At 65.6% G+C, this 228,389-nt stretch carries 208 protein-coding genes and 3 tRNA genes (1 of these 211 running past the window's edge); 59 read left to right on the top strand and 152 right to left on the bottom strand.

What is annotated here, in order from left to right:
* A protein-coding gene (locus QW881_RS15940; RefSeq protein WP_315756647.1) for a TauD/TfdA family dioxygenase crosses the window boundary here: on the top strand, nt 1-498 show its 3' portion. 195 nt of this gene lie to the left of the window's left edge; only the last 498 of its 693 coding nucleotides appear in the window; its start codon lies beyond the left edge, outside the window; its stop codon occupies nt 496-498.
* Between the two features lie 13 nt (nt 499-511).
* Here the strand turns inward: QW881_RS15940 and QW881_RS15935 are convergent, their stop codons facing one another.
* The 5 genes from QW881_RS15935 to yajC all read right to left on the bottom strand — a co-directional run bounded on the left by QW881_RS15935 (nt 512) and on the right by yajC (nt 4,874).
* Nucleotides 512-1,375, bottom strand: coding sequence for a phytoene/squalene synthase family protein (locus tag QW881_RS15935; RefSeq protein ID WP_315756648.1), 864 nt, complete (start codon nt 1,373-1,375; stop codon nt 512-514).
* Nucleotides 1,372-1,749, bottom strand: coding sequence for an Mth938-like domain-containing protein (locus QW881_RS15930; RefSeq protein WP_315738136.1), 378 nt, complete (start codon nt 1,747-1,749; stop codon nt 1,372-1,374). The genes QW881_RS15935 and QW881_RS15930 overlap by 4 nt, the downstream gene beginning before the upstream one ends.
* Nucleotides 1,750-1,799: 50 nt before the next feature.
* Nucleotides 1,800-2,807 (bottom strand): protein translocase subunit SecF, encoded by a 1,008-nt coding sequence (gene secF / locus QW881_RS15925; protein WP_315756649.1) that lies wholly within the window; start codon nt 2,805-2,807, stop codon nt 1,800-1,802.
* Nucleotides 2,808-2,815: 8 nt separating this feature from the next.
* Nucleotides 2,816-4,417: a protein translocase subunit SecD gene (gene secD, locus QW881_RS15920; protein ID WP_315756650.1), complete on the bottom strand. Its 1,602-nt coding sequence runs from the start codon at nt 4,415-4,417 to the stop codon at nt 2,816-2,818.
* A gap of 88 nt (nt 4,418-4,505) precedes the next feature.
* Nucleotides 4,506-4,874 carry a preprotein translocase subunit YajC gene (gene yajC / locus QW881_RS15915; protein WP_172108587.1) on the bottom strand — a complete coding sequence of 123 codons (369 nt, stop codon included), beginning with the start codon at nt 4,872-4,874 and terminating at the stop codon, nt 4,506-4,508.
* Nucleotides 4,875-5,077: 203 nt separating this feature from the next.
* On the opposite strand from yajC, the gene QW881_RS15910 reads away from it, so the two are divergent.
* Complete coding sequence (locus QW881_RS15910; RefSeq protein ID WP_315756651.1) at nt 5,078-6,094, top strand: ATP-binding protein; 1,017 nt, start codon at nt 5,078-5,080, stop codon at nt 6,092-6,094.
* A gap of 51 nt (nt 6,095-6,145) precedes the next feature.
* Here QW881_RS15910 and QW881_RS15905 read toward each other — a convergent pair whose 3' ends face one another.
* Entirely contained in the window at nt 6,146-7,588 is a 1,443-nt protein-coding gene (locus QW881_RS15905) for a LysM peptidoglycan-binding domain-containing M23 family metallopeptidase (RefSeq protein WP_315756652.1), read from the bottom strand.
* Nucleotides 7,589-7,695: 107 nt separating this feature from the next.
* The gene (locus tag QW881_RS15900; protein ID WP_315756765.1) at nt 7,696-8,343 is read right to left on the bottom strand and encodes a protein-L-isoaspartate(D-aspartate) O-methyltransferase; all 648 of its coding nucleotides are present in this window, start codon (nt 8,341-8,343) and stop codon (nt 7,696-7,698) included.
* Nucleotides 8,344-8,607: 264 nt separating this feature from the next.
* On the opposite strand from QW881_RS15900, the gene QW881_RS15895 reads away from it, so the two are divergent.
* On the top strand, nt 8,608-8,991 hold the full coding sequence (locus QW881_RS15895; protein ID WP_315756653.1) for a response regulator: 384 nt from the start codon (nt 8,608-8,610) through the stop codon (nt 8,989-8,991).
* 8 nt (nt 8,992-8,999) lie between these two features.
* Here QW881_RS15895 and surE read toward each other — a convergent pair whose 3' ends face one another.
* From surE to QW881_RS15835, 12 genes are all read right to left on the bottom strand, one after another.
* Entirely contained in the window at nt 9,000-9,767 is a 768-nt protein-coding gene (gene surE / locus QW881_RS15890; RefSeq protein ID WP_315756654.1) for a 5'/3'-nucleotidase SurE, read from the bottom strand.
* A gap of 99 nt (nt 9,768-9,866) precedes the next feature.
* Nucleotides 9,867-10,223 carry a hypothetical protein gene (locus QW881_RS15885; protein WP_315756655.1) on the bottom strand — a complete coding sequence of 119 codons (357 nt, stop codon included), beginning with the start codon at nt 10,221-10,223 and terminating at the stop codon, nt 9,867-9,869.
* 102 nt (nt 10,224-10,325) lie between these two features.
* Nucleotides 10,326-11,657 carry a serine--tRNA ligase gene (serS, locus tag QW881_RS15880; RefSeq protein WP_315756656.1) on the bottom strand — a complete coding sequence of 444 codons (1,332 nt, stop codon included), beginning with the start codon at nt 11,655-11,657 and terminating at the stop codon, nt 10,326-10,328.
* Between the two features lie 118 nt (nt 11,658-11,775).
* Nucleotides 11,776-12,594, bottom strand: a complete 819-nt coding sequence (gene tatC, locus QW881_RS15875; protein ID WP_315738146.1) for a twin-arginine translocase subunit TatC — start codon at nt 12,592-12,594, stop codon at nt 11,776-11,778.
* Nucleotides 12,591-13,118, bottom strand: a complete 528-nt coding sequence (tatB, locus tag QW881_RS15870) for a Sec-independent protein translocase protein TatB (protein WP_315756657.1) — start codon at nt 13,116-13,118, stop codon at nt 12,591-12,593. Before tatB ends, tatC begins: the two co-directional genes overlap by 4 nt.
* A gap of 112 nt (nt 13,119-13,230) precedes the next feature.
* Nucleotides 13,231-13,464: a twin-arginine translocase TatA/TatE family subunit gene (locus QW881_RS15865; RefSeq protein ID WP_006614346.1), complete on the bottom strand. Its 234-nt coding sequence runs from the start codon at nt 13,462-13,464 to the stop codon at nt 13,231-13,233.
* 285 nt (nt 13,465-13,749) lie between these two features.
* Entirely contained in the window at nt 13,750-14,838 is a 1,089-nt protein-coding gene (gene scpB, locus QW881_RS15860; protein ID WP_315756658.1) for an SMC-Scp complex subunit ScpB, read from the bottom strand.
* A 19-nt stretch (nt 14,839-14,857) separates the two neighbouring features.
* Nucleotides 14,858-15,697, bottom strand: coding sequence for a ScpA family protein (locus QW881_RS15855; protein ID WP_315738149.1), 840 nt, complete (start codon nt 15,695-15,697; stop codon nt 14,858-14,860).
* A complete protein-coding gene (gene nagZ / locus QW881_RS15850) occupies nt 15,694-16,722 on the bottom strand; it encodes a beta-N-acetylhexosaminidase (RefSeq protein WP_315756659.1) in 1,029 nt (342 codons plus the stop codon). Before nagZ ends, QW881_RS15855 begins: the two co-directional genes overlap by 4 nt.
* A gap of 42 nt (nt 16,723-16,764) precedes the next feature.
* Nucleotides 16,765-18,315: an SPOR domain-containing protein gene (locus QW881_RS15845; protein ID WP_315756660.1), complete on the bottom strand. Its 1,551-nt coding sequence runs from the start codon at nt 18,313-18,315 to the stop codon at nt 16,765-16,767.
* 95 nt (nt 18,316-18,410) lie between these two features.
* A complete protein-coding gene (gene argS / locus QW881_RS15840) occupies nt 18,411-20,207 on the bottom strand; it encodes an arginine--tRNA ligase (RefSeq protein WP_315756661.1) in 1,797 nt (598 codons plus the stop codon).
* A gap of 8 nt (nt 20,208-20,215) precedes the next feature.
* A complete protein-coding gene (locus QW881_RS15835; RefSeq protein ID WP_315756662.1) occupies nt 20,216-21,382 on the bottom strand; it encodes a deoxyguanosinetriphosphate triphosphohydrolase in 1,167 nt (388 codons plus the stop codon).
* 110 nt (nt 21,383-21,492) lie between these two features.
* Here QW881_RS15835 and erpA point away from each other — a divergent pair, with 110 nt between their 5' ends.
* On the top strand, nt 21,493-21,834 hold the full coding sequence (gene erpA, locus QW881_RS15830; protein WP_315711699.1) for an iron-sulfur cluster insertion protein ErpA: 342 nt from the start codon (nt 21,493-21,495) through the stop codon (nt 21,832-21,834).
* A gap of 15 nt (nt 21,835-21,849) precedes the next feature.
* Here erpA and QW881_RS15825 read toward each other — a convergent pair whose 3' ends face one another.
* The 3 genes from QW881_RS15825 to QW881_RS15815 form a co-directional block, all read right to left on the bottom strand.
* The gene (locus QW881_RS15825) at nt 21,850-24,165 is read right to left on the bottom strand and encodes an ATP-binding protein (RefSeq protein ID WP_315756663.1); all 2,316 of its coding nucleotides are present in this window, start codon (nt 24,163-24,165) and stop codon (nt 21,850-21,852) included.
* Nucleotides 24,166-24,927: 762 nt separating this feature from the next.
* The gene (locus QW881_RS15820; RefSeq protein ID WP_315756664.1) at nt 24,928-25,668 is read right to left on the bottom strand and encodes a metallophosphoesterase family protein; all 741 of its coding nucleotides are present in this window, start codon (nt 25,666-25,668) and stop codon (nt 24,928-24,930) included.
* Nucleotides 25,669-25,935: 267 nt separating this feature from the next.
* Nucleotides 25,936-26,841, bottom strand: a complete 906-nt coding sequence (locus QW881_RS15815) for a LysR family transcriptional regulator (RefSeq protein ID WP_315756665.1) — start codon at nt 26,839-26,841, stop codon at nt 25,936-25,938.
* A 95-nt stretch (nt 26,842-26,936) separates the two neighbouring features.
* Between QW881_RS15815 and styA the strand changes: the two genes are divergently transcribed.
* The 3 genes from styA (at nt 26,937) to xth (ending at nt 29,950) form a co-directional block, all read left to right on the top strand.
* Entirely contained in the window at nt 26,937-28,184 is a 1,248-nt protein-coding gene (gene styA, locus QW881_RS15810; RefSeq protein WP_315756666.1) for a styrene monooxygenase subunit StyA, read from the top strand.
* 16 nt (nt 28,185-28,200) lie between these two features.
* A complete protein-coding gene (locus QW881_RS15805; protein ID WP_315756667.1) occupies nt 28,201-28,728 on the top strand; it encodes a flavin reductase family protein in 528 nt (175 codons plus the stop codon).
* Between the two features lie 430 nt (nt 28,729-29,158).
* Nucleotides 29,159-29,950: an exodeoxyribonuclease III gene (xth, locus tag QW881_RS15800; protein WP_315756668.1), complete on the top strand. Its 792-nt coding sequence runs from the start codon at nt 29,159-29,161 to the stop codon at nt 29,948-29,950.
* 3 nt (nt 29,951-29,953) lie between these two features.
* Here the strand turns inward: xth and QW881_RS15795 are convergent, their stop codons facing one another.
* From QW881_RS15795 to eno, 31 genes are all read right to left on the bottom strand, one after another.
* The gene (locus QW881_RS15795; RefSeq protein ID WP_315756669.1) at nt 29,954-30,814 is read right to left on the bottom strand and encodes an urease accessory protein UreD; all 861 of its coding nucleotides are present in this window, start codon (nt 30,812-30,814) and stop codon (nt 29,954-29,956) included.
* Nucleotides 30,811-31,455, bottom strand: a complete 645-nt coding sequence (gene ureG, locus QW881_RS15790) for an urease accessory protein UreG (RefSeq protein WP_315756670.1) — start codon at nt 31,453-31,455, stop codon at nt 30,811-30,813. The genes QW881_RS15795 and ureG overlap by 4 nt, the downstream gene beginning before the upstream one ends.
* Nucleotides 31,452-33,158 carry an urease subunit alpha gene (gene ureC / locus QW881_RS15785; protein ID WP_316158527.1) on the bottom strand — a complete coding sequence of 569 codons (1,707 nt, stop codon included), beginning with the start codon at nt 33,156-33,158 and terminating at the stop codon, nt 31,452-31,454. The genes ureG and ureC overlap by 4 nt, the downstream gene beginning before the upstream one ends.
* 4 nt (nt 33,159-33,162) lie before the next feature.
* Nucleotides 33,163-33,861: an urease subunit beta gene (ureB, locus tag QW881_RS15780; RefSeq protein WP_315756672.1), complete on the bottom strand. Its 699-nt coding sequence runs from the start codon at nt 33,859-33,861 to the stop codon at nt 33,163-33,165.
* A gap of 11 nt (nt 33,862-33,872) precedes the next feature.
* Nucleotides 33,873-34,550 (bottom strand): urease accessory protein UreF, encoded by a 678-nt coding sequence (locus tag QW881_RS15775; protein WP_316158526.1) that lies wholly within the window; start codon nt 34,548-34,550, stop codon nt 33,873-33,875.
* Entirely contained in the window at nt 34,543-34,992 is a 450-nt protein-coding gene (ureE, locus tag QW881_RS15770) for an urease accessory protein UreE (protein ID WP_316158525.1), read from the bottom strand. Before ureE ends, QW881_RS15775 begins: the two co-directional genes overlap by 8 nt.
* Before the next feature lie 257 nt (nt 34,993-35,249).
* Nucleotides 35,250-35,552: a putative quinol monooxygenase gene (locus tag QW881_RS15765; RefSeq protein WP_316158524.1), complete on the bottom strand. Its 303-nt coding sequence runs from the start codon at nt 35,550-35,552 to the stop codon at nt 35,250-35,252.
* The gene (locus tag QW881_RS15760; protein WP_315780131.1) at nt 35,552-37,066 is read right to left on the bottom strand and encodes an amidase; all 1,515 of its coding nucleotides are present in this window, start codon (nt 37,064-37,066) and stop codon (nt 35,552-35,554) included. Before QW881_RS15760 ends, QW881_RS15765 begins: the two co-directional genes overlap by 1 nt.
* Before the next feature lie 86 nt (nt 37,067-37,152).
* A complete protein-coding gene (locus QW881_RS15755) occupies nt 37,153-37,854 on the bottom strand; it encodes an ABC transporter ATP-binding protein (protein WP_315756677.1) in 702 nt (233 codons plus the stop codon).
* On the bottom strand, nt 37,851-38,579 hold the full coding sequence (locus QW881_RS15750; protein WP_315711676.1) for an ATP-binding cassette domain-containing protein: 729 nt from the start codon (nt 38,577-38,579) through the stop codon (nt 37,851-37,853). The genes QW881_RS15755 and QW881_RS15750 overlap by 4 nt, the downstream gene beginning before the upstream one ends.
* A 1-nt stretch (nt 38,580) precedes the next feature.
* Nucleotides 38,581-39,633 (bottom strand): branched-chain amino acid ABC transporter permease, encoded by a 1,053-nt coding sequence (locus QW881_RS15745; RefSeq protein ID WP_315756678.1) that lies wholly within the window; start codon nt 39,631-39,633, stop codon nt 38,581-38,583.
* Nucleotides 39,633-40,499, bottom strand: coding sequence for an ABC transporter permease subunit (locus tag QW881_RS15740; protein ID WP_315738172.1), 867 nt, complete (start codon nt 40,497-40,499; stop codon nt 39,633-39,635). Before QW881_RS15740 ends, QW881_RS15745 begins: the two co-directional genes overlap by 1 nt.
* A 65-nt stretch (nt 40,500-40,564) precedes the next feature.
* A complete protein-coding gene (locus QW881_RS15735; RefSeq protein ID WP_315738173.1) occupies nt 40,565-41,803 on the bottom strand; it encodes an ABC transporter substrate-binding protein in 1,239 nt (412 codons plus the stop codon).
* Between the two features lie 99 nt (nt 41,804-41,902).
* On the bottom strand, nt 41,903-42,952 hold the full coding sequence (locus QW881_RS15730) for a substrate-binding domain-containing protein (protein WP_316158523.1): 1,050 nt from the start codon (nt 42,950-42,952) through the stop codon (nt 41,903-41,905).
* 334 nt (nt 42,953-43,286) lie between these two features.
* Complete coding sequence (locus QW881_RS15725) at nt 43,287-44,003, bottom strand: tetratricopeptide repeat protein (protein ID WP_409997702.1); 717 nt, start codon at nt 44,001-44,003, stop codon at nt 43,287-43,289.
* A gap of 103 nt (nt 44,004-44,106) precedes the next feature.
* Nucleotides 44,107-45,831 carry a dihydroxy-acid dehydratase gene (gene ilvD, locus QW881_RS15720; RefSeq protein ID WP_315774988.1) on the bottom strand — a complete coding sequence of 575 codons (1,725 nt, stop codon included), beginning with the start codon at nt 45,829-45,831 and terminating at the stop codon, nt 44,107-44,109.
* 234 nt (nt 45,832-46,065) lie between these two features.
* Nucleotides 46,066-47,037 (bottom strand): tripartite tricarboxylate transporter substrate binding protein BugD, encoded by a 972-nt coding sequence (locus QW881_RS15715; protein ID WP_316158522.1) that lies wholly within the window; start codon nt 47,035-47,037, stop codon nt 46,066-46,068.
* Between the two features lie 91 nt (nt 47,038-47,128).
* Entirely contained in the window at nt 47,129-48,370 is a 1,242-nt protein-coding gene (locus QW881_RS15710) for a threonine synthase (protein ID WP_315756681.1), read from the bottom strand.
* A 126-nt stretch (nt 48,371-48,496) separates the two neighbouring features.
* On the bottom strand, nt 48,497-49,918 hold the full coding sequence (lpdA, locus tag QW881_RS15705; RefSeq protein WP_315756682.1) for a dihydrolipoyl dehydrogenase: 1,422 nt from the start codon (nt 49,916-49,918) through the stop codon (nt 48,497-48,499).
* Nucleotides 49,919-49,950: 32 nt separating this feature from the next.
* Nucleotides 49,951-50,190, bottom strand: coding sequence for a hypothetical protein (locus tag QW881_RS15700; protein WP_315756683.1), 240 nt, complete (start codon nt 50,188-50,190; stop codon nt 49,951-49,953).
* Between the two features lie 39 nt (nt 50,191-50,229).
* A complete protein-coding gene (locus QW881_RS15695; RefSeq protein WP_315756684.1) occupies nt 50,230-51,585 on the bottom strand; it encodes a pyruvate dehydrogenase complex dihydrolipoamide acetyltransferase in 1,356 nt (451 codons plus the stop codon).
* A 2-nt stretch (nt 51,586-51,587) separates the two neighbouring features.
* On the bottom strand, nt 51,588-51,893 hold the full coding sequence (locus QW881_RS15690) for a DUF5076 domain-containing protein (RefSeq protein ID WP_015666657.1): 306 nt from the start codon (nt 51,891-51,893) through the stop codon (nt 51,588-51,590).
* Between the two features lie 12 nt (nt 51,894-51,905).
* The gene (locus tag QW881_RS15685) at nt 51,906-53,303 is read right to left on the bottom strand and encodes a pyruvate dehydrogenase complex E1 component subunit beta (RefSeq protein WP_315756685.1); all 1,398 of its coding nucleotides are present in this window, start codon (nt 53,301-53,303) and stop codon (nt 51,906-51,908) included.
* Nucleotides 53,304-53,332: 29 nt separating this feature from the next.
* On the bottom strand, nt 53,333-54,355 hold the full coding sequence (gene pdhA / locus QW881_RS15680; protein WP_315756686.1) for a pyruvate dehydrogenase (acetyl-transferring) E1 component subunit alpha: 1,023 nt from the start codon (nt 54,353-54,355) through the stop codon (nt 53,333-53,335).
* Nucleotides 54,356-54,553: 198 nt separating this feature from the next.
* A complete protein-coding gene (locus tag QW881_RS15675) occupies nt 54,554-54,871 on the bottom strand; it encodes a septum formation initiator family protein (protein WP_315738186.1) in 318 nt (105 codons plus the stop codon).
* 65 nt (nt 54,872-54,936) lie between these two features.
* Nucleotides 54,937-55,728 (bottom strand): aldolase, encoded by a 792-nt coding sequence (locus QW881_RS15670; RefSeq protein ID WP_315756687.1) that lies wholly within the window; start codon nt 55,726-55,728, stop codon nt 54,937-54,939.
* 145 nt (nt 55,729-55,873) lie between these two features.
* Complete coding sequence (locus QW881_RS15665; RefSeq protein WP_315756688.1) at nt 55,874-56,431, bottom strand: NADPH-dependent FMN reductase; 558 nt, start codon at nt 56,429-56,431, stop codon at nt 55,874-55,876.
* 149 nt (nt 56,432-56,580) lie between these two features.
* Complete coding sequence (locus tag QW881_RS15660) at nt 56,581-57,750, bottom strand: serine hydrolase (RefSeq protein ID WP_315756689.1); 1,170 nt, start codon at nt 57,748-57,750, stop codon at nt 56,581-56,583.
* A 245-nt stretch (nt 57,751-57,995) separates the two neighbouring features.
* Nucleotides 57,996-59,003, bottom strand: coding sequence for an MBL fold metallo-hydrolase (locus tag QW881_RS15655; RefSeq protein WP_315756690.1), 1,008 nt, complete (start codon nt 59,001-59,003; stop codon nt 57,996-57,998).
* A 119-nt stretch (nt 59,004-59,122) separates the two neighbouring features.
* Nucleotides 59,123-60,265: a zinc-binding dehydrogenase gene (locus QW881_RS15650; protein WP_315756691.1), complete on the bottom strand. Its 1,143-nt coding sequence runs from the start codon at nt 60,263-60,265 to the stop codon at nt 59,123-59,125.
* A gap of 36 nt (nt 60,266-60,301) precedes the next feature.
* Nucleotides 60,302-61,585, bottom strand: coding sequence for a phosphopyruvate hydratase (eno, locus tag QW881_RS15645; RefSeq protein ID WP_315756692.1), 1,284 nt, complete (start codon nt 61,583-61,585; stop codon nt 60,302-60,304).
* 174 nt (nt 61,586-61,759) lie between these two features.
* Here eno and queF point away from each other — a divergent pair, with 174 nt between their 5' ends.
* Entirely contained in the window at nt 61,760-62,236 is a 477-nt protein-coding gene (gene queF, locus QW881_RS15640; protein ID WP_315750940.1) for a preQ(1) synthase, read from the top strand.
* 163 nt (nt 62,237-62,399) lie between these two features.
* On the opposite strand, the gene QW881_RS15635 is transcribed toward queF, so the two are convergent.
* The 4 genes from QW881_RS15635 to QW881_RS15620 form a co-directional block, all read right to left on the bottom strand.
* Complete coding sequence (locus tag QW881_RS15635; protein ID WP_315756693.1) at nt 62,400-62,906, bottom strand: hypothetical protein; 507 nt, start codon at nt 62,904-62,906, stop codon at nt 62,400-62,402.
* Between the two features lie 1,070 nt (nt 62,907-63,976).
* Nucleotides 63,977-65,188, bottom strand: coding sequence for an MFS transporter (locus QW881_RS15630; protein ID WP_315756694.1), 1,212 nt, complete (start codon nt 65,186-65,188; stop codon nt 63,977-63,979).
* Entirely contained in the window at nt 65,188-66,051 is an 864-nt protein-coding gene (gene kdsA, locus QW881_RS15625; RefSeq protein WP_315756695.1) for a 3-deoxy-8-phosphooctulonate synthase, read from the bottom strand. Before kdsA ends, QW881_RS15630 begins: the two co-directional genes overlap by 1 nt.
* Before the next feature lie 118 nt (nt 66,052-66,169).
* Nucleotides 66,170-66,496 (bottom strand): NIPSNAP family protein, encoded by a 327-nt coding sequence (locus tag QW881_RS15620; protein ID WP_315756696.1) that lies wholly within the window; start codon nt 66,494-66,496, stop codon nt 66,170-66,172.
* A gap of 258 nt (nt 66,497-66,754) precedes the next feature.
* On the opposite strand from QW881_RS15620, the gene QW881_RS15615 reads away from it, so the two are divergent.
* The 3 genes from QW881_RS15615 (at nt 66,755) to QW881_RS15605 (ending at nt 69,574) form a co-directional block, all read left to right on the top strand.
* On the top strand, nt 66,755-67,429 hold the full coding sequence (locus QW881_RS15615; protein WP_315756697.1) for a response regulator transcription factor: 675 nt from the start codon (nt 66,755-66,757) through the stop codon (nt 67,427-67,429).
* A complete protein-coding gene (locus QW881_RS15610; RefSeq protein WP_315756698.1) occupies nt 67,426-68,805 on the top strand; it encodes a HAMP domain-containing sensor histidine kinase in 1,380 nt (459 codons plus the stop codon). The genes QW881_RS15615 and QW881_RS15610 overlap by 4 nt, the downstream gene beginning before the upstream one ends.
* 100 nt (nt 68,806-68,905) lie before the next feature.
* Nucleotides 68,906-69,574, top strand: coding sequence for an SAM-dependent methyltransferase (locus QW881_RS15605; RefSeq protein WP_315756699.1), 669 nt, complete (start codon nt 68,906-68,908; stop codon nt 69,572-69,574).
* Between the two features lie 37 nt (nt 69,575-69,611).
* On the opposite strand, the gene QW881_RS15600 is transcribed toward QW881_RS15605, so the two are convergent.
* Both QW881_RS15600 and secG read right to left on the bottom strand, forming a co-directional pair.
* On the bottom strand, nt 69,612-71,243 hold the full coding sequence (locus QW881_RS15600) for a CTP synthase (RefSeq protein WP_315756700.1): 1,632 nt from the start codon (nt 71,241-71,243) through the stop codon (nt 69,612-69,614).
* A 167-nt stretch (nt 71,244-71,410) separates the two neighbouring features.
* Entirely contained in the window at nt 71,411-71,794 is a 384-nt protein-coding gene (gene secG / locus QW881_RS15595) for a preprotein translocase subunit SecG (protein WP_315756701.1), read from the bottom strand.
* A gap of 210 nt (nt 71,795-72,004) precedes the next feature.
* On the opposite strand from secG, the gene QW881_RS15590 reads away from it, so the two are divergent.
* Both QW881_RS15590 and QW881_RS15585 read left to right on the top strand, forming a co-directional pair.
* Nucleotides 72,005-72,571 carry an XRE family transcriptional regulator gene (locus tag QW881_RS15590; RefSeq protein ID WP_315756702.1) on the top strand — a complete coding sequence of 189 codons (567 nt, stop codon included), beginning with the start codon at nt 72,005-72,007 and terminating at the stop codon, nt 72,569-72,571.
* A gap of 2 nt (nt 72,572-72,573) precedes the next feature.
* On the top strand, nt 72,574-73,101 hold the full coding sequence (locus tag QW881_RS15585) for a GNAT family N-acetyltransferase (RefSeq protein ID WP_315738202.1): 528 nt from the start codon (nt 72,574-72,576) through the stop codon (nt 73,099-73,101).
* Between the two features lie 27 nt (nt 73,102-73,128).
* On the opposite strand, the gene tpiA is transcribed toward QW881_RS15585, so the two are convergent.
* Complete coding sequence (gene tpiA / locus QW881_RS15580) at nt 73,129-73,884, bottom strand: triose-phosphate isomerase (protein ID WP_315756703.1); 756 nt, start codon at nt 73,882-73,884, stop codon at nt 73,129-73,131.
* Between the two features lie 222 nt (nt 73,885-74,106).
* Here tpiA and QW881_RS15575 point away from each other — a divergent pair, with 222 nt between their 5' ends.
* From QW881_RS15575 to QW881_RS15555, 5 genes are all read left to right on the top strand, one after another.
* A complete protein-coding gene (locus tag QW881_RS15575; protein WP_315756704.1) occupies nt 74,107-76,020 on the top strand; it encodes a peptidylprolyl isomerase in 1,914 nt (637 codons plus the stop codon).
* A gap of 20 nt (nt 76,021-76,040) precedes the next feature.
* Entirely contained in the window at nt 76,041-77,054 is a 1,014-nt protein-coding gene (gene trpD, locus QW881_RS15570) for an anthranilate phosphoribosyltransferase (protein WP_315738205.1), read from the top strand.
* Nucleotides 77,055-77,069: 15 nt separating this feature from the next.
* Nucleotides 77,070-77,888 carry an indole-3-glycerol phosphate synthase TrpC gene (gene trpC / locus QW881_RS15565; RefSeq protein WP_315756705.1) on the top strand — a complete coding sequence of 273 codons (819 nt, stop codon included), beginning with the start codon at nt 77,070-77,072 and terminating at the stop codon, nt 77,886-77,888.
* Nucleotides 77,889-77,890: 2 nt separating this feature from the next.
* Nucleotides 77,891-78,385 carry a cyclic pyranopterin monophosphate synthase MoaC gene (gene moaC / locus QW881_RS15560; RefSeq protein WP_315738207.1) on the top strand — a complete coding sequence of 165 codons (495 nt, stop codon included), beginning with the start codon at nt 77,891-77,893 and terminating at the stop codon, nt 78,383-78,385.
* A gap of 152 nt (nt 78,386-78,537) precedes the next feature.
* Entirely contained in the window at nt 78,538-81,249 is a 2,712-nt protein-coding gene (locus QW881_RS15555; protein ID WP_315756707.1) for an EAL domain-containing protein, read from the top strand.
* A 241-nt stretch (nt 81,250-81,490) separates the two neighbouring features.
* Here the strand turns inward: QW881_RS15555 and QW881_RS15550 are convergent, their stop codons facing one another.
* Nucleotides 81,491-82,825, bottom strand: coding sequence for a S41 family peptidase (locus QW881_RS15550; protein WP_315738209.1), 1,335 nt, complete (start codon nt 82,823-82,825; stop codon nt 81,491-81,493).
* A 420-nt stretch (nt 82,826-83,245) separates the two neighbouring features.
* On the opposite strand from QW881_RS15550, the gene QW881_RS15545 reads away from it, so the two are divergent.
* On the top strand, nt 83,246-84,382 hold the full coding sequence (locus tag QW881_RS15545; RefSeq protein WP_316158521.1) for an alpha-hydroxy acid oxidase: 1,137 nt from the start codon (nt 83,246-83,248) through the stop codon (nt 84,380-84,382).
* Nucleotides 84,383-84,425: 43 nt separating this feature from the next.
* Nucleotides 84,426-85,055 (top strand): HAD family phosphatase, encoded by a 630-nt coding sequence (locus QW881_RS15540; RefSeq protein WP_315756709.1) that lies wholly within the window; start codon nt 84,426-84,428, stop codon nt 85,053-85,055.
* A gap of 215 nt (nt 85,056-85,270) precedes the next feature.
* Here QW881_RS15540 and QW881_RS15535 read toward each other — a convergent pair whose 3' ends face one another.
* A complete protein-coding gene (locus QW881_RS15535; RefSeq protein WP_315756710.1) occupies nt 85,271-85,618 on the bottom strand; it encodes a hypothetical protein in 348 nt (115 codons plus the stop codon).
* 180 nt (nt 85,619-85,798) lie between these two features.
* On the opposite strand from QW881_RS15535, the gene QW881_RS15530 reads away from it, so the two are divergent.
* Nucleotides 85,799-86,458, top strand: coding sequence for a hypothetical protein (locus QW881_RS15530; protein ID WP_315756766.1), 660 nt, complete (start codon nt 85,799-85,801; stop codon nt 86,456-86,458).
* 26 nt (nt 86,459-86,484) lie between these two features.
* Here QW881_RS15530 and QW881_RS15525 read toward each other — a convergent pair whose 3' ends face one another.
* Together QW881_RS15525 and QW881_RS15520 are read right to left on the bottom strand one after the other, a co-directional pair.
* Nucleotides 86,485-87,474, bottom strand: coding sequence for an alpha/beta hydrolase (locus QW881_RS15525; protein WP_315756711.1), 990 nt, complete (start codon nt 87,472-87,474; stop codon nt 86,485-86,487).
* Between the two features lie 12 nt (nt 87,475-87,486).
* The gene (locus QW881_RS15520; RefSeq protein WP_315756712.1) at nt 87,487-88,419 is read right to left on the bottom strand and encodes an MBL fold metallo-hydrolase; all 933 of its coding nucleotides are present in this window, start codon (nt 88,417-88,419) and stop codon (nt 87,487-87,489) included.
* 84 nt (nt 88,420-88,503) lie between these two features.
* Here QW881_RS15520 and QW881_RS15515 point away from each other — a divergent pair, with 84 nt between their 5' ends.
* The 5 genes from QW881_RS15515 (at nt 88,504) to QW881_RS15495 (ending at nt 92,850) form a co-directional block, all read left to right on the top strand.
* Nucleotides 88,504-89,454, top strand: coding sequence for a LysR family transcriptional regulator (locus tag QW881_RS15515; RefSeq protein WP_315756713.1), 951 nt, complete (start codon nt 88,504-88,506; stop codon nt 89,452-89,454).
* A gap of 232 nt (nt 89,455-89,686) precedes the next feature.
* Nucleotides 89,687-90,898 (top strand): gephyrin-like molybdotransferase Glp, encoded by a 1,212-nt coding sequence (gene glp / locus QW881_RS15510; RefSeq protein ID WP_315756714.1) that lies wholly within the window; start codon nt 89,687-89,689, stop codon nt 90,896-90,898.
* A gap of 206 nt (nt 90,899-91,104) precedes the next feature.
* On the top strand, nt 91,105-91,803 hold the full coding sequence (lexA, locus tag QW881_RS15505) for a transcriptional repressor LexA (RefSeq protein WP_315756715.1): 699 nt from the start codon (nt 91,105-91,107) through the stop codon (nt 91,801-91,803).
* A gap of 259 nt (nt 91,804-92,062) precedes the next feature.
* Nucleotides 92,063-92,503: a hypothetical protein gene (locus QW881_RS15500; RefSeq protein WP_315738216.1), complete on the top strand. Its 441-nt coding sequence runs from the start codon at nt 92,063-92,065 to the stop codon at nt 92,501-92,503.
* Nucleotides 92,504-92,592: 89 nt separating this feature from the next.
* Nucleotides 92,593-92,850 carry a hypothetical protein gene (locus QW881_RS15495; protein WP_315756716.1) on the top strand — a complete coding sequence of 86 codons (258 nt, stop codon included), beginning with the start codon at nt 92,593-92,595 and terminating at the stop codon, nt 92,848-92,850.
* Here the strand turns inward: QW881_RS15495 and QW881_RS15490 are convergent.
* Nucleotides 92,805-95,096 carry a ComEC/Rec2 family competence protein gene (locus QW881_RS15490; protein ID WP_315756717.1) on the bottom strand — a complete coding sequence of 764 codons (2,292 nt, stop codon included), beginning with the start codon at nt 95,094-95,096 and terminating at the stop codon, nt 92,805-92,807. The genes QW881_RS15495 and QW881_RS15490 overlap by 46 nt on opposite strands.
* A gap of 139 nt (nt 95,097-95,235) precedes the next feature.
* Here QW881_RS15490 and QW881_RS15485 point away from each other — a divergent pair, with 139 nt between their 5' ends.
* On the top strand, nt 95,236-95,448 hold the full coding sequence (locus tag QW881_RS15485) for a hypothetical protein (RefSeq protein WP_315738219.1): 213 nt from the start codon (nt 95,236-95,238) through the stop codon (nt 95,446-95,448).
* Between the two features lie 21 nt (nt 95,449-95,469).
* On the opposite strand, the gene QW881_RS15480 is transcribed toward QW881_RS15485, so the two are convergent.
* Nucleotides 95,470-97,158, bottom strand: coding sequence for a glutamine--tRNA ligase/YqeY domain fusion protein (locus QW881_RS15480; protein WP_315756718.1), 1,689 nt, complete (start codon nt 97,156-97,158; stop codon nt 95,470-95,472).
* Between the two features lie 136 nt (nt 97,159-97,294).
* Between QW881_RS15480 and gltX the strand changes: the two genes are divergently transcribed.
* Together gltX and gltA are read left to right on the top strand one after the other, a co-directional pair.
* Complete coding sequence (gltX, locus tag QW881_RS15475; RefSeq protein ID WP_315756719.1) at nt 97,295-98,719, top strand: glutamate--tRNA ligase; 1,425 nt, start codon at nt 97,295-97,297, stop codon at nt 98,717-98,719.
* Between the two features lie 303 nt (nt 98,720-99,022).
* The gene (gene gltA, locus QW881_RS15470; protein ID WP_315738222.1) at nt 99,023-100,327 is read left to right on the top strand and encodes a citrate synthase; all 1,305 of its coding nucleotides are present in this window, start codon (nt 99,023-99,025) and stop codon (nt 100,325-100,327) included.
* 114 nt (nt 100,328-100,441) lie between these two features.
* On the opposite strand, the gene QW881_RS15465 is transcribed toward gltA, so the two are convergent.
* A complete protein-coding gene (locus tag QW881_RS15465; RefSeq protein WP_315756720.1) occupies nt 100,442-100,807 on the bottom strand; it encodes a response regulator in 366 nt (121 codons plus the stop codon).
* Between the two features lie 136 nt (nt 100,808-100,943).
* Between QW881_RS15465 and QW881_RS15460 the strand changes: the two genes are divergently transcribed.
* Nucleotides 100,944-102,182: a GAF domain-containing sensor histidine kinase gene (locus QW881_RS15460; RefSeq protein WP_315756721.1), complete on the top strand. Its 1,239-nt coding sequence runs from the start codon at nt 100,944-100,946 to the stop codon at nt 102,180-102,182.
* Here QW881_RS15460 and lpxB read toward each other — a convergent pair whose 3' ends face one another.
* The 20 genes from lpxB to QW881_RS15360 all read right to left on the bottom strand — a co-directional run bounded on the left by lpxB (nt 102,183) and on the right by QW881_RS15360 (nt 127,465).
* Nucleotides 102,183-103,340 (bottom strand): lipid-A-disaccharide synthase, encoded by a 1,158-nt coding sequence (gene lpxB / locus QW881_RS15455; protein ID WP_315756722.1) that lies wholly within the window; start codon nt 103,338-103,340, stop codon nt 102,183-102,185.
* A gap of 26 nt (nt 103,341-103,366) precedes the next feature.
* Nucleotides 103,367-104,224, bottom strand: a complete 858-nt coding sequence (locus QW881_RS15450) for an LpxI family protein (protein WP_315756767.1) — start codon at nt 104,222-104,224, stop codon at nt 103,367-103,369.
* A 5-nt stretch (nt 104,225-104,229) separates the two neighbouring features.
* A complete protein-coding gene (gene lpxA, locus QW881_RS15445; protein WP_315756723.1) occupies nt 104,230-105,039 on the bottom strand; it encodes an acyl-ACP--UDP-N-acetylglucosamine O-acyltransferase in 810 nt (269 codons plus the stop codon).
* A gap of 29 nt (nt 105,040-105,068) precedes the next feature.
* A complete protein-coding gene (gene fabZ, locus QW881_RS15440) occupies nt 105,069-105,527 on the bottom strand; it encodes a 3-hydroxyacyl-ACP dehydratase FabZ (RefSeq protein ID WP_284418776.1) in 459 nt (152 codons plus the stop codon).
* On the bottom strand, nt 105,527-106,594 hold the full coding sequence (gene lpxD, locus QW881_RS15435) for a UDP-3-O-(3-hydroxymyristoyl)glucosamine N-acyltransferase (RefSeq protein WP_315756724.1): 1,068 nt from the start codon (nt 106,592-106,594) through the stop codon (nt 105,527-105,529). The genes fabZ and lpxD overlap by 1 nt, the downstream gene beginning before the upstream one ends.
* Nucleotides 106,595-106,711: 117 nt before the next feature.
* Entirely contained in the window at nt 106,712-109,258 is a 2,547-nt protein-coding gene (bamA, locus tag QW881_RS15430; protein ID WP_315756725.1) for an outer membrane protein assembly factor BamA, read from the bottom strand.
* 174 nt (nt 109,259-109,432) lie between these two features.
* Nucleotides 109,433-110,584, bottom strand: a complete 1,152-nt coding sequence (rseP, locus tag QW881_RS15425; RefSeq protein ID WP_315756726.1) for an RIP metalloprotease RseP — start codon at nt 110,582-110,584, stop codon at nt 109,433-109,435.
* Nucleotides 110,585-110,623: 39 nt separating this feature from the next.
* The gene (gene dxr / locus QW881_RS15420; protein ID WP_315756727.1) at nt 110,624-111,847 is read right to left on the bottom strand and encodes a 1-deoxy-D-xylulose-5-phosphate reductoisomerase; all 1,224 of its coding nucleotides are present in this window, start codon (nt 111,845-111,847) and stop codon (nt 110,624-110,626) included.
* A 42-nt stretch (nt 111,848-111,889) separates the two neighbouring features.
* On the bottom strand, nt 111,890-112,756 hold the full coding sequence (locus QW881_RS15415) for a phosphatidate cytidylyltransferase (protein WP_315756728.1): 867 nt from the start codon (nt 112,754-112,756) through the stop codon (nt 111,890-111,892).
* Nucleotides 112,753-113,511: an isoprenyl transferase gene (locus QW881_RS15410; protein WP_315756729.1), complete on the bottom strand. Its 759-nt coding sequence runs from the start codon at nt 113,509-113,511 to the stop codon at nt 112,753-112,755. The genes QW881_RS15415 and QW881_RS15410 overlap by 4 nt, the downstream gene beginning before the upstream one ends.
* A gap of 12 nt (nt 113,512-113,523) precedes the next feature.
* Nucleotides 113,524-114,087, bottom strand: a complete 564-nt coding sequence (gene frr / locus QW881_RS15405; RefSeq protein WP_315756730.1) for a ribosome recycling factor — start codon at nt 114,085-114,087, stop codon at nt 113,524-113,526.
* A 159-nt stretch (nt 114,088-114,246) separates the two neighbouring features.
* A complete protein-coding gene (pyrH, locus tag QW881_RS15400; RefSeq protein WP_315738234.1) occupies nt 114,247-114,963 on the bottom strand; it encodes a UMP kinase in 717 nt (238 codons plus the stop codon).
* 72 nt (nt 114,964-115,035) lie between these two features.
* Complete coding sequence (gene tsf, locus QW881_RS15395; protein WP_315756731.1) at nt 115,036-115,959, bottom strand: translation elongation factor Ts; 924 nt, start codon at nt 115,957-115,959, stop codon at nt 115,036-115,038.
* Nucleotides 115,960-116,087: 128 nt separating this feature from the next.
* The gene (locus QW881_RS15390) at nt 116,088-117,080 is read right to left on the bottom strand and encodes a 30S ribosomal protein S2 (RefSeq protein WP_315738235.1); all 993 of its coding nucleotides are present in this window, start codon (nt 117,078-117,080) and stop codon (nt 116,088-116,090) included.
* A 154-nt stretch (nt 117,081-117,234) separates the two neighbouring features.
* Nucleotides 117,235-117,669: a DUF2846 domain-containing protein gene (locus tag QW881_RS15385; protein ID WP_315756732.1), complete on the bottom strand. Its 435-nt coding sequence runs from the start codon at nt 117,667-117,669 to the stop codon at nt 117,235-117,237.
* Between the two features lie 175 nt (nt 117,670-117,844).
* Nucleotides 117,845-118,807: an FHA domain-containing protein gene (locus QW881_RS15380; RefSeq protein ID WP_315756733.1), complete on the bottom strand. Its 963-nt coding sequence runs from the start codon at nt 118,805-118,807 to the stop codon at nt 117,845-117,847.
* Entirely contained in the window at nt 118,804-120,096 is a 1,293-nt protein-coding gene (locus tag QW881_RS15375) for a S1C family serine protease (protein WP_409998056.1), read from the bottom strand. Before QW881_RS15375 ends, QW881_RS15380 begins: the two co-directional genes overlap by 4 nt.
* A gap of 180 nt (nt 120,097-120,276) precedes the next feature.
* The gene (locus QW881_RS15370) at nt 120,277-122,586 is read right to left on the bottom strand and encodes a caspase domain-containing protein (RefSeq protein WP_315756735.1); all 2,310 of its coding nucleotides are present in this window, start codon (nt 122,584-122,586) and stop codon (nt 120,277-120,279) included.
* A gap of 169 nt (nt 122,587-122,755) precedes the next feature.
* Nucleotides 122,756-126,286: a DNA polymerase III subunit alpha gene (dnaE, locus tag QW881_RS15365; protein WP_315756736.1), complete on the bottom strand. Its 3,531-nt coding sequence runs from the start codon at nt 126,284-126,286 to the stop codon at nt 122,756-122,758.
* Nucleotides 126,287-126,751: 465 nt separating this feature from the next.
* Nucleotides 126,752-127,465 carry an outer membrane protein gene (locus QW881_RS15360; RefSeq protein ID WP_315756737.1) on the bottom strand — a complete coding sequence of 238 codons (714 nt, stop codon included), beginning with the start codon at nt 127,463-127,465 and terminating at the stop codon, nt 126,752-126,754.
* A 269-nt stretch (nt 127,466-127,734) separates the two neighbouring features.
* Here QW881_RS15360 and QW881_RS15355 point away from each other — a divergent pair, with 269 nt between their 5' ends.
* Nucleotides 127,735-128,070 carry a DUF3551 domain-containing protein gene (locus QW881_RS15355; protein ID WP_315738242.1) on the top strand — a complete coding sequence of 112 codons (336 nt, stop codon included), beginning with the start codon at nt 127,735-127,737 and terminating at the stop codon, nt 128,068-128,070.
* A 106-nt stretch (nt 128,071-128,176) separates the two neighbouring features.
* Here QW881_RS15355 and QW881_RS15350 read toward each other — a convergent pair whose 3' ends face one another.
* Nucleotides 128,177-128,950 carry an outer membrane protein gene (locus tag QW881_RS15350; protein WP_315711586.1) on the bottom strand — a complete coding sequence of 258 codons (774 nt, stop codon included), beginning with the start codon at nt 128,948-128,950 and terminating at the stop codon, nt 128,177-128,179.
* Nucleotides 128,951-129,396: 446 nt separating this feature from the next.
* Nucleotides 129,397-130,167 carry a helix-turn-helix transcriptional regulator gene (locus QW881_RS15345; protein ID WP_315756738.1) on the bottom strand — a complete coding sequence of 257 codons (771 nt, stop codon included), beginning with the start codon at nt 130,165-130,167 and terminating at the stop codon, nt 129,397-129,399.
* Between the two features lie 141 nt (nt 130,168-130,308).
* Between QW881_RS15345 and QW881_RS15340 the strand changes: the two genes are divergently transcribed.
* Complete coding sequence (locus QW881_RS15340) at nt 130,309-131,388, top strand: alcohol dehydrogenase catalytic domain-containing protein (RefSeq protein WP_315756739.1); 1,080 nt, start codon at nt 130,309-130,311, stop codon at nt 131,386-131,388.
* A 12-nt stretch (nt 131,389-131,400) separates the two neighbouring features.
* On the opposite strand, the gene QW881_RS15335 is transcribed toward QW881_RS15340, so the two are convergent.
* From QW881_RS15335 to QW881_RS15290, 10 genes are all read right to left on the bottom strand, one after another.
* The gene (locus QW881_RS15335; RefSeq protein ID WP_315738246.1) at nt 131,401-132,102 is read right to left on the bottom strand and encodes an ABC transporter ATP-binding protein; all 702 of its coding nucleotides are present in this window, start codon (nt 132,100-132,102) and stop codon (nt 131,401-131,403) included.
* 7 nt (nt 132,103-132,109) lie between these two features.
* The gene (locus QW881_RS15330; RefSeq protein WP_315711581.1) at nt 132,110-133,393 is read right to left on the bottom strand and encodes a lipoprotein-releasing ABC transporter permease subunit; all 1,284 of its coding nucleotides are present in this window, start codon (nt 133,391-133,393) and stop codon (nt 132,110-132,112) included.
* 94 nt (nt 133,394-133,487) lie between these two features.
* Nucleotides 133,488-134,822 carry a proline--tRNA ligase gene (gene proS / locus QW881_RS15325; protein ID WP_315738247.1) on the bottom strand — a complete coding sequence of 445 codons (1,335 nt, stop codon included), beginning with the start codon at nt 134,820-134,822 and terminating at the stop codon, nt 133,488-133,490.
* Nucleotides 134,823-135,031: 209 nt separating this feature from the next.
* Nucleotides 135,032-135,529 carry a TlpA disulfide reductase family protein gene (locus QW881_RS15320; RefSeq protein ID WP_315738248.1) on the bottom strand — a complete coding sequence of 166 codons (498 nt, stop codon included), beginning with the start codon at nt 135,527-135,529 and terminating at the stop codon, nt 135,032-135,034.
* Nucleotides 135,526-136,752 carry a sialidase family protein gene (locus tag QW881_RS15315; RefSeq protein WP_315756740.1) on the bottom strand — a complete coding sequence of 409 codons (1,227 nt, stop codon included), beginning with the start codon at nt 136,750-136,752 and terminating at the stop codon, nt 135,526-135,528. The genes QW881_RS15320 and QW881_RS15315 overlap by 4 nt, the downstream gene beginning before the upstream one ends.
* Nucleotides 136,753-136,760: 8 nt before the next feature.
* Nucleotides 136,761-139,151, bottom strand: coding sequence for a TonB-dependent receptor family protein (locus QW881_RS15310; protein ID WP_315756741.1), 2,391 nt, complete (start codon nt 139,149-139,151; stop codon nt 136,761-136,763).
* 91 nt (nt 139,152-139,242) lie between these two features.
* Nucleotides 139,243-139,710 (bottom strand): DUF2946 family protein, encoded by a 468-nt coding sequence (locus tag QW881_RS15305; protein ID WP_315756742.1) that lies wholly within the window; start codon nt 139,708-139,710, stop codon nt 139,243-139,245.
* Between the two features lie 39 nt (nt 139,711-139,749).
* Nucleotides 139,750-140,268, bottom strand: a complete 519-nt coding sequence (locus QW881_RS15300; RefSeq protein ID WP_315738252.1) for a copper chaperone PCu(A)C — start codon at nt 140,266-140,268, stop codon at nt 139,750-139,752.
* Between the two features lie 138 nt (nt 140,269-140,406).
* Entirely contained in the window at nt 140,407-140,772 is a 366-nt protein-coding gene (locus QW881_RS15295; RefSeq protein ID WP_315756743.1) for a DUF2946 family protein, read from the bottom strand.
* Nucleotides 140,773-141,305: 533 nt separating this feature from the next.
* On the bottom strand, nt 141,306-142,151 hold the full coding sequence (locus QW881_RS15290) for a metallophosphoesterase family protein (RefSeq protein WP_315756744.1): 846 nt from the start codon (nt 142,149-142,151) through the stop codon (nt 141,306-141,308).
* 197 nt (nt 142,152-142,348) lie between these two features.
* On the opposite strand from QW881_RS15290, the gene QW881_RS15285 reads away from it, so the two are divergent.
* The 3 genes from QW881_RS15285 to QW881_RS15275 are packed head-to-tail and all read left to right on the top strand — an operon-like array spanning nt 142,349 to nt 145,936.
* Nucleotides 142,349-143,371: a sugar ABC transporter substrate-binding protein gene (locus tag QW881_RS15285; RefSeq protein ID WP_315738255.1), complete on the top strand. Its 1,023-nt coding sequence runs from the start codon at nt 142,349-142,351 to the stop codon at nt 143,369-143,371.
* 11 nt (nt 143,372-143,382) lie between these two features.
* Nucleotides 143,383-144,888 (top strand): sugar ABC transporter ATP-binding protein, encoded by a 1,506-nt coding sequence (locus tag QW881_RS15280; RefSeq protein WP_315756745.1) that lies wholly within the window; start codon nt 143,383-143,385, stop codon nt 144,886-144,888.
* A gap of 10 nt (nt 144,889-144,898) precedes the next feature.
* A complete protein-coding gene (locus tag QW881_RS15275; protein WP_315738257.1) occupies nt 144,899-145,936 on the top strand; it encodes an ABC transporter permease in 1,038 nt (345 codons plus the stop codon).
* Between the two features lie 254 nt (nt 145,937-146,190).
* Here the strand turns inward: QW881_RS15275 and mtnK are convergent, their stop codons facing one another.
* The 21 genes from mtnK to QW881_RS15170 form a co-directional block, all read right to left on the bottom strand.
* Nucleotides 146,191-147,492 carry an S-methyl-5-thioribose kinase gene (gene mtnK, locus QW881_RS15270; RefSeq protein ID WP_315756746.1) on the bottom strand — a complete coding sequence of 434 codons (1,302 nt, stop codon included), beginning with the start codon at nt 147,490-147,492 and terminating at the stop codon, nt 146,191-146,193.
* 102 nt (nt 147,493-147,594) lie between these two features.
* Entirely contained in the window at nt 147,595-147,870 is a 276-nt protein-coding gene (locus QW881_RS15265) for a DUF1467 family protein (RefSeq protein WP_315756747.1), read from the bottom strand.
* Between the two features lie 15 nt (nt 147,871-147,885).
* Entirely contained in the window at nt 147,886-148,290 is a 405-nt protein-coding gene (gene mce / locus QW881_RS15260; protein WP_315711564.1) for a methylmalonyl-CoA epimerase, read from the bottom strand.
* Between the two features lie 45 nt (nt 148,291-148,335).
* Nucleotides 148,336-150,006 (bottom strand): ribonuclease J, encoded by a 1,671-nt coding sequence (locus tag QW881_RS15255; RefSeq protein ID WP_315738261.1) that lies wholly within the window; start codon nt 150,004-150,006, stop codon nt 148,336-148,338.
* Entirely contained in the window at nt 150,007-150,810 is an 804-nt protein-coding gene (locus QW881_RS15250; protein ID WP_315756748.1) for a biotin--[acetyl-CoA-carboxylase] ligase, read from the bottom strand. It lies immediately after the preceding gene.
* Nucleotides 150,811-152,238, bottom strand: coding sequence for an NADH-quinone oxidoreductase subunit NuoN (nuoN, locus tag QW881_RS15245; protein ID WP_315756749.1), 1,428 nt, complete (start codon nt 152,236-152,238; stop codon nt 150,811-150,813).
* Nucleotides 152,239-152,267: 29 nt separating this feature from the next.
* Complete coding sequence (locus tag QW881_RS15240; protein ID WP_315756750.1) at nt 152,268-153,776, bottom strand: NADH-quinone oxidoreductase subunit M; 1,509 nt, start codon at nt 153,774-153,776, stop codon at nt 152,268-152,270.
* Nucleotides 153,773-155,845, bottom strand: a complete 2,073-nt coding sequence (gene nuoL, locus QW881_RS15235) for an NADH-quinone oxidoreductase subunit L (protein ID WP_315756751.1) — start codon at nt 155,843-155,845, stop codon at nt 153,773-153,775. The genes QW881_RS15240 and nuoL overlap by 4 nt, the downstream gene beginning before the upstream one ends.
* A 65-nt stretch (nt 155,846-155,910) precedes the next feature.
* The gene (nuoK, locus tag QW881_RS15230) at nt 155,911-156,219 is read right to left on the bottom strand and encodes an NADH-quinone oxidoreductase subunit NuoK (protein WP_315711558.1); all 309 of its coding nucleotides are present in this window, start codon (nt 156,217-156,219) and stop codon (nt 155,911-155,913) included.
* Nucleotides 156,216-156,854, bottom strand: a complete 639-nt coding sequence (locus QW881_RS15225; RefSeq protein WP_315756752.1) for an NADH-quinone oxidoreductase subunit J — start codon at nt 156,852-156,854, stop codon at nt 156,216-156,218. Before QW881_RS15225 ends, nuoK begins: the two co-directional genes overlap by 4 nt.
* Before the next feature lie 204 nt (nt 156,855-157,058).
* Nucleotides 157,059-157,547: an NADH-quinone oxidoreductase subunit NuoI gene (nuoI, locus tag QW881_RS15220; RefSeq protein ID WP_006611003.1), complete on the bottom strand. Its 489-nt coding sequence runs from the start codon at nt 157,545-157,547 to the stop codon at nt 157,059-157,061.
* Between the two features lie 7 nt (nt 157,548-157,554).
* On the bottom strand, nt 157,555-158,625 hold the full coding sequence (nuoH, locus tag QW881_RS15215) for an NADH-quinone oxidoreductase subunit NuoH (RefSeq protein WP_315756753.1): 1,071 nt from the start codon (nt 158,623-158,625) through the stop codon (nt 157,555-157,557).
* 10 nt (nt 158,626-158,635) lie between these two features.
* Entirely contained in the window at nt 158,636-160,705 is a 2,070-nt protein-coding gene (nuoG, locus tag QW881_RS15210) for an NADH-quinone oxidoreductase subunit NuoG (protein ID WP_315756754.1), read from the bottom strand.
* A 103-nt stretch (nt 160,706-160,808) separates the two neighbouring features.
* Entirely contained in the window at nt 160,809-162,134 is a 1,326-nt protein-coding gene (gene nuoF / locus QW881_RS15205) for an NADH-quinone oxidoreductase subunit NuoF (RefSeq protein WP_315756755.1), read from the bottom strand.
* 22 nt (nt 162,135-162,156) lie between these two features.
* The gene (locus tag QW881_RS15200) at nt 162,157-162,372 is read right to left on the bottom strand and encodes a hypothetical protein (protein ID WP_315756756.1); all 216 of its coding nucleotides are present in this window, start codon (nt 162,370-162,372) and stop codon (nt 162,157-162,159) included.
* A complete protein-coding gene (gene nuoE / locus QW881_RS15195; protein WP_172109602.1) occupies nt 162,369-162,980 on the bottom strand; it encodes an NADH-quinone oxidoreductase subunit NuoE in 612 nt (203 codons plus the stop codon). Before nuoE ends, QW881_RS15200 begins: the two co-directional genes overlap by 4 nt.
* 14 nt (nt 162,981-162,994) lie before the next feature.
* A complete protein-coding gene (locus tag QW881_RS15190) occupies nt 162,995-163,954 on the bottom strand; it encodes an FkbM family methyltransferase (protein ID WP_315756757.1) in 960 nt (319 codons plus the stop codon).
* Nucleotides 163,954-165,150, bottom strand: a complete 1,197-nt coding sequence (locus QW881_RS15185) for an NADH-quinone oxidoreductase subunit D (protein ID WP_315756758.1) — start codon at nt 165,148-165,150, stop codon at nt 163,954-163,956. The genes QW881_RS15190 and QW881_RS15185 overlap by 1 nt, the downstream gene beginning before the upstream one ends.
* A 14-nt stretch (nt 165,151-165,164) precedes the next feature.
* Nucleotides 165,165-165,770: an NADH-quinone oxidoreductase subunit C gene (locus QW881_RS15180; RefSeq protein WP_315756759.1), complete on the bottom strand. Its 606-nt coding sequence runs from the start codon at nt 165,768-165,770 to the stop codon at nt 165,165-165,167.
* A gap of 13 nt (nt 165,771-165,783) precedes the next feature.
* On the bottom strand, nt 165,784-166,368 hold the full coding sequence (locus tag QW881_RS15175) for a NuoB/complex I 20 kDa subunit family protein (RefSeq protein ID WP_284418856.1): 585 nt from the start codon (nt 166,366-166,368) through the stop codon (nt 165,784-165,786).
* On the bottom strand, nt 166,365-166,730 hold the full coding sequence (locus QW881_RS15170) for an NADH-quinone oxidoreductase subunit A (RefSeq protein WP_008964559.1): 366 nt from the start codon (nt 166,728-166,730) through the stop codon (nt 166,365-166,367). The genes QW881_RS15175 and QW881_RS15170 overlap by 4 nt, the downstream gene beginning before the upstream one ends.
* Before the next feature lie 609 nt (nt 166,731-167,339).
* On the opposite strand from QW881_RS15170, the gene QW881_RS15165 reads away from it, so the two are divergent.
* The gene (locus tag QW881_RS15165) at nt 167,340-167,537 is read left to right on the top strand and encodes a hypothetical protein (protein ID WP_315738273.1); all 198 of its coding nucleotides are present in this window, start codon (nt 167,340-167,342) and stop codon (nt 167,535-167,537) included.
* Between the two features lie 189 nt (nt 167,538-167,726).
* Here the strand turns inward: QW881_RS15165 and QW881_RS15160 are convergent.
* Nucleotides 167,727-167,803: transfer RNA gene (locus tag QW881_RS15160), tRNA-Asp, on the bottom strand.
* 490 nt (nt 167,804-168,293) lie between these two features.
* On the opposite strand from QW881_RS15160, the gene pepT reads away from it, so the two are divergent.
* Entirely contained in the window at nt 168,294-169,550 is a 1,257-nt protein-coding gene (gene pepT, locus QW881_RS15155; protein ID WP_315759183.1) for a peptidase T, read from the top strand.
* 6 nt (nt 169,551-169,556) lie between these two features.
* Here pepT and QW881_RS15150 read toward each other — a convergent pair whose 3' ends face one another.
* Entirely contained in the window at nt 169,557-170,414 is an 858-nt protein-coding gene (locus QW881_RS15150) for a class I SAM-dependent methyltransferase (RefSeq protein ID WP_315738275.1), read from the bottom strand.
* A 64-nt stretch (nt 170,415-170,478) separates the two neighbouring features.
* Nucleotides 170,479-171,105 (bottom strand): hypothetical protein, encoded by a 627-nt coding sequence (locus tag QW881_RS15145; protein ID WP_316158520.1) that lies wholly within the window; start codon nt 171,103-171,105, stop codon nt 170,479-170,481.
* A gap of 182 nt (nt 171,106-171,287) precedes the next feature.
* Here QW881_RS15145 and QW881_RS15140 point away from each other — a divergent pair, with 182 nt between their 5' ends.
* Nucleotides 171,288-172,115: a metallophosphoesterase gene (locus QW881_RS15140; protein WP_315759185.1), complete on the top strand. Its 828-nt coding sequence runs from the start codon at nt 171,288-171,290 to the stop codon at nt 172,113-172,115.
* Here the strand turns inward: QW881_RS15140 and QW881_RS15135 are convergent.
* The 7 genes from QW881_RS15135 to QW881_RS15105 all read right to left on the bottom strand — a co-directional run bounded on the left by QW881_RS15135 (nt 172,054) and on the right by QW881_RS15105 (nt 180,154).
* Nucleotides 172,054-172,539, bottom strand: coding sequence for a cyclic nucleotide-binding domain-containing protein (locus tag QW881_RS15135; protein ID WP_315759186.1), 486 nt, complete (start codon nt 172,537-172,539; stop codon nt 172,054-172,056). The genes QW881_RS15140 and QW881_RS15135 overlap by 62 nt on opposite strands.
* A gap of 337 nt (nt 172,540-172,876) precedes the next feature.
* Nucleotides 172,877-172,953, bottom strand: a tRNA-Val gene (locus QW881_RS15130).
* Nucleotides 172,954-173,138: 185 nt separating this feature from the next.
* Nucleotides 173,139-175,562 carry an endopeptidase La gene (gene lon, locus QW881_RS15125; RefSeq protein ID WP_315738279.1) on the bottom strand — a complete coding sequence of 808 codons (2,424 nt, stop codon included), beginning with the start codon at nt 175,560-175,562 and terminating at the stop codon, nt 173,139-173,141.
* 327 nt (nt 175,563-175,889) lie between these two features.
* The gene (clpX, locus tag QW881_RS15120; protein ID WP_012044595.1) at nt 175,890-177,164 is read right to left on the bottom strand and encodes an ATP-dependent Clp protease ATP-binding subunit ClpX; all 1,275 of its coding nucleotides are present in this window, start codon (nt 177,162-177,164) and stop codon (nt 175,890-175,892) included.
* A gap of 443 nt (nt 177,165-177,607) precedes the next feature.
* Nucleotides 177,608-178,240 (bottom strand): ATP-dependent Clp protease proteolytic subunit, encoded by a 633-nt coding sequence (locus QW881_RS15115; protein ID WP_315759188.1) that lies wholly within the window; start codon nt 178,238-178,240, stop codon nt 177,608-177,610.
* Between the two features lie 298 nt (nt 178,241-178,538).
* Nucleotides 178,539-179,897, bottom strand: a complete 1,359-nt coding sequence (gene tig, locus QW881_RS15110; protein ID WP_315759189.1) for a trigger factor — start codon at nt 179,895-179,897, stop codon at nt 178,539-178,541.
* A gap of 172 nt (nt 179,898-180,069) precedes the next feature.
* Nucleotides 180,070-180,154: transfer RNA gene (locus QW881_RS15105), tRNA-Leu, on the bottom strand.
* A gap of 174 nt (nt 180,155-180,328) precedes the next feature.
* Here QW881_RS15105 and QW881_RS15100 point away from each other — a divergent pair.
* Together QW881_RS15100 and QW881_RS15095 are read left to right on the top strand one after the other, a co-directional pair.
* Nucleotides 180,329-181,633: a multicopper oxidase domain-containing protein gene (locus QW881_RS15100; protein WP_315759224.1), complete on the top strand. Its 1,305-nt coding sequence runs from the start codon at nt 180,329-180,331 to the stop codon at nt 181,631-181,633.
* Between the two features lie 27 nt (nt 181,634-181,660).
* Nucleotides 181,661-182,743 carry an enolase C-terminal domain-like protein gene (locus QW881_RS15095; RefSeq protein ID WP_315759190.1) on the top strand — a complete coding sequence of 361 codons (1,083 nt, stop codon included), beginning with the start codon at nt 181,661-181,663 and terminating at the stop codon, nt 182,741-182,743.
* Between the two features lie 14 nt (nt 182,744-182,757).
* Here QW881_RS15095 and QW881_RS15090 read toward each other — a convergent pair whose 3' ends face one another.
* Nucleotides 182,758-183,618, bottom strand: coding sequence for a LysR family transcriptional regulator (locus QW881_RS15090; RefSeq protein WP_315759191.1), 861 nt, complete (start codon nt 183,616-183,618; stop codon nt 182,758-182,760).
* 104 nt (nt 183,619-183,722) lie between these two features.
* On the opposite strand from QW881_RS15090, the gene QW881_RS15085 reads away from it, so the two are divergent.
* On the top strand, nt 183,723-184,715 hold the full coding sequence (locus tag QW881_RS15085; RefSeq protein WP_315759192.1) for a zinc-dependent alcohol dehydrogenase family protein: 993 nt from the start codon (nt 183,723-183,725) through the stop codon (nt 184,713-184,715).
* A gap of 10 nt (nt 184,716-184,725) precedes the next feature.
* Here QW881_RS15085 and QW881_RS15080 read toward each other — a convergent pair whose 3' ends face one another.
* Nucleotides 184,726-186,225, bottom strand: coding sequence for an NAD(P)H-hydrate dehydratase (locus QW881_RS15080; protein ID WP_315759193.1), 1,500 nt, complete (start codon nt 186,223-186,225; stop codon nt 184,726-184,728).
* Between the two features lie 539 nt (nt 186,226-186,764).
* Between QW881_RS15080 and QW881_RS15075 the strand changes: the two genes are divergently transcribed.
* From QW881_RS15075 to QW881_RS15065, 3 genes are all read left to right on the top strand, one after another.
* The gene (locus QW881_RS15075) at nt 186,765-187,103 is read left to right on the top strand and encodes a P-II family nitrogen regulator (protein WP_009027873.1); all 339 of its coding nucleotides are present in this window, start codon (nt 186,765-186,767) and stop codon (nt 187,101-187,103) included.
* Between the two features lie 222 nt (nt 187,104-187,325).
* Nucleotides 187,326-188,735: a type I glutamate--ammonia ligase gene (glnA, locus tag QW881_RS15070; RefSeq protein ID WP_015666498.1), complete on the top strand. Its 1,410-nt coding sequence runs from the start codon at nt 187,326-187,328 to the stop codon at nt 188,733-188,735.
* Nucleotides 188,736-188,954: 219 nt separating this feature from the next.
* On the top strand, nt 188,955-189,347 hold the full coding sequence (locus QW881_RS15065) for a hypothetical protein (RefSeq protein WP_315759194.1): 393 nt from the start codon (nt 188,955-188,957) through the stop codon (nt 189,345-189,347).
* A 428-nt stretch (nt 189,348-189,775) separates the two neighbouring features.
* Here the strand turns inward: QW881_RS15065 and QW881_RS15060 are convergent, their stop codons facing one another.
* The 3 genes from QW881_RS15060 to QW881_RS15050 all read right to left on the bottom strand — a co-directional run bounded on the left by QW881_RS15060 (nt 189,776) and on the right by QW881_RS15050 (nt 191,610).
* On the bottom strand, nt 189,776-190,069 hold the full coding sequence (locus QW881_RS15060) for a hypothetical protein (protein ID WP_315759195.1): 294 nt from the start codon (nt 190,067-190,069) through the stop codon (nt 189,776-189,778).
* 78 nt (nt 190,070-190,147) lie between these two features.
* Nucleotides 190,148-190,756: a hypothetical protein gene (locus QW881_RS15055; protein WP_315759196.1), complete on the bottom strand. Its 609-nt coding sequence runs from the start codon at nt 190,754-190,756 to the stop codon at nt 190,148-190,150.
* 83 nt (nt 190,757-190,839) lie between these two features.
* Complete coding sequence (locus QW881_RS15050) at nt 190,840-191,610, bottom strand: gamma-glutamyl-gamma-aminobutyrate hydrolase family protein (protein ID WP_316158519.1); 771 nt, start codon at nt 191,608-191,610, stop codon at nt 190,840-190,842.
* A 234-nt stretch (nt 191,611-191,844) separates the two neighbouring features.
* Here QW881_RS15050 and QW881_RS15045 point away from each other — a divergent pair, with 234 nt between their 5' ends.
* Nucleotides 191,845-192,993, top strand: a complete 1,149-nt coding sequence (locus QW881_RS15045) for an AI-2E family transporter (RefSeq protein ID WP_315759198.1) — start codon at nt 191,845-191,847, stop codon at nt 192,991-192,993.
* A gap of 18 nt (nt 192,994-193,011) precedes the next feature.
* Here QW881_RS15045 and QW881_RS15040 read toward each other — a convergent pair whose 3' ends face one another.
* The 4 genes from QW881_RS15040 to QW881_RS15025 form a co-directional block, all read right to left on the bottom strand.
* Nucleotides 193,012-194,181 (bottom strand): M20 aminoacylase family protein, encoded by a 1,170-nt coding sequence (locus QW881_RS15040; RefSeq protein ID WP_315759199.1) that lies wholly within the window; start codon nt 194,179-194,181, stop codon nt 193,012-193,014.
* Between the two features lie 161 nt (nt 194,182-194,342).
* A complete protein-coding gene (locus tag QW881_RS15035; protein WP_315759200.1) occupies nt 194,343-194,891 on the bottom strand; it encodes a phosphohydrolase in 549 nt (182 codons plus the stop codon).
* A 35-nt stretch (nt 194,892-194,926) separates the two neighbouring features.
* Nucleotides 194,927-195,229: an antibiotic biosynthesis monooxygenase family protein gene (locus QW881_RS15030; RefSeq protein ID WP_006611040.1), complete on the bottom strand. Its 303-nt coding sequence runs from the start codon at nt 195,227-195,229 to the stop codon at nt 194,927-194,929.
* Between the two features lie 68 nt (nt 195,230-195,297).
* Nucleotides 195,298-196,515: a GGDEF domain-containing protein gene (locus QW881_RS15025; RefSeq protein ID WP_316158518.1), complete on the bottom strand. Its 1,218-nt coding sequence runs from the start codon at nt 196,513-196,515 to the stop codon at nt 195,298-195,300.
* Nucleotides 196,516-196,905: 390 nt separating this feature from the next.
* On the opposite strand from QW881_RS15025, the gene QW881_RS15020 reads away from it, so the two are divergent.
* Nucleotides 196,906-199,005 carry a LamG-like jellyroll fold domain-containing protein gene (locus tag QW881_RS15020; protein WP_315759202.1) on the top strand — a complete coding sequence of 700 codons (2,100 nt, stop codon included), beginning with the start codon at nt 196,906-196,908 and terminating at the stop codon, nt 199,003-199,005.
* Between the two features lie 95 nt (nt 199,006-199,100).
* Here QW881_RS15020 and rpsI read toward each other — a convergent pair whose 3' ends face one another.
* The 3 genes from rpsI to QW881_RS15005 form a co-directional block, all read right to left on the bottom strand.
* Nucleotides 199,101-199,583, bottom strand: a complete 483-nt coding sequence (gene rpsI, locus QW881_RS15015; protein WP_172109671.1) for a 30S ribosomal protein S9 — start codon at nt 199,581-199,583, stop codon at nt 199,101-199,103.
* 1 nt (nt 199,584) lies between these two features.
* Nucleotides 199,585-200,049, bottom strand: coding sequence for a 50S ribosomal protein L13 (gene rplM / locus QW881_RS15010; protein WP_315711511.1), 465 nt, complete (start codon nt 200,047-200,049; stop codon nt 199,585-199,587).
* A gap of 158 nt (nt 200,050-200,207) precedes the next feature.
* Nucleotides 200,208-200,636 (bottom strand): PaaI family thioesterase, encoded by a 429-nt coding sequence (locus QW881_RS15005; RefSeq protein WP_315827182.1) that lies wholly within the window; start codon nt 200,634-200,636, stop codon nt 200,208-200,210.
* A gap of 70 nt (nt 200,637-200,706) precedes the next feature.
* On the opposite strand from QW881_RS15005, the gene QW881_RS15000 reads away from it, so the two are divergent.
* The 3 genes from QW881_RS15000 to QW881_RS14990 all read left to right on the top strand — a co-directional run bounded on the left by QW881_RS15000 (nt 200,707) and on the right by QW881_RS14990 (nt 203,861).
* On the top strand, nt 200,707-201,528 hold the full coding sequence (locus tag QW881_RS15000) for an enoyl-CoA hydratase (protein WP_316158517.1): 822 nt from the start codon (nt 200,707-200,709) through the stop codon (nt 201,526-201,528).
* Nucleotides 201,529-201,767: 239 nt separating this feature from the next.
* On the top strand, nt 201,768-202,352 hold the full coding sequence (locus QW881_RS14995; protein WP_315711509.1) for a CoA-binding protein: 585 nt from the start codon (nt 201,768-201,770) through the stop codon (nt 202,350-202,352).
* Between the two features lie 225 nt (nt 202,353-202,577).
* On the top strand, nt 202,578-203,861 hold the full coding sequence (locus QW881_RS14990) for an O-acetylhomoserine aminocarboxypropyltransferase (RefSeq protein WP_316158516.1): 1,284 nt from the start codon (nt 202,578-202,580) through the stop codon (nt 203,859-203,861).
* A gap of 329 nt (nt 203,862-204,190) precedes the next feature.
* Here QW881_RS14990 and QW881_RS14985 read toward each other — a convergent pair whose 3' ends face one another.
* A complete protein-coding gene (locus QW881_RS14985) occupies nt 204,191-204,463 on the bottom strand; it encodes a hypothetical protein (protein WP_316158515.1) in 273 nt (90 codons plus the stop codon).
* A gap of 240 nt (nt 204,464-204,703) precedes the next feature.
* Here QW881_RS14985 and QW881_RS14980 point away from each other — a divergent pair, with 240 nt between their 5' ends.
* The gene (locus QW881_RS14980) at nt 204,704-205,042 is read left to right on the top strand and encodes a hypothetical protein (protein WP_315750861.1); all 339 of its coding nucleotides are present in this window, start codon (nt 204,704-204,706) and stop codon (nt 205,040-205,042) included.
* A 111-nt stretch (nt 205,043-205,153) separates the two neighbouring features.
* Here the strand turns inward: QW881_RS14980 and QW881_RS14975 are convergent, their stop codons facing one another.
* Nucleotides 205,154-205,786 (bottom strand): RraA family protein, encoded by a 633-nt coding sequence (locus QW881_RS14975; protein ID WP_315759208.1) that lies wholly within the window; start codon nt 205,784-205,786, stop codon nt 205,154-205,156.
* A 129-nt stretch (nt 205,787-205,915) separates the two neighbouring features.
* On the opposite strand from QW881_RS14975, the gene QW881_RS14970 reads away from it, so the two are divergent.
* Both QW881_RS14970 and QW881_RS14965 read left to right on the top strand, forming a co-directional pair.
* Nucleotides 205,916-206,815 (top strand): LysR family transcriptional regulator, encoded by a 900-nt coding sequence (locus tag QW881_RS14970; RefSeq protein ID WP_315759209.1) that lies wholly within the window; start codon nt 205,916-205,918, stop codon nt 206,813-206,815.
* Nucleotides 206,816-206,987: 172 nt separating this feature from the next.
* Nucleotides 206,988-207,896, top strand: coding sequence for an amino acid ABC transporter substrate-binding protein (locus QW881_RS14965; RefSeq protein ID WP_315759210.1), 909 nt, complete (start codon nt 206,988-206,990; stop codon nt 207,894-207,896).
* Between the two features lie 459 nt (nt 207,897-208,355).
* Here QW881_RS14965 and QW881_RS14960 read toward each other — a convergent pair whose 3' ends face one another.
* Entirely contained in the window at nt 208,356-209,732 is a 1,377-nt protein-coding gene (locus QW881_RS14960; protein ID WP_315715219.1) for an IS30 family transposase, read from the bottom strand.
* Between the two features lie 342 nt (nt 209,733-210,074).
* Nucleotides 210,075-211,163, bottom strand: a complete 1,089-nt coding sequence (locus QW881_RS14955) for a COX15/CtaA family protein (protein WP_315759211.1) — start codon at nt 211,161-211,163, stop codon at nt 210,075-210,077.
* A 102-nt stretch (nt 211,164-211,265) separates the two neighbouring features.
* On the opposite strand from QW881_RS14955, the gene QW881_RS14950 reads away from it, so the two are divergent.
* On the top strand, nt 211,266-211,487 hold the full coding sequence (locus tag QW881_RS14950; protein ID WP_315711497.1) for a DUF2842 domain-containing protein: 222 nt from the start codon (nt 211,266-211,268) through the stop codon (nt 211,485-211,487).
* Here QW881_RS14950 and QW881_RS14945 read toward each other — a convergent pair whose 3' ends face one another.
* Nucleotides 211,488-212,549 (bottom strand): polysaccharide deacetylase family protein, encoded by a 1,062-nt coding sequence (locus QW881_RS14945; protein WP_315759212.1) that lies wholly within the window; start codon nt 212,547-212,549, stop codon nt 211,488-211,490.
* A gap of 275 nt (nt 212,550-212,824) precedes the next feature.
* Between QW881_RS14945 and QW881_RS14940 the strand changes: the two genes are divergently transcribed.
* A complete protein-coding gene (locus tag QW881_RS14940) occupies nt 212,825-214,069 on the top strand; it encodes a GNAT family N-acetyltransferase (protein ID WP_315759213.1) in 1,245 nt (414 codons plus the stop codon).
* Here the strand turns inward: QW881_RS14940 and QW881_RS14935 are convergent.
* Nucleotides 214,066-216,369 carry a lipopolysaccharide biosynthesis protein gene (locus QW881_RS14935; RefSeq protein ID WP_315759214.1) on the bottom strand — a complete coding sequence of 768 codons (2,304 nt, stop codon included), beginning with the start codon at nt 216,367-216,369 and terminating at the stop codon, nt 214,066-214,068. The two genes, QW881_RS14940 and QW881_RS14935, sit on opposite strands and share 4 nt — an antisense overlap.
* A 365-nt stretch (nt 216,370-216,734) precedes the next feature.
* Between QW881_RS14935 and QW881_RS14930 the strand changes: the two genes are divergently transcribed.
* The 3 genes from QW881_RS14930 (at nt 216,735) to QW881_RS14920 (ending at nt 220,913) form a co-directional block, all read left to right on the top strand.
* Nucleotides 216,735-217,868, top strand: a complete 1,134-nt coding sequence (locus QW881_RS14930; protein ID WP_315759215.1) for a glycosyltransferase family 4 protein — start codon at nt 216,735-216,737, stop codon at nt 217,866-217,868.
* A 153-nt stretch (nt 217,869-218,021) separates the two neighbouring features.
* The gene (locus QW881_RS14925; protein WP_315759216.1) at nt 218,022-219,551 is read left to right on the top strand and encodes an undecaprenyl-phosphate glucose phosphotransferase; all 1,530 of its coding nucleotides are present in this window, start codon (nt 218,022-218,024) and stop codon (nt 219,549-219,551) included.
* 87 nt (nt 219,552-219,638) lie between these two features.
* Nucleotides 219,639-220,913 carry an O-antigen ligase family protein gene (locus QW881_RS14920; protein ID WP_315759217.1) on the top strand — a complete coding sequence of 425 codons (1,275 nt, stop codon included), beginning with the start codon at nt 219,639-219,641 and terminating at the stop codon, nt 220,911-220,913.
* On the opposite strand, the gene QW881_RS14915 is transcribed toward QW881_RS14920, so the two are convergent.
* The 3 genes from QW881_RS14915 to QW881_RS14905 form a co-directional block, all read right to left on the bottom strand.
* Entirely contained in the window at nt 220,910-222,088 is a 1,179-nt protein-coding gene (locus QW881_RS14915) for a saccharopine dehydrogenase family protein (protein WP_315759218.1), read from the bottom strand. The genes QW881_RS14920 and QW881_RS14915 overlap by 4 nt on opposite strands.
* A 39-nt stretch (nt 222,089-222,127) precedes the next feature.
* Nucleotides 222,128-223,306 (bottom strand): saccharopine dehydrogenase family protein, encoded by a 1,179-nt coding sequence (locus QW881_RS14910; RefSeq protein ID WP_315759219.1) that lies wholly within the window; start codon nt 223,304-223,306, stop codon nt 222,128-222,130.
* 127 nt (nt 223,307-223,433) lie between these two features.
* The gene (locus QW881_RS14905; RefSeq protein ID WP_315759220.1) at nt 223,434-224,219 is read right to left on the bottom strand and encodes a DUF169 domain-containing protein; all 786 of its coding nucleotides are present in this window, start codon (nt 224,217-224,219) and stop codon (nt 223,434-223,436) included.
* A 186-nt stretch (nt 224,220-224,405) separates the two neighbouring features.
* On the opposite strand from QW881_RS14905, the gene QW881_RS14900 reads away from it, so the two are divergent.
* On the top strand, nt 224,406-226,253 hold the full coding sequence (locus tag QW881_RS14900) for a tetratricopeptide repeat protein (protein ID WP_315759221.1): 1,848 nt from the start codon (nt 224,406-224,408) through the stop codon (nt 226,251-226,253).
* Here QW881_RS14900 and QW881_RS14895 read toward each other — a convergent pair.
* Nucleotides 226,250-227,038 (bottom strand): YdcF family protein, encoded by a 789-nt coding sequence (locus tag QW881_RS14895; protein WP_315759222.1) that lies wholly within the window; start codon nt 227,036-227,038, stop codon nt 226,250-226,252. The genes QW881_RS14900 and QW881_RS14895 overlap by 4 nt on opposite strands.
* A gap of 130 nt (nt 227,039-227,168) precedes the next feature.
* Here QW881_RS14895 and QW881_RS14890 point away from each other — a divergent pair, with 130 nt between their 5' ends.
* Nucleotides 227,169-228,110 carry an acetamidase/formamidase family protein gene (locus QW881_RS14890; protein WP_315759223.1) on the top strand — a complete coding sequence of 314 codons (942 nt, stop codon included), beginning with the start codon at nt 227,169-227,171 and terminating at the stop codon, nt 228,108-228,110.
* Nucleotides 228,111-228,389: the final 279 nt, after the last annotated feature.

The following is a 228,389-nucleotide window of genomic DNA, read 5'->3' as shown; positions in this document are numbered from 1 at the left end:
GACATCGCGGCCTTCAGTCGTCGCTTCGGTCACGCGGATCTATTTTACAACTCCCCCGGCAGCTTGCTGGGCGGCAGACTGTCGTTCTGCAGCCTCTACGCCGCTTATGACGCGCTCTCGCCGGCGCTGCGCAGCCGCGTCGCTCATCTGAAGGTCCGTCATGTCGCGAGCGACACCGCCGATGATGGCCGTCGCACCATCGTCGCAGGCCCCGTGCATCCGCTGGTCGGCAATCACTCCGATACGGGCCGAGCGATGCTCGCGCTTGGGCAGCGCCGCCATTCCTGTGTCGTCGGTCTCGAGCAGGACGAATCGGATGCGCTGCTCGACGATCTCTGGCAGCTTGCCGAGCGGCCCGAGCTCAGTTGGGCCCACACCTGCCGGCCCGGCGATCTCGTCGTCTGGGACACCCGCTGCACGATCCACCGGCACGAGCCGCCGGACATGCCGAGACTCCTTCACAGCCCGCCACTCTGGAATACGATGCCCTCGGCTTGAGCCCGCGAGAGCGTCAGCGCGCGCCAAAACTCGCCGTCCTCGCAGCGCGCCACAGCGTCCACAACGTCGCAAGGCGCGAGCGGGGTTGCAGCTGAAACGGATCGTCGGTGCGGCGATCGGCCCGCGCGAGGTCGCGCCGGACTAGCGCCAGCGGCAACAGAACAGGCCGCACCGCCGGCTGCGCCTGACGCGCCAGCTCGAGGGTGTGATCGAGATGCTGCCGGGCCTGCCCGCGCAGGTCCATGATCACATCCTGGATCGCCGATGACGCCTTGCCTGCGAACATCTCCTCCTGGCTGACACCATGGCGCGCGAGGAGATCGAGCGGGACATAGAGCTGCCGGTGGGCGGCATCGCGCGGCAGCGATGCGATCACCTGGAGCAACCCTTGCGCGATGCCGGCATGGTGCGCGAGGTGATCCGCCTCCGCAAACGGCGGCGCAGTGATCTGTGCCGCCAGCGCGAACAGCGCGCCGCGCGTGTCGCCGAGATAGCCGTCCAGCGCCGCCATCGTCGGCATCGGATCGTTGTAGAGATCGAACTGATGCTCATCGATCAGGCGCGTCAGCCGCTCGACCGGAAGCGCGAAGCGCTGCACGGTGAGCAGCAATTCGGCTGCAACGGGATTTCCCTCCGCGCCGCCATGTTCATGACCCGTCAGCGTGTCGTGCCACCACTGCAGGCGGACCTCGCCCGGCAGCGGCTGCGACACGAGATCTCGAATGCGGCTGACCTCGACGTTGAATGCGTATAGCGACAACAGCGCACGCCGGTGCTCGGGCGCCATGAACAGCGTCGAGGCGTAGCGGTCGAAATCATGCTCCCGAACGAGGCTCGCACAGAACGCGGCGTCGCTGTTGGCGCTGGCCTCGCTCATGGGACGGCGATGAGCGCTGCCGCCACCCGCCGCCGCTCGCCGATCATGACGTTGTAGGTGCGAATCGCGGGACCGGTCTGCATCGCATCGAGCACGACGTTCACGCCCCGCAAGGCCGCGCGCAGCGGTGCCGGCGGGATCCAGACATCGTTTCCGGTCCCCACGATCAGTGTGTCGATCTTGTTGGCTGCGTCGAAAACGCGCTGCAACGCGTAGCGGTCGATCTGGCTCGGCTGGGTGACGTCCCAGGCCCAGATCGAATCCGGCAGGCACAGCAGCGAGCCGCGATGCGACATGCCGGCAAAGGCGAAGCCGCCTTTGCCATAACCGTCGATCGGCGCGGACCGCGGGAAATGCGGAGCGTCAGTTGCCATGCGAGACCAACCTCTCAGCCCCGATTCGGGTCCAACGGCTCAAGTCCCGATCAAGGCCTCTTCTTCGGCTCGTCGGCCTGATCACCCCGAACGGCTCCGACGCCGAGATAGATCAGGATCGGCGCGGCGATGAAGATCGAGGTGTAGGTGCCGACCAGCACCACGCCGAACATCATCACCGCGGTGAAGCTGTGGATCGCAGGGCCGCCGAACAAAAGCAGCGCCAGCAGCGCCAGGGTCACCGTGACGTGCGTGATGATCGAGCGCGACAAGGTCGAGTTGATCGATTCGTTGAGCAGCTGCGGCATCGGCATCTTCTTATAGCGCCGCAACATCTCGCGGATACGGTCGTAGATGACGACGGTGTCGTTGAGCGAATAGCCGAGAATGGTCAGCAGCGCCGCAATGCTGGTGAGGTCGAAATCGACCTGGCTGATCGACATGAAGCCGATCGTCAGCACGATGTCGTGGACGTTGGCGATCATGGCACCGAGCGCGAACTGCCACTCGAACCGGAACCAGAGATAGATCAGAATCGAGACGATCGCGAGCATCAGGCCGAGCATGCCGACGGCTAGGAACTCGCCAGAAACGCGCGGACCCACCACCTCGACCCGGCGATACTCGACGGAATCGCCGATCGCCGACTTGACCTTGTTGGCCGCCTCCTGCTGGGCGGCGTCGCCGCCCGGCTGCTCGGCAACACGGATCAGAACCCCCGCCGGCCCGCCGAACTGCTGCAGCTGCACCTCGCCCAGACCGAGGGTCGCCAGCGTCGCGCGCATCGCCGCGATGTCGGCGGTGCCGGACTTGGCGCGCACCTCGAGCAAGGTGCCGCCGCGGAAATCGATGCCAAGGTTCAAGCCATGGGTGAAAAACAGCACGATCGCGAGGATCGACAGCGCCGCCGAGATCGGGAAGCTGATGCGGCGGAACTGCGTGAAATCGAAATGCGTGTCGTCGGGAACGATGCGCAGCGACGGCAGCAGGCCGAGCGCGCTGACCACCGTCAGCACCGCGATCAGGATGCCAAGCCCGATGAGAACCCAGTATGTCACAGTAGCTCCTAGATTGGCACGCTTTGCGGCCGCTTCCACCGCACCCAGGCCGCCACAATCAGGCGGGTGAGCGTGAAGGCGGTGAAGACCGTGGTGAGAATGCCGATGCCCAACGTCACGGCAAAGCCGCGCACCGGGCCGGTGCCGATGTAGAACAGCACGGCTGCGGCGATGAATGTGGTGATATTGGAGTCGAGGATGGTCGCCAATGCGCGCTTGAAGCCGGCGTCGATCGCCGAAATGGCATTGCGGCCGCCGCGCAGCTCCTCGCGGATGCGCTCATAGATCAGCACGTTGGAGTCCACCGCGATGCCGACCGTCAGCACGATGCCGGCGATGCCCGGGAGCGTCAGCGTCGCATTCAACAGCGACAGCACGCCGAAGATCATCGCAACGTTGACCACCACGGCGATGTTGGCGAACACGCCGAACAGCCGGTAGGTCACGAGCATGAACACGATGACGAGGATCGAGCCGACATAGGATGCGAGCTCGCCCTTGGCGATCGAATCGGCGCCGAGGCCCGGACCGACGGTACGCTCCTCGATGACCGTGAGCGGCGCCGGCAGCGCGCCGGCGCGCAGCAGAATCGCGAGCTCGTTGGCGGACTGCACGGTGAAATTGCCGGAGATCTGGCCGGAGCCGCCGGTGATCGGCTCGCGGATGACCGGCGCCGAGATCACCTTGTTGTCGAGGACGATGGCGAACGGCTGTTGGACATTCTCGGTCGTGGCCTGCGCGAACTTGCGCGAGCCGGCCGAGTTGAAGCGGAAGGTGACGATCGGCTCGTTGGTGCGCTGGTCGAAGCCGGTCTGCGCATCGGAGAGATCACCGCCGGAGACAAGCACCTGCTTCTTCACGACATAGGGCTGGTTGGGTGGCGATGCGCTCTGGAGCACCTCGGAATCCGGCGGCACCCTTCCCTGCACCGCCTGATCCGCCGGCACGGACGTATCGACCATCCGGAATTCCATCTTGGCCGTGCGCCCGAGCAGGTTCTTGAGCTGCGTTGGATCCTGCAAGCCCGGCACCTGCACCAGGATGCGGTCGTTGCCCTGGCGCTGGATCACCGGCTCCACGGTGCCGAGCTCGTTGACGCGGCGCTCGACGATCTGCATCGACTGCTCGATGGTCTGGCGGATGCGTTCGGTGATGGCCGCCGGCGGGATCGTCAGCCGGACCAGTCCGCCGCCGGCATCGCTGACTTCGAGGCTGCGCTGGCCGCTGGAGCCGAGTAGCCCGCCGAGCGGCTGTGAGAGATCGCGCAGCTTGGAGATCGCAGTTCCCGTGTCGCTTTCCTTGGTGATCCGGACCTCGACCCCATCACCCCGGCTCACCAATCCGGTATAGCCGATCTTGGCATCGCGCAGCGTGCGGCGAACGTCGTCGCGCACGGCATCGAGCCGCTCCTTCTTGATGTAGTTGGAATCGACCTCGAGCAGCAGATAGGAGCCGCCCTGCAGGTCGAGGCCGAGCACCAGCCGGCGCTGCGCCCAGGCCGGCCAGGTCTTGACCGTCGCTTCGGAGAAGAAGTTAGGCACCGCGCACAGGCACACGACGAGCGCCGTGAGAATGATGCCCAGCGCCTTCCACCGCGTGAAATACAACATGGAGGTTGTCCGTAAGGGCCGCAGCCGGCCCGAAAAATCAGAACATCACAAAGAGCGACGGCCGGCGTTCGACTGGCCAGGCCGGCGATCAGCTCGCGGCCTTCTCGTCCTTCTTGTCGTCCTTTGCATCTGCCTTCGCGGGCTCGCCCTTGGTGCGGACGCCCGTGATCATCTGGCGCATCTGGCGCACGCGAATGCCGTCGGCGATCTCGAACTCGACCTGGTCGTCATCGACGACCTTGGTGACCTTGCCGACCAGACCGCCCTGGGTCACGATCGTGTCGCCGCGGCGGACGTTCTTGACGAGGTCGGCGTGCTCTTTGACCTTCTTCTGCTGCGGCCGCAGGATCAGGAAATACATGATCACGAAGATCAGCGCGAACGGCAGCAGCGACATCAGCATGCTGTTGGTGTCGCCAGCGCCGGCGGCCTGGGCATAGGCAGGGGTGATCAGCATGTGGTCGATCCTCGTGGGCAGCGCCCGGTGAGACGGGAATAGCCGGCGAACCACGCTTGTCTCGGCGCGGGCCGGCCTCTTGCGAATTTCGCGCGGAATATAGCGGCAGCAGTCCCAATAGCAAGGCGCCCCGCCCCTTCATTTCGCCCCGCTTGCGGCGGCGGGCGAGGCCCGATATGGCTGCCCCATCAGGAACTTGCAGCATGTCGAAAAAACCAGCCAAAGCCCCGTCCCGCAGTCCCGCCCAAACCGTCGTCAGACGTCTCCAAAAAAGCTCCAAGCCCGCAGCGCAAAAGCCGGCGAAGGTCGCGGCAAAACGTCCCGCCGGCCCTGCTCCCGACCACATCGCCGAGCGCATCGCCCGTGCGCTGGAAGCCATTGCGACGCATCTGGCAACAACCCATGCGGGTGCCGGGCCGGCATTGGACCTCAACGCGGCCGACGCCTTCGTCTGGCATCCGGACGGCCGGCTCTCGACGGTGCCGCGCGTCAGCCGTGTCGAGATCGACCTGCTCAAGGGCATCGACCGGATGCGCGACATCCTGATCGAGAACACCGAGCGCTTCGCCAACGGCCTGCCGGCCAACAACGCGTTGTTGTGGGGCGCGCGCGGCATGGGCAAGTCATCGCTGGTCAAGGCCGCCCATGCCAGCATCAATGTCGCCCGCAAGCCGGCGGACCGGCTCAAGCTGATCGAGATTCATCGCGAGGACATCGAGAGCCTGCCCGCGCTGATGGACATCCTGCGTGCCGCGCCGTTCCACTTCATCGTGTTCTGCGACGACCTGTCGTTCGACGGCAATGACGCGTCCTACAAGTCGCTGAAGGCCGTGCTCGAAGGCGGCATCGAGGGCCGCCCCGAGAACGTCATTCTCTACGCCACCTCGAACCGGCGCCACCTGCTCGCGCGCGACATGATCGAGAACGAGCGCTCGACCGCGATCAATCCGGGCGAAGCGGTCGAGGAGAAGGTGTCGCTGTCCGACCGCTTCGGACTGTGGCTCGGCTTCCACCGCTGCAGCCAGGACGAGTACCTCGCGATGGTCAAAGGCTATTGCAGCCATTTCGGCATCGCGGTCGCCGAGGATCAGTTGGAGCGCGAGGCGCTGGAATGGGCCACCACGCGCGGCTCGCGCTCGGGCCGCGTCGCGTGGCAGTTCACGCAAGATCTGGCGGGCCGCCTCGGCGTGCGGCTGACAACGCAAAAAGCCGCGCAGTAATCTGCGCGGCCCCGTGTCGTCCACGATTGCGTGAGGTCAAACGACCGGACCTCACGCCCCGTTGAGGAATTGCAGCGGGTCAACCGGAGACGATCCCTTGCGGATCTCGAAGTGGAGCTGCGGCGATCCGACTTCTCCCGATTGACCCGACTTGGCAATGACCTGGCCGCGCTTGATCGGATCACCGCGCTTCACCATCAGCTCACTCGCATGGGCATATGCGGTGACGTAGCCGTTGGAATGCCGCACCAGGACCAGATTGCCATAGCCCTTCAGTTCATTGCCGGCGTAGGCGACGACGCCATCTTCGGCCGCCTTTACCGGGGTGCCCTCGGGCACGGCGATGTTGATGCCATCATTGGACTTGCCGTTGGTCTTGGCGCCATAGCTCGTGATCACCTTGCCGCGCGCCGGCCAGCGGAATGTCGGCAGCGAGCTGGTGGTCTCGGCCGGCCGCGCCGGCTCCTCCTCCTTCTCGGGTGCCGGATTGGCCTGGGCCAGACGGGCGGTCTGGACCGGACCGGCGGCCGTCGCGACCCGCGTTGTGGGCGCTGGCGCCGGCACGGTCGCAACCGCCTGGGGAACGGTTGCGACCGGAGCCACCGGCGCAGCTGCCGCCACGGCCCTGCCAGGGACGGTCAGCCTGGTCCCGAGCTTGAGCGGCGAAGCCTGATCGAGATTGTTGGCGCGGGCGAGCTCAGCCGCCGTCAGATGATTCTGGCGGGCAATGCTGGCGAGTGTCTCGCCACGGTTGACGAAATGGACGGTGGACGGTGCTGCGGCCGCCACCGGCTTCGGCGCAACCATTGGCGCCGCAGCAACGGGCTGGGCCGAGGGCGCAGCCGCGACCGTGCCGGGATGCGGAATGATCAGCTGCTGGCCCGGCGACAACGCGCGCGGGCCCTTGTAGCCGTTCGCAGCCAGGATCTCAGCCGGTGTCACGCGATAGCGCTTGGCGAGGATGTCGAGCGTATCGCTGGTGCCGACGATGATCTTGGTGCCGCTGGCGGGACGCGCGGCGGCGACCGAGCGCGGCGGCACGGTGCCGGTGGTCTCGAGGCGCGGCTGGGTCGGCGGAGCATAGGAATGCGCCGGCTGTGCATAGGATTGGGGTGCAGCGACCGGGGGCGCAGCCACGGGGACCGCAGCAGGTGGCGCATAGGATGCGACGCCGCGCCCGCCCGAGGATACGCCTCCCGCACCGCCGCCGGCCGGATAGGATTGCGGAGCCCCGACCGCCGGGGGCGGCAGCGCCGAGGACGAGTAGGCCGGCGCCGGCGCCGGAGCGGGCGTGTAGGGCTGGTGCTGCCGGGGCGGCTGCGCCTGCACCGACCCCGTGGAATCGGATGCAAAGGGGTTTGAAAACGGGTTTTGCGTCTGCGACAGCCGCGTCGACATGTCGGCGCTGCAGCCGGCGACGCCGAACGACATCAGCGCCAATGCCGCAACCTGCGGCAGGCGGCGCGAGCGAAGCAACTCGACGGTAGTGGGCATGGTTACTCACTCGTACGCAACAAACAACGAATTCGAGTAAACACAGCCGCGGTAAATAAGCGCTTAAGCCGCGAATAAAGCGTTGCGCGGCCTGCTGATCCGCACGTTTAAAGTTCGCGCGCAATCCCCGGAATTGCCGGCACAAATCGTACGTCGACGAGCTCTTTTCGGTCGAAACGATCGCCCGTTCGCGTGATCCTGACGAGCGTCTGCACCCCGTGTTGCGGCCCGACCGGGGCGATCAGGATACCGTCCGGCTCCAGCCGGTCGAGCAGGCTCTGGGGAATCTCGTCCATCGCCGCCGTCACGATGATGCGACCGAATTGGCCGCCCCCCGGCGGCAGCGCGTAGCCATCGCCGAGCAGGACCTCGACATTGAAGCAGGCGAGCTTCTCCAGCCGCTCCCTGGCCTTGTCGGCCAATGTCCGGAAGCGCTCCACCGTCAGGACATGAGCCGCAAGCCGGGACAGGATCGCGGCCTGATATCCGGACCCGGTGCCGATTTCGAGCACGCGGTGGGTCTTTTGCAGCTTGAGCTGTTCGGTCATGTAGGCCACGACGAACGGCTGGCTGATGGTCTGCCCGCAAGCGATCGCCATCGCGCTGTCGCGATAGGCGTCCGGGCGGTCGGCCGGCAGAACGAACTCCTCCCGCGGCACCTCCTCCATCGCACGCAACACCGCCTGATCGCTGATCCCCCGCCGACGCAGGGTCAGCTGAAACATCATTTTCTCGGGAGGAGCGGCTGGGGGCATCGGGATGTCGGTTGGTGGGCTCGTGGGCAATTTACCTGCCGGGCGAGGGTTGCGCACCGAATTTCCGCGCACACGTCGCAACTACGCACCGACATGGTCCCAACGACGACCGCGTTCCGCACGAGGAACCAAGTCGGGTCCGGTTCGTTCACCTTATGGGCGAGCCTGCCCACGCCGCACGGCGGTGAAAGATGACATTGTTGACGTTGCGCCATAAGCCGTTATTTGCGAGCGTCAAATCGGGTATGGGCAAGGACTGACATCATGACTGCACCGCGGCCGCCGCGCGGCTCTGTGTTTCTGGTTGAAGACGAAGTCATGATCCGGATGATGGTGGCCGACATGCTCGAGGAGCTCGGCTATACCGTCGCGGCCGAGGCCGGCGAAATCGGCGAAGCGATGCGGCTGGCCGAGAGCACCTTTTTCGACGTCGCCATTCTCGACGTCAACGTCAACGGCAAGGTCATCTCGCCGGTGGCCGATCTCATCAAGGCGCGCAACCGGCCCTTCATCTTCGCAACCGGCTACGGCTCGTCGGGATTGCCGGAGGAATATCGCGACCGGCCGGCCCTGCAGAAGCCGTTCCAGCTCGAGACGCTCGGAAAGGCGATCGACCATGCGCTGCGTGGCGCTGCGCCACAGGGGTAGACGGCGCTTCAGCTCAGAATGTCGCTGAGCTTGCCGGAGAACGCCTCGTCCGTGCGATCCAGGCGAAGCGGAGTCACTGACACGTAGTGCGCCGCGAGGGCCGCGAGGTCCGTCCCCTCGTCGGGCACGTCGAGCGAGGCAGCGCGGTCGAAGCCGATCCAGAAATAGGGATTGCCGCGGCCGTCGCGACGCTCGTCGACCTTCAAGAAGCCGAGATTGCGCTTGCCCTGGCGGGTGACCACGACGCCCCTGACCTCTTCCGGCGCACAGGCTGGGAAGTTGACGTTGATCACCGTGTTCCTCGGTACGCCGGCTTCGAGCACCTTGCGCACGATCTGCGGGCCGAATTTGAGCGCGGTGTCCCAGGACGGCTTGTCACGCGTTGCGACGCTGAATTCCTGCGACAGGGCGAACGACGGCAAGCCGAGAATGGTGCCTTCGAGCGCGCCGGCGATGGTGCCCGAATAGACGACGTCCTCGGCAACGTTACGGCCCTTGTTGACGCCCGACAGCACCACGTCGGGCAGCTTCGCCCCCAGGATATGACGGGCCCCCATGATGATACAGTCGGTCGGCGTGCCGCGCACCGCGAAATGCCGCGGACCGACCTCGCGCAGCCGCAAGGGGTCATTGAGCGAGAGCGAATGGGACACGCCGCTCTGGTCCAGTTCGGGAGCCACGATCCAGACGTCGTCGGACAGGGCGCGCGCGACCTCCTCGATCACCTTCAGACCCGGCGCATGGATTCCGTCGTCATTGGTGCAGAGAATCCGCATGGCCACCTTTCCATCCCGTTCAAGACGATTGCCGCGGTGTCTTATCTGCTGCACGACATCGAGGCAAACCCGCCGCCTCGAGCCGGGTTCGGCAGTGGTTCAGGGCCGAATCCGCCACTGCGGCAGGAACCTGGCGAGCTTCCCTCGCGTACCCAGCCGGAGCGACGCGGCGGGGGTGACGGACACATGGGACGCTGGCGGAGGGACCGGCGCCGGCACAGCGGACTCGGCCAGCGGCGGCGCCGAAAACCGGGCTCGCGCAACACCCAGCGCCTTGTCGAAATCAGCAGCGTTGAACCAGGCCTGATGGCGCAGGGCCTCCGGCGGGCCATCATTCCACACCGCTGCACGATCGATGTCGAATGCTCCCTTCAGGCGCTGGTCGACCGCCTGGATGCCGGAGCCGGTGACGGCCCATTGCCGTCCGATCCAGAAAATATCCCGATGCAGAGCCATGATGCCGGTATCTGAAAAGCAATTGCTGAACAGAACCGAGGATACGACCCGTCGGCGCCCACGCAATGGCGGCGACCTGGGCGGATGCAATTTGCCGCGGCGCTATGGCTCCGCGGCCACCACCTTGAGGCCGCCCATATAGGGCTGCAGCACATCGGGGACGGCGATCGAGCCGTCGGCCTGCTGATAGGTCTCCATCACTGCGATCAGCGCGCGGCCGACTGCCGTGCCCGAGCCGTTCAATGTGTGCACGAAGCGCGGCTTGCCGTCGCTTCCGCGATAGCGTGCATCCATGCGGCGTGCCTGGAAGTCGCCGCACACCGAACAGCTGGAGATCTCGCGGAAGGCGCCGCCATCGCCCTGCCCGGGCATCCATACCTCGATGTCGTAGGTCTTCTGCGAGGAGAAGCCCATGTCGCCGGTGCACAGCGTGATGACGCGATAGTGCAGATCGAGCCGGCGCAGCACTTCCTCGGCGCAGGCCAGCATGCGCTCATGCTCGTCCTTGCTGGTCTCCGGCGTCGTGATCGACACCAGCTCGACCTTGGTGAACTGATGCTGACGGATCATGCCGCGGGTGTCGCGACCGGCCGCGCCCGCCTCGGCGCGAAAGCATGGCGTCAGCGCCGTGAGCCGCATCGGCAACTCCTTCTCGTCGACGATGGACTCGCGCACCAGGTTGGTCAGGGCCACCTCGGCAGTTGGAATGAGACCGAGCCGCTCGGTCTTGAGGCGCTCATCCGGCTCTGCAATCAGCTCGCCCTTCACGGCCCAGAACTGGTCGTCCTCGAATTTCGGCAATTGGCCCGTACCGAACATGACGTCGTTGCGTACCAGCAGCGGCGGATTGATCTCGGTGTAGCCGTGCTCATTGGTATGAAGATCGAGCATGAACTGCCCGAGCGCGCGCTCGAGCCGCGCCAGGCCCCTCTTCAGCACGACGAAGCGCGCGCCCGACAGCTTCGCAGCCGACTCGAAGTCCATGGTGCCAAGAGCCGCACCGAGATCATCATGCGGCTTCGGCGCGAAGGCGTAGTTGCGCCGGGCGCCGAACATGTGGCGCTCGACATTGTCGTGCTCGTCCTTGCCGTCCGGCACCTCGTCGAGCGGCAAATTGGGAATCGCCGAGAGCTCGCGCGCCAGCTCCTCATCCGCCTGCTTCGCGGCCGCCTCGAGCTCTGGCATGGTGGTCTTGAGCTTGGCGACCTCCTCCATCAGCGCCGATGCGCGCGCGTCGTCCTTGGCCTTCTTGGCCTCGCCGATTTCCTTGGAGGCGGCGTTGCGCCGCGCCTGCGCCTGCTCGGACGCCAGGATCGCAGCGCGACGCCGCTCGTCGATGGCGAGCAGCTGCGACGACTGGGGCGACAGACCCCGGCGCGTCAGCGCCGCATCGAAACCTTGCGGATTGTCGCGGATCGATTTGATGTCGTGCATGGTCGTTCGGTCCTGGAGACGAAAAGATCTCGGCGAGTCGCCCGGGGTCACGGGCCGGCTTGCACTACCGCGAATGGCAGCGGATGGGAACAGGCCAGGCCGGGCGGGAAGCCCGGCCCTACTCGGCCGGATTGCTGGGCAGATTGCCGGAGCCGGACGACGTGCCGGAGCCCGACTTCGCAGCCGCTTGCTTCTCGACGATCCCCACCGCGATGATGGCGCCTTCGTAGAGGGCCAGCAGCGGGATCGCCAAGGACGCTTGGCTCAGCACGTCCGGCGGCGTCAGCACGGCGGCGATGATGAAGGCGATGACGATGAAATAGCGCCGCTTCTCTTTCAGCATCTGCGAGGTCACGATGCCGATGCGACCAAGCAGGGTCAGGATCACCGGCAGCTGGAACGCGATGCCGAAGGCGAAGATCAGCGACATCATCAGCGACAGATATTCGCCGACCTTGGGCATCAGCGCGATTTGCGCCGTCTCGGGGCCGCCGAGCTGCTGCATGCCCAGTGAGAAGCGCACGATCATCGGCCACACCGCAAAATAGACCAGCATGGCGCCGAGGACGAAGAAGACGGGGGTCGCTATCAAGTAGGGTAGGAAAGCATTGCGTTCGTGGCGATACAGCCCCGGCGCCACGAACTTGTAGATCTGCGTCGCGATGATCGGGAACGAGATGAAACCGGCGCCGAACATCGCGAGCTTGAGCTGCGTGATGAAATATTCGAGCAGCTGGGTGTAGATGAACTTGCTGTTCTCGGCCCCTGCCACCCAGACGAACGGCAGCACCAGGATGTTGTAGATCTGCTTGGCGAAAAAGAAGCAGAAGATGAAGGCCACGCCGAAGCCGAGCAGTGCCTTGATCAGCCGCGACCGCAGCTCGATCAGGTGATCCATCAACGGGGCCTTGCTGGCCTCGATATCTTCGACGGTCATGACGCTTTGGCGTCCTTCAGACGTTCAGCTTCTGCTGACGCAGACATTTCTGGCTGCGGCTCGGGCTTGATTTCACGCACGATCGCCAGCGGCTCGCCCACGGATTGATGGACTTCAGCCTCCACGAAGGTCTCGGCCACTGGAGGTTCGGGGGTGGTCGGGGTCATCATAGCAGGCTCGGGCGAAGCAGCAGCGACATCCGATGCGGGTGCCGGCTCGGCGGACTTGTCGATCCCCTCGATATCGAGAGCCTTGTCGACGTCGCGCTGCAACGAGGAAATCACGCCGGTCGGGGTGAAACCGCTGGCCGCCTCGCGGACCTCATCGAAACTCTTCTTGAGGTCGGCCATCTCCGCTTCGCGCATCGCCTCCTGGAACTGGCCCTGGAACTCCGAGGCCATCCGGCGCGCCTTGCCGATCCATTGCCCGACCATGCGCAGGACGCCCGGAAGCTCCTTGGGACCGATCGCGATCAACGCGACGACCCCAATGACGAGCAGCTCACTCCAGCCGATATCGAACATGAAACAATCCGCCTACGCGACGACGCCTCTGATCCCGCCTGCCCGGACCTGTCCGAACAGGTCCCGGTGCCGTCCCTGCGGGAGCGCGCCGCCCGCGCCTTTCACGCGCAGATCAAACGGCTTTGCTGCCGACATCCGTGCGGGTGGCCGAAGGCGTGGCGCCGTGATCGATCGACTTGACGGGCTCGGTCTTCTCCGGCGCCTTGTCGTCGTCCTGCATGCCCTTCTTGAACGCCTTGATGCCCTGCGCGACGTCGCCCATCAGATCGGAAATCTTGCCGCGCCCGAACAACAGCAGGACGACCGCGATCACGACGATCCAGTGCCAAATGCTAAGCGAACCCATCCTGCAACCCTCCAAACACCGGCGCAGCCTTCACCCGACTGCCCGTCGACGCTACCGCCGAAACCGCGCCATATCCATGGACTTGACCGCGACACTTCGCTTCTAGCATTCGATTGCGAAACAGCAACACGAACGCGGCCTGTCACTGGCCGAAAATAGCGCGCGGACAGCCCGATCTGGGCGGAAGGTAGGCGCCAACGCCTCCAAAAACAAGCACTTAAGGTCCGACAAATCGAGGCCGGACCTACGCAATAACGCGAGTGTTAACAGCCCCGGCCGCTAGTTTTAATGCGGCGAGCCGTCGTCGTCGGTATCGCGGTCGTGCGCGTCATCGGCCGCGTCGATCTCCTCATCCGCCGCGTCGACCTCGGCCTCGGCCTCGTCGTCTAACTGAGCGTCAGCGTCGGCAGACAGCTCGACGAGTTCGATAACGGCCCCGTCGTCCGGCCCGACCTCGATCTCCTCGACGGCCAAGTCCACCTCGGTGATCTCGGTTTCCGCATCGGCGCCCGGCAGTTCCAGATCGCCAATGGCGACCTGCGACGAGGTGTCGTCCCGAACAGCGGCCTCGGCGGTCGCCATCTGGCCTTCGGCGACCTCGGCCGCAGCCGTGTCGGCTGCGACCGTTTCCATCTCGGCCGTTTCGTCTTCCGCGGCTTCGGCCTCGCCAGATTCGGCCTCGACCGCCGGCGCAAGCGCCAGATCGAGATCGCCCGGATCCAGCGGCTCCTCGTCCTCCCGGAGCGTCGGATCGTCCGATGGCGTCGGGACGGTGAAGCCGGTCGGCAGGCGAGAATCCAGCAGGCCCGTGCCCTTCAGCTCTTCCAGGCCAGGCAGATCGCCCAGGGTCTCCAGGCTGAACTGGGCCAGGAACGCATCGGTGGTGCCGAAGGTCAGCGGACGGCCCGGGGTCTTGCGGCGCCCGCGTGGCTTGATCCAGCCGGTCTCCAACAGAACGTCCAACGTTCCCTTGGAGGTGACGACGCCGCGGATCTCTTCGATCTCGGCACGCGTCACCGGCTGGTGATAGGCAACGATGGCCAGAACTTCGATCGCCGCGCGTGACAGCTTGCGCGTTTCGGTGCTCTCGCGCGTCATCAGCCAGGCGAGATCACCGGCGGTACGGAAGGTCCACTTGTTGGCGACGCGCACGAGGTTGACGCCGCGATTGGCGTATTCCGCCTGCAGTTGCGCCAACGCGGCCTTGATATCGACACCTTCAGGCATTCGCTTGGCAAGCGTGGCCTGCTCGAGCGGCTCGGCCGAGGCAAACAAGAGTGCCTCGAGGATGCGCAACTCTTCGGGGCGCACCTCGGGCTCGCTCGTCGCGATCTCGTCGGGCTCTTCCATGCGCAGTTCCGCCAAGCTTGCCATGGCAGGGTCTCCTTCTTCGTTACTCAACCGTCAAGTCCGGCGCAGCCATGGCGCCGGGCTGGATCGGTGGACGCTTACGAAAATACAGCGGCGCGAACGCCTGCTTCTGGTTCAGCTCGAGCTGCCCTTCGCGGACCAGCTCCAGCACGGCCGCAAAGCTCGATGCGAAGACGGTAGCCTTTTGGGCCGGCTCGGCGACGTAGCTCAGCAGATAGTCGTCGAGACATCCCCAGTCGTCCGACACCTCGGTCATGCCGACGAGCCGTTCGAGCGACGCGCGCGCCTCGGCGAGCGACCAGACGGTGCGCTTGGCCATATGAACGGATGTCACGACACGTGCCTGCCGCTGAATGGCGTAGGCCGACAGCAGGTCGAACAGGGTGGCTGTGAACTTGGGGCGGCGGACTTCCGCGATTTCTTCCGGATTGCCGCGGGGAAACACGTCGCGCTGGAACTGCGGACGATTCATCAGACGATTGGCGGCCTCGCGGATCGCCTCCAGGCGGCGCAGCCGGTTGGCGAGCGCGGTCGCCATCTCCTCGGCGCTCGGCCCTTCCTGCGCTGGCGGCTCGGGCAACAGGAGGCGCGACTTCAGGAAGGCGAGCCAAGCCGCCATCACGAGGTAGTCGGCTGCAAGCTCGAGCCGGATCTTGCGCGCGGCCTCGATGAACTGGAGATACTGGTCGGCCAACGCCAGGATCGAGATCTTGGCGAGGTCGACCTTCTGCTGCCGCGCCAGCGCGAGCAGCAGGTCGAGCGGGCCCTCGTAGCCCTCGACGTCGACGACCAACGCCGGTTCGGCCTCGGCCAGCTCCGTGGTGGGCCGGCCGGTTTCAAACGACAGAATTTCAGCGGTCATGCGCTAGCGGGTCCCAGCCGGTTGATCAAGGCGTCGAGCTCGCCGCGCGCGGCGTCACGATCGAAGCCTGTGGGTGCCTTGCGCGCCGCAAGCGCACGATCGGCGCGAACCAGAGCCTGGCCGGCCAGCTCCGGCGTCTCGGCCGCGACCGCCTGCATCTCGTCCAGTCTGCCGTTGCAGTGAAGAACCATGTCGCAGCCGGCCGCCACGATCGCACGCGTGCGCTCGGCGATCGATCCGGCCAATGCGTTCATGGAAACGTCATCACTCATCAACAAACCCTGGAACCCGATCCGTTTGCGAATCACCCGTTCGATCATTGTCGCAGAAGTCGTGGCCGGATGGGCGGCGTCGATCGCGCTAAACACAACATGTGCAGTCATCGCCATCGGGAGGTCGGCCAGCGGCCTGAAGGCGGCGAAATCGGTTGCGTCGAGTTCGGCTTCCGGCGTGTCCACGGTCGGCAGCCGGAAATGGGTGTCGGCGGTGGCACGGCCATGCCCCGGAATGTGCTTCAGCACCGGCAGCACGCCGCCCTGCTCCAGCCCCTCCGTCACCGCCCGGGCGATCGCCGCCACCTTTTCTGGCGTCGTGCCATAGGCCCGATCCCCGATCACGGCATCGGCGCCGGCAACAGGGACGTCTGCGAGCGGCAGGCAATCCACGGTGATGCCGAGCTTGAGCAGGTCGTCGGCGATCAGGCGGGCGCTGAGCCAAGCGGCACGGAGGCCCGCGGCCGAATCAAGGTCGTAGAGACGGTCGAACACCACGCCGGCGGGATAGGCCGGCCAATGCGGCGGCCCCAGCCGCTGCACCCGGCCACCCTCTTGGTCGATCAGCACTGGAGCGTCGGCGCGGCCGACGCAGGTCCTTAATTCCTCAACCAGTGCAGTCACTTGGGCGGGTGACTGGACGTTGCGTTTGAACAGGATGAAGCCCCAGGGCCTGAACTCGCGGATGAACGCGCGCTCGGCGTCGGTAAGATCAGGCCCGGAGATGCCGGTAATGAAAGCCCGCATGGTCATGCGGGCCGCATAGACCCCGCCTCGGGGGCGGTCAAGCAAGCCTTACTGGTTGCTAAACGGGAAACACTGTCCGCCAGCAGTTTTCAACGATCCGCACATCTTATTGGCCTCTTCCTTCGTCGCGAAGGGCCCGACGGCTGCGCGGTACCTGACACCGCCCTTCTCACCCAGATCCATCCGCCTGATGATCGGCTCATATTTGCCAAGCACGGCGCCGTACTTGTCCTGCACCGCCTTGTAGGACGACATCGCCTCCGCCTCGCTGGCCTGCGACGAGATCGAGACCAGATAGCCGCCGGTACGATCATTCTGGGTCTGCTCGGTGACCGGCACGGCCGCGGCGATGCGCGCCGGTGCGGCGGCCTGCGGTGTCAGCGGCATCGGACTGTCGTTGGCGGCCGACGCGTTGGCGTTGGCCGCCGATTTGCGGCCCTTCTGCGTCGCCGCCGGCTTGGTTGCAGGCGTCGCCGGCATCGGCGGATCGACCGCGGCGGCCTGATTGCCCCCCGTCACGGACAGCGTCTTGATCGGACGCGGATCACTGTTGGGCAAAATGCCATTGGCGTTGGCCATTTGCGACATCGGGGCCGCCCCGGCGCTGACCGGCGGCGGAGCCGCATTCTGGTTCATTTGCGGGAACACCACGCGCGGATTGCCGCCGCGGACGTTCAGATCCATCGGCGTCTCCTCGCGGGACACCAGCTTCTCGCCGCCGTCATTGCCGAGCAGGCGATCGGGCACCTTCGGCGTCGGATCCTGCTGGGCCATGATCTTGGTCGGACTGTTGTCGGCGCGAATGATCGGCGGCTCGCCGGTACGGCCGGACGAGATGTAGGTCTTGTAGCCATAGGCGCCGCCGGTGCCGACCACCGCAAGGGTCAACACCGCGAGCACGGTGCTCATGCCGCTGCGCCGCCGCGGCCGCTCCTCTTCCTCGCTCTCGTCGTAGCCGTCCTGATAGCCGTATTGGCCGTCCTGGAAATCGTTGTCGCCCTGAAACCCCTGCTGTCCCGAGCCCATCTGCCCGAACAGCGCATCATCATAGCGCGAGGAGTCCGGCTCGTTGTCATCGAAGCCGTTGTCGCGGTTGTAGTCGCGGTCGTTTTCGGCGAACCCGTGGCGCGACTCCCCGACGCTGTAGTCGAGCTTGGACAGCTGGTCGGCGAACTCCGCGTTCGGATAACCCTGCTGCTGCCGGGGAGCGGGCGCGGGCGCGAAATCCTGGTCCGGGAAGCCCGGCTGGCCGCGCGGATCCTGATAGCCCGCCGGAAAGGCCGGCGGTGCCGGCGCCGGCTGCGGCGGCTCGCGGCCGATGTCGGCGAAGGGGTTGGCGGCGGCAGGCTGGGCACGTTGCATCCAGGCCGGAGCGCCAGCAGGCGGCATGCCGGGAACCGGCTGTTCTGGCGCGGGCGCGGCGGGGCGCACCATCGGACGCGGCTGAGATTGCGGAGTTGCCCGGCCCGACGCGGCAAAAGGATCGTTCTGCCCGATCAGGCGAGCGAGTTCGGCGAGCGGATCGGCATCGGCCTGCTGGTTTCCACCACGGCCAAAACCATCAGCGGGAAAGGGTCTGTCCTGGTAACGATCAGCCATCGTGATGAAGCGTCCCTGCGGGTGAGCCGCATATGCGTCCTAAGGCGGACCCTGCCAGATTGAGGCCCCCAACTGAAGTCGTGTGTTTCCCCCAATCAGCGCATTGCATCAGGAGCATTAACGCCCAAGATCGCAAGTCCCGACGCCAGAACCGAGACGACGCCCTGAACCATGGCCAAACGTGCCTTGGTCAATTCTGCATCATCATCGATAATGAAGCGTAAATAGGGCAAATCCCGCCCCCGCGTCCAGAGGGCGTGAAATTCGCTTGCAAGTTCATATAGGTAGAAGGCGATCCGGTGCGGCTCATGCGCTACGGCCGCGCTCTCAACCGTACGTGGGTACAGCGCCAGCCGTTTCAAGAGGTCGTGTTCAGCCGGGTCGGATAGTTTTTCGAGATTCGCCTGCGCCAGGAACGCGAGTCGCGCGCCCTCCGCCTCCGGCAATTCGGGCAGGCTTTCCCGGGCATTGCGGAAGATCGAATGCCCTCGCGCGTGGCCGTACTGGACGTAGAACACGGGATTGTCGCGCGACTGCTCGATCACCTTGGCAAGGTCGAAATCGAGCACGGCGTCGTTCTTGCGGTAGAGCATCATGAAACGGACCGCATCACGCCCCACTTCATCAACAACTTCCCGCAAGGTGACGAAGTCGCCAGAGCGCTTCGACATCTTCACCGGCTCGCCATTGCGCAACAGCTTGACGAGCTGCACGACCTTGACGTCGAGTACTGCCTGCGCAGCGGTGACGGCCTTCACCGCTGCCTGCATGCGCTTGATGTAGCCGCCGTGATCAGCGCCGAATACGTCGATCAGGTCGGCGAAGCCGCGCTCGAACTTGTGCCGGTGGTTGGCAATGTCGGAGGCGAAATAGGTGTAGCTGCCGTCCGACTTGATCAGTGGACGATCGACGTCGTCGCCATAGGCGGTGGCGCGGAACAGGAGCTGCTCGCGATCCTCCCAATCCTCCACCGGCGCGCCCTTTGGCGGCGGCAGACGGCCTTCATACACGTCGCCCCGCTCGCGCAGGAACTCGATCGTGTCGGCAACCTTGTTGGTGCTACCTGCAATCAGCGAGCGCTCCGAAAAGAACACGTCATGACGGATGTTCAACGCGGCGAGATCGTCCTTGATCTCGGCCATCATCATCGCGATCGCCTTGTCGCGTACGATCGGCAGCCACTCGGTCTCAGCGAGCGCCTTGAGCTTGTCGCCGTGCTCGCTCGCGAGCGCCTGCCCGACCGGCTTGAGATAGTCGCCGGGATAGAGCCCATCCGGAATCGCGCCGATATCCTCGCCGAGCGCCTCGCGATATCGGAGGAAGGCGGAGCGCGCGAGCACGTCGACCTGCGCGCCGGCGTCGTTGATGTAGTACTCGCGCGTGACGTCGCGCCCGGCGAACTGCAGCAGGCTGCATAGCGCATCGCCGAACACGGCGCCGCGGCAGTGTCCGACATGCATCGGCCCGGTCGGATTGGCCGACACGTACTCGACGTTCACCTTCGGCGCGCCGGGCACCGGTGCGACGCAGCCGTAGGCAGCGCCTTCGCGCAGGATCGTGCCGAGCGCTTGCGCCCAGACCACCGGCTGAAGCGTCAGATTGATAAAGCCGGGACCGGCGACGTCGACCTTGGCGACGAGTTCGTCGGCCCGCAGACGTTCGGCGATCTGCTCGGCGAGATCGCGCGGCTTGGCCTTCGCCTCCTTGGCGAGCACCATCGCCGCATTGGTGGCCATGTCGCCGTGACTCGGATCGCGCGGCGGCTCGACCACCACGCGCGAAAAATCGATGCCCTCGGGCCAGCCGCCCTGCTTGGCGAGCGCGGCGCAGATGGCGTGGACACGCGCGAGCATGTCGGCAAAAAGGTAAGGGGTGGAAGCTTGTTCGACCATGCCGCCGCCTAACGCAAATCCGGAGTCGAGTCAAAAAGCCGGTGGTGCTCCGTTAAGGCGAAACGGTCCGTCATTCCGGCGATAAAGTGGCCGATGCGGCGAGCCCGATCACCCTCGCCCTCGCAACCGTCCAGCCAGCCCACGGGCAGCGTCGAACCGTCCACATGGTAGCGGCCGTACAGGTCGGCGACGATGCGCTCGGCATCGCGCATCACCCGCATCACCCGCTCATGGCGGTACATCCGCTGCCAGAGAAACCCTTTGATGGTCGCCTCGTGCTCGGCCACATCGGCCGGAAATGCCACCAGCGGCCCGCTGTGCCGCCTGATGTCGTGAGGCGACATCGGCTGCGCGCGCGCGATCCGGCGCTCGGTCTCGGCCGCCACGGCTGCGATCAGGTAAGAGATCAGCTCGCGCACCAGCTCGGCGCCGCGCCGGATCGGATCGAGCGCCGGATATTGGCGGTCGATCTCGGCGATCATCGCCGCGAGCAACGGAATCTCCTTGAGGTCGTCGACCGTGAACAGGCCGGCGCGCAGCCCGTCGTCGATGTCGTGGGCATCATAGGCGATGTCGTCCGCCAGCGCCGCGACCTGGGCCTCGAGCGAGGCGTAGCTCCACAGTTCCAGGTCGAACCGGGCGTTGAACTCGGTAATTCCCGGCGGGATCGGCGCCTGCAACGGCCCGTTGTGCTTGACGATGCCCTCGAGCGATTCCCAAGTCAGGTTGAGACCGTCGAAATCCGGGTAGCGCTGCTCGAACGACGTGACGATGCGCAATGTCTGGGCATTGTGGTCGAAGCCGCCATGGTCCGCCATGCAGCGGTTCAGCGCGCGCTCGCCGGCATGGCCGAACGGCGGATGGCCGAGATCATGCGCCAGGGCCAGAGTCTCCGTCAGGTCCTCGTCGAGGCCGAACTGGCGGGCGAGCGCGCGGGCGATCTGGGCGACTTCCAAAGAATGGGTCAGACGGGTGCGGTAGTGGTCACCTTCGTGGAAGACGAACACCTGGGTCTTGTGCTTCAGCCTTCGGAAGGCGGTCGAATGGATCACCCGGTCGCAATCCCTGCGGAAAGGACTGCGGGTGCGGGACGGCGGCTCGGCGAACAGCCGGCCCCGGCTGCGATCGGGATCGCAGGAATAGGGAGCGCGGGGGGCAGCCATTCCGACCGACACGGGCGATTGTTCCTTTTGCGGTTTGATTCCTCGGCGGAGCCCACTTAACTATGGGGAGTGCCCGGCACCAAATGAATAGGGCATGACGCGCCTCCCGGAGACCCATTGCCATGACTGATGCCTCGACCGGCCCTGTCACCATCAGCGAACGCGCCGCCCGCCGCATCGGAGAGATCCTCGGCAAGGAGAGCGCCGGCGCGATGCTGCGCATCTCGGTCGAAGGCGGTGGCTGCTCCGGCTTCCAGTACAAGTTCGACATCGACCGCGCCAAGGCGGACGACGATCTCGTCATCGAGCGCGATCGCGCGGTGGTGCTGGTCGATCCGGCCTCGGTGCCGTTCCTCGCCGGCTCTGAGGTCGATTTCGTCGACGACCTGATGGGCGCCTCGTTCCGGGTCAATAATCCCAACGCCACCGCATCCTGCGGCTGCGGCACCAGCTTCTCGGTCTAGCCTCCGTCGTATCGGTCAGACCTTCGCGGTAACGGCAGGGCTGTCGGACGGCGCAAGCGTTGGCGCTTCAACGCTCAGTGCGGGCGTTCCGATTGCCTTCAGCATCGCCGCCACCATCGCCGGCTTGCGCAACGGCTTGGCCAGAAAGTCGGTCATGCCGGCCTCGCGGCACTGCTTGATGTCGTCCGGGAAGGCATTCGCGGTCAGCGCGATGATCGGCAGCCCGGCGAGCCGCCCGCCCCTCGCCCGGATGGTCCGGGTCGCGGTGATGCCGTCCATCTCCGGCATGCGGACATCCATCAGCACCAGATCGAACTCCTGTTCGTCGGCCGCCTTCACCGCCTGCAAGCCATCCGGAACGATGCATTTCTCGACCGGGAACTCCTGCAGCATCTTCGACACCACCATACGGTTGGTGGCGTCGTCCTCGGCGATCAGCACGCGCAAGGGACGGCCGAGCGCCCCGATCCGCGCCTTGAGGTCGCCGGCGCCGACACGGTCGGCGCGCTGATCGGACACCTGCTTGTCGCTCCACGGCAAGGTCAGGCTGAAGCGGAAGGTCGAGCCTTCGCCCTGTACCGACGACACCGCAATCGATCCGCCCATCTGCTCGATGATGCGCCGGGAGATCGCGAGCCCCAGCCCGGTGCCGCCGAAGCGGCGATTGATCGACGCATCGGCCTGGGCGAAATCCGTGAACAGCTTGCCGACGCGATCGGCGGGAATGCCCATGCCGGTGTCGGAGACGCGCCACTCGATCGTCGCCTTGTGATCGTCCCGCGTGCGGCAGGCTACGGCAATGGTGACGCCGCCGCGCTCGGTGAACTTCACCGCGTTCGATGCAAGATTGATCAGGACCTGGCGAATGCGCGCCACGTCGCCCTTCAGAGCCGGCGGCAGCTTCGGATCGATGTCCGCGTTGACCAGCAGGCTCTTCGATTTCGCATTGACCCCCATGATGGCGGTGACCGCCTCGACCAGGGCTGCCGGCGAAAAATCCACCGTCTCGAATTCGAGCTTGCCGGCATTGAGCTTGGACAGATCGAGGATGTCGTTGAGGATGCGCTGCAGATTGTCGCCGGACTCGCGGATCGTCATGACCGCGTGGCGCTGCTCATCGTCGAGCTTTGTCTCCAGCAGGGTCGAGGCGAGCCCGAGCACGCCGTTCATGGGCGTGCGGATCTCGTGGCTCATCATCGCCAGGAAGTCGGACTTGGCGCGGCTCTCGGCCTCCGCCTGCTCGGCCCGCCAGCGCTCGGTGACGTCGCGGCCGAAGCCGCGATAGCCCGCGAACTTGCCCTCATGGTCGCGCGCCGGCCGCGCCGTCAGCGCCCAGCGGCGGCGCTCGCCGCCCGCGACCACGACATGGATCAGGATCTCCGGGATCGACAGCCGCTTTGCCATGCGGTCGGCGAGAGTCGAAAGCGTCGCCGTATCCGTTGGGCAGAGATATTTCAGCGTATCGATCAGCCGCTCGCCCTTGAGCTGATCGAGCGGAAGCTGCGCCACGTCGGCGAAGCGCTGCGGCGCGTCGATCAGACGGCCCTCGGCATCGGTCTGCCACAGCCAGCTCGCGGCGTTCTCCTGGAATTCCTTCAGCAGCAGCGAGATCGTCTCGTTCTGGCGCTCATGCCGGATCTGCGCCTTCAGGTTCTCCAGGAACACGTTGCCGTGCGACACCAGGTGACGCACCATGAACGAGGTGTAGAGCAGCAGGAACACGACAAGCACGAGATAGGTCGCGCCGCCGCACAGAAACAGCGAGCCCACCGAGGCGAGCATCAGGGTCCAGGTGTAGGCGAGGCCGGCCCGCGGCACGCTCGACATCGCGAACGCGCCTCCGGAGATCATCCCGGTCATCAGCGAGCCCACGATGATCTGCAGATGCGGATCGACCTGCGGCATCACGATCAGCGGCAGCGATCCCCAGATGGTCGCCAAGAAAAACGCCTGCAGCGTCATCCGGGAGATGGCGCGTTCGGACGCCTCCTGCGGCCGCGACTTGCGCGCGCGCCACCAGCCGCGCAGCGCCATGCCGCCGGCCACGGCGATCGCGGCGCCCCACGCGATGAGGAAGAGATTGGAGACGGTGTTCCAGAACACGCCGAGAATGATCGCCGCGTTGGCGAAATTGATGCCGATGGTCACGGGGACGAGGCGCGCGACGGCATCGACCTGCCGCGCCCGGATGCGCCGGCGATCGCGCTCGGTCAGCGCTTCGTCGTCGAGACCCTCGATGGCGCCGAAGCCGCCGATCCAAAGGAAGAAGACACCCAGCGGGCTGCCACCGGCCGTTCGCTTCGAGCGCGTGGGATCCCCAGGCCAATTCATGAGCGCGCAGAACCTTCCTTGTGATCCCTTGCCATGCCTGACCGGCTGCTTCAGCCGCGTTAATTGTCCCGCCCGTAGAATTACGGAAGCTCCGAACGCGCGCGCTGACAGGGCTGGATGCAACTCGTCGTTCTCGCGGCACGATATGCCCGAGTCATGATCGTCGATTTCACCCTCGTTGAGGTCGAGGGCGCAGGGAATGCCGGGTGCTGGCCGCAACCCATGGCCCGCCTGCAGAAAAAAAGCAGGCGGCAGTCACCACAGGTCCAGCCGGTCAACCGGCATTCCCTGCGCAACGGCTCTACGCCTTATACGCACTCTCCCCGGGGACCGGCTTGATTGCCCCCGTGACCGGCGGATCATCGTCCCCACCGGCTTGGCCTCAGCATCGGGAGACCAGGACCATGCGATTTCGGCGTGCGCCAGGACTGTTCGTCCGCACGGCATCAGCCATGCTGCAGTCCACAGCGCCCGTCGCATCCCGCCCCGCGTGTCGTGACGATCGCGATACGCCCCTCGTACCGGGGCGGGACGACCTGAACGAAGCATGATTTCTGATAAAAAGAAACAACGAAATTTTTCGACGCGGGACTGGACAGGGCAAATCAGCTTGAAGCGACTGACGAAAATCCTTTCTGCGCGCAGACGGATTCGACGCCGGCCGCACCGGCTGACGCTCGGAAAATACACAAGGCCGCGCCACTGATTTGCCCGACGGGCACCCGCGACGGCGCAATGTCGCGCCGCGCTCTGACCAATCGCTCAGATCACCGCGCCGGATGCGTAGGCGCTGGCCCAACGCGGAAACCCGTTCTCCATGGCGCGCGCCGCGGCGCGATCCCAGTCGTAGGTGAGCGCGAACAACTCCGCCTGCCAATGTCCGCGCCGCTCCGTCAGAACGGCATAGCGCGCGTGCGGCGAGCGATATTCGAGCTGGGCAGCGACGGGGATGTCGCCGAATACGGGGCAGCCGACGCTGCCGGGATTGACGACCAGGGGCCCGCGCGGCACCTGCACCACCGCCTGCCGATGGCTGTGGCCGCACAGCACGAGCGTGGCGCCGCTGAGATTGACGAGACGCGCGGCCAGCACGTCGCGACGCGCTGGCACGTAACGGCCGTCGTCGAGCATCTCTTCGAGGAGGCAGGTGCTGTCGTCATCCGGCGTGCCGTGCACGGCAAGAATGCCCTGCTCCAACGCGATCCGCACCGGCAAGGCATGCAACTGGCGTCGCTGCTCAGGCGTGAGCGCCGCACGCGCGAAGCGGCCGGCCGGCGACAGCTTCTCCTCCGGCCATTCCTCGATCCAGCGGTCATGATTGCCGCGCACCGTCGGCAGCGCCAGCGACTGCAGCAGCTCGAAGGTTTCCTGCGGCCATAGCGGGCTCGTGACGCAGTCGCCGAGATTGACGGTGGCATCGACGCTGCGGGTCGCGATGTCGGTGAGCACGGCCTCCAGTGCCGGAAGATTGCCATGCACATCGGAAATCACGGCCAGTCGCATTGTCGTTTCCTCGCGTCGCAATTCGTAGTGATCACTTGAGACAGAGCCATAGCATGATCGTCATTGCGAGCGAAGCGAAGCAACCCAGGGCGACCCAGGAACTCTGGATTACTTCGCTTCGCTCGCAATGACGGCGCAAACGTAGGGTGGGCAAAGCGGCGCCGAAGGCGGCGCGTGCCCACCATCGCGATCATGTTGTGGAACGGTGGGCACGGTGCTCGCGACGCTGGCGCGTCGCTGTGCGCCTTTGCCCACCCTACGATTCTCTCATTGCGGCGCATTGATCGCGAACACATCGGCGCGCTCGATGATCAGGTCGCGAAACAGACGCGCCCTATGCGACATCCATTGCGGATCGGGATAGACGACGTGCAGCGGCAGCGACGGGACGTCGTAGTCGGGCAGCAGATGGATCAGCTTGCCCGACGCGATATGCTCCACCGCGCACCAGTCCGGCAGCACGGCAGCACCGAGACCTTCGAGCGCGGCCAGGGTCATGATGTCGGCGTCGTCGCACGTGAGCGATGGCGTGATGCCGACGACGTGGCGGCCGGTCTCGGATTCGAAGCTCCATTCGTTCTTTGGCGACAACCGCGAATAGGTCACGCAGGGGAGCTCGCGCAGATCGTTCGGCAGCCGCGGCTGACGGTGCCGGGCGAGCAGCGTGGGCGCCGCGACCAGTAGCCGCTTCACGGTGCCGACGCGCCGCGCGACCAGCGAGCTCGAGCTGAGCACGCCAATGCGGACGGCGAGCTCGGTGCCGGTCTCGACGAGGTCGACGAACTGCTCGGTGAAGCGGATGTCGAGCCGCACCTCGGGATAGCGTCGGCCGTACTCGGCGAAGATGTCGGCGAAGAAGAAGCGGCCGAACGAGGTCGGCACCGTCATCCGCAAGGTCCCGGAGGGAGCGCCGACGCGGCGCGGCGACGGCACGCCGGCGCTCTCGAACAAGGTGACGATGTCCTTGGCGAGCTTGAGGACGCGATCGGCCTCCGCGGTCGGACGCAGCTTGCGCGTGGTGCGGACGAACAGGCGGCAGCCGAACTGCTCCTCCAAGAGCGCGATGCGCTTGGTGATCGCCGGTTGTCCCAAGCCGAGATCGGCCGCGGCCTGGGTGAAGCTGCCGGCCTCCATGACGCGGATGAAGGTCTGCAGCGCGTCGATCCGGTCCATCCATTCCTCCCCGGAATGAGTTTTATTCTCCTCATTCCGTATACGTCAGGAGGCGGCCTGGTCTAGCCTCTAAAAAAATCAAACGGAGGGAGACCATGGAGAAGTCGATTGGCATTGTCGGAGCCGGCATCGGCGGGCTGCATCTCGCGCTCAATCTGCAAAAGCATGGCGTCCGGGCGACGGTCCTGACCGACCGCGAGCCCGAGCAGTATGCTGCAACGCGGCTGATGAACACGGTGGCGCACCACGGCGTCACGGTGGCACGCGAGAACGAGCTCGGCGTGAACCATTGGGACGATCCTGATGTCGTCTATCACCACCATGATCACTTCTTCAATTTTCCGGGCAGCCCCCTGCTCTTCCGCGGCGCGTTCAAGCAGCCGAGCCGGGCCGTCGACTATCGGATCTATTTGCCGGCGCTGATGAAGGATTTCGAGGATCGCGGCGGCGCGATCGAATATGCCAGCATTCAGGACGACGACATTCCGGCGCTGGTGGCGCGCTTCGACCTGCTCGTGGTGTCGACCGGCAAGGGCGCGCTGGGGCGGATGTTCAGCCACCGGCCGGAGCTGTCGCCCTACAATCAGCCGCAGCGCCTGCTCTGCGTCGGCCTCTATGACGGCGTCGACCACGGCAGCCCCGACGGCGACGATCCGCGCGGCGTGACGCTGTCGGTCTCGCCGGGGCATGGCGAGATGATCGTGATCCCGACGCTCACCTTCGGCGGCATGAAGACGGCGCTGCTGATGGAGAACATTCCCGGCGGCGACATGGCCGAGCTGGTGTCGCTCAACTACGACGCCGATCCCTCAGCCTTCCGGCAGACGCTGCTCGACAAGCTGGAGAAGCACCATCCGCACACCTACAACCGGATCGACACGCACCGCTTCGATCTGCAGCCGCTGGACCTCTTGCAGGGCGCCGTGGTGCCGACCGTGCGGCGCTCCTCGGTCAGCTTCGACGACGGCAAGATCGCGATCGCGCTTGGCGACGTGCACTCCGTGGTCGATCCGATGATGGGCCAGGGTGCCAACATGGCCTCCTATGCCGCGTTCGAGCTTGGCAAGGCGATCACCGAGGCGGTGGCGTTCGACGACCGCTTCGTCGAGACGGTGGATCGCGCGCGCGAGAACCGCGTGCTTGCCGCAGCGCGCTGGACCAATCTGATGCTGCAGCCGCCGTCGGAGGCGATGGGCCGGCTGATCTTCACCATGGCGCAGGATCGCGGGCTCTGCGACGAGTTCACCGACAATTTCAACTATCCTGAGCGGCAGTGGGACCGGCTGGCGAGCGAGCGGCGGATTCATGCCTGGATCGATGACCGAGCAAAGCTTGCAGCGTGATGGCGGAGAGAAGCCGATGAGCCATCAGCCGGACCCGGCCAGTTTTCGCGCGGCCGCGTCGCGGTTCTCGACCGGTGTGACCGTGGTGACCAGCAGCGGTGACGACGGCGCGCCGGTCGGCATGACGGCCAACAGTTTCACCACGGTCTCGACGCAGCCTCCGACGGTGCTGGTGTCGCTGAAGCGCGGCCGGACGTGGCAGGCGGTGAGCGAGACGCGCCGCTATGCGGTCAATGTGCTCGCCGCCGACGCTGTCGCGATATGCCGGCATTTCGCCGGCACCCCGCTAGCCCAAGGAGCACCAGCGCTTGACGCGCGCGACGGGTTCTTCCTGCTGCCGCAGGCTATCGCGCAGTTCGGCTGCGAGGTCGTCAGCACTGTCGAGATCGCCGACCACACGCTGTTCATCGGCGAGGTCCGGTGGTGCAGGCACCGGGATGGCCTGCCGCTCGCGTTCTACGCCAGCCGCTTTCGCAATGGGCTGGGCGCGGAGATCTTGCCGGGCGATGCGATGGCGTATCCGGCCGAGGGATGGTCGATTTGACCGCGTGGCCCGGTGGGCACGGCGCTGCGCGCCTTTGCCCACCCCACCAGTCGACGGAAGTCTGATGCGGTTCGCCGGGACGACTTAGTGAGCCAAACATCGTCACATTGAAGACTGCGGGTCCGGCACAGTCGTGAGGCTCAACCGCCGATCAGTCCGGGGGCGACGCCCCCCGTTGTGGCGGCTCCAGAATGACCGGAGCGCAGCCACGTGACGATCGAACCTGAATTTTACCGCCCACCCCGCCTCGCCGTCAAATGGATCGGCACCGCAAGCACCAGCCCTGCGGCCGGTGGTCCACAGGAGTTGCGCTCGTCGTCAGCTAGCGGCGCTCGTTCAGCCTGTGATTCCCACGCCATTCGCCTTGACCGGGGTGGTCGCGGCTTGATCTAACCGGGGCCGTTTCTCCTTCCCCCGGGAACCTCAGGCCATGCGCATCGCCACCTGGAACGTCAATTCGGTCCGGCAGCGGATCGATCACCTCCTCACCTGGCTGAAGGAGTGCGCGCCGGACATCGTCTGCCTGCAGGAAATCAAGTGCACCGATGACGCGTTCCCCAGGCTGGAGATCGAGGCGCTCGGCTACAACGTGGTGACGCACGGCCAGAAGACCTTCAACGGCGTGGCGCTGTTGTCGAAGCTGCCGTTCGACGAGACCAAGTCCGGGCTCGATGGAGATGCAGAGGATGTGCATGCGCGCTTCCTGGAAGGCGTGGTCAGCCTGAAGCACGGCGTGGTGCGTATCGCCTGCCTCTATCTGCCCAATGGCAATCCGCCGAACACGGAAAAATATCCCTACAAGCTCAAATGGATGTCGCGGCTTCGTGACTATGCGCATGAACGGCTGAAGACCGAGGAGCCGCTGATCCTCGCAGGCGACTTCAACGTCATCCCCACGGCGGCCGACGTCTCCAATCCGGAAGCCTGGGTCGAGGACGCGCTGTTCCGGCCCGAGACGCGCGAGAGCTTCCAGGCGCTGCTCGGCCTGGGGCTGACGGACGCGCTGCGCGCGGTGACCGATGCGCCCGGGCAATACACGTTCTGGGACTATCAGGCGGGCGCCTGGCAGAAGAACATGGGGATCCGAATCGATCATCTGCTGCTGTCGCCGCAGGCCAGCGACCGGCTGGTCGAGGTCGGCATCGACAGTTATGTCCGCGCCTGGGAGAAGCCGTCCGACCACGTGCCGGTGTGGGCCGATTTCGATATGGAGACGGCATGAGCGTCAAGCCGCGCCCGCCATCGGAGCGGCAGCAGACGCCGTCCCGAGCGTTGCAGGCGCGGTGATCGCCATCTCGCGATAGACCGTCGCGATCTCGTCAAACCCCGAACGCAGCTGCCGCATCTCGCCGGCCGCGAGCCGCACGCCGATGCCGGCATCGTCGGGGAGAAGGCTCGCTGCGGCGTAAAGCCCATCGATGCGCGCGATCGCCGATGTCAGCCGCAGGCTCACTGCGGCGAGATCGTGCCCCGCCAGCACCAGCACGGCGGTGCCGAAGGCCCGGCGGCCCTTGAACAGGACAGCCTCAGGACGACGCAGCCACATGCGGTCGATCAGAATGGGAGCGCCACCCGGCCTTCGCACGATGACGGTCGACTCGAGCTCCCTGAACAGGCGGCCCTGCCCCGCCGGATCGTGCATCGTGAAGGCGTCGGTCACGAGCGCTGAGGCATCGGTGGCGCAGGCGAGATCGACGATCTGACACAGCGCGGCATCAGGAAACAGGATGCGCGGCTCAGGCCGATAGTCGAGGCTCGCCCCTGCGGCCACGCTGAGCGCCACATGCTCGACGGCCCGCGTCCGCGGCTCGGCGCGATGCACCGATGTCGCGCCCTGCGTGGTGACACAGACTGAGGAGCCTTCCCCGAGCGTGAAACGCTGGGTCAGCCGGTCCTCGCCATGCACCGCGCCACTGCCGGTCTGCAGGATCACGCTGAGGAGATCAGGCCGCTCGGCATCGGTATGGAAGCTGCGCGTCAACACGAACGGCCAAGCGAACAACCGGCGATCGATCACGGTGCGGCCGCCGCGCCGGACGAAGCTCAGGTCAAGCCGCGGCTGCTCTATGGGGACGCCATCGGTCACGTGCGGAACAGCACCTCGCGCTCGAGCAGGTCGACGATCGCTTCAACGCCCTCGCCGCGCCGGCAGTTGGTCAAGAGCACGGGCCGGCCGCCGCGCACCTCCGTCGCCTCGCGCTGCATGCGGGCGAGATCGACGCCGACATGAGGGGCGAGATCGACCTTGTTGATGACGAGCAGATCGGCGCGGACCACGCCGGGACCGCGCTTGCGCGGGATGTCGTCGCCGCCGGCGACGTCGATCACGAACATCCAGAAATCCGTGAGGTCGCGCGAGAAGGTCGAGGCGAGATTGTCGCCGCCGCTCTCCAAGAGGATCAGCTCGACGCCGGGAAAGCGCCGCTCCAATTCGTCGGCGGCCTCGATGTTGAGCGTCGGGTCCTCGCGGATCACGGTGTGCGGACAGGCGCCGGCCTCGACCGCCGAGACTCGTTCGGGATCGATCAGGCCGGAGCGGCGGACGCGCTCGGCATCCTCGGCGGTGACGAGATCGTTGGTGATGACCGCGATGTCGATGCCGCGCGCCTGCAAAGCCGGGATCAGGCGTTCGACCAGGGCGGTCTTGCCGGAGCCGACGGGGCCGCCGATGCCGACGCGCGCGGCGGCCATGGGCTGATCGACGCGCGTGAGAGCGAGCCGGCTCATCGCAGCATGAACCTCCTGGCGAGCGGCACCGTGGTGGCCGGCGAGCACATCAGCAGCTTGCCGTCGGCGCGCACCTCGAAAGTCTGCGGATCGACCTCGACATGCGGCATCGCCGCGTTTCTGATCATGTCGGTCTTGCGCAAACGGCGGACGTTCTTGATCTGCACGGTCTCCCGTCCCAGCCCGAGCTTGCGGCGAATGTCGGCCTCGACTGCGAGCTTCGACATGAAGTTGACGCCGAGCCGCTGCGGCGCCGCGCCGAGCGCGCCCCACATCCGCTTCTGGATCATCGGCTCCGACAGCCCGAGGCTGCCATTGCCGTCGCCCATCGCCGCCCACACCGGAAAGCCGTTCTTGATCACCATATAGGGCTTGAGGCCGAACGAGGCGCGCGGCCACAGCACGAGATCGGCCATCTTGCCGACCTCGATCGAGCCGACGACGTGATCGATGCCGACGGCGATCGCCGGGTTGATCGTGAGCTTGGCGACGTAGCGCTTGATGCGCTCATTGTCGGCGCGTGCGGTCGTCTCCTCCGGCAGGCGGCCGATGCGGTCCTTCATGACGCTGGCGAGCTGCCAGCATTTGGCGACGTTCTCGGCGAGCCGGCCCATCCCCTGCGTGTCCGTGCCGAAGATCGAGATCGCGCCCATGTCGTGCAGGAAGTCCTCGGCCGCCATCGACTGCGCCCGCACCCGCGCCTCGCCGAACATGACGTCCTCGGGGGCGTTGTAGTTGAGCTGATGACAGATCATCGTCATCGGCACGCCCTCCTCCATCCCATACGAGGTGTAGGGATTGGTCGGATTGGTCGAGGACGGGATGACGTTGGGCCACGACACGACCTTGAGCAGGTCGGGCGCATGGCCGCCGCCGGCGCCCTCGACGTGGTACATGTGGATGGTGCGGCCATCGACCGCCGCCATGGTGTCCTCGCAGAAGCCGTATTCGTTGATCGAGTCGGTATGCAGATGGACGGCGAAATCGTTGCGGTCGGCGGCGATCAGGCTCTTGTCGATCACGTCAGGCGCGGCGCCGAAATCCTCGTGGATCTTGACCGACATGCCGCCGGCGGCGACCGCCTCCTCGACGGCTTCGGGATTGGAGCCGCCACGGCCGAACAGCGCGTAGTTCAGCGGCGAGAACTCGATCGATTTGAGGAAATGGCCGAAGTTCGGCCCCGAGCCGCTGCCGACGTCGAAGACAGGCCCCGAGCCGTTGCCAACCAGGGTCGTGGTGCCGCCGGCCAGCGCATGATCCGACTGCTCCGGCGAGATCAGATGCGCGTGGCTCTCGATCGCGCCCGCAGTGACGATGAACGGGCCGCCGGCGATCGGCGCGGTGGTGTGTCCCACCACCATGTCCGGATGCACGTCCGGCATCACGTCGGGGTTGCCGGCCTTGCCGATGCCGACGATGCGACCGTCGCGAATGCCGATGTCGGCCTTCACGATCCCGGCGACAGCATCGATGATGGTGGCGTTCTTGATGACGACGTCGAGCACCTTGTGCTGACAGGTGCGATGGCCGGCGACGGCCTCGCCGTCGCGCAAATTCTTGCCGGCGCCGACCAAAAGCTCATGACCGTAGGTGGTGTAGTCGTGCTCGATCTCGGCGAGCAAGCTGGTGTCGGCGAGCCTGACGAGATCGCCCTTGGTCGGGCCGTAGAGCTCGGCATAGGCGCGGCGGGTCAGTGTGGCCATGATCTCAGGCTCCCAGGTAGCCGCGCGACTGCGCGAGCTTCAACGCGGCTTCGCGCGCGCCGGCCGCATCGAGCGGGCCGTTGACGAGCCCGGCCTGGCCCCGCACGATCCGGTCGCCGGTGATCGGCACCAGCCGCACCGACTTGGTGACGCCCGGCTCGAAGCGGACGCCGAGTCCCGCAGGACGATCGATCTTCATGCCCCAGGCCGCGGCGCGGTCGAACAACAGCGCGCGATTGACCTCGAAGAAATGGGTGTGGCTGCGCACCTGGATGTCGCGATCCCCGGTGTTGACGACGTCGAGCGTGACCGCCGGCAGCGCGGTGAACATGTCGATGTCGCCGGAGCCTTCGATGATCTCGCCGGGCACGATCTCATCCGGCAGAGCACCTTCGGCCGGCTGGATCGGCTCGAACAGCGCCATCACCTTGGTGCCCTCGGCGAACATCAGCTCGACATAGAGCATCGGGATCATCTGGGCCACGCCGGGCTCGACGTCGTCGGTGGTGAGCAGCCGTCCCGCCATGTCGCGGATCTCCGCGTAGGGCAGATTGCGGCGCGCCGCGGTCATCACCTCGTCGGTGATGTACGCCACAGCCTCGGGATGGCTGAGCCTGATGCCGAGCAAGCGGTTGCGCCGCGCCATCTGCGCGGCGTTGAAGATCACGAGACGATCCATCTCGGTCGGCGACAGGTTCATCATGGCGCAACCTCTCAGGTCGTGAACATGCGCACGTGCCGCAGCGGACCGCGCGACACGGCGATGTCGATGAAGGGCGTGAAGCTCGACGGCATGGCGTCGTCGTCGGGTGTGTCGTTGAGCAGATCGCCGAGCCGTGCGCGGGCAAGCACGAGGCTGCGCTGCGACTCGATGTGGCCGATCAGGCCGAGCCGCACGGCAGCGCTGACGAGGCCGGTAACGAGGGTCCAACCGGAGACCAGTTCGGCCGCGTCGAGGCCAAGGCCGGCATCGCGGCCGGTGATGGCTTGTACCACCGGCAGATGTCCGAGCCGCGCATCGGTTGAAACGCGGGCACGGTACGCCTGAGACAACGGACCGGCGAGCTTGACCCAGACGCCGAGCAGCGCCCTGCCCGCGCGCCGCGATCCCTCGCGCATCTCGGCCGACGGTGTGGTTGCCTCGGCAAGGCGATCCACGGCGGCGATCGCGGCAATGTCGTCGGCGTGCCAGGCGCGGCGCAGCAAGATGCGATCCATGCTGGCCCAGCGCTGCGCGAGGTGATCGGCAATAACGCCGTCGAGGTCGGCGCGACCGGACAGCAGGCCGTCGGCCGCGAGGCCTTCGATGCCCCAGGAGAACGCAAAGCCGCCGGCGGGAAAGGCACTGTCGCCGAGCTGCAGCAGCGCGAGCGCCTCGCCGCGGTCAAACATGATCGCGCTCCACAACCTCGCCGGCATCGAGCAGCGGCTGTATGCGGGCGCGATAGGTGTCGAGCGGGGCATCGAGCAGCACGATCAGATGATCGTCTTCGAAGCGGACGCGCCAGTGCAGGTTGCCGGCGTGCCAGCCGAGCTTCAGCGCACAGGCCGGATCGCGCGCGCGCAGGCGCCAGACCTGCTCCTCACCGAAGCGGGCGATGATCGCGCGATCGGAATCGAGATGCAGCAGCGCGCCGTCGACAAGCTGTTCGTCGCGATCGAGGCTGACGGCGCAGTCGGTGCCGCGATCGGTGGTCAGCCGGAAGCGCTTGCGGCCGGCATCCTCCGGCGGCACGAACAACAGCTCGATGCAGCCGTGGTGCTCCAGCGTGTGGAGCTGCCGGGCATAGGCCTTGTCGTCGGCGCGTCCAATGATGCCGTGCAGACGGAGCATCGGCCTTGTTCCTCTCGTTGATGTCTTCGCCGTCATTCCGGGGCAGCCCGTCAGGGCTGAACCCGGAATCTCGAGATTCTCAGGTGGGCAATTGCGCACCCTAGTTCGATGCTGTCGCATCGCGCCGGAATGACGGGTGGAGACGGCGATGCCTCGATCTCGCGGCAAGCCCATCCCGCCACTGCGCCCTCGTCCTGAGGAGCCAGCCGCAGGCGGGCGCCTCGAAGGACGATTGTTCACTCGCCTCTCGCGGCCAACTACCGCAGCGTCGCCGAGACCTCCTGCGAGGTCACCAGGATGACCTCGCCGTCGAGGATCGGCTTGGCGATGCCGAAGAAGGTCGCCACCGCAGCGGAGCCGTTGTGGCGGTCCATCGCGGCCTTGTCGGCGAAGCGCTCGTAGGTCGTGAACAGACCGGGCTCGGTCTCGCTCTGCGAGATGAAGAACCCGATCGTCTCCGGCTCGGAGGCCGTGACATGGGCCGCGACCGCAACGAGGGCATCGCGCATCGTGGCCTCGTGTCCCTCCTTGGCCCTGATGACCGCGGTGATGGTGATCATCAGAACGTCTTCCAGTCGCCGTCGGCCTCGAACGCGCTCGCCGCCTGGTAGATCGTGGACTCGCCATAGTCCTTGCCGATCAGCATCAGGCCGACCGGCAGGCCGTCCGACAAGCCGCACGGCAAGGTCATCGCCGGATGGCCTGTCACGTCGAACGGGCTGGTCGTCGCGGTCATCTCGAAGGCGCGCTGCACGACCTCGGCGAGCGGCGCGTCCTTGGCCGGGATCGGCGTCGCAACGCAGGGCAAGGTCGGCATCAGCAGGAGATCATAGGAGCCGAACATCGCATCATAGGCCGCCTTGGCTTGAATCGCGATGTTGCGCGACTTGGCGTAGTAGCGGCCGCGGTAGTGCTCGAGGCCCCACTGCCCGACCAGCATGGTCAGCTTCAACGTCACCGACAGATCGTCGGCGCGCGTGCGCCAACCGGAATGCGCATCGAGCAGGCCAACGTCATACAGGCCCTTCCAGTTGAAGCCCATGCCGTTGCCGAGCATCATCTGCACCAGGAAGCCTTCGAGCGTGATCGGATTCCACGCCGCCAGCGCATGCATGTGCTCGGGGATCGAGACCTCGGACACCGAGGCGCCCAGCTTGGCGAAGCGCTCGGCGCCGGCCTTGACCTTGCTGACGACGCCCTCTTCCATGTTCGGCGCGCTGAAGCCCTCCTTGAGCACGCCGATCTTGAGGCCCTTGACGCCCTTGCCGAGCGCCTCGGTGTAGGCGGAGACCTTCGGCGCATATTGCCTGGGATCGAGCCCGTCGGCGCCGGCCAGCACTTCGAGCAGCAGCGCATTGTCGGCAACCGACTTGGTCATCGGTCCCGTGTGGTCGATCGTCGACTCGATCGGCATCACGCCGGTGTAGGGCACGAGACCGTGGGTCGCCTTCATGCCGTAGATGCCGCAATAGGACGCGGGGATGCGGATCGAGCCGCCCTGGTCGCCGCCGATGGACATGTCGACCTCGCCGGCCGCCACCAGCGCGGCGCTACCCGAGGACGAGCCGCCGGCCGAATAGCCCATCTTCCAGGGATTGTGCACCGGCGCGGGATTGGAAGTGTGGCTGCCGCCGGACAGGCAGAAGTGCTCGCACACGGCCTTGCCGACGATGGTGCCGCCGGCATCGAGGATGCGGGCGACGATGGTGGCATCGGCGGCGGGAATGAAGCCTTCGAGCGTGGTCGAGCCGTTCATCATCGGCACGCCGGCGAGCGCGACGTTGTCCTTCAGCACCACGGTGCGGCCTGCGAGCTTGCCGCCCGATGCGCCCTTGACCTCGGTCTTGATCGCCCAGGCGTTGTACTTGTTCTCCTTCGCCGGCGGCTTGGCGCCGGGCGTGCGCGGATATTTCACCGGCGGCAGCGGGTTCGGCAGCTCATCGATGATGTCGTACTGATCGAACATGCCGCCCATCAGCGACAGATATTCGGCGGCCTCCTCGACCGTCATGTTCATGTGCAGGCTGGCGGCGAGATCGGCGACTTCCTCGGCATTCGGGCGTTTGATGGACATGAGTCATCCTTTCTTGTGAGGACAAGCTGGGCAGAGACAGCAAATTGTCAGTTCAATGGGCCGGCGCTCGCGCGCCGGTACGGGCTCTAGCTCGGGACCATCTGACCTTCCCGGGCCAGGAGAGTCTCACGGTCGAGTTCCTCGGTGATACGCCCCTTCTGGATGTGCAGGATGCGGTCCGACAACGACGTGATGAATTCGAGGTTCTGCTCGACCACGATCAAAGACATCTTCCAGCGCGACTTCAACGCCAGCAGCGTCTCGATGATCTCCTCGATGATCGAGGGCTGGATACCCTCGGTCGGTTCGTCCAGCAGGATCAGCCTCGGCTTGGTGCAGAGGCAGCGCGCCAGCGCCAGCAGTTGCTGCTCGCCGCCGGACAGCGCGCCGCCGCGACGATCGAGCAGACGGACCAGCCGCGGGAAATCCTGCAGCACGGCATCGATGACGCCGCGATCTTCCTTGGGCGCGGATGCGAGGCCCATGCGCAGATTTTCCATGACCGACAGGTCCGGGAAGATCTCGCGGCCCTGGGGCACAAGGCCGATGCCGAGCCGGGAACGCTCATGCGGCTTCAGATGCGTGATGGTCTTGCCCGCGAACACGACCGAGCCGTCGGTGGTCGGCAGATGCCCCATCAGCGTGCGCAGCGCGGTGGTCTTGCCCATGCCGTTGTGACCGAGAATTCCGAGATACTCGCCATCGGCCACGGTCATGTCGATGCCGAACAGGATCGGGATCCGGCCATACCCGGATTTGAGACCCTTGACCTCGAGGAGCACGCTCATGCGGCCACCTTCTTGCCGAGATAGACGTCGCGCACGCGCTGGTCGGCGAGCACCTTGTCGACGGTGTCCTCGACCAGCACGCGGCCCTGGTGGAACACGGTCACGCGCTTGGCGATCTGCTTGATGAACTCCATGTCGTGCTCGACCACGACAATGGCGCGGGTCTGGTTGATCTCGCGGATGATCGCAGCGGTGTGGAAGGTCTCCTCGTCGGTCATCCCCGCGGCGGGCTCGTCGAGCAGGATCAGCTCCGGCTCGGCGGCGAGCACCATGCCGATCTCGACCCATTGCCGCTGGCCGTGCGACAGGGTGGCGACGATGCTGTCGGCGTAGTCGGTCAGCCGGATCATCTCGAGCACGGCATTGACCGCCGGACCCTGCTGGCGCGGCGTCGCCTTGCGGCGCACCGCCATCCAGATGTTCTCGCGCACCGACAGGCCGTTGAACACATTCGGGACCTGGGTCTTGATGCCGATGCCCATCCGCGCGATCTCGTGCGACAGCTTGCCCGCGATCGGCATGCCGCGGAATGCGATGCTGCCCGAAGTCGGCACCAGTTGTCCGGTCAGCGTCTTGAAGAACGTGCTCTTGCCGGCGCCGTTCGGGCCGATCAGGCAGCGCAGCTCCATCTCCTGAAGCGTGAAGGTGATGTCGTCATTGGCGACCACGCCGCCGAAGCGCATCGTCAGGTGCTCGGCCTTGAGCAGAGGAACCAGGTCCGCCATGTCATTCGGCTCCTGCGGGATGCGGCGCCGCCGCTGGCTGCATCGGGGGACCGTTGGTCTTCTTCCTGTCCGGCATCAGACGCATCACGAGATCGCGGGCGGTCGGCACCATGCCCTTCGGCAACAGCAGCACGAAGATCACCAGCACGCCGCCGAGCACGAGGTTGGAGTTCAATAGCTGCTGCGAGCCGATATAGGCGACGATGTATTCGATCACGACGCAGCCGATGATCGGACCGAGCAAGGTGCCGAGACCGCCGACCGTGATCCAGATGATGATCTCGGCCGACAGCGACAGGCTGAAGATGGTGGGGCTGACAAAGGCGCCCCAGTTGACGTAGAGCGCGCCGGCAAGACCCGCGATCGCGCCGCCGAGGATGAAGGTCAGGCACTTCACGAGCCGCGGGTCATAGCCGAGCAGCGAGGCCCGCACCTCGTTCTCACGCACCGCGACGATGACGCGCCCGGCCGGCAGCGCCAGCAGCAGCCGCAGCAGCAGGAACACGCCAAGCAGCACATAGGCTGTCGTCCACCACGACTGCTCCGGCGACAGCACGGTCGACGGATCGAACGGCATGTTGAAGGTCGGCACCGCCGGCATGCCGTTGAAGCCGCCGAGCAGCGCCTTGCCGATCTTGTAGGCATCGCCCGAGGTCGAGTTGACCGAGTTGAACAGGATCAGGGTGACCGTGAGCGTGATGACGCCGAGATAGACGTCGGAGATGCGGCCGAAGAAGATGAAGTAGCCGAGGATCGCCGCGAAAAGCGCCGGAATCACGATGGCCAGCAGGATCGCAGGCGTCGAATCCTGGAAATTGATGGCCGCGATGGCATAGGCATAGCCGCCGAGGCCGAAGAAGGCGGTCTGCCCGAACGACAGGATGCCGCCATAGCCCCAGATGAAGGCGAGGCTCAGCGCCAGCACCGACATCGCGGCAAACAGCGTCAGCTGCATCAGGGCGAACAGCTCGATCACGCTCGGCACGATCGCAATCGCCACGATGGCAAGGACGATCGCACCCATCTGGCCCGCAAGACGGGAGTGCTTGGGCATCACAGGTTCCCCTTGAAGAAGCGCCCGGAGATGCCCTGCGGCAGCAAGCGGATCAGCACGATCGCGGTGGTGAAGACGATGACCTCGCCATAGACAGGCGTGGTGAAGTAGGCGCCGATCTGGTTGACCGAGCCGAACAGGCTTGCCGCGGACAGCGTGCCGGAGAGGATCGCCGCGCCGCCCCCGACCACGGTCATGAAGGCTTTTGCGACATAGGCACCGCCCATCACCGGGGTGATGCCTGACACCGGCGCCAGCAGGCCGCCGGCGAGGCCCGTCACGGCCGCGCCGAGCGCGAAGGTGCTCATGTAGACGCGGGCCGGATTGACCCCGAGCGTGGCCGCCATCGCCGGGTTCTGCATCGTCGCGCGGGCGACCAGGCCGAAGCGGGTGTAGCGCATCACGCCGTAGATGATCGCCATCATGACGGCCGCCATCAACGCAAGGAACAGCGTGTAGTAGCTCGACTGGTAGGATCCGATCGAGAAGCCGCCGAGCGGCGTCGGCACGCCCTGCTGGGTGTTGCCGTAGATCGTCGTGACGATCCCGATGATCAGGAGGCTGAGGCCCCAGGTCGCGAGCATCGAATCGACGAGGCGGCCGTAGAGAAAGCGGATCAGGCAGCGCTCGATGACGAGGCCGACGATGCCGACGAACAACGGCGCGATGATCAGCATCGCGATCCAGATGTTCACCCCGGCATTCGCCGAAATCACCGTCGCATAGGCCCCTAACATGATGAACTCGCCATGGGCGAGATTGATGATCTTCATCATGCCGAAGATGATCGCCAGTCCCAGGCACAGCAGGAACAGCGAGGAGATTCCATTGAGGACGTCGAGCGCGAGGATGACGTAGATCGCCATGCGTCAGGTCTTTCAGGGCAGTCCAATGAAACCGGGTCCCGTCGGATGGCGGGACCCGGCAGGCGTCAGAGATTGATGATGTACTGCTTAACGTCGTTCGGGTTCTTGACGAGGTCGCAGACACCAGCGGTGTCGGCCGGCTTGGCGTCGGTGTAGGTTTCCAGCACTGACCATTTGCGTTCCTTCACCTCGGCAAGGAACGCATTGCGGACCGTGTGATGCGTCGGCTTGTCCAGCGAGACCTTGCCGCTCGGACCATCGAAGACGAGGCCGCTTTCGAGCGCCTCGATCACCTTCATCCGGTCGATGCTGCCAGCCTTCTTGACGCCCTCGGCCCAGAGCATCACGCCTTCATAGGTGCACGAGGCGAGTTCGCTGATATAAGGCGAATCCGGATGCGCCTTCTTGATCTTCTCGACGAAGCTCTTGGAGGCCGGCGTGGTGAGTTCCTCGAAATAGCCGTAGGCGCCGATGATGGCGTCGCTCTCGGCGGCATCGAGCGTCGAGGGCTCGTTGACGAGGCCGAAGGTGGTCGAGGCGATCGGGATCTTCCCCTTCATGCCGGCCGCGGTCCACTGCCGGTAGAACGCCGTATGGTTGCCGCCGACCAGCGCCGACAGGATGAGGTCGGGCTTGGCCGCCTGGATCTTCGAGATGGTGGAGCCGAAATTGGTGACGTCGAGCGGGAAGAAGTCGGTCGAGAGGATCTCGCCGCCATTGTCCTTGCAGTATTTGGTCATCCACTTCGCGGTGATCTGACCGTAATTGTAGTCGGCCGCGATGATGTAGGCCTTCTTGCCGGATTTCTTCATAGCACTCGGCACAAGCTTCTCCACCGTCTGCGCCGGCGTCGTGCCGGTGCAGAAGGTGTTGCGGTCGCAAACACCGCCTTCGTACAGCGTGTTGTAGAAGTACAGCACCTTGAAGCGGTCGAAGGTCGGCCGGATCGCCTCGCGCGAGGCCGAGGTGATGCCGCCATGCACGACGTCGACCTTGTCCTTCACCGCCAACTGCTGGGCGTATTGCGAGTACATCTGGATGTTGGACTGAGTGTCGTAGTGGATCACCTTCAAGGGTCGTCCGAGCAGGCCGCCCGCGGCGTTGATCTCCTCAACAGCAAGCTGCAGCGCATAGACCATCGGCGTGCCGGAGGTGCCGATGGGACCGGACTGGTCGTGCAGGCTGCCGACCGTGATCGGGTTCTCGGCCGCGAGCGCACCCGAGCGCAGCACGGCGGGTGCCGCGATCAATGTCGAGGTCGCGATGGCCGAGCGTTGCAGGAAACGACGTCGGGAGAGAGTCATAAAGGTCCCCATGGGTTGATGATGCCGGTTCATGATCCGCGATAAGTTTAAAATGACAATATTTGAAAAGGCAAGTGTTTTTAGGAAGCGCCCTGCGCGCTAGCGCGACGCGACGACCGCGAAGTCGTAGCCGTCCAGCTCGGCGAGATGGATCGGGTGGCGTCCGCCAACCACCGGCTGCGCCTCGTTGCCGCGCGCCGTGCGCCGCTGCAGCGTGCGTCCGTAGAAGCGCCTGAGGTTGCGGGCGTCGAAGCTCTCGGCGCGCTCGATCAGAGCGGCGAGCGCGTGAATCCCTTCGTAGCAGGATTCGCCGTAGCCGTTGGGCGGGGGCGGATTGTCGCCGAATGCCGTGTAGTAGCGCTCGAGGAACGCACCGTTGTTGCGCGACCGCAGCGAGGCGAAATAGCTCGACGCCACGTAGACGTTCTCGGTCTCGCCGCTGTCGAGTCCGTAAACGATGGTCTCGTCGAAGGCGGACGAGAATCGCAGAACGTGGCGGCTGAGGCCGGCGGCGCAGAAGGCGCGGCTGAAGGCGATGCAGTCGAAGCCGAGAAAGACCGGCAGCACCACGTCGCTGCGCGTCGTCTTGATGCGGTCGAGCATCTCGTCGTAATCGTGGATGCCGACCGGCACGTAGCATTCGCCGGTCACCGTGCCGCCGAAGCGCGCGATCAGCCGCTTGGCGATCTGCAGCGACGAGCGCGGCCAGATGTAGTCGTTGCCGCAGAGGAAGAAGCGCCGGGCGCGCTTGACCTCGGAGAGCCACTGCACCGCCGGCCCCAGCAACTCGCCAGCGGTCTCGCCCGTGGTCATCACGTCGCTGTTCGCCGACAGGCCTTCGAACTGGGGCGTGTAGACGAACGGCACGCGGCCGCGCGCGGCTTGCGCGACAGGATCGCGCGCGTAGCTCGGCATCATGCCGACGAGGCCGTCGACGGCGAGTTCGTCGACCGCCTCGACCGCAGCCCGGCCCGCGCTGGCGGCGGTCGCGCCGGCGTCGATGACGATCAGCTCGACCTGTCGGCGGCGGATGCCGGCGGCCTGGTTGAGCTCGGTCACGGCCAGCCGCCCGCAGGCTTGGGCGGAGGGCGCCCACAACCCTGCCGAGCCGCGCTGAGGAATGATCAGGCCGATCCGAACGCTGCGCAAACGTGCCGCCTCTGCTGTTGCAGAGGACTTGCACTCACGAATCGTGCCAAGCGCGTTTTGGCGTCATCGGGGTCGTTCGTGTACCAAAGATCGCCGATTTTGGTTCTGGAACCTGACGCTGGTCAAAACATCGGCGCGTCATCGCCCACTCCTTGGGCAGCCGCTGCCGTGGCCTTGATGTCTCACCGTGGCCCGCGACTCACGGCGCGGTGGCGAGCGTCTTGCTCATTGGATAGGAGGCCGCGGTGCCGAACTTGCCGGCGGGCACGCCGACATCGGCGTAGCCGCGGGCAAGATAGAATCGCTGGAGGGAACGCGACGCATTCCGCTCCTGCTACTCGCGCTTGCCCTGCACCCAGCTCTCGAGCATCTGCAGCGCCGAGGCGCGGTCATCGTCGGAGGCCTTGGCGAAGGCGCGGTTGTAGCTCTCCTTGATCCAGGCTTCGTCCGCACCGGCGCTGTCGCGCGCCAAGGTGAGCCACATCAGGCCGCGCGCCGGCTGGCGCGGCAGCCGGTCGCCGTTGAACAGCATCTGGCCGAGCAGCGCCTGGGCCTGATGCTGGCCCTTCTGCGCGGCGAGGCCGAGCCAGCGCGCGCCATAGCGGAAGTCGTCGCGCGAGGCATCCGCCGTCTTCAGGTACATCCGCGCCAGGTCGTATTGGGCGTCGGCATTGCCGAAGTAGGACGCCGCATAGGAGAACATCTCCCGCGCGCGATCCGGATCGGCCTTCACCTTCGTGTTGGGGATGCCGCTCAGGTAATAGCGGCCAAGCGCGACGAAGGCATTGGCGACGATCTGCGCCTGCGGCGCCGACGGACTGTCCTCCGCATGCGCATTGGCGATGCGGCTGAAATAGTCGAAGGCGCGCATGTCATCCCGCGCAACGCCATCGCCAGCCGCATACATGCGGCCGAGCTTGAACTGCGCAACCGGGTGACCTTCCTCCGCCGCGTATTGCAGCGCCGTCAGCGACTGCGTGGGCGACGTGGAGGACGTGGTCGCAGGCAACGCCTTGCGCAGCGCGCCGGCGCCGGCCTGAGCTCCAGCCACAGGGATCGCCGGCTCCTGGTTGACCGGAGCGCCATCGAACGCGAACGATGGCGTCGGCAACGCGAGCGGGGCAACCCCCAGCATCAATGCGAAAATGATCCGATCAGATGTCCGCATAGCAATACTTCTCTTGCGCACCACCTGGGTGAGTCACGGCGCCCGCCACGGCCGGCCCCACCTGCTGGGCATATTTCCAAAGTGCACCTGACGTGTGATGCGTCTCACGCGGCGTCCACTTGGTCTTGCGTGTCGCCAGCTCGGCATCGCTCAACTTCACGTTAAGGATACCCGCCTCGGCGTCGATCTCGATGATGTCGCCATCCTCGACCAGAGCGATCGTTCCGCCGACCGCCGCCTCTGGTCCGATGTGGCCGATGCAGAAGCCGCGGGTCGCGCCCGAGAACCGGCCATCGGTGATGAGCGCGATCTTGCCGCCCATGCCCTGCCCGGTCAGCGCCGCCGTCGTCTGCAGCATTTCCCGCATGCCCGGACCGCCACGCGGCCCCTCGTAGCGAATGACGATCACCTCGCCTTCGCGATAGGTGCGCTTCTGGACGGCGTCAAAGGCGTCCTCTTCCCGATCAAAGCAGCGGGCCGGCCCAGAGAATTTCAAGTTCGACATGCCCGCGACTTTCACGATCGCGCCCTCCGGCGCGAGATTGCCTTTCAGACCGACGACACCCCCGGTTGCAGTGATCGGCTGGTCGGCCGGCCTCACCACGTCCTGGTGCGGATTCCACTTCACGCCTTTGAGGTTTTCGGCGATCGTCCGGCCGGTGACTGTGAGGCAGTCGCCGTTCAAATAGCCATGGTCGAGCAACGTCTTCATCAAGAGCGGAATGCCACCAGCCTCGAACATGTCTTTGGCGACATAGCGGCCACCCGGCTTCAAATCCGCGATATAAGGTGTCTTTTTGAAGATTTCGGCGACGTCGAATAAGTCGAACTTGATGCCGGCCTCGTGCGCAATCGCAGGTAGATGCAGCGCAGCATTGGTCGACCCGCCGGACGCCGCCACAACCGCAGCGGCATTCTCCAGGGATTTTCGCGTGACGATGTCGCGCGGGCGGATATTGGCGGCGATCAGCTCCATGACCTGTTCGCCAGCCGTCATGCAGAACGAATCGCGGATTTCGTAAGGCGCCGGGGCGCCGGCCGAATAAGGCAGCGCCAGCCCGATCGCCTCGGAGACCGTCGCCATCGTATTGGCCGTGAACTGGGCGCCGCAGGCGCCGGCGGATGGACAGGCGACGCGCTCGAGCTCGTCGAGGTCCTCGTCCGACATCGCACCTACCGAATGCTTGCCGACGGCCTCGAACATGTCCTGCACCGTGACCTGCTGGCCGCGAAAATTGCCCGGCAGAATCGAGCCGCCATAGATGAAGATCGAAGGCACGTTGAGCCGGACCATCGCCATCATCATGCCCGGCAGCGATTTGTCGCAGCCGGCGAGCCCGACCAGCGCATCGTAGGAATGGCCGCGAATCGTCAGCTCGACGGAATCGGCGATCGCCTCGCGCGACGGCAGCGACGAGCGCATGCCGTCATGGCCCATCGCGATGCCGTCGGTCACGGTGATGGTGCAGAATTCGCGCGGCGTGCCGCCCGCATGCGCCACGCCCTTCTTGACCGCCTGGGCCTGCCGCATCAGCGCGATGTTGCAGGGCGCGGCCTCGTTCCAGCACGAGGCGACGCCGACGAAGGGCTGGTGGATCTGGGCCGTGGTCAGGCCCATCGCGTAGAGATAAGACCGATGCGGCGCACGCTCGGGCCCTTCCGTCACATGACGGCTGGGCAGCCTGCGCTTGATGTCGGTCTTCGCGTCCATCGCTGTTCTGGCCTCCCGGTGCTGAGGAGAACGCTAAAATCCTAGAAATGGATTTTCGGCAGCCTCACACGCACTGGTTATGTTCTGATCAAAGTATTTCACGACCAGGTGTGGCTAAAAAGCGGCGCGTTTGCGGAGCGCCGGAGATTGTTACCAAAACTTCGTAAACTGTGGCGACGTCGCAACATTCGTGGCCGACGCGCAACCATCCTCGGTTAGCATGGAGAGCGAAAGCTACTCGGGCACCACCCCGGAGGCTCGGATCATCGGCCACCATTTATGGATCTCGGCGCGCTGCAGGGTTCCAAGGGCGGCCGGGCTGCGCTGGTCCGCCGCCGGCACCTGCAACCCCAGGTTTTTCAACTGATTTTTCACATCCGGCTCATCCAGCGCAGCCACCGCGGCCGCATTGAGCGTGTCGACGATCTCCTTGCTGACGCCCTTCGGGAGCCAGAGTCCCGACCACAGGGTCATGTGGAAGCCCGGCAGGCCGGCTTCATCGGTGGTCGGGATCTCGGGCGCGGAATCGAGGCGCTTGGCGTCCGTGACGGCGAAGGCGCGGATCGTGCTGGCGCGGACCTGGTTGATGGCGTTGGAGGTCTGGTCGACGATCAGATCGATCTGGCCGGCGACGAGATCGTTCATCGCCGGCCCCGTGCCGCGATAGGGCACGTATTGCAGCTTGAGGCCGGTGACCTGCTCGAAATAGAGGCCTGCGATGTGGCTGCCGGAGCCGTTGCCCGCCGTGCCGGCCGATACGGGGTTCGGCTGCGACTTCACCCAGGCGAGAAACTCCGGCAGCGTTTTGGCCGGGATGTTGTTCCTGCTGACGATGATCATCGGATTGCTTGGCAGCAGCACGACCGGCTCGAGATCGGCCTCGAGGTCATAGCCGAGCCGGTAGACGGCGCCGTTCGCGACGTGGGTGCCGAGATGGCCGAAGCTCACGGTGTAGCCGTCGGGCTTCGAGCGCACCGCGCGTCCCACGCCGATCGAGCCGCCCGCGCCCGTCACGTTCTCGACCAGCACGGGCTGGCCGAGCGTCCGTTTCATGTGCTCGGCGAGGATGCGCATCATCGCATCCGATGGGCCGCCGGCGGCGAACGGCACGATCACGGTGATCGCGCGCGAGGGGTAGGTGTCGGCGCGCGCTGGCACCGCCAGAGCCAGGCACGCAAACAGCACGGCGCAAAGAGCTCGTCGCATCACGTCCTCCCTTGTGTCGCACGCGCCGGTCACAGACGCGAATGCGTCTGCGCCGGAGCATATGCTCGAGGCCGCGGTGCTGTTTTGTTAGTTAGAACTGCCCGAAGTCGATCGGCTGGTGACGATCGAGCGTCCGGGTGACCGGCGGCAGCGGATATTTAAGTCCTGTCGCGCAATTGAACAGCATGACGCGATCGTTTTTCGTCACGCGTCCGTCGGCCAGGCTCTGCTTGTAGGCAGCATAGGTCGCCGCGCCTTCCGGGCACAACAGCAGCCCCTCCTCGCGCGCGACTTCGCTGAGCGCAGATGAAATCTTCTCGTCATCGACCGCGATGGCGAAACCTTTGCTCTCGCGGACGGCGCGCAGGATAAGGAAATCACCGACCGCCTGGGGCACACGGATGCCGGACGCGATGGTGTGGGCATCCTCCCAGCGCGTCGCATGCTCGACGCCCTGCTCGAAGGCGCGCACCATCGGCGCGCAGCCGGAGGCCTGCACCGCCACCATGCGCGGGCGCTTCGCGCCGATGAATCCAATTCTCTCCAATTCGTCGAACGCCTTCCACATGCCGATCAGGCCGGTGCCGCCGCCGGTCGGATAGAAGATCACGTCGGGCACGTCCCAGCCGAGCTGCTCGGCGAGCTCCAGGCCCATCGTCTTCTTGCCCTCGATGCGATAGGGCTCCTTCAGGGTCGAGGTATCGAACCAGCCGACCTTGGCCTTGCCCTCGCCGACGATCTTGCCGCAATCGTCGATCAGTCCGTTGACGCGGTAGACGGTCGCGCCCTGCAGCTCGATCTCGCTGACGTTCACCTCCGGTGTATCGGCCGGACAGAAGATCGTGGTCTTGATGCCGCAGGAGGTCGCGTAGGCCGCGAGCGCAGCACCGGCATTGCCGTTGGTCGGCATCGCCATGTGCCTGATGCCGAGCGCCTTGCCCATCGACACCGCCATCACCAGGCCACGCGCCTTGAACGAGCCGGTCGGCAGCCGTCCCTCGTCCTTGACGATGATCTCGCCGCCGCCGAGCTTCTTCGAGAGTTTCGGCAGATTGATCAGCGGCGTCATCACCTCGCCGAGGCTGACGATGTCCTGGCATTTGCGCACCGGCAGCAGCTCGCGATAGCGCCACATGTCGGCCGGACGCTGCGCGAGCGCGTCCTTGGTCAGCGCCTGCTTCACGCCGGCGAGATCGTAGCGCACTAGGAGCGGCTTGCCGGCCTTGGACAGGTTGTGGACCTGGTCCGCCGGATAGTGATCGCCCTCCATCGCGCATTCGAGATGGGTGACGAAGGTCGGACGCTCGGTGGTGAGATTGTCGCTGGATTTCACGGCGAGACCTTCTGGCTAGTGTCGTCATTGCCGGGCTTGACCCGGCAATCCATCTTCTTCCTCGAGAGTCATGCCAGGGGTGATGGATGCGCGGGTCAAGCCCGCGCATGACGACGGGAAACGAGACTACATGTTCAGCACGCGGCCGTAGGCGTCGAGCACGGCTTCCTTCATCATCTCCGACAGCGTCGGATGCGGGAACACCGTGTGCATCAGCTCTTCCTCTGTCGTTTCGAGGTTCATCGCCACGACATAGCCCTGGATCAGCTCGGTGACCTCGGCGCCGACCATGTGGGCGCCGATCAGCTGTCCTGTCTTCTTGTCAAAGATCACCTTGACGAGGCCCTGGTCCTCGCCGAGCGCGATCGCCTTGCCATTGCCGACGAAGGGGAAGCGGCCGACGCGGATGTCGCGGCCCTGCTCCTTGGCCTTGGCCTCGGTGAGCCCGACGGAGGCGACCTGCGGATGGCAATAGGTGCAGCCGGGAATGAGGTTCTTGTCCATCGGGTGCGGATGCAGGCCTTTGATCGCCTCGATGCAGACCACGCCCTCGTGCTCGGCCTTGTGCGCCAGCATCGGCGGACCGGCGACGTCGCCGATCGCGTAGAGGCCGGGCACATTGGTCTTGCCGTAGCCATCGATGACGATGCAGCCGCGATCGGTCTTCACGCCCAGCTTCTCGAGCCCGAGATTCTCGATGTTGCCGACAACGCCGACCGCCGAGATCACGCGATCGAACTCGACCGACTCCGTCTTGCCCTTGCCGTCGTCGATCGTCGCCACCACGCTGTCGCTCTTCTTGTCGAGCTTGGTGACCTTGGCCCCGGTCATGATCTTGAGGCCCTGCTTCTCCAACTGCTTGCGGGCAAGGCCTGCGATCTCGGCGTCCTCCACGGGGAGGATCTGCGGCAGCACCTCGACCACGGTGACCTCGGAGCCCATGGTGCGGAAGAACGAGGCGAACTCGATGCCGATCGCGCCCGAGCCGACGACCAGCAGCGACTTCGGCATCTTGTCCGGCACCATCGCCTCGAAATAGGTCCAGACCAGCTTCTTGTCCGGCTCGAGGCCCGGCAGCACGCGCGGCCGCGCGCCGGTCGCGACGATGATATGCTTGGCCTGAAAGACGCCCTCGCCCAGCGCGCCCTTGGGCGCCTCGACATCCGACTTGGTCACCGTGATCTTGCCGGGTGCATCGATCGCGGCGCGCCCCCAGATCACCTGGACCTTGTTCTTCTTCATCAGGAAGCCGACGCCGTCGTTCAGCCGCTTGGAGACGCCGCGCGAGCGCTGCACCACCGCTTTCGGATCGTAGGAGATCTTCTCGGCAGAGAGGCCGTAATCCTTGGCGTGCTGCATGTAGTGATAGATCTCGGCCGAGCGTAAGAGCGCCTTGGTCGGGATGCAGCCCCAGTTCAGGCAGATACCACCGAGGTAGGATTTCTCGATGATCGCGGTCTTGAACCCGAGCTGCGCGGCGCGAATCGCGGCGACATAGCCGCCCGGGCCGGAGCCGATGATGATGACGTCGAAGGATGTGTCGGCCATTACGGCTCCCATTCAACTGAAGCAGTTGGAAATCAGATGGTCGTGGTGCTGCCGACGGAACGTCGCCAGATCAAGGCTCGAACAATTGCCTCCAGCAGCATCAGCACAGCGCAGATCGCGAATCCGGCGAGCACGATTGGCGCCCAGATGCCGCGCGACAGCGCCTCGCCGGAGAAGAAAGCAGAATGGATGACGTCGATCCCGAGCGGGTTGGCGAGCAGCGCGACGCTTACCAGTGCCGTGATCCAGGGCCACCGCGTTCTGATCCGCATGCGCTGGCCCCGTTTGCCATCCCGCTCCGCAAAGCAACATCACACCATCATCATCACGGGATTCTCGATCAGCTGCTTGAACGCGCCGATCAGCTCGGCGCCGAGCGCGCCGTCGATGGCGCGGTGATCGCACGACAGGGTCACGCTCATCATGCTCGCGATCTCGATCTTGCCGTTGCGCACCACGGGCCGCTCCTCGGAGGTGCCGACCGCGAGGATCGTCGCATGCGGCGGGTTGATCACCGCCGTGAAGTGATTGATGCCGTACATGCCGAGGTTGGACACGGCGGTGGTGCCGCCCTGATACTCCTCCGGCTTCAGCTTGCGCGAGCGGGCACGCGCGGCGAAGTCCTTCATCTCGCCCGAGATCGCCGACAGGGTCTTGGTCTCGGCCTTGCGGATGATCGGCGTGATCAGGCCGCCCGGCATCGCCACGGCGACGCCGACGTCGGAATGCTTGTGCTTGACCATGCCGCCTTCGGTCCAGCTGACATTGCAGTTCGGGATCTTCTGCAGCGCCACCGCCATCGCCTTGATGACGAAGTCGTTGACCGAGAGCTTGTAGAGCGGCTTCTTCTCCTTGTCCTTCGGCGCCGCCGCATTGATCTCCTCGCGCGCGGCCAAGAGCTTGCCGATGTCGCAGTCGATCGTCAGGTAGAAGTGCGGGACGTTCTGCACCGATGCGGTCAGGCGCTGCGCAATGGTGCGGCGCATGCCGTCATGCGGGATGACCTCGTAGGAGCCCGGCTCGAACAGCGCCAGGATCTGCTTGTCGGACATCGAGGGCGCGAGCGCGGGCGCCCCTGCAGCGGCGGGCGCTGCTGACGGCGCGGCCTTGAGGCCCTTGCCCGACTTCGCCTCCTCGACGTCGCGCGCGACGACGCGGCCATGCGGGCCGGTGCCGGTGATGCGGACGAGATCGATGCCGGCATCCTTGGCGAGACGGCGCGCCAGCGGCGAGGAGAAGATGCGGGCGTGGCCGTTGACCTGGGGCGCAGCCGCAGACGCGGCTGGCGCAGGAGCCGCGGCCGGCTTGGGCGCGGGCGCAGCGGCAGGCGCAGGCGTGGCGGCAGGCGCCGCAGATGCCGTCGGCTTGGCTTCGGCCTTCGGAGCCGCTGCAGCCGGCGCGCTGCCGGCCGCCTTGACGTCCTCGCCCTCGCCGGCGAGCACCGCGATCACGTCGTTGACGGGTACATCCTGCGTGCCTTCCGGCACCAGGATCTTGGCGAGGGTGCCTTCGTCGACCGCCTCGACTTCCATCGTGGCCTTGTCGGTCTCGATCTCGGCGATGACCTCGCCGGACTTGACCTGGTCGCCTTCCTTCTTGAGCCAACGAGCAAGGTTGCCCTTCTCCATCGTCGGCGACAGCGCGGGCATGAGAATGTTGATCGGCATGATCAGTGACCTTGTTTCGACCTGGGGCTGGTGGTGCCGGTGTCGGTCGGCCGAGCCAGCTCGGCTTCGAACATCTCGACGATGCGCTGCAGCGCCTCGTCTTCGGAATAATCGCTCTCGCGCGCATAGGCGCGCGCAGCATGGCGGGCGACGTCGACCAGGAGCAGCCCCCACACGTCGGGCTCCTCGAAGGCGCGCTGGAAGGCGATCGAGAGCCCGCCATCGAGCACGAAGGCGCGCAACACTTCGGTGGCGTCCTCGCGGCCGATGACGTCCGGCGGCAATGGCTGCTCCTTGGGTCCGGCCATCTGGGCTTTCCCTTAGCGGTAGCAGACGGATTTGGCGGCCTGCACGACCTCCGCCGCCGACGGCAGCGCGAGCTTCTCGAGGTTGGCCGCATACGGCATCGGCACGTCCTTTCCGGACACGCGGACGACCGGCGCATCGAGATAGTCGAAGGCGTGCTCCATGATCCGCGCGGCAATCTCGGCACCGACGCCGCTCTGCGCCCAACCCTCTTCCACCGTGACGGCGCGGCCGGTCTTCTTGACCGAGGCGACGATGGTCTCCGTGTCCATCGGGCGCAGGGTGCGCAGGTCGATCACCTCGGCCTCGATGCCCTCCTTGGCGAGCTCGTCGGCGGCCTTGAGCGCATAGGTCATGCCGTTCGACCACGCGATGATCGTCACGTCCTTTCCGGCGCGCGCGATGCGCGCCTTGCCGATCGGAATCACGTAGTCGTCGAGCTTCGGCACCTCGCCGGAATGACCGTACAGCACCTCGTTCTCGAGGAAGATCACCGGGTTCGGATCACGGATCGCGGCCTTCAGCAGGCCCTTGGCGTCCGCCGCCGAATACGGCGCGACCACCTTCAGACCCGGCACGTGCGAGTACCAGGACGAGTAGTCCTGGCTGTGCTGGGCGGCAACGCGCGCCGCCGCGCCGTTCGGGCCGCGGAACACGATCGAGCAGCCCATCTGGCCGCCGGACATGTAGAGCGTCTTGGCTGCGGAGTTGATGATCTGGTCGATCGCCTGCATGGCGAAGTTGAAGGTCATGAACTCGACGATCGGCTTGAGGCCAGCCATCGCCGCACCGACACCGATGCCGGCGAAGCCGTGCTCGGTGATCGGCGTGTCCATCACGCGGCGGGCGCCGAACTCCTGCAGCAGGCCCTGGGTGACCTTGTAGGCGCCCTGATATTCGGCGACCTCCTCGCCCATGATGAAGACGTCGCCGTCGCGGCGCATCTCCTCGGCCATCGCGTCGCGCAGCGCCTCGCGGATGGTCTGCGTGACCATCTCGGTGCCCGCGGGCACCTCGGGATCGGGCTGAGCGATGCTCTGCGGCGCAGCCACGCCGGTCGGCGCGGGCGCGGCCGGCGTGGCTGCGGCAGGCTCGGACGGCGGCGCCGATTGCGCAGCCTTCGTCTCGGCCGCAGGTGCTGCGGCCTTGCCGAGATCGGCCGCGGTCTCGCCGTCCGCGAGGATGGTCGCAATCGGCGTATTGACCGCGACGTCGGCGGTGCCTTCGGGGATCAGGATCTTGCCGAGCGTGCCCTCGTCGGTCGCCTCGACCTCCATCGTGGCCTTGTCGGTCTCGATCTCGGCGATCACGTCACCCGACTTGATCGCCTCGCCTTCCTTTTTCAGCCATTTGGAGAGATTGCCCTTCTCCATCGTGGGCGACAGCGCAGGCATCAAAACTTGAATTGGCATATCAGCTCCGGACAAAACAGCGTCTGCGCTTAACGGTAAACGTCGGTGTAGAGCTCGGCGACATCCGGCTCGGGATCGGCCTGGGCGAAATCGGCGGCCTCGTTGACGATCTTGCGCACGTCGGCATCGATCGCCTTGAGATCCTGCTCCGTGACCTTGGCCGCCAGCAGGCGGTTGCGCACCTGCTCGATCGGATCCTGGTCGTGACGCACCTTCTCGACTTCCTCGCGGGTACGATACTTGGCCGGGTCGGACATCGAGTGGCCGCGATAGCGATAGGTCTGCATTTCCAGAATGTACGGACCCTTGCCCTCGCGGCACCACGCGACGGCCTTCTCACCGGCAGCCTTCACGGCGCGGACGTCCATGCCGTCGACCTGCTCACCCGGGATGTTGAAGGAGATGCCGCGCTTGGAGAAGTCGGTCTGCGCCGAGGCGCGCGACACGGCCGTGCCCATCGCATAGCGGTTGTTCTCGATAACGTAGATCACCGGCAGCTTCCAGAGCTCCGCCATGTTGAAGCTCTCATAGACCTGCCCCTGATTTGCCGCGCCGTCGCCGAAATAGGCAATGCTGACCGAGTCGTTGCCGCGGTAGCGATTGGCGAGCGCGAGGCCGGTGCCGAGCGAGACCTGGGCACCGACGATGCCGTGGCCGCCGAAGAAATTCTTCTCCATGCTGAACATGTGCATGGAGCCGCCCTTGCCCTTGGAGTACCCACCGCGGCGCCCGGTGAGCTCGGCCATGACGCCCTTGGCATCCATCCCGGTCGCCAGCATGTGGCCATGATCGCGATAGCCGGTGATGACCTGATCGCCCGGCTTCAGCGCCATCTGCATGCCGACGACCACAGCCTCCTGCCCGATGTAGAGGTGACAGAAACCGCCGATCGCACCCATGCCATAAAGCTGACCCGCCTTCTCCTCAAAGCGACGGATCAGCAGCATGTCGCGCAGTGCAGCCAATTCCTGTTCTCTGGTGAATTCCGGCGGCGGGCCGTTGTCTCTGTCCTGCCCTTGTTCCTTTGCGGCGGTTTTCTTGGGTGCGGCCATGGCAATTCCGGATGAGAGAAAAAGTAGCTCTCTCTAGCTCAACTCCAAGGCACGTAAAAGGACTGCGTGAATTGCGGTTCATTTTGCTTTGCCGCACTGCAAACGAGCGCGAAATAAACGAATGCTGATGAGCGCGTTTTTGAAATTCCTGACGCCACGGCCTGCTAAAGTTTAGGCACCGCGGCGAAGGGACACGCGTCACTGCGGCCGATTGATCCGGATCAGATCACGCGGGTTGGCATAGCCGAGCTGAAAACGGGCGCGTTCATCGAGCATGTCGGGATCGACCCGGTCGGAGCGCAGCAGCAATACGCGCTTCTCACCCTCCGCCCGCTCCTGCTTCAACCGGGCGAGCTCGGAGGTGAGCGCAATGATCTCCTGGTCGAGCTCCTGACGCGCGGTCAGGCCGTACCGGCCGGTATAGGCGTTGATGCCGAAATAGCCGATGATGGCGGCCGCCATCGTGTAGAGGGCTAGCCCGGTCAGGAAGGATTTGAGGCGCGCGCGGGAGACCATGGCCCGAGAATGCGGCGCCCCCGGTTAAGGAAACGCTAACCCTGAGCCCCCGCCCCGCTGCCCGCTCAAGTCCGATAGGCGGGCTCCTCGGCGTCGAGCGTCCGCTTGATCGCTTCGAGATGCAGCCGTGCCGATTCCGCATCTCCCTCCCGCATCTGGCGATAGGCGGCCTCGGCGATGTCGGGCGCCACCGGCACCACCTTGCGGCCGGTCGACAGCGCCAGGCACTGAACCTGGCAGGCGCGCTCGAGATAATAGAGATCATCCCAGGCTTCGGCGATGGTCGGCGCCAGGACCATGACGCCGTGATGCTTCATGAAGACGATATCGGCATTACCGACAGCCCCGGCGATGCGGTCCCCCTCGCGCGCGTCGAGCGCCAGCCCGTTGTAGTTCGCGTCGACGGCGGTTCGTCCATAGAATTTCAGCGCCGTCTGCCCGGCGAAGATCAGCGGATCGCCTTCGGTCATCGAGAGCGCGGTGGCATACGGCATATGCGTATGGAACGCGACCTTGGCGCGCGGCAGCGCCTTGTGGATGCGGGCGTGGATATAGAACGCGGTCGCCTCCGGGCGGCCGTCGCCGGCAATGACGTTGCCGTCGAAATCGCAAACCAACAGCTTCGAGGCCGTCAGCTCACGAAAGGCATAGCCGTAGGGATTGACGATGAAGAGGTCGTCATAGCCGGGCACCAGCGCCGAGAAGTGGTTGCAGATGCCCTCCTCGAGCCCGTGCCGCGCCGCCATCCGGAAACAGGCCGCAAGGTCGATCCGCGCCTGCCAGACGGCCTCCGAGTCGAGATCCGGCTGGTTCGGGCCGGGCTTCGCCGACGACGCGGGTGTGAACGAATGGGCCATCGTGCTTCCTTGGCAATGCGCATCCTTGCGCAGGTCCGGCGTTGCCTTGAAACGGATCGGGCAAGGCGCGTCAACGCCCTGCCCGCATCATACCCGTCATGCAGTTGCCGACCGCCGCAGGTGGACGCGGCGGCGGCGAACGCGATCAGCCGTTCTGCTTGGCCACGAAGGCGGCGAAGGCATCCAGATATTGCTGCAACACCGTCTTGAGCGAATCCTTGACCAGCTCGCCCTGGGCGTCGAAGGCGTCGCCGACCCCATTCAGGTAGATCTCCGGCTGCCCCATGACCGGGCCCGAGATGCCCGGCATGATGTTCTGCAGGTGCTTGGCCGCCGCGACGCCGCCGAGCGGACCCGGCGAGTTGGCGATGAGGCCGACCGGCTTGCCCAGGAACGAACTCTGCCCATAGGGACGCGAGGCGATGTCGATCGCATTCTTCAGCACGCCGGGAATCGAGCGGTTGTATTCAGGCGTCAAGATGAGCACGCCGTTCGATGCCTTGAGCTTCTCCCGCAGCGCGAGCCAATCGGCCGGCGGATTGGCTTCGAGATCCTGGTTGAAGAACGACAGGCCGTTGAGCGTGGTGACGTCGATCTTCAGGCTGACCGGCGCCAGCTTGGCCAGGGCTTTGGCGATCTTGAGCGTGAAGCTCTCCTTGCGGAGACTGCCGACGAGGGCGACGATCGAATAGGGTGCAGGCATGGGGAGGTCCTTTGAGGAGCGGCGTGTGAGGGGCACTTAAAGCGCTCCGGCAGGAACATGCAAGTGCATGAAACAGGCATCCCGCGAAACACTGCGTTTCGTCGCAAGAGGCGCTCGATGACCCCGCCCGCCTGCCGCTTCCCTCGGGCTCAACCGGTCTCTTTGAGGTGACGGGTGAATTCCGCCACCGCCTGATGCGTCAGCCAGATGGCCTGTCCGTCGACCGGCTGCGCCCATGACGAGACCTTGGCGATCACGATGTCGTTGGACGTATCCACGAACAGGTTCTGGCCGTGAATGCCCATCGCGAACATGAGCTGCGGCTGGTCGTTGATGACGTACCAGCCGCTGCGATAATGCATGTTGCGGCTGATGGCGGCAAAGCTGTCGCGCCACTGCCCGTCGCGCCACGCCTGGGCGTCGCCATTGTGCCTGATGTCGTCGAGCCAGGACGGCGGGATGATGGTGTGCGAGCCGCGCCGGCCGCCTGACAGCACGAGCTGGCCGAGCCGCGCAACGTCGCGCAGCGTGGCGCAGAGCCCGCCGGTGCAGCGCGGCGCGCCCTTGCGGTCGAGAGTGATGAAGGCCTCGCCGCTCGCCCCCATCGGCTTCCACAACAGTGTGCTGACGAGGCTCGCGAAGCTGCGGCCGGTGGCCCGCTCGATCGCCCAGCCGAGCAGATCGGTGTTGGCGGAGACGTAGCTGAACGGGCCGCCATGCGGCTTCGCCTGCGCGCGCATCGTCGCGAAGAACTCGTGCAGGTTCGGCGACGTGCGAGGTGCGACCGGCTCCCAGCCGGCGGCGTCGGCATAGGCCTGCAGGCCGGCGCCGTCGAACACGACGCCCGCACGCATGTCGAGCAACTGGCGGATCGTGGCGCCGCGATAGGCCGTGACCGCCACTTCCGGCACGTAGCGCGTGACCTCGGCGTCGACGTCGAGCTCGCCGCGGCCGGCCAGGATGCCGGCCATCAGCCCGGTGATCGACTTGGTCGCCGACATCAGGATGTGCGGCGTGTCGCGGTCGGTGCCGCCGTCATAGTGCTCGAACACGATGCGGCCGTCGTGGAGGATCAGGAGCCCGTCCGTCGCCGTCGCTTTCAGGAATCCGTCGAGATCGAGCGTGCCGCCCTTCGGCAGGCGCAGGCTGAACTGATCGAAGGAGATCGGACTTGCCGGCAGCGGCCACGCGCTGCCGGGCGCGCTCTCGATGTCGGCGACCGGGAGGATCGACCGGATGTTGTGGAAGGCCCAGCGGCTGAACGGCGCGGAGCGCCAGTTGGAAAGATCGGCGCTGGAAGCTGAGAGATCGGTCGACATGCAAGGCCCTGCGGACATCCCGGGAGGTTCGACATAGGCGCTCGCGCGAGCCGCGGAAAGCCCGACATTTCGCATATGCAAAAACGAGCAGGCCGCCCGAAGGCGGCCCCCTCTCTCCTCCGTCATTGCGAGCGAAGCAATCCAGGGCTCGGTTGTGACTCTGGATTGCTTCGTCGCGGAGCCTGTCTTCGGGCTCGCCGGAGGCGAGACCCGGGGGGGCTCCGCGCAATGACGCTAACCGAAAATCAGATCACCGGATTCCACGGCGCCGGAATCAGCCGGTACTTGGCGCCGTCCTTCTCGACATAGCCCACGGAGGGGAACGAGAAGTGGAAGCCGATCACCTTGGCCTTCTCGGCGGCGGCCATGTCGTAGAACTTGTGCCGGGTCTCCTGCGCCTGCGCCGCATCGGTGTCAAACATGACGTGCCAGTCCGGGTTGCGCAGGAACAGCTCGGGGACGTTGGTGACGTCGGCCTGGATCAGGACCCTGGCATTGCCGGACGCGACCGCGAACGAGGTGTGTCCCGGCGTGTGACCGGGCGTGCCGAGCGCGGTGATGCCGGGCGCAACCTCCTTGTCCCACTCGTACTGGGTGACCTTGCTCTCGAGCCCGCCGAACACCTTCTTGAAGTTGGCGAAGTTGCCCTTCATCAAGTCGGTCTGCGCCTTGGCGGCGTTCTCGTCGCTATTCCAGAACGCCCACTCCTTGGCCGGCACCTTCAGCTCGGCGTTCGGAAATGCCAGCGAGCCGTCGGCGAGCTTGAGGCCGTTGATGTGGTCGCCGTGCATGTGGGAGAGCACGACGACGTCGATGGACTTCGGATCGACGCCGGCCGCGGCGAGGTTCTGCAGCGTGCGTCCGACCGCGCCCTTGCTGGCCTCGAAGGCGCCAGCGCCGTTGCCGGTGTCGATCAGGACCAGCTTGGAGCCGGTGTTGATCAGCTGCGGATTGAAGGGGATCGTGATCATGCCCTTCGGCATGTAGGCGCTTTCGGCAGCCGCGAGTGCGTCGTCCTTCGCCGTGTTGACGACGAACTTGTCGGGCATCGGGAAGGTGCGCGCGCCGTCATTGACGGAGGTGCATTCGTAGTCGCCGACCTTGTAGCGGTAGAAGCCGGGCGCCTGGGCGCCGGCGGGCGCAACCGCCGCGTGTGCCTGCCCGGCCAGCGGCGGCAGAGCGGTCGCAGCTCCGGCGAGGGCCGCACCGGCCAGAAATCGACGGCGATCCAGACGGCGATCCAATAGGGTCATGACAAATCTCTCCTCAGTGCTCCATGCGGCTGACACCGCCCCCAGACAAACGGGGCGGATTTTCTCCGCATGCAGGCCAAACGCAAGCCCGTCAGCAACGTCCGGGGAGCGACGTTAGGTCACTTCTCTTTGTTGGGGTCGATGAGGAATTTTTCGCCGGTGGCCCGTTTGGCGTACACGGCGAGATTGGCCGGATCGAGGGCTTCGGGGAGTGATACGACCTTGGTGTAGTGGCTCGCGAAGGTCGTCTTCAGCTCGTCGACGACGCGCTGCCGCAACCGCTCGGTATCCGCCTTGCCGATCTTCATCAGGAATGGGAACAGCAGCCAGCCGCCGACGCTCCAGGTCATGCCGAAGCCGCGCGTGATCTCGGTCGGGCGCGTATCCAGGCTGCCGTAGATGTAGACCTGCTTGTGCACGTTCGAGCCGTAGCGGCTGTAGGGATGCTTGCCGGACTTGTTGATCGCAGCTTCCATCGCGTTGAGGATCTGGCCGGCGAGCTTGCCGCCGCCGATCGCATCGAAGGCGATGGTCGCGCCGGTCTCGACCAGCGCCGCGATCAGGTCGTCCATGAAGGTCGGCGCCGTCGAATCCACGATGTATTTCGCGCCGATGCCACGCAACAGCTCGGCCTGATCAGCGCTGCGCACGATGTTGACGAGCGGGATGCCGTCCTTGAGGCAGATCTTGTTGAGCATCTGCCCGAGGTTGGACGCGGCCGCGGTATGCACCAGCGCGGTATGGCCCTCGCGCCGCATCGTCTCGGTCATGCCGAGCGAGGTCAGCGGATTGACGAAGCAGGAGGCGCCCTCGGCCGGGGTGGTGCCGTCCGGCAGCGGCAGGCATTCGGAGACCTTCAGGCAGCGATACTGGCTGTACATCGCCCCGCCGATGGCCGCGACGGTGCGGCCCATCAGCGCCTTGGCGGCGTCCGACGAGCCGGTCTTGACCACGACGCCAGCGCCCTCATTGCCGATCGGCAGCGACTCATCGAGCCGGCCGGCCATCGCCCGCATCCCCGCCTCCGGCACCTTGGCCGTGATCACGGGGCGGTCCTTGGTGCCGGACGCCTGCAGGGTCGACAGATCGGCCGCGCCGACGAGGAGGCCGAGATCGGACGGGTTGATCGGCGCCGCCTCGATCCGCACCACGACCTCGTCCGGCCCCGGCTCCGGGGTCGGCACATCGACCAGCGACAGCTCGAGCTCGCCGCTGCGCTTGATCAGCGTCCGCAGTTGCAGGCCCTGTGTCTCGACACTCATGCGCGCCTCCCCTGTTTGGCTTTCTTCAGCCCTGGCTCACGCCAGCGCCTTCAGCGCCGCCCTGCCCGCATATTTGGCCTGCGCATCCAGCTCCTGCTCGATGCGCAGCAGCTGGTTGTACTTGGCGGTGCGGTCGGCGCGGGCCAGCGAGCCGGTCTTGATCTGCCCGCAATTGGTGGCGACCGCGAGATCGGCAATCGTCGAATCCTCGGTCTCGCCCGAGCGGTGCGACATCACGGCGGTGTAGCCAGCCTTGTAGGCCATCTCGACCGCGGCCAGCGTCTCCGTCAGCGTGCCGATCTGGTTGACCTTGATCAGGATCGAGTTGGCGCGGCCGTTGCGGATGCCGTCGGCGAGACGGTTGACGTTGGTGACGAACAGGTCGTCGCCCACCAGCTGGCACTTGTCGCCGATCAGGTCGGTCAGCTCCTTCCAGCCGTCCATGTCGTCCTCCGACATGCCGTCCTCGATCGAGGCGATCGGATAGCGCGCGACCAGGTCGGCGAGATATTTGGCCTGCTCGGAGCGCGAGCGCGACTTGTTCTCGCCCTCGTAGACGTACTTGCCGTCCTTGAAGAACTCGGTGGCCGCGCAGTCCAGCGCCAGCATCACGTCCTCGCCGGCGGTGTAGCCGGCCTTGCCGATCGCGCTCATGACGAAGTCGAGCGCGGCGTCCGCCGACGGCAGGTTCGGCGCGAAGCCGCCCTCGTCGCCGACATTGGTGTTGTGGCCCGCCTTCTTCAACTCGGCCTTCAGCGTGTGGAAGATCTCCGAGCCGCAGCGCAGCGCCTCCGCGAAGCTCGGCGCGCCCACCGGCATGATCATGAATTCCTGGAAGTCGATCGGGTTGTCGGCGTGGACGCCGCCATTGACGATGTTCATCATCGGCACCGGCAGGGTGCGGGCCGAGGTGCCGCCGACATAGCGATACAGCGGCATGTCGTAGGAGATCGCCGCCGCCTTGGCGCAGGCGAGCGAGACGCCGAGAATGGCGTTGGCGCCGATCCGGCTCTTGTTCTCGGTGCCGTCGAGCTCGATCAGGATCTGGTCGATCTGGACCTGGTCCTGCACAGACATGTCGCTGAGCGCCTCATAGACCTCGTCGTTGATGGCTTCGACGGCCTTCAGCACGCCCTTGCCGAGATAGCGGTGCTTGTCGCCGTCGCGCAGCTCGACCGCCTCGTGGGCACCGGTGGAGGCGCCGGACGGCACGGCAGCGCGGCCGACCGAGCCGTCCTCCAGCACGACGTCGACCTCGACCGTGGGATTGCCGCGGCTGTCCAGGATTTCGCGGCCGATGATGTCGACGATGGCGGTCATGAGGTCCTCTCGCGGGCGTTTCTGGGTGGGCGTTGTTGCGCTGCTTCTACCGCAAGCCCGCGAGCGCGAAAAGGCCAAGTGGCGTTGAAATCAAGTCACGACCAAATCACGAAGCGGGTGACGGGGGCGCCCCGATTGGCTAAACGGGCGCCACTGCGGCAGGTGACACGACACATGGCGAAAAGACCCAACACATCCCCGACATCGGCCGGCCTTCAGCTGGGCCGCGAGGTGGCGGCGCCGGACAGCCCGGATGCAGCGACGCTCGACCGCGTTCCCAACCCGCAGAAGGACACCGATTATCTGGCCCGCTTCACGGTGCCGGAATTCACGTCGCTATGCCCGGTGACGGGCCAACCCGACTTCGCCCATCTCGTCATCGATTACGCCCCCGGCCCCTGGCTGGTCGAATCCAAGTCGCTCAAGCTCTACCTCGCGAGCTTTCGCAACCATGGCGCCTTCCACGAGGACTGCACGGTCGCGATCGGCAAGCGCCTCGCCACCGAGCTCAAGCCGAAATGGCTGCGCATCGGCGGCTACTGGTACCCCCGCGGCGGCATCCCGATCGACGTGTTCTGGCAGACCGGCAAGCTCCCGAAGGGCCTGTGGGTCCCGGACCAGGGCGTGGCGCCGTATCGGGGACGGGGGTGAGGCGCCGATCGCACCTGACGATTCGACCTAGTCTCCAGCAACGGCATGGCCGGGACGGGGCCCGGGGAGACGACGTGGAATTAGCTTGGCGAAAACTCGGATCACCAGAGGCGACGGTCTGGCGCGATAGTTGTGACAGTTTTGGATCCCAACCAAACTGCAATCATTGAAGCAGATAATCACAGACGTCTCGATCGTGCCGCTCGGGCGGAACGATACAAACCTGCATCTTGTGAAGAGCACCAATGATCGCGTCCGTAGCGTTATACGACGCACCTCGATAGACCAAACTGGGATTTGACTTAGCCTCTCTAAGCGCTTTCAGCAGCGGCCCGACGGCTCTTAGTGCCGCCGGCACCCCGACATTCGCAAGCACCTCCGCTGCATAAGTCCTAATGATGTCGTCATGATCACGGAGCAAGGTCGCGATATTGTCTATCAATTCCGGGGCAAAATTCTCCCGTTCGCGACGATCAAGGCCCTCAACAAGCTTCTGAAGCTTGTCTCCTATTTCATAGCGCCTCGCCTTGTCCGCTTCTGACGTTAGCTCCACAATGAGCCCCCGAATATTTGCTGCGGAGTCGCGCGTTTCAGCCCTGCCTTGACCGCCCAGGCCAAGCACAACAATCAGTCCAAGAAGCGAAGCAGCGGCCGTTTTTGTCGCTTTCATTTTATCAAGCCATCTATATCGCAGCGATCTATTGGGAATCGGTGGAAGATCGGTCTCGATTTTTTGCGGATTAAAAGATTACGCAAATGTGTGGGTCAGCCTACGGCGACATGTCACTCGCGGTTATGGAAGTTATCTGTGTCTCACTCGAGGGATGCAATCCAATGGTTAGTCCATCGCCCCTGAGTCGCCCGACGGGCACGCTCCATCGCCGATCTCAATCCATGCGACTGTCAAAGCCGCTGCTTCCGAAAGCGGATTATTGCTGCGTTTTCAAGCTGATCACCTCCATCGAATCGCCCACGAAATGTTTTACTTTCGCTTTATCGGAATTTGTGATTGACTGTCGCCGTCCCGTCTCGATCAGAGGGGCGCTTCGCGGTCGTCACGGACGTTGAGGCGGGATGCGGTGGGCGTGTCGGGTCGCAGCGTGATCACTCATGCGGACGAACGAGCCTGATGCGCCGGCGAAATCGTATGGTCCTGGCCTCCCGACGCTGAGGTCACGCTGGTGGTGATGATCCGCCGGTCACGGGGGCAAGACAGCCCGGTCCCCGGGGAGAGTACGTATAAGCCGCCCAACCATCGCGCGGGGAATGCCGGGATGTCTCGGCTGAACCTGTGGTTCCTGCCGCCTGCATTTTTTTCTGCAGGCGGGCCATGGGGGCGGCCAGCTCCCGGCATTCCCCGCGCCCTCTTTTCAGAAAGAGGGCATGTCCCAAGGCAAAGCTCGGACGCCGACGCGCCGCGAGATGGCGGCGGTGCGTCCCGCGGCCAACGAAAGCGCCGATATGTCTCAGCCGCGCATCTTCAGCATCGAGAGCGAGAAACGCCCTCGGCGCACTTTCCCAGGACCATCGCAGCTAACGATGGGCATTTTGCCCTCGCCCGTCTCCACGTCGTCATGCCCGGGCTTGTCCCGGGCATCCACGTCCTTCTCAGCGCGCCGAACGACGTGGATGGCCGGGACAAGCCCGGCCATGACGGAGCAACAAATTAGCAGGCGTTGCTGCCGCGACGGGACCATGTCTTCAGATGCAATGGGCCCGCGCCCGTGTCCGACATGGCCGTCAGCTGACCGCCGCATCCGCCGGCGGCCGCTGCCGCAGCAGCGCGGCGCAGGCGAAGCCGAGCACGACCATCATGATGGCGGCGATCAGCAGCGTCGGCTGCTTGCCGCCATGGACCAGGCCGAAGCCGTAGGCGATCGGGCCGACCGTCTGGCCCATGAAGAAGAAGAACGAGTGCAGCGACATCGCGGTCGCGCGCGCCCCGATCGACAGCTCGCTGGCGAACACCTGCAGGCAGCCATGGATCATGTAGAAGCCCCAGCCCATCAGCAGCATGCAGCCGAACTGCAGCTTCCAGCCCGGGCCGAAGGCGAGCGCGGCGAGCTGCAGCCCGACCAGGGCAGCGCCCGTGATCATCATGCCCTTGACGCCGAGCCGCGGCAGGAAGTTCGACACCGTGAACGTGTAGAACAGCCCGCCGACCGCGAAGCCTGCGATGACGATGCCCGCGATCGACAGCGAGGTCTCGCCGAGATCGAACAGGAACGCGGCGATGAACGGAAACAGGCCGAACACGCAGCAGCCTTCGACGAACACCGCCGAGAAGCAGAAGCGCGAATTGGGGTTGGTGAAGATGGTGCGGTAGCCCTTCCTCAGCGCGGCGAGATCTGTCGTCGGCGCATGCGTGACCTTGGCGCCGCGAAAGCCTGCCGCCACCGCGAAGGAGGCGATCAGCCCGAGCGCGCCGAGGATCGCGAGCACGCCACGCCAGCCGATGAAATCGCCGATGATGCCGGATGCCGTCGCGCCGAGCAGGTTGCCCGCCATCGAGCCCGCGAGCGTGCGGCCGATCGCGACCTGGCGCTTGTCCGGCGCAACGAGATCGCTGGTCAGCCCGAGCGCCACCGGAAACACGCCGCCCGAGGCGATGCCGGCAAGAATGCGCGAGGCGAACAGCAGCGGAAACGAGGTGGCGAGCGCACCGAGGATGCTGGCGACACCGAGCAGTGCGAGGCACAGCGTCATCAGCCGCGCCTTGCCGAACAGATCGGCGGCCGCACCGATCGCGGGCTGGATCAGCGCGTAGATCAGCGCATAGCCGGCGGCGATGCCGGCCGCGGTCGTGATGCTGATCGCAAAATCCTCGGCGACGTGCGGCAGCACCGGATCGAGCGCCCGCGTCGACAGCGCCGCCGAGAAGCCCGCCAGCGCGATGATGTTCACGGCTGGTGGAAACTTCTGCCCCGCGGGCTTGGCGACGGTCTGGTGCATCAGCGCGCGGCGTCCGATGCCCGCCCCTTGGCGAGCGCATCGAACGCCATCAGCGTTCGCAGCAGCCCCTCGAACTGCGCGAGCGGGACCATGTTCGGCCCGTCGGAGGGCGCGTGATCGGGATCCGGATGCGTCTCGATGAAGACGCCGGCGACGCCGACCGCCACCGCGGCCCGCGCCAGCACCGGCACGAATTCGCGCTCGCCGCCCGACGAGGTGCCCTTGCCGCCCGGCTGCTGCACCGAATGCGTAGCATCGAAGATGACAGGCGCGCCGGTCGTGCGCGCCATGATCGGCAGCGCGCGCATGTCCGAGACCAGCGTGTTGTAGCCGAACGAGACGCCGCGCTCGGTGACCAGCACGTTGCGATTGCCGGAGCCGGTGATCTTGGCCACGACATTGGCCATGTCCCAGGGCGCCAGGAACTGGCCCTTCTTGACGTTGACGACCTTGCCGGTCGCCGCCGCCGCGAGCAGCAGATCGGTCTGCCGGCACAGGAACGCCGGAATCTGCAGCACGTCGACGGCCTGCGCCACCTCGGCACACTGGCCGGCGTCGTGCACGTCGGTCAGCACCGGCAGGCCGAGCGAAGAGCGTATCTCGGCGAAGATCGGCAGCGACTGCGCCAGGCCAAGCCCACGCGCCGCGGAGGCGCTGGTGCGGTTGGCCTTGTCGAACGAGGTCTTGTAGACGAGACCGATGCCGAGCCGCGTCGCGATCGCCTTCAGCGCCGAGGCGACCTCGAGCGCGTGAGACCGGCTCTCGAGCTGGCACGGACCGGCGATCACCGCGAGCGGCAGCTGATTGCCAAAGCTGACGGAGCCGAGGCTGACGACCGGAGCGGCAGAGATCGAAGCGTTCACGACATCATCCTCTTGTGGGCGCGGGACCATGGCCCAGCGCTGGCATCCGGATCAACCCGGCGTGTGCCCGCGAATAGCAGGGTTGCGGGGATCGGTCATCCCCGCCCCTCCCCGGCCTCTATTTCAGCGCCGAGAACGCCGTCGGCACCAGGAACTGGCTGGTGATGTTGGCAACGATCTGGCCATCCTCCTCGCTCTTGGCACGGGCAGCGATCCAGTCCGGATTGGTCATGAAGGCGGTCCATTTGGTCTCGCGCTCGGCGAGCGATTCCCAGGCCAGGAAATAGGTGAGGTCCTGGTTGGATTCGCCAATCAGCGTCGTGAAGAAGCCCACGGGGCGGATGCCATGCTTCTCCCACAGCTTCAGAGTCGTGGTCTCGAAGCGCTTCAGCAGCGCCGGAAGCCGGCCCGGAATGCAGCGATAGATGCGGCTCTCGTAGATCATTGGCGGTCCTCCCGGATGGTTTGTGCGGGGCGTTATAGCGAGCAGGTTCCGGGATGTCTTGAGGGGGTGACGACATGGCACCCCTGTTCGCCGCGGCCGAACCATTCCCGCAATGTTGCTGCAATGTTGATGGCCCTAGAACACGTGTTCCGAAGCTCGTTCCACTTCGATCTGACGACGATGTTGCCGCGCGTGAGGCAGGGAGTTCAAGATCGACGGTGCTAGAACCGACCGTTCCAAGACCTGGATATCGAGGACATGCGGATCTTGCTGGTGGAAGACGAGGCCGAAATGGCGGCGGCGCTGTCACAGGCGCTGAGGGGCTATGACATGGTGGTCGACCATGTGCCGAGCCTCGCCGAGGCCGAGGAGGCGATCTGCGCCGACGTCCACGGCGCGGTCCTGCTCGACCGCCAGCTTCCCGACGGCGACGGTCTGGCGCTGATCCCGAAACTGCGCGCCAAAGCCGATGGCGTCCCGATCATCGTGCTGACCGCGCGCGGCGATCTTGCCGACCGCATCGCGGGCCTCGACGGCGGCGCCGATGACTATCTGGCAAAGCCGTTCGCGATTGCGGAGCTGATGGCACGGCTGCGCGCCGTGCTGCGCCGCCCCGCCGGCCTGCAATTCGACATCATCATGGCCGGCCGCGTCGCCTTCGATTGCGGCCATCGCGAGGCCAGCGTCGATGGCCGCCCGCTCGACCTGCCGCGGCGCGAGCTGCTGGTGCTGGAGACGCTGCTGCGGCGCATGGGCCGCACCGTGCTGCGCGCGACGCTGGAGGAAGCGGTCTACAATTTCGATGACGAGATCCAGTCGAACGCGCTGGATGCGCATGTCTCGCGGCTGCGGCGCAAACTCGCCGACGCCGATGGCGGCGTCGATATCCACAGCATCCGCGGCGTCGGCTACCTCTTGAAGCAGACGCCATGAGCGAGACAGCCGATCACTACTGCCTGCGCTCGAAATTGACCTGGCGGCTGGTGATGCTGCAGGCTGCGCTCCTGATCGCCACCACAGCGCTTGTGCTGGGTGGACTGTGGGCCAGCGGTCTGCCCGTGGTCGAACGCGACGAAGACCGCGTGATGGACGTCGTGCAGGGAGCGCTCGGGCGTGACGGCAACGGCAGATTGACGCTGCGCCCAACTGCGGAGCTGAAGCAACTGCGCGAGGAAACCCCTGACCTCTGGTTCTTCGTGCGGGACCGACAAGGCGACACGCTCTCCGACGGCAAGGTGCCGGGCGAGTTCACGAAGATCGGCGGCGCGCTCGACCATATCAGCCAGGCGCGACTCGGCTGGCAGATGTTCGAGGACGATCCACGCAAGCCGCCAGCGCGTATGAAGCGCGTTAACACCGATGTCGGCAACGTCCAGATCATCACCGCCACGCAGGGGCGCCTGTCCGGCGCCAAGGCGCTGTTCGCGGCCTCCCTGACCTTCCTCGTCGTCACACTGCCAGGCCTGTTGCTGATGGCTGGCGCGACCTTCGTGGCAACGCCGATGGTGATCAAGCGCGCCTTCGCCGGCATCGACACCACGGCAGACGAAGCGCGCCGGATCGATTTCCGCCGGCACGGCAGCCGGCTGTCCGCGGACCACTTGCCGCTCGAAGTCGCGCCGCTGGTTGCCGCCGTCAACGATGCGCTCAAGCGACTCGATGACGGCTACTCCCGTCACCAGCGCTTCGTTGCCGATGCTGCGCACGAGTTGCGCACGCCGATCGCGATTCTCAACACGCGGCTGGAATCGCTGCCCGCAGGCCCCGACAAGATCCGGCTGCTCGAAGATTCGGCGCGGCTTGCGACGCTGGCCGAGCAACTGCTGGATATTCAGCGCTTCGACCAGTGCCGCAATCCGTTCGTCCGGGTCGATCTCGTCGCCGTGGCGCGAAGTGTCGCGGCGGACCTTGCACCGCTTGCGATCGCTGCCGGCTACGAACTGTCGCTCGATACCGCGTCCCACCGCGCCGAAACGCTCGGCGACCGCGCCGCGCTCGAGCGCGCGCTGACCAACCTGGTGCAGAACGCCATCCAGCACGGCGGCCGGCGCGGCACCATCACCATTCACGTCGGTTCTGCGGCAACGATCGACGTCATCGACGAAGGCGACGGCGTTCCGCCGAACGAACGCGCGCGCATCTTTGATCCGTTCTACCGCCTAACGTCGCTTGATCGTGGCGCCGGCCTCGGCCTCAACATGGTGCGCGAGATCGCTAGGCTGCATGGTGGTCATGTCTCCGTGCTCGACGGGCCGAAGGGCGGCGCCTGCTTCCGCCTGACGCTGCCGCCAGCCCCCTTCGTGCCATGACGCGCGCATCGCGCAATGTTGGCGCAATGCCACCCCAGCAAAGAAGAGAGCACGCTTCGCAATCGGGCCGAGGCGCGATGACACCTTGCTGGGAATGCCAATGTCACACGACTTCCTCTCGTTCTTCACGGCGTGGATGGCAGCGCCGCGCCGCGTCGGCGCCATCGCGCCCTCGGGCACTGCGCTTGCCGAGCTGATCACGCGGGACATATCCGCCGACACCGGCCCGATCCTGGAGCTGGGTCCGGGTACAGGCGCGTTCACCTACCAGCTGCTGAAGCGCGGCGTCCGCCAGCAGGATCTCACCCTGATCGAGTACGGCTCCGATTTCATGCGACTGCTGCAGCTTCGCTTTCCTGGCGCGCGCGTGCTGTGGATGGACGCGGCGCGTCTGGGCTCCGAGCAGCTCTATCAGGGCTCCCCCGTCGGCGCCGTGATCAGCGGACTGCCGCTGCTCAACATGTCACCGCGCAAGATCATCTCGATCCTCGGCGGCGCGTTCAGCTATCTGCGCGCGGGCGGCACGTTCTATCAATTCACCTACGGGATGCGCTGCCCGGTGCCGCGGCCGATCCTCGACCGGCTCGGCCTGCGTGCCACGCTGGTCGATCGCGCGCTCCTCAACGTGCCGCCGGCCGCGGTCTACCGGCTGACGCGACGGCCGCAATACAGGCTGTTGATGCGCGACGCGGCGCCGACGGCCGATGCGGGCGTGTCCCCCGTCACGAAGGAGCATCGCGCCGGCGAGGACTGCGCCACGCCCGCCTAGGCTGGCGCGGCCACAGCAATCGGTGCCGTGAGCCGGCTCAGACCAGCCGGCTCTGCACGACCGCTGCCTGAATGAAGGACGCGAACAAGGGATGTGGCTCGAACGGGCGCGACTTCAGCTCGGGATGGAATTGCACGCCAATGAACCAGGGATGGTCCTCGTATTCCACGATCTCCGGCAGCACGCCGTCCGGCGACAGGCCGGAGAACTTCAGACCGTGCTGCTCGAGCCGGTCCTTGTAGGCGGTGTTGACCTCGTAGCGGTGGCGATGGCGCTCGGAGATCTCGGTGGCGCCGCCATAGACCTCGGAGACGCGGCTGCCGCGCTTGAGCGCCGCAGGATAGGCGCCGAGCCGCATCGTGCCGCCGAGATCGCCGCTCTTGGAGCGCTTCTCCAGCTCGTTGCCGCGCAGCCATTCCGTCATCAGGCCGACCAGCGGCTCCGGCGTCGGACCGAACTCGGTCGAGTTGGCCTCGGTGATGCCGACGAGATTGCGCGCCGCCTCGATCACCGCCATCTGCATGCCGAAGCAGATGCCGAAATACGGCACGTCACGCTCCCGCGCGAACCGCGCCGCGCGGATCTTGCCCTCGGCGCCGCGCTGGCCGAAGCCACCGGGCACCAGGATGCCGTTGACGTGCTCGAGGAATGGCGCCGGGTCCTCGTTCTCGAACACCTCGCTCTCGATCCAGTCGAGCTTGACGCGGACCTTGTTGGCGATGCCGCCATGCGACAGCGCCTCGATCAGCGACTTGTAGGCGTCCTTCATGCCGGTGTACTTGCCGACGATCGCGATCGTGACGTCGCCTTCCGGATTGCGGACGCGCTCGTTGATCGTGTGCCAGCTCGCCAGCGCCGGCGGCACCCGCGGCTCGATGCCGAACGCGGCCAGCACCTCGTCGTCGAGGCCGGCGGCATGATAGGCCTCCGGCACGGCATAGATGTTGTCGACGTCACGCGCCTCGATGACGGCGCTTTCACGCACGTTGCAGAACAGGCCGAGCTTGCGCCGTTCCTCCTTCGGGATCGGGCGGTCGGTGCGGCACAGCAGGATGTCCGGCTGGATGCCGATCGAGCGCAGCTCCTTGACCGAATGTTGCGTCGGCTTGGTCTTCAACTCGCCGGCGCTCGGAATGTAAGGCAGCAGCGTGAGATGGATGTAGATCGCGTGATGGCGCGGCAGCTCGTTGCCGAGCTGCCGGATCGCCTCGAAGAACGGCAGGCCCTCGATGTCGCCGACGGTGCCGCCGATCTCGACCAGCACGAAATCGTACTCGTCATTCCCGGACAGGACGAAATCCTTGATCGCATTCGTCACGTGCGGGACGACCTGGATGGTCGCGCCGAGATAGTCGCCGCGCCGCTCCTTGGTCAGGATGTCCTGATAGATCCGGCCCGTGGTGATGTTGTCGGCCTTGGTCGCCGGCCGGCCGGTGAAGCGTTCGTAATGGCCGAGATCGAGATCGGTCTCGGCACCGTCGTCGGTCACGAACACTTCGCCGTGCTGATACGGCGACATCGTGCCGGGATCGAGGTTGAGATAGGGGTCGAGCTTGCGAAGCCGGACCTTGTAGCCGCGGGCCTGCAGCAGCGCGCCTAACGCGGCTGAAGCCAGACCCTTGCCGAGCGAGGAAACCACGCCGCCGGTGATGAAGATGTACCGCGCCATGGGACCCTACCTTTAATGCCGCGCGCTCGATTCGCCAAAACGAATCGCTTGCAGCCCGCAACCATGTCGCGGGCCTGTGGGTTACTTCAAAATATTAATGGTCTCAGTAACTTGAGACCGCCTCCTGACGCAGGACGCCAATTGCGTTCCTGCATGGCTTGCCCGCGTTATTGCGACTGCGGGGCCTGCGGCGCAGCCGGAGCCGCGGGTGCCTGCTGCTCGTCGGCCTTCTTGAGCTGGTCGAGCACGCCGCCCCCGGTCGGCGCCACTGGGGTCGCTCCGCCTGACTGGGTCTGCCCCGGCAGGTTGTTGAGAATCGAGGTCGGCTTGCGATCCAGACCCGCGAGCCAAGTCAGCGCCAGGCTGGTGAGGAAGAAGAGGAGTGCCAGGATCGCGGTCGTGCGCGTTAGCAGGTTGGCCGTGCCGCGGCTCGACATGAAACCGGCGCCGCCGCCCATGCCAAGGCCACCGCCCTCGGATTTCTGCAACAGCACCGTACCGATCAGGACGGCGACAATCATGAGGTGGATGACGATCAAGACAGTCTGCATGGTGACCTTCCGTCACAAGCCCTCGCAGGCCCCGACCGGGGGCCGGGATCGCGAGAGCTTCGCGGGCTATTCGGAAATTTGCGCGGTGTTACACGATCATGTCGAGCAACGCCACCCCGCAGATAATCGCAACCGCGCTTCGCACAAGCACCGACGTCGCCCTCCGGGTCGACACTTGCCGGCCGCTCCAATATCCACTATTAGAGACGAATGGATCAAATAGTAGACGACTTCAGCCAGAGGCTCGCCCGTCGCCTGCTGCTGGAACGGGACGGCCGTGGGTGGTCGCTGGCCGACCTCGCCGAACGCTCTGGCGTGTCGAAGGCGACCATCAGCAAGATCGAGCGTGCCGAAGTCAGCCCGACCGCGGTGATCCTGGTTAAGCTCGCAAGCGCTTTCGATCTCACGCTGGCCGGCTTGATGCTCCGCGCCGAAGCCCAGTCGGAGCGCCTGTCCAAGGCCGCCGAGCAGCCGGTCTGGCGCGACCCGGACACGGGCTACGTCAGGCGCCAGGTCTTTCTCAGGCCGGATCATCCGATCGAATTGGTGACCGTCGAGATGCCGGCGCACCGCAGCGTGACCTTGCCGGCCTCCTCCTACATCCACATCCGCCAGCTCCTCTGGGTTCAGAGCGGGCAATTGACCATCACGGAAGGCGCGGAACGCCACGTGCTCGGGCCGGGCGACTGCCTCGGCTTCGGCCCACCGATCGACACCACCTTTGCCAATGAGACCGACGCGCCCTGCGTCTACGTCGTCGCCCTTGCCAGGAGTTGAGAATGTCCCCGCCCCGAATCGCGGCCCTGTCAGATACGCCGGCAATCCGGGCTGCGCTTCGCGCAATGCTGATCGAAACGGTCGCCCATGGTGGCTCGGTCAGCTTCATGCACCCGCTTCGCGAGGAGGATGCCGACGCGTTCTGGCGGGAATCGCTGTCGGCCGCGGCACGCGGCGAACGAGCCGTTCTTGGCGCCTTAGATGGAGAGGATGTGATCGCGACCGTGACGCTGCAGCTGAAGCTGCCGCCAAACCAGCCGCACCGCGCCGAGATCGCAAAGATGATGACGCGCATCAGCCACCGCAAACGCGGAATCGCGACCGCGCTGCTCTGCGCGGCCGAAAACCTCGCCCGCGCGCATGGGCGGACGATGCTGGTCCTCGATACCGCCGAGGATGGGGGCGCCTCACAGCTCTATGAAAGCGTCGGCTTCCAGCTGAGCGGAACCATTCCGGACTATGCCTTGAAGCCGCATGGCGGCCTCACCGGCACGAAGATCTATTGGAAGCGAATCGAACAGGCGGACTGAGGCGCGCGCTTTCGCTCACGTCGCTTCTCAACAGCCCTTCGCAATGGCGAGAAAGTCTGAGGCTTTCAGGCTGGCGCCGCCGACCAACGCGCCGTTGACATTCGCGACCGCCATCAGCTCGGCCGCATTGGAGGGCTTCACCGAGCCGCCATAGAGGATGCGCGTCCGCGCTCCCTCCTGCTTGAAGCGATCGATCAGCAGCTCTCTGATAAAGGCATGAATCTGCTCGACATCCTTGGCGGTCGGGGTCAGGCCGGTGCCGATCGCCCAGACCGGCTCATAGGCCACGACCAGGTTGTCGGCCCGTGAGCCCTGCGGCAGGCTGAGGTTGAGCTGGCCGCGCAGGATGTCGAGCGTCTGTCCGGCATCGCGCTGCTGCTGGGTCTCGCCGACGCAAACGATCGCGATCAGCCCAGCGCGCCACACCGCCTCGGTCTTCTGGTGCACCACAACATCGGTTTCGCCATGATCGGCGCGCCGCTCGGAATGGCCGACGATGATGGCGCTGGCGCCGGCATCGGCCAGCATCTCCGCCGAGATGTCCCCGGTATGGGCTCCCGACGCCTTGGGGTGGCAATCCTGGGCCCCGACCGCGATCGCGTGGGTGCCGCGTGCCCTCTCGGCAAAGCCTGCCACCAGAGTGGCAGGCGGACAGACCAGCAGATCGGCCTTGCCGGTGACCTCGGCGGCTCCGGCCAGCATGGCGTCGAACTCGGCGATCGAGGCCTTCAGGCCGTTCATTTTCCAGTTGCCGGCGATCAGCGGCCGGATGCGGTCGGTCATGGCGGGATTCCAGCAAATGTTGTGACGAACATCGGCTAGCAGAGCCCTTCGACGAGCACCAGAGCGGGACCCGTCTTCCCACCGCTTCAATCGGCCTCAGGGCCGAGGTTGCGACCGGGCGGCGGCCTCTTTATAAGCCGTTTCAACTCGGTGACGGCCTTTTGCGGAATCTGCTTTAAGGCGCGGCCTCTTCATCCTTTTTCCTGCAGACAGACTGGACCCATGCTTCGAGGATTACGCAAGGCCTCATCAAACTGGCTCGGCAAGACCATCATGGCGGTGGTCATGGGCGTTTTGATCGTCAGTTTCGGCATCTGGGGCATCGCCGACATCTTCCGCGGCTTCGGGCAGTCGACGGCTGCAACCGTGGGACGCACGGAGATCTCGGTCAACGAGTTCCGGCAGATCTATACCGACCGGCTGCAGCAGATCGGCCGCCAGCTCGGCCGTCCGCTGACCACCGAGCAGGCCCGCATGTTCGGGCTCGACCGCTCCGTTCTGCAGCAGACGATTGCGGAAGCCGCCCTCGACGAGCAGGCCCGCCGTCTCGGTCTCGCCCAGTCCGATGCGGAGACCATGCGGGTGATCCTCAGCGATCCCAACTTCAAGGGCCCGAACGGGGCGTTCGACCCGCAGCGTTTCCAGGCCATCATCCGCAATTTCGGCTTCACCGAGCAGCGCTATCTGGCTGACCAGCGCCGACAGTCACTGCGGCGGCAGATCACTGGCACGATCGCGGCCGGGCTGGAGCCGTCCAACACGATGCTCGAGGCGCTCGGCCGCTTCCAGAACGAGCAGCGCTCGTTCGATTACATCAAGCTCGACGCGGCGCAGGCCGGCACCATCGATGCGCCCTCGCCCGAGGTTCTCGCGTCCTATTTCGACGAGCACAAAGCCCAGTTCAAGGCGCCGGAATATCGCAAGATCTCCTTCGTCGTGGTGACGCCCGAAGAGATCGGCAAGTGGACCGACGTATCTGACGAGGACGCCAGGAAGCTGTTCGACCAGCGCAAGGCGCTGATGGGCACGCCGGAGAAGCGCCAAGTCCAGCAGATGACCTTCTCCACCATGGAGGAGGCACAAGCAGCGCGCGCCAGGATCGCCGCGGGTGAAGTCACGTTCGACGAGCTCGCCAAGGAGCGCAACCTCAACCCAGCCGATCTCGATCTCGGTCTGGTGACGAAATCGGCGATTCTCGACCCTGTCGTTGCCGATACCGCCTTCTCGCTGCCGACCGGCGAGGTCAGCCAGCCGGTCAAGGGCGCGTTCAACGTGGCGCTGGTCAAGGTCAGCGCGATTCAGCCGGGCCAACAGCCGGAATATGAGAGCGTCGCTGCCGACATCAAGAAAGAGATCGCAGCCGACCGGGCCAAGTCGCAAGTCGCCAATCTTCGCGACAAGATGGAAGACGAGCGCGGCGGTGGCGCCAGCGTGTCAGAGGCCGCCAAGAAGCTCGGTCTCGATGCCGTCACGCTCGAAGCGGTCGACAGGTCCGGCAAGCAACCCAACGGCCAGCCCGTTTCGAACATCCCGCTTGGCCTGGATGTCGTTGCGCAGGCCTTCAACAGCGACGTCGGTGTCGACAACGAGCCGATCTCGTTCCGCGGCGGCTATGTCTGGTTCGAGGTTCTCGGCATCACCCCGCCGCGCGATCGCCCCCTCGACGAGGTCAAGGATCAGGTCGACGCGCGCTGGCGCGACGACGAAGTCGCAGCCAAGCTGCGCGCGAAGGCCACCGAGCTGGTCAAGAAGCTCAGCGAGGGCGGCAAGCTCGCCGACGAGGCGGCATCGCTCGGCGTGAAGGTCGAGACGGCCAGCGCGTTCAAGCGCGACGCCTCGGTTCCCGGCGTCCCCACCGGAGCGATCACCGCCGCATTCCGCACGGCGAAGGACGGCGTCGGCCAGACCGCGGCTGATGGCGGCCGGCAGTGGATTGTGTTCCGTGTCACCGACATCATCGAGCCGAAGGTCGACCTCGCGTCCGAAGACACCAAGAAGCTGAAGGACCAGTTGCAGCGCGCGCTCGCCGACGAGCAAGGCACGGCCTATGTCATGAAGCTCGAGAAGGACATCGGGACGACGATCAACGAGGCTGCCGTGGCCCAGGTGGTCGGCGGCGGCAGCAGCAACCAATGACGGATCGCTAGGGGCACGCGATGGACGATCTCAAGTCGATCATTGGCAAGGTGGCGACCGGCGCGCCGCTGTCCCGCGAGGAGGCGGCGTCCGCCTTCGACAGCATGATGTCGGGCGAGGCGACGCCGTCGCAGATGGGCGCGCTGCTGATGGCGCTGCGTGTGCGCGGCGAGACGGTCGAGGAGATCACCGGCGCCGTCAGCGTGATGCGGGCGAAGATGCTGCGCGTCGACGCGCCGGCGAGCGCGGTCGACATCGTCGGCACCGGCGGTGACGGCTCCGGCTCGGTCAACGTCTCGACCTGCGCCTCCTTCATCGTGGCCGGCGCCGGCGTGCCGGTCGCCAAGCACGGCAACCGCGCGCTGTCGTCGCGCTCGGGCGCGGCCGACGTGCTCGCCGCGCTCGGCGTCAAGATCGATCTGAAGCCCGACCAGGTCGGACGCTGCGTGCGTGAGGCCGGCATCGGCTTCATGTTCGCGCCCGCGCATCATCCGGCGATGAAGAACGTCGGTCCGACCCGGGTCGAGCTCGCCACTCGCACGATCTTCAATCTGCTCGGTCCCCTGTCCAATCCGGCCGGCGTCAGGCGCCAGATGGTCGGCGTGTTTTCGCGGCAATGGGTGGAGCCGTTGGCACAGGTGTTGAAGAATCTTGGCTCGGAAGCCGCCTGGGTCGTGCACGGCTCCGACGGGCTCGACGAGATCACCTTGACCGGCCCGACCTTCGTCGCCGCCCTGGAGAACGGCCATATCCGTACCTTCGAGGTCTCGCCCGAGGAGGCCGGGCTTGGCCTGTGCGGCAGCGATGGTCTGAAGGGCGGTGACGCGGCGGCCAACGCCGTGGCGCTGCAGAGTGTGCTCGATGGCTTGCCGAGTCCCTATCGCGATGTGGCCCTGCTGAACGCCGCGGCGGCGCTGGTCGTTTCCGGCCGCGCCAAGACGCTGAAGGAAGGCGTCGCAATCGGCCGGGATTCGCTCGACAGCGGCGCCGCAGCGGCGCGGCTGAAGCAGCTGATCGACGTCTCGAACGACTGATCTGCGGAGCGCGCCATGTCGGATATCCTGGCCAAGATCGAAGCCTATAAGCGCGAGGAGATCGCGGCCGCCAAGCGGGCGTGCCCGCTGTCGGATCTCGAGGCGCGAGCGCGTGATGCCTCAGCGCCGCGCGGCTTCGTCGCGGCGATCCGAGCCAAGCATGCGAACGGCGACTACGCGCTGATCGCGGAGGTGAAGAAGGCTTCGCCGTCGAAGGGGTTGATCCGCGCCGATTTCGATCCGCCTGTTCTCGCCAGGGCCTATGAGTCCGGCGGCGCGGCCTGCCTCTCGGTGCTGACCGACACGCCGTCGTTCCAGGGCCATCTGGACTTCATGGTCGCCGCACGCGCCGCGACCGCCCTGCCCGTGCTGCGCAAGGACTTCATGTTCGACACCTATCAGGTGGTCGAGGCTCGCGCTCATGGCGCCGACTGCATCCTGATCATCATGGCCGCGCTCGACGACGCCGCGGCTGCGGAGATCGAGGCCGCCGCGCTCGCCCACGGCATGGATGTGCTGATCGAGATCCATGATCGCGCCGAGCTCGATCGCGCGCTGAAGCTGCGCTCGCCGATGATCGGCATCAACAACCGCAACCTGCGCACCTTCGAAACCACGCTGGCGACCTCCGAGACGCTGGCACCTCTGGTCCCGAAGGAGCGTCTGCTGGTCGGCGAGAGCGGCATCTTCGCGCCGGCCGATCTCGCGCGCCTGGCGCGCGTCGGCATCCAGACCTTCTTGGTCGGCGAGAGCCTGATGCGGCAGGCGGACGTCACAGCGGCGACCCGCGCGTTGCTCGCGCGCGATGCCGCCTCCGCCAGCGCGGCTGAGTGACCATGTCCGACAAGTCACCCGGCGCTCCCGCCCTCACCCACATCGATGCTCGTGGCGAAGCCCGCATGGTCGACGTGTCGGACAAGGCTGCAACGGAGCGCACGGCAACAGCCGAAGGCCGCGTGGTGATGAGTCCCGCGACGCTCGAGCTCATCATCTCCGGCAACGCCAAGAAGGGCGACGTACTCGGCACGGCCCGCATTGCCGGCATCATGGCCGCCAAGCGCACATCCGAGCTCATCCCACTGTGCCACCCGCTGGCGCTCTCCAAGGTCACCGTCGACATCACCCCCGACGCTGCGCTGCCCGGCTGCATCGTCAGTGCAACCGTCAAGGTCACCGGGCCGACCGGCGTCGAGATGGAAGCCCTGACGGCCGTGTCCGTCACCTGCCTGACGATCTACGACATGATCAAGGCCGCCGAGCGCGGCGTGCGCATCGAAGGTATCCGTTTGACCGAGAAGATCGGCGGCAAGTCCGGGCACTATCGCGCCTGAAGGTATTGGAAAACCAAATACAACTTCGAATTAATTGTTCGCTAACTCAACTTCCTAACCTCACTTCCATAGCGGGCCTATAGCAATGGTTGTGGGAGGGACATCGTAGCGGTTCCATCCCGAAGCGCCTATCGCAAGCGTATTCAGGACCGATGACGACCAACGCTAGTCCACGGAATGCCCTCAGAGCTTCGACCGACCGCGGTGGACCCATTCGCTGGCTGGTCGGCGGAGGCCTCGTGCTGATTGCAGCCATCGCGATCGGCACGACCATCATGGCCGACAGTTTCCGGGAACGCGCGCTGAACAGCGCGACGCGCGAGCTGGAGAACACCGTCCTTCTACTGGCGCGTCATTTCGATCAGCAGATGGAGGATCTCGGCGCGATCCAGCGCGATCTCGCCAACTACGTCCGACAGAACCATATCGACACTGGCGCCCGCTTCAAGGAGCAGATGGGAAGCGCCGCCGTCAATGCCATGCTGAAGGACAAGCTGAGCGCGGTGACCTATGTCGGCGGTCTGAACATCTTCGACTCCGACGGCAACCTGATCAACTCCGGAGCGGCCTGGCCGGTGCCGCCCGTCAATATTGCCGATCGCACCTTTTTCAAGCGGCTGAAAGCTGATCCGACCGCGCCGCAATTGCTGATCGAACCGGTCGTGGGCCGGATCACCGGCACATATGTCGCGGTCATCGCCCTGAAGCTGACCAGTCCCAACGGCGAGTTCCTGGGCATCATCGGCCGCAGCCTCGAACCCATCAATGTCGAGCGGTTCTTCGCCTCCGTCGCGCTCGGGCCCGACGCGGCGATCTCGATGATGCATCGCGACGGAACCCTTCTGGCCCGACATCCACGCCACGAGGGCATGCAGAACCAGAACTACAAGAGCGCGCCGATCTTCCGCCAGATCCTGGCCGGCGATGGCAACACCACGGGCATTTTCAGCAGCCCCGTCGACGGCGAGCACCGCATCGGCGCATCGCACCGGCTGACGAGCTATCCCTTGATCGTGACCGCGACGACGACGGTCTCGGCGGCGCTCGCCGACTGGCGCGAGCAGATGCGCTTCCTGATCGCCGTCGGCGTGACCTCGGTGCTGCTGATCGCCGGCATGCTCTACGTCGTGGTGCGCCGGTTGATCAGCGACCACGACGCCTCCAGCCGCCGCTTGACGCTGGAGAAGGAACGGCTCGACAAGGCCGTCAACAACATGACCCAGGGCCTCCTGCTGTTCGACGCATCGGAGCGCCTGGTCATCAGCAACCAGCGCTACGTCGACATGTACGGCCTGTCTGCCGACGTCGTGAAACCAGGCTGCACGTTCCGCGAGTTGATCGCGCACCGCAAGGCGACCGGCTCGCTCGCGGGCGACGACGGCGAATATGCCGATGCGGTGCTGCGCGACATTGGCCGCAAGACCTCGCAGATCATCGAGACCACGGACGGTCGCTGGATCCAGATCGTCAACGAGCCGATCGCGGGCGGCGGCTGGCTCGCCACTCACGAGGACATTACCGAGCGCAAACGGTCCGAGGAGCAGATCACGCATCTGGCGCACTATGATGCCCTGACGGATCTGCCGAACCGCACCCTGTTTCACGAGCGCCTCAAGGAGGAGCTGACCGGCGTCCCCCAAGGCCGGCGCCTCGCGCTGCACTACATCGACATCGACGAGTTCAAGGGCGTCAACGATTCGCTCGGCCACCTCGTCGGCGACGAGCTGTTGAAATCCGTCGCGGCGAGCCTGAACGCCTGTGTCGGCACCACTGGATTCGTCGCCCGCCTCGGCGGCGACGAGTTCGCCGTGGTTCAGACGGCCATCCGCAACCGCGAGGACATCGAACAGCTGATCGAGGATATTCTCAGCGCGATCCGCGCCCCGCGCTACTGCCTCGGCCATCAGCTCACCGCCGACGCCTCGATCGGCGTGGCGCTGATCCCCGAGCACGGCACCGATCTCGACCAGATCATGAAGAACGCCGATCTGGCGATGTACGCCGCCAAGGCCGCGGGACGGCGCACCTGGCGCTTCTTCGAGCCCGAGATGGACGCCCAGGTCAAGGCGCGCCACCAGCTCGAGGTCGACCTGCGCCAGGCCATCGCCGACGATCGGCTCGAGGTCTACTACCAGCCTTGTCTGAGCCTGCAGGACGACCGCATCGTCGGCTGCGAGGCGCTGGTGCGCTGGAAGCATCCGACCCGCGGCACCGTCTCGCCGGCCGAGTTCATTCCGATCGCCGAGGACACGGGCCTCATCAACCTGCTCGGCGAACGCGTCCTTCAGGTCGCCTGTACCGAGGCTGTGAGCTGGCCGGACGACATCCGGCTCGCCGTCAACGTCTCGCCGGTGCAGTTCAAGAGCGGCACCCTGGCGCTCAAGGTCGCGAATGCGCTTGCGACCTCCGGCCTGCCGCCGCATCGGCTGGAGCTCGAGATCACGGAAGCGGTGCTGATCCGCGACGACGACGCGCTCGACACCCTGCACCAGTTGCGCGCGCTCGGCGTCCGTATCGCGCTCGACGATTTCGGCACCGGCTATTCAAGCCTCAGCTACCTCCAGCGCATTCCGTTCGACAAGATCAAGATCGACCGCTGCTTCGTCCAGGACATCACCGAGAGTGAGGGCTCCGCGGCGATCGTCCAGGCCGTGGTCAACATCGCCGCCATCCGCAAGATGTCGACGACCGCCGAGGGCGTCGAGACCGAGGCGCAGCGCCAGGTGCTGAAGCGGCTCGGCTGCTCGGAGATGCAGGGCTATCTGTTCAGCCCTCCGAAGCCCGCAGCCGACGTGGGGCAATTGTTCGCCGCGCAGCGCGCCAATCCCTCAACCGGCCGCCATTCGCGCCCCAACGCCGCGTGAGCCAGTTCCGAACCGATAAATACCGTTGCAATTTGAGGCTTTTCCACAAGCCAGATTCAAACCCTGCCGACCGGTCGTCCCTTGAAGTCCACGGCTCCGCCATGATCTACGGGACACAGACGGACATACTCCATGTCCGCTTGTACACGCTGGTCGAAAACCACGGCGGGACGGCCTCAGGGCCGCCCCGTCGGGTGTGAGCATCGAGCGTCGCAAGCCGCGCACCCGCCCACTTCGCAGATCAGTTCGGCACTGCCGCCTTGGCGCGGACGTCGGCGTTCACCGTGACGCCCCGCAGCACGTTGAATGCGGCGTGCAGCGCCTTGTCGTCCTTCTCGTCGGGCGGAACGTAGGACTGCGAGCCGGTCTGCTCGGTGCCGTCGGGCGCCGAGAGATGGCCGCGCATGCCGGCCTCACCCTTGAGATCGCCGCGATCCTTCAGCTCGTCCGGCACGTCCTGCTTGACCTCGATGTCCGGCGCGATGCCCTGCGCCTGGATCGAGCGTCCCGACGGCGTGTAGTAGCGCGCCGTGGTCAGCGCCAGCGCGCCATTGCCGGCGCCGAGCGGAATGATGGTCTGCACGGAACCCTTGCCGAACGAGCGCGTGCCGACCAGGGTTGCACGCTTGTGATCGTGCAGCGCGCCCGCCACGATCTCCGACGCCGAGGCCGAGCCGCCATTGATCAGCACCACGAGCGGCTTGCCCTTGGTGAGATCGCCGCCGCGTGCGGTGAAGCGCTGCGTCTCCTCAGGATTGCGGCCGCGGGTCGAAACCACCTCGCCTCGCGAGAGGAACGTGCTGGAGACCGACACCGCCTGATCGAGCAGGCCGCCCGGATTGTTGCGCAGGTCGACCACATAGCCGGCGAGCTTCTCCTGCGGAATGTCCTTGGAGATGCTGGCGACGGCCTTGCGCAGGCTCTCGGTGGTCTGCTCGTTGAAGGATGTGATGCGGATATAGCCGATGTCGCCGCCTTCGGTGTGATAGCGGACCGGGCGCACCTTGATGATCTCGCGCGTCAGCGTAACGTCGAGCGGTGCGTCCTTGCCCTTGCGCATGATGGTAAGCTTGGTCTTGGTGTTGACGCCGCCCTTCATCTTGGCGACGGCCTGCTCGAGCGTCAGTCCCTGCACCGCCTCGCCGTCGATCTTGGCGATGAGATCGCCCGAGAGAACGCCGGCCTTGGACGCGGGCGTGTCATCGATCGGCGCGACGACCTTGACCAGGCCCTCCTCCATGGTGACCTCGAGACCGAGTCCGCCGAACTCGCCGGACGTGGTCTCCTGCATGTCGCGCCAGGACTTGTCGTTCATGTAGCGCGAATGCGGATCGAGCGAGGACACCATGCCGTTGATGGCGCCTTCGATCAGCGCGGGATCGCTCGGCTTCTCGACATAGTCGGCGCGAACACGCTCGAACACCGCGCCGAACAGATTGAGCTGCGAATAGGTGTCGGCCATGCCGGCCGCGGCCTTGGCCTTCGCAACGAGTTGCGCGCCGTCGGGACCCGTGACCATCAGGGTTAGCCCGACGCCGGTCATCGTGCCCGCCAAGAACAGCCAGTTTTTCCGCATTGTTTGCTTCCCGAGCGTTTGTTGGATGGCCGGCCGATCTAAAGGGTCCGCACGTATCGCCGGCGCGATTTGTGTTGCGAACACACACCACATTTCCGGTTTCTTCAAGGCCGATATTGCGCCGCCGTACCGGGGCCCGACCGCCGGCGCTCGCATCCGAAATGGACGTTCACAGGCTGAAATCAAGATCAAGGCTGCGCCGGCGCCGGGCCCGGCTGAACATACCCCGTCTTTCACGGACACCCATGATCACAATTCGACGAGCCGTGTACCACGCCGCGATTCGATGGCCTGGGCCTGCGGGGCGCCGCTCCCTGCGCGCGCCCGGAAGCTCGAGTTCGGAATGGCTTGCTCCCGGCCCGCTCGATGGGCAATGCTCCGCGGCAAAACCGCAAGCATGACAGTCGCTGGGAGGCAAACATGAACCAACGGACCCCGATCGAGGCCGGGTGGCGGAACGTCGAACTCGGCTCGAGCGACGAGAAGTTCCAGAACCTGCACGAACTCATCCGCAAGGCGCGCGCCCAGCTCAACCAGAACGCCTGGGACTACATCATCGGCGGGGCCGAAACCGAGACCACGCTGCGTCGGAACCGGATGGCGCTCGACGAGATCGCGTTCCGTCCGCGCGTGCTGCGCGACGTGTCCAGGGTCGATGCCTCGGTCGAAACTTTCGGACGCAAGCTGCGCCTGCCGGTGGTCATGGCCCCGGTCGGTGCGCTCGAAATCTTCGATCCGGCAGGGGCGGCCAGCGTGGCCCGTGGGGCGGGCCGATTCGGAGCGGCGCACATGCTGAGCTCGGTGTCGGAACCCGGGCTGGAGAAGACCGCCGAGGCCGCGCCCGACGCGCTGCGAATCTTCCAGCTCTATGTCCGCGGCGACGACGCCTTCGTCGAGGACTATGTGAGCCGGGCGGTCGCCAACAGCTACACCGCGTTCTGCCTGACCGTCGACACCGGCCATTACAGCCGGCGCGAGCGCGACATCGCCAAGCGCTACGTCCGCGAAAGCCGGCTGCGCGCGACCGGCGGCGACCACCAGAAGGCGCTGAGCTGGCACACCGTCAAGCTGATCAAGGACAAGTTCAAGCTGCCGCTGATCATCAAGGGCATCGCGACCGCCGAGGACGCGCAGATTGCGGTCGATCACGGCGTCGACTGGATCTACGTCTCCAACCATGGCGGCCGCCAGCTCGACCATGGCCGCGGGGCCATGCATGTGCTGCCGGAGATCGTCGCCGCCGTGAAGAGCCGGGCAAGGATCATGGTCGACGGCGGCTTCTGCCGCGGCACCGACATCGTCAAGGCGATCGCCTCCGGCGCCGACCTCGTCGGCATCGGCCGGCTGCAATGCTGGGCGCTCGCCGCGGCCGGCGAGGACGGCATCCTGCGCATGCTCGAGCTGCTGGAGGACGAGGTCATCCGCGCGCTCGGCCTGCTCGGCATCACCTCGTTCGCCGAACTCAACGGCTCCTACCTGCATCCGGCAACCGCCACCAACCAGCCGAGCGTCGTCAGCGCGTTTCCGCTGGTCGACATCGAGCCCTACCGTTATTGAGGCGGAGGCCCTTCCGTTCAACGCCAGCCATCGACGCCCCTCCATGCCCTCCTCCGCTCTCCGCCCCGGCGACGCCGACGCGCTGCTGTTCGATCTCGGCCGCGTCGTCATCGACATCGATTTCGTCCAGGTCGTCTCGCGCTGGGCCGCGCATGCCGGCTGTCCGGCGGAGCACATTGCCGCCCGCTTCGTGCGCGACGAGATCTACCACGGCCATGAGCGCGGCACCGTCTCCGACGCCGACTTCTTCGCCAACCTGCGCCGGCAGCTCGGCATCGACATCACCGACGCGCAGTTTCTCGAGGGCTGGAACGCGATCTTCGTCGGCCCGATGCCGGGCATCGTCCCGCTGCTCGCCCGCGCGGCGGAGAAACTGCCGCTCTATGCCTTCTCCAACACCAACCAGCCGCACATCGATCACTTCTCGCCGCGCTACGCCGACCTGCTTGGTCACTTTCGCGAGATCTTCCTGTCGTCGTCGATCGGCCTGCGAAAGCCGGATGCCGAGGCGTATGATCACGTCGTGCAGGCGATCGGCGTGCCCGCCGGGCGCATCCTGTTCTTCGACGACCTCGCTGAAAACATCTACGGCGCGCGGGCCAGCGGGCTGCAGGCGGTGCTGGTGCGCTCGACGGCCGACATCGCCGCGGCGCTGGAGGCGCTCGGGATCTGATCGCGTCGCGCAAGGGTGCGTCATGGCCAGCGGCGTGACGTTCTGAAAGGCTGCGCTCGCAATGACGGTGCCCACTCATGCAAGATTGTTCTCGCGACACGATGTGCCCGAGCTTTGCTGCTCTCATCTCACCCTCCTCCAATCGGAGGGCGCAGGGAATGCCGGGCTGCTGGCCGCAACCCATGGCCCGCCTGCAGAAAAAAAGCAGGCGGCAGTCACCACAGGTCCAGCCGACATCCGGCATTCCCTGCGCGATGGTCTTCACGTTTATACGCGATCTCCCCGGTGCCCGGCTTGTTGGCCACCGTCGCCGTCGGGATCATCATCACCCGCCGGCTTGGCATCAGCTTCGGGATGCCAGGACCACGCGACTTCACGTCCGCGCCATGCCGTTCGTCCGCGTGCCATCCGAGCACGCTGCGGCACGTCGCGGCCACCGCATCCCGCGCTCCACGTCCGTGACGATCGCGAAGCGCCCCTCCTGTCGAGCACGGGACCAAATCAGCATAGCAGATTTTTCCGAAAAAGCGAATCCTAAATTCGACCGCCGGCAACGGCGCCATCCGGCCCGTCTCCCGCCACATCCGCTGGTCGCAGACGGCCCGACCGCCTAAGCTGCCCGCTCTACACGCCCCGCGGCCCGGAAGAACCGAATGCCCCTCGACATCATCTGTTTGCGTGATCGGCCCGACCTGATCCCGCGCGTGTTCTCGCCCGAGCTGGATGCCATCTGGCCGGAGTTCATGCGGCAGGACCGGACGGCGACGTTGTACTATGATCCGCCAGTGTTCGACCAATATGCGGACTGCGCCTACGTGGCGCTCGCCGGTGACGAGGTGGTCGGGCGCGCGTTCGCCGTCCCCTTCACCTTCGGCATCGAGGGCCGCCGCACGCTGCCGGATGCGGGCTGGGACGAGGTGATCCGCTGGGGTCACGAGGACCGCCTGCTGGGACGGCGGCCGACGACGATGAGCGCGCTGGAGATTGCGCTGCTGCCGAAGGCGCGCGTGGCCGGCAGCTCGCTCGCCATGCTCGCGGCTCTGAAAGGCTGCGCACGCGCCAAAGGTTTTGCCGAGCTGTACGCGCCGGTGCGGCCGAACCAGAAACATCTGGCGCCGCGGACGCCGATGCGCGCCTATCTCGATCAGCGGCGCGAAGACGGCCGATTGGTCGATTCCTGGCTGCGCACGCACCTCGGCATCGGTGGCGAGATCGTCAAGATCGCGCCGTGCTCGATGACCATCGTCGGCACGCTCGCCGAGTGGTCGCAATGGACCGGCGTGACCTTCGATCGCTCGGGTGAGATCGAGGTCCCCGCTGCTCTCGTGCCCGTGCTCGCGTCGGTCGAGCACGACCATGCCGCCTATGTCGAGCCGAATGTCTGGATTCGGCATCCGCTCTAACGCGGTGCAGGCCGTCCGCGCGACGATCAACGCGCCGGCACGACGCGCTCGTCCAGAAATCCGATCACCGCATCGAACGCCTGCCGTCGATTCCGCTCCATCAGGATCATGTGCGTGCCCTGCCCGATCTCGACCAGCCGCTTGTACGGCGCGCTCACGAGACGAACGAACAGGTCGTGCGCCACGTCGAAGCGGACATCCACATCCCATTCCGCCGAGAGCACGAGAACAGGGCAGTCGATCGTGCTGGGATCGTAGATCGGCTGGTCCACGGTCCAATGCTCGCGCACGTCCTGAACCGCGCCCGAAGGCGCGCGGATCGCGCCGGGGTACGGCGAGTCCGGATCGGTCGCGAGCGTCGCCTCCGCCCAGGACTCGAACCAGCCGTCCGGAATCAGCTTGTCCCGCGCCTGCTCCGGAGCGGCGCCGCGCCACGCAGCCTCGAACGCGCGCGGGCTGACGATCCGATAGGCGCCGAGCGGTCCGCCGGCGTCGATGCGCAGCGGCTCGCTGGACAGCCAGAGCGGCGTCACCAGGATCACCTTCTCGAGCTTCGCGCTCGCCGCGCTCGCGAACATGCCCGCGACGGTGGCGCCCCAGGACATGCCGAGCACGTTGGCGCGCGGGACGTCGCGATGCCGGCAGATGAAGTCCACCGCCGCGCCGAAATCGTCCACGGCGGTCCGCGCATTGACCAATGGAGATCCCTCCTCGGCCGCCCGCGACATCTCCGGCGGCCGGCTGGAACCGCCATAGCCGCGCGCATCGACGGCCCAGACATCGTAGCCGGCCTGCGCCAGGACATCCATGAAGGAGGCGCCACCAACCGCGACGTCGAACAGGCTAGCGGATGAAAAGGTGGCGCCGTGCATCATCACCAGCGTGCGCTCGGCCGAGAACCGTTGCACGTCATGCCGGCGCTTGTTGATGAGCTGAAGCTGGACATCGGACACCGGGCCTTCGATCAGGCGGCGCTCGGAAACGATGCGCGAGGAGGACGTTGCGTTCTCGGTCATGGTCACCTCGGATCAGGCGAAGTGCCACGCGAACCGGTCGCCGTCGCGGCTGATCCGCCCGGCCGAGGACTCGGCGAAGTGGGTCGTGAACACGAGGGAGCCGGTCTCGGCGGCATGGTTCATCGCCCATCGGCGTGAGGTCCGCGCCGCATCCGGGAATTCGCAATAGACCGAGTTCCAGTCCGGACGCGCGACCTGCAGCGGATGATGCATCACGTCGCCCCAGAACAGCGCGCGCTCGCCACGTGAGCTGAAGCTGATGCAGGCGTGATCGATGCTGTGACCGGGGCTCGGCAGAAAACGGAAGCCGTCGACGACCTCGCTGCCATCGACCGTGATCTCGCGCGCGAGGCTGGCCTCGACGATCGGTAGCACGCTGTCTTCGTAGACCCCTGGCATCGGTGGATGCAGCATGGGGCCAAGTCCAGCTGCGTCCCTGATCCCGGCGTCCGAGCCGTTGCCGGCCGAGAGTGCGGCGACATAGGCGCGCTCGCGGCCTGAGAAGATGTGCTGGGCGTTGGGAAACACCGGCATCCAACGGCCATCGGCAAGCTGCGTATTCCAGCCCACGTGATCGGCGTGCAAATGCGTCATCAGGACGAGGTCGACATCGTCAGGGGCGACGCCGGCTGCCCGCAGCCGGTCCAGAAACGGCTCGTTCAGGCGATGCAAGGCGGCCGCGACTGGTCGCTCCTTGTCATTGCCGGTGGCCGTGTCGATCAGAACCACCCGCTCCGGCGTCCGTACCAGCCAGCTATGGATGCTCAGGCGCAACGATCCCGTGCGCGGATCGACTGATCCCGGCTCGAACCGGCCGCGTTCCCGGGCAATGCTGGCGGCGTCCACACCCGGAAACAGAAACTCCCCCTCGACCGCATCGAGGCCGATCTCGAAGATCCTGGTGATGATGGCGTCCCCGACGCGATAGGTCGTGATGTCCTGCATGTTTGGCGGCCTCGATCCGAACGGTAGTCTTGTCTGGGCCGAGATCTACGACTAGGTCATACATTCCTCAAATCGATCCAACTCATGCAGTCCATCGACCACTTCGATCTTCGCTCCTTCGACCTCAATCTGCTGGTCGCATTCGACGCGCTGATGCAGGAGCGCAGCGTGACGCGCGCGGCGCGCCTCAAGGTGGGGCAGCCGGCAATGAGCCATACGCTGTCGACGCTTCGCGTGCTGCTGCAGGATGAGCTGTTCGTCCGCGTCGGCACGATCATGCAACCGACGCCGCGGGCGGCGGCTCTCGCCGGGCCGGTTCGGGCGGCGCTGGGGCAGATGCAGGCTGCGCTGCACGCCGCACCGGGGTTCGACCCGGCGACCGAGCAGCGCACCATCCGCTTGGGATTTTCAAGCGAGGTCGAGCTGCTGCTGATCCCCGAACTTGCGGCGGCGCTCCGTCGCTCGGCGCCCGGAGTGCGGTTTCTCAGCCGGCCGACTGAACGCAACGAGGTGCATCGTTTGCTCGACGATGGCGCCTTGGATGTTGCGGTCGGCTGCTTCGAGGCCGTCGCACAGCGGCACAGATCCCAGTTCCTGTTCGAGCAGGCTCTGAGCTGCGTCTACAATCCAAAGCGCATCGCGATGAAAACGCCGATCAGCCTCGCCGACTATCTGTCGCTTCCCCACGCGCTGGTGACGCTGACCAACAGCCTGCAGGGCTGCCTGGAGGCGGCGCTTGACGAGATCGGGACCGAGCTCAACGTGGTCTCGGCCTCCTCGGATTTCCTCAGCGTGCTGGCGACGGTGGCCGCGTCAGCGGTGATCACGACGATACCGACCAGGATGGCAAAGCTCTACGGGCCGCGGTTTGGGCTGACGCTCTGTCCCGCGCCGTTGAAGCTGCGGCTGCCGGCCGTCTCGATGGTCTGGCCGCTGCAGCTCGATCGTGATGCAGCATCGGTCTGGCTGCGGAACATGGTTGCGGATATCCTGCACACGACCGAGCGCGCCGCCTGTCGCGCGGCTGCTGGATAGAACGCGGGGCGGGAGCTAATCGGAACGGCGCATCGGCCAACGCCTTGGCACTGCGGTCGACCTTCTGCGCACTGATTGCAGGGTTACTCGCGCGATCGTGAGGCAGCGGCCCGGACGCGGCCAACATCAGACGATCAGAAGGCAGGAAGCGGCCTGAGCCCTTGGCCGAGCCGTGCGCGTTCGGTTAGAAGGCGACTCATTTGATCTGCCGTCTCCGTCCGAAGGAACTCTCATGGCCCTGATGCCGGTGTCTGATGCGTTGTCCGCCGTGCTCGCCGGCGCCGAGCCGCTGGCCGAGGAGCTGGTGACGCTGGACGAGGCCCATCACCGCATCCTGGCCCGCGACCTCGCGGCGCTGCGGACGCAGCCGCCCGAGGCGATGTCGGCGATGGACGGCTACGCCGTGCGCGCGGCGGACGCAGCCCAGGCCAAGGTGCGGCTGAGGGTGATCGGCGAGGTCGCGGCGGGGCGGCCGTTCGATCGCGTGGTCGGACCCGGCGAGGCGGCGCGCATCTTCACTGGTGGCGTTGTCCCTGAGGGCGCCGACGCGGTGGTGATCCAGGAAGACACGATCGCCGAAGATGGCCACGTCGTGATCACCGAGGCCGCGATCAAGGGCCGGCACATTCGGCCCGCGGGCGTCGACTTCCACCAGGGCATGGTGCTGCTGAAGGCGGGCCGCCGGCTTAGCGACCGCGACCTGTCGCTGGCGGCCAGCATGAATCATCCGGCACTGCCGGTGCGGCGCCGGCCGAAGGTGGCGCTGCTCGCCACCGGCGACGAGCTGGTGATGCCGGGCTCGACGCCCGGCCCGGGCCAGATCGTCTATTCCAACGGCTACGCCCTGCGGGCGCTGGTGCGCAGCGAGGGCGCGACACCGATCGATCTCGGCATCGCCGCGGATACGATGGAGGCCACGATCGCCGGGATCCGGCGGGCGCGCGAGGCCAAGGCCGACATCCTGATCACGACCGGCGGCGCCTCGGTCGGCGATCACGACCTCGTCAAGCAGGCGCTCGAAGCCGAGGGCGTCGAGATGGCGTTCTGGAAGATCGCGATGCGGCCGGGCAAGCCGATGATGCACGGACGGCTCGGCGACATGAGGGTGATCGGACTGCCCGGCAATCCGGTGTCGTCCTATGTCTGCGCCATCCTATTCCTGGTGCCGCTGATTCGGCGGCTGCTCGGCCGCGACGAAGCTCGCATGCCACGCGAGACCGCCCTGCTCGGCCGCGAACTCGGGGCCAACGATTCGCGCGAGGACTATCTGCGGGCGCAGCTCGAGGAGCGCGCCGACGGCACGCTGATCGCAACGCCGGTGACCCAGCAGGATTCGTCGCTGCTCGGCAATCTCGCGCTCTCGCAGGCGCTGGTGATCCGGCGGGCGTTTGCGCCGAAGGCCGCCGCCGGCAGCCCGTGCGAGATCCTGCGCCTGCCGAGCTAGGCCGTTTCCCCCGGCAAAGCCCGGTCCGTTCACTACAATTTAAGGATTGCGGAACACACATCGAACATATAGTGTCCGTTCATGATTTGTTTTTAGTATGTTGCGGGCGACGCGATGATGGTCCGACTCCAAGGCGCTCTCAGCCGGTTTGTGCTCAAGGCGCAGCTCCTGGACTCGGACGACAACAAACTGGGGACCAGGTCGAGATGCTGACGCGCAAACAGTACGAACTTCTGCGGTTCATCAACGAGCGGCTCAAGGAAGCCGGCGTGCCGCCGTCCTTCGACGAGATGAAGGATGCGCTCGATCTGCGCTCGAAGTCCGGCATTCATCGCCTGATCACGGCGCTTGAGGAGCGCGGCTTCATCCGCCGGCTGCCCAACCGCGCCCGCGCGATCGAGGTGATCAAGCTGCCCGAACTGTCACAGGCCGCCAACAACCGCCGCGGCTTCACCCCATCGGTGATCGAGGGCAATCTCGGCAAGGTGCGCACCAGCAGTCCCGCGCTGGACGATGGCGAGCGCCCCGTCGCGGTGCCGGTGATGGGCCGCATCGCCGCCGGTACCCCGATCGAGGCGCTACAGACGCGCAGCCACACCATCAGCGTGCCCGCCGACATGCTCGGCAACGGCGATCACTATGCGCTCGAGGTGCGCGGCGACTCCATGGTCGATGCCGGCATCCTCGACGGCGACATGGCGCTGATCCAGCGCAACGAGACCGCCGACACCGGCGACATTGTGGTAGCGCTGATCGACGATGAGGAAGCGACGTTGAAGCGCTTCCGCCGCCGCGGCGCATCGATCGCGCTGGAGCCGGCCAACACCGCCTACGAGGTGCGCATCCTGCCGCCGAACCGGGTGAAGATCCAAGGCAAGCTGGTCGGGCTGTATCGCAAGTACTGATCGCGGACGCGATCGGTCGACCGGCGACGGGCGCACGCGCTTCGCCGCCGATCGAAATTGGTCACGCGCGAATGCACCTCAGGATGTGCAGCGCGGCATGCTCAAACGCTTGTGATCGCCCGCGGGCGCACGCGGTGCAGATCAGCGCAGAATTGCCGTGAAGCGCGCGCTAACATCACCATCGATGTCCACTCTGATAGAGGCCTGCGCCTGTCCGGGGGGAGCGTGGGTCGGCTATCTCTCAACGAGGAGCGATCCGATGTGTGACTACAGCCTCCATGCGGTTGCGTCCCGTCCCGCCAAGGTCGGCGAGACGTTGATCTCGACGACGTTTCGCGGCACCGCCACCCGCGGCTTCGCCCTCGAGAGCGAGCCGACCGTCGCAGTCTGCATGCTGCCCGGCACCGAGTTGGCATTTGTCGAGGACGTCCGCTACGACAGCCGCTGGCTCTGGACCCGGACGATCCGCGAGCGCGTCGCGAAGTTCAACAGCATCGAGACGCACATCCCCGATCGCCATCACGACGCGATCGAATTCGCCGACGGCCGCCACGTGCTGGTGACCCAGCTCTGCGAGGGCCAGCGCGTCACCGTGCTGCAATTGCCGGTCAGCAAGCAGCCGGCCGAGCGCCGCCCGGGCGTGGCGGAGGACGTTCCGGCTTCGCAGGCCACACCGATTCGCCGCATCAGCATTACCTGAGCGCCTGCGCGTCCGCATTTCTCTCGACATCGCATCGAATAGGAACGACATCCCTCGGCCGGCATTGTGTGCCGGGGGAGCTTGCCGCCGTGGTCAACAAGATCGATTGGAACAAGGCCGACCGGATCACCGAGCCCGGCCGCTACATGCTTGCGTTCGGATGGCTGACGGTCACGGCTGATGACATCGCCATCTGGCAACGATATCCGGGCGCTGCGTTTACGCTGGTCGAAGGTCCCTCGCTGTTCGATGCACCCGACGACACCGAGTATCATCTCGGCACGTTCGAGCTGTCCGGCGCTCAATCCTGCTCGCCCTGCTCCGTCTCCGGCGGCGTCGCGTCCTGAAGCCGCGACACCGGCGCACGCGGCGTCAGCGTCGTGTCGAACTCGCCGGCCTCGGCGGGCGCCGGCCACCACGGGCGGTCGGTGCCGCCGGCGCGCACCGGCGTGACGGAGAAGCCGGTGCCCCGCTGCACCAGCATCAAGGCGCCCTGCTGCTGCAGGCGCTGGCGATCGATGACGGCCGCCGCGCAAGATGACGGCGCGGCGCGCGCGGTGACAATCAGCGCGGCACGGGCGCAATCATCTTCGAGCGCCTCGGCGCGCAGGGTCAAGGCGGCGAATCGGCCGTCGGCCATCGCGACCACGCAGCCCGCCTCGTCGCAGGAGACGCCATCGGCGAGCGATGAATCCGCCGGCAGCCGGGCATCGGCGTCGGCCGCGAGCCACTCCTTGGTGGCGAACACGTCCTTGCCGGTGCGCATCACCTGCAGGCGTCCGTCACGGCCGCGCACCGCCACCGCGCGCCCATCGCCGGCGATCAGGACGTCGGGCAGCGGCGTCGTGGCGGCCCACGCGGTGGCCACCACGAGCCCGACGGCGCCCGACCAGCGCAGCGGTGTGCGCAGCAGGCCGATCAGGATGACGCCGAGGCTGGCCAGGATCAGCGGACCGATGCCGAAGCCCGGGATGCGCCCGACCGCGCCGGGCAGCGCCGCCACCCAGCGCGTCACCGCGATCATCCAGTCGATGCCGAGGCCCATCAGCGTCCACCAGGGACCGTCGAGCCCGAACGGCGCCGCCAGCAGGCCGAGCAGTCCGGCGGGCATCACCAGCACCGAAACCACCGGCATCGCCGCGAGATTGGCGAGCACGCCATAGGGCGTGACGCGATGGAAGTGGAACGCGGCATAGGGCGTGGTCGCAAGCCCCGCGATCAGCGAGGCCAGCAGCAGCATCGCGAGCTCGCGGCCGCCCCACAGCGCGATGCGCTGCGTCGTGGAGCTGTCCGGCGTCGCAAACAGTTTGGGCAGGCCGAACTGCACCAGCGCGACCAGGCCGAGCGTCGCCGCGAACGACATCTGGAAGCTCGGATGCACCAGCGCTTCGGGTGCCGCGATCAGCACGATCATCGCCGCGACCGCGAGCGTGCGGAAGGTGACGGCGCGGCGATCGACCATGACCGCGATCAGCACCACGGCCGTCATGAAGAACGATCTCTGCGTCGCGACCTCCGCGCCCGACAGCAGCAGGTAGAACGCCGCCGCGACCAGCGCTGCCGCGGCCGCCCATTTCTTGATCGGATGGCTGATGGTGAGGCCGGGGATCAGCGCAAGCAGCGCGCGCACGGCGAAGAACACGACGCCGGCGACGACGGCCATGTGATAGCCTGAGATCGACAGCACGTGGCCGAGGCCGGAGACGAACATCGCATCGTTGACATCGGGCGTGATGGCGTCGCGCCGACCGGTCAGCAGCGCGGTGGCGATGGCGCGCTCATCGCCCGTCAGGCGGGCGCGGATGCGTGCGTCGATCGCATCGCGCAGGCCCTGCATGGCCGCCGCATAGCCCAGGCCGAAGCCGGCGGCCTGCGGCGGCGGCGCCGTCGTGATCGCGCCCATCACGAAGCCGGAGGCGCCGATGCCCTGGAAGAACATGTCGCGCGCGAAGTCGTAGGATCCCGGCCGCACCGGGGCCATCGGCGGCAGCAGCCGCGCCTTGAGCTGCACGAAGCTGCCGACCTCGGGCGCCGTGCCCTTGCGCACCGCGAGCCGCACGCGCGCGATCGTGGCGGCGTTGCGCGGGCTCTCCATCGCGGCGACGCGCAGCACGATCCGATCGCTGCGCTCGCGGATGTCGCGCGCCTCGACGAAGCCGGACAGCGCCACGGAGTACAGCGGCCGCGCCAGCACCGGATGTGCGACACGCGCGGTCTTGATGGTCGCCGCGGCAAAGCCGCACGCTGCAGCTGCGATCATCACGGCAGCCGGAAACATCCGATGCCGCCGCATCATGACGGCGACGATGCAGAGCAGCGCGGCGGTGGTGGCGGCGATCCAGAGCACCGGCTCGTGATCGGCGGAGAAGTACAGCGCGATGCCGGCCCCGAACGCCACCGGCACCCAGGGCAGCAGCCGGCCCGCCCCGGCCTCCTCGACCGCCCAGCTCTTCAGGCGGGCGGCGAATGCCGACGACGCGCCGGACCCGATCGCGGGCCAGCCGCCGGCCAGCGCGCCGCGCGGCGGCCAGACATCGGCCATCGTGCCCGCGAGCCCGCGACGCCCTCCCGGCGGCCTGACCGGCTCCGCCATTGCCCACACCACCCGTTACTTCACGGGCATGGAGGCTAGCGAAACCACGGGGAATCCGACTAGCGGAACGAAACGAGAATCCAATCCCGGTGCCGGGAACGTCATTGGAACTTTCGGCACCGCACGGGCTTATGCGGGTATGGACCACCATGACAATGACGATCCCTTTGCCGACCTCGCGCTCGACACGGCGATCCACTTGCGCTGGACGTTGCGGGACATCAAGGCCCACCGGCTCACGCTCTCCCCCGTCGCCGACGATGATCTCTCGCTCCTCGCGGAGCGCGGCCTGGTCGAGGTCAGCGATGGCGTGCCAACGCTGACCGAGGCCGGCCTCGCAGCGATCAATTGAGCTGCGGCTGCGGTCCCCATCTCATCCCTTCGCGACCTCCTTCGCAAAGGTGTCGCGCAGGCCGATGGTGCGGTTGAACACGAGCTTGTCGGGCGTCGAATCCGGATCGCGGACGAAGTAGCCCTGGCGCTCGAACTGCATCGGCGCGTCCGAATTGCTCTCGGCGATCGCCGGCTCGATGCGGGCGTCGGTCAGGACCTCGAGTGAGTTGGGATTGAGATCGGCGGTGAAGTCGGCCGCATTGGGGCTCGGATTGGCGAACAGCTGATTGTAGATGCGAATCTCGGCTGTCAGCGACTGCGCAGCCGGCAGCCAGTGCATCGTCGCCTTGACCTTGCGTCCATCCGGCGCGTTGCCGCCCTTGGTCGCGGGATCATAGGTGCAACGCAGCTCGACGATCTCGCCGGCGTCGTTCTTGATGACGTCGCGGCACTTGATGAAATAGGCGTAGCGCAGCCGCACCTCGTTACCCGGCGACAGCCGGAAGAACTTCTTCGGCGGGTTCTCCATGAAGTCGTCCTGCTCGATATAGAGCTCGCGGCCGAAGGCGATCCTGCGCGTGCCGGCCGAGGGATCGTCGGGGTGGTTGATCGCCTCGAGCTCCTCGACCTGGCCTTCCGGATAATTCTCGATCACCACCTTCAGCGGCCGCAGCACGGCCATCCGACGCAGCGCCGTGCGGTTCAGCTCCTCACGAATGCAGAATTCGAGCATGCCGACATCGACGACGCTGTTGGCCTTGGCGATGCCGATGCGCTTGATGAACTCGCGCACCGCCGCCGGCGGCACGCCGCGCCGCTTCAGGCCGGCGATGGTCGGCATGCGCGGATCGTTCCAGCCGGAGACATGGCCGTCCTGCACCAGCCGCGTCAGCACGCGCTTCGACAGCAGCGTGTAGGTCAGGTTGAGCCGCGCGAACTCGTACTGGTGCGGATGCGACGGCACCGGCAGCTTGTCCAGGAACCAATCGTAGAGCGGCCGGTGGTCCTCGAACTCGAGCGTGCAGATCGAGTGCGTCACGCCCTCGATCGCGTCCGACTGCCCGTGGGCGTAGTCGTAGCTCGGATAGATCTTCCAGGCGTCGCCGGTGCGCGGGTGATGGGCGTGCATGATCCGGTACAGCACGGGGTCGCGCAGGTTGATGTTGCCGGCGGCCATGTCGATCTTGGCGCGCAGCACGCGCGCGCCGTTCGGGAATTCGCCGGCCTTCATGCGCCGAAACAGGTCGAGATTCTCCTCGACCGTGCGGTCGCGGAACGGGCTGTTCTTGCCGGGCTCGGTGAGCGTGCCGCGCGACAGGCGGATCTCCTCCTGCGACTGGTCGTCGACATAGGCGAGCCCGGCCTTGATCAGCCCTTCCGCCCAATCGTAGAGCCGCTCGAAATAATCCGAGGCGAAGAACAGGTTGTCGCCCCAGTCATAGCCGAGCCAGCGCACGTCGGCCTGGATGGAATCGATATATTCCTGCTCTTCCTTGGTCGGATTGGTGTCATCGAAGCGCAGATTGCAGCGGCCGCCGAACTCCTGGGCAATGCCGAAGTTGAGACCGATCGACTTGGCATGGCCGATATGCAGGTAGCCGTTCGGCTCCGGCGGGAACCGGGTGACGACCGTCTTGTGCCTGCCGCTGTCGAGATCGGCCTGGACGATGTCGCGGATGAAGTCGCGCCCTGCCTCTGCCGTCGCCGCCGTGTCTGTCGTCGTGGTCATCAAGAATATCCTGCTCCGGAATTTGGCAGCCTATCTGCCAAATCCGCTTCCCCCAAGGAAGGCTTTAGTTATGCGATAGGCCTGCTATACACCCCCCGCCCTTCATAGCCCCTGCCTGGATTTCGTGCTGCCGCCCATGACCTCCCCGATCGTCACGCGCTTTGCCCCCTCCCCGACCGGCTTTCTCCACATCGGAGGCGCCCGGACGGCCCTGTTCAACTGGCTGTATGCGCGGGGCCGCGGCGGCAAGATGCTGCTGCGGATCGAGGACACCGACCGCGAGCGCTCGACCACGGCGGCCATCGACGCCATCCTGGACGGCCTGAAATGGCTCGAGCTCGATTGGGACGGCGAGGTCATCTACCAATATAGCCGCGCCGCGCGCCATCGCGAGGTCGCCGAGCAACTGCTCGCCAGCGGCATGGCGTATCGCTGCTATGCCACCGCCGAGGAGCTGGCCGCGATGCGCGAAAAGGCGCGCGCGGAAGGCCGCACCCGGCTCTACGACGGCATGTGGCGCGACCGCGATCCGAAGGAGGCGCACGAAGGCGTCAAGCCGACGATCCGGCTGCGCGCGCCGCTGACCGGCGAGACCGTGATCGAGGATCAGGTGCAGGGCCGCGTGGTCTGGCAGAATGAGAACCTCGACGACCTCGTGCTGCTGCGAGGCGATGGCAATCCGACCTACATGCTGGCGGTGGTCGTGGACGACCACGACATGGGCGTCACCCACGTCATCCGCGGCGACGACCATCTGATCAACGCCGCGCGCCAGAAGCAGATCTACGATGCGCTCGGCTGGACGGTGCCGTCGATGTCGCACATCCCGCTGATTCACGGGCCGGACGGCTCGAAGCTGTCGAAGCGCCACGGTGCGCTCGGCGTCGACGCCTACCGTGCGATGGGATATTTGCCGTCGGCACTGCGCAATTACCTGGTGCGGCTCGGCTGGAGCCATGGCGACCAGGAGATCTTCTCGACCGAGGAGATGATCAAGGCGTTCGACCTGCCGGCGATCGGCCGCTCGGCGGCGCGGTTCGACTTCGCCAAGCTGGAAAATCTCAACGGCCACTACATCCGCCACAGCGACGACGCGGCGCTGGCGCGCCAGTTCGAGGACGTGCTGAATTACGTGCCGAACGGCGCGGCTCTCAAGGCCAAGCTCAACGACGCCACGCGCGCGCAGCTCATCCAGGCGATGCCGAGCCTCAAGGAGCGCGCCAAGACGCTCTTGGAGCTGATCGACGGCGCCGCCTTCATCTTTGCCGACCGGCCGCTTCCGATCGACGCCAAGGCCGCCGCCCTGCTGACGCCGGACAGCCGTGCCTTGATCGGCCGGCTGCATGAGGCGCTGGCCGCTGTCGAGTCCTGGAGCGGACCGGCCACGGAAGCCGCGCTGCGTGCGTTTGCTGAAGCCAACAATCTCAAGCTGGGCGCGGTGGCGCAGCCGCTGCGCGCGGCGCTCACCGGCCGAACCACCTCACCCGGTATTTTCGACGTTCTGGCGATCCTGGGGCGTGATGAATCCTTGGGCCGTCTGGAGGACCAGACCACCTCATAAGGTCGCATTGCTCCCCATCTTGCAGCGCACAGGGCAATACGATACGCATTTGCGCGGCACCCACTGGTTTTCCCGGCTCGGACATTCTTCATACGTTGCGGCGGGCTCGTTGACGGATGTTAGGGCCGAAGGACACTAGTAAGTATAAGATTCCAGTACGGTTTCGGATTTGACCTTCGCTTAAGCTGTTGGCAGCGACAGTGACGCGAATGTCAAAGCCACCGCACTAGATAAAGTCCACCTGCCCTGCCATCTCTCAAAAAGAACAAGGGCCAAGCCTAACGATCTCATCGGGGACAAACGATGGACGCAAAATCCGCAAGCAAGACCGCGACCCTCACCGTCGGCAACAAGAATTTCGATCTTCCGATCCTGAGCGGCACCGTGGGTCCCGACGTCATCGACATCGGCAAGCTCTACGCCCAGACCGGGATGTTCACCTATGACCCCGGCTTCACCTCGACCGGCAGCTGCCAGTCCAAGATCACCTATATCGACGGCGACGCCGGCGTCCTGGAATACCGCGGCTACCCGATCGAGCAGCTCGCCGAGAAGGGCGACTTCCTGGAAACCTGCTATCTGCTGCTGTACGGGGAGCTTCCGACCAAGGCCCAGAAGCAGGATTTCGACTATCGCGTGACCCATCACACGATGGTGCACGAGCAGATGTCGCGCTTCTTCCACGGCTTCCGCCGTGACGCGCATCCGATGGCGGTCATGGTCGCTTCGGTCGGCGCGCTCGCCGCGTTCTACCACGACTCTACCGACATCAATGATCCGAAGCAGCGCATGATCGCGTCGATGCGGATGATCGCCAAGATCCCGACCCTGGCGGCGATGGCCTACAAATACACCATCGGCCAGCCCTTCGTTTATCCGAAGAACTCGCTCTCCTTCGCCGAGAACTTCCTGAACATGTGCTTCGCGGTGCCGTGCGAGGAGTACAAGCCGAACCCGGTTCTCGCCGACGCGCTCGACAAGATCTTCATCCTGCACGCCGATCACGAGCAGAACGCCTCGACCTCGACGGTGCGCATCGCCGGCTCCTCGGGCGCCAACCCGTTTGCCTGCATCGCCGCCGGCATCGCCTGCCTGTGGGGTCCGGCACACGGCGGCGCCAACGAGGCCGCGCTGAACATGCTGGCCGAGATCGGCACCGTCGACAAGATTCCGGACTTCATCGCCAAGGTGAAGGACAAGAACAGCGACGTGCGCCTGATGGGCTTCGGCCATCGCGTCTACAAGAACTACGACCCGCGCGCCAAGATCATGCAGAAGATGTGTCACGCGGTGCTCAAGGAGACGGGCCACGCCGACGATCAGATGCTCAAGGTCGCGATGGAGCTCGAGAAGATCGCGCTCAGCGATCAGTACTTCATCGAGCGCAAGCTCTATCCGAACGTCGACTTCTACTCGGGCATCACCCTGAAGGCGATGGGCTTCCCGGTGTCGATGTTCACGGTGCTGTTCGCCGTCGCCCGCACCGTCGGCTGGATCAGCCAGTGGAGCGAGATGATCGAGGATCCGCAACAGAAGATCGGCCGTCCGCGCCAGCTCTACACCGGCGTCACGACGCGCAACTATGTCGACATGGACAAGCGCGGCTGAGCGCAGCGCAATTCCGCTCTCGAACGGCGCCGTCGATCCCGACGGCGCCGTTTCGTTTGTGAGGTCGCACCTTTCTGAGCATCTTTCTAACTCGCGGCACCAGTCGGGAGTGCATCAGGCCAGCGCCGCGAGATGAGACCTGAGCTGCTCGGCCCCATATGGCTTGGCAAGGAAGCGCGCGCCCGACGGCAATTCCGAAGGGGTCACCTGACCTGACGTCACCAGGAGCGCAACCGGGGGCCAGCGGTCCCTGATGACGGCGACCAACCGAAGGCCGTCCATCGAACCGGGCATTTGGATATCCGTGAAAACGACCGATACGCGGTCACATCGCTCGAGAAGCGAAATGGCCTGATCGGCGTCAACGGCCTCGATGACTTCGAAACCGAGGTCTCTGATCATGTCGACAGCGTTGGCGCGGATCAGACCCTCGTCCTCAACGACCAGAACTGTTTTTCTTGTGAGCCGACCGCGGGACACTCTGTCTCCTGTCCAATCTCATTCAATCGCACCACGATCCTTTTGTTCCGGCGAACGTTCCGGAGCTCAATGCGTTGAATGGTGCAAATTGAAGACACGACTTGCATCCTGGACCGGGGATCAGCTCGAGCATACGATGACGACCAATCCCAACCCGGACGTCGATGCTGTCCAGCAGCTCGACGCCGTTCCCAAAATTCTGGACTCGGTGAGCAGGATCACCGGGATGGGATTCGTTGCGGTCGCGCGCGTGACCTCGGATCGATGGGTCTGTTGTGCGGTCCGCGACGACATCAATTTCGGCCTGAAAGAGGGCGGCGAGCTGCGCGTCAAGACGACGATCTGCAGCGAGGTCCGGGAGCGCGGCGAAGCTGTCGTCATCGGTGACGTCGAGACGGATCGCATGTTTCGCGATCACCCGACGCCAAGGCTCTACGGCTTTCGCAGCTACATCTCCGCTCCGATCACCCTGTCCGACGGGACCATCTGGGGCACCCTGTGCGCGATCGATCCAGCGCCGCGCGAGCTGGACCGGCCCGAAATCCTCAGCACGTTTCAGCTGTTCGGGGAGTTGATCGCGGCCCAGCTGGAGCTTCATCAGCGCTTCGCGCTCAGTCAGGCCAGCCTCGGCCTCAGCGAGAAGAGCAGGTTTTCGACCGAGCAACGGCTCAAGATCACCGAGGCCGATCTGCTCGACGAGCGCCGGACCGCCGAGCTGAGAGAGCAATTCATCGGCGTTCTCGGCCATGACCTTCGCAATCCGCTGGCCTCGATCGACGCCGGAATGCGCGTGCTGCTCCGCAGTCAGGACAGCGCCAGAGCGCCCGAGATCATTTGCATGATTCAGAAATCAGTCATGCGCATGGCTGGACTGGTCGACAACATCATGGATTTCGCCCGGGGGCGCCTCGGCGGCGGCCTGACGATCAAGCCTGACGCGCGGCAACCGCTGGCGCCGGTGATCGAGCAGGTCGTCTCCGAGATCCGGCTGGCCTGGCCCGACCATGAGATCGAGACCCGGATCGACATCGCGGAGCCGGTCAAATGCGACCGCAGCAAGATCGGACAATTGTTCTCGAACCTGCTCGGCAATGCCATCTCCTACGGCGACAAGGACAAGCCGATCCTGGTCTCCGCGACCACGAGCGAAGGCTCTTTCTTGCTCGCCGTCACCAATCACGGACCGCCGATCTCGGACAAGGCGATGCAGAATCTGTTCAAGCCCTATATGCGCGGCGAGCGTCCAAGCCAGCATGGTCTCGGGCTTGGACTCTACATCGCTTCCGAGATTGCGCGAGCGCATGACGGCACGCTGCAGGCTACCTCGACCGAGGACAGAACGACCTTCGAATTCAAGATGCCGCTTCAGGCCTGATCAGCGCCGTCCGCTGCGCATCGTCGCCAGCACGATGTCGGCCGCGCGCACGCTTGGCGAGGCCGCGCCCGTGGACATGATCGCGTCGAGCCGATCGAATGCTTCGACCTGGCGCGCACGTATCGGACCGTCGCCCAGGAGATCGGCGAGAACGGGCGCGAGATTGTCGGCCGTGCAGGCCTCCTGAAGGAACTCCGGAATGACGTTCTCGCCGATCACGAGATTGGCGAGAATGACCGATTGCACGTTGACGACTCGCCGGAGAATAAATGCCTCGATCTCGCCGACGCGATACGCGGTCACCATCGGCACGCCGGACAGCGCGAGCTCCAGGGTTACCGTGCCGGACTTGGCGAGCGCGGCGCGCGCGCGCCTGAAGGCTGCCCGCTTCTCGGCCTCGCCCGTGATGATCTCCGGAGTGAGCGGCCAGTTTGCGACTCCAGCCCGCACCGCGGCTTCGAGATGCGGCGTGGTGGGCAGCACCGCTTCGAAGGCCAGGTTTTGGGCGCGCAGCCGCGCCAATGTCTCGCCGAACACGGCGATGTGGCGCGCGACCTCGCTGCGCCGGCTGCCGGGAAGCACCAGCAGAACGGGAGGGGCGGCATCCCGGCGCGCCTGCTCTGCCGCATTGGGGCGCAGGTTGGCGAGCTGCTCGATCAGGGGATGGCCGACATAGGTGCAGGGCGGACCATTGAGCCTTCGGAACGCCTCCGGCTCGAATGGCAGCAGGCCCAGCACGTGATCGACGTAGCCGCGCATCGCGCGCGCCCGGCCCGGGCGCCACGCCCATACGGTCGGTGCCACGTAGTTCACGATCGGAATCTCGGAATCGCGCGCGTGAACCCGCTTCGCCACGCGCTGGGTGAAGTCGGGACTGTCGATGATGACGAGCACGTCGGGCTGGGCCGCAACGATCGCGTCAACCGTGCCGCGGATCAGGCGGAGGATCTTGGGCAGTTGCTTCAGCACCGCCGCGAAGCCGACGATCGAGAGCTCCTCGATCGGAAACAGCGAGGCGAGCCCCTCGCGTGTCATGCCGCGGCCGCCGACGCCAGAGAATTCGACGCCGTCGCCGAGCCGCTGGCGCAGCACCTTCATCAGGCTGGCGCCGAGGCGATCCCCGGACTCTTCGGTCGCGACCAGGCAGATCCTGCGCATGGCCGCGCCTGCCAGAGGCCGCGCCGTCACGCAGTGACGCCCGTGATGAACACGCCTGCCCGATCGGCGGCAGCCACTGTCTCCTGGGGATCGGCGAGCAGCGTATAGGCGGCCGCGACGGCGACTCCGGCGAGACCCGCAGCTGAAAGCCCCTCGACGGTGCGCGGGCCGATGGTCGGCAGGTCGTAGCGAAGATCCTGGCCGGCCTTGGGCGCCTTCACCAGCACGCCGCGCCCGGCCGCAGCACGAATGCGGCGATCGGCACGCAGCCGCGCAACGCGGGCCAGCAGCCCGTCGGTGCCCTCGATGTCCTCGAGCGCAACGACGTGGCCGTCGATCACGACCACCGCCTGCCCGACATCGAACGGCGCCATCGCGCGCAGCACGGCGAGCCCCTTGGCGATGTCACCGGTCACCAGATCGTTGGGCCCGCTCCGCGTCAGCCGCCCTTCGGGCACGAGCAGATTGGGGGCGACGTCCTTGACGCCGATCATGTGAAAGCCGTGGCGCTCGAAGATGCGGCCAACGCCGGACAGCAGATGATCGTCGCCGCCACGAAAGGCCGACCAGATGTAGGGCAGCTCGCGCAGCGTGCCCCAGTCGAAACGGATCTCCGACACCGCCGGCCGAACGAGATTGCCGATGAACATCAGGTCGTGGCAGCCCTCGGCCTTGAGTAGCTTCAGGGCGTTGCCGAGCTGGCCGAGGCCGATCCAGTGATGCCGGAAGCGCGCCAGCGGCTTCGGATCGCAGATGCCCTTCAGGGCGAACAGCACCGGCGTCCGGCCGCGCGCGACGATCTCGTCGGCGACCGCAAAGGGCAGCACCCCGCCCGCGGCGATCATGCCGATCGGCGGCGTGGTCTCGGCGGCCGGCGCCCCCATCGCGCTCAAGGCTCGATCGTCGGCCTGCCGATCTCGGGCAGGCACAAGGCGCGATGTCGGCCGCCGTCGATGAAGGCGAGGATCTCGGCAATGGCAGGATCCTCACCAGCGAGCGGCCGCACCGCCGCGAGGCGGTCGGCGAACACGCCGGGACCGTGGAACAGCTTCTGGTAGAAGGCACGCACCGTGGCGAGGCGCTCGCGGGTGAACTTGCGGCGCTTCATGCCGATCACGTTGAGGCCTTCGAGCGCGGCATACTGGCCGTTGACTAGGCCATACGGAATGATATCCCCGCGCACGCCGCAGACGCCGCCGACCATCACGCCATGGCCGATGCGGGTGAACTGATGCACCGCCGAGAGACCGCCGATGTAGACGGAATCGCCGACCTCGACATGGCCGCCGAGTGTGGCCGAGGTCGCGAAGATCACGTTGTCGCCGACGACGCAATCGTGGGCGACATGGGCATTGTTCATGAAGAACCCGGAATTGCCGACCTTGGTCAGGCCGCCGCCCTTGGTGGTGCCGATGTTCATCGTCACGCCTTCGCGGAAGGTGCAGCCGGAGCCGATCTCGAGCCGATGCGGCTCGCCGCGATAGCTGAGATCCTGCGGCGCGCCGCCGAGCACGACGAAGGGCGAGATCACGTTGTCGTCGCCGAGCGTGGTGTGGCCCATGATCTGGACGTGGCTGATCAGCCTGCAGTTCGCCCCGATCACGACGTTGGGGCCGACGATGCAATAAGGACCGATCACGGTGCCCTCACCGATGACGGCGCCATCCTCGACGCGTGCGGTGGGATCAATCTTGCTCATGTCGACGCAATCAACTTTCTACCAGCCTGTCAGTCGGTCAGCATCGCGCCGACATCGGCCTCGGCGACGACGACGCCGTCGACCTTGGCATCGCCGTGGAACCACCACATCGTCTTGCGCCGGCCGATCGAGCGCATGTGGTACTCGATGGTCTGGCCCGGCAGCACCGGCTTGCGGAACTTGCACTTGTCGATGGTGAGGAAATACACCGCGCGCGGCTTTTCCGTGCCCTCGACCGACTTGATGCCGATCACGCCGGCGGTCTGGGCCATGCCCTCGATCATCAGCACGCCCGGATAGACCGGCCGCTCCGGAAAGTGCCCCTGGAAGCAGGGCTCGCCGATCGAGACGTTCTTGACGCCGATGCCGCTGTAGTCGGCCCGGATGTTCTTCACGCGGTCGATCAGGAGAAATGGATAACGGTGCGGCAGCGTCTTGAGAATCTCGTTGATGTCGACGTCCGCAAACCTGATGGGTGACTCCTCCATCACTCCCGTCCCTCGTCCCTGTTCGTCGCGGTCGAATCTCGCACCAGCCGTTCCACCGCAACGATCTCGCGGAACCACTGCTTGGTCGGCTTGGCGAAGAAACCGCCCCACCGGCCGTTCGGCGGAATGTCGTCCTTGACGCCGCTCATCGCGGTCACCTGCGCACCATCGCCGATCGTCAGGTGATTGTTGATGCCAACCTTCGCCCCGAGCGCGACGTTGTCGCCGATCGTGAGACTTCCTGCCAGCCCGATCTGGGCCGCCAGCAGGCAATGCCGCCCGATTGTGACATTGTGGCCAATCTGCACCTGGTTGTCGATCTTGGTGCCTTCGCCGATGACCGTGTCGCGCAGGCTGCCCCGGTCGATCGTCGTGCCGGCGCCGACCTCGACATGATTCTGGATCAGAACCCGCCCGGTCTGCGGCACCTTGGTGTGCCCGTCCGCGCCGAAGAAGATGAAGCCGTAGCCATCCTGGCCGATGCTGCAGCCAGGATGGATCAGGACGTCGTTGCCGATCAGCGCGCACTGGATGACGGTGCGGGCGCCGACATTGCAGTCACGACCGATCTTGACGTGGGGGCCGATCACGGCACCCGCACCAACGATCGTCCCCGAGCCGATCTCGACATGGGCGCCGATCACCGCCAGCGGCTCGACGATGACGCCGTCCTCCAGCCGCGCGGTGGGATCGATGATGGCTTGGGGCGAAATTCCATCGTCGCCGAACCAGGGCTGCGGCCGCAGTGCGTCGGCATGGAACTCACGCGCGAGCTGCACGAAGGCGCGGAACGGCTGATTGGCGCGAAGCACTGCGACATGGGACGGCACGCGCGCCTCGAATCGCGGACTGACCAGGCAGGCGCCCGCTTTGGTCCCGGCGAGCTGGCCTGCGTATTTGAGGTTGTCGAAGAACGCCAGATGCATCGGGCCGGCCTCGTCGAGCGACGCCAGTCCCTTGACGACCTGCTCGCCGCGGGATGGGTCGACCAGGGTGGCCTTGGCGGCGGCGGCGATCGCCGCCAGGGTCGTGGGCGGCGGCGATTGGAAGAAGGTCGGCTGGGCCATTCCGTCGTACTCTCAAGACAAAAAGTCAGAGCCCGGCTCCGGTGTCCCGGAACCGAGCTCCCATTTCTTACACCGGCGAGGTTGGTCGATGCCAACCCGGATTCGATCGGCCCAGGCTCAGAACGAGGTACCGCCGCCGAACCGGAATTCCTGCGTCCGGTCGAACTGACCCTTGGTGAGCGGGATCGCGTAGTCGAAGCGCAGCGGACCGAACGGCGACGCCCACACCAGACCCACGCCGACCGAGGTCCGAACCGTATTCTGGTCGTTGAACTGCAGGCCAAGGCAGGTGCCGGCGTTGTTCGGGTTGCGCGTCGGCTTGATACAGCCGGGGGTATTAACCTCGCCCGTCGCAGCCCAGGACGTCGGCCCCTGATAGCCCCACAGGCCGCCAGCGTCGGCGTAAACGGCACCCTTCAGGCCCGTCTCCTTGGGCAGGAACCAGAACGGCATCTGCAGTTCGAGCGAAGCACCCCAGTACTTGGTGCCGCCCAGCGCGTCCTGCGTGCCGAACGGATTGATATCGCGCGGACCAATGCCGTTCGGAGCGAAGCCGCGCACCAAGTTCGGACCCATCTGGAAGTGATCGAGCATGCGCAGCTGCGTATTGCCGATCTTGTTCAGGATGCCGCCCTGGAGGTGAACGATGCTGACGATGTCCGACACCAGCGGGGTGAAGTACTTCGCATCGAACGCGGTCTTCAGGTACGACACGTCGCCGCCGACGCCCGCGAAGTCCTGCTTGAAGTCGACCAAGAGGCCGTCGGTCGGGTTCTTGTTGTTGTCGAGCGTGTTGTAGTTCAGCGTGTAGCCGAGTGCCGAGGTCAGCGTCGCGCCGTTCGCCAGTTCCTGGCGGACCGGCAGCGAGGCCTCACCGTTGGCGAAGCAGCCCAGGCCGTTGTTGCCGGTCGGATCGACGCCGCCATTGGCGTTGATGAAGGCCGGGGTCGGGTTGAACGGCACGAAGCGGTTGCCGATCAGGGTGCCGGCGGCCAAGTTGTTACAGTCCGACAGCGTCGCCGGCAGCGAGATCTCCTGGCGGTAGATCGAGTAGCGCAGTTGCAGCGACAGGTCTTCACGCAGCTGGAAGCCGAGGCGCGGGCTGAAGCCGAGCGTCTTGGTGCCGTAGGAGATGAAGTTGTTGGCGAGCTGCTGGCGCTGATACAGGTCGAGGCCGAGCGCGACCCGGTAGTCGAGCAGATAGGGCTCGACGAAGGACAGCGAGTAGCCGCGGGCGAACTGTCCGTAGGTCACCGACGCCTTGGCGAACAGGCCGCGGCCGAGGAAGTTGCGCTCGGAGATCGAGACCTCAGCGAGCGCACCGTCCGTGGTCGAATAACCGCCGGAGATCGAGAAGTCGCCGGTCGACTTCTCTTCCAGGTTGACGTTCAGGACCACGCGGTCGCTCGAAGAGCCCGGCTCGGTCACGATCTTCACGTCCTTGAAGAAGTCGAGGTTCTTCAGGCGGCGCTCGGCACGGTCGACCAGGGCGCGATTGTAGGCGTCGCCCTCGGAGATGTCGAACTCGCGGCGAATGACGTAGTCACGGGTGCGGGTGTTGCCGCGAATGTTGATGCGCTCGATATAGGTGCGCGGGCCCTCGTCGACGGCGAACACGACCGACACGGTGTGGGCCTCGAAGTTGCGATCGCCGCGCGGACGGACCACCGCGAACGCGTAGCCGCGCCGCGAGGCCTCGATCTGCATTTCCTCGACCGACTTCTCGATGTTCTCGACGTTGTAGAGCGAACCGACGCTGACGCGCGAATAGCCGCGCAGCGTGGTGGCGTCGAGCGTCGCGATCGACGACTGGAAGTCGACCGAACCGACCCGGTACTGCTGGCCTTCCTCGATCTTGAAGGTCACGAGGAAGCCCTTGCGCTCCGGATCGTACTCGCTGAGCGCGGCCACGACCTGCACGTCGGCATAGCCATTCTTCAGGTAGAAGCGGCGAATGAGGTCGCGGTCGGCCTCGACACGGTCCGGATCGTAGACGTCGCCCGAGCCGAGGAAGCTCAGGAGGTTGGTCTCGCGGGTCTTGATGACGTCCTTGAGGCGATAGGACGAGAAGGCGTTGTTGCCGACGAACTCGATCGACTTCACGCCGGTCTTGGCACCTTCCTCGACCGTGAAGATCAGGTCGACGCGGTTGTTCGGCTGCTCGATCATTTCCGGCGTGACGCGCACGTCGTAACGGCCCGAGCGGCGGTAGATCTCCGCGATGCGCTGGGCGTCGGACTGCACCATCGGGCGCGACAGCGTGCCGCGCGGCTTCGACTGCACTTCCGCCTGGAGCTGCTCGTCCTTGACCTTCTTGTTGCCCTCGAACGCGACGCGGCCGATCACCGGGTTCTCGACGACCGTGACGATCAGGCGCCCACCCTGGCGATTGATCTTCACGTCGGAGAACAGGCCGGTCTCGATCAGCGCCTTGAGGCCGTCGTCGACCCGGCCGGCGTCGAGCGTCCCGCCGGGGCCCGGCTTGAAGTACGAGCGGATGGTCTCCAGCTCGACGCGGCGGTTACCGACCACTTCGATCGAGTTGACCGTCTGAGCCGCAGCTGGCGACGAAAGAACCACGCTCGCCAGCGGCAAAGCCACCGGTCCGGCGAACATGATAAAGGCGGCCGCCAAGCCCCCCCGCACCCGCAATCCGAACTTCATGCGCTACGCGCCCTTATATTCCGTTGCCGGTTCCGTACCCCTACGAACCCGACAGATTCCCATTTGTCGTTCGCTTGTAGCCAATTTGGACCCGACGGCAAACGCCGGATCTCTCTGAATTTTCAAATTCGTTTCAAAACGTTGCCCATCGGCCACGTCGTAAAAAAGCCGCGCTCAGGACCCGGCGAGGTGAAGGATATCGTTATAGGTTGCAAAGACCATGAGCATGAGGACCAGCCCGAGGCCGATTCGGAACCCCATCTCCTGCGCCCGCTCGGACAGCGGCCGGCCGCGGACGGCCTCGACCCCGTAGAACAACAGGTGCCCGCCATCGAGCAGCGGAACCGGGAACAGATTCAGGAGCCCGATCGAGACCGAAAGCGTCGCGCAGAGTTGCACAACGAACTGGAATCCGAGGCTGGCCGCCTGCCCCGAGAGTTGTGCGATTCGGATCGGTCCGCCGACGTCGCCGGCACTCCCGGCGCCCGCGAACAGCGAGGCGATGAACTTGAAGGTCGTGGAGATGATGAACCAGACCTGCTCGAAGCCGATCTTGATCGATTCGAGGAACCCGACCGGGATCGACCGCGATTCGTCCGGCTTGGCGTTGTACTGGATGCCGAGCACGCCGATCCGATGGCTGTTGCCGAACAGGTCCTTGACCTCCTTCAGCGCCGGCGTCGCCTTCAGGGTGAGCTCCGTGCCGTCACGCTTGATCAGGAAGGACAATTCCGTGCCGGCGTTGACCGAGACGACCCGCTGCATGTCGGCGAAGGTCTCGATCGCCCGGCCATCGATGGCAGCGATGACGTCACCGTCCTTGAAGCCGGCGGCGGCTGCGACGCTGTCCGGCTGCACCGCATCGACCCGCGGGGTCGTGTTCGGCTTGCCGAAATACAGCGCCATGCCAGCGAAGATGATGACCGCCAGGATGAAGTTGGCGATCGGGCCGGCCGCGACGATCGCAGCGCGCTGGCCGACGGTCTTGTGGTGGAAGCTGTCGGCGCGCTCCTCGGCCGTCATCTTGGCGAGCGCCTCGGCCGACGGCGTCGAGGCCTCGGATTCGTCGCCGAAGAACTTCACGTAGCCGCCGAGCGGGATCGCCGAGATCTTCCAGCGGGTGTTGTGGCGGTCGTTGAAACCGATCAGTTCTGGGCCAAATCCGAGCGAAAACGTCAACACCTTCACGCCGGCCCAGCGCGCGATCAGGAAATGGCCGAGCTCATGGAAGAACACCACGATCGTCAGCACGAACAGGAACGGGACGATGTAGCCGAGAAGGCCATGGCTCAACGTATTGAAGATATGGTGGAAAAATTCCGACATCGATGACCTTCCCGATGGGCCAGTGGCCCGTCCAACCCTTTAAGATGCTTTTGCGGCGATTTGAGGCAAGAGGCCGGAGGCCCTTTTTCGCGCGTCATGGTCAATAGCGATGGCGTCGTCCGCCGAGGTCAACGGTGCCATATTACCCGATCGGGTCCACGCTTCGAGGGTCGCCTCGACCAGTCGGGCAATGGCACCGAACCGGATATGACCAGCGATGAAGGCCGCGACGGCGACTTCGTTGGCCGCATTGAACACCGTCGTCGCGCCGCGCCCGGTGCGCAGCGAATCGTAGGCCAGCCGCAGACCGGGGAACCGCTCGAAGTCCGGCGCCTCGAAGGTCAGCGTGCCGATCTTGGCGAGATCGAGCCGGGCCGACGGGCCCTTGATACGCTCCGGCCAGCCAAGGCAGTGGGCGATCGGAATGCGCATGTCGGGCGCGCCGAGCTGCGCCACCACCGAGCGATCCGAGAACTCGACCATGCCATGGACGATGGACTGCGGGTGGACCAGGACGTCGATCTCGTCGGGCGAAAGCGCGAACAGGTAGGACGCCTCGATCACCTCGAGGCCCTTGTTCATCATCGAGGCCGAATCGATCGTGATCTTCTGGCCCATGCTCCAGTTCGGATGCTTCAGCGCCTGCGCCAAGGTCGCCTGCTCGATGTCACCAGCCGCCCAGGTGCGGAACGGACCGCCGGAGGCGGTGATGATCACCCGCACCAGCTCCTCGCGATTGCCCGAGGACAGCGCCTGGAACAGCGCGTTGTGTTCCGAATCGGCCGGCAGGATGCAGGCGCCGGCCCGGGCGGCCCGCTCCATGAAGAAGTCGCCGGCACAGACCAAGCATTCCTTGTTGGCGAGCGCCACGGTCGCGCCGCGGTCCACCGCGGCGAGCGCCGGCTTGAGGCCGGCGGCGCCGGAGACGGCGGCCATGACCCAGTCGGCGGGACGGGCTGCCGCCTCGATGATGGCGCTCTCCCCTGCCCCGCATTCGATCCCGGTGCCCGCCAGTGCGTCACGCAGCTCATCGAGCCCCGCCGGATCGGCCACCGCGACGAAGCGCGGGCTGAACTCCCGGGCCAGCTTCACCAGGCCCTGGACGTTGCTGTTGCCGGTCAGCGCCTCGACCCGGTAGCGCTCCGGCGCGCCGCGCACGAGATCCATGGTCGAATCGCCGATCGAGCCGGTGGCGCCGAGCACGGTGACGCTGCGCACCTCCGCGAGACCGGCCTTGTTGTTCCGCAATGGTACTGCGCTCATGTTCTCACCAAAACATTATCGACCGGTCAGCCGCGCTGCCGATCACCAAACCAGAAGACCGCGGCCGACGCCATCGAGGCCGCCGCGCAGCAAACCGAGCAATGCGGCGACAACGATTGCCGCGACATAGCCGTCCAGGCGATCCATTAGGCCGCCATGGCCGGGAATGATGTGACTGGAGTCCTTGACCCCGAAGTGCCGCTTCACCGCAGATTCGAGCAGGTCACCGAGCTGCGAGACCACCGACAGCGCCGCGGCCAACACGAGCATCGTCACCAGTCCGCCGGCGCCGGCCATCGACCAGCCGGCCGCAGCGATGAGGCTGGCAACGAAGCCGCCGATCGCGCCGGCCCAGGTCTTGTTCGGGCTGATCCGCGGCGCGAGCTTTGGCCCGCCGATGCTGCGGCCCGCAACATAACCGCCGATGTCGCTGGCCCAAACGACCAGAAACACCAGCACCAGCGCATGCCATCCCTCGGCGGCATCGAAGCGCACCAGCACCGAGCCGAGCTCGGCAGCGGCGGCGTAGGCGAAGCCGGCGGCCACCCAGGCGCGGCGTCCCGCATCAGCCAGCGCCGTGACCACGACGAGGCCAAGGGCGAGCACGACGACGGCGAAGTCGATCAGGCCGAATGCGCAGCAAATGCCGGCAACGCCGATGGCCAGGGCTCCGGCCGTGCCGACGCTGGCCTTGCGGACCTCGCCCACCACCATCAGCCATTCGAGATACAGGCCGACCGCAACGATCGTGACCAAAGTGGTCCAGAACACGCCACCGCCATAGGCAGCGCCCAGCGCCAGCGGCACCAGCACCAGCGCCGCCGCAACCCGCATCACCAGATTGCTGGGCGCAGCCTGTTTCGGCTGCCCGCCGGCGTCTCTCACGGCTGCGGTGTCCGGTTTGGTCACGAGGCGGTTTTCGCCACGAGACCGCCGAAGCGGCGTTCACGCCGGCCGAACTCGGCGATCGCGCCCTCCAGCGCGGCCTTGTCGAAATCGGGCCAATGGATCGGCACGAACACCAGCTCGCTATAGGCCGCCTGCCACATCAGGAAGTTCGACAGCCGCTGCTCGCCGCTGGTGCGGATGATGAGATCGGGATCGGGAACATCGGGCGCATCGAGATGGGCACCGATCGCGTCGGCATCGATTGAGGCCGGATCGCGCCGGCCCTCGGCGACCTCGCGCGCCAGAAGCTGGGCCGCGCGCGCGATCTCCTGGCGCGAGCCGTAGTTGAACGCCACCACCAGCGTCAGCTTGGTGTTGCCCCGGGTCAGCTCCTCGGCCTCGCTGAGGAGCGCGCAGATATCGGTCTCCAGCCCGTCGCGCTCGCCGATCACCCGGACCCGAACGCCGTCGCGATGAAGCGTGGCGAGATCGTTGCGGATGAAGCGGCGCAACAGGCCGAACAGGTCGCCGATCTCGCTCGCCGGGCGCGACCAGTTCTCCGACGAAAACGAGAAGATGGTGAGATAGCGAATGCCGAGCTCAGGCGCGGCGCGCACCACGCGGCGCAATGCCTCGACGCCGCGGCGATGCCCTTCCGCTCGCGGCAGCCCGCGCGCCGCAGCCCAGCGACCGTTGCCATCCATGATGATGGCAACGTGGGCCGGGCCGTCGGAGCGTTCCGGCGCCTCCGTCACGGGGGCCGCGGCATTGGACATCAAAAACATCCTTCAGACGGTGAGGATTTCCTTTTCCTTCGCCGCCAGCAGCTGATCGATCTCCGAGATCACGCTGTCGGTCGCCTTCTGGATGTCGGCAGCAAACCGCTCCTGATCGTCCTCGGAGATCTCGTGATTCTTCTCGAGCTTCTTGACCATGTCGAGACCGTCGCGGCGGACATGGCGGACAGCGACGCGCGCGGCTTCGGCATATTTGTGCGCGACCTTCACCAGCTCCTTGCGGCGCTCCTGGTTGAGCTCGGGAATGCGAAGCCGGATCACCTGACCTTCGGTCGCCGGCGACAGGCCGAGATTGGAATCCACGATCGCCTTCTCGACCGCCTTCACCATCGACTTGTCCCAGACCTGCACCGACAGCAGACGCGGTTCGGGCACGGAGACGGTGGCGAGCTGGTTGAGCGGCATGTGCGAGCCATACGCCTCGACCTGGACCGGCTCCACCATCGACGCCGAGGCGCGGCCGGTGCGCAGGCCGCCGAGCTCGTGCTTCAGCGCCTGAGTCGCGCCCTGCATGCGGCGCTTCAGTTCGTTGAGATCGAAATTGCCCGTGGACATCACGCTTTCCTTTCTGCAACCCGGTCGCTGCGGCCGTTCTGCCGGGCCTTGGAGGGCCGGCGGCGGGACTCGCGCAACTCCCGGACGAATTCCTGTTTCGCTTACGCTTCTACCGCAGGCTGGGGATCGGTCCAACACCGGCTGCCGACGGTGCCGGGCTCACCCCGCGACGATGGTGCCGCGCCCTTCGCCCCGCAGCATCGCACCGATCGAGCCGGGTTCGGCAATGGAGAAGACAATGATAGGCAGCGATGTTTCCCGGGCAAGCGCGAATGCAGTCGCGTCCATGACCTTGTAGCCGCCCTCGATGGCCTGCGAATGGGTCAGACGGTCGAAGCGCTTGGCAGCCGGATCCTTCTTGGGATCGGCACTATAGACGCCGTCGACATTGGTGGCCTTCAGCACGGCCTGCGCGCCGATCTCGGCCGCCCGCAACACCGCTGTGGTGTCCGTCGTAAAATACGGATTGCCGGTGCCGCCTCCGAGCACCACGATGCGTCCTTCGGCCAGCGACTTGTGCGCTGCAGCGCGCGTGAACAGCTCGCAAACCTCCGGCATCACGAAGGCCGAGAGCGCCTGCGCCGGGGTGCCCTTGCGCTGAATCGCGGCTTCGAGCGCCAGGCAGTTCATGACGGTCGCGAGCATGCCCATCGTGTCGCCGGTCGGGCGCGATACGCCCTGCGACGAGACCTCGACCCCGCGAACCATGTTGCCGCCGCCGACGACGACGGCAATCTCGACGCCCAGCTTCTGAGCCGCAATGAGGTCGTCGGCGATGCGGTCGATGGTCGGCTGGTCGATGCCGAAGGAATGAGGGCCCGCGAGATATTCGCCGGACAGCTTGACCACGACGCGACGATAGACCGGCTCAGCCATGTGCCAATGCTTCCCTGTCTCGCGCGTTGGGATCCGGCGCACGCATGCGCCGGATCGAACCAGGTTCAGTCGTTACTTCTTGCCGCTGGCGGCGGCGACTTCGGCAGCGAAGTCGGTCTCTTCCTTCTCGATGCCCTCGCCGAGGGCATAGCGGACGAAACCGGCGACCTTGATCGGACCACCGACCTTGCCTTCGGCTTCCTTCAGCGCCTGCGCGACCGACTTGCCGCTGTCGTGGATGAAGGCCTGCTCGAGCAGGGTGACTTCCTTGTAGTAGGTCTTCAGACCGGACTCGACGATCTTCTCGATCACGTTTTCCGGCTTGCCCTGCTGACGATATTTGTCGGCGAGCACGTCCTTCTCGCGCTTGACGAGTTCCGGATCGAGACCGCCCGCATCGATCGCCTGCGGATTGGCCGCGGCGACATGCATCGCGAGCTGCCGGCCGAGCACGGCGAGCTCGTCGGTCTTGCCGGGCGACTCCAGCGCCACGATCACGCCGAGCTTGCCGGCACCCTCGATGACGGCGCCATGGACGTAGCTCGACACGACGCCCTGGCTCACTTCGAGCGAAGCCGCACGCCGCAGCGTCTGGTTCTCACCGATGGTGGCGATCGAATCGGCAATCGCGGCCTCGACCGTGATGCTGCCCACCTTGGCGGCCTTGATCTTCTCCACGTCGGCACCGACGTCGAGCGCAACCTGGGCGATCATCTTGACCAGGCCCTGGAAGTGCTCGTTGCGGGCGACGAAGTCGGTCTCGGAGTTGACCTCGACGACCACGCCCTTCTTGCCCGAGGTCAGCGCGCCGATCAGGCCCTCGGCCGCAACGCGACCGGCCTTCTTGGCGGCCTTCGACAGGCCTTTCTTGCGCAGCCAATCCTGCGCGGCCTGCATGTCGCCGCCGTTCTCGGTGAGCGCGGCCTTGCAGTCCATCATGCCCGCGCCGGTCGACTCGCGCAGGTCCTTCACCATCGCTGCGGTGATGTTAGCCATTGTTGAACGTCCTTTTGCCTGTCCAAAGCGCGACGCAGCGGATGGCTGATCGCCGCCCGCTGCCAGGAAAAACCTATCTCAGTCGCGATGGCCGGCGTGAGACGCCGGCCAGATTCTCTTGCGTCGTCTTAGGCGTCGGCGAGCGACTTGGCCTGGGCAACCCAGGCATCGGCCCGGCTCGGCAGACCCACTTCTTCGCCGATCTGGTGTGCCGTGTCGTGATCGAGCTCGGCGAGCTGCCAGTAGTGGAAGATGCCGAGGTCGTTCAGCTTCTTCTCGACGGCCCCCGAAACGCCGGTGAGCTTCTTGAGATCGTCGGCGGTGCCACGCGGACCGGGCAGCCCCTGGAACTTCGAGGCGACCGATGCGGCCGGAAGCTCTTCCTCCAGCGGGGCGGCGGAAGCCCCGACGTCGATCCCGAGCTCGCCCTGCGCCCGCGAGATGCCGTCGATCGCGGCACGCGCGATCAGGTCGCAATACAGCGAGATCGCACGGCCCGCATCGTCATTGCCCGGCACGACATAGGTGATGCCCTTCGGGTCGCAATTGGTATCGACGATCGCGGCAACCGGGATCTTGAGGCGCTGGGCCTCCTGGATCGCGATGTCTTCCTTGTTGGTGTCGATCACGAAGATCATGTCGGGCAGACCGCCCATGTCCTTGATGCCGCCGAGCGAGCGATCGAGCTTGTCGCGCTCGCGCTGCAGGGTCAGCCGCTCCTTCTTGGTGTAGGAGTTGGCTTCGCCCGAGGATAGCACCTCGTCGAGATGACGCAGGCGCTTGATCGAGGCCGAGATCGTCTTCCAGTTGGTCAGCGTACCGCCGAGCCAGCGCGAATTGACGAAATACTGCGCGCAACGCTTGGCCGCATCGGCCACGTTGTCCTGCGCCTGGCGCTTGGTGCCGACGAACAGGATGCGGCCGCCCTTGGCGACGGTGTCGCTGACAGCCTGCAGCGCCGTGTGCAGCAGCGGCACGGTCTGGGCGAGATCGATGATGTGGATGTTGTTGCGGGCTCCGAAAATGAAATCGGCCATTTTCGGATTCCAGCGGTGAGACTGGTGACCAAAGTGCACGCCAGCTTCGAGCAGCTGGCGCATCGTGAATTCAGGTAGCGCCATTGGATATTCTCCGGTTGATTCCTCCGGAAACGCGTGAGCAAAGACAGACCGTTAAGGCCCGGCTTGCCACCGGACGCCCTCTAGGAGAGCCAAGTTTCCGTGTGAGATGGCGCGCTATATAGCCGGATTTTGGCGCAACGCAAGGAAAATGGGCCTATTCGGCCTGCAGAAGCTCCGCCAGCGCCGCCCTCGCCTGCCCTTCCTGGAGCGGAACGAAGTCGACCGGGCCCTTGTTGTCGGCGCCCGACGAGGCCGCCGCCATCACGCCCATGCCCAGCAGGCCAAATGCCATGCCGCCGCCCTGCATGGCCCTGGACCGATCGCTGGGCCTGATCGAGAAGAAATAGGTCCGCCCCGGTTCGGTATTGAAATCGAGCACCGAGTCGCCCGGGAACAGGGTCTGGGTGGCGACGAGGTGGTGCGGACCGGCCGGCCGGTCGAGGTAGACGTAGGTACCGGGGATCAGGCGGCTCAGCGCGACGCCATCGACCTTGGCGTCGCAAGTGGTCCTGTCGAGCCAGGCATCCTTCAAACTCATGATGACGATGCGGGAGTGTCCGGAACGCGGCGCCCCGATCTTCTGTGACACCACCGCATACTCGGTGCCTTCTTTGCCTGTTAGGCACCCTGATACCAGAAATGCCGCTCCCAATCCCAGCAGCGCTCGCCTGTTCATCGCCCCATCCCCGTAAGAACCCGGATAGAGGCTATGATGGGAACCGGGGAACTTTCAATCTGCTGGAGCAAAGACGGTGGAACTGTGCTCAGCGCTCCACACCGGCCGGCGTCAGCGCGGCCCGATCGGCGTCGAGCTTTGCCCTCAGCCGCGCAGCGTCGTCGAAGAAGGCCTGCTCGTCCTGTACTGGAACCAGGCGCAAGGACGGCGGCATCAGCACGTGGCTGACATTGGGACGGCCGGAATTCGCCAGCGCCTCCGACCGCTGCACGGTCTGAACCGCGATCGCGACCACGAGCAGCAGCCCGACTACCATGCCCTTGGCGAGCATGTGGGTGCGCCCGACCTCGCGCAGATGCAGGAAGCATGTCGCCGCCAGAACGATCCACGACACGACATAGCCGTAGGTGAAGACGGCGGTCCAGGTCAGGGCGAACGAGGCAATCTGGGCGAACTCGCTGTAGATCCAGAATGCGATCAGACCCGCCTGCGCGATCAGGAGGTGGCGCAGAAAATGCGAGCGACCGGAAAACAGCCGCGCCAGCAGCGCCCAGACGCCGACCCAGGCAACGACGACCCCTATCATGGTAAGGGTCGGCACGAGATAATCGGACAGATGCGCCTCGGTGGTCTGCGCAAACCAGGTCATCAGCGCATTGATCGCGAGCAGGACGACGCCGAGCGCGATCGCCGCGATGATCGGCAGCGCCCCGCGTTCGGAGCCCGCGAGCCGCTCCGGCTCGACGGCATGGCCGGCGTCGCGGATCCGAAGCAGTGTCTGGCCGATCCGGATCGGCTTGATGCCATCGAGGACGAGCTGCGGCTTCCGGCTCTTGCCGCGATCGAGAAAGAGACCGTTGGCGCTGCCGAGATCCTCGGCGACGAGGCGCCCCTCGCCGTCACGGAAAATCCGCACATGGCGCGCGGCGACATAGGGATCGTCAAGGATGACGTGATTGTCATAGCCACGGCCGATGCTGATCTCGGTGGCATCGACGCGGAAGCGGCCGGCGACGTCGCGATGCTTGGAGAGGATCTCGATCCAGATCATCGTGCGACCTGCAGGCGTTCGAGGAAGCTCTTGCCGAGGCGCAAGGCGTCGTCGTAGGCGATCGCTTGCAGGTTCAGCCGCGACACCAGCGCCTCGTCGGCGTGGTCCTGCGTGACCGCGACCAGCACGACGTCGTAGAGGCCGTCGAACTCACGATAGCCTTGCGCGCACCACAATACGCGCAGCGGCGGATGAGCGGCCGCCGGCGCGACGCCGACGAAATCCGCATGGCAATGCTGCGGCGTGTACCATTTGCGGAACGAGCCACCCATGGTCAGCCGCGGCTGCGCCAGTTGCGTCAGCACGGTCGCGAACTGGAATTGATTGAGGTCGATCGATTTCGCGTAGGAGTGGCTGACCTCGACCACGCCGGTGTTGAGGTCGGAGGCGACATACACGCTCGCCTCGGCCTTGCAACTGGTCGAATTGATGCTGGCGCGCGGCTTCGGCGACGCGCTGGCATTCGTGCTCGCCCAGCATTCGAACCAGCCCGCGCGCGTCTCCGGCGCCTGATAGGACCCAAATACGCGGTCGCGGAAGCCCTCCTCGCCCAAGGATTTGTAGAGCGCTCCGCGCCAGCTGGTGAGCTGCGCGACCACGTCCTTGCGCAGATCGGCCGCCGCCGGCCTGGCATCCTGACCGCGTGCCAGCAGCGCGGCGGCGAAGCGCGCCGGCACCAGGAAGCTGATGAGCTGGCCGCCGCGGCGGGTGGCGACGTTGACGCCCACCACCTGGCCTTGCGCATTGACCGCCGGCCCGCCGCTCATGCCGGGATTGAGCGCGCCGGTGAAATGGATGTGATCGTTGTAGCTGTGCTCGACGAGACCGTTATAGGTGCCCTCGATGATGGTGAAGCCGAGATCAAGCGGGTTGCCGAGCGAATACAGCCGCTCGCCTTTCGGCAGGCTGCCGTCGAGCGCGGCCTTGTCGAAGGAGAAGAACGGCGCGTTCTGCTTGTCGACGCGAACGAGCGCGAGATCGTTGGGCAGGTCGACGGCGAGCAGCGTCACGCCGCCTTGTGTGCCATCGGCTCCCGTATATTCGAGCCGGTAGGTCTTCGGCTCGAGCGCGGCGTCCGACACGACGTGATAGTTCGTGACCGCGAGCCCGTCGGCGGAGACCAGAAAGCCGGAACCGGTCGAGGTCTGGCGACCGGCATCGGCCACGAGCGTGCGGATCTGAAGCAGGCGCGGCGGCGCCGAGGCGTAGACGGCTTCGGCGCCCGGCAGCGCCTGCGCATTGGCATAGGACGGGACGCCCGCAACCCCAGCACTGCCAAGAGCTGCCATGATCGCGCCTCGCCACAGCAGCGCGCGCACGGTGCCAACAAACGCTGATATCAATGGTGCCCCCGCAACACGTCGTCGACTGCCGACGTCGCGCGCCCACGATCGATCAGTCCGGCGGTCCGGCCAATATCGAAAACGGGCCTGCGATGCAACCGGCGCGCCGCGGCTGCGCCGGCCGGCTCAGCAATGCGGCACGTTCGGCGGACACCGCTTGCCCGGGGCCTGCGGCGGAGCAGGTCGCGGCGGTGGTGCTGCCGGTCTTGCCATCGGCGGCGGTGCGGCGGGCCGCGCCATCGCGGCCACCGGCGGCGGGCTTGGACGTGCCATCTGCGGCGGCGGGCTCGGACGCGCCATTGGCGGCGGCGGAGCCGGCCGCATCATCGGCGGCGGAGCGGGCCGGGCCATCGGGGGCGGCGCCGGCCGGGCCATTTGTGGCGGAGGAGCTGGACGCATCACAGGCGGCGGCGCGGGCCGCGCCGGCGCCGCTCGAAGCACGGGCGCAGCCGGCGGCCGTGGCGGCGGCGGACTCGGCCGCGCAGCCGTCGGCGGCGCTGCGCGATGCTGGATCTGGTCGGGCACGGCCGGCTGCAGCCGCGGTCGCGCGTCCGGTGCGTGTGGAATGGCCGCCGGCGCAATCGGACGAGGAGCCACCGCCGCGGGAGGTGCGGCGGGTACGCCGGGCGGCGTGCGGTTCGCCCGCATGTCCGGTCGGATCGCAGGCGTCTGCACCGCAGCGGGAAGCCCCGGCGCGCCACGTTGGCCCGGCACCGGAAGCGCATTCGCGTTTGGCGGGCCCTGCCCCGGTCGCCCGGCCTGGTTTGGAAGCGCTGCCTGCGGAACGCTTGGAGACATTGGGCCGCCTGGTCCGGCCGGGCGCGCGGCAGAATTGGAGAGCGGCGCCGGCGGCGGCACCTTGCCCTGCTGGATCAGGGTCGCGCGCTGCATCACCGCGGGCGGCAATGCCGGCGCCGTCGCCACGGCCGGCTGGGTTGCCGCAGCGGGACCGGTGGACATCGGACCGGCAGGTGCGGGACGATTGATCACGGTGTTGATGACCGCGGTGTTGTGGATGTTCTGGTAGATGATGTTGTTCGGCGGCGGCGCAACGAAAGCCGGCGGCCGGACATAGACCGGGATCGGCACGAACACCGGCCGCGGCAGGATGAACAGGCCGACCGGCGCGAACGGCGGCGGCAGCTCCACGAACTCCGGCGGAGGCGGCGGAAGAATGTAGACCGGCGGCGGGGGCGGCGGCACGAAATCGAATTCGGGATCCGAGAACAGCAGCACCGGACGTTCGACGTAGATCACCTCGTCGAGCGGCGGCGGCGGCACGTCATATTCGATCATCGCGAAGGTCGGCGGCGGCGCCGGCGCTGCCGACAACATCGCCAGCCGCCGCCGGGCGTCCTCGGCATGCGCGCCATAGGGATAGCGCTTCAGATAGGACCAATAGGCTTCCGGGCTGTCGGTGCGAAACGTCCGCCGCCAGGTCAGCGCCTCGCGGCGAGCGGCGACCAGGGCGCGCACGCGCCGCGCCAGCGGGTCGCTCGGATAGGCGGCGATGAAATCCTCATAGCCCTGCAGCGTGTCGCGCTCCAGCGCGGCGGCATAGGCCTCCTGCACCGGCAGTTCGCGGATCGGGCGCGAGCGCAGCGCCGCGGTCTGCTCGGGCGAATCCGGCGTGGCCGGCGCGTCCGGCGCCCGCTCGAAGAAGGAGAAGGCGGCCTGGATCTTCTGCGCATCCCACGGCACCTGCGCGCCCTTGGTCTCCTCGTTGACGCGCAGCCGCAGCCTATCGAACACCTCCGGCAGCGACAGGCCGCCGGTGCGGATCATCTCGGCGAGCGAGCGCGCGTAGATGCCATAGGCGCCGGTCTCGTTCGGCGCGATCGTGCCCGGCGCCGCATTGAAGGCGATCAGCATGTTGGCATCGGGCTCGACCAGCGCCAGGCCGCCGGCGATCGCAGGGCCGCCGGCGATGAAGGGCTGCTGGCGCGCGGCATCGAGCACCACGACGCTGGCCTTCACCGGCGTCGCCGCAAGCTGGCGGATGTAGTCGCTGAGGCGCAGGCCCTCGGTCGGAATGTCGACGTCGCTGCCGATGTTGGCGTCGACGGGAAGAAAATAGTTCTCGCCGGCGAGCTGCATGCCGTAGCCGGCGAGATAGACCATCGCGACGGTGTTGGTGTCGGCTGACTGGGCCTTGTGAATGAAATCGCGAAAGCTCTTGCGCAGCGTGTCGGCATCGAGGTCGCGGGCGCCCACCACGTCGAAGCCCGCCGCCTGCAGCGTCTGCGCGATCAGGCCGGCATCGTTGGCCGCCGTGGCCAGCGGACCCTTGGCATACGCCCCGTTGCCGATCACCAAGGCGATGCGCTTTTCGGCGCCGGGCTGCTGCGCTGCAGCAAGCCGCGGCAAGGCCGCCAAGGCGAGCAGGCAGAGCGAGACACTCAGGACGATCTTCGCGGTGATCTTGGCCAAGCGCATGGTTCAAGCCCCTTCGAGGCACCCGCCGCGGATTCAGCGGGAGAATGGCTGAACCGCGGTTGAACGGAGGCATGTCCGTACAGCCCACGCGCAGCTTTTTTGTTCCTCGTCCCCCGTTCGACCGACACGACCGCCGGACGCAGCCGCTTCGGCGGAGCGATCGCCTCGATTACAGCTGCTGCACGTCGACCACGCCGGTCACCGCCTTGATCGCACCTGCGATTTGTGGCGAAACCTTGAAGCGCCCCGGCAGCTTCATCTCCACCTCGGTTTCGAGGTCCAACATCATGACCAGCGACACCTCGCCTTCGCCTGCTGCTGCGCGGGGCGCCAATGGCGGCGCGGCGCTTTTGGCGATCGCCCCGTTGCCATTGGCCGCGGCACCTTCCGGCCCCTGCAGGCGCTTGACGATGGAGTCGAGCGGCTTGGTGTCGCGCAGGAAGATGCGCAGGCCACGCTGCGTCTTGGCGGCGGCATCATCGAGCGGCTCGGCATGGAGCACGCGCGCGCGCACATCCTCGCCCTGCAGCTCGGCGCCGAGCTGCAGCAGCACCGCCGCGCCCGGCTCGAGCACGTCGCGATATTGTGCGAGGCCTTCGGAGAACAGCACCGCCTCGAAATGGCCTGTCGGATCCGACAGGCCCATGATGCCCATCTTGTTGCCGGTCTTGGTGCGACGCTCCATGCGCGACACCACGGTGGCGGCGACCTTGCCCGCGGTCGCGCCGGTCTTCACCGCGCGCGAGAACTCGGCCCAGCTCTGGACGCGCAGGCGCTTCAGCGCCGCGGCGTAGTCGTCGAGCGGATGGCCCGACAGGAAGAAGCCGATCGCATCATATTCGCGCCGCAGACGCTCGGCCGGCAGCCAGTTCTCGATGTTGGGCAGGATGATCGCGGGCGCGTCGGCGGCGTTGCCGAACATGTCGTTCTGGCCCGAGGTCGCGGCCTCGTGCGCGCGCTGGCAGGCGGCGACGATGGCGTCGGCGCCGGCGAACACGCGGGCGCGGTTCTTGTCGAGCACGTCGAACGCACCGGCCGCAGCCAGCGTCTCGATGATGCGCTTGTTGATCGCGCGCGGATTGACGCGGGAGGCGAAGTCGGCGAGCGAGGTGAACGGCCCGCCCTTGTTGCGGGCCTCCACGATCATTTCGATCGCCTGCGGCCCGACGCCTTTCAATGCCGCCAGCGCGTAGAAGATGGTGTTGCCGCTGACCTCGAAGGTCGGGCCCGAGCGGTTGATCGACGGCGGCTCGACCTTGATGCCCAGGCGCTGCGCCTCGGTACGAAATTCCGAGAGCTTGTCGGTGTTGTTGAGATCGAGCGTCATCGACGCTGCGATGAACTCCACCGGATAATGCGCCTTCATGTAGGCGGTGTGGTAGGACACCAGCGCGTAGGCGGCCGCGTGCGACTTGTTGAAGCCGTAGTCGGCGAACTTGGCGAGCAGGTCGAAGATCGTGTCGGCCTGGTCCTTCGGCACGCCGTTCTGGGTGGCGCCCTCGACGAAGCGGACACGCTGCTTGTCCATCTCGGCGCGGATCTTCTTGCCCATGGCGCGGCGCAGGAGGTCGGCTTCGCCGAGCGAATAGCCGGACATCTGCTGCGCGACCTGCATCACCTGCTCCTGGTAGATGATGACGCCGAAAGTCTCCTTCAGGATCGGCTCCAGGATCGGGTGCAGATATTCCGGCTCCTCCTCGCCGTGCTTGCGGGCGCAGTAGGTCGGGATGTTGGCCATCGGACCGGGACGATACAGCGCCACCAGCGCGATGATGTCCTCGAAGCGGTCCGGGCGCATGTCGATCAGCGCCCGCCGCATGCCCTGGCTTTCAACCTGGAACACGCCGACCACGTCGCCCCGCGCCAGCATCTGGTAGCTCGGCGCGTCGTCGATCGGCAGGGTCGCGAGATCGACGTGCACGTCGCGCTGCTTCAGAAGCTTCACGGCGACGTCGAGCACGGTCAGCGTCTTCAGGCCGAGGAAGTCGAACTTGACGAGGCCGGCGGGCTCGACCCACTTCATGTTGAACTGGGTGACCGGCATGTCCGATTTTGGATCGCGATACATCGGCACCAGCTCGCTCAGCGGCCGGTCGCCGATCACGATGCCGGCGGCGTGGGTCGAGGCATGCCGCGTCAGGCCTTCGAGGCGCATCGCGATGTCGAAGGCGCGCGCCACCACCGGGTCCTCGTCGCGGAAGGCCTGCAGCTTCGGCTCGCCCTCGATCGCGGCGGCGAGCGTCACCGGCGCGGCCGGATTCTGCGGCACCAGCTTGGTGAGCTTGTCGACCTGGCCATAGGGCATCTGCAGCACACGGCCGACGTCGCGCAGCACGCCGCGCGCCTGCAGGGTGCCGAAGGTGATGATCTGCGCCACCTGGTCGCGGCCATAGCGCTGCTGCACGTAGGAGATCACCTCGCCGCGGCGGTCCTGGCAGAAGTCGATGTCGAAGTCCGGCATCGACACGCGCTCGGGATTGAGGAAGCGCTCGAACAGCAGCGCGAACCGCATCGGGTCGAGATCGGTGATGGTCAGCACCCAGGCAACCAGGGAGCCGGCGCCGGAGCCGCGACCCGGCCCGACCGGAATGCCGTGTGCCTTGGCCCACTTGATGAAGTCCGACACGATCAGGAAGTAGCCCGCGTACTTCATGCGCATGATGACGTCGAGCTCGAAGGCGAGCCGCTTCTGATAGTCCTCCTCGGTCATGCCCGGCGCCATGCCGTGCACCTTGAGGCGCCGCTCCAGACCCTCCTCCGCCTGTCGCTTCAACTCGGCGGCCTCGGCGCTGGCGGCATCCACGGCATCGCTGCCGGTGCCGGCGCCGACCGTGAAAAACGGCAGGATCGGCTTGCGCGTCCGCGGCCGGTACGAACAGCGCTCTGCGATCTCGACCGTCGAGGCCAAGGCCTCCGGAAGGTCGGCGAACAGCACCGCCATCTCGGCACGGGTCTTGAAGCGGTGATCCGGCGTCAGCTGCACGCGCTCGGTGTCCGCGATCAGATGGCCGCCGGCGATGCACAGCAGCGCATCATGCGCCTCGTAGTCGTCGGCGGTCGCGAAATACGGCTCGTTGGTCGCGACCAGCGGCAGGCCCTTGCCATAGGCGATGTCGATCAGGCCGCCTTCGACGCGGCGCTCGCGGTCGACCCCGTGGCGCTGCAGCTCGATGTACAGACGGTCGCCGAACAGGCTTGCCAGCCGCTCGCAGCGCTGCGTCGCAAGTGCCGCCATGTCGTGCTGGATCGCGAGCGAGATCGGCCCATCGGGCCCGCCGGTGAGCGCAATCAGACCATCGACACCCTCGTTCAGCCACTCGAACTTGATGTGCGGCGCCTGATGCGTCGGCGTGTCCAGGAAGGCGCGCGAGTTCAGCCGCATCAGGTGGCGGTAGCCCTCCTCGCGTGCGGCGAGCAGGACGATTCGCGAGGGCTGCGCGACCGCACCGGCATTGCGGGCATTCGGGTCCATGTCGCCGAAATCGATGGCGAGCTCGCAGCCGGCGATCGGCTGGATGCCATAGCTCGCCATCTTGTCGGAGAATTCGAGCGCACCGAACATGTTGTCGGTGTCGGTCAGCGCCAGCGCAGGCTGATGATCGGCCTTGGCGAGCTCGCCGAGCTTGCCGATCTTGATCGAGCCCTTCAGCAGCGAATAGGCGGAGTGAACGTGGAGATGGACGAATCCGGCGCTGGACATGCTCGCTTTGCAACTTCCTGGGGCTTTTCCGAGATCGATCACGGTGTCGGGCCGGCTTCCGGGCTTGCTCGGGTCACGACCCGGCGCCATGCCCAATCTCCCGACCGACTCGCTCCGCATCATATCGGAGGCCCACCGGCGAGTCCGGCGCCCTCGCCTGCCTTGTCCCCAGCCGCTGCGCTCGGAAAACTAAAGCTGTGGAATGATTTGCGCCCAGAGCGCGATCATGCCGACGAACAGCGTGATCGACGCCAGCGCGGCGGCTTCTTGAACGAAAACCTTCAGCATCGGGACCTCCCTGAGTCAGAACATATGAAGAACAATGTTCCTTTTCTGTTCTCATGTCAAGCGCGCTGATCGACCCGTTGCCGCGCCCGCGCCGCAGATGGTTAATCCGGCCCACAAACAAGAAGCCCCGGCGCGAACGCCGGGGCTTTGCAATCCGCCGATCGTGCGCGGATCGACTCAGTACCGCGTCGCGATCGGGCCGCCGAAGCGGTAGTTCAGGCGGGCGGTGAACAGATCGACGTCCTGCTTGATGCTGTCGGAGCCGAGCGCGCCGAAGCTGACGGTCTGGCGATCCATGAACAGATGGTCGTACTCGACGCCCAGCGACCAGTTCGGCGCGAAGCCGTATTCGAGGCCGGCACCGACCACGCCGCCCCAGCGCGTGTCGTCGTTGGAGGCGAGGAACGCGCCGGTCGCCGCGTTGGTGATCGTGTACTTGTTGCTGGTCACGGCCGCGCCGCCCTTGGCGTAGAGCAGCACGTTGTTGATGGCATAGCCGACCTGGCCGGTGAACAGGCCGAACGCATCGGTCTTGGTGCGGTTACGCGTTCCGAACAGCGCGCTCTGATTGTCGCCGGTGAGGTCGGCCCAGTTGCCCTGCGCCTCGACGCCGAACACGATCTGGCCCATCTGCCAGCGATAGCCGACCTGGCCACCGACGGTGCCGCCGGATGCATCATGCGAACCCTCGCGGCCGCCGCCGACCAGATCCCAGGTGTTCTCGCTCCAGCCGCCGCCACCGTTCACGCCGATGTAGAAGCCGCTCCAGTCATAGATCGCAGCCATCACCGGCGGCGGTGCCTTCGTGTAGGGACGCGCAGCGAGATCCGCGGCAAGCGCCGGCGAGGCCAGCACCACGAGCGCCGTCGTCGTCAACAGAAGTTTCTTCATCACAGGTCCAGTCTCGTCTCATTTGGCCCCCAGGCCAGCCGCATCTCTTAACGATCTGCGCCACAATTGCTGTAGCCGCTCGGTCACAGCTCGCTGCTGAAAGGGCATGAGACATGTTGGGAAATTAATCTTTAATCACAGTGTGTTGATGGAACTTTCCAGCTTGCAATCGAGGGCCGACCGACTACACACGCGTGAGGGCCGTCGCGCCGGTGCTTCGCCATGAAGCGCGCGCGTTCTGGTCATCAAGGGATGAAGGGAGATCGTTGATGCGTGAGGTTTTATTTGCGGCCCTGGCTGCAGCCGGCCTCGTGGTCGCAACCCATGCGCCGGCTCACGCCGTCGGTGTCAGGCATGCGTTCTGTCTGCAGGGTGATGAGTTTCCGGGCTTGAGCCACTGCACCTTCGACACTTACGCGCAATGCCAGGCGACGGCGTCGGGACGCCTGCTGAACTGCATCGCGAATCCCTATTTCGCCGGCGTCAGCAATGACCCGCGCGCGACGCCCTATCCGTATCCGCACAGGCAACGGATCAAGCCGCGTCCGCCGGCGCCAAATCCCTACGCGCCGTTCCCCAACCCATTCGTGTTCGAAGAGGACTGACCCGTCCCCACCTTCGACGCAGCGAGCTATCGTCTCAGGCCATACCATCGAAGGTTCGTCGAAGCCGTGGCTCCGACGAACCGAAGCAATCGAAGATGTCGTTGCGTCAGCGCATCATCCCGAAACCCGGACCGAACTTGTAGTTCAGCTTCACGAGCCCGATGTCGACATCCTGCTTGATGCGATGAGTCATCGCGGGCGCGCCGGCCGCGGCGACGAAGTTCAGGTTCTTGTTACCCAGGAAGATGTGGTCGTACTCGACGCCGACCGACCAGTTCGGCGCGAAGCCATATTCGAGGCCGGCACCGATCGTGCCACCCCAACGCGTGGTGTTGGCGCGATCGAGCATCACGTTGGTGCCCGTGGTGAAGGTGTCGTAGCGATCGCCGACGACCGCGGCACCGCCCTTGATATAGCCGAGAATGTTGTCGAAGGCATAGCCGACCTGGCCGGTGAACAGGCCGAAGCCGTTGGTGCGTGAACGGTCGCTGACATTGGGAAGAATCAGGTTGCGATTCGTGCCTTTGAAATTCGCCCAGTCGCCCTGCGCCTCGACGCCGAACACCCAATTGGCCATCTGATAGCGGTAGCCGACCTGGCCGCCGACGGCCGCGCCGCCGCCGCCGGAACAGCCTTCGCGGTTGGCTGCCGGGTTCACCGCCACACCGGCGTTCGAAACCAGATTCCAGCAATCCCGACTGGAACCTCCGCCGGCGTTGAAGCCGACATAGAAGCCGCTCCAGTCATACACCGTCGCCACGACGGCGGGCGGCGCCTTGGTGTACGGCCCCTTCTTCATTGGAAGATCAGCTGCGAATGCAGACGTCGCCGCGGCGATTGCGCCGAGCCCCACCGTTGCGCCGAAAAGCGTCTTCATCATCGAACTCCGTAGCTTCTGTCCCAAAGTCCCCAGGCCCTCTGGTTCCGTGCGAAAAACATGCAGCGCGACGAAGCGATCATGCCACCCGCATTCGCTCCGCCGACATCAACCCGATGTGCAGATCAGAACCATTCTTTCCGGCTTTTATGGGATTGGGCGCAAAGGCCTGTTTTCCAAGGCTTTGCCCGCAACATGAACAAACAACTAATAAGATGTAAGGAGGAGTCGTGGCCGGCGTCCATCCATGGCCACAATACGAGCGACGGCAAAATCGTGATCGGGAAACTCCCGGTCACGGAACGAACCCTGTCACGTCTCAGTCGTGAATTCTTCAGGGCAGCACGACGAGTCTTGCGAATGCGTAGCATCATCATGCGCAAAGCGGACGAATGTGTGGTGCTTCCCGGCCCATGCTGAACGCACGCTCGTCCGGAGCGGCATCGTCATCACGTGTAGTAGATCGCCAATTTCAGCGCGGGATCGTCATTGGACTGGAACGTCGCGTAGCGCAGCCTCACGCGGCCCTTCTTCGGATGCTCGAGCAGCTTCTCGCCGGCAGCAAGCGCATTGACGTCGTGCGCCGCCCACAAGCCGTCGAACTCGCGGCTGCCGCGCCGCAGCCGCGCGATCAGATCGACGAAGGCGGGATCGCCCGCCCACAGATCGTAGGTCGCGCGAAACTGCGCGACCATGCGTTGCGCCAGCTCCTTCCACTGCGCGCCGAACAGCCGGCGCACGCCGGGCTTGCACAGCATCAGCACCAACGTGTTGCGCTCATCGTCGGCGAGTTGCGAGAAGCCGAAGATCTCGTCCGCCGCGGCATTCCAGGCCAGCACATCCCATCGCCGTCCGGAGATGTAGGCCGGCTGGTTCAGACTCTGCACGAGCTCGCGCAGCCGGACCGGCACCTGCTCGCGCACGAACGGCTTGCGCGTAGGATCGCGCACCAGCGCCTTGAGATGAGCATGCTCGGTTCGGCTCAGGCGCAGGGCGCGCGCCAGCGCATCGATGGTCGAGGAGGACGGCTTCACGGCCCGGCCCTGCTCGATTCGGATGTACCAGTCGACGCCGATGCCAGCGAGCTCGGCCACTTCCTCCCGTCGCAGCCCTGCGGTGCGTCGCCGCCGCCCGGCCGCGAGTCCGACCGCTTGCGGCGTCAGCTTCTCGCGCCGCGAGCGCAGGAAGTTGCCGAGCTCGGCATGTCGCGGATCACTCATGTGCTGGATCCCTCATGGTTCGCTCCCGCGGGAGGTGTGGCCAGCGTGGGCTTGCCTAATCCCAGGATAATACCAGGCCTTCCTGCGCGGAGCATAGACCGGCAGGCTGGAGCCTCGCCACCGCGAAAATGGAGAAGGATCATGAAGGCCGCCGTGCTCAAACGATTTGGATCGCCGCTCGAGATCGAGCATGTCGAAGACCCCGTGCTCGGCACCGGCGAGGTCATCGTCGACATCGCCGCGGCCGGCGTGCTGTCCTATGCGAACGAAGTGTTCAGCGGCGAACGGAAGTACCTGCTGGACCTGCCGGTGATCCCCGGCACCGGAGGGGTCGGCCGGGTCAGCGCCCTCGGCCCCGACGCGACGCATCTCGCCATCGGCGACTGGGTGTTCTGCGATCCAACCGTGCGCTCGCGTGACGAAGCCTTCGCCCCCGACATCACCCTGCAGGGCTTGAGCGCGCGCGGACCGGGCGGGCTGAGGCTGCAACAATATTTCCGGCACGGTTCGTTTGCCCAGCGCATGCGCGTGCCGACGGAGAACGCCAAGCCGATCGGGGCCGTCGACGCTGATGACGCGGCACGGTGGTGCGCGCTCGGCACCCTGCTCGTGCCCTATGGCGGCTTTCTTGCCGCCAATCTGCAGGCGGGCGAGACCGTCCTGGTCAGCGGCGCCACCGGCAGGTTCGGCAGCGCCGCGGTCGCGGTGGCGCTTGCCATGGGCGCCGCTGCGGTCGTGGCGCCGGGCCGCAATGAGGTCATGCTGGCAGAGCTTCAGCGCCGGTTCGGCCCCCGCGTCCGCCCGGTCAGACTCTCTGGCGACGAGAGCGAGGACATCGCACGCATGAAGCGCGCGGCGCCGCGCCCGATCGACTGCGTGCTCGACATCATGCCGCCGTCGGTCTCGGCCAGGGTCGTGCGATCAGCCGTGATGACCGTGCGTCCCTATGGGCGCGTGGTGCTGATGGGCGGCGTCGGGATGCTGGGCGGAGCCGGGCTCGAGCTGCCCTATCCCTGGATCATGCGCGAGTGCGTCACGATCCACGGCGTCTGGATGTACCCACCAAGCGCGACGGTCAGGATGGTGGAGCTGATCAGGGCCGGGCTGCTCGACCTTGCGCAGTTCGAGCCGACCTGTTTCGACCTCGATCATGCCAACGACGCGGTCGCCCATGCCGCCGCCCATCGCGAGCCGTTCAAGATGACGGTGATCAGGCCCTGACTGCGGTCGGACTCAGTCGAGCTCGACGACCTTGCCGCCGACGATGGAGACGCGCCGGTCCATGCGGCCGGCCAGCTCCATGTTGTGGGTCGCGATCAGCATCGCGACGCGCGTGGCCTTCACGAGCTGCATCAGCGCGTGAAAGACGTGATCGGCGGTGCCGGGATCGAGATTGCCGGTCGGCTCGTCCGCCAGCAGCGCACGCGGCGCGTTGGCGACCGCGCGCGCGATCGCCACGCGTTGCTGCTCGCCGCCGGAGAGCTCGGCCGGACGATGCTTGATGCGCTCGCCGAGCCCGAGATAGGCCAAGATCTCGGTCGCCCGCTTCACCGTCTCGGACCGTTTCAAGCCGCGGATCATTTGCGGCAGCATCACGTTCTCCAGCGCCGTGAACTCCGGCAGCAGCCGGTGCGACTGGTAGACGAAACCGATATCGGTCCTGCGCATCTGGGTGCGCTCGATGTCGGTCAGCTGCGAGGTCGGAACGCCGCCGACATAGACCTCGCCCTCGTCGGGGCTCTCAAGGAGGCCCGCGATGTGCAGCAATGTCGACTTGCCCGAGCCCGAGGGCGCCACCAGCGCCACCGACTGCCCCGCCCACAGCGCCAGCTTGGCGCCGTCCAGGATGGTCAGCTGCTGCTCGCCCTGCATGTACCGCCGCTTGATCTCGTGGAGATAAACGACCGGCACATCCTCTGCCCCCTGCTCTTCCATCAGCGCCTCACTCGTAGCGAAGCGCTTCGACCGGGTCTAGTCGGGCCGCGCGCCATGATGGATAGAGCGTAGCCAGGAAAGACAGGGTCAAGGCCATGATCAGAACGGCCGCGGTCTCGCCGGCATCGATCTCAGCCGGCAGCTTCGACAGGAAATAGAGCTCATTGGGAAACAGATCGGTGCTCGTCAGCCAGGACAGAAACTTCCTGATCGAATCGATATTCATCGAGATCAGGAGGCCGACGACGAATCCGGTGAGCGTGCCGACCACTCCGATCGAGGCGCCGGTGATCAGGAATATCCGCATGATCGCCCCCTGCGAAGCCCCCATGGTGCGCAGCACGGCGATGTCCTGGCCCTTGTCCTTGACCAGCATGATCAGTCCCGAAACGATGTTGAGCGCCGCGACCAGGACAATCAAGGTCAGGATCAGGAACATCACGTTACGCTCGACCTGCAGCGCATTGAAGAAGGTCGAGTTGCGCTGGCGCCAGTCGACGAGAAAGATGGGTCGGCCGGCCGCCTCGGTCACCGTCTTGCGAAACTCCTCCACCTTGTCGGGATTGCTGGTGAAGATCTCGATCGCGGTGACGTCGTTGTTGCGGTTGAAATAGGCCTGCGCTTCGGCCAGCGGCATGAAGACGAAGCTGGCGTCGTATTCCGACATCCCGATCTCGAACACCGCCGCGATCTTGTAGGGCTTGATGCGCGGCGTGGTGCCCATCGGCGTCACGGCGCCCTTCGGGGCGACCAGGGTGATGCTATCGCCGGCATGCAGCGACAGCTGGTCCGCGAGCCGGCGCCCGATCGCCACGCCCTGCCCCTCGTCGAAACCTTCCAGCGAGCCCTGCTTGATGTTCTTGGCGATCGACGTCAGGTTCGTGAGGTCCTGCGCGCGAATGCCGCGGATGAACACGCCTGACGCATTGAATGGCGACGAGCCCAGACCCTGTCCGTCAACCACCGGCGCGGCAAGTCGGATGCCCTGCACCTGCGCGATCCGCTCGGAGACGTCCTTCCAGTCGGTGAGCGGCGACTCCAGCGGCTGCACCAGCAGATGCCCGTTCAGACCGAGGATCTTGTCGAGCAGCTCCTTGCGGAAGCCATTCATCACCGCCATCACGATGATCAGGGTGGCAACGCCGAGCATGATGCCGAGGAAGGAGAACCCCGCGATGACGGAGATGAACCCCTCCCGGCGGCGCGCACGCAAATAGCGCCCCGACAGCATCCACTCGAAGGGAGCGAAGGGGGTGGTGGTCTGCACCGGTTCGGTCATGGCGTCATCCATTGTGCGATCATCCCATGATTCGGGCCGAATGTGGCCGGATTGGCCTGAAGGGACGGGCGGCCCCGGTGGATAATCCGATGATCGAACGCGCGTCTCAGCCAGCCAATGTTCCGCCGCCGAGCCGTGCCACGACGTCCGCGGGGGACATCATCTGGCGGGCGCCGTCGCTGCGGGTCTTCACCTCGACCTTGCCCTCGGCAAGGCCCTTGGGGCCGACCATGATCTGCCAGGGGATGCCGATGAGGTCGGCCGTGGCAAACTTGCCGCCGGCACGCTGCTCGGTGTCGTCGTAGAGCACGTCGACCCCCTTGGCGAGGAGATCGCGATAGAGCTGCTCGCAGGCAGCATCGGTGTCGGAGCCGCCCTGCTTCAGGTTGAGGATCACGGCGCGGAACGGAGCGACCTCCTCCGGCCATCTGATGCCGGCGTCGTCGTGACAGGCCTCGATGATCGCACCAGCCAGCCGTGACACGCCGACGCCATAGGAGCCGCCGTGGATGGCCACCTCCGCCCCATCGGGGCCCGCGACCAGCGCCTTCATCGGCTCGGAATATTTGGTGCCGAAATAGAAGATCTGGCCGACCTCGATGCCGCGGGTATGGACCCGCCGCTCAGCCGGCACCTCGGCTTCGAAGCGAGCGGCGTCATGGACGTCCTCGGTCGCCGCATAGAGCGACGTCCATTGCTTGATGATCGGCGTCAGGTCGCCGTCATAATCGACCGAGGCCGGAGGGATCGGCAGGTCGAGCACATTGCGGTCGCAGTAGACGCCGGATTCACCGGTCTCCGCGAGCACGATGAATTCGTGGCTGAGATCGCCGCCGATCGGACCGGTCTCGGCGCGCATCGGGATGCCCTTCAGGCCCATCCGCGCGAAGGTGCGCAGATAGGCGACGAACATCTTGTTGTAGGCACGCCGCGCGCCGGCCTCGTCGAGGTCGAACGAATAGGCGTCCTTCATCAGGAACTCGCGGCCGCGCATCACGCCGAAGCGGGGACGCTGCTCGTCGCGGAATTTCCATTGGATATGATAGAGATTGAGCGGCAGGTTACGGTAGGACTTCACATAGGCACGGAAGATCTCCGTGATCATTTCCTCGTTGGTCGGCCCGTACAGCAACTCACGCTTGTGGCGGTCGCTGATGCGCAGCATCTCCGGGCCGTAGGCATCGTAGCGGCCACTCTCGCGCCAGAGATCGGCGAGTTGCAATGTCGGCATCAGCAGTTCCAGCGCGCCGGCGCGGTTCTGCTCCTCGCGCACGATCTGCTCGATCTTCTTCAGCACCTTGAAGCCCAGCGGCAGCCAGGCATAGATGCCGGCCGCCTCCTGCCGCAGCATGCCGGCGCGCAGCATCAACCGGTGCGAGACGATCTCGGCTTCCTTCGGATTTTCTTTCAGAATGGGCAGGAAAAACCGCGACAGACGCATGGGCGAGGCCTTCGAGATTCGGTTCGAGCTGGCGCAGTCAAACCGGATCAGGCGGCAAAACACAAGGCTGGGTTTGAGAAAAAGCGGCTAAGCCGCCGGATTCCCAATCAATTTACCGGTTTCCCTGAAGTGGAGGATGAACCCCGCCGCGGCGCCATCTCAAGGCTGGCCGCGGCGCGGCCAGCCTTGATCCCCTCGCCCGGACCGTCCTAGCGCGACCGTCCCTGCTCCGAGGACCATTTGTCGAGATCGCTGATCTCGGCGCTGCCTTCGATGGTCGAGACGACGCCCTCGCGGGTCACGAGCATCGTGCGCGGAATGTCGCCCTGCCAGGACGGATCGATCTCGAACCGGAGGCGCTCCACATAGCCGTCGGCGAAAATGAAGTTCTCCGCCGTGGAGAGACCGGCCTTGTCCAGCATGGCCTGGGTCGCAGCATTCAGATTGGGCACGAGGTCGGCGCTGACGGTGACCACGTCGATCTCGGGATGATCGAACATGAACTTGCCGAGCTGCGGCAGCTCGATCTTGCAGGGGCCGCAGGTGACGCCCCAGAAATGGATCAGGGTCGGACGACCGGCATGGGCCCGCAGCACCTCACGCCAGGTGCCGCGCTCGAACGGTTTCAGCGATGATGGAGCTGCGGTGCTCGACGCGGTCAAGGCGACGAGGCCAAAGATCGCAAGGGCAGCGAATGCGCGTTTCATGACTCATCTCCGATCGGCTGCAACCGATAGCCGTCCGACTTGGTCATCCAGGACAGGAAGATCTGCTTGCCACGGGCGACCAGCAGCGGATGATCCGACGCATTGTCCGTGCTGGCAACGGCGCGCGGCTTCGACCACGTCTCGCCATCGTCGCGGGATTGCGTCACCATCACCGTGGTCCGCTCGCCGTCGAACTCCTTCCACACCAGCGTCGTGCTGTCCTGGGTCGCGAGCACATAGGGTCGCGTCGGATTGCGGTCGGCTTGGCCGATCGCCGTGGGTTCCGAGAACTCTCGGCCACCGTCGCGCGAATGCGCATAGAACAGCCCCTTGCGAGCCTTGCCGTTGGTGAACCAGGCGACGTGATAGGTGCCGGTCGGCGCCACGGCCAGGCTCGGCCCTTGATGCGGGCAGGCCTTGATCTGCCAATCGTCGATGCTGACCCGGTAGACCTCGCCGGGCGTGCCGAGATCACTGAACGTGATCACGGCATGGTCGCGCACGCTGCCATCGAAAATGTTGCGGAACATCACGACCGGACGACCCGGCCCCGCGAACGCAAGCCCGAGCCGGCAACATTCGCAGGTGTTGTCCTGGGCGAGCGTCGCTTCGGCATAGGTGGCACCGCCATCGCGCGACGACGAGAAGAACAGCCCTGCGCCCTCATAGGAACGCCCGGCGGCCTTCGCCGGCGCCCGGTTGCGCTTGTCGAGCCAGGCCACGAAAACGGTGCCATCCTGGTCGAAAGCCAGCGCCTCGAAGCGCTGGCTTTCGTTGCTGGCCGTGATCGGGCGAACCGCTGCGAAGCTTTTGCCACCGTCCTCCGACCTGGAGTACAGCACCTGCCCGTTGAAGGCTTGGTCGCGGAAAATCGAGAACGCGACCGCAACCGCGCCCTTGCCATCGACCACCAGCTTCGGCCGAGCATCGGGTCCCCAGTCGAGGTTGAGCTGCTGCTCGGTGACCGGCACGGCGGCGGAATACGTTTTCCCGCCGTCGGCCGAGCTCGCGACCGAGACCCGTCCTCCGGCCATCCAAACGAGCCAGAGCTTGCCGTCGCCAGCGAAGAACGGCGTCACCTTGGTTGCGCATCGGAGCTCAGTGCCCTCGCATGCGGCGTCCGATCCGTGCTGGTGCGCCATCTGGGCTCGAGCGGTGAGCGGACAGAGCAAGGCAATCGCCAGTCCAACGAGGCCGCTTCGAAGTCGTGACGTCCTTGTCATGTCGGTCCTCATCGGAATGCCACCTTCATGCCAGCCAAAAAGGCGCGCGGTGAGCCGGCGTAGATCGTCCCGGTGCCTGCCAGCCCCTGCACGCCAGTGCCCGTCACCGTGTTCTGCAGATTGTTCGCCGATGCGATGTAGGTGCGATCAAACACATTGCGGACCTCGAAGAAGACGCTCGTCGACTTGAAGGTGTCCGAGGCGAGCTCGGTCTTGTAGTGGACGTTCAGATTGACGAGCTCATAGCCCGGTGCCTTCAGCAGATTGGCGTTGTCCATATAGAAGGAATCCTTCCACTGGACCTCGACGAAGGCACCAAGCCCCGCGAGCCTCCCGCTATGGTGATCGTATCCGAGCCGTGCGGTCAGCTCGTTCGGCGAGATGCCGGGAATCTTGTTGCCAACGCGGTTGAAGCTGAACAGCTTCGAGCCGCCCGCAAGGTTCTCGGTATATTCAGTGTAGACTTGGTCGAGATAGGTGTAGGCGGCGGTGAACCGCCAGCCCGGCAGAAACCTCCAGTCGGCCGCCAATTCGACGCCGCGATGCTCCGAGCGCGGTGCATTGAAGGTGTACGACGTGTTTTGCGTACCTGTGACGGCCTGGGTGACGATCTCGTTGCGAAAGAACTCATAGAAGCCCGTCGCACTGAAGGTCAGAGACCGGTTCGGCGTCCAGTCGAAACCGACGTCGTAGCCCAGATTGGTCTGCGACTTCAGCTGGGTGTTGTTGCCGAAATCGCCGGTTGGCAACACGAACAGGTTCGAGACCTGCGGCGTGCCGTAGCCGGTGGCAACGCGGGCGCGCAAAAGCCAGTCGCTGTTCACGCGGTAGAGCAGCGCCAGCTCGGGAGCGAGATTGTCGAACTTCCGGTCCGCCGTCGTGATCGTCGTCGTTGTCGTCGCGGCGTAGGTATAGGCGGTGTTCACGCCGCGCAGATGGGTACGCTCCCAGCCGAGACCGGCCACCGCCGTCAGTGCCGCTGTCAGCTTGAGCTCCTCGCGCGCCCGCAGGCCGTAGTTGGTGGTCTCGCTCCAGGTGTTGGCCGAGAGGCCGCCGAGCGCCGCGTTGCCGCCGGGCACGACGAAGCGCGTATCTCCCGACGCGGTCAGCGTGTTGTAGAACGCGCCGAAGAAGGCGGTCGATTCCAGGCCGAAGATCTCGCCCCGCCGGGTGATGTCGCTCATGTAGTTGTAGGACGGATAATCGCCGATCGCACTGGTCGAGCCGGTCGGCTGGCTGATGTTGCGGTCGTCGAACACGAACTGATTGCGCCAGCTCGTGTTATTGTCGAAGTCGTGCTCCCAGCGGCCCCCGACGATGGTGCGGCGGTCGTTGCGGCCGAGGCCCGCCTGCAACGCGGTCTCCTGGTCCACTCCACCGAGCGCATTGATTCCGTTCTTGTTGAGCCCGACGGTCGCGCAGCCGGCTGCTCTGGACGCCCAGGTGGTGCAGCCCTGCTGGTACGGGTTTTGATAGTATTGGCTCAGCGTGTAACGGAGCGGCAGCCGCGTGACCAAGTCGTTGTTGATGATCTTGACCGTGAAGCGGTCGTCGGGCGTCGCCCTGTAGGTGCCGAGGAAGTTGACGGTCTGGGTGTTGAACCAGCTGTTGCCGAGATAGCCGTCGCCGCGGACGTCGCTGGTGAACAGCGAGCCCTCGAAATTGCCGACCTTCTTGCCGAACGTCATGTAGTTGCTGAGATAGCCGAAGCTGCCGCCTTCGCTGCCGATCTCCGCACCGTCGATGCTGCCGCCCGGGCGGGTGCGGAAGTTGATCGCACCTCCGGTCGCGTAATTGCCATAGAGCGCCGAGGACGGCCCGCGGATCACGTCTACCGCACCATAGGCGTGGGGATCGATCAGGTCGCTGCGCGACAGCCCGTCCGGCTGCGTGACGGGAAAGCCGTCCTCGAACAGCACGATGTTGCGGATGCCGAAGCCGTTGCGGGCATTGGAGCCGCGGATCGAGATGCCGAGATCGCGCGGTCCGTTGCCCTGCTTGAGCGAGACGCCGGGGCTTTCGCGCAGGATGTCGCCGACGGAAAACGCAGGCCGGTCATCGTAGCGGCTGCGGTCGATCGTGGTCGCGGTCTGGCCGGACGGCGACTGGCTGAGCTGGCTGCGGGCGGCGCCGGCACCCGAGGCTGGGTCGGACACCGCTCCTCCCTGCCCGGAGCTGCTGGCCACGGATGCGGCAGGCGGCTTCGGCACGTGAGTGCGGACGGATGTTGCTTGCGCGATCGGCTTGCGCACGGCCCGTTGTGGCGCGGCGCGCGGCGCGTCGACGGTGACGGACGGCAATTCCTTCTCGGTCTCGGCGCGCGCGATCGTGGCCGATTGCAGCAGCATGAGCTGCAGGGCGAGCACGCTCACACCACCAAGGGCATGACGACGGAACATGTTTGACTTCCCCGATGCCGGCTGCACGGCCGGTCTTCCTGGTTCAGAACGGATTGGCGCGCTGCTGCGGCGCCGATGACGATTTCTGTGCTCAGAAAAGGAAGGGAGGTCCTCTTGGTTGCGCCTGTGCCCGGGCGAGCAGATGAACGAGGCGGAGCTCGCGCGCAGTCCAGACGATGGACGCCGTCAGACGCAGCGGAGCCGCATCGAATGGCGCGGGCGGCGCATCGAGCGCCGCGGCGGCGTGCAGCACGCAGCACATGACGCAGTCGAGGCCGCAGGCGGTGCGGTCGGTATCGCCATTCGATGGCGCCGCATCCGTCTCGGCATGACAGATCACCACCCCGCCGAACGGATCGGCCTTCGCGATCGTCACAGCCGTCATGGCGGACGCCGCCACTGGCGCCAGCACCTGCAACAGCACTGCTAGCAGGGCGACCGGCAGATATCGGCCGAGCTTTCGACGGAAGCGGGCGGCAGGCCCCCGAGCACGGCCGACCGCCACCAGCCGGCTCGCGAGCGAACCGGCTACTATGGCAGCGTTCACCACCCGTTGCATCGAGGCCGGCCTCTCCGTCGGAGTCGCAGTGCGCCCGGCCTACATCTTCATGCCGGAATGATCGTGCTGCTTCATCATGCTGCCGCCCTCGCCGCCCGGCCCCTTGGCGCCGACCGCCTGCACCTCGAGCGTCACGGCGACCTTGCCGGCCTTCTCGAACTCCAGCGTGACCGGCAGCTTGTCGCCCTGCTTCAGCGGGCTCTTCAGATCCATCAGCATCAGGTGATAGCCGCCCGGCGCCAGCGCGACGGTCTTGCCCGGCTCGATCGTGAGTCCCTTATCCAGCGGACGCATGGTCATGACGCCGTTGGTGACAGCCATCTCGTGAATCTCGACTCGCCCGGCGACGTCGCCCGTCACTGCGACGAGGCGGTCCGGCGCGCTGCCCTTGTTCTCGATGGTCAGATAGCCGGCGCCCGTCTTGGCGCCGCCCGGCGTGGCGCGGCTCCATGGCTGGGTGATGACGAGGTCACCGGCTTTCACATCCGCGGCGAAGGCGGCAGAAGATCCTCCCAACAGGAGAGCGAATGCAAGCAGAGAGCGTCCGAGGAAGGTCATGTCGGTTATCCTTTTCTTGGCGGCAATGCGCCAGCAGCTCGATCGATTGGTGCGTGTCCGCGCGCCAGTCACGGCCGAGCAGACAACGCACGGTGGCTTTGCGATTTGGGAGATAAGGGCCGCACAGCAGCCAGCGCGTCACGCTGCGGGCGGAGCCCTTGCCTGCGCGTTCGAGAAGGCCTTGGTGATCCGGCCGGCCGGATCACCGGCGCGCCACACGACCTCGCCCAATTCCCGTTGCGGCGTGGCGATGGCGGACAGCTCCGGCCCATCCAGTGTGACCGGCTGCGCCAGGCAGCACAGCGAACAGCCGTGGAGTGCGGGCTTCGCCGGCGACTCATCGTCCACCGACTGGGAACCAGACTGGCTGTGGCAGACTTCGAGGCCGCGCAGCGGATCAGCCGCGGCTGAAGCCGCCGCCCAGGCAGCACCGATCGGCGCCAGGATCTGCACCATCAGTGCGATCAGCATGATCGGGAGAAACGCCTGCAGCCGCTGCCGCATCAAAGCCTGCCAAATGAACTGAATTCTTGTGCCCGAGCGAACGCCAGGAGTCGAGGTCGCGCAAGGCACAGTCGGCACATTTCGCCAGCGGTCGTTGATTAAGAACGATCCCGTCGCCACCGATGGGCCGACGGCTTACACGGTAATTCAGCACCCATCACGAGAAAACACGAAAATAAAACTCGTCAATTGCAAGCACTTACCGATCATTTCAGAGAGTGCGCGAATTTTGAACAATCGTTGCCGAAAAGGATGACAAACGCAAAAAGATCGTCTACGAATTTGGGCCTCAGGCTAACGCTTGCGGAAGTCTGGTGGTCCAAGTCTCGGGAGGAGCCCTGGCGCGCAACAAGCAGCGTCACCCCGCTTAACAAGATCAAATCTGAACTTGCGGGATATCTAAAGGGTCGACACAATTTCCGAGCAGGGCCCGCTGCCCTGCTCTATTTTTTTGCAGTCGTCGCAGCGCGCCGCAATATTTCCCGTTAACGGTATCGCGGGCCGGATGAACGCCGCCTGAACACGCAATCACATCAGGCCACCGCAGCCGTCGCAAAGCGCGCCAATGGAGCACGCCACCGCGCCTTGGCCGCTGGCCAGGGCAGCGTCACCGACAGCGGTTCGCGGCCGGTCACGGTCCAGCGCAGCACACCATCATCCATCGCGAGAATGCCCGCCGCCTCGGCCGGATCGCCCGAGATGAACGTTTCGGTCAGCGACTGCAAGGTCAGATGCGGTGTGCCATCGACCGTCGTCAGGGTATTCCAATGAACATGCCCGGCGAGCGCGACGATCGGGCACGGCGCGTCCGCGATGGCCGTGCGGATTTCGTCGGTCTCGGCATAGGCCGCGTGTCCCGGATTGGCTTCGAAGTAGTAGTTGCCGATCTGAGCATGCCCTGACAATGGCACGTGGCTGACGAGCAAGGTTGGACGATCATCCTGCGCGAGCAGTTGGACCAGCGCGTCGAGATCGCCCGCGGAGAGGCGAAGGCCGCGCGTCGGCGTGAGAGTCACGTCGGGTTGCCAGAACACGCATCTGACATCGCCGATGATCAGGGTGCGCGACCCGCTCGGACGATCCATGATCGCTTCATTGTCGGCGAGACTGAGCAATGCGACGTCATGATTGCCGCTGACGTGATGATGCGTCGGCGCGAGCTTTGCAAAACACATCGCGACATCGCTTTGCAGCAGACGATCGCGCTCGGGATCTTCGTCAGAAATCCGGTCGCCGAGATCGATGACCGCATCGATGTTTTCGGCGTTCACCTCCGTGACGAAGCGCTCGAGCAATTGCAGCGCCGCCGATCCCCGCTTCGTTGGCGTATCCCGGCCGTGATGGATGTCGGCGATCACGGCAATGCGTGTCGTGGCCAAAGGCTCTCTCCCAAAGCTGCGCTGCCGCGTACCACGAGCACATCACGGTTTTCTGACATCGCGCGTGCAGCGCGATAGTCGCTCGGTGCGACGCACAACATCCGGCTGTGGCGTGATCAATGGGGTTGTGAAACACTGCTGCTCTCGGCGGCGCGATCAATGACGCCGCCGGACAACGATGGGACAGGGAGCACGGGATGTCCGGCACTAAAAGAACGTCCACGACGAGGCGCGATCTTCTCCAGGCGGCGACGGCCGCGGGCTCTGCGGCGGCCCTTCTCGCCGGCTTCGGCATCAATCCGGCGATGGCCGCCGAGATGGGCCGCTCCGAAAAGCCCCTCAAGGCGGCCTTCTCCAATGCCGGCCTGCAGGCGACCTGGTGCGCCCAGGGCAAGCAGGCCGCGGAATGGTGGGGCAAGCTGCTCAATGTCGAGGTCACCTGGTTCGATGGCCAGCTCGATGCGGTGAAGCAGCGCGCCGCGATCGACAACATGGCGTCGCAGAAGTGGGATTTCGTCGCCATCCAGGCGTTCGGCATCGGAACGCTGACGCAGCCGGTGCAGAAGATGATCGATGCCGGCATTCCCGTGATCGACATGGACACGCTGATCGCGCCGCTGGATCAGATCAACGTCCATTCGTTCCTGGCGCCCGACAACGAGTTCATGGGCGCATCGGTCACGCAGGCTCTGGCGACTGCGATGGGCGGCAAGGGCAAGATCATCATGACGCAGGGCGCGCTCGGCCACACCGGCGCGCAGGGCCGTGCCAAGGGCTTCAATTCGGTGATCAAGCAGTTCCCGAACATCGAGGTGCTGGACACGCAGCCGGCCGACTGGGACGTGTCGAAGGCGGCACGGCTGTGGGAGACCTATCTCACGAAATATCCGCAGATCGACGCGGCGTTCTTCCACAATGACGACATGGCGCTCGCCGCCTACAACATCATGAAGGCGCGCAACCGCACCAACATCCTGATCGGCGGCGTCGACGCCATGCCGCCGGCGATCCAGGCGGTCAGCGAGGGCCGCATGTTCGCGACCGTCCGCAATCCGTCCTGCCGTATTCATGGCGGCGCGATCGTCGCAGGCGTCGCCGCGGTCACCGCCGGCGAAAAGAGCGGCCAGGGCATTCCCAAGCACGTCATCACCGACGGGCCCGTCGTGACCAAGGCCAATGCCGCCGGCATGCAATGGATGGAGGATCACTTCCTGATCTGAAGTCCCTCCCCATGTCGAACAGCCGCCCGCCTCTTCTGGAATTGCAGGACATCACCAAGTCGTTCGGCGGCGTCACCGCGTTGCGCGGCGTCGACTTCACGCTTCGCCCCGGCGAGATCCATGGTCTCGTCGGGGAGAACGGCGCTGGCAAGAGCACGCTGATGAAGATCATCGCCGGCGTGCACACCGGCTTCTCCGGCCGTTTCCTGCTCGACGGTCGCGAGGTTCATTTCAACTCCGTGCGGGACGCCCGTGCGGCCGGCATCGCCATGGTGCATCAGGAGCTCAGCGTCGCACCTGATCTCACGGTTGCCGAGAACGTGTTTCTCGGCAACCAGCCGACCAATGCCCTCGGTATCGTGCAGTGGCGCCGGATGGCGCGCGAGGCCGCCGAACAGCTCAAGAAGCTCGGGATCGACGCCGATCCGATGAGCCGGCTCGGCGATCTCCCGATCGGACTGCAGCAACTGATCGAGATCGCGCGTGTGCTGTTCTCCGGCGCGCGCATCATCATCCTGGACGAGCCGACCTCGGCGCTGTCACCGCCCGAGGTCGAACGGCTGTTCGCGACCTTGCGCGCGCTACGCGAGCAGGGCACCGGAATCATCTTCATCTCGCACTTCATCGAAGACATTCTGCTCATCTCCGATGTGGTGACCGTCTTCCGCAACGGTCGCAAGATCATGGAGACACGTGCGGCCGATACCAGCAAGGCGGCGCTGATCGAGGCCATGATCGGCAAGGGCCGCGATGCGCTGGAGGACAGCTACACCCACGACATCACCCTGCCCGCGCCGCCGGCCGACAAGCCGGTGGTGGTCGAGGCCGCGGGCTTGTCGCTGGCGCGCAACTTGAAGCGCGTCTCATTTTCGGTGCATGCCGGAGAGGTGCTCGGCATCTACGGCTTCATGGGCTGCGGCCAGCTCGAGCTGGCGCGGATCCTGTTCGGCAAGCTCGCGCCCGACGCCGGCGAGCTGCGCGTCTCGGGCGAGCGCAACCGCTTCAAGAGCACGGCGGATGCGCGCCGCGCCGGCATCGCCTTCGTGCCCGAGAGCCGCCGCGACATGCTGTTCCTGCAGGAGCCCGTCTACAAGAACGTCTCGATCAGCATCCTCGACCGGATCAACGCGGTACTGCTGAAGCCGGCGCGCGAGCGCGCGCTCGCGAAGCGCCAGGTCGAGCAGTTGCAGATCCGTCCCGCCGACGTCGAGATCGACCTCGGCCTGCTCTCGGGCGGCAACCAGCAGAAGGTCGCGCTGGCCAAATGGCTCAGCCACCCGCCCCGGCTCCTGGTGCTGTGCGAGCCGACCCGCGGCATGGATGTTGGCGCCAAGAGCGACGTGATCCAGATCGTGCGGAAACTGCGCGACCAGGGCATTGCCGTCATCGTGCTCTCGACGGAGCCGGAGACTGTCCTGTCACTGGCCGATCGCGTCATCGTGCTCAAGCGCGGCGAGGTCGTGCGCGAATTCGCCGGCGAGACCATCAGCAAAGACCGTCTGCTCGAGGCGGCGTAGGGAGATTGTCATGGCGCATGGCGAGACCGTTCCGATGCCGGAGGCGCAACCGCGACGCGCCGGCGGGGTCGCAGCGCTGCTGCGCTCGCAGATGCGCAACATCGCGCCATTCCTGACGCTGATCTTCCTCACCGCGTTCTTCGCAATCGCGAGTCCATCCTTCGCCACGCTCGACAATGTCGGCAACATCCTGACCCAGGTGTCGGTGACCGGCATCATCGCGGTCGGACTGACTTTCGTGATCCTGTGCGCCGAGATCGACCTGTCGATCGCTGCCATCGCCAACGTGACCGGCATCGCGGTGGCCTATTTCACCTTGCAGGAGTCCTACGTCAACATCGCCAATTTGCCGATGCCCGGCTTTGCCGCCATCCTGCTCGCGCTGGCGCTCTGCGCGCTGCTTGGCGTGGTCAACGCCTTCGGCCTGACCGTGATCGGCATTCCCTCGTTCATCATGACGCTCGCGATGATGCAGATCGCCGCAGGCATTTCGGCCATGCTGGTGCGCGGCCAGATCGCCTACAAGGTGCCGCCCATCATCACGACGCTCGGCTCCGGCTCCGTCGCGGGCGTGCCCTGGATCGTGATCGTGGCCGCCCTGATGCTGTTGCTCGGTCACCTCGTGCTGACCTACACGCGGTTCGGCCGCTACGTCTACATGGTCGGCGGCAACCGCGAGGCGGCGGAATATTCGGGGCTGAACGTCAAGCTGATCCTCGGCAGCGTCATGGTGATCTCGGCCGTCTGCTCGGGGATCGGCGGCATGCTCGGCGTGGCGCATTTCGGCAGCGCGCAGCAGAACGAGTTCGACACCTACCTGCTGGATTCGATCGCCGCCGTCGTGGTCGGCGGCACCAGCCTGTTCGGCGGCCGCGGCGGCATCGGCAACACCATCGTCGGCCTGTTCGTGCTCGGCGTGCTCAACAACGGCCTCGACCACGTCAACATCGACAGTTTCCTGAAGATTCTGATCCGCGGCCTGATCCTGCTCGCCGCGCTGGTGATCAACGTCTACGCGCAGCGGCTGCGCGCCAAGGCGGCGGATTGAGCGTGTGTCGTAGGGTGGGCAAAGCGACCGCCGTCAGGCGGTCGCGTGCCCACCATCGAGCTACGTGGCACGTGAGACATGGTGGGCACGGCGCGATCTGATAGTGCAAACGACGACAGACCGTCGCCGCGCGCCTTTGCCCACCCTACGCATCTGTTTCCGTCATTGCGAGCGAAGCGAAGCACTCCAGAAGCTTGCGAAGATTCTGGATTGCTTCGTCGCTTTGCTCCTCGCAATGACGTTGACCCCGTGAATCAAAAACCCGGCTGCCAGTGATGCAGTTCGCGCGCGGCGCGTGTCACGGCCTCGATCGACGTGAACGATGCCGTCTCCACCATCAGCGTTCGGGCCAAGCGCAATGCCCGCGCCTCGCAGGTCGCGCGCCGCTTCTCATCCTCGATCAGCTCGAAATCGATGTTGTGCGCCAGGCCGAGAATACGGCGGATGATCTTCGCGGCTGCAAATCCGACGGCATCCTGGAACAGGCGCGCCATGAAGGCCTGACGTTCGGCCTCAAGCCGCGCAGTTCCTGCTTCACCGGGAAACAGCGAGAGCGGATAGGCATCGCCGGTGGCCTCGCTGCGCCACAGCGCCAGGAACTTGCCCGCGAACGCGCTCCACACCTGATCCACGGTGATCAGCACCCAGCCCTCGAATGCCGCCCTGTCGCCGGGCGCGCGCTCGTGTCCGGCCGACGCAAAATAGGCCATCAACAAGTTGGCCAGGACAGCACCGACGTCGAAGCCCATCGGGCCGTAGAAGGCGAATTCCGGATCGATCACCCGGGTCTCAGTCTCCGTGACCATGATCGATCCGGTGTGTAGGTCGCCATGGATCAGCGCCTCGGCGCTCGACAAGAACTTCAGCTTCAGCCGGGAGACCGCGACATGAAGATCGAGATCGGCACGAATGTCGGCCGCGGTCGCGTCGAGCCATGGTGAGGTCCAGCGGTTCTGCTCAGCGATCCGATAGGGATCGGTGAAGATCAGGTCCTCCGTGATCTTGCACAGCGCGTGATTGCCGGCGAAGCTCGCGATCGCCTCCTTCTTCGCGGCGGCAGAGAGCGCGAGGTCGGACGAGAAGAACAGCGTCCGCGCCATGAAGGTCGTGATGTGATCGACGAAGGCGGGATAGATCGTGCCCGCGACCATGCCCTTGCGCATAATGATGTGGGGCTCGAGCAGCTCCATCGCCGTCAAGGCAAGGGGCGCATCGTGATGGACGATGGCCGGCACCAACCCGGGTGCCAATCGGCCCTGATGCGTGAGCGCCAGATGCTCAAAGTGCGCACGCGACAGCGGCAGCGGCCAGCTCTCGCCGACCAAGCGCACATAGGGCAACGCCTGCTTCACCGCGAGCCCGCCGGCCGATCCCTTGACGATGAAGACGAGGTTGAGATTGCCGTCGCCGACCTCGGTGATGGACCAGCGCTCGGCCGGCCCGCCGAGCTGGGCCGCGACCGCCGGCGTCGCGGCGAGATAGTTGCGAATATCCGTTTCGTTCAGAATGCGATAGCCCGATGGCGTCCCCTGCCCCGCTCCGGCCGATGTCGTCACGCGCAACCTCCCTGTCGAACTTGTTTTGACCTCCTATAGCAAAAAAGCCGACGCGCGTCCGCGCATCGGCTTCGAGAGAACGTTGTGCGATGCGAGTGGCAGCTAGAACGGAATCCCCATCAGCCTCGACAGCCGCTCGATGCTGAGATAGCCGGCCTGGTAGGCCACCAGCGCAAGGCCGAAGATCACGGCCGACAGCAGCGTGGTCCAGATCAGGCGGCGTCCCATCAGGCTGATGGTCGGCGCCCCGGGATCGGTGCCGGGCGAGCCGCCGCCCGTCTCGTGCTGGCTGCGCACGCCGAACGGCAGGGTCACGAACAGCATGACCCACCACAGCACGAAGTAGATCGCGAGCCAGGTAGAGATCGTATAGGCCATGATCGCCCCGCTGCCTCAGGCCTGCTCGATCTCGACGAGCGCGCCGGAAAAATCCTTCGGATGCAGAAACAGCACCGGCTTGCCATGGGCGCCGATCTTCGGCTGGCCGTCGCCGAGCACGCGGGCGCCCTCCTTGATCAGCGTGTCGCGCGAGGCGATGATGTCGGCCACCTCGTAGCAGACGTGATGGATGCCGCCATCCGCATTGCGCTCGAGAAACTTCGCGATCGGCGACGCTTCGCCCAGCGGCTGAATGAACTCGATCTTGGTGTTGGGCAGAGTGACGAACACCGTGATCACGCCATGCTCCGGCAGCGGTACCGCCGCCGAAATCTCAGCACCGAATGCCGCGCCATAAATCCTGGCGGCCTTTTCCGCGTCCTTGACCGCGATGGCGACGTGGTTGAGCCGGCCCAGCATGACATCCTCCACTTTTCTTTTGAACCGCCGTTTGATCGGCCTGCGTCAGACTTCCAGGACGTGAACCAGACAGATCGGCTTCTTGCCCCATTGCTCATTGACCGCCGAACGCACCGCCCGCCGGACGGATTCTGCCGCTGCGTCCGGATCGCGTCGGCGCGCCCGCGGCAGCCCTTCGAAGGTCGAAACGACAGCATCGAAGACGATGTCGTCCATCTCCTCGCCCGCCGCATTCTTCTCGGGGATGCCGACCATGTCGACTTCCGGATCGTCGGCCAGCTCGCCCTTCTCGGTGATGGCGAGCGCCACGAAGATGCAGCCGGCAAAGGCCATCTTGCGACGCTCGACCACGGCGCGCGACTTCGAATCCTCGACGATGCTGCCGTCCTTGTAGAGGCGCCCTGCCGGCAGCTGGTCGATGATTCCGGGATCGCCGGGACCGAGCTTGACGAGATCGCCGTTGCGGCAGGTGATCACCTTGGGCACGCCGCAGGCGCGCGCCAGCCGCGCATGCTCGTGGAGATGCAGCGCCTCGCCATGGACGGGGATCAAGAGCTGCGGCCGCGTCCACGCGATCATGTCGCGCAGCTCGTCGCGGCGCGGATGGCCGGAGACATGAACCAGATGATTGCGGTCGGTGATGATCTCGATACCCTGCTGCACCAGCCCGTTGATGACGGCACCGACCGCCTTCTCGTTGCCGGGGATGGTGCGCGACGAGAAGATGACAGTGTCGCCCTTGTTCAAGGTGACCAGCGGATGATCGTCATTGGCGATGCGCGAGAGCGCGGCGCGCGGCTCGCCCTGGCTGCCCGTGCACAGCGCGAGCACCTTGTCGGCCGGGAAATGGCCGTAGAGATCCATGCCGCGGAAGTTCTGCACGCCATCGAGATAACCGGTCTCGCGCGCGACCTGGACCACGCGCTCCATGGCGCGGCCGACGATGACGACCTCGCGCTCGGCCGCGCGCGCCGCTTCGGCGACGGCGCGGATACGCGCGACGTTGGAGGCGAAGGTGGTCACGGCCACGCGGCCGCGCGCCTCCTTGACCAGGGTCGTAATCGTCTTGGCAACCTCGGCCTCCGACGGCGAGCGTCCCTCGCGCACCGCGTTGGTGGAATCCCCGATCAAGGCGAGAAGTCCGGCGTCGCCGAGCTCGCGCAGCCGCTTCTCATCCGTCGGCGCGCCCAACACCGGCGTCGGATCGATCTTCCAGTCACCGGTGTGCAGGACGGTGCCGACCTCGGTGTGGATCGCCAGCGCGTGCGATTCAGGGATCGAATGCGCGACCGGAATGAACTCGACGTTGAACGGACCGATGTCGACGCGGCCGCCGGAGGGGATCACCTTGACCGGGATCTTGGCCGGAAGCCGTTCGGCCTCGCACTTGGCCTCGAACAGCGCGGCGCTGAACTTGGTCGCGTAGATCGGGCATTTCAGCCGCGGCCACAGATCGATGATGGCGCCGAAATGGTCCTCATGCGCGTGGGTCAGCACGAGGCCGACCAGGTTGTTGCGCTCCTTCTCCAGGAAGGCGACGTCGGGCATGATCAGGTCGATGCCCGGCAGATGCTCCTCATCACCGAAGGAGACGCCAAGATCGATCGCGAGCCACGAGCGCTGGTGGCGATTGCCGAGCCCGTAGATCGACAGGTTCATGCCGATCTCGCCGACACCTCCGAGCGGCGCAAATGTCAGTTCGTCGGGACGTGCCATCTAGACCGCTCCTTTGGATGCGACCGAGCCGAAATGAACATCACCGGCCGTGATCGGCTCCAATCGTCCCTCCGCGGTCCGCACCAGCATACAACCCTGTTCGTCGATCGTGTCGAAAATCCCCTCGATGATAGCATGTCCGGACCTGATGGCGACCGGCTGGCCGAGGCCTGCCGCCCGCTCCAGCCAGAGCCGTCGGATGTCACCGAAGCCCCGCCCCTCGTTCCAGATGCCGAAATATTCGACCCAGGCATCCGACAGCGCCGAGAACAGGTCCTCGGCGGTCACCTGGATGCCGAGGCCCGCCAACGATACCGCCGGTGTCGGGGTATCCGGCGGCGCCGCCACCACGTTGGTTCCGATGCCGGCAACCACCGCCAATCCGCCAGCCACCTGCTCCGCCTCGAGCAGCATGCCGACGATCTTGCGACCGTCAACGAGAACGTCGTTCGGCCATTTCAGCGCAAATGACGCGTGTGCTCCGGACCGCAGCGCAGCCTCGATGCTCACCTGGCGCAACGCGCTCTCGATGGAGAGGCCTGCGGCAAAGCCGAGTGTGGCTGCGATCGCAGGAGCCACGTTCAGCACTTCCAGCACGCTCGAGGCCAGATTGCCACGCGGGGCGATCCACGGACGCTGGCGCCGGCCGCGCCCGGCCGTCTGCTCCGATGTGACGAACCAGCATGACGCCCTGCCGCCCTCTCGGGCCGACTTCAGCGCCTCGACATTGGTCGAGCCGGTCTGGTCGAACGTGACGAGTCCGTAGCCAGCCTTGGCGGCCTGGGACCCTAGCGCAAACGTCATCTAGAACAGCGATTTCGCCGCGGCCGCGGCCGCGCTGACGAGCGGGCCGGGATAGGCGAAGAACAGGATGTTGAAGACGCCGGAGATCGCGAGCACGGTGCGCAGCTCGATCCTGACCGGATCGAGCGTCGGCAGCGGCTCGTCGAAATACATCGTCTTGACGATCAGCAGATAATAGTAGGCGCCGACCACGCTGGTAAGGACGCCGATCACCGACAGTGTGAACAGCCCGCCCTTGATCGCGGCAACGAACACGTACCATTTGGCGAAGAAGCCCGCGAGCGGAGGAACGCCGGCCAGCGAGAACAGCAGCATCGCGAAGAAGAAGGCGAGCAGCGGATTGGTGCGCGAAAGTCCCGAAAAATCGCTGATCTTCTCGAACGACTGGCCGTTGCGCTTGATCGCCATGATCACGGCGAAGGAGCCGAGCGTCATCGCGACGTAGATCGCGATGTAGGTCAGCACGCCCTGCGCGCCCTCGACCGTACCGGCGGCGAGACCGACCAGCGCGAAGCCCATGTGGCCGATCGACGAATAGGCCATCAGGCGCTTGATGTTGGTCTGGCCGATCGCGGCGAACGAGCCGAGCGCCATCGAGGCGATCGAGACGAACACGATGATCTGCTGCCATTGGAAGGTGATGCCGGGGAACGCGGTCAGCGCGACGCGCGCGAACACGGCCATCGCCGCGACCTTGGGCGCGGAGGCGAAGAACGCCGTCACCGGCGTCGGCGCGCCTTCATAGACGTCCGGCGTCCACATGTGGAACGGCACCGCCGAGACCTTGAAGCACATGCCGGCAAACAGGAACACCAGGCCAAATATGATGCCGACGCTGCCGCTCTTCGTCGCCGCTGCGATCCCGGCAAAGCTCACCGTGCCGGTGAAGCCGTAGATCAGCGAGGCGCCGTAGAGCAGCATGCCGGAGGACAGCGCGCCCAGCACGAAGTACTTCAGGCCGGCCTCTGTCGACTTGACGTTGTCACGATGGCTGGCCGCGACAACGTAGAGCGCGAGCGACATCAGCTCGAGACCGAGGTAGAGCGTGATCAGGTCGCCGGCCGAGATCAGCACCAGCATGCCCAAGGTCGAGAGCAGCACCAGGATCGCATATTCGAAGATGCGGCGGTCCGGCGCCGACAGGAATTCGACCGACATGATCAGCGTCGCGATCGAGCCGATCAGCGCCAGGATCTTCAGGAAGCGCGCGTAGCTGTCAGCGATGAAGCTGCCGCCGAACGCCTGGCCGCCCGGCTGCCTGAGCACCAGGATGCCGACCACGATCAGCAGAGCGACCGCCAGCCAGGTGACGAGCCCCGTCGTCCCCTGCCCGCGAAACGCGCCCAGCATCAACAGCGCCATGGCCCCCACGGCCAACAGCAGCTCCGGCAACACCACCCAAAGCTGAGGCCCAAGATTCTCGATCATCGTCTGTGTCCCGACCCCTCAAGGTCTCATCATTGGAGCAGCGCGGCGGCCTTCACGGCCGTCACGGCGGTATTGTAGTTGTTGACGAGCTGCTGCACCGACGCCGCCGACATATCGAGGATCGGCTTCGGATAAACGCCGAACAGGATGGTCAGCGCCACCAGCGGAAACAGGATCACGCCCTCACGCAGGGTGAGATCCTTGATGCTGGCCAGCGACGGCTTGGTCAGCGCACCGAACACCACCTTGCGGTAGAGCCACAGCGCGTAGGCCGCCGAGAGGATGACGCCGAAGGTCGCGAAGAACGCGGTCGGGATCGACACCTTGAAAGTGCCGAGCAGGGTCATGAACTCGCCGACGAAGCCGGAGGTGCCGGGCAGGCCGACATTGGCCATGGTGAACACCATGAACACCAGCGCATAGACCGGCATCCGGTTGACGAGGCCGCCATAGGCCGCGATCTCGCGGGTGTGCATCCGGTCGTAGACGATACCGACGCAGAGGAACAGCGCGCCCGAGACGATGCCGTGGGAGATCATCTGGAACACGCCCCCGGCCACGCCCTGCATGGTGCCGGCGAAGATGCCCATCGTGACGAAGCCCATATGCGCCACCGACGAATAGGCAATGAGCTTCTTGATGTCCTCCTGCATCAGCGCGACCAGCGAGGTGTAGATGATCGCGATCGCCGAGAGCGTAAAGACCAGCGGCGCGAAGTCGTGCGACGCCAGCGGAAACATCGGCAGCGAGAAGCGCAGGAAGCCGTAGCCGCCCATCTTCAGCAGGATCGCGGCGAGAATCACCGAGCCCGCGGTGGGCGCCTCGACGTGCGCATCCGGCAGCCAGGTGTGAACCGGCCACATCGGCATCTTCACCGCGAAGGAGGCGAAGAAGGCAAGCCATGCCCAGGTCTGCAAGGAGCGCGGCACCGCCGTATGCATCAAGGTCGGAATGTCGGTCGTGCCGGCGTTCCAGTACAGCGCCATGATGGCGAGCAGCATCAGGACCGAGCCGAGCAGCGTGTAGAGGAAGAACTTGAACGAGGCGTAGACCCGGCGCGGACCGCCCCAGACCCCGATGATCAGGAACATCGGAATCAGGCCGCCCTCGAAGAACAGATAGAACAGAACGAGGTCGAGCGCGGAGAACGTGCCAACCATCAGCGTTTCCAGGATCAGGAACGCCATCATGTATTCGCGCAGCCGGTTGGTGACCGACTTCCAGCTCGCGATGATGCAGAACGGCATCAAAGCGGTGGTCAGGATCACGAACGGCAGCGAGATGCCGTCGACGCCCATGTGATAGCTGATGCCGGCCGCCAGCCAGTTCGACTTCTCGACGAATTGGAAGTCGGTCTGTGCCGAATCGAAGCGCAGCACCAGGATCACCGACACCGCGAAGGTGATCAGCGTGGTCCACAGCGCGATCCAGCGCGCGTTGCGCCGGGCCGCCTCGTCGTCGCCGCGCACCAGATAGATCAGCAGCGCGCCGACGATGGGCAGGAAGGTGACGACAGAGAGAATTGGCCAGGTGGTCATTGCTGGCCCCCCATGAACATGAACCAGGTGATCAGGCCGGCGACGCCGATCAGCATGGCAAAGGCATAGTGATAGAGATATCCGGTCTGGATCTTGACGACGTTGCGCGTGATGTCGAGCACCCGCGCCGAGACACCATCCGGACCGAACCCGTCGATGACGAAGCCGTCGCCCTTCTTCCAGAGGAAGCGGCCGAGCCACTTCGCAGGACGGACGAAGATCAAATCATACAGCTCGTCGAAGTACCACTTGTTGAGCAGGAACTTGTAGAGCAGCGGCTGCTGGGCCGCCAGCTCCTCCGGGATGTCCGGACGACTAATGTAGAAGAAGTAGGACACCGCAAAGCCCAGCACCATCATGATGAACGGCAGTTGAGCGAGCCAGAACGGCATATGCTCCATGTCCTCCAGGATGTGCGGGTTCATCTTCAGCGACTCGCCGAAGAAATGCTCGACACCGTGGGGATCGGTGAACACGCCCTTGAACGGGAGGCCGGCCAGAATCGAGCCTGCCGCGAGCACGCCGATCGGGATCAGCATCCAGATCGGGCTCTCATGTGCGGCATCGTAGTGGTGCTGGTCGTGCGGCGTGCCGAAGAAGGTCTTGAACACCAGGCGCCAGGAATAGAACGAGGTCAGGCCGGCGGCGACAATGGTGAGGAAATACGCGTAGGTCGCGAACGGATTGTGCGCGGCATAAGCGGCCTCGATGATCGCGTCCTTGGAGAAGAAGCCTGCGAAGCCGGGGAAGCCGGTCAACGCCAGCGTGCCGACCGTCATCACCGCGAAGGTGTACGGGATCTTGCGCCACAGGCCGCCCATGTTGCGGATGTCCTGCTCGTGATGCATCGCGTAGATCACCGAGCCGGACCCTAAGAACAGCAAGGCCTTGAAGAAGGCGTGCGTGAACAGGTGGAACATGCCGACCGAGTAGGCCCCTGCTCCCATCGCCACGAACATGTAGCCGAGCTGTGAGCAGGTCGAGTACGCGACGATGCGCTTGATGTCGTTCTGCACGAGGCCGACGGTCGCGGCGAAGAACGCGGTGGTGGCGCCGAAGAACATCACCACGGCCTGCGCGTTCGGCGCCAGCTCGAACAGCGGCGACAGGCGCGCCACCATGAACACGCCGGCGGTGACCATGGTCGCGGCGTGGATCAGCGCCGAAACCGGGGTCGGACCTTCCATCGCGTCCGGCAACCAGGTGTGCAGCAGGAACTGCGCCGACTTGCCCATCGCGCCCATGAACAGCAGCAGGCAGGTCAGCGTCAGCGCGTCGGCATGCCAGCCGAGGAAGTTGATGGTCTTGCCGGCAAAGCTCGGCGCGGCGGCGAAGATGGTCTCGAAGTCGGTCGACTTCGCCAACAGGAACACGGCGAAGATGCCGAGCGCAAAGCCGAAATCGCCGACGCGGTTGACGACGAAGGCCTTGATGGCGGCAGCGTTGGCCGACGGCTTCTGGAACCAGAAGCCGATCAGCAGGTAGCTGGCGAGACCGACGCCCTCCCAGCCGAAGAACAGCTGCACGAGGTTGTTCGCCGTCACCAGCATCAGCATCGCGAAGGTGAACAGGCTGAGATAGGCGAAGAAACGCGGACGGTTCGGATCCTCGTCCATGTAGCCGATCGAATAGAGATGCACGAGCGAGGACACGCTGGTCACGACGACGAGCATCACCGCCGTCAGCGTATCGACGCGCAGCGCCCAGGAGACCTGCAGCTCGCCGGAATTGATCCAGGGCAGCAGCTCCTTGACCCCGGCCTCATGATGCATGAAGCCGACGCTGATCAGCATCGCCCAGGATAGGCCGGCCGACACGAACAACAGCGCCGTCGTGATTACCTGCGCGGCCCAGGTGCCGGCCGCGGGCGGCTCGGCGACATGATGGTCATCGTGCCCATGGCCGTGATCGTCATGTGCCTGCGCGTCGGCGGCGCCGTGGTGATGGCCGTCGTCGTGATGATGCTCGACCACATCGCCGCTCGGATGGCGCGCATGCGCCCCGAGCAGCGCGATCAGGCCGGCCAGGATCGCACCCAGCAGCGGCAGAAAGACAATGGCCTGGATCATTCGCCCGTTCCCTTACGCATGACCTTGCCGGCGAGCCGGCCCCCATCTGTGCGGATCATGCGCCCTTAGCCCTTCATCATATTGACGTCTTCAACCGCGATCGAGCCGCGGTTGCGGAAGTAGACCACCAGCACGGCAAGGCCGATCGCGGCTTCCGCCGCCGCAACTGTCAAAACCAACAGCGCGAACACCTGCCCGACGATGTCGCCCAGGAAGGTCGAGAACGCCACCAGGTTGATGTTGACCGCGAGCAGGATCAGCTCGACCGACATCAGGATGACGATGATGTTCTTGCGGTTCAGGAAGATGCCGAGGATGCCCAGCGTGAACAGCATCGCCGCGACGGCGAGGTAGTGTCCCAATCCGATGGTCATTTCACCCACTCCGCGGCGTCCGTATCCTGCAGCCCCTGCCCGACCGCGACCTTGCGGACCGCCATCGCCATCTCCGGCGTGCGCGCGTTCTGGACGTTGATGTCCTGACGCTTGACGCTCGCCTTGTGGCGCAGGGTCAGCACGATCGCGCCGATCATCGCTACCAGCAGGATCATGCCGGAGAGCTGGAAGTAATGGATGTACTTCGTATAAAGCACGAGGCCGAGCGCCTCGGTGTTGGTGACGTTGGTCGGGATCGCCGCGGTGATCGCCTTCGGCGTCGAGGGGTTGATGACCCAGTACGACACCGTGAGCAGCAGCTCGAACAGGAAGATGCCGCCGATGACGAGGCCGATCGGCATGTACTGCAGGAAGCCCTCGCGCAGCTCGGTGAAGTCGACGTCGAGCATCATGATCACGAACAGGAACAGCACCGCGACCGCGCCGACATAGACGACGACCAGGATCATCGCCAGGAATTCGGCGCCCATCAGCACGAACAGGCCGGAGGCGTTGACGAAGGCGAGGATCAGATAGAGCACCGAGTGAACGGGGTTCTTCGAGATGATGACCATCACCGCGGAGGCCACGCAGACCGCCGCGAACAGGTAGAAGAAGAGCGCAGGAAGGATCATGCGAGGCTCCCGCGGTTCGCGACAAATCGGGCGGCTGATGACGCTGCGTTCCCTCCCCCCTTGTGGGGGAGGGTTAGGGAGGGGGGTAAGCCGCGAGTCCAGAGTGCGGGGCTTACCCCCCTCTCCACCTCTCCCCCACAAGGGGGGAGAGAGCCGACTGCCGTCGCGGCGGGAATGTGCATCCAAATGTCCACGATTACACCCTCAGCGGTACGGCGCGTCGAGCGCGATGGCTTTGGAGATCTCGCGCTCCCAGCGGTCGCCGTTCGCGAGCAGCTTGGCCTTGTCATAGTACAGCTCCTCGCGGGTCTCGGTCGCGAACTCGAAGTTTGGTCCCTCGACGATGGCGTCGACCGGGCAGGCCTCCTGGCACAGGCCGCAATAGATGCACTTCACCATGTCGATGTCGTAGCGCACCGTGCGGCGGGTGCCGTCGTTGCGACGCGGGCCGGCCTCGATGGTAATCGCCTGCGCAGGGCAGACGGCCTCGCAGAGCTTGCAGGCAATGCAGCGCTCCTCGCCATTGGGATAGCGGCGCAGCGCGTGCTCGCCGCGGAAGCGCGGCGAGATCGGGCCCTTCTCGAACGGATAGTTCAGGGTCGGCTTGGGCTGAAAGAAGTAACGCATCGCGAGGAAGAACGCCGAGACGAACTCCTGCAGCAGCAGCGACCGTGCGGTGGCGGAAATGTTCATGACAGCCTCATTTCGGCGCGATGCCGGCGAAGTGCAGCACGCCCGCGACGATCACCACCATGGCCAGCGACAGCGGCAGGAACACTTTCCAGCCCAGTCGCATCAACTGGTCGTAGCGGTAGCGCGGCACGATCGCTTTCGCCATCGCGATCAGGAAGAACATGAAGAACAGCTTGAGCGAGAACCAGATGACGCCCGGCACCCAGTTGAACGGCGGCAGGTCGATCGGCGGCAGCCAGCCGCCCAAAAACAGGATCGTCGCCAGCGCACACATCGTGGTGATCGCGACATACTCGCCGAGCATGAACAGCAGGTACGGCGTCGAGCCGTATTCCACCATGAAGCCGGCGACGAGCTCCGATTCCGCCTCCACCAGATCGAACGGCGGACGGTTGGTCTCGGCCAGCGCCGAGACGTAGAACACCACGAACATCGGGAACAGCGGCCAGACGTACCAGTTCAGGATCGTCAACTGCGGCAGGCCGATCAGGCTGGCGAGACCGCGCGCATGCTGCGCCTCGACCACCGCTGAGAGATTCAGGGTGCCGGCGCAGAGCAGCACCGTGATGATCACGAAGCCGATCGAGACCTCGTAGGAGACCATCTGCGCCGCCGAACGCAGCGCCGCCAGGAACGGGTACTTCGAGTTCGACGACCAGCCGGCCATGATGATGCCGTAGATCGACAGCGACGAGATCGCGAAGATGAAAAGGATGCCGACATTGATGTCGGCGATCGCCCAACCGAGATTGGTCGGGATCACCGCCCAGGCCGCCAGCGCCAAAACGCAGGAGACCAGCGGCGCCAGCAGGAACACGCCCTTGTTGGCGCCGGCCGGAATGATCGGCTCCTTGAGCACGAACTTGAGCAGGTCGGCGAAGGACTGGAACAGCCCCCAGGGGCCGACCACGTTGGGACCGCGCCGGATCTGCACCGCCGCCCAGATCTTGCGGTCAGCCAGCAGGATGTAGGCGATCGCCACCAGAAGAAGGACGAGCAGCAGGACGCTCTCCGCGACCATGATGATCAGCGGCCAGAGAAAGCCGGTCCAGAACGAGCTAGCAAAGAAATCAGCCATCAGGTCACGCTCACTCCGCTGCCGTCAGCATCTGCCCGGAGGCCAGGCGGGAGCATTCCGCCATGACCGCCGATGCGCGCGCGATCGGGTTGGTGAGATAGAAGTCGTCGATCAGCGGCTTGAACGGCGCCTTCTCGAGGTTGCCGCCCTTGCCCGCCAGGGTCTTGATGTCGGCGATCTTGCCCGCCTCGATCTGGTCGATGCGGCCGAGATGCGGCACGGCCTTGATGATCGCAGCGCGCAGAGCGGCCAGCGAGTCGTAGCCAAGCTTCTTGCCGAGCACGTCGGACAGCGCGCGGATGATCGCCCAGTCCTCGCGTGCCTCGCCCGGCGGGAACGACGCCCGGCCGGCCATCTGCACCCGGCCCTCGGTGTTGACGTAGAGGCCCGACTTCTCGGTATAGGCCGCACCCGGCAGGATCACGTCGGCGCGATGCGCGCCGCGGTCGCCATGGGTGCCGATGTAGACGACGAAGACGCCCTCGGGCACCTCGACCTCGTCGGCGCCGAGCAGGACCATCACGTCCATGGTGCCGAACGTCGTCATCTGCGCGGCCGTGAGGCCGGTGCCGTTGAAGCCGATGTCGAGGGCGCCGACCCGCGACGCCGTATCGTGCAGCACCGCAAAACCGTTCCAGTCGTCGCGCACGGCGTTGACGTCCATCGCGATCTTGGCGGCCAGCGACAGGATCGCCGCACCGTCGTGGCGCGCGGCGGCGCCGGCGCCGACCAGCACGATGGGGTTCTTGGCGTTACGGAAGGTGGTCGCGAACGAATGCTTGCCGGCAGCGACGTCGCTCAGGGAGTCGGTGCCGGCGCCGATGTGCTCGTACGCATAGGTCAGATCGGCCTTGGGACCGACGACGCCGACTTTGAGCTGACCTGAGCGCCAACGCTTGCGGATGCGGGCGTTGAGCACAGCCGCTTCCTTGCGCGGATTGGCACCGACGATCAGGATCGCATCGGCCTGCTCGATGCCGGCGATGGTCGGATTGAACAGGTAGGACGCACGGCCGAGCTTGGCATCGAAGCTGTCCCCGCCCTGCACCGCGACATTGGTCGAGCCGAGCTTTGCGAGCAGATCCTTGAGCGCGTACATCTCCTCGACTGCGGCGAGATCGCCGGCAATCGCGCCGATGCGCTTGCCGTCGATGCGCGACAGCTTGGTCGCGATCGTCTTGAACGCCTCGGACCAGGAGGCCGGGCGCAGCTTGCCATCCTCGCGGACATAAGGACGATCGAGCCGCTGCGTCCGCAGGCCGTCGACGACGTGCCGCGTCTTGTCCGAGATCCACTCCTCGTTCACGGCATCGTTGATGCGCGGCAGGATGCGCATCACCTCGCGGCCGCGGGTGTCGACCCGGATCGCCGAGCCGAGCCCATCCATGACGTCGATCGACTGCGTCTTGCCGAGCTCCCAAGGGCGTGCGGCGAAGGCGTAGGGCTTCGAGGTCAGCGCACCGACCGGGCAGATATCGACCAGATTGCCCTGCAGCTCCGAGCTCAGCGCCTGCTCCAGATAGGTCGTGATCTCCATATCCTCGCCACGGCCGATCGCGCCCATCTCCGGCACGCCGCAGACCTCCGCCGAGAAGCGGACGCAGCGCGTGCACTGGATGCAGCGGTTCATCGAGGTCTTGACCAGCGCGCCGAGGTACTTGTCCTCGACCGCGCGCTTGTTCTCGGCGAAGCGGCTGGTGTCGACACCATAGCCCATCGCCTGGTCTTGCAGGTCGCACTCGCCGCCCTGGTCGCAGATCGGGCAGTCGAGCGGATGGTTGATCAGAAGGAATTCCATCACGCCTTCGCGTGCCTTCTTGACCATCGGCGACCGGGTCGAAATTTCCGGCGGCTCGCCCTTCGGGCCCGGCCGGCAATCGCGCACGCCCCAGGCGCAGCTCGCGACCGGTTTCGGTCCGCCCTTCACCTCGACGAGGCACATCCGGCAGTTGCCGGCGATCGACAGCCGCTCGTGATAGCAGAAGCGCGGGATCTCGGCGCCTGCCGCCTCGCACGCCTGCAGCAGCGTGTACTCCGGCGGCACATCGATCTCTTTGCCATCGATGATGATCTTGGTCATTGCCTCACATCTCTCTCAAACCACGAGCCACCGCGCCGTCGCGCACCGTGAAGGCGCGACAGGCGCGAAGGAAAACCTTGCTGGCAGGTCGGCCTGCCATCGCCTACTCCGCCGCCACCATGTGCGCGGGATCGCGCACGCCGACGTCGTCGACATCGGCCTTGTGCGAATACTGGTCGATCCGCGCTTCGATCTCGTGACGGAAATGCGTGATCAGGCCCTGGATCGGCCACGCCGCGGCGTCACCCAGCGCACAGATCGTGTGCCCCTCGATCTGCTTGGTGACCTCGAGCAGCATGTCGATCTCGCGCTTGTGCGCCCGGCCCTCGGCCATGCGGGTCAGCACGCGCCACATCCAGCCGGTGCCCTCGCGGCACGGCGTGCACTGGCCGCAGCTCTCGTGCTTGTAGAAGTAGGAGATGCGCGCGATCGCCCGGATCAGGTCGGTCGACTTGTCCATCACGATCACGGCCGCGGTGCCGAGGCCGGAGCGCAGCTTCGACAGGCTGTCGAAATCCATCGGCGTATCGATGATCTGGTCGGCCGGCACCATGCGCACGGACGAGCCGCCGGGGATGACCGCCTTCAGATTGTCCCAGCCGCCACGGATGCCGCCGCAATGCTTCTCGATCAGCTCGCGGAACGGGATGCCCATCGCCTCTTCGACGTTGCAGGGCCGCTCGACGTGACCGGAGATGCAGAACAGTTTTGTGCCGACATTGTTCGGACGGCCGATGCCGGCAAACCACGCCGCACCGCGGCGCAGGATGGTCGGCGCCGCCGCGATCGACTCGACGTTGTTGACCGTGGTCGGGCAGCCATAGAGGCCGACATTGGCCGGGAATGGCGGCTTCAGCCGCGGCTGGCCCTTCTTGCCCTCGAGGCTCTCCAGCAGCGCGGTCTCCTCGCCGCAGATATAGGCGCCGGCGCCGTGGGCGACGTAGACATCGAACGGCCAGCCGTGGATGTTGTTCTTGCCGATCAGGTTGGCCTCATAAGCCTGGTCGATCGCCGCCTGCAGCCGCTCGCGCTCGCGGATGAACTCGCCGCGCACATAGATGTAGCAGGCATGCGCATTCATCGCGAAGCTGGCGAGCAGACAGCCCTCGACGAGATGATGCGGATCATGCCGCATGATCTCGCGATCCTTGCAGGTGCCGGGCTCGGACTCGTCGGCGTTGACCACGAGATAGCTCGGCCGGCCGTCGGTCGATTCCTTCGGCATGAACGACCATTTCAGGCCGGTCGGGAAGCCGGCGCCGCCGCGGCCGCGCAGGCCCGACGCCTTCATCTCGTTGATGATCCAGTCGCGGCCCTTCTCGATCAGCGCCTTGGTGCCGTCCCAGCTGCCGCGCCGGCGTGCGCCTTCAAGGCCCCAATCGTGCAGGCCATAGAGGTTGGTGAAGATGCGGTCCTTGTCGTCGAGCATGATCAGACGGCTTCCTCGGATGTCAGCGGTTCGACTGCATGGTGGCGATGAAGGCGGCGCAGCCGCCGAACACCAGCGCCCACAGCAGACTGGACTCCAGCGTCGCGTTGAGCGCGAACCGCTGCAGCACGAAAATGAAAGCAGCGGCCGCGAGTGTATGCAGCGCCACGTAGCGCCAGTTCTTCATCGCGGCGCCCTCTTGGCTCAGGGCCGCAACGCGGGTGCGCTTGCGGCTCATGTCTTTTCCTTCAACGTGGTCGGACCGCCGGCGGGCGCCGAGAACTGGCGGCCGTTCTGCGGACCAGGCGTCGGCAGGTTGCCGGTCGCGAAGCCGTCGAGCACCTTGCCGAAGCTCTCCGGCGTCAGGTCCTCATACGTGTCCTTCCAGACCTGCACCATCGGCGCATTCACGCAGGCGCCCAGGCACTCGACCTCTTCCCAGCTGAAGTCGCCATCCTTCGACAGATGGAAGGGGTCGTGATGAATGCGGTGCTTGCAGACCTCGATCAGCTCCTCGGCGCCGCGCAGCCGGCATGGCGTCGTGCCGCAGACCTGGACGTGGGCCTTCTTGCCGACCGGCTGCAGCTGGAACATGGTGTAGAAGGTCGCGACCTCGAGCACGCGGATGTAGGGCATGCCGAGCATGTCGGCGACGACGCGGATCGCAGCTTCGGACACCCAGCCCTCGTTCTGCTCCTGCGCACGCCACAGGATCGCGATCACCGCCGAGGCCTGGCGGCCTTCCGGATATTTCGCGATCTGGGCCTTGGCGAAGGCGAGGTTTTCATCCGTGAACGCAAAGCTCGCGGGCTGGACTTCCTTCGGGGCAAGACGGCGGACGGACATGGCTCTCTAGTCTTTCATTGCATGCGGCGCGCGGCACTTGCATTGAGCGCTGCGACGCGATTCTGCCAGAAGGCACTTGCAGTTCCGAACACGTTATAGCCGACGTGAGCGGACGCCTTGATGCGGTCGAGGATCGACAGCTCGGTCACGATCTCGAAGCGGCCGCTCGCGGGGTCGTAGACCATCAGTTGCATCGGCGTTTCATCGAGGATGTAGCGCGACACCGTATGATTGCGATCCTGGCCGTGCTCCTCGCACAGGACCATGCTGTCGGTCGCAAGCAGCCGCGCCCCACCCTTGATCGCCTCGATCTCGACGCCCTCGACGTCGAGCTTGATCAGGTACTTGCCGGAAGCGGCGACGTTGCCGTCGTCAATGAGGTCATCCAGCGCCATCACCGCCACCTGCTCGCCGCCGGCGGCGCCACCCGCAATGCTGAAGGCCTCGTGCTTGGTGCCGGTCAGATAGGCCGTGCCGCGGCTGGCGCCGATCGCGCGCTTCATCACCTCGAAGCGGCCGCCATTGATCCGGGCGTTGTTGGCGAGCTTGGCGAAGTTCGCCGAGGACGGCTCGATCGCGATCGCCTTGTGCGAGCCGTAGGGCGTGCTCGACACCAGCACCGACCAGTAGCCGTAATTGGCCCCGCCATCGATGAAGGTGTAGTCGACATCGACGGTGCCGAGGAACAGGAGCTCGAGCTCGTCCTCATAGTGATAGTCGCGGTTGAGAAGCTTGCTCCAGTAGCCGTCGCCATAGGGGAACTCGAACACGGCGTCCGGGTTGAGCTTCACCGCAATATCCCGCTCGGGCAGCGCCAAGCGCAGCAGGTTGGCGCAGCGATTGTAACCGCGATGCGAGAAATGCGACGAGATCTTCGAGCCGGTCGACAGCGCCAATGCAGCCGTGCGCTCCCAGAGGTTCGCTCCTTCGAGCGCTCCGGAAGCACGATCGAACTGGATCGGCGCATGGCCCATCAGCGGTCCACCTCTCCGAACACGATGTCGAGCGAGCCGAGAATGGCCGAGACGTCGGCGAGCAGATGGCCGCGGCACAGGAAGTCCATCGCCTGCAGGTGGGCGAAGCCCGGCGCGCGGATCTTGCACTTGTAGGGCTTGTTGGTGCCGTCAGCGACAAGATAGACGCCGAACTCGCCTTTCGGCGCCTCGACTGCCGCATAGATCTCGCCGGCGGGGACGTGCACGCCCTCGGTATAGAGCTTGAAGTGGTGGATCAGCGCTTCCATCGAGCGCTTCATCTCACCGCGGCGCGGCGGCGCGATCTTGTTGTCGGTGATCATCACCGGGCCCTGCCCGTCCGGTGCACGCAGCTTCTGGATGCACTGCTTCATGATACGCACCGACTGGCGCATCTCTTCCATGCGGATCAGATAGCGGTCGTAGCAGTCGCCGTTCTTGCCGATGGGAACGTCGAACTCCATCTCGGCATAGACGTCATAGGGCTGCGACTTGCGCAGGTCCCAGGCCGCGCCAGAGCCGCGCACCATCACGCCGGAGAAGCCCCACTCCCAGGCCTGCTTCAGGGTCACGACGCCGATGTCGACGTTGCGCTGCTTGAAGATGCGGTTGCCGGTAAGGAGCCGGTCGAGATCGTCGACCACCTTCAGGAACGGGCCGCAGAACGCGTCGATGTCGTCGATCAGCTTCGGTGGCAGGTCCTGGTGGACGCCACCGATGCGGAAGTAGTTGGCGTGCATGCGCGAGCCGGAGGCGCGCTCATAGAACACCATCAGCTTCTCGCGCTCCTCGAAGCCCCACAGCGGTGGGGTCAGCGCTCCGACGTCCATCGCCTGCGTGGTGACGTTCAGCAGATGCGACAACAGCCGGCCGATCTCGGAATAAAGCACGCGGATCAGCTGGCCGCGGCGCGGCACCTCGATGCCAAGCAGGCGCTCGGCGGCGAGGCAGAAGGCATGCTCCTGGTTCATCGGCGCGACGTAGTCGAGCCGATCGAAATAGGGCATCGCCTGCATGTAGGTCTTGGTCTCGATCAGCTTCTCGGTGCCGCGATGCAGAAGGCCGATATGCGGATCGACGCGCTCGACCACCTCACCGTCCAGCTCCAGCACAAGGCGCAGCACACCGTGCGCCGCCGGATGCTGCGGGCCAAAGTTGATCGTGAAGTTGCGAAGTGCCGGGCTCTGCTCGTTCATGCTCGCGCTCCCACTCACTTCGTCGCTTTCTCGTCGCCGGGCAGCGGATAGTCCGCGCCTTCCCAGGGCGACAGGAAATCGAACTTGCGGAATTCCTGGTTGAGCCTGACAGGCTCGTAGATCACCCGCTTCTCCTGGTCGTCGTAGCGCACCTCGACGAAGCCGGTGGTGGGGAAGTCCTTGCGCAGCGGGTGGCCGTCGAAGCCGTAATCCGTCAGCAGGCGGCGCATATCGGGGTGACCGACGAAGATCACGCCGTAGAGGTCATAGGCCTCGCGCTCGAACCAATCCGCCCCCGGGAAGACGTCGATCAGCGACGGCACCTGCGTCGTCTCGTCGGCCTCGGCCTTGAGCCGGATGCGTGCGTTCAGGGTCGGAGACAGGAAGTGGTAGACGACGTCGAAGCGCTTGGCGCGCTCCGGGTAGTCTACCGCGGTGATGTCGGTGATGTTGACGAACCGGAGAGCCGGATCATCACGCAGATACTTCACAACCTCGACGATCCGACCCGGCTCCACGCTCACCGTGAGCTGATTGAAAGCGACCGAATGGCCGATCGCCGCGCCCGGAAGCGCGCTCACGATCGTCTGCCCAAGGGCGTCGAGCCTGCCGTCGTCCATAACGAAAAAACCTTCAGCGTTCGATGGTGCCGGTACGCCGGATCTTCTTCTGCAGCAGCAGAACACCGTACAGCAGCGCTTCCGCGGTCGGCGGGCAGCCGGGCACATAGATATCAATGGGAACGATGCGGTCGCAGCCGCGGACCACCGAATAGGAATAGTGATAGTAGCCGCCGCCATTGGCGCACGACCCCATCGAGATGACGTAGCGCGGCTCCGGCATCTGGTCGTAGACCTTGCGCAGCGCCGGCGCCATCTTGTTGGTCAGGGTGCCGGCGACGATCATCACGTCCGACTGGCGCGGCGAGGCGCGCGGCGCGAAGCCGAAGCGCTCGACGTCGTAGCGCGGCATCGAGACCTGCATCATCTCGACGGCGCAGCAGGCCAGGCCGAACGTCATCCACATCAGGGAGCCGGTGCGGGCCCAGGTGATGAGATCGTCAGCGGTGGCAACGAAGAATCCCTTGTCCGACAGCTCGTGCCTGACCTCGAGGAAATACGGGTCGTTGGCACCGATCGGCCTGCCGGTCGCGGGATCGAGAATGCCCTTCGGGGCCGGTGCGATCACCGGACCGGTCGAGGACGTGGTCGGGCTCAATCCCATTCAAGCGCGCCTTTCTTCCATTCGTAGGCAAACCCGACCGTCAGCACGGCCAGGAACACCAGCATCGACCAGAAGCCGGCCGCGCCGAGCTTGCCGAATGCCACTGCCCAGGGGAACAGGAAGGCGACTTCGAGGTCGAAGATGATGAAAAGGATGGCCACCAGATAGAAGCGGACGTCGAACTTCATGCGCGCGTCGTCGAACGCATTGAAGCCGCATTCGTACGCGGAGAGCTTCTCGGGATCGGGCTGCTGGTAGGCGACCAGGAAGGGCGCGATCAGCAGAACCACCCCGATGATGGCTGCGACACCTATGAACACGACGAGGGGGAGATAGTTCTGGAGGATGCCGGTCATCGGCGCCACTTTCCTCTGCGATTTCGGTGCAAACCGCAGATTCGTTGCATTGGAATTGGTCGAAGCCTTAGCGCAGCGCACCAAGCCGCGCAAGACAAGCCGTCTCGCCGGTGTCATCCCTCCCCACATTGCGGAAACCTGGACACACCGAGCCACGGCGCCACGGATGACGCGTGCAGGAGCCGCATTGCAGACCCGCAGCATTACGGTGTCGCACGGACCGGCGCGGGATGCTGAGGTGATCAGCGATCGCGAGCACGCACGCCGCCGTGCGCAGGCTGGGCGGGGTCGGAGACGGATGCGGATCAGCGTTCGATCGAGCGATCCAAGCAAGGCGACTGGACCGTCACCCGATAGGCGTCCGTTATCACGTCAGATGGTCACGAAGGGCCGCCGGATCAAGATCACCCGCGGCGGCCGGCGCGGCCGCGGTCACCGCCGATGCCGGCATGGGTGCCGATCACGGGCTCCGGCCGCATACTCCCGATTGCCGGCGCGCCGACTACAACCGATGAAACCATTTTGAGGAAACGAAGAAACCGGATCGAAACAAAGCGGAGGTACATGTCCAGGCAACAAAGTGGCGCTCTGAGACGCCGGGAGGCTGACATGAACCACTCGCTGCATTCCGCAGACCGATCGACTCACCTGAAGATCGTCGTCGTTGCCCTGATCGCAGGCATCGCGGTAACCGCTTTCGGTATCGCGACCCGCGCCAATGTGGATTACAGCCAGACGGCATCGCACGTCGTGAAGGCCGGCAAGCCTGTGACCGTGACGAGTTCCAGCGACTCGATGGTCCGCTGAGCCGTCGGTCCGCTGCTGACAGCGGTCGCAGGCCACCCGCTGGGTGGCCTTTTTCGTGCCCGATCGGAAAGATTAGCGGCGGAGCGCCTGTAGTTCGGCGAAGCGTCAGGTGGTGGCCGGGGAGAGATCACGCGGTCGCACGGCTTGCGGCGGCCAAGGATCAAATCGAAAGCTAAGCCATTGAAAACATGGCGCGAGAGACGGGGCTCGAACCCGCGACCTCCGGCGTGACAGGCCGGCGCTCTAACCAACTGAGCTACTCCCGCGTGATCGCGAAATCCGCGGAGGAGTGCGACTTAAAGGGGCGATGTTTCGAAGTCAAGGACAATGAACCGATAACTGTGCGAAGTCCTTGATGAGCGGTCAATCGAGGACGCCGGAGCGCGGTCTCTCTGGGTGGCGTCGGGCATCCGCCGTAAATCGCGCATGATGATGGGCCAAGTCGATGATCCGTCTTTTTTCTTCGGGACCGCAACGGCGACGGCCGCAAAGGAAGATGAGTTTCGAATCGCCGGACTGGGTATCCTTTAGGTCCCATACGCGCGCAGGAGCGCGCAATTCAGCCGCCGGCGGGCGGTACCGATCACAGCGGGTCGCGACGTCGCATTCCGCAGCAAAGGAGCCGGCGGATGCGCTTTGATCGGGGGAACCACTGATAGCCTGATGAACCTTGGTATCTGGCATGCAATAACTGATATATTAGTATACCGATGCATGCGGTAACATATTTTTCCCGTTCCTGTCCTTGTGGTGCACATGTCCGACCCGCTTCGCAGCTACACCCACTCCGTCACCGAGCGTCTGCTCCGCTACGTCGTGATCGACACCCAGTCGGACCCGACATCGCCGACCTGCCCTTCGACGCTCAAACAGAAGAATCTCGGCCGGTTGCTCGCAGCCGAGCTGCAGGCGATGGGCCTCTCGGACGCCCATCTGGACGACCACGGCTACGTCTATGCGACCATCCCGGCCACCACCGACAAGGCCGTGCCGGTGATCTGCTTCTGCTCGCACATGGACACGTCGCCCGACTGCTCCGGAGCCGACGTGAAGCCGCAGATCGTGCGCAACTACCAGGGCGGCGACATCGTGCTGCCTAAGGACCCGAGCCAGATCATCCGTGCGGTTGAGCATCCGGCGTTGAGGGACCAGATCGGCAACGACATCGTCACCACGGACGGCACCACGCTGCTGGGGGCCGACAACAAGGCCGGCATCGCCGAGATCATGGACGCGGCGCAGTTCCTGATCAGCCATCCGCAGATCAAGCACGGCACCATCAAGATCCTGTTCACGCCGGACGAGGAGATCGGCCGCGGCGTCGACCGGGTCGACCTGAAGAAGCTCGGCGCCGATTTCGGCTACACGATGGATGGCGAGACCGCAGGCAACATCGAGGACGAGACCTTTGCCGCCGACGGTGCCACCATCCTCATCAACGGTGTCAGCGCCCATCCCGGCTTTGCCAAGGGCAAGATGGAGCATGCCATCAAGATCGCATCTGCGATCATCGAGCGGCTCCCGAAGGATAGCTGCTCGCCGGAAACGACGGAGGGCAAGGAAGGCTTCCTGCATCCGGTCGGGATCTCCGGCGCGCTCGAACAGGCGCGGCTCGATTTCATCGTGCGCGATTTCAGCGAGCAGGGCTTGCGGCAGAAGGAAGCGCTGCTCGAGGACATCGTCAGGGACGTCCTGAAGGACTATCCGCGCTCGAGCTACCGGATGGAGGTTCGGCAGCAATACCGCAACATGAAGGAGGTCATCGATCTGCATCCGGAGATCGTGACCTATGCCGAGGAGGCGATCCGCCGCGCCGGCCTGACGCCGGTCAGGACATCGATCCGCGGCGGGACCGATGGTTCGCGGCTGTCGTTCATGGGCCTGCCCTGCCCCAACATCTTCGCCGGCGAGCATGCCTTCCACTCGCGTCTCGAATGGGTCAGCGTCCAGGACATGGAGAAGGCGGTGCAGACCATCGTCCATCTGGCGATGATCTGGGAAGAGCAGTCCTGAGCGCCGTCAGGCGCGCGCCGTCACCAGCCAGATCGAGCCGGCGAGCGTCACGCTGTCGCCGCGTACATACTGCGTCAGCAGCTCGCGGACCGACTGCCGCGCCGCATCGCGCGTCTCCTGGGGATGCCCCTCCAGCGCGCGGCTGGCGGGGCCGATCTCGAAGGCCGATTGTACGGCCGCATCGAGCCCCTTGCCGATCGCGACGTCGAGCGACAGCGCATGTGCCTCCAGCGCGACGTCGCTGAAGCCGGCCTCGCCCAGGATGCGCGTCACCCGCGCTTCCGATGCGAAGGCAAACGGACCGGGATCGTCGGGCGCCATCTCCGGCAGCTTCGGGACGTGGCGATAGACCGCCTGCAACGGCGCGATCATCCAGGGATTGGCTTTCGGCTCGCGCCAGCAGGCGAATACGACCCGGCCGCCCGGCTTCAGCGCGCGGCGGATGTTGGCGAACGACGCCACCGGATCGGCGAAGAACATCACGCCGAACCGCGACACCAGCAGATCGAAGCTCGCCGGCGCGAACGGATGCACGGTCGCGTCGGCCAGCACGAACTCGGCGGGAAGCCCGGCCGGCGCCACCGCGCGCGCCCGCTCCAGCATCGGGGCGGAAATGTCGACCCCGAGCACATGCCCGCCAGGCGCCACCTGCCCGGCCAGCGCGATCGACAGGCCGCCACAACCGCAGCCGATATCGAGCACACGATCACCCGGCTTGGCCGCGATGCGGTCGATCAGGATCTGCGACACCGGTGCGAGCAGGATGTCCTGCGCCTCCTGGCGATCGGACCAGCGCTGGCCGCCCGGCCCGTTCCAATAGGCGATCTGGTCGGCGTTGCGCTCGTCCCCTGCCGGCAATTGCATGATGTGCCCTGTCTGATTGAGGTCATCGCAAGAGCCAGCATGGCGCATGCAGCCGCCTGTCCTGTCAAGGCACGAGGCCGCGATGCGCTCGAGGAAGAAAGTGGGCCGGTTCTGACCACGGTTCGGAGAGACTTTCGCCGACGGCGAGAGCGCTCCAACGTCGGCTCAGCCGCGCGAACTCCTGTCGGATGGCGTCGCGCCGCACTGGCGTGTAGGCCGCGCGCTCCTCCGCTGACATCCCACCCAGCAGGCTGTGCGCCGACGGTGCCATCTCGGCCCCGCGCGCCCGCAGCGCCGGATCGTCAGCCTGCTGCAGCCAGTCCTGCCAGCACACATAGGTGGCGCGCTCGGAGCGGGCATAGTCCTCGCTGCGTTCCGGCATCAGGCGCTGGTCCCTGGTCTCATGCCTGCGACGCAGCCGCGCGGCCTCGCGGGACGAGGTCGCATGCGGGACCAAATGAAAAGTCCCGGCCGTGCCGCCGGCCGCGAGCCGCCCGAACACGGCGCCGTCAATCCCGAGATGCTTTTCGACGATGAAGTGTTGCAGATCATGCGGCATCCAGGGATCGAAGCCAGGCGCCGGGCTCATTTCGAGGGTGCGTCCATCACCGAGCGTCGCGCGCACCGCGTAGCGGCGCTCGCCGGTGCGGACGAAGGAAACAGTCATGGGCGGTCGCGGACGACGAGACATGGGACACTCGCAATTGGCAGCTGCGGCTGAAAAACGGCCCCATCATACCGCCGCGGGCGAGGGATCGATAGATGCGCGCGGACCTGCTGGCGAGCGCAGCAGCGCAATGCAATAGCGGGACAGCCTCTGGTCTCGCTGGTTCTGGTCTCGCTCTTGCTTCGATCAGGCGCGTCAGGAGCCACATGCGCACTCTCATCGTTGCTGATCTTCATTACTCGCTGCCGCAGTTCGACTGGCTGGTGGCGGCTGCCGATCATTTTGATGCGGTGGTGTTCGCCGGCGATGCGCTCGATCTCGCCTCGATCGTCGACATTCGCGCCCAGATCGTGGTCGTGAAGACATATCTCGTGCTCCTGGCGGCCAAGACGCGGGTCATGATCTGCTCGGGCAATCATGACCTGGAGGAGCGCAGCCCGGATGGCGAGAAGATCGCGGCCTGGATCGGGACGGTCCGCGAACTCGGCATCGCGGCCGACGGCGATGACGTCCTGATCGGCGATACGCTGTTCTCGCTTTGCCCATGGTGGGACGGTCCGCTGGTCAAGGCCGCGATCGGACGCCAGCTCGATGCCGCCGCGACGCGCGACGCAGCCCGCTGGATCTGGGTGCATCATGCGCCGCCGGCCAACTCGCCGGTGAGCTGGGGCGGCAAGCGCTTCTTCGGCGACACCGCGCTCGAAGGCTTCATCGCGCGGCACCGCCCGGCAATGGTGATCTCCGGCCACGTTCACCAGTCGCCCTTCATCAAGAACGGCTCCTGGTTCGATCGCGTCGGTGAGACTTGGGTCTTCAACACCGGACGGCAGCCCGGGCGACCGCCGGCCTACATGGTGCTCGACACCGATGAAGGGCGCGCCTTCTGGCTGGCGGCGGGGCAAGCCGAATGGGTCGATCTCGCCGGCCCGCTGCAACGCCCGGCCCAGCCCGTGACGGCGGCGCCGGACTGGCTCAGAGTCGTGGATCGGATTCCAGATCCGTTCCTGGCGAAACCTGCTGCGGCGGCAGGTTGATCATGCTCTGCAGGACGTCGCCGACCATCGCCAGATGCGTGCCGTGCCCGGCATATTGCCGCTTCAGGTCGGCGAGATAGCTGTTGGCGACGTTGAGGCGCTGCGCCAGCATGCGCGCAATCGCGAGCGTCGCCTCGGGATTTTCAGCCAGGAAGCGCCGAGCGTCGGGAATTTCGTAGATCAGGCAATCCGCGGCGGCGCGCACGGTCGCCGTGTGAGGCTGCTCAAGCAGCAGCGACATTTCACCGAACAGCGCGCCCGGCTCCGACACGACCGCCACCGTGGCGCCGGCCTTGATCACCTCCAGCTCTCCGTCGAGCAGGATGTAGAGATGCCCAGTGCTATGCCCCTCCTCGAGCAGCATGGTGCCCGCCGGAATGGCGCGCTCATGTCCGCCGGTGCAGTGGCGCAGGAAGTCGGTCATCGGTTCGCCCGCGATGTTTCACTCCGCGCGCCAAGCTAGCCGAAGAACGGTTCATCGCCACGCGAAATCGTCCGGACGCTTCGCACCAGCTGTCGCAAAGGATTTTAAACCCCTGTCCGAATTGAGCACTCGGCGGCGCCATCATCGTGATCGGGACGTGGGTTTGGCTCAGCCGCCGAGGCTCGATGGCAAGGTGGCTCAGCTTTACGAGAGCAGCAGATCGATGAAACCCGACGCACAAACGTGCTTCTGGAGAGGATCGCCATCAGCTTGGAAAATCGACGCGCACGACAATAGCAGCGTCACCATTGCGAGGGTGCGTCTCAGCGGATGCTAATGGTAGGCGGCGAGAGATTCGAACTCCCGACCCTCTCGGTGTAAACGAGATGCTCTAACCAGCTGAGCTAGCCGCCCTCACGTCGCGCTTCTTTACCCCCTGCCCGATCCTCAATCAACGCCGGAACCACGCGGCGGCAGCGAGAAACCGCCGCAGCGGGAACAGTGGGGGCAGACCACGCACGCTCGAAGGGTCAGTGGTTCGATCTCCCAAACGAAAACGGCGCCCTTACGGGCGCCGTTTCCTTGGATCAGTTCGGACCTCAGTGGGCGGTCAGGCCGCCGGCGGCTTCGTCGCCGTCGGCCTTCACCGGCACCTTGGTGTCCTCTTCCCAGACGATCGGCACCGGCTTGCGGACCAGGGCCCGGGCGACGACGTCGTCGAGACGGGACACCGGGATGATGTCCATGCCGCCCTTGATCGCATCGGAGATCTCCGTGAGATCCTTGGCGTTGTCCTCGGGGATCAGCACCGTCTTGATGCCGCCGCGGGCAGCGGCCAAGAGCTTCTCCTTCAGACCGCCGATCGGCAGCACGCGACCACGCAAGGTGATCTCGCCGGTCATCGCGACGTCGTGACGGATCGGAATGCCCGTCATGACCGAGATGATTGCGGTTGCCATCGCGACGCCCGCCGACGGACCGTCCTTCGGGGTCGCCCCCTCCGGAACGTGGACGTGGATGTCGCGGCGGTCGAACATCGGCGGCTCGATGCCGTAGACGATCGCCCGCGAGCGGACGTAGGACGCCGCCGCCGAGATCGACTCCTTCATGACGTCGCGCAGATTGCCCGTCACCGTCATCTTACCCTTGCCGGGCATCATGACGCCTTCGATCGTCAGCAGCTCGCCACCGACATCGGTCCAGGCCAGGCCCGTCACGATACCGACCTGATCGTCGCTCTCGATCTCACCGAAGCGATACTTCGGCACACCCAAGAATTCCTCGACGGCCTTCTCGGTGACCTTCACCGACTTCTTCTTGGACATCATGAGCTCCTTCACGGCCTTGCGGGCCAGTGTGGAAATCTCACGCTCCAGGTTACGCACGCCCGCCTCGCGGGTGTAGCGCCGGATCACGAGCAGCAGCGCGTCATCGTCGATCGACCACTCCTTCGAATCCAGGCCGTGCTTCGACAGCGCGGACGGGATCAGATGCTTGCGGGCGATCTCGAGCTTTTCGGTCTCGGTGTAGCCCGCGATGCGGATGATCTCCATGCGGTCCATCAGCGGGCCGGGAATATTCAGCGTATTCGCGGTCGTGATGAACATCACGTTCGACAGGTCGTAGTCGACCTCCAGATAGTGGTCGTTGAACGTCGTGTTCTGCTCGGGGTCCAGAACCTCTAGCAGCGCCGACGACGGGTCACCCCGGAAGTCCGAGCCCATCTTGTCGATCTCGTCCAAGAGGAAGAGCGGGTTCGAGGTCTTGGCCTTGCGCATCGACTGGATGATCTTGCCGGGCATCGAACCGATATAGGTCCGGCGATGACCGCGGATCTCCGCCTCGTCGCGCACGCCGCCCAGCGACACGCGAACGAACTCGCGGCCGGTGGCCTTCGCGATCGACTTGCCGAGCGAGGTCTTGCCGACGCCGGGAGGTCCGACCAGGCACAGGATCGGGCCGGTCAGCTTGTTGGCGCGCGACTGCACCGCCAGGTACTCGACGATGCGATCCTTGACCTTCTCCAGCCCATAGTGATCCGCATCCAGAACCGCCTGCGCGGCCTCCAGATCCTTCTTCACCTTGGACTTCTTGTTCCACGGGATCGACAGCAGCCAATCCAGATAGTTGCGCACGACGGTCGCTTCCGCAGACATCGGCGACATCTGGCGCAGCTTCTTCAGCTCGTGCTGCGCCTTCTCTCGCGCTTCCTTGGAGAGCTTGGTCTTGTTGATGCGCTCTTCCAGATCGGCGAGCTCGTCGCGGCCGTCCTCGTCACCCAGCTCCTTCTGAATGGCCTTCATCTGCTCATTCAGGTAGTACTCGCGCTGGGTCTTCTCCATTTGTCGTTTGACACGCGAACGAATCCGCTTCTCGACCTGCAGCACCGAGATCTCGCTCTCCATCAGGCCCAGCACCTTCTCCAGGCGCGTGGTGACGGACAGCGTCTCCAGGATGCCCTGGCGATCGGCGATCTTGACGGCGAGATGCGAGGCGACCGTGTCGGCCAGCTTGCCGAAATCGGTGATCGACTGAACGACGCCGACGACCTCGGCGGAGATCTTCTTGTTCAGCTTCACGTAGCTTTCGAAGTCCGACACGACGGACCGCCCGAGCGCTTCGGCCTCGACCGACTTCGCATCGGTATCCTCGAGCGCAACGGCAGTGGCTTCGTAGTAGTCGGCACGATCGGTGTACTTCTCGACGCGCGCGCGCTCCAGGCCCTCGACCAGCACCTTCACGGTGCCGTCGGGCAGCTTGAGGAGTTGCAGCACGCTGGCGAGCGTCCCGGTCTCGTAGATAGCATCCGCAGCTGGATCATCGTCAGACGCGTTCTTCTGCGTCGCCAGCATCACCAGCGCGTCGTTCTTCATCACCTCTTCGAGGGCGCGGATGGATTTCTCGCGGCCGACGAACAGCGGAACGATGTTGTGCGGGAAGACGACGATGTCGCGGAGCGGCAGAACCGGATAGGCGTGGCTCTCGCCGTAAACGATGGTCGGCCGGGGTTTGGGGGTCGTCATGGCCTGTTCCTTTTGTTTAGCCCCCTTGCACGCAGTCCGCCATCGTGCGCAACCGCCACAAGGTGCGATCTGATCCGGACATCACTGACGCGTCGATATCGCCCGCTTGTTTCGGATCGTTGTTGAGGCGAATCCCGGGATTGAGATTTGTATCGCCACGCGACATTAGGTGGCTATCGACCCGGGGGGTGTCAAGTATCGGTAAACACCCGCCAAAAATGGCTTTACGCGGCGGGACGCTGAAACGCTGCGATGCCGCGGACATGATGTCCGCGGCGATCGCCGATCTAATAAATCGAGGTCTTCTGTCTCTCGTGCCAGCGCGCCTCACGCGCTGGCGCTGCTTTCCACCGCACGATCGGACCGATCGGCGTAGATGTAGAGCGGACGGGCGGTGCCCTCGACCACTTCACGCGAGATGACCACTTCCTCGACACCCTCGAGACCCGGCAGGTCGAACATCGTCTCGAGCAGGATGCTCTCGAGGATCGACCGCAGACCACGCGCGCCGGTCTTGCGCTCGATGGCCTTGCGCGCCACTGCGCCCAGCGCCTCGTCGGCGAAGGTGAGCTCGATGTTCTCCATCTCGAACAGCCGCTGATACTGCTTCACCAGTGCGTTCTTGGGCTCGGTCAGGATCTTCTTCAGCGAGTTCTCGTCGAGATCCTCGAGCGTCGCCACGACCGGCAGACGGCCGACGAACTCGGGGATCAGGCCGTACTTCAGGAGATCCTCAGGCTCTACGTGACGGAAGATCTCGCCGGTACGGCGGTCTTCCGGCGCCAGAACCTGGGCGGCGAAGCCGATCGAGGTCGACCGGCCGCGCGCCGAGATGATCTTCTCCAGTCCGGAGAACGCACCACCGCAGATGAAGAGGATGTTGGTGGTATCGACCTGCAGGAACTCCTGCTGCGGATGCTTGCGGCCGCCCTGCGGCGGAACCGACGCAACCGTGCCTTCCATGATCTTCAGCAGCGCCTGCTGGACACCCTCGCCCGACACGTCGCGCGTGATCGAGGGATTGTCAGACTTGCGACTGATCTTGTCGATCTCGTCGATGTAGACAATGCCACGCTGCGCGCGCTCGACGTTGTAGTCGGCCGCCTGCAGCAGCTTCAGGATGATGTTCTCGACGTCCTCACCGACATAGCCGGCCTCGGTCAAGGTCGTCGCATCCGCCATCGTGAACGGCACGTCCAGGATCCGCGCCAGCGTCTGCGCCAGCAGCGTCTTGCCCGAGCCGGTCGGGCCGATCAGCAGGATGTTCGACTTCGCGAGCTCGACGTCAGAGTGCTTGGTCTGGTGGTTCAGCCGCTTGTAGTGATTGTGAACGGCGACCGACAGCACCTTCTTCGCATGGTTCTGACCGATCACGTAATCGTCGAGAACCTTGCAAATCTCCTTCGGGGTCGGAATCCCGTCGCGCGACTTCACCAGCGAGGACTTGTTCTCCTCGCGGATGATGTCCATGCAGAGTTCGACGCACTCGTCGCAGATGAAGACGGTTGGACCTGCGATCAGTTTGCGGACTTCGTGCTGGCTCTTGCCGCAGAACGAGCAATATAGCGTGTTCTTCGAGTCGCTCGTGCCGACCTTACTCATTCCTGTCTCCGTCCGCGGTTCGCTCTTGTCCGCTCGTTCGTTCCGATCCGGCACGGGCCGGACCAGACTGGTGAAAGAGCAAATTTCGTACCAAAATTAACACCTTGTTCTTCACCCGTCGTGCACCGACGACCTACGCGAATCCCCCACGATCCATAACTGGACACTCTAGCCAATCATGCTGTCATCCGACTATCAAGAATTCGCTAATCGGAGCACAGACCCTAGACCGTGACATTACCGTGATTTTGGGGCTTGACACGGTAAGAACACGCGAAATCAGCGAAGCGTTGCGTGTTTGCCACGCCTATTTGCCGGCCGCACGGCAGGGTTGCGGCCCTTTTGGGACCCCACCTTGGTACCTTTGCCGGCCCGAGCCGGCAAAGGCGATGCTGTTGCGTTCCGAGGCCCGTCAATCGGACCCCGCCTCGATCACGGACGGCTCACTTGCCCATCGCCGTCGGATCTTCCGGCCGCTTGTCGAGAACCTTGTCGATCAGGCCGAACTCCTGGGCCGCTTCCGCCGTGAGGAATTTGTCGCGCTCCAGGGCGTCCTCAATCGCCTTGTAAGACTGGCCGGTGTGCTTGACGTAGATCTCGTTCAGCCGCTTCTTCAGGTTCAGGATCTCCTGGGCGTGCAGCATGATGTCGGTCGCCTGGCCCTGGAACCCGCCGGACGGCTGATGCACCATGATGCGCGAGTTCGGCAGCGAGAAGCGCATGTCCTTGTGGCCGGCACAGAGCAGCAGCGAGCCCATCGAAGCCGCCTGGCCGGTGCACAGCGTCGACACCGCCGGACGGATGAACTGCATCGTGTCGTAGATCGCGAGGCCCGACGTCACCACGCCACCGGGCGAGTTGATGTACATCGCGATTTCCTTCTTCGGGTTCTCGGCCTCGAGGAACAGGAGCTGCGCGACGATCAGGGTCGCCATGCCGTCCTCCACCGGACCGGTCACGAAGATGATGCGCTCCTTCAGGAGGCGCGAGAAGATGTCGTAGGCGCGCTCACCGCGGTTGGTCTGTTCGACCACCATGGGCACAAGGTTCATATAGGTTTCGACGGGATCGCGCATGAATCACCCAAGGGTTGGACCAGCAGTTGAGACGACCGGCCGCCGCAGGTGAGGCTCATTTCAACGAGCAGCGACGGACAGGTGTCCCGTGATGCAGAACTTCAAGACCGAACTCACAGATATGGACCAATTCGCCGGTGACAAGACCGGGTCCCCTGGCCAGCCGCGAGCAAGGTCGTTGCGCTGTTCAAGCTGATTCCCGCGGCGGCGGCCAGCGCCTGAACCGGGCCGACCGGCGCTTTCGCCGGTCAACCTTAATCACGCGCTTATGTCGCGAACCCTACGATGGGCGACCTGTTCAGGCCGCCTTGTCGCTGTCGTCGTCCTTGAACAGCTCGTCCTTGGAGACCTTCTTCTCGGTCACGTTGGCGAGCTCGAGGATGAAGTCGACGACCTTGTCCTCGTAGATCGGCGCGCGCAGCTGCGCGAGCGCCTGCGGGTTGTTGCGATAGAAGTCCCAGACCTCCTTCTCGCGGCCCGGCATCGAGCGCGCGCGCTCCATCACGGCGCGGCCGACCTCGTCGTCGGTCACGGTGATCTTGTTCTTCTCGCCGATCTCCGACAGCACGAGGCCGAGACGGACGCGGCGGTCGGCGATGGTGCGGTACTCCTCCTTCGCCTTGTCCTCGGTGGTGTTCTCGTCGGCGAAGGTCTTGCCGCTGGAGTCCATCTCGGCCTTGACCGAGTTCCACATCAGGTTGAACTCCTCGTCGATCAGCGACGGCGGCGCATCGAACTTGTGGGTCTCGTCGAGACGGTCGAGCAGCGCGCGCTTGACACGCTGGCGGGTCGCCTGGCTGAACTCGCCGGCGAGGCGGTCGCGCATCAGCTGCTTCAGCTTGTCGAGCGACTCGAGGCCGAGCGTCTTGGCGAACTCATCGTCCACCACCTTGTCCTCCGGAGCCTCGACCGCGGTCGCCGTGGTCTCGAACTCCGCGGCCTTCCCCGCGAGCTCGTTGTTGAGATAGTTGGTCGGGAACGTCACCTTGAGCGTGCGGGTCTCACCGACGCCGATACCGATCAGTTGGTCCTCGAAGCCGGGAATGAAGGTGTTCGAGCCGATCACGACATCGATGCCCTCGCCGGTGCCGCCCTCGAAGGCGACGCCATCGATCGTGCCCTTGAAGTTGATCTTCACCCGGTCGCCGCTCTCGGCCTTCGCGCCCTCCGCCTTCGCGGCGTAGCTGCGGTTGGCATCGGCCAGGCGCTTGATCGCCTCGTCGACATCGGCGTCGGTGATGTCGGCCACGGGCTTCTCGACCGAGAAGGTCTTGAAGTCGGCGAGCGCAATCGCCGGCACGACCTCGACGGCCACGGTGTAGGTCAGGTCGGACTGGCCAGCGAGGATCTTCTCGACCTCGGCCTCCTCCGTCGGCATCGTCACCTTCGGCTCGGTGGCGAGGCGGAACCCGCGCTCGGTGAAGATCTGCGTGTTGGTGTCGCGGATGGTCTGGTCGATGGTCTCGGCCATGACCGACTTGCCATAGATCTTCTTCAGATGCGCCACCGGCACCTTGCCGGGGCGGAAGCCGTTGATGCGGACCTTGTCCTTGAGATCGACCAGCTTGGCATCCGCCTTGGCGTCGAGATCCGCCGCCGGAACGCTGATCTGGAACTCGTGCTTCAAGCCTTCCGACAAGGTTTCTGTGACCTGCATGGCGTCAATCTTCTTCCGCTTCGGTCCGAACCCTTGCGATCCGGACACATCTGACTCAATTGTGGACGACGCGCAGCAAAGGGCTTTGCGCCGGTGGGATCGGCGGCCCCGCTTCTCTGTCCGAGAGGGCGGGTCTGCCGGTAAAACTTGGGGCAAACGCCGGAGAAGCGCTTGGTGCGGGCGGAGGGACTCGAACCCCCACAACTTTCGTCACTGGAACCTAAATCCAGCGCGTCTACCAGTTCCGCCACGCCCGCGTGAACTGCATCGATAGCCCGGCCGCGGTGCCGCGGGCGGCGCGGCTTATACCACGCACGAAACCGTCCGCAGCAAAAAAATGGGCTGTCGAAAGCACCACCGGCAGGCCGATCGACCGTGTCGCACGCACAGATAAGGGAAAACAACATGATCCGCATCCCCCTCATCGCACGATGTTTTGTCGCATGACGGAACCGTCCGAGGGGCTCAGCCGCCGTGCCCTGCTCGGCGGCCTCGCCGCAGCCGGCGCGGCCTCGTTTGCCCGCTCGGCTCGGGCCGGTGGCCGAATCTCGGTTTCGTTGGACGCTCGCGGCGAATCTCTCGCGCTGAGCCCGGGACGTTCACCTAGCCCGCTTTGGCGGCTGGCTGCACCGGCTCCTGTGGTCCGGCTCGCACGCGGCACGGCGCTCGATCTGGACCTTTCGAACGGCCTTTCGATCCCGGCCGCGCTGTCCAGCCGCGGCCTCACTTTGCCCGCACCGCTGCTGGCGCAGGCGGAGATCGGCCCCGGCGGCCGGGCCACCATTCCAGCCCTGGCGTCGCGCGCCGGGACCGGCCTGCTCGACCTGCGGCTGCTCGCCGACGCCGTGCCGATCCGCCCGCTGCCTGTCATCGTCGACGAGGCCGCGACGGTAACTGTCGACTGCGACGAAATTTTCCTGGTCGAGGATTTCAGGCTCAAGGCGGACGGCACTGCGGTTGCGCCAGGAACCGAAGCGCAAGACACCGAGCTCATCTACACCGTCAATGGGCAGGTCCAGCCCGAGATCGCGCTGCGGACCCATGCGCGGGTCAGGCTGCGGTTCATCAATGGCTGTCAACGCGCTGTGATCGCGATCAAAATCGCCGACCTCGACGCCGTCCGCGTGATGGCCATCGACGGCCAGCCGGCCGAGCCTTTCCTGGCTCGAAACGGCGCGGTGGTGCTGCCGCCCGGCGGCCGCACCGACGTCTTCCTCGACATGCCCGCCGCCAAGACAACGCTGGCCGTGCTGCTGCACGACGGCAGCAATGCGCGTCCCCTCGCGCGGCTGGTGGCGTCCAGCGAGCCGCCGCTCCGTGCCGCCCCGTTGCCGCCGGCGCCGCCTTTGCCTTCGAACGGGTTGCCGGACAAGCTGGACCTGAGGACCGCCGCTCGGGCCGAGCTCGCGCTCGACGGCGCCGGCTGGCAACCGCCCGCCGCGTTCAATGCCGCCGGCGCCCCCACCTTCCAGGCCAAGGCCGGCCAAGTGGTCGTGCTGGCATTGGCAAACAAGACCGCCGGCACCCATGTGGTCCACCTGCATGGCCAGCCGTTCCGGCTGCTCGACCGGCTCGACGATGGCTGGAAGCCCTATTGGCTCGACACGCTGGCGCTGGAGGCCGGCCAGAACCAGCGCATCGCATTCCTTGCCGAGCAGTCCGGCCGGTTCCTGGTCGAGAGCATGGCGACCAACTGGGCGGCGCCGCGCCTGCTGCGGTGGTATGAGATCCGGTGAGGAAACGAACCTGAGGGAACAGTCCCCATGACCACTGCCGCCATCACCGGGGTCACGGCGCGCGCCGTGATCACGCCCATGAAGCGCCCCCTGCGCAACGCGTTCGGGATCATCGACTCCGGACCGCTGGTGCTGATCGACGTCGCGACCGATCAGGGGGTTACCGGCCATTCCTACCTGTTCGCTTACACCAGGCTCGCCTTGAAACCGCTGCTGCATCTGGTCGAGGAGATCGGCCGCGAGCTCAAAGGCCAAGCGCTGGTCCCGTTCGACCTGATGAAACTCATGGACGCCAGATTCCGCCTGCTCGGCTGGCAGGGTCTCGTCGGCATGGCCGTCTCGGGCCTCGACATGGCGTTCTGGGACGCGCTCGGTCAGCTCGCGGGCAAGCCCGTGGTCGAGCTGCTCGGCGGCACGGCGCGGCCGATTCCGGCCTATGACAGCTATGGCGTGCTCGATGCCAAGGACGACGAGCGCACCTTGCGCGCCGCGCGCGACGAGCACGGCTTCCGCGCCATCAAGACCAAGGGCGGTCATGGCGATCTCGCCACCGACGAAGCGATGATCAAGGGCCTGCGCGCCCTGCTCGGCCCGGACATGGCGCTGATGCTCGACTTCAACCAGTCGCTCGATCCCGCCGAGGCGACACGTCGAATTACCAACCTTGCTGCCTACGACCTGACCTGGATCGAGGAGCCGGTGCCGCAGGAGAATCTCTCCGGCCATGCCCGAGTGCGCGAGCGCTCGGAGATCCCGATCCAGGCCGGTGAGAACTGGTGGTTTCCGCGCGGCTTTGCCGAGGCGATCGCGGCCGGCGCCTCCGACTTCATCATGCCCGACCTGATGAAGGTCGGCGGCATCACCGGCTGGCTCAACGTCGCAGGGCAGGCCGATGCCGCCTCGATCCCGATGTCGAGCCACATCCTGCCCGAGGCGAGCGCGCATGTGCTGGCGGTGACGCCGACGGCGCACTGGCTCGAAGTGCTGGACTTCGCCGGCGCCATCCTCGCCGAGCCGCTGCAGGTGGTGGACGGCAAGGTCACCGCGCGAGGTCCGGGTCTCGGCCTCGCCTGGAACAAGAGCGCGGTCGCGAAGTATCAGGTGACGTGACGGCGCGCCCGCGCTCACATTGTGTCGCGGGCGAAGCGCGCCACGACGAGATCGAGCAGGGCGCGCAGCCGCGCCAGCCGCTTGAGATCGCGGTGGTAGCCGACGAACGTATCGCGTCCCGGCGGCTCTTCGCCGAGGTCGATGCGGGAAATGCCGGGGGTGGCATCGCCGAGCGGACGTGGCAGCACGGCGACGCCGCGGCCGAGCGCGCACAGGCGCGCCTGAACGTCGCGGCTGTTGCTTCGGATGCCGACGCGTGCCCCCGGCAGCACGCGTGAGAGCCAGACCGCGTCGGGCATCCCGCCAAAACCGCTGTCCATCGTGATCAGGTCGTGGCCTTCGCCATCGCCGGGACGAGGCTGCGGCCGACCGGTCTGGAGATAGACGCCGTAGCGGATGTGGGTGAGCCGGCGCACGATCACGTCGGGCTCGTCGAACGACGCGATCCGGAAGGCAATGTCGGCCTGGCGCCGTGCCAGGCTGTAGACCCGCGCATCCGTCAACATCTCGACCATGACGCGGGGATGCGATTGCGCGAACTCCGCAATCACCGGCGACAGCATGTGCAGGCCGAACCAGTCCGAGCAGGCGATGCGCAGGGTGCCGTCGAGGCCCTGATCGCCGCCGCCGAGGTTGCGCCCGATCGAAAGCGTCTCCTCCTCGATCCGCTCGGCGTGGGCCAGGACCATGGCGCCTTCATCGGTCAGGACGAAACCCGTGGTCGTGCGCTGGAACAGCGTCTGGCCGACACTCCGCTCCAGCGCCCGCAACCGACGGCCGACCGTCGGCTGGCTCTGCCCGATCCGCCGGCCGGCGGCGCCCAGGGTGCCCTCGCGCGCAACTGCCAGGAAGACCTGCAGATCGCTCCAATCCATCTCGGCACCACCCATTCATTTTTGAATGAGACAATATCAAATAAAGCCATTTCCAAACACTTTCGACATCGCCACACAAGACCCAACAGCAACGAGGTGTTGTGATGGCCTTCAGTCAATCGATGCGCGCCGTGGTCTTGGACGAGGTGGACGGGCCGTTTCGGATCGCTGAGGTGCCGCGCCCCAGTCCCGGCCCCGGCGAGGTGCTGGTCCGCGTCGCGGCCAGCGGTCTCAATCCGCTCGACCTGAAGATTCGCGCAGGCAAAGCTGCGCATGCGAGGCATCCTCTGCCCGCCGTGCTCGGCATCGATCTCGCGGGAACGGTGGAGCGGGTCGGCTCCGGCGTCACCGGCTTCAAGGCCGGCGACGAGGTCTACGGCATGACCGGCGGTGTCGGCGGCATCCAGGGATCGCTCGCCGAATTCGCCGCCGTCGATGCCCGGCTGATTGCGCACAAGCCGACGCGGCTCGGCATGCGCGAGGCCGCCGCCCTGCCCCTGATCACCATCACGGCCTGGGAAGGACTGGTCGACCGCGCCGCCGTAAGCCGCGGCCAGACGGTTCTGGTCCAGGGTGGCGGCGGCGTGGGACGTGTCGCGGCACAGCTTGCACGGGCGCGCGGCGCCGAGGTGTTCGTGGTCGCCTCGGCCGAACGGCGCGCGGAACTCAGCGCGCTCGGCGTCACCCCGATCGACCGTCACACGACGAGCGTCGATCAGTATGTCCGCGAGTATGCGGCCGGACGCGGCTTCGACGTCGTCTATGACACCGCTGGCGGTGCGGCGCTCGACGCCTCGTTCCATGCGGTCGCCCGCTTCGGCCATGTCGTGAGCGCCCTCGGCTGGGGCAGTCATGCGCTGGCGCCCCTGTCATTCAAGGCTGCCAGCTATTCGGGCGTGTTCACGCTGTTGCCGCTGTTGACCGGTGAAGGCCGCGAGCATCACGGCTTCATCCTCGCCCAGGCCGCCGAGCTTGCGGACGCGGGTCACCTCGCACCGCGCATGGACGAGCGCCGCTTCTCACGCTCCGAGGTCGACGCCGCCTATGCCGCGCTCGCGGGCGGCGCGACCGGCAAGATCGTCGTCGAGCTCGAGTGACGGCGCGGCATCAGTAGTCGACGCCGAACCGGTCGAAGAGGCGCCTGAACACGGCCGGCAGGGTCTCGGTGAGATCCTCCGCGATCAGGCCGGGGCCGGCCTCGTTGCCCGCCTCGCCATGCATCCAGACGCCGATGCAGGCGGCCTCGAACGCCGGCACACCCTGCGCCAGCAAGCCGGCGATGATGCCGGCGAGGACGTCGCCGGCGCCGGCGGTGGCGAGCCAGGGCGGCGCGTTGGCGGCGATCGCGGCGCGGCCGTCGGGCGCGGCCACCGTCGTGTCGGCCCCCTTCAGCAGTACCACGGCGCCGCAGCGCGCGGCGGCCGCGCGGACGCGCTCCAGCTTGGAGCGGCCGGGATGCTTGTTGCTGAGATCCGAGAACAGGCGCGGGAATTCGCCCTCGTGCGGCGTCAGCACGATCTGCGCGTCAGCCATCGCCCTGATCTGCTCGAACAGCCGCTCCGGCGCATCGGCGAAGCTCGTCAATGCGTCGGCATCGAGCACGAGATGACGCTGCGCCGACAGCGCGGTGAAGACGAGGTCGCGCGTGCGCTCGCTGACGCCCGTTCCGGGCCCGATGATGCAGGTGTTGTAGCGCCTGTCGCCGAGCAGCTCGCCGAACTCGATCGCGGTGTCGGCGGCGCGCACCATCACCGCCGTCAGCGCCGCCGCATTGACAGCGAGCGCATCGCGCGGCGAGGCCAGCGTGACCAGACCGGCGCCGGCCCGCAACGCGGCGCGCGCGGCCATCCGCGCCGCGCCTGTCGCGGCGACGTCGCCGGACATCGCGAGCACATGGCCACGCGCGTATTTGTGGCCGTCGATAACAGGCACGGGAAAACGGCCCTGCCAGAGCTCGGGTTCGTTCTCGAAGGCCTGCGGCCTGATCTCGGCGAGCACCTGTGGATCGATGCCGATGTCGGCGAGCCGGACGCGCCCGCAATGCTGGCGGCCCGGCAGCAGCAGGTGCGCTGGCTTCTTGCGGAAGAAGGTCACCGTCTCGATGGCGCGGACCGCAATGCCCATCACCGCAGCCGTGGTGCCGTTGATGCCGCTCGGCAGGTCGACGGCGAGCACCGGCGCGCCATTGCCGTTGATCGCTGCGATGACGTCATGGGGCTCGCCGGTGACGGGCCGGCTGAGACCGGCGCCGAATAGCGCGTCGATGATCAGCGCCGGCTTGCCGATCGCCTGCGGCGTGAACGGCAGCACCGGAAACTTCCAGCCCTTGGCGGCGGATGCCGCATCGCCATGCAGCGCGTCGCGCTCGCACATCAGGATGACCGACACGTCCCTGCCCTGCGCGGCGAGCTCGGCCGCGGCAACGAAGCCGTCGCCGCCATTGTTGCCCGGCCCGCACACGACCACGATCGGCCCGGTCTCGACCAGGTCCATGGCCGCCTCGGCCACCGCCTGTCCGGCACTCAGCATCAGCGAAAAGCCCGGCGTGCCGGCCGCGATCGTCAGCCGGTCGGCGCGCTCCATTTCGCTCGTGGTCAAGATTTCCATAAACCGCTCTCGTCTCCAGCCGCCGTCTTGCGCCGGCGGCCTGATGTCGTCCCCATGGCCTCGCAGGGGACGTCGGCGCCCCGTTCCTCGGAGCCGGTGCGCGCGAATCCCGCGCTTCCTATTGCCGCGCCGGCCCGCAACTTCCAAGGGCGCTGCGCATCTGGCAAGGCGCGACGAAACCCGGCACGTCGCCTTTTCCCTGGGCATTTCGGACAGCGCCCGGCTCCGCCGTCAAGACCTGCACAACGTTTGATCTGTTTGCCTAATCTCAAGGCTCCGGTATTCTAGACGTTCCTTGAGGGAATCGTCGGGTGCTCGTGAAATGCCTGATTATCGGCTCGATTTGGGCCCGTTAACGACTTGGCATAGACCCTGCTTTTGTGGAGCCACTTCGGCACGGGGCAAGTCGGGCAGTCAATCACCGGGCCTCCGCCGGAGAGTGTCGGGCCCGGTAACGAAATGATCGAACGACCTGCGCGTGCGCGCAGCCTGACGATGACCCACCTGTTGTTTATAGCGGAATGCCCGGGAGGCGCTCAGTGAAGAAGATCGAAGCCATCATCAAGCCGTTCAAGCTCGACGAGGTGAAGGAGGCGCTTCAGGAAGTGGGACTTCAGGGCATCACCGTCACCGAAGCGAAGGGTTTCGGCCGGCAAAAAGGCCATGCCGAGCTCTACCGGGGCGCCGAATACATCGTCGATTTCCTGCCCAAGGTGAAGATCGAGATCGTGATCGGCGACGACCTGGTCGAGCGCGCGATAGAGGCGATCCGCCGCGCCGCCCAGACCGGCCGCATCGGCGACGGCAAGATCTTCGTGTCCAACATCGAGGAAGCCATCCGCATCCGAACCGGAGAATCCGGGCTGGACGCGATCTAGCCCGACCGCAGGCCTGGAACGGACCGTCCGCTCCAGGCCCCGCACGGAACGTTTGCTGCGCCAGCAGCCCCTACGGCAGCTCAAGTGTCCTCTGCGAGGCGCTTGCACGCGGCCGTTTTGCCGTTTCCGATGTTGTCTTGGCCCCCGCACGAGGCTATGGAGCATGACCCGCGGACGCCGTCCCGCGCCGGGCCGTGACGTTATAAGCCAAGAGGGGTATTCATGAAGACCGCCAAGGACGTCTTGAAAGCAATCAAAGACAACGACGTCAAATACGTCGACCTCCGCTTCACCGACCCGCGGGGCAAGTGGCAGCACGTCACCTTCGACGTCAGCATGATCGACGAAGACATTTTTGCCGAAGGCACGATGTTCGACGGCTCCTCGATCGCCGGCTGGAAGGCGATCAATGAATCCGACATGTGCCTGATGCCCGACCCGGTCACCGCGACGATCGATCCGTTCTTCGCCGAAACGACCATGATCATCACCTGCGACGTGCTCGAGCCGACCACCGGCGAGCCGTACAACCGTGATCCCCGCGGCATCGCCAAGAAGGCCGAGGCGATGGTGAAGTCGATGGGCGTGGGCGACAGCGTGTTCGTCGGCCCCGAAGCCGAGTTCTTCGTGTTCGACGACGTGCGCTACAGCTCCTCGCCCTACAACACCGGCTTCCGCCTCGACTCCTCGGAGCTGCCGACCAATTCCGACACCGAGTATGAAGGCGGCAATCTCGGCCATCGCATCCGCACCAAGGCCGGCTACTTCCCGGTGCCGCCGCAGGACTCGGTGCAGGACATGCGCTCGGAGATGCTCGGCGCGATGGCCCGCATGGGCGTCAAGGTCGAGAAGCACCACCACGAGGTCGCTTCCGCCCAGCACGAACTCGGCATGAAGTTCGACACGCTGACCTTGATGGCCGACCAGATGCAGATCTACAAGTACTGCATCCACCAGGTCGCGCACATCTACGGCAAGACCGCCACCTTCATGCCGAAGCCGGTCTATGGCGACAACGGTTCGGGCATGCACGTCCACCAGTCGATCTGGAAGGACGGCAAGCCGGTGTTCGCGGGCAACAAGTATTCCGACCTGTCGGAGACCTGCCTGTCCTACATCGCCGGCATCATCAAGCACGCCAAGGCCATCAACGCCTTCACTAACCCGTCGACCAACTCCTACAAGCGTCTGGTCCCGGGCTATGAGGCGCCGGTGCTGCTCGCCTACTCCGCGCGCAACCGCTCGGCATCCTGCCGCATCCCCTACACCTCGTCGCCGAAGGCCAAGCGCGTCGAGGTCCGCTTCCCCGATCCGCTCGCCAACCCCTATCTCGGCTTTGCCGCGATGCTGATGGCCGGCCTCGACGGCGTGAAGAACAAGCTCGATCCGGGACCGGCGATGGACAAGGACCTCTACGACCTGCCGAAGGAAGAGCTGAAGCAGATCCCGACCGTCTGCGGCTCGCTCCGCGAGGCGCTCGAGAACCTCGACAAGGACCGCGCCTTCCTGAAGGCCGGCGGCGTGTTCGACGACGACTTCATCGACAGCTACATCGCGCTGAAGATGACCGAGGTCGAGCGCTTCGAAATGACCCCGCACCCGGTCGAGTTCGACATGTACTACTCGGGCTAAGGCCCGATAAGATCGGCGGATGACGACACCAGGGCGCCCCTTGCGGGGCGCCCTTTTCGTTGGTGTCGCAGTGCCGTGCTGGCGAATGCCAAGGCCGGCATGAGCGCCAGAACGGCGGTACGACATTCCGCCCAATGACGAATAGGGACAGGCGCAAGGAATAGATCGGGCCGGAATGAGTTTCTATCCCTGTGATCCACATGCATTGGGAGATTTCGAATGACCAAGCTTTCGATCTCGTGCCTCTTCGTGACCGCCGCAATCTCACTCGCGGTGATCTCGTCCGCCAGCGCGGCGCCTCCAACCAAGGGCGGCAGCAGCGCGAAGGGTGACATCCTCACCGACAACAAGGGCATGACGCTCTACACGTTCGACAAGGACGTCGACGGCAAATCAGCCTGCAACGGTCCCTGCGCGACCAACTGGCCGGTCCTGAAAGCCGAAGCCAGCGACAAGGCCGACGCCAACTACACCATCATCACACGGGATGACGGCTCCAGGCAGTGGGCTTACAAGGGCAAGCCGCTCTACACCTTCGCCAAGGATCAGAAACCCGGCGACATCACAGGCGATGGCTTCCTGAACAACGCCTGGCATCTCGCAAAGCCCTGATCGCAGCCGCGCTCTCGCCACGCGCGGGACGAGCTGTACGGATTGGGCTTGGCCGTAGGAGACGGCCACTCTCGGAGAATCCGCCGGACGCGCCTGCGACCGGCGCCCATTGACGAGCGCTGCGTTGTCGTGGCTATCGAGAAATGCGGCAAGCTTTCCTGATGGAGATCTTGCCGCACCACCCCTGCCCCAGCGCCCTTCACCGGGCGCCTTTTGTTGGTGGCTGCTCATCTGCGATGATCCAACGGGACTCGTCCTTCGAGACGCTCGGCTATCGCCAAGCTCCTTAAGGATGAGGAGATGGAGGTCGCGCAAGGCCGCGGTTTCTCCTCATGGTGAGGAGGCGCGCGCCCATGAGTCAATGAGATCATCCGACAGAAGTGCGCGCGCCGTCTCGAACCATGAGGCCCGAGGGCGCAACTCAGCCGCTATTTCTCGGGAAAGCTCACCACGATCTGCTCGACCACCGGTCCCCATTTGCGCAACTCCGCCTTGTCGGATGCGATGCGATCACCGATCGGATTTCCCTCGTGGTCGTCACTGCCGAAGCGAACGCTGACGGAGCATCCACCCGGCAAAGGACGGCTCAGCGTGCCGCCTTTCCAGTCGACAACGAAGCCGCCACCATCGGTGAAGAACTCGCGGATCAGAAACGGCCTGCCATTGACACCGGCGAGGTGCAGGTGATCGGCCCCTCGGCAGGCGGCGCGGTCTGTGCCCACGCCGGCGCAGCCAGAAGCATCAACAACAAGCTCGTTCGGCGCATGCTCATCCCGGTCAGTCCTGCGACTATGAAGCCATCACTTCGCGGCGAAATTGATGCCTATCTCCGTGACGACGGGCGCGAATTTGACGAGCGCCGGATTGTCGGACGACACCTTCACGCCATCGCCCGAGAGCGCGCGCGGTGGGTCCTTGTCTTTGCCGAACCGCACCGTGATCGAGCAGCCGCCCGGCAGGATGCGTCCCAGCGTGCCGTTCTTGAAGTCGGTGACGAAGCCGCCATAGTCCCAGCCGAAGCCTGAGACGACGAACGGCTTGCCGTTGGCCTTCTGGACCGCGGCGAGGCTCGCGCCGATGGTGATGCCCGCAACGCTCCAGCGGCTGGTCTTGGCCGTGTCGCGCAAGGTCAGCCCGGACACCGTCGCGATCTTGTCGTCGATGAAGGCGACCTCGATGCGCCGGTCCAGCGCCCGCGGAAACAGCACGAGACCTTTATAGGTCTCGCCTTCGGCGCCGGGGAGATCCTGAACCACGGCCTCATCGCCGTAGCGCTGCTTGAGACTCTTCACGGTGTCGGTCGCCGCCACGGGCAGCGTGCAGGTGATCGGTCCTTCAATGGGCAGCGCGGTCTGGGCGAAGGCCGGAGCAGCGAGGAGCAGAGCTGCAGCAGTCAGGACGTGGCGCATCCGGGCTTCCTTGTGACGGGCTCACGATGAGGCGTCTCTGCAGCTTCGTCTGCCGCGCCGGAAATCCGGTTCAGTCCCGGCCTTCAGGACGACAGATGGCGCTTCTTGACCGCCGCCCCGAACGCCTCGAACAGCTTGCGATTGATCGGGTTCTTCTGCGGGTCATATTCGGCGTGCCATTGCACGCCCAGCGCAAAACTCGGCGCGTCGGCGATGCGGATGGCCTCGATGGTGCCGTCCTCGGCGATACCCTCGATGACGACCCGGGCGCCGGGCTCGAGGATGCCCTGGCCATGCAGCGAATTGACCTTGATCGCGTCGCAGCCGAGGATCGTAGCGAAGGCCCCGCCCGGCGTCAGACGCACCTCGTGGCGATCGGCGAACACGACGGTCGGATCGGGATGGATCTCACCATTCTCCAGCCGGGGCATGCGATGGTTCATGCGGCCCGGCAGCTCGCGGATCTCCGGATGCAGCGAGCCGCCGAAGGCGACGTTCATCTCCTGGAGGCCGCGGCAGATGCCGAACAGCGGAATGCCTCTGGAGACGCAGGCCTCCGACAGCTGCAGCGCGACCTCGTCGCGATGGATGTCGTAGGGCTCGTGCTTGAGGCTCGGCTCGGTATTGAAACGGGTCGGATGCACGTTGGCGCGGGCGCCGGTCAGCACCACGCCATCGACGACATCGAGCAGCGCGGCGATGTCGGTGATCTCGGGAACGCCGGCAAACATCAGCGGCAGCGCGCCCGCGACCTCGGCCACGGCGCTCAGGTTGCGCTCGCCCACCATCTGCACGGTGAACCTATTCTCGACGCGATGGCTGTTGCCGATCACGCCGACCACCGGACGTTTCATTGCTTTCGTTTCTCTCCCTTTTATCCGGCCTTCGGCTGCCGCATCCGCCAGTCCGGCAGGCACAAATCATGCCTGCGTCGCACGGCAGGATCAACATATGGCCACGCGGGTCCCCAATGCCAATTGCGGACACCCCCGCAAGCGTCCTGCAGCGCCCCGCTTCCCCAAGCCTGCGCTTGATCCGCCAGCCGTTTTCGCCAATGTGTGGGGGCCGATCAGCACAGAGGATGCCTCATGACCGCCCCCGCCGACCCACGCCTCCAGGCCCGCAGCGACCTGGCCTGGGCCATTGCCGTGGGCGGCATCGGGGTAACCCTGTTCATGGCCGGCATGGCCTTCACCTGGTATTACGCGGCTGCGATCTTCCTGCTGTTCGCGGGCATGCTGCTCGGCGTCGCGCTCAACGCGATGACCAGCCTGCTCGGCCGCGTCCTGCCCTGGCCGCATCCGGCGCGGCTCGTCATCGTCTGCTTGGCCCTCGCGGCCGTGCTCGTCGGCATCGTCTTCCTGGGCGGCACCACCATCGCGGACCAGGCCAAGGTGCTGAGCGATACGATCAAGTCGCAGCTCGGCAACATCAAGGGCTTCCTCGACCGCAACGGCATCGACACCAGCTTCTTCGACTTCAACGCCGCGAGCACGGCCACATCAGCTCCTGATGGCGGCTCGACCACACCGACCCAGACGCCGTCCCATGGCCTGCCGGGCGGCCTGCCCTCGCCGAGCGCGCTGGCCTCCTCCGGCGGCGCCATCGTCAGCCAGACCTTCAAGCTGCTGCTGGGCACCGTCAGCGCCGTCGGCAACTTCTTCATCGTGCTGTTCCTGGGATTGGCCTTCGCGGCCCAGCCGGCCGTCTACCGCAGCGGATTGCTTTTCCTGGCGCCGGCGAAGTACCGCGACCAGGCCACCGTGATCGTGGACCGCATCAGCTATACGCTGGAGCGCTGGCTGATCGCCCAGATCACGACGATGTTCGCCGTGTTCCTCGTCACCTGGATCGGCCTCGCCATCATCGGCGTGCAGAGCTCGTTCATCCTCGGCATCCAGGCCGGCCTGCTGGCGTTCATTCCGACCGTCGGCGCGATCATCGCCGGCGTCATCGTGGTGCTGGCGAGCCTCGCCTCCGGCTGGGTCGCAGCGGTCAGCGCCTTCGTGCTGTTCCTCGGCGTGCACGCGATGGAGAGCTACGTGCTGACGCCGCTGATCCAGCGCCAGGCGCTGGACATCCCGCCGGCCACGCTGTTTGCGTTCCAGATCCTGCTCGGCATCGTGTTCGGCGTCTGGGGCCTGACCCTGGCGCTGCCGCTGATGGCGATCGCCAAGGTCATGATCGACTATTTCAAGAGCGACCGCCGCACCGAGGACGCCGCAGCCGCGATCTGAGGCCCGGTCAGAGCCCGCTCAGCCGGCCGGCATCGCGGTCTCGACCAGCTTGGCCCAATAGCTGATGCCGTGCGGGATCACCTCGTCGTTGAAATCATATTCCGGGTGATGCACGCCCGCCCCCTCGCCGATGCCCATGAAGACGAACGCGCCGGGCCGCGCCTGCAGCATGTAGGCAAAATCCTCGCCGCCGAGCCGGGGCGGCATGTCGGTGATGACCTGATCGGGCCCGACGACGCTGCGCGCCACGTCGGCCGCGAACGCGGTCTGCTCTGCATGGTTGATGACGACCGGATAGCCCCATTCGTAGTCGATCTCCGCCTCGACGCCCATCCCGCTCGCGAGCGCCGTCACGAGGCCCTTGAAGCGCTCGTCCATCAAGCGGCGGATGTCCTCGTCGAGCGTGCGCACGGTGCCGCCGATGATTGCGGTCTGCGGAATGATGTTGTCGGCGGTCGTCCCCGCGTGAAAGCGCGTGATCGACAGCACCGCGCTTTCGACCGGATCGACGTTGCGCGCCACGATCGTCTGCAGCGCGGTCACGATCTGCGCGCCGGCGATGATCGGATCGACGCATTTGTTCGGCCGCGCGGCATGGCCGCCGAGGCCCTTCAGGCGCACCTCGAAGGTGTCGGCGGCGGCCATCACGGCGCCGGTGCGCGTCGCGACCGTTCCGAGCGGCAGGCCCGGCGCATTGTGCAGGCCGTAGACCTCCTCGATGCCGAAGCGCTCCATCAGGCCGTCGTCGACCATCGCGCGGCCGCCGGCCCCGCCCTCCTCGGCCGGCTGAAAGATGACGATGGCCGTGCCGGCGAAGTTGCGCGTCTCGGCGAGATAGCGCGCCGCGCCCAGCAGCATCGCGGTGTGGCCGTCATGGCCGCAGGCGTGCATCCGGCCCGGAATGGTGGACTTGTGCGGGATTTCGCTGATCTCCTGCAGCGGCAGCGCGTCCATGTCGGCACGCAGGCCGATCACACGCTGCGACGGCTCGCGCCCGCGGATGACGCCGACGACGCCGGTCCTGCCGATACCGCTGACGACCTCGTCGACACCGAACGAGGCCAGCAGCTCGGCGACACGCGCGGCCGTCCGATGCACCTCGTAGAGCAGCTCGGGATGCTGGTGGAAATCGCGGCGCCAGACCTTGGCGTCTTCCGCCAGCTCGGCGGCGCGGTTGATGATCGGCATGACGGAGTTCCAGAAAATGAGGAGCACGCCATGGCGACGCGCATGTCATCTCATTGCATGTCGAGCCGCAGCAAAAGACAAGCCACATTCGCTCATGCGATGCTGCGCAGGCTGCATTGCCGCAGCGATGCGGCCGCTCGAAATGCCTGAGCTGATCCTGCTTATGATCGAAGACCGCTCAGCTCGCGCGCGAGGTTGGCCCGCGCCTTCTGGTCGAGGGCAGCGGCAAAGCCCGCATCCGGATAGATCACGGGGCGCCCCGCGAACCGCTCCAGCACGGCTGCGCGCCCGGCGCGGTAGGCGTCGTCCGGCACGTGCGCATATTCGCGCCGGATCGCATCCGCATAGGCGTCGTAGCCGGCCTCATCGGTGCCGAGAATGGCGAGATCGATCGAGACGAGCAGCGCGCCCAGCCGATCGCCGGGCACGACGTCGTGCGTCCGGGTCAGCCGGATCAGGCGTCCGACCTCGTCGCGCAGCTCGGGCGCGACGTGACGCTCGGCAAGGATGGCGCTCTGCTCCTCATTGTCGGAGCGCGTGGGATCATACACGACGTCGTGCCACCAGATCGCCAGCGTCAGGATCTCGCGGTCGCGGACGCTGAGGTCCGCGACGCGATCGAGCTGGGCCAGGCAGTCCCGGACGTGGCGAAGATCATGGTAGTGCCGTCCGGCGGCAGCGTAGGCTTCGACCAGATCGTCATGCGTCATGATGGTGTTCCGCGGCGAGCAGCGCTGGCGCGGCCTCAGCCGGCCGAAGTCAGCACCGTCTCGGTGTGCTCGACATCCGGAGGACTGGCAAAATACTGCCCGACCAGGCCGCGCCATTCGGTGAAGTTCTCCGAGCCGCGGAAATCGACCGTGTGGTTTTCGAGCGTCTCCCACTTCACCATCAGGCGGTAGCGCTGCGGCTTCTCGATCGATTTGTGCAGCTCGAAGCCGTGAAAGCCCTTGGAGCGGCCGAAAGCAGCGCGTGCTTTCGCGACCGCGGCCTCGAAATCCTTCTCCGTGCCCGGCTTGACGTCGATCTGGGCGATTTCCGTGATCATCTTCTGTCGGCCTCCCCTGGTGTGGGCCGCTTGTCTAGCCCAGACATCGGGAGAGCGAAAGCCGCGCCTCAGCTGGACAACACCGCCTGTCCCGACTGCGGCAGGCTGGCAGCGGCGCGCTGGCGGCGGTAGCGGTCGAGCGACAGCGGCAGCTCCGCCGAGGCCTCGACCCGGTTGCGCCCGGAGCGCTTGGCCTTGTAGAGCGCGGTATCGGCGGCCGCGAGCAGCACGTCGAGATCGGTCCCGCCCGGCCCACCGGCGACGCCGATGCTGACGGTGGTGTCCACCGGCTTGTCCTCGGACACCACGCCGGAGGCCGCGAACGCCTCACGGACACGCTCGGCGGCGACCATGGCCTCTTCGATCGAACAGGGCAAAAGTGCTGCGAACTCCTCGCCACCGATCCGCCCCGAGAGATCGGTGAGGCGCAGATTGTTGACCACGACGTTTGCGAACAGCTTCAGGACCTCGTCGCCCTCGGCGTGGCCGAAGCGGTCGTTGATCGACTTGAAATGATCGATGTCGAAGATCAGCACGCTGACCGGGCGCTGCTCGCGCGCCTCGCGCTCGATGAGCTGCGCGGAGGACTCGGCAAAGCCGCGGCGGTTGAGCAGGCCCGTCAGCGGGTCGGTGGTCGCCGCGCGCTTGTGGGCGCTGACGATGCGCTCGGACACCAGCATGAAGATTACGAACACGGTGCCGACCGCATAGAGCACGAGCTCGATCGAAAAGATCGTGACCCAGGCCGCGGCGAAGGCGCCGTCGGAATCGCGCAGCATGTTGCCGAGCAGGATCGGCAGCATCAGGACGAAGCCGTGCATCACCGGCACGATCAGCGCCGGCCAGCGCTTGTGCAAGGTCCGCCGTCGCTCCTGCCACAGCTCGGCCGCGGTCAGCATGGCGTAGATCACGACGATCGCGGCGCCGATCGTCAGCCGCAGCGCCTGCGCCGACGCATCGAGCAGCATGCCGCTGGCGATCCAGACCGTCGCGCCGAGCACGAGCCCAAGCACGCTCGGCGGCTTGCCGTGGAACACGCGCGCGGCATTCCACACCATGGCGGTGGCGATCAGACCGATGGAGCTCAGGAACAGCGACACCACCTCACCATAGAGCTCGCCGATCAGCGTCCACAGCGCGATCGCGACGGCGCCGAGAATATAGGCCGCCCCCCACCAGCGCAGCGCCGGCGTGTTCTCCTGTCGACCGAAATGGAGCAACATGGCGCCAAGCAGCGCCGCGACCATGGTCGCTACGATGTCGAGCGTCATGCTATCAAGCGCCATCGATCACCTCGGTTGCTGCGGCGGCGCGGGAAGTCAGGGTTAGCGCGGCCTTATCGCGATCAACCTAGCGGGCGGTTTGTTGGAAAGAGGTTTGCCTGGGATGCCAAGTTTTCTCGAAAAGCCCGGCGCAACTCGTCAACAAATTGCTGCGCAAGAAATCTGCAAACAGGATTCAAAAATGCCGAGGCAATCCGCGCGACCGCCCGCCCAGATTGCATACGGCACACCCCCCTTCATTGATAGTTGTGCGCCCCCGCGTGCGGAATCAATGGTTTCCCGTCCTGCGGCGAACACTCATCGAAACGATAAGAAACCTTCTCAAATTTGAGATCATCTCTCCCTAACACGTCCCGACCGCGGCGCGATCCGCCGCTCGAGGTGGGGACGACGATGTCTTTCGACGACGATTCATCGAACAACAAGCCGGCCGCAGGCCATCATCCGTCGCGCGGTCCGGAGCCGGTGCAGGGCGTGGACCGCCGCACGCTGCTGCGCAATGCGATGGGCGTTTCCGCGCTCGGCCTCGGCGCCAGCCTGCTGCCCGGCCAGGCGGCGCACGCGCATTGGCGCATGCATCATCACCACCATCACGTCACGACCAGTTTCGCGCTCGCCGTCCTTCCCGATACGCAGTTCTACTCGCGCTATGCAACGTCGGAAGAAGGCCAGGCCTATCAGCGCCAATATGGCAGCACGCCCTATCCGGCGCAGACGCAGTTCATCGTCGACAACGCCGCGAAATACCACATCCCGTTCACCATCCATCTCGGCGACGTCGTCGACCAGTCCAAGCATCCGCAGCAATGGGCGGTCGCCGATGCCGCGATGAAGCTGCTCGAGAACGCCGGCCGGCCCTATTCGGTGCTCGCCGGCAATCACGACGTGCTGTCGGCGCTGGAGTTCGAAAGCGCGACAAGCCAGAGCGCGGGCACAGATGCGCAGCGCGGTTCATCCGAGCCCTATCTCTCATGGTTTCCGACCAGCCGCGCGGCGAAGCAGCGGACCTTCCTGGAGCGCCATCCGAGCGGCTGGCACGAGGCGCATGTGTTCCACGCCTGCGGCGTCAGCTTCATGGTGCTGTCGCTGTCCTGGCGCGCCTCGGATGATGCCATCGCGTGGGCGCGCAGCATGATCGCGCGCCATCCGATGCTGCCGGTCATCCTCGCCAATCACCAGTTGCTCAACATCGCCAATGACGGCGTCAGCCCGCTCGAGGTCGCCTACGGCCAGTATCTCTGGGACAAGCTGATCCGCAGCAACGACCAGATCTTCATGACCCTCAACGGCCACTATCATGGCGGCGCGCTGCTGACGAAGATCAACGACTTCCACAATCCGGTCCACCAGATGGTGGTCGACTATCAGATGGCCTATCAGGGCGGCAACGGCCTGATGCGGCTCTACGAGTTCGACTTCACCCGCAACAAGATCGACGTCGCCTCGTTCTCACCGTGGGTGGTCGCGAAGCCGAAGGACAGCCTGAAGCAGTTCGACCGCGCCTGGCTGACCGAGGACAATCACGATTTCTCCATCGACATCGACTTCCGCCGCCGCTTCGCCCGCTTCACCAATTTCTGCCATCTGCCGGCCTTCGCCGGCACGCCGATCCTGCCGCGCGTCAAGCAGGATCTCTACGCCAACTACACCGAGGCGCCCGAGCCGGTGGTGGTGCCGCCGGCGAACGAGCAGGACTATCCGCTGATCGCCGAGACGGTTGCGCATTGGCGGATCGCCTCGTCGGCGATCGGCAAGGCGGTGGCCGCCGGCACTGCACTGCCGGACCTCACCGCCGCCAACCCGATGCAGCGCGCCTCGCTCGCGGGCGCCGCCCAGGTCGCCGACGTCGTCTTCACCGCCGACAAGCATCGGCTGTCATCGGCGCCGGGCAGCATGCAGTTCCTCAACACGACCAAGCAGGGCGCCGGCCGCTTCAGCTTTTTCACCACGGTAGCCAACGCGCCGATCAACGCGGCGACCTTCGCCAAGGGCTACACCGTCGAAGCCTTCATCAAGATCGATCCGAACTGGAAAGCCAGCGACCACGCCTGGTGCAACATCCTCACCCGCTTCGGCAACCGCGGCTGGCTGCCCGGCTATGCCGGCGGCGACCCGGAATCGCCGCCGATCCTGTTTGCGATCTCGAACCTGCGCGAGGTGCAGTGGGAGATCGTGCCGTCGAGTTCGACCCAGCAGCCGCAGACCGACTGGTCCGGCGAGATCATGCTGAACACCTGGTATCACCTCGCGATCGTCAACGATCCCAAGGACAATTCGACCGTGCTCTACATCGAGGGCGCGCCGGTCGTGCGCAGCGTCATCGGCGGCAACGGCATCGCCTCGACGGCGGCGTCGCAGCCCTGGGCGCTCGGCTGTGGCTGGTGGGACCGCGCTCCGGCGGACGGCTTCATCGGCAGCATCGGCGAGGTCCGCGTGGTGTCGAAGCCGCTGGCACCGAACCAATGGCTGACGGCGCGCCGCGCCAGCGCCTGATCCGCACAGGCTTCACGCAAAACAAAACGGGCGCCCGCGAGGGCGCCCGTTCGTATTGGAGAGCAAGGGATCCGGCCGCAGCCGGACCCAGGAGATCAGCGCTTCGAGAACTGGAAGGAGCGGCGGGCCTTGGCCTTGCCGTACTTCTTACGCTCGACGACGCGCGAGTCGCGGGTCAGGAAGCCGCCCTTCTTGAGGACGCCGCGCAGCTCCGGCTCGAAATTCGTCAGCGCCTTGGACAGGCCGTGACGGACCGCACCGGCCTGGCCGGACAGGCCGCCGCCGGCGACCGTGCAGATCACGTCGTACTGGCCCTTGCGGGCGGCGACGACCATCGGCTGCTCGATCATCATGCGCAGCACCGGACGGGCGAAGTAGACCTCGATGTCGCGGGTGTTGACGGTGACCTTGCCGGAGCCCGGCTTGATCCAGACGCGGGCGACCGCGTCCTTGCGCTTGCCGGTGGCATAGGCGCGGCCGAACTTGTCGACCTTCTTCTCATACTTCGGAGCGTCGGGAGCCGTGACGGCCCCCTTGAGCTGCGACAGCTGATCGAGAGACTGGATGCTTTCGGCCATCTTATGCGGCCCTCGTGTTCTTGCGGTTCAACTTGGCGATGTCGATCTTCTCGGGGTTCTGCGCTTCGTGCGGATGATCGGGTCCGCCATAGACACGCAGATTGCCCATCTGCACGCGACCGAGCGGCCCGCGCGGGATCATGCGCTCGATGGCCTTCTCGATCACGCGCTCGGGGAAGCGGCCCTCGAGGATCTGGCGCGCGGTGCGCTCCTTGACGTGGCCGACATAGCCGGTGTGCTTGTAGTACACCTTCTGCTCGCGCTTGCGGCCGGTCAGCACGGCGTGCGCGGCATTGACGATGATGACGTTGTCGCCGCAGTCGACGTGCGGCGTGTAGATCGGGAGGTGCTTGCCGCGCAGCCGCATGGCGACCAGCGTGGCGAGACGGCCGACGACCAGACCCTTGGCGTCGATCACGACCCACTTCTTCTGGACCTCGGCCGGCTTTGCCGAAAAGGTTTTCATGAGAGATATCCGTGACAGGGAGAATGCGGCGCGGGTGACGCACCGAACTGGTCGCAGCTTCTAGAGAAGCGGCCTGCATTCGTCAACGCCATTGGCGTCAAATTAATGCAACAAAAACAGTAGCTTGCAAATATGGTGCAATAATACCCTCGAAAACCCTACGCATTCGGAATGGAATAGGTCGCCGTGACATGGGCGATCGGATCGGGCGATTCCCCTGACAGCAGCGTGACTTCGCCGACCGCGAGCCGCTTGCCGAGCTTGAGCAGCCGCGCCTCCGCCAGCACATCGGCGCCGGCCGCGCCCTTGCGCAGGAAGTTGATGTTGAGATTCGTGGTCACGGCAAGACCGACCGGGCCGATCGCCGACAAGAGCACCACGTACATCGCGAAATCGGCCAGCGCCATCAATGTCGGCCCGGAGACGGTGCCGCCGGGGCGCAACATGCGCTCATTGAAGCGCTGGCGCATCCGGCAGCTCTTGCCGTCGGCGCTCTCGATCGAAATGTCACCGCCGGTGCGGAACGCCTGGGGAAATTCCGCGTGCAGGAACGTTTCCAGCTCCGCGATGGTCATCTTCGCCGTCATCTCTCCCCCTGCTCTCGTCGTTGCTCATCTGTTACATTAGCTGCATCGATGCGCCCATATGGAAATCGCAATGTCCGTCCCTGCCCTCGCCGACGCCGCCGATACGCCGATTCTGTTGCGCGAGATGGCGGGCCCCGTCGCCGTGCTCACGCTCAACCGCCCGGCACAGCGCAACAGCCTGTCGGAGCCGCTGATCGCAGAGCTGCATCGGGCCCTGGCCGAGATCGGCGCCGACAAGGCCGTGCGCGCCGTGGTGATCGCGGCGAATGGCCCTGCGTTCTGTGCCGGCCATGACCTCAAGGAACTCACCGCGCATCGCAGCGAGGCCGACCGCGGCCGCGCCTTCTTCGCCCGGCTGATGAACGCCTGCAGTGCGATGATGCAGGCGATCGTGCATCTGCCCAAGCCGGTTGTCGCGTCCGTGCAGGGCATCGCCACCGCCGCCGGCTGCCAACTGGTCGCGAGCTGCGATCTCGCCGTCGCCTCCGAGCGCGCCTCGTTCGCCACGCCCGGCGTCGACATCGGCCTGTTCTGCTCGACGCCGATGGTGGCGCTGTCGCGCAACGTACCCCGCAAGCAGGCGATGGAGATGCTGCTGACCGGCGAGCCGGTTCCCGCTGTCCGCGCCCGCGAATTGGGCCTCGTCAACCGCGTGGTCACGGCCGGCACGGAACGCGACACCGCGATTGCGCTGGCACAACAAGTGGCGCGCAAATCGGCCTATACGATCAAGCTCGGCAAGGAGGCATTCTACCGCCAGGCCGAGATGAGCCTTGCCGACGCCTATCGCTATGCGGCAGAGGTGATGACCGAAAACATGCTCGCCCGCGACGCGGAAGAAGGCATCGGCGCCTTCATCGAGAAGCGGACGCCGAATTGGCGGGACGAGTGAAGCTCGCCCTGCTCTCTCCTTCGTCATTGCGAGCGCAGCGAAGCAATCCAGAGTCCCGCCCGAGCCCCTGGATTGCTTCGTCGCAAGTGCTCCTCGCAATGACAGAAACTGAAACTGGCTCGTCATTCCGGGGCGCACGAAGGGCGAGCCCGGAATCCATAACCACGATCGGGAGTATGGATTCCGGGCTCGTGCTGCGCACGCCCCGGAATGACAGCAACTAACAGATTGCACCGCTCATGAATCACGACACCTATCCCGACGACTACATCCGCGGCATTCTCAACGGCGTGAAGGTGATCGCGATGGTCGGCGCCTCGCCGTCGGAGATCCGGCCGAGCTTCTTCGCCTTCAAATATCTGGTGCAGCGCGGCTACGACATGATCCCGGTGAACCCCGGCCATGTCGGCAAGAGCCTGATGGGCCGCCCCTTCGTCGCCTCGCTCGCCGACATTGGCCGCCCGCTCGACATGGTCGACATCTTCCGGAGCTCGCAGCACATCATGCCCGTCGTCGACGAGGCGCTGAAGCTCTCACCTTTGCCGAAGGTGATCTGGATGCAGCTCGGCGCGCGTGACGATGCGGCGGCCGAAAAAGCCGAGGCCGCTGGACTGAAGGTCGTGATGAACCGCTGCCCCAAGATCGAATATGGCCGGCTGTCGTCGGAGATCTCCTGGATGGGCGTCAACTCGCGCACCATCAGCGCCAAGCGCGCGCCGATCCCGACGCAAGGGATGCGGCTGTCGCTGAACCGCACCAGCGTCGGCGGCGGCACGACGGCCGCGGCCGACCGCGCCGCGAAGGACAGAAGCGATCCCGCCTGACGCATCTGCGAAAGGAACGTGTCGCGACGACGGCGCGACACAGCAGCGCATTTCAAATCGGAGCGATCGGCGCCGGCAGCCTTGACGCCATCCTGGCCGCTGGCAAATGTCCTCCGCCGGGATGACGCGGAGGCGCACGATGCGCGCTATCGACACCGTCTCCCATCATCGATCCCTGCGCCAGCCGGCGCCGGCGCGCAACGGATCAAGCCAAGAGGAAACACCATGACCGAACGTAGCCCGGGATTTGCCACCCTCGCCATTCACGCCGGCGCCCAGCCCGACCCGACCACCGGCGCGCGGGCGACGCCGATCTATCAGACCACGTCGTTCGTGTTCAACGATGCCGACCACGCCGCCTCGCTGTTCGGGCTGCAGGCGTTCGGCAACATCTATACCCGCATCGGCAACCCGACCAACGCCGTGCTCGAGGAGCGCGTCGCTGCGCTCGAGGGCGGCACCGCCGCGCTGGCCGTGGCCTCTGGCCATGCCGCGCAGGTCGTGGCGCTGCAGCAGTTGCTGTCCCCCGGCGACGAGTTCATCGCCGCGCGAAAACTCTATGGCGGTTCGATCAACCAGTTCACGCATGCGTTCAAGAGCTTTGGCTGGAACGTGGTGTGGGCCGACACCGATGACGTCGCGAGCTTCGAGGCGGCGGTGAGCCCGCGCACCAAGGCGATCTTCATCGAGTCGATCGCCAATCCCGGCGGCACCATCACCGACATCGAGGCGGTCGCGCAGGTGGCGCGCAAGGCGGGCGTGCCGCTGATCGTCGACAACACGCTGGCCTCGCCCTATCTGATCCGCCCGATCGATCACGGCGCCGACATCGTGCTGCACTCGCTGACCAAGTTCTTAGGCGGCCACGGCAACTCGATCGGCGGCGTCATCGTCGACGCCGGCACCTTCGACTGGGCCGGCAGCGGCGACAAATATCCGATGCTGACGCAGCCGCGACCGGAATATCACGGCATTCGCCTGCACGAGACGTTCGGCAATTTCGCCTTCGCCATCGCCTGCCGTGTGCTGGGCTTGCGTGATCTCGGACCGGCGCTGTCGCCATTCAACGCCTTCATGATCCTGACCGGCATCGAGACCCTGCCGCTGCGCATGCAGAAGCACTGCGACAACGCCAAGGCGGTCGCCGAATATCTCAGCAAGCATCCCGGCGTGGCCTCGGTGAACTACGCCGGCCTGCCCGAGGACAGGTATTATACGCTGGCGCGCAAATACTGCCCGAAGGGCGCCGGCGCCGTGTTCACCTTCTCGCTCAAGGGCGGCTACGACGCCGGCGTCAAGCTGGTGTCGAACCTGAAGCTGTTCTCGCATCTCGCCAATGTCGGCGACACCCGCTCGCTGGTCATCCACCCGGCCTCGACCACGCACAGCCAGCTCGACGACGCCGCCAAGATCAAGGCCGGCGCCGGCCCCGACATCGTCCGCATCTCCGTCGGCATCGAGGACAAGGAAGACCTGATCGCCGACCTCGAGCAGGCGCTGAGCGCGTAAGGCGCGTTTCGCTCTGCGGATCGCGCCGCGCATCGGCGTGCGGCGTGACGAGCGCATCTCTCACCACGTCATGGCCGGGCTTGTCCCGGCCATCCACGTCTTCGCCCCGGCAATGACGACGTGGATGCGCGGGCCGTCGCCGCGCCGAAGGGGCTTCGGCCCCGCAGGCGGGACAAGCCCGCGCATGACGAGTAACTGACGGCTGAGACAGCAAGCGGCCCCGAAAACAAAGAGAGCGCGGGCGGCCCCCTGGGCTTCCGCGCTCTCCTTCGTCCCACGGCCGGGCCGTTGCCGGCTTCTCGGACCGCGCCCTCGTTAACTCCAGGTGATCATCTCATCAGCTGCAACAGGCGCGCGTGCATCTGGCCGGCCAGTGGCAGCGCGGAGGCCGCGATCAGCCGGCTTGCCGACAGCGCCTGCAGTCCTGCGGCGCCCTCGTCGATGGCAGCGAGTTCAGCGTTGACTGAGCCGGTCCGTGATTGGAGATTTTGGCGCGCCGACGCCGAAAACATGATCACCGACATGCTCGAAACCTTCTGGTCTGAGACTCTGATGAAATGCAGCAGAGGTTTTCGCGCCCGGACGCAGCGGCCGGGCTGCATTCGGCCGACCTTCAAAATCGCCGGCAGCAGTAAGCTTGCACCCGCAGAACTTAACAAAAGCTGAAAATGCCCGTCCTTCTACGGATGATTGCAGCCAACTGTCGGATGCCGGAAGGATTTCGTTAACCATACCCGGCTCATCCTGCCGCCTGTGGAATCGCCTTCCGGACCCGCGTGAAAGCAGCGGTGGATGTATCGCGAAGCGCCGACGCCACCCGAACAGAAGTCGAGGAGAGCAGGATGCGAACGTTGGTGATCATGATGCTGCTGGCGGCCATCGCGGCGAACGGCGTCGTGCTCGCGGCCGACCTGCCGGCCGTCCACGACAAGATCGTGCACACCAAGGCCCGCCGCGCCGTGAGAGCGCCGCCGCCGACGGTCGTCGTCGTCAGGGACCAGGACTCGCTGATCTCCCCGATGTGGCCCTCGACGCCGCTGCTGTTCGGCCGCCAGGAGCTGCCCGGCTATTACGGCCGCGCCTTCTCCTACGACTACCAGGGCCCCTATTACGGCGGCGAAGGCTACACCAACTACATGTTCCGCCTGCCCTACGCGTGCGGCGTGTACGGGTATTGCTGAGCGGGGTGCCGTTGGCATGTAAGTAGCCTGGATGAGCGAAGCGACATCCGGGACGACAAGGACGAGCTCCCGCATACCGCCAAGGCTCGTACGGATGACCGCAATAGACGCCTATTTTGCGTAGGCACCGCCATAGCGCCCCGCGCGGATGCTCGCCAGGATTTCGGCTTCACGCTGCTCCTGCGCGCGGGCGGACTCGAGCAGTTCGGATGCGATCGCCGGCGCGAAAGCGACCACTCCGTCGGCGTCGGCAACCACGATATCGCCTGGCGTGACGATCATGCCGCCAATCGACACCGGCACGTTGATCGCACCCGGACCGTTCTTGTAGGGGCCACGGTGATTGACCGCACGCGCGAACACGGGGAAGTCGGAATTCATCAGCACGCCGGAATCCCTGATCGCACCGTCGACGACGATCCCGGCCGCGCCGCGTTCCCTCGCGATGGCGGCGATGATCTCGCCGACCAATGCCCGCGTCTCGTTGCCTCCGCCATTGACGACGAGGACGTCGCCAGGCGTGATGAGATCGAGCGCGCGATGAATGAAGAGATTATCCCCCGGCGCCGTATTCACGGTCAGCGCGATCCCGGCCATCGGCGAGCCCGTATAGAATGGCCGTAGACTGGCTGCACCAGGCAACCGCTGAAGGTTGTCACTGATCACGGCCGTGGAAACGCTCTTGAACGCGGCGACGACCGCCGCATCGATCGGCGCACCAGGCTGCGCTTGTCCCTCACCCATTCTCGCTCCCCGTCTTGCACAGTCCAGAGCGTCGCTCGATGGCGCCCCGCCTCGGCGGTGTAGGACTCGCCTTGAATTCAGAAAACCGATAAATGGAGATATCGATCCATCTCTTTTTTGAATGCGAACATGGTCACCCTGAAGCAGCTAGAAGCTTTGAACTGGATCGCGGAGCTCGGCACGTTCGAACGCGCCGCGGCCAAGCTGAACACGACGCAATCGGCGATCTCGAAGCGCATCCAGGAGCTCGAGGCCTCCGCGCGCGTTCCGCTGTTCGATCGCAGCCAGCGCGGGGCTCGTCTGACCGAACGTGGCGAGCAGATTCTTGCTCTTGGCCGACAGATGTTGGCGTTGCAGGACCAGATCCTGGAGTTGAAGGACGGCCGGCAGTCACCGGCCCGCCGTCTGCGGCTTGGGGCGACGGAGCTGTCAGCGCTGACATGGCTGCCGCGTCTGGTTTCGGCCATTCGCGAAGCCCATCCGGCGGTGATGATCGAGCCTGAAGTCGAAACCTCCCGAAGCCTCTACGATCGGCTGATCGAGGGCAGCCTCGATCTCGTCGTCATCCCGGACGTCTTCTCTGACCCGGAGGTGACGTCGCTGCGGCTTGCCGAAGTGCAGAACGTGTGGACGGCGCGCCCCGGCCTGGTCAGATCGCGCCGGAGCCTCGATTTCGACGAGCTTGGTCATCATACGATTCTGATGCAGGGCCGTCGCTCGGGCTCCGGCCTCTTCGTCAACAAATGGCTCGCGGCCAACGGCGTCTCCTTCAAGCGCGCCATCTCAGTCGACAATCTGACCGCGCTGGTCGGGCTCGCCGTGGCCGGCCTCGGCATCAGCTATCTTCCGCAACGCTGTTTTCGTCCTCTCTTCGAGCAGAAGAAGCTGGTCATCCTGCCCGTCAAGCCGACGCTGCCTGCCGTGCCCTATGCGGCCATGTATCGCAACGACAGACCCTCGGCCTTCGCGGCCGCCGTAGCGGATCTGGCGCGCCAGACCTGCGATTTCGGCCGTCAACTCGAAGGTTAGACCGGGCATGTGAACCCGGCGACGACGCCCGGCGCGGCGATCCATCACCTCCAGGAATGAGAAAGAAGGCGGTTTTATCCCTTTTCATCCAGGCCGGAGGCAGCGAGGCTGCATCGCCGCTGCGCGTGCAACGCTGCACGCGCGAAGAGGATTGCTGCGAGGAGAGGCTTTGATGCGCATTTGGGGACTTCTGCTGACGGCAGCGCTCGCTGCAAACGCCGCCGGCGCCGAGGAGCTGACGGGCACGCTCCAGAAGGTCAAGGAGACAAACAGGATATCGATCGGCTTCCAGGAATCGTCGGTGCCGTTCAGCTATCTCGACGGCAACCAGAAGCCGGTGGGCTACGCGCTCGACATCTGCGCCCGGATCGCGGAAGCGGTCAAAAAGGAGCTTGGGCTTCCTAACCTCACGATCGAAACCGTCCCGGTGACGTCATCCAATCGCATACCGCTGATGACGAACGGCACGATCGACCTCTTGTGCGCCTCCACCACCAACAACGCCGAGCGCCAGAAACTCGTGGCCTTTGCCAATACGCATTTTCTCAGCGCCACACGCTTTGGAGCCAAGAAGTCGCTCTCGCTCCAGACGATCGACGACCTGAAAGGAAAGACGGCCGTCGCGATCGCCGGATCGACCAATATCGCGCAGCTGAACAAGGTCAATGTCGAACGCAAGCTCGGCATCAACATCGTGCCGGCCAAGGATCAGGCCGAAGCGTTCCTGATGCTGGAGACCGACCGGGCTCAGGCCTATGTGCTCGATGACGTCCAGCTCGCGGTCGCCATCGCGCGGTCGAAGGACCCGGCGGCGTACATGATCAGCAGCGACGCATTCTCCAAGCCCGAACCTTTCGGCATCATGCTGCGCAAGGACGATGCGCCGTTCAAGGCCATCGCCGATCGCGTCACGGCCGAGCTCTATCAGAGCCCCGCCATCGAGGCGCTCTACAAGAAGTGGTTCGAGTCACCCGTGCCGCCGACCGGGATCAACTTCAACTACCCGATGCCGGCTCCCTTACGCGCCGCGTTCAAGTCGCCCAGCAGCAGTCCCGACCCGGACGCGTATGCGCCCGATTGAAGCTCGCGATGTCAGGGCCAACAGCAGCGGCGGAGACTAGCCTCATCCGCCGCAGTCGCCTGCGACGGACGGCCCTCGGCTATTGCCAAGATCAGCGGCGGCGGCACTCCTGACGGCAGATTGTCTTGCGGCTTCTCGCAACGTCGCCCTTGCCAACTTCGGCAAATCAGCATATTCTGCGTTTGTTCCTGTCCAGCCGAGGGGCGCTTCCGGATCGTCCAGTTGCGTGGGATTGGGAATGCGGTGGACGTGGCGGGCCGTGCGCGGGCTTCAAGCTTGCGCGGACGAGCGGCGTGTCACGGACGGCGAAATCGCGTGGTCCTGGCGCCCCGACGCTGGCGCTAAGTCTCGTGTCGGTGCTCACGCATCGCATGAGGTGACGGGGGCAAGACAGCCCGGTCCCCGGGGAGATCGCGTATAAGCGTTAAAACCATCGCGCGGGGAAGGCCGGGGGCGGGCTCAAGCGGTGGTCGCAACACCAAGTGTTTTCATTCGTGACAGCAGCTCGTCAAGCGCCTCTGCTGGAGTTTTCCATCCTAGCGTCTTTCTCGGTCGGGAATTGAGCGCTGCGGCCACGGCGGCGATCTCGTCAGCATCGTAGACGCTCAGATCGGTACCTTTCGGGAAGTACTGCCGCAGCAGGCCATTCGTGTTCTCGTTCGTGCCACGTTGCCAGGGGCTTCTTGGATCGCAGAAGTAGATCTGAAGGTCTGTATCGATCTTGAGGTCACTGTGTTGAGCCATTTCGGTCCCCTGATCCCAGGTTAGCGAGCGGCGGAGTTCTTTGGGCAAGGTGACGATGGTGCGCGTGATCGCATCGCGTACCGCTTCAGCTCCGTGTCCGGAGAGCGCAGGCCCATCCTTCGTACGTGGGCCGTCGTCAAACCCCGGCAACCGTGGAAGGTGTAGGAGCATTGTAAACCGCGTGCTGCGTTCGACCAGCGTGCCGATTGCCGAGCTGGCGGAGCCGACGATCAGATCTCCTTCCCAATGTCCCGGCACAGCTCGATCCGCGACTTCGGCCGGACGCTCACTGATCATGATCTCCGGCGATATGAAGCCTTTGCTGCGCTTCCGCGTACGCGCTCGGGGCACGCGCAGCGCACGTCCCGTTCGCAAACAGGACGACAACTCGCGTTTCAGCGCTCCTCGGCCCTGAACAAAAAGCGCCTGGTAAATGGCTTCGTGGCTGATGCGCATCGCCTCGTCATCCGGGAAGTCGATCGGCAAGCGCCGGGCAATCTGCTCGGGACTCCACGCTTTCGTCCACCCCTGATCCTGGCTAGAGCCCGCACGACCGGCCTTCCGCCGAACGCCGCCTGGAGGCGCGACAAACCCTGCAAGCCGCTCTTCAACATAAGCGCGCAAGGCGGCGTTGCTTGCAAGCTTGCTCGGCTTAGGACGCCGGGCCGATCGATCTGCATGCCACTGGGCGGCCGTCGCCCGATAGGCCATCTTGCCGCCGTGCGTGGCTGCATTGCGATCGAGTTCACGGGAGATGGTCGAGGGAGACCGATTGAGGCGCCGTGCTATCTCTCGTACAGAATGGCGCTGCGCATTCAGCAGCGCAATCTCTTCGCGCTCAGAAAAGGAGAGGTGCCGTCCGGAGAGCGGCTTCGCTGAAGGTCGGAACATTGCCGGTGCCACGCCGCCCGCTTTTCGAAATAATCGGGGGCCGACAGCATCCGATAATCCAGCAGCCAGCGCAGCATTCTCGCTGTTCAATCCAGCGGCAATCCCACGCCAAAATTTCTGCTGTTCCGCACGCCCCGCAACTGGTGGGCGCCCCAATGATCCCAGCTTGCCCCGCGTTGACCGTTTCTTTCGAATGCCCATCGCAACCTCCTCATCGAGTGTTGCGACGACCAATTGAATCCACCGGGTGTTCCAGGCCGTACCTGTGGTGACCGCCGCGTGCTTTTTTCTTTGCACGCGGGCCATGGGTGCCGGCCAGGCATCCGGCCTTCCCCGCGCCCTCGCGCATTTCGAGGGTGAAACGACCGGCAAAGCTCGGCGTGATCGCGCGCGAGGATGAAAACTGATGTCTCCACGTCATTGCGAGCGAAGCGACTTGTCCGCCGAAGCTCGAAGAGCGAAGGCGGAAGCAATCCAGAGTCGCGGGCGGGACTCTGGATTGCTTCGTCGCCTTCGGCTCCTCGCAATGACGGAAGAGAAACTCTACCCCACCTGCCCCGCAGCCACCGCCGCCTGCGGCACGGCGACAACAGCCGTACGCCGCGGCGACAGGCGCTCGGCCTGCAGCACGGCGAAGGTCAGCACGATGATCGCGGTGCCCTGATGCAGCAGCGCCAGCGAGATCGGCACCAGCGCGAGCAAGGTCAGAATGCCGAACACCGCCTGCACCAGGATCGCCGCCAGCAGCCGGTGCGCGCCGCGCACGACGTTGCGGCCGGCGCCCGCGCGCATCACGTCGAAGGCGTGCCACGCCGCCAGCGCCAGCAGCATGTAGGCGGTCATGCGATGCATGAACTGCACCGTCAGGTCATTCTCGAACAGGTTGATCCACCACGGCGACTGGATCCACAGATTGGCCGCCTTCGGGATCAGGCTGCCGTCGATCTCAGGCCAGGTGTTGTAGACGAGGCCGGCGCGCAGGCCGGCCACCAGCGCGCCGAGATAGAGCTGCACGAAGGTGACGCCGACCAGCAGCCAGGCCGTCAGCCGCAGCCGCGCCGGCACCTCGGCCTCCTCGCGCGGCGCGAGCCGGCGCAGGGTCCAGACGATCGACGCGTAGATCAGCAGCGCCAGCGCGAGATGCGTCGCGAGACGGACCGGCGCCACCTCGGTGCGCTCGGTGAGGCCCGAAGCCACCATCCACCAGCCGACCGCGCCCTGCAGCGCGCCGAGGCCGAAGATCAGCCACAGTCTGCGGCCGAGCGGCCCGGAGACGGCGCCGCGCCACAGGAACCACAGGAAGGGCAGCAGGTAGACCATGCCGATGACACGGCCGAGCAGCCGGTGGCTCCACTCCCACCAGAAGATGGTCCTGAACTGGTGCAGGGTCATGCCGGCGTTCATCTGCCGGTACTGCGGAATGGTCTTGTAGGCCGCGAAGGCGTCGCTCCAGGCCTGCTCCGACAACGGCGGCAACGTGCCGGTGACCGGCTTCCATTCGACGATCGACAGCCCGGATTCGGTCAGCCGCGTGGCGCCGCCGACCAGCACCATCAGCGCGATCAGGCCGGCCACTACGAGCAGCCAGATGCGGATCGCGGCGAGATCTCTTGTGCGGGGAACCGTGGTCATGGACGTTGAACGCTCGATTGAACCGGGGCTGACAGGCCCTTATAATCCCGAGGAAATCGCGCGCAAGCCGCGCCGCCCCCAGCCGAGGCTGACAATCCCGTCATGACGATCCGCACCCGCAAACTGATCGGCGCCGTCGCGCTGCTCCTGCTCGCCTTCGCCTGGTCGATGATGGGCATGGTGATGGCGCAATTCCCCCTGATCGCCAACTCCGGCTGGCTGCAGGCGGTCTATTACGTCGTCGTCGGCATGGGCTGGGTGCTGCCGGCGATGCCGATCGTGAGCTGGATGCTGCGCCCGGATCCGGAGCGGCAGCAGGGCTGATCAGCCGAGATCGAGCTTCGGCTGCGGCGCGGATTTTTCCCGCGGCAGGGTGATGCCGGCCATCAGCACCTTCAATGCGCGCAGCGAGCGCGAGCGGCCGTCCCAGGCGATCCGCGGCAGCATGTGCAGATGGGTGCGGCCCTCGCTCTGCACGACGCCTGGCATCGTCGAGGCCGCGCTGACGAAGCCCGCCTGCTCCGCAAGCACGACGTCGCTGCGGCGGAACGAATAGCGGTCGCCGAACGGATACGCCATGTGCCGGACCGGTCGGCGCAGCGCCGTCTCCAGCACCGCCTTGCCCATCGTGATCTCGCGCTGGGCGTCGGCATCCCTGAGATTGGCGAGCACGGGATAATGCACGGTGGCGCTGCCGATCGTGACGTTGGAATCGGCGGCGAGCCGGGCGATGTCGGCCCAGTCCATCGAGGACTCGCGGCTCAGGGCGGCGAGATCGACCGAGTGGCGCGAGCAGAGGTCGCGGATCGCGTTCGACAGTTCGGCCGGCGGCAGCTTGCGCAGCCAGCCCGCGAGGTAGGCGAACAGCTCGTATTTTTCGGCCGTCGTGGACACATTGAAGCGCTGCTCCCGATGCTCGATCACGAGGCTGATGCGGGCCTCGCGCGCGATCACGGCCTCCAGCGCCAGCCACCAGGCCTCGCCGAGCCCATCGGGGAAGGCCGAGGGCACGTAGATGGTGAACGGCACGCCGTGGCGGGCGAGCACAGGATAGGCATGCGTGATCACGTCCTTGGAGGCGCCGTCGAAGCTCAGGCAGGCGAAGCGACGGCTTTCGGGCAGCCGGACCGACCGGTCGCAGGCCTCGTCGAGCGAGACGATCTCATAGCCCCAGCGCTTCAGCGCCCGGATCACTTTGTCGAGGAAAACGGGCGTGATCTCCGCGCACTTCAGCGGCTGAAACGCCCCCTTGCGCCGCGGCCGCACCCGCTCGAACCGCAGCACGGCACCGGCGCCGCCCGTGGCCCGCGACGCGAGCAGCGTGCGTCCGCTGAAATAGGCCAGCTCGAGCCGGGCGCTGCGCAGCCACCTGTTGTCCGACGACAATTCCCGCGCCCCTTCCCCGAATCCCACTTGAAACCAGACCGTCCGCGCCCACCTGATGCTTTCAGACCATGGCGCCATCGCGTCATGGTCGCCACCATCCGATGATAGCGGTCATCCGCCGTCAAGATCGCGTGGCCGATGCCGATTTGAACAGGTCTTTGTTTGTGTCTTTCCCGATTTGGGACGAAGTCATTGCCATTACCTTTTGTTGAGACTTCTTTGCGAGGGTCTCCCGACGTCAAGCAACAAATTTCCACGACAACGCGAGCTGCGCGATGACCATGGCCGCCGTGATCGAGAGCCGGACGGCGCAGGCGCCCGCGCGGCGACTGCCTTCGGGGCTCGCGCGGGTCGACATCGTGTCCGATCTGGCTGCCGCCGAGCCGGTCTGGCGCGCGCTCGAAGTCCCCGAACATGTCTCGACGCCCTACCAACGCTTCGACCTGCTCGGCGCATGGCAGCGCGACGTCGGCGCGCGCGAGCATGCGACGCCTTTCATCGTCGTCGGGCGTGATGCCGAGCAACGCCCGCTGCTGCTGCTGCCGCTGACGTTGCGGCACGCCTGCGGCGTCCGCATCGCCACCTTCATGGGCGGCAAGCATACGACGTTCAACATGCCGCTGATGGATCGCGAATTCGCCACGCGCGCCAGCGCCGGCGATCTCGACGTCCTGCTCGCAGGGTTGCGCGACCGCGGCGGTGTCGACGTGCTCGCCTTGACCCAGCAGCCGCAGCGCTGGCGCGATCTCGCCAATCCGCTGGCGCAATGGCCGCACCAGTCGTCGGTGAACGACTGTCCGGTCCTGCTGATGCCGCCGGGGGCCGCACCGACGGCGCTGTTGTCGAATTCGTTCCGAAAGCGGCTGAAGAGCAAGGAAAAGAAGCTGCAGGCGCTGCCCGGCTATCGCTACATGGTCGCGAGCAGCGACGCCGAGATCGCCGAGCTGCTCGACTGGTTCTTCCGCACCAAGCCGGTCCGCATGGCCGAGCAGAGGCTGCCGAACGTATTTGCCGAGCCCGGCGTCGCGGCCTTCGTGCGAAGCGCCTGCATGGCAAAACTCGACTGCGGGCATCGCGCCATCGATATCCACGCGCTGCGCTGCGATGCCGAGATCATCGCATTGTTTGCCGGCGTAGCCGACGGGGCGCGCTTCTCGATGATGTTCAACACCTACACGCTGTCGGAGAATGCGCGCTGGAGCCCCGGGCTGATCCTGATGCGCTCGATCATCGATCATTACGCGCGAGAGGATTTTCGCGCCCTCGATCTCGGCATCGGATCTGACGACTACAAGCGGATGTTCTGCAAGGATGACGAGCCGATCTTCGACAGCTTCATGCCGTTGACCGCGCGGGGCCGCGTCGCCGCAACGACGATGGCTGCGGTCGGACGGGCCAAGCATGCCGTCAAGCACAGCCCTGCCCTGTTCCGTCTGGCACAGCAGCTGCGCGGCGCGCTGCAAGCGCGTAGCGGCGCCGCCCAGGTGGACGAAAAGGCCGACGAGAAGGCCGGAGATTAGGCGGCGACGCCGCGCGGCCCCGGCTGGTTGCGGTTGGCGCCTCCGGCCGGTGCCTTCAGCATGGTGACGGCGCCGAAGCCGACCTCGCGCAGCTGCTCGCTCATCTGGCTGCGCGCCTCGGCAGGCATGTTGGGATCGGGCACGACAATGGCGCGCGCGCCCGCGGTCAAAAGCTCGGCCGGCAGGTCGGAGGCGTTGCCGGCGTCGAGCAGCACGTGGTCGTAGACGCGCAACAGCGCATCGATCGCGAGCGCGAGCCGCGGCGATTGCAGTTGGCTGCGGTCGGCGCCGGGGCGGCCGGCGTTGACCAGATGCAGCCGCGAGGCCTGGTCCTTGGTGATGATGGACGCAAACGATGCCTCACCCAGCATCAGCTCGATGAGGCCGGGCGCGGCCGGATCGACCGAGACGCCTGCAAGCAGTTGCGGGCTGCCGGCGAGGTCGACCAGCACCACGCGCGTCTGCGCTGCCATGGTGCGGGCGATCGCGAGCGCGGTGGACGTGACGGCCTCGCCGCCGGCCGTACCGAGCACGGTGACCTTGCGGGCGCCCTCGCCCGCGGCAAGCAGATCGGATGCGAGCTGCTCGAACTCGTTCATCGGCGGCGGCGCCGGCTTCACCGGCTCGGCCGACGGCGCCTCGGCTGGCTGCATGGCCGTGGGGGGCGGCGGTATCGAAGCCGGACGCGCGGCCTCAACCGGCGCCGGCGTCGAAGGTGGTGCAACGGCCGGCGATGCGGAGACCGTACGCGGGGCGATCATCGGCTCGACCCGCGCCGCGAGCACCATGACGTCGGCCATGCTGCTCATGGCCGGGACGGCTGGGCCCACCGCACGCGGAGCCGTGAGGCGCAGCAGCTCGCCGGTGATGACCACGCCCGAGGTCAGCATCAAGGTCGCCAATGTGGCGATCAGCACGATCGGCAGCTTCTTCGGGTACGCCGGCGTGTTGGACAGCACCGCCCGCGAGATGATCCGCCCATCCGCGGGCGGGGTGTCGAGCGACTCACGGGTGTTCGCCTCGCGGTACTTGGCGAGATACGATTCCAGCAGGTCGCGCTGCGACTTGGCATCGCGCTCCAGCGCCCGCAGCTGGACATCGAGGCCATTGGTGGAGGTGGCCTGCTTCTTGGCCTGATCGAGGCTCTGGCTCAGCATCTGCACCCGCCCGTCGGCGATTCGCGCGTCGCTGTCGAGCGAACGCGAGATCTTGCCGGCCTCGTCGCGGATCTGGCGGTCGAGATCAGCCAGTTGCGCTTTCAGCTCCTTGATGCGCGGGTGATTGTCGAGCAGCGTCGACGACTGCTCCGCGAGCTGCGCGCGCAGACTTACGCGCTGCTCGGACAGCCGGCGCATCAGCTCGGAGTTGACCACCTCGGACGCCTCGATCGGCTGGCCGCTCTGCAGCATCTCCCGGATCAGCCGTGCCTTGGTCTCGGCATCCGATTTCAAGGCGCGCGCATTGTTGAGCTGGGTGTTGACCTCGCCCATCTGCTGGTTGGACAGCGACGTGTTGTTGGTCCCCATGAACGAATTCGACTTGGCGCGGAACTCCTCGACCCGCGACTCCGCCTCCTCGACCTTCTTGCGCAGCCCCTGGATCTCCCCAGAGAGCCATTGGCTGGCCGATTTCGCCTGCGCCTGGCGGGCATTCTGCTGAACTACGAGATAGCCATCCGCGATCGAATTCGCGACCTGCGCCGCAAGCGCCGGATCCTGCGACTGGAACTCGACGACGAGGACACGCGATTTGTCCACGGCGTAAACGGTCAAGCGCTCGTAATAGGCGTCCATGACGCGCTCGTCCGGCGTCATGGCGAGCGGATCTTTCACGAGGCCGATCATCGCCGCGACCGACTTCAGCGGCGACACGCCCCGCAGCACAGGATCGAACTCCGGCAGCTCGCCCAGCTTGTTCTTCCTGATGATGTCGCGGGCCAGATCGCGCGACAGGACCAGTTGTACCTGGCTCGTGACCGCCTCGGCATCGAGTGCCGTCCGCTCTTCGGTGCGCTCCCCGTTCGGCCGCACGAATACGTTCTCGCGGCCGTCGATCAGAATCCGCGCTTCGGACTTGTAGCGCGGTGTGATCATGTTGACTGCGGCAATCGACAGAACGAGAGCGAGCAGCGTGGGCAGAAGGATGAAGCCACGCTTTCGCGCCAGGGCACGACCGACCAGCCGGATGTCGAGATCGCCGGCCGGGCCGGGCTCCGCCGACGACGGCGAGCCTGTCACAGGTCGGGCGGAGGCTCCGTCAACCTGTGTCTTCTTGCCGGCACGCCAGAACGCCAACCGCATCATCCACTCCCGCGAGACCCGCGCCACGCCGCCACCATACGTGGTACAATTACACTCTATTAAGGTTGCTGACGGGTTAACCGGAGCGCCTGCAACCTCGCCCTATCGAACAATCGTCATCCTTCGCCATATGCTGCTCGCAACACGTGGAGCTTGCGCCAGATCGTCACAATGCTGGTGCGAGCTTGCCTGGCAGTGACGACAAGTGAGACTTTGTTAACCATCAAGCCTCTATCGAGGTTGGAGCTATCGATATTCAGCGACGAGAGGCGCCCGTGCTTCCGCTATCCGCCAGTCGTCAGATCAGCTCGCGCAGCGGCGCCTGGCAAAACCAAGCGCAAGCCGAGGGCGCGGGCGAGTTCGACATGGCACCGTCGCAGAACAAACCTCTCAAAATCCTTCACGCGGTCAGAGCTCCCGTCGGCGGCATCTTTCGGCACATCCTCGACCTTGCCAACGGCCAGGTCGATCGCGGGCATGACGTGGGCATCATCGCGGACAGCCTGACCGGCGGCGAACGCGCCGATGCCGCGCTGGCCCAGATCGCGCCTCGCCTGACACTCGGCGTGCACCGCATTCCCATCCATCGGGAGCCTTGGCCGAGCGACATTCTGGCACTCCGCCGGTTCCATCGCCTCTCCCGCGCGCTCGCCCCCGACGTGCTGCACGGCCACGGCGCCAAAGCCGGCGCGTTCGTACGCCTGCTGCCGCATCGGCCAGGAACGATCCGCATCTACACGCCTCACGGCGGCTCGCTGCACTACCCGCTCGACACGCTCAAAGGCGCGCTGTACGGCCGGCTTGAACGTGCGCTGATGAACCGGACGGATCTCTTCCTGTTCGAGAGCGCCTTCGCCCGCGATACCTATGAGCGCATGATCGGCCATCCCAACGGATTGGTGAATTGCGTCTTCAACGGCGTCACCGCAGGCGAATTCGACCCGGTCACGCCGGCCCAGGACCAGACCGACCTGGCTTATGTCGGCGAGTTCAGGCACATCAAGGGCACGGATCTGCTGATTGACGCTGTCGCGCAGTTGCGCTCCCGTGGCCGGCCGCTGACGCTGACCTTGGGCGGCGACGGCGAGGAGATGTCGAAGCTCAAAGCTCAGGTCGAACGCCTCGGTCTTGCGGCCGCGGTGCGTTTCATCGGCCATGTGAAGGCCCGCGACGGATTTTCCAAGGGACGACTGCTCGTCGTTCCCTCGCGTGGCGATTCCATGCCTTATGTCGTGATCGAGGCGGGAGCCGCTGGGGTTCCGATGATCGCGGCGAGGGTCGGCGGCATCCCCGAGATCTTCGGAGCGCACGACGACGCGATGTTCATGCCAGGCAACGCGACCGCGCTGGCCGACGCCATTGCAGCCGCACTGGACGATCCGGCTACCGCGCAACTGCGCGCCAAGGCGCTGCGCGAGCGGATCTTCCAGCATTTCTCGCAGAAGGCGATGGTCGAGGGCGTGCTCGACAGTTACCGCGAGGCGTTTACCAAGACCTGACGTCATTTACCATCGCTAACCGTTTCTTCCGATTTGGCCCTTAATCCCGCCGGTGGGGAATTTCCCCCGGCGCTATCAGCGCTTACATGACCACAAATACTAACAAACATAATCCGGGCTTGTACGACTGTGGAACCGATCAACGCTCGCTCGATGTTGGATGCTGCTGCGGCCACGGCCGCATCGACGGCCGCGGCAGGCAAGCCGGCCGTTGAACGGCGTCGCCGCCTGTCGCCGGCGGCTCTCGCGGTCGCCAATCAGAAGGTTCACCGCGCCTACTCTCCAATCGTTCTCGCCGGCATCGTTCGCATCACCGATTTCGTGCTGCTGAGCGTCGTCGGCAGCGTCATCTATTTCGGCTACGTGGTTCCGCTCAGCGGCTTCCATTGGGAGTATCTCGTTGCCATTCTCGGCCTGGCCGTGACCACGGTGGTGTGCTTCCAGGCCGCCGACATCTACCAAATCCAGGTCTTCCGCGCCCAGGTGCGGCAGATGACCCGGATGATCTCGTCCTACTGCTTCGTCTTCCTGCTGTTCATCGGACTCTCCTTCTTCGCCAAGATCGGCAACGAAGTCTCCCGTCTCTGGCTCGCCGCGTTCTTCTTCGTGGGGCTCGGCGCGTTGATCGCGAGCCGCGTCGTGCTGCGCAACCTCATCCGCAGCTGGGCCAGACAAGGACGCCTCGATCGCCGGACCATCATCGTCGGCGCCGACCAGAGCGGCGAGGACTTGGTGCGTGCCCTGAAGGCGCAGGACGACTCCGAGATCGAGATCCTCGGCGTGTTCGATGACCGCAACGACTCCCGCGCGCTCGAGACCTGCGCTGGCGTGCCGAAGCTCGGCAAGGTCGATGATATCGTCGAGTTCGCGCGCAGAACCCGCGTAGACCTGGTGCTGTTCGCGCTGCCGATCTCGGCGGAAACCCGCATCCTGGACATGCTGAAAAAGCTGTGGGTGCTGCCGGTCGACATTCGCCTTTCGGCCCATACCAACAAGCTGCGCTTCCGGCCGCGCTCCTACTCCTATCTGGGCGCGGTCCCGACGCTCGATGTGTTCGAGGCCCCCATCACCGACTGGGACCTGGTGATGAAGATGCTGTTCGACCGGCTGGTCGGCGGCCTCATCCTGCTGCTCGCGCTTCCGGTGATGGCGCTGGTCGCGCTCGCGATCAAGCTCGACAGCCCGGGGCCGGTGCTGTTCCGGCAGAAGCGGTTCGGCTTCAACAACGAGCGCATCGACGTCTTCAAGTTCCGTTCGCTCTATCACCACCAGGCCGACCCCACGGCGTCCAAGGTCGTCACCAAGAACGATCCGCGCGTGACCCGCGTCGGCCGCTTCATTCGCAAGACCAGCCTCGATGAGCTGCCGCAACTGTTCAACGTGGTGTTCAAGGGCAACCTCTCGCTGGTCGGTCCGCGGCCGCACGCCGTGCAGGGCAAATTGCAGAACCGGATGTTCGACGAGGCCGTCGACGGCTATTTCGCCCGCCACCGCGTCAAGCCCGGCATCACCGGCTGGGCGCAGATCAACGGCTGGCGCGGCGAGATCGACAACCAGGAGAAGATCCAGAAGCGGGTCGAGTTCGATCTCTACTACATCGAGAACTGGTCCGTGCTGTTCGACCTCTACATCCTGCTCAAGACGCCGCTGGCGCTGATGACCAAGAGCGAGAACGCCTATTGATATCGGGGATCCGGAGCGGGCAAACGGCCGCTTCGCGCGTGTGTCTGGCCGATCCCGCCATGCGTTGCGTATGAGTGTGAGTTCGCGATGGCCATGACGGCGGCAGCCGGAGAGTTCGCATCGAGGCCGATCGCCCCTCCGGGCGTCGTCGCCCTGCAGCGTGCGCTGGTCTGGCTGGTCGGGGTCTCCGGCGCCATCGTGTTCATCGAACCGAGCCCCTATGAGCTCGTCACGCTCGCCTCCGCCGCGGTGTTCTTCGCGACCGGCATGAGGCTGCGCCTCGTCTTCCTGCCGCTCCTGCTGTTGCTGGTCCTGGTCAATCTCGGCTACACGATCAGCGCCATACCGCTGCTCGACGATTCCAAGATCGCGACCTGGATCGCCACCTCCTGGTACATGGCCTTCACGGCGATCTTCATCGCCATGCTGACGTCGGACGACACAGAAGCGCGGCTCGACATGCTCCGCCGCGGTCTCGTGATGGGCGGCGCGATCGCAGCCCTCGCGGGCGTCGCCGGCTATTTCCATCTGGTGCCGGGTGGATACGATCTCCTCACCCTGTATGGCCGTGCGCGCGGCACCTTCAAGGACCCGAACGTGCTCGGCGCGTTCCTGATCCTGCCGGCGCTGCTCGCGCTGCAGAACGTCGTGACCGCCCGCTTCGCCGCGACCTTGCGCGCCAGCTTTGCGCTCGGCGTGATGGCGCTCGCCATCCTGCTCGCCTTCTCGCGCGCGGCCTGGGGCGGCCTCGTCCTCACCGCCGCCTTCATGCTGGCGATGATGGTGCTCACCAGCCAGACGCGGGGCGAGCGCTCCCGCATCATCTTCATGACGTTGGCGGCCGCCGTGGCCGGCATCGTCCTGATCGGCGTTCTGCTCTCCATCGATTCCATCGCCGACATGTTCAAGCAGCGGGCAAGCTTCGACCAGAGCTATGACGAGGGCCGGTTCGGACGCTTCGGACGCCACATTCTCGGCGCCGACATGGCGCTCGACCTGCCGTTCGGGATCGGGCCGCTGCAGTTCCACAACTACTTCCCCGAGGACACCCACAACTCCTATCTGAACGCGTTCATGTCGGGCGGCTGGCTGTCCGGCATCTGCTATCCCGCTCTGGTCTTCACCACCGTCATTCTCGGCTTCCGCTATCTGTTCGTGCGCGTGCCCTGGCAGCGCACCTACATCGCAATCTTCGCAGCATTCCTCGGCACGGTCGGCGAAAGCTTCATCATCGACACCGACCACTGGCGGCATTTCTTCCTGATGCTCGGCACGATGTGGGGCATGATCACCGCCACGCGCGCCTATCAGGCCGAGGCGAACCGATCCGCAGGGATCGGCCCGCACATCGCAGCTTACTAATCCTCCACCGTGAACGTCAGGCCGGCGTGGTCGACCAGCCGCTTGATCAAGCTGTCGCCGAGCGCGGCGCCGGGCGTCCAGAAACCGCCCTTCACAACGGTACCATCGCGCTGCAGGCCGATGGCGCATTCGCTGATCATCCTCGCCGTCAGACCGTAGCCGGGATCGCCCTTCCCTTTCACCGACGCACAAACGCGCCGTCCGTCGGGAGACACTGCGACGTACAGTAGGTCGAAGTATCCGTTGTCCCGCATCTCCTTCGAGGGCCCCTCCCCGACCTTGGGCGCATTCGGGCCGGTCTTCTCGGCATTTGCCGCCATGACCAACTTGGCGTTGGCTTGGCCTTCCTCTCCATCGCCCGTCAGCACCATTTCGTCGTAGACAAAGTCCTGCCCGTACGGAAAACCCATCAGCACATTGGCACGATGGACGTTGCGTGTGTTGACCAGCGCCATTGCAAACGGCGCGGCCCAAGACTGGAGATCCTCCTCATAGATCGGTCGGTTGGCCGGTGGCTGCTTCGGGCCGGTGAATCCCGGCGTCAGCGCGAACGGGTCCTTCATGATCGCCACAAGGCTCAAATCGGCAGTCAATGCCGCCGCTGTTGCCTTGGCGCTCGCCGAAGTGCCGCCCGACAGCGAGCCGCTCATGCCGCGAATGCGCCCCTTCACGCGCGGCTGTGGCGCACCTAGCACCTGTTTTGCCTGCTGCTGCACGAACAGCACGCCGAGCTCGAACGGCACCGAGTCGAAGCCACACGAGAACAGGATTCTTGCGCCGCTGTGCTCCGCCTCACCTCGATGCCTCCCGATCATCTGGCGCATCCACAGCGGCTCGCCACAGAGATCGACATAATCGGTCCCCGCAGCGACGCAGGCGGCGAGCACATCGGCCCCGTAGAGCTGATAGGGTCCGACCGTAGTCAACACCAGTCTAGCCTGCTCGACCATCGTGCGAATGGAGCCGGGATCGCTGGAATCGGCCACGATCAGCGGCAGATCAGGCGGCGCTCCGACCGCATCGCGCACCTTGGCGAGCTTGTCGCGGCTGCGCCCAGCCATGGCCCAGGTCAGCTTGGCTTCGCCGCTATCGCGCGCAGCGAGATACTCGGCCACGAGTTGGCCGGTGAAGCCGGTTGCACCATAAACGACGATGTCGAATTTAGCCGACGTCATCGTTGCTCTCTGGACCACGGCGGATGGGTTCCACCGCTCTTAGCCCTCCACCGCGAACGTCAGGCCGGCGTGGTCGACCAGCCGCTTGATCAAGCTGTCACCGAGCGCGGCGCCCGGGGTCCAGAACCCGCCTTTCACGCCGGCACCGTCGCGTAGCAGGCCGACGGCGCATTCACTGATCATCTTCGAGGTCGAACCGTAGCCGGGATCGCGGTTGCCCTTCACGGATGCGCGGACCTGGCGGCCGTCGGGGGCGATCGCGACGAAGAGAAGATTGTAGTAGCCGTTCTCGCGTTCCTCCTTCGAGGGACCCTCGCCCGGCTTCGGCGCGTTGGGGCCGGTTTTCTCGGCATTTGCCGCCATCACCTTCTTGGCGTTGGCCTCGCCCTTCTCGCCCGGCCCGGTCAGCACCATTTCGTCGTAGACGAAATCCTGACCGTAGGGAAAACCCATCAGCATGTTGGAGCGGTGGACGTTGCGGGTGTTGATCAACGCCATCATGAACGGTGCCGTCCAGGACTGCAGATCCTCCTCATAGACGGGCTTGTTACCGGACGGCTGCTTCGGGCCCTTGAAGCCGGGCGTCAGGGCGAATGAGTCCTTGAGGATCGATACCAGGCTCAGATCCCTGGCGACCGCATCGAAGGTCGCCTTGGCGCTCGCGGCGGTGCCGCCCGAGAGCGTGCCGCTCATGCCGCGGACGCGGCCCTTCACGCGCGACGCTGCGGCGCCGAGCACCTTCTTGGCCTGCTGCTGCACGAAGTAGACGCCGAGCTCGAACGGCACGGAATCGAAGCCGCAGGAGAACACGATGCGCGCGCCGCTGTTCTCGGCGGTGGCCTGATGCTTGTCGATCATCTGCCGCATCCACACCGGCTCGCCGCACAGATCGACGTAGTCGGTGCCGGCTTCGGCGCAGGCCGCGACGAGCTCGTTGCCGTAGAGCTGATAGGGACCGACGGTGGTCAGCACCAGCCTAGTCTGCGCCACCATCGCCTGCAGTGACGCGGGATCTGAGGCATCGGCCGCAATCAGCGGCGTCTCCGCGGGCGCGCCGATCGCATCGCGCACGGCCGCGAGCTTGTCGAGGCTGCGGCCGGCCATCGCCCAGCGCAGCGAGCTGTCGCCGCGATATTGCGTGGTCAGGTATTCGGCGACGAGCTGACCGGTGAAGCCGGTGGCGCCATAGACGATGATGTCGAATTTGGATGACGTCATTCTTGTTCCCTAGATCTGCTACAAATCAGTTGCTCCGTCATTGCGAGGAGCGTTTGCGACGAAGCAATCCAGACTGTCTCTGCAGAAAGACTCTGGATTGCTTCGCTGCGGTCGCAATGACGATCACCTATTTCTTCCCATACGACACGCTCATGCCGGCGCGGACATCGTTCTGGATCCCATAGGGCGCGATCGGGTAGCGCAGGCCGTTCTTGGCGAGCTGTTTCATGCCGGTGATCGCCTTGGCGAGATCGGCCGGCTTGAGCGCCATCAGCATCTCTTCATCCGGCACACCGCCATAGCGGCGCTCGGCGAAGCAGGGCAGCGACAGGCTCGGCTCGCCGGTCTTCAGCGCGCGGCCCCAGGAGTCGGCGCAGGCGGTTTCGCCGACGACGCCCCATTCGAACTTCTTGTAGCCTGTATATTGCAGGCCGTTGATCAGGATGATCATCTGTCCCGGCGTCGCATAGACGAGGCAGATGTCAGGCGGATCGAGCCGGCCGCTCGACAGCGGGCTCACCGCCATCGCCTGGTAGCGGCCGAACGGCACGACATCCAGCGCCTCCTGTCGCTTGCGCGCATCTTCGGCGGTGCCGTGCCAGACGTCGACATAGTTCGCACCCTCGAGCCAGGTGTCGTCCTGCGGGCCGAACCCGATCACGGCGCGGCACTGCGCGCCGACCAGATCATCTCCGGTGATGCCGACTGTCCAGCCAAGCCGCGAGGCCATGCTGACGATCTGGTCGGTGGTGTGCACCGCGTTGGGACGGCGGATCTTCTCGATCGCTGCCATGTCCTCGACGCGGGCGAACATTTTGATGCCGATCACGGTCGTCTTCAGCCGCAGCAGGCTGTTGAGATCGGCGACCATGGCCGCCAGATCCAACCTGTCCGGCGCGCTCGGCTGTTGCATGTGGCGTTCCCCTCTGCCGCACCCATCGGATGGCGCGATCCGTGCGTTCGATGTCGGGCGCTTGTTAATGCCTTGCACCGGCCGAGGCCAGTATTTCTGCGCGCCGGGCTCGCACGCCACACCATGATCCTTCTCGATGTCCCTAGAATCACTTATGAATTTTTGATCCTCGGACAGGGCCCCGCGATGAGCCAGCGCGACCGGAAAGATGGCGCGACAAGCGCGAAGGCTGGCCTCGGCGGAGCGCCGGTGCTGTCGCCGGCCGCGCTCTACGAGGCGGGACTGCATCACCTCGGCGGAGGTCGTCTGCTCGATGCGCAGGTCTGCTGCGAGCAGGCGCTGGCGGCCGCCCCGAACCACGCCGACAGCCTCGCGCTGATGGGCATCATCGCACTGCAGACCGGTCAGCACGACCACGCCGTGGCGTGGTTCTCGCGCGCGATCCGGCAAACGCCGAAGATCGACTATCTCACCAGCCTCGGCTTCACCCTGAAGCAGATGGGCCGGCTCGACGACGCACTCGCGGTGTTCGACAAGGCGATCCAGCTCAAGCCCGATGAGGCCGAATTGTGGAAGCATATGGGCGGCGTGCTGCTGGCGCTCGACCGCGGCGCCGAGGCGCTGCTGAGCTATCAGCACGCGCTGACGATCGATCCCGCCCACCGTGAGGCTGCGTTCCAGAGCGGCCTGCTGCTGCATCAGCAGCAGCGCTACGAGGAGGCGGTGCGGGCCTTCGGCGTCTGCCTGACGCAGCAGCCCGACGACCTGCAGTCGCTGCAGATGCGCGCCCGGTGCGTTCGCGAGCTCAAGCTCTACGACGACTATCTGGCCGATTGCGAACGCGCGCATGCGCTGGCGCCGACCGAGCCGATGGTCTGCAACAATCTCGGTGATGCCTTTGTCTGTCTCGGCCGCAGCGCGGAGGCGCTGCCGTGGTTCGATCAGGCCCTGGCGTTGCGGCCGGACTTCGTCGAGGTGCTGCTCAACAAGGGTTTTGCGCTGCTGCAGCTCCTGCGTTTCGAGGATGCTGCTGCCGTCTACCGGCAGATTCTCGCGCTCGTCCCCGATCATCCCAAGGCGGCGTGGCAGCTCGCACATATCGAGCTGCAGTGCGGCGACTTCGTCTCCGGCTGGGCCCGGCGCGAGGCGCGCTGGGCCATGCCGGATTTCTCGATCGACTATCCGCGCTTTGCCGAGTCCAAATGGCTGGGCCACGAGGACATCGCCGGCAAGACCATCCTGATCGAGGAGGACGAGGGTTTCGGCGACACCATCCAGTTCGCCCGCTACGTGCCGATGGTCGCCGCGCGCGGCGCCAAGGTGATCCTGGTGGTGCGCGAGGCGCTGCGGCCGCTGATGGCCGGCATCGACGGTGTGACGCAATGCCTCGCCTACGCGCCGGACCTGCAGCGGCCGGTCTTCGACATGCACTGCCCGGTGATGAGCCTGCCGCTGGCCTTCGGCACCACGCTCGATACCATTCCACCGCCAAGCTATCTCCCGCCACTGCCGGCCGAGCGCATCGCGGCCTGGGAGCGGCGGCTCGGAGCGCATGACCGGCTGCGGGTCGGCCTCGTCTGGTCCGGCAATCCGCATCAGGGCAACGATCGCAACCGCTCGATGCCGCTTGCGACCCTGCTGCCGCTGCTCGATCTCGGGGCGGATTTCATCAGCCTGCAAAAAGAGCTGCGGCCAGCCGACAAGGCGGTGCTGGCGCAGCAGAGCGGCATCCGCGACCTCACCGTCGAGTTGACCGACTTCGTCGAGACCGCGGCGCTGATCTCCTGCCTCGACGTCGTCGTCACCGTGTGCACCAGCGTCGCGCATCTCGCCGCCACACTGGGACGTCCGACCTGGGTCATGCTGCCCCATCTCGCCGACTGGCGCTGGCTGCACGATCGCGACGACAGCCCGTGGTATCCGAGCGCGCGGCTGTTCCGGCAGGACGCGAGCTGCCGCTACGAGCCGGTCGTCGAGCGCGTGCGCGGCGAGCTGGCGGCAAAGGCGGCGGGCTTCAGCAAGACGATTGCCTAGGCCGGTCCCGGAAACAGATCGTCGATGCGGCCGCGCAGGCGGTAGGCCACGAGCCCGACCCATTCGCGCACGGCGATGTCGGCGCGGCGCAGTCCCAGCAGCGAGATGCCGTCGAAGTCGAGCACGCGGCCGACGCGCCAGTCCACCGGATAGGGCTCGACCGGGAAGCCGGCCTTGCGGAACAGCCCCACCGAGCGCGGCATATGATAGGCCGAGGTCACCAGCAGCCAGCGCTCGCCCGGCTTCGGAGAGATCATCGCCTTCGAGAAGATCGCATTCTCGTAGGTGTTGCGCGACTGCCGCTCCAGCAACAGCCGCTCCTTCGGCACGCCGAGGCTGAGCAGGATCTCGGCGCCGACATCGGCCTCCTTGGCCTCTGTCGCGATCAGGTTGGCGCTGCCGCCGGTGAACAGGATGCGCGCATTCGGGTAGCGCCGCGCCAGCGCGGCTGCCTGGATCACCCGGTCGGCGCCCGCCACCGTCACCGGCATGCCGTACATGACCGACAGGTCGGAATCGACGGGACCGCCAAGCACGATGATGCCGTCCGGCGCGCCACTCGCCGGGTCCCATTTCGGAAACCGGCTCTCCAGCGGATAGAGCATCAGGCTGCCGAGCGGCGTCAGGCCCACGATCGCCAGCAGCAGCATGGCAGAGACCACGAGCCTGCGGCCGAGCACGGCAAACCGGGTCAGCATGAGGATGGCGCCGAGCAGGCCCAGCGCGATCATGAAATTGGTCGGCAGCGCCAGCAGGCCGAGCGTCTTCGACAGGACAAAGAACATTGCGAGCTCCGGCGCGGGGTGAGGTGCCACGGCCGCCCTCATACACGACAGCCGCCATGCGTCGCCATCTCTCTGCGGCGGCCAGCGGATGCGCTATGCTCGGTCCCGAACCGGTACGAATGAGAGGACCATGGCCCATCACCATCTGCACGCGAGCCCCGAGACCTGCCATTGGGGCTTCTTCGAATCCCGGCTGAAGCCGGTGCTCACGATCAACAGCGGTGACGAGGTCACGATCGATTCGATCAGCGGCGGGCCCGACGCGGTGCCCGACACCAGCAAATTCCACGTGCCGCCGGAATTGTTCGACGTCCACGCCCGCAGCGAGCGCATGGTGCCCGGCCACATCCTGACCGGCCCGATCGCGGTCAAGGGCGCGGAGGTCGGCGACGTGCTCGAGGTCGACATCCTCGACGTCCAGCTGCGGCAGGACTGGGGCTACAATTTCATCCGGCCGCTGGCCGGCACCCTGCCCGACGATTTCCACGAGAGCCGGTTGATGAACATCCCACTCGACAAGACCAGGATGGTCGGCAAGATGCCGTGGGGGCTGGAGCTGCCGCTGGCGCCGTTCTTCGGCGTGATGGGCGTGGCGCCGCCGTCGGCATGGGGCCGGATCACATCGCTGATCCCGCGGGCGATGGGCGGCAATCTCGACAACAAGGAGCTTAGGCCGGGCGCCAAGCTGTATCTGCCGGTGTTCGTGCCGGGCGCGCTGTTCTCCTGCGGCGACGGCCACGGCGTGCAGGGCGACGGCGAGGTCTGCGTCACCGCGATCGAGACCGCGCTGCAGGGCCGTTTCCGTCTCACCGTGCGCAAGGATCTCAAATTCGACTATCCGCGCGCCGAGACGGCCACCCACTACATGACGATGGCGATGGACCCCGACCTCGACCAATGCGTGGTGCGGGCGCTGCGCGACATGATCGTGCTGCTGGGCGAGAAGCGCAATTTGTCGCGCGAGGACGCCTACACGCTGTGCAGCCTCGCCGCCGATCTGCGGGTGACCCAGACCGTCAATGGCTCCAAGGGCATTCATTGCATGATCGCGAAGGCCGTCGTGCACGGGTGACGATGGTCAGATCTGCGCAAACCAACTGCTCCCTGGGGTTATGGGTCCCGGGTCGGCGCCACGTCGCCGCTGACGCGTCGTGGCTTGGCCCGGGACGACAACGGAGAATGAGGCGAGAGCGGAGCAACTCAGGGACAAGCGTCCGCAATCCCGCGGCAGGTCATGCCCGAGCTCTGTTGCAGCATCTCACCCTCTGAAAGGTCGGAGGGCGCAGGGAAGGCCAGGCGTCGGCTGACGCCTGCGGCCCGCCTGCGAGAAAAAATGCAGGCGGCAGGTACC

This window comes from Bradyrhizobium sp. SZCCHNS3016, from assembly GCF_032484535.1.
Lineage (GTDB): Bacteria > Pseudomonadota > Alphaproteobacteria > Rhizobiales > Xanthobacteraceae > Bradyrhizobium.
This window is presented reverse-complemented; position numbering and strand designations above follow the sequence as displayed.

Coding starts and splice junctions, on each gene's coding strand:
- QW881_RS15935 (WP_315756648.1), bottom strand. CDS start 1,375: ATGAGCGAGGCCAGCGCCAACAGCGACGCCGCGTTCTGTGCGAGCCTC.
- QW881_RS15930 (WP_315738136.1), bottom strand. CDS start 1,749: ATGGCAACTGACGCTCCGCATTTCCCGCGGTCCGCGCCGATCGACGGT.
- secD (WP_315756650.1), bottom strand. CDS start 4,417: ATGTTGTATTTCACGCGGTGGAAGGCGCTGGGCATCATTCTCACGGCG.
- yajC (WP_172108587.1), bottom strand. CDS start 4,874: ATGCTGATCACCCCTGCCTATGCCCAGGCCGCCGGCGCTGGCGACACC.
- QW881_RS15910 (WP_315756651.1), top strand. CDS start 5,078: ATGTCGAAAAAACCAGCCAAAGCCCCGTCCCGCAGTCCCGCCCAAACC.
- QW881_RS15905 (WP_315756652.1), bottom strand. CDS start 7,588: ATGCCCACTACCGTCGAGTTGCTTCGCTCGCGCCGCCTGCCGCAGGTT.
- QW881_RS15900 (WP_315756765.1), bottom strand. CDS start 8,343: ATGCCCCCAGCCGCTCCTCCCGAGAAAATGATGTTTCAGCTGACCCTG.
- QW881_RS15895 (WP_315756653.1), top strand. CDS start 8,608: ATGACTGCACCGCGGCCGCCGCGCGGCTCTGTGTTTCTGGTTGAAGAC.
- surE (WP_315756654.1), bottom strand. CDS start 9,767: ATGCGGATTCTCTGCACCAATGACGACGGAATCCATGCGCCGGGTCTG.
- QW881_RS15885 (WP_315756655.1), bottom strand. CDS start 10,223: ATGGCTCTGCATCGGGATATTTTCTGGATCGGACGGCAATGGGCCGTC.
- serS (WP_315756656.1), bottom strand. CDS start 11,657: ATGCACGACATCAAATCGATCCGCGACAATCCGCAAGGTTTCGATGCG.
- tatC (WP_315738146.1), bottom strand. CDS start 12,594: ATGACCGTCGAAGATATCGAGGCCAGCAAGGCCCCGTTGATGGATCAC.
- tatB (WP_315756657.1), bottom strand. CDS start 13,118: ATGTTCGATATCGGCTGGAGTGAGCTGCTCGTCATTGGGGTCGTCGCG.
- QW881_RS15865 (WP_006614346.1), bottom strand. CDS start 13,464: ATGGGTTCGCTTAGCATTTGGCACTGGATCGTCGTGATCGCGGTCGTC.
- scpB (WP_315756658.1), bottom strand. CDS start 14,838: ATGGCAAGCTTGGCGGAACTGCGCATGGAAGAGCCCGACGAGATCGCG.
- QW881_RS15855 (WP_315738149.1), bottom strand. CDS start 15,697: ATGACCGCTGAAATTCTGTCGTTTGAAACCGGCCGGCCCACCACGGAG.
- nagZ (WP_315756659.1), bottom strand. CDS start 16,722: ATGACCATGCGGGCTTTCATTACCGGCATCTCCGGGCCTGATCTTACC.
- QW881_RS15845 (WP_315756660.1), bottom strand. CDS start 18,315: ATGGCTGATCGTTACCAGGACAGACCCTTTCCCGCTGATGGTTTTGGC.
- argS (WP_315756661.1), bottom strand. CDS start 20,207: ATGGTCGAACAAGCTTCCACCCCTTACCTTTTTGCCGACATGCTCGCG.
- erpA (WP_315711699.1), top strand. CDS start 21,493: ATGACTGATGCCTCGACCGGCCCTGTCACCATCAGCGAACGCGCCGCC.
- QW881_RS15825 (WP_315756663.1), bottom strand. CDS start 24,165: ATGAATTGGCCTGGGGATCCCACGCGCTCGAAGCGAACGGCCGGTGGC.
- QW881_RS15820 (WP_315756664.1), bottom strand. CDS start 25,668: ATGCGACTGGCCGTGATTTCCGATGTGCATGGCAATCTTCCGGCACTG.
- QW881_RS15815 (WP_315756665.1), bottom strand. CDS start 26,841: ATGGACCGGATCGACGCGCTGCAGACCTTCATCCGCGTCATGGAGGCC.
- styA (WP_315756666.1), top strand. CDS start 26,937: ATGGAGAAGTCGATTGGCATTGTCGGAGCCGGCATCGGCGGGCTGCAT.
- QW881_RS15805 (WP_315756667.1), top strand. CDS start 28,201: ATGAGCCATCAGCCGGACCCGGCCAGTTTTCGCGCGGCCGCGTCGCGG.
- xth (WP_315756668.1), top strand. CDS start 29,159: ATGCGCATCGCCACCTGGAACGTCAATTCGGTCCGGCAGCGGATCGAT.
- ureG (WP_315756670.1), bottom strand. CDS start 31,455: ATGAGCCGGCTCGCTCTCACGCGCGTCGATCAGCCCATGGCCGCCGCG.
- ureC (WP_316158527.1), bottom strand. CDS start 33,158: ATGGCCACACTGACCCGCCGCGCCTATGCCGAGCTCTACGGCCCGACC.
- ureB (WP_315756672.1), bottom strand. CDS start 33,861: ATGATGAACCTGTCGCCGACCGAGATGGATCGTCTCGTGATCTTCAAC.
- QW881_RS15775 (WP_316158526.1), bottom strand. CDS start 34,550: ATGTTTGACCGCGGCGAGGCGCTCGCGCTGCTGCAGCTCGGCGACAGT.
- ureE (WP_316158525.1), bottom strand. CDS start 34,992: ATGCTCCGTCTGCACGGCATCATTGGACGCGCCGACGACAAGGCCTAT.
- QW881_RS15765 (WP_316158524.1), bottom strand. CDS start 35,552: ATGATCACCATCACCGCGGTCATCAGGGCCAAGGAGGGACACGAGGCC.
- QW881_RS15760 (WP_315780131.1), bottom strand. CDS start 37,066: ATGTCCATCAAACGCCCGAATGCCGAGGAAGTCGCCGATCTCGCCGCC.
- QW881_RS15755 (WP_315756677.1), bottom strand. CDS start 37,854: ATGAGCGTGCTCCTCGAGGTCAAGGGTCTCAAATCCGGGTATGGCCGG.
- QW881_RS15750 (WP_315711676.1), bottom strand. CDS start 38,579: ATGGCGGACCTGGTTCCTCTGCTCAAGGCCGAGCACCTGACGATGCGC.
- QW881_RS15745 (WP_315756678.1), bottom strand. CDS start 39,633: ATGCCCAAGCACTCCCGTCTTGCGGGCCAGATGGGTGCGATCGTCCTT.
- QW881_RS15740 (WP_315738172.1), bottom strand. CDS start 40,499: ATGGCGATCTACGTCATCCTCGCGCTCGACGTCCTCAATGGAATCTCC.
- QW881_RS15735 (WP_315738173.1), bottom strand. CDS start 41,803: ATGACTCTCTCCCGACGTCGTTTCCTGCAACGCTCGGCCATCGCGACC.
- ilvD (WP_315774988.1), bottom strand. CDS start 45,831: ATGGACGCGAAGACCGACATCAAGCGCAGGCTGCCCAGCCGTCATGTG.
- QW881_RS15715 (WP_316158522.1), bottom strand. CDS start 47,037: ATGCGACGAGCTCTTTGCGCCGTGCTGTTTGCGTGCCTGGCTCTGGCG.
- lpdA (WP_315756682.1), bottom strand. CDS start 49,918: ATGGCCGACACATCCTTCGACGTCATCATCATCGGCTCCGGCCCGGGC.
- QW881_RS15700 (WP_315756683.1), bottom strand. CDS start 50,190: ATGCGGATCAGAACGCGGTGGCCCTGGATCACGGCACTGGTAAGCGTC.
- QW881_RS15695 (WP_315756684.1), bottom strand. CDS start 51,585: ATGCCGATCAACATTCTCATGCCCGCGCTGTCGCCGACGATGGAGAAG.
- QW881_RS15690 (WP_015666657.1), bottom strand. CDS start 51,893: ATGGCCGGACCCAAGGAGCAGCCATTGCCGCCGGACGTCATCGGCCGC.
- QW881_RS15685 (WP_315756685.1), bottom strand. CDS start 53,303: ATGCCAATTCAAGTTTTGATGCCTGCGCTGTCGCCCACGATGGAGAAG.
- pdhA (WP_315756686.1), bottom strand. CDS start 54,355: ATGGCCGCACCCAAGAAAACCGCCGCAAAGGAACAAGGGCAGGACAGA.
- QW881_RS15675 (WP_315738186.1), bottom strand. CDS start 54,871: ATGGTCTCCCGCGCGCGCCTCAAATCCTTCCTGACCGGGCTAGCCCTC.
- QW881_RS15670 (WP_315756687.1), bottom strand. CDS start 55,728: ATGGCCCATTCGTTCACACCCGCGTCGTCGGCGAAGCCCGGCCCGAAC.
- QW881_RS15665 (WP_315756688.1), bottom strand. CDS start 56,431: ATGCCTGCACCCTATTCGATCGTCGCCCTCGTCGGCAGTCTCCGCAAG.
- QW881_RS15660 (WP_315756689.1), bottom strand. CDS start 57,750: ATGTCGACCGATCTCTCAGCTTCCAGCGCCGATCTTTCCAACTGGCGC.
- QW881_RS15655 (WP_315756690.1), bottom strand. CDS start 59,003: ATGACCCTATTGGATCGCCGTCTGGATCGCCGTCGATTTCTGGCCGGT.
- QW881_RS15650 (WP_315756691.1), bottom strand. CDS start 60,265: ATGAGTGTCGAGACACAGGGCCTGCAACTGCGGACGCTGATCAAGCGC.
- eno (WP_315756692.1), bottom strand. CDS start 61,585: ATGACCGCCATCGTCGACATCATCGGCCGCGAAATCCTGGACAGCCGC.
- queF (WP_315750940.1), top strand. CDS start 61,760: ATGGCGAAAAGACCCAACACATCCCCGACATCGGCCGGCCTTCAGCTG.
- QW881_RS15635 (WP_315756693.1), bottom strand. CDS start 62,906: ATGAAAGCGACAAAAACGGCCGCTGCTTCGCTTCTTGGACTGATTGTT.
- QW881_RS15630 (WP_315756694.1), bottom strand. CDS start 65,188: ATGCACCAGACCGTCGCCAAGCCCGCGGGGCAGAAGTTTCCACCAGCC.
- QW881_RS15620 (WP_315756696.1), bottom strand. CDS start 66,496: ATGATCTACGAGAGCCGCATCTATCGCTGCATTCCGGGCCGGCTTCCG.
- QW881_RS15615 (WP_315756697.1), top strand. CDS start 66,755: ATGCGGATCTTGCTGGTGGAAGACGAGGCCGAAATGGCGGCGGCGCTG.
- QW881_RS15610 (WP_315756698.1), top strand. CDS start 67,426: ATGAGCGAGACAGCCGATCACTACTGCCTGCGCTCGAAATTGACCTGG.
- QW881_RS15605 (WP_315756699.1), top strand. CDS start 68,906: ATGTCACACGACTTCCTCTCGTTCTTCACGGCGTGGATGGCAGCGCCG.
- QW881_RS15600 (WP_315756700.1), bottom strand. CDS start 71,243: ATGGCGCGGTACATCTTCATCACCGGCGGCGTGGTTTCCTCGCTCGGC.
- secG (WP_315756701.1), bottom strand. CDS start 71,794: ATGCAGACTGTCTTGATCGTCATCCACCTCATGATTGTCGCCGTCCTG.
- QW881_RS15590 (WP_315756702.1), top strand. CDS start 72,005: ATGGATCAAATAGTAGACGACTTCAGCCAGAGGCTCGCCCGTCGCCTG.
- QW881_RS15585 (WP_315738202.1), top strand. CDS start 72,574: ATGTCCCCGCCCCGAATCGCGGCCCTGTCAGATACGCCGGCAATCCGG.
- tpiA (WP_315756703.1), bottom strand. CDS start 73,884: ATGACCGACCGCATCCGGCCGCTGATCGCCGGCAACTGGAAAATGAAC.
- QW881_RS15575 (WP_315756704.1), top strand. CDS start 74,107: ATGCTTCGAGGATTACGCAAGGCCTCATCAAACTGGCTCGGCAAGACC.
- trpD (WP_315738205.1), top strand. CDS start 76,041: ATGGACGATCTCAAGTCGATCATTGGCAAGGTGGCGACCGGCGCGCCG.
- trpC (WP_315756705.1), top strand. CDS start 77,070: ATGTCGGATATCCTGGCCAAGATCGAAGCCTATAAGCGCGAGGAGATC.
- moaC (WP_315738207.1), top strand. CDS start 77,891: ATGTCCGACAAGTCACCCGGCGCTCCCGCCCTCACCCACATCGATGCT.
- QW881_RS15555 (WP_315756707.1), top strand. CDS start 78,538: ATGACGACCAACGCTAGTCCACGGAATGCCCTCAGAGCTTCGACCGAC.
- QW881_RS15550 (WP_315738209.1), bottom strand. CDS start 82,825: ATGCGGAAAAACTGGCTGTTCTTGGCGGGCACGATGACCGGCGTCGGG.
- QW881_RS15545 (WP_316158521.1), top strand. CDS start 83,246: ATGAACCAACGGACCCCGATCGAGGCCGGGTGGCGGAACGTCGAACTC.
- QW881_RS15540 (WP_315756709.1), top strand. CDS start 84,426: ATGCCCTCCTCCGCTCTCCGCCCCGGCGACGCCGACGCGCTGCTGTTC.
- QW881_RS15535 (WP_315756710.1), bottom strand. CDS start 85,618: ATGGCGCCGTTGCCGGCGGTCGAATTTAGGATTCGCTTTTTCGGAAAA.
- QW881_RS15530 (WP_315756766.1), top strand. CDS start 85,799: ATGCGGCAGGACCGGACGGCGACGTTGTACTATGATCCGCCAGTGTTC.
- QW881_RS15525 (WP_315756711.1), bottom strand. CDS start 87,474: ATGACCGAGAACGCAACGTCCTCCTCGCGCATCGTTTCCGAGCGCCGC.
- QW881_RS15520 (WP_315756712.1), bottom strand. CDS start 88,419: ATGCAGGACATCACGACCTATCGCGTCGGGGACGCCATCATCACCAGG.
- QW881_RS15515 (WP_315756713.1), top strand. CDS start 88,504: ATGCAGTCCATCGACCACTTCGATCTTCGCTCCTTCGACCTCAATCTG.
- glp (WP_315756714.1), top strand. CDS start 89,687: ATGGCCCTGATGCCGGTGTCTGATGCGTTGTCCGCCGTGCTCGCCGGC.
- lexA (WP_315756715.1), top strand. CDS start 91,105: ATGCTGACGCGCAAACAGTACGAACTTCTGCGGTTCATCAACGAGCGG.
- QW881_RS15500 (WP_315738216.1), top strand. CDS start 92,063: ATGTGTGACTACAGCCTCCATGCGGTTGCGTCCCGTCCCGCCAAGGTC.
- QW881_RS15490 (WP_315756717.1), bottom strand. CDS start 95,096: ATGGCGGAGCCGGTCAGGCCGCCGGGAGGGCGTCGCGGGCTCGCGGGC.
- QW881_RS15485 (WP_315738219.1), top strand. CDS start 95,236: ATGGACCACCATGACAATGACGATCCCTTTGCCGACCTCGCGCTCGAC.
- QW881_RS15480 (WP_315756718.1), bottom strand. CDS start 97,158: ATGACCACGACGACAGACACGGCGGCGACGGCAGAGGCAGGGCGCGAC.
- gltX (WP_315756719.1), top strand. CDS start 97,295: ATGACCTCCCCGATCGTCACGCGCTTTGCCCCCTCCCCGACCGGCTTT.
- gltA (WP_315738222.1), top strand. CDS start 99,023: ATGGACGCAAAATCCGCAAGCAAGACCGCGACCCTCACCGTCGGCAAC.
- QW881_RS15460 (WP_315756721.1), top strand. CDS start 100,944: ATGACGACCAATCCCAACCCGGACGTCGATGCTGTCCAGCAGCTCGAC.
- lpxB (WP_315756722.1), bottom strand. CDS start 103,340: ATGCGCAGGATCTGCCTGGTCGCGACCGAAGAGTCCGGGGATCGCCTC.
- QW881_RS15450 (WP_315756767.1), bottom strand. CDS start 104,224: ATGGGGGCGCCGGCCGCCGAGACCACGCCGCCGATCGGCATGATCGCC.
- lpxA (WP_315756723.1), bottom strand. CDS start 105,039: ATGAGCAAGATTGATCCCACCGCACGCGTCGAGGATGGCGCCGTCATC.
- fabZ (WP_284418776.1), bottom strand. CDS start 105,527: ATGGAGGAGTCACCCATCAGGTTTGCGGACGTCGACATCAACGAGATT.
- lpxD (WP_315756724.1), bottom strand. CDS start 106,594: ATGGCCCAGCCGACCTTCTTCCAATCGCCGCCGCCCACGACCCTGGCG.
- bamA (WP_315756725.1), bottom strand. CDS start 109,258: ATGAAGTTCGGATTGCGGGTGCGGGGGGGCTTGGCGGCCGCCTTTATC.
- rseP (WP_315756726.1), bottom strand. CDS start 110,584: ATGTCGGAATTTTTCCACCATATCTTCAATACGTTGAGCCATGGCCTT.
- dxr (WP_315756727.1), bottom strand. CDS start 111,847: ATGAGCGCAGTACCATTGCGGAACAACAAGGCCGGTCTCGCGGAGGTG.
- QW881_RS15410 (WP_315756729.1), bottom strand. CDS start 113,511: ATGTCCAATGCCGCGGCCCCCGTGACGGAGGCGCCGGAACGCTCCGAC.
- frr (WP_315756730.1), bottom strand. CDS start 114,087: ATGTCCACGGGCAATTTCGATCTCAACGAACTGAAGCGCCGCATGCAG.
- pyrH (WP_315738234.1), bottom strand. CDS start 114,963: ATGGCTGAGCCGGTCTATCGTCGCGTCGTGGTCAAGCTGTCCGGCGAA.
- tsf (WP_315756731.1), bottom strand. CDS start 115,959: ATGGCTAACATCACCGCAGCGATGGTGAAGGACCTGCGCGAGTCGACC.
- QW881_RS15390 (WP_315738235.1), bottom strand. CDS start 117,080: ATGGCGCTACCTGAATTCACGATGCGCCAGCTGCTCGAAGCTGGCGTG.
- QW881_RS15380 (WP_315756733.1), bottom strand. CDS start 118,807: ATGATCTGGATCGAGATCCTCTCCAAGCATCGCGACGTCGCCGGCCGC.
- QW881_RS15375 (WP_409998056.1), bottom strand. CDS start 120,096: ATGGCAGCTCTTGGCAGTGCTGGGGTTGCGGGCGTCCCGTCCTATGCC.
- QW881_RS15370 (WP_315756735.1), bottom strand. CDS start 122,586: ATGCGCTTGGCCAAGATCACCGCGAAGATCGTCCTGAGTGTCTCGCTC.
- dnaE (WP_315756736.1), bottom strand. CDS start 126,286: ATGTCCAGCGCCGGATTCGTCCATCTCCACGTTCACTCCGCCTATTCG.
- QW881_RS15360 (WP_315756737.1), bottom strand. CDS start 127,465: ATGAAGAAACTTCTGTTGACGACGACGGCGCTCGTGGTGCTGGCCTCG.
- QW881_RS15355 (WP_315738242.1), top strand. CDS start 127,735: ATGCGTGAGGTTTTATTTGCGGCCCTGGCTGCAGCCGGCCTCGTGGTC.
- QW881_RS15350 (WP_315711586.1), bottom strand. CDS start 128,950: ATGATGAAGACGCTTTTCGGCGCAACGGTGGGGCTCGGCGCAATCGCC.
- QW881_RS15345 (WP_315756738.1), bottom strand. CDS start 130,167: ATGAGTGATCCGCGACATGCCGAGCTCGGCAACTTCCTGCGCTCGCGG.
- QW881_RS15340 (WP_315756739.1), top strand. CDS start 130,309: ATGAAGGCCGCCGTGCTCAAACGATTTGGATCGCCGCTCGAGATCGAG.
- QW881_RS15335 (WP_315738246.1), bottom strand. CDS start 132,102: ATGGAAGAGCAGGGGGCAGAGGATGTGCCGGTCGTTTATCTCCACGAG.
- QW881_RS15330 (WP_315711581.1), bottom strand. CDS start 133,393: ATGGATGACGCCATGACCGAACCGGTGCAGACCACCACCCCCTTCGCT.
- proS (WP_315738247.1), bottom strand. CDS start 134,822: ATGCGTCTGTCGCGGTTTTTCCTGCCCATTCTGAAAGAAAATCCGAAG.
- QW881_RS15320 (WP_315738248.1), bottom strand. CDS start 135,529: ATGAAACGCGCATTCGCTGCCCTTGCGATCTTTGGCCTCGTCGCCTTG.
- QW881_RS15315 (WP_315756740.1), bottom strand. CDS start 136,752: ATGACAAGGACGTCACGACTTCGAAGCGGCCTCGTTGGACTGGCGATT.
- QW881_RS15310 (WP_315756741.1), bottom strand. CDS start 139,151: ATGTTCCGTCGTCATGCCCTTGGTGGTGTGAGCGTGCTCGCCCTGCAG.
- QW881_RS15305 (WP_315756742.1), bottom strand. CDS start 139,710: ATGCAACGGGTGGTGAACGCTGCCATAGTAGCCGGTTCGCTCGCGAGC.
- QW881_RS15300 (WP_315738252.1), bottom strand. CDS start 140,268: ATGACCTTCCTCGGACGCTCTCTGCTTGCATTCGCTCTCCTGTTGGGA.
- QW881_RS15295 (WP_315756743.1), bottom strand. CDS start 140,772: ATGCGGCAGCGGCTGCAGGCGTTTCTCCCGATCATGCTGATCGCACTG.
- QW881_RS15285 (WP_315738255.1), top strand. CDS start 142,349: ATGTCCGGCACTAAAAGAACGTCCACGACGAGGCGCGATCTTCTCCAG.
- QW881_RS15280 (WP_315756745.1), top strand. CDS start 143,383: ATGTCGAACAGCCGCCCGCCTCTTCTGGAATTGCAGGACATCACCAAG.
- QW881_RS15275 (WP_315738257.1), top strand. CDS start 144,899: ATGGCGCATGGCGAGACCGTTCCGATGCCGGAGGCGCAACCGCGACGC.
- QW881_RS15265 (WP_315756747.1), bottom strand. CDS start 147,870: ATGGCCTATACGATCTCTACCTGGCTCGCGATCTACTTCGTGCTGTGG.
- mce (WP_315711564.1), bottom strand. CDS start 148,290: ATGCTGGGCCGGCTCAACCACGTCGCCATCGCGGTCAAGGACGCGGAA.
- QW881_RS15255 (WP_315738261.1), bottom strand. CDS start 150,006: ATGGCACGTCCCGACGAACTGACATTTGCGCCGCTCGGAGGTGTCGGC.
- QW881_RS15250 (WP_315756748.1), bottom strand. CDS start 150,810: ATGACGTTTGCGCTAGGGTCCCAGGCCGCCAAGGCTGGCTACGGACTC.
- nuoN (WP_315756749.1), bottom strand. CDS start 152,238: ATGATCGAGAATCTTGGGCCTCAGCTTTGGGTGGTGTTGCCGGAGCTG.
- QW881_RS15240 (WP_315756750.1), bottom strand. CDS start 153,776: ATGACCACCTGGCCAATTCTCTCTGTCGTCACCTTCCTGCCCATCGTC.
- nuoL (WP_315756751.1), bottom strand. CDS start 155,845: ATGATCCAGGCCATTGTCTTTCTGCCGCTGCTGGGTGCGATCCTGGCC.
- nuoK (WP_315711558.1), bottom strand. CDS start 156,219: ATGACCATCGGATTGGGACACTACCTCGCCGTCGCGGCGATGCTGTTC.
- QW881_RS15225 (WP_315756752.1), bottom strand. CDS start 156,854: ATGATCCTTCCTGCGCTCTTCTTCTACCTGTTCGCGGCGGTCTGCGTG.
- nuoI (WP_006611003.1), bottom strand. CDS start 157,547: ATGAACATTTCCGCCACCGCACGGTCGCTGCTGCTGCAGGAGTTCGTC.
- nuoH (WP_315756753.1), bottom strand. CDS start 158,625: ATGGCTGATTTCTTTGCTAGCTCGTTCTGGACCGGCTTTCTCTGGCCG.
- nuoG (WP_315756754.1), bottom strand. CDS start 160,705: ATGACCAAGATCATCATCGATGGCAAAGAGATCGATGTGCCGCCGGAG.
- nuoF (WP_315756755.1), bottom strand. CDS start 162,134: ATGCTCGACGACAAGGACCGCATCTTCACCAACCTCTATGGCCTGCAC.
- QW881_RS15200 (WP_315756756.1), bottom strand. CDS start 162,372: ATGAGCCGCAAGCGCACCCGCGTTGCGGCCCTGAGCCAAGAGGGCGCC.
- nuoE (WP_172109602.1), bottom strand. CDS start 162,980: ATGTCCGTCCGCCGTCTTGCCCCGAAGGAAGTCCAGCCCGCGAGCTTT.
- QW881_RS15190 (WP_315756757.1), bottom strand. CDS start 163,954: ATGGGCCATGCGCCGATCCAGTTCGATCGTGCTTCCGGAGCGCTCGAA.
- QW881_RS15185 (WP_315756758.1), bottom strand. CDS start 165,150: ATGAACGAGCAGAGCCCGGCACTTCGCAACTTCACGATCAACTTTGGC.
- QW881_RS15180 (WP_315756759.1), bottom strand. CDS start 165,770: ATGGACGACGGCAGGCTCGACGCCCTTGGGCAGACGATCGTGAGCGCG.
- QW881_RS15170 (WP_008964559.1), bottom strand. CDS start 166,730: ATGACCGGCATCCTCCAGAACTATCTCCCCCTCGTCGTGTTCATAGGT.
- QW881_RS15165 (WP_315738273.1), top strand. CDS start 167,340: ATGAACCACTCGCTGCATTCCGCAGACCGATCGACTCACCTGAAGATC.
- pepT (WP_315759183.1), top strand. CDS start 168,294: ATGTCCGACCCGCTTCGCAGCTACACCCACTCCGTCACCGAGCGTCTG.
- QW881_RS15150 (WP_315738275.1), bottom strand. CDS start 170,414: ATGCAATTGCCGGCAGGGGACGAGCGCAACGCCGACCAGATCGCCTAT.
- QW881_RS15145 (WP_316158520.1), bottom strand. CDS start 171,105: ATGTCTCGTCGTCCGCGACCGCCCATGACTGTTTCCTTCGTCCGCACC.
- QW881_RS15140 (WP_315759185.1), top strand. CDS start 171,288: ATGCGCACTCTCATCGTTGCTGATCTTCATTACTCGCTGCCGCAGTTC.
- QW881_RS15135 (WP_315759186.1), bottom strand. CDS start 172,539: ATGACCGACTTCCTGCGCCACTGCACCGGCGGACATGAGCGCGCCATT.
- lon (WP_315738279.1), bottom strand. CDS start 175,562: ATGACGACCCCCAAACCCCGGCCGACCATCGTTTACGGCGAGAGCCAC.
- clpX (WP_012044595.1), bottom strand. CDS start 177,164: ATGAGTAAGGTCGGCACGAGCGACTCGAAGAACACGCTATATTGCTCG.
- QW881_RS15115 (WP_315759188.1), bottom strand. CDS start 178,240: ATGCGCGATCCCGTCGAAACCTATATGAACCTTGTGCCCATGGTGGTC.
- tig (WP_315759189.1), bottom strand. CDS start 179,897: ATGCAGGTCACAGAAACCTTGTCGGAAGGCTTGAAGCACGAGTTCCAG.
- QW881_RS15100 (WP_315759224.1), top strand. CDS start 180,329: ATGTTTTGTCGCATGACGGAACCGTCCGAGGGGCTCAGCCGCCGTGCC.
- QW881_RS15095 (WP_315759190.1), top strand. CDS start 181,661: ATGACCACTGCCGCCATCACCGGGGTCACGGCGCGCGCCGTGATCACG.
- QW881_RS15090 (WP_315759191.1), bottom strand. CDS start 183,618: ATGGATTGGAGCGATCTGCAGGTCTTCCTGGCAGTTGCGCGCGAGGGC.
- QW881_RS15085 (WP_315759192.1), top strand. CDS start 183,723: ATGGCCTTCAGTCAATCGATGCGCGCCGTGGTCTTGGACGAGGTGGAC.
- QW881_RS15080 (WP_315759193.1), bottom strand. CDS start 186,225: ATGGAAATCTTGACCACGAGCGAAATGGAGCGCGCCGACCGGCTGACG.
- glnA (WP_015666498.1), top strand. CDS start 187,326: ATGAAGACCGCCAAGGACGTCTTGAAAGCAATCAAAGACAACGACGTC.
- QW881_RS15065 (WP_315759194.1), top strand. CDS start 188,955: ATGACCAAGCTTTCGATCTCGTGCCTCTTCGTGACCGCCGCAATCTCA.
- QW881_RS15055 (WP_315759196.1), bottom strand. CDS start 190,756: ATGCGCCACGTCCTGACTGCTGCAGCTCTGCTCCTCGCTGCTCCGGCC.
- QW881_RS15050 (WP_316158519.1), bottom strand. CDS start 191,610: ATGAAACGTCCGGTGGTCGGCGTGATCGGCAACAGCCATCGCGTCGAG.
- QW881_RS15045 (WP_315759198.1), top strand. CDS start 191,845: ATGACCGCCCCCGCCGACCCACGCCTCCAGGCCCGCAGCGACCTGGCC.
- QW881_RS15040 (WP_315759199.1), bottom strand. CDS start 194,181: ATGCCGATCATCAACCGCGCCGCCGAGCTGGCGGAAGACGCCAAGGTC.
- QW881_RS15035 (WP_315759200.1), bottom strand. CDS start 194,891: ATGACGCATGACGATCTGGTCGAAGCCTACGCTGCCGCCGGACGGCAC.
- QW881_RS15030 (WP_006611040.1), bottom strand. CDS start 195,229: ATGATCACGGAAATCGCCCAGATCGACGTCAAGCCGGGCACGGAGAAG.
- QW881_RS15025 (WP_316158518.1), bottom strand. CDS start 196,515: ATGGCGCTTGATAGCATGACGCTCGACATCGTAGCGACCATGGTCGCG.
- QW881_RS15020 (WP_315759202.1), top strand. CDS start 196,906: ATGTCTTTCGACGACGATTCATCGAACAACAAGCCGGCCGCAGGCCAT.
- rpsI (WP_172109671.1), bottom strand. CDS start 199,583: ATGGCCGAAAGCATCCAGTCTCTCGATCAGCTGTCGCAGCTCAAGGGG.
- rplM (WP_315711511.1), bottom strand. CDS start 200,049: ATGAAAACCTTTTCGGCAAAGCCGGCCGAGGTCCAGAAGAAGTGGGTC.
- QW881_RS15005 (WP_315827182.1), bottom strand. CDS start 200,636: ATGACGGCGAAGATGACCATCGCGGAGCTGGAAACGTTCCTGCACGCG.
- QW881_RS15000 (WP_316158517.1), top strand. CDS start 200,707: ATGTCCGTCCCTGCCCTCGCCGACGCCGCCGATACGCCGATTCTGTTG.
- QW881_RS14995 (WP_315711509.1), top strand. CDS start 201,768: ATGAATCACGACACCTATCCCGACGACTACATCCGCGGCATTCTCAAC.
- QW881_RS14990 (WP_316158516.1), top strand. CDS start 202,578: ATGACCGAACGTAGCCCGGGATTTGCCACCCTCGCCATTCACGCCGGC.
- QW881_RS14985 (WP_316158515.1), bottom strand. CDS start 204,463: ATGCAGCCCGGCCGCTGCGTCCGGGCGCGAAAACCTCTGCTGCATTTC.
- QW881_RS14980 (WP_315750861.1), top strand. CDS start 204,704: ATGCGAACGTTGGTGATCATGATGCTGCTGGCGGCCATCGCGGCGAAC.
- QW881_RS14975 (WP_315759208.1), bottom strand. CDS start 205,786: ATGGGTGAGGGACAAGCGCAGCCTGGTGCGCCGATCGATGCGGCGGTC.
- QW881_RS14970 (WP_315759209.1), top strand. CDS start 205,916: ATGGTCACCCTGAAGCAGCTAGAAGCTTTGAACTGGATCGCGGAGCTC.
- QW881_RS14965 (WP_315759210.1), top strand. CDS start 206,988: ATGCGCATTTGGGGACTTCTGCTGACGGCAGCGCTCGCTGCAAACGCC.
- QW881_RS14960 (WP_315715219.1), bottom strand. CDS start 209,732: ATGGGCATTCGAAAGAAACGGTCAACGCGGGGCAAGCTGGGATCATTG.
- QW881_RS14955 (WP_315759211.1), bottom strand. CDS start 211,163: ATGACCACGGTTCCCCGCACAAGAGATCTCGCCGCGATCCGCATCTGG.
- QW881_RS14950 (WP_315711497.1), top strand. CDS start 211,266: ATGACGATCCGCACCCGCAAACTGATCGGCGCCGTCGCGCTGCTCCTG.
- QW881_RS14940 (WP_315759213.1), top strand. CDS start 212,825: ATGACCATGGCCGCCGTGATCGAGAGCCGGACGGCGCAGGCGCCCGCG.
- QW881_RS14935 (WP_315759214.1), bottom strand. CDS start 216,369: ATGCGGTTGGCGTTCTGGCGTGCCGGCAAGAAGACACAGGTTGACGGA.
- QW881_RS14930 (WP_315759215.1), top strand. CDS start 216,735: ATGGCACCGTCGCAGAACAAACCTCTCAAAATCCTTCACGCGGTCAGA.
- QW881_RS14925 (WP_315759216.1), top strand. CDS start 218,022: ATGTTGGATGCTGCTGCGGCCACGGCCGCATCGACGGCCGCGGCAGGC.
- QW881_RS14920 (WP_315759217.1), top strand. CDS start 219,639: ATGGCCATGACGGCGGCAGCCGGAGAGTTCGCATCGAGGCCGATCGCC.
- QW881_RS14915 (WP_315759218.1), bottom strand. CDS start 222,088: ATGACGTCGGCTAAATTCGACATCGTCGTTTATGGTGCAACCGGCTTC.
- QW881_RS14910 (WP_315759219.1), bottom strand. CDS start 223,306: ATGACGTCATCCAAATTCGACATCATCGTCTATGGCGCCACCGGCTTC.
- QW881_RS14905 (WP_315759220.1), bottom strand. CDS start 224,219: ATGCAACAGCCGAGCGCGCCGGACAGGTTGGATCTGGCGGCCATGGTC.
- QW881_RS14900 (WP_315759221.1), top strand. CDS start 224,406: ATGAGCCAGCGCGACCGGAAAGATGGCGCGACAAGCGCGAAGGCTGGC.
- QW881_RS14895 (WP_315759222.1), bottom strand. CDS start 227,038: ATGTTCTTTGTCCTGTCGAAGACGCTCGGCCTGCTGGCGCTGCCGACC.
- QW881_RS14890 (WP_315759223.1), top strand. CDS start 227,169: ATGGCCCATCACCATCTGCACGCGAGCCCCGAGACCTGCCATTGGGGC.